This window comes from Pseudomonas anguilliseptica (genome assembly GCF_900105355.1).
In the GTDB taxonomy this organism is placed as follows: Bacteria; Pseudomonadota; Gammaproteobacteria; order Pseudomonadales; family Pseudomonadaceae; genus Aquipseudomonas; species Aquipseudomonas anguilliseptica.
Window position 1 is genome coordinate 2,392,916 of record NZ_FNSC01000001.1, and the last position, 225,738, is coordinate 2,618,653.

At 60.9% G+C, this 225,738-nt stretch carries 214 protein-coding genes, 1 other RNA gene and 14 pseudogenes (3 of these 229 cut by a window edge); 134 read left to right on the forward strand and 95 right to left on the reverse strand.

Translation table 11 applies throughout. The features are described from left to right. The 12 genes and pseudogenes from BLW24_RS11520 to BLW24_RS11575 form a co-directional block, all read right to left on the reverse strand. Positions 1–1,397: the 5' portion of an MMPL family transporter gene (locus BLW24_RS11520; protein WP_090380621.1), read on the reverse strand. Its footprint begins 964 nt before the window's first position; the window shows 1,397 of its 2,361 coding nt (coding positions 1–1,397); its start codon is at positions 1,395–1,397; its stop codon lies beyond the left edge, outside the window. Continuing rightward, on the reverse strand, positions 1,381–1,974 hold the full coding sequence (locus BLW24_RS11525; protein WP_090380623.1) for an outer membrane lipoprotein carrier protein LolA: 594 nt from the start codon (positions 1,972–1,974) through the stop codon (positions 1,381–1,383). Before BLW24_RS11525 ends, BLW24_RS11520 begins: the two co-directional genes overlap by 17 nt. Next, a pseudogene (locus BLW24_RS11530) lies at positions 1,971–2,389 on the reverse strand (acyl-CoA thioesterase). Before BLW24_RS11530 ends, BLW24_RS11525 begins: the two are co-directional and overlap by 4 nt. After that, positions 2,382–3,923, reverse strand: a complete 1,542-nt coding sequence (locus BLW24_RS11535; protein WP_090380626.1) for an HAL/PAL/TAL family ammonia-lyase — start codon at positions 3,921–3,923, stop codon at positions 2,382–2,384. The pseudogene BLW24_RS11530 and the gene BLW24_RS11535 overlap by 8 nt, the downstream one beginning before the upstream one ends. Next, complete coding sequence (locus BLW24_RS11540; RefSeq protein WP_090380629.1) at positions 3,904–4,842, reverse strand: LpxL/LpxP family acyltransferase; 939 nt, start codon at positions 4,840–4,842, stop codon at positions 3,904–3,906. Before BLW24_RS11540 ends, BLW24_RS11535 begins: the two co-directional genes overlap by 20 nt. Continuing rightward, positions 4,839–5,573: a glycosyltransferase family 2 protein gene (locus BLW24_RS11545; RefSeq protein ID WP_090380632.1), complete on the reverse strand. Its 735-nt coding sequence runs from the start codon at positions 5,571–5,573 to the stop codon at positions 4,839–4,841. The genes BLW24_RS11540 and BLW24_RS11545 overlap by 4 nt, the downstream gene beginning before the upstream one ends. Positions 5,574–5,708: 135 nt before the next feature. Next, positions 5,709–7,376: an acyl-CoA synthetase family protein gene (locus BLW24_RS11550; protein WP_090380635.1), complete on the reverse strand. Its 1,668-nt coding sequence runs from the start codon at positions 7,374–7,376 to the stop codon at positions 5,709–5,711. Next, positions 7,373–7,918, reverse strand: a complete 546-nt coding sequence (locus BLW24_RS11555) for a COG4648 family protein (RefSeq protein WP_090380638.1) — start codon at positions 7,916–7,918, stop codon at positions 7,373–7,375. Before BLW24_RS11555 ends, BLW24_RS11550 begins: the two co-directional genes overlap by 4 nt. Then, on the reverse strand, positions 7,918–8,178 hold the full coding sequence (locus BLW24_RS11560; RefSeq protein WP_090380641.1) for an acyl carrier protein: 261 nt from the start codon (positions 8,176–8,178) through the stop codon (positions 7,918–7,920). Before BLW24_RS11560 ends, BLW24_RS11555 begins: the two co-directional genes overlap by 1 nt. 11 nt (positions 8,179–8,189) lie before the next feature. Beyond that, positions 8,190–8,450, reverse strand: a complete 261-nt coding sequence (locus BLW24_RS11565; RefSeq protein ID WP_090249897.1) for a phosphopantetheine-binding protein — start codon at positions 8,448–8,450, stop codon at positions 8,190–8,192. Next, on the reverse strand, positions 8,425–9,240 hold the full coding sequence (locus tag BLW24_RS11570) for a lysophospholipid acyltransferase family protein (protein WP_167360356.1): 816 nt from the start codon (positions 9,238–9,240) through the stop codon (positions 8,425–8,427). The genes BLW24_RS11565 and BLW24_RS11570 overlap by 26 nt, the downstream gene beginning before the upstream one ends. Beyond that, the gene (locus BLW24_RS11575) at positions 9,213–9,944 is read right to left on the reverse strand and encodes a beta-ketoacyl synthase chain length factor (RefSeq protein ID WP_090380645.1); all 732 of its coding nucleotides are present in this window, start codon (positions 9,942–9,944) and stop codon (positions 9,213–9,215) included. Before BLW24_RS11575 ends, BLW24_RS11570 begins: the two co-directional genes overlap by 28 nt. A 212-nt stretch (positions 9,945–10,156) precedes the next feature. On the opposite strand from BLW24_RS11575, the gene BLW24_RS11580 reads away from it, so the two are divergent. Next, entirely contained in the window at positions 10,157–10,927 is a 771-nt protein-coding gene (locus BLW24_RS11580; protein WP_090380648.1) for a ParA family protein, read from the forward strand. 266 nt (positions 10,928–11,193) lie between these two features. Here the strand turns inward: BLW24_RS11580 and BLW24_RS11585 are convergent, their stop codons facing one another. From BLW24_RS11585 to BLW24_RS11605, 5 genes are all read right to left on the reverse strand, one after another. Then, a complete protein-coding gene (locus BLW24_RS11585) occupies positions 11,194–11,994 on the reverse strand; it encodes a universal stress protein (RefSeq protein ID WP_090380651.1) in 801 nt (266 codons plus the stop codon). Between the two features lie 88 nt (positions 11,995–12,082). Continuing rightward, positions 12,083–12,526 (reverse strand): PaaI family thioesterase, encoded by a 444-nt coding sequence (locus tag BLW24_RS11590; protein ID WP_090380654.1) that lies wholly within the window; start codon positions 12,524–12,526, stop codon positions 12,083–12,085. Positions 12,527–12,620: 94 nt separating this feature from the next. Next, complete coding sequence (gene trxC / locus BLW24_RS11595; protein ID WP_090380657.1) at positions 12,621–13,055, reverse strand: thioredoxin TrxC; 435 nt, start codon at positions 13,053–13,055, stop codon at positions 12,621–12,623. A gap of 60 nt (positions 13,056–13,115) precedes the next feature. After that, positions 13,116–14,393, reverse strand: a complete 1,278-nt coding sequence (locus tag BLW24_RS11600; protein WP_090380661.1) for a bifunctional O-acetylhomoserine aminocarboxypropyltransferase/cysteine synthase — start codon at positions 14,391–14,393, stop codon at positions 13,116–13,118. A 121-nt stretch (positions 14,394–14,514) separates the two neighbouring features. Further along, positions 14,515–16,311, reverse strand: a complete 1,797-nt coding sequence (locus tag BLW24_RS11605) for an SLC13 family permease (protein WP_090380664.1) — start codon at positions 16,309–16,311, stop codon at positions 14,515–14,517. 243 nt (positions 16,312–16,554) lie between these two features. Here BLW24_RS11605 and BLW24_RS11610 point away from each other — a divergent pair, with 243 nt between their 5' ends. Continuing rightward, the gene (locus BLW24_RS11610; RefSeq protein ID WP_090380667.1) at positions 16,555–17,253 is read left to right on the forward strand and encodes an aspartate/glutamate racemase family protein; all 699 of its coding nucleotides are present in this window, start codon (positions 16,555–16,557) and stop codon (positions 17,251–17,253) included. A gap of 193 nt (positions 17,254–17,446) precedes the next feature. On the opposite strand, the gene selO is transcribed toward BLW24_RS11610, so the two are convergent. From selO to BLW24_RS11640, 6 genes are all read right to left on the reverse strand, one after another. After that, on the reverse strand, positions 17,447–18,907 hold the full coding sequence (gene selO, locus BLW24_RS11615; protein ID WP_090380670.1) for a protein adenylyltransferase SelO: 1,461 nt from the start codon (positions 18,905–18,907) through the stop codon (positions 17,447–17,449). 75 nt (positions 18,908–18,982) lie between these two features. Next, positions 18,983–22,342: a mechanosensitive channel MscK gene (gene mscK / locus BLW24_RS11620; RefSeq protein WP_090380672.1), complete on the reverse strand. Its 3,360-nt coding sequence runs from the start codon at positions 22,340–22,342 to the stop codon at positions 18,983–18,985. Positions 22,343–22,484: 142 nt separating this feature from the next. After that, positions 22,485–24,230 (reverse strand): potassium/proton antiporter, encoded by a 1,746-nt coding sequence (locus BLW24_RS11625; protein ID WP_090387710.1) that lies wholly within the window; start codon positions 24,228–24,230, stop codon positions 22,485–22,487. Between the two features lie 139 nt (positions 24,231–24,369). Further along, positions 24,370–26,187 carry an acyl-CoA dehydrogenase gene (locus BLW24_RS11630; RefSeq protein ID WP_090380674.1) on the reverse strand — a complete coding sequence of 606 codons (1,818 nt, stop codon included), beginning with the start codon at positions 26,185–26,187 and terminating at the stop codon, positions 24,370–24,372. A 180-nt stretch (positions 26,188–26,367) separates the two neighbouring features. Then, a complete protein-coding gene (locus BLW24_RS11635; RefSeq protein ID WP_090375570.1) occupies positions 26,368–27,348 on the reverse strand; it encodes an IS5 family transposase in 981 nt (326 codons plus the stop codon). Between the two features lie 232 nt (positions 27,349–27,580). Then, a complete protein-coding gene (locus BLW24_RS11640) occupies positions 27,581–28,624 on the reverse strand; it encodes an NAD(P)H-dependent flavin oxidoreductase (protein ID WP_090380678.1) in 1,044 nt (347 codons plus the stop codon). A 98-nt stretch (positions 28,625–28,722) separates the two neighbouring features. Here BLW24_RS11640 and BLW24_RS11645 point away from each other — a divergent pair, with 98 nt between their 5' ends. Continuing rightward, entirely contained in the window at positions 28,723–29,571 is an 849-nt protein-coding gene (locus BLW24_RS11645) for a 23S rRNA (adenine(2030)-N(6))-methyltransferase RlmJ (RefSeq protein WP_090380680.1), read from the forward strand. On the opposite strand, the gene BLW24_RS11650 is transcribed toward BLW24_RS11645, so the two are convergent. Beyond that, positions 29,568–30,821, reverse strand: a complete 1,254-nt coding sequence (locus tag BLW24_RS11650; RefSeq protein ID WP_090387711.1) for an HD-GYP domain-containing protein — start codon at positions 30,819–30,821, stop codon at positions 29,568–29,570. The genes BLW24_RS11645 and BLW24_RS11650 overlap by 4 nt on opposite strands. A 166-nt stretch (positions 30,822–30,987) precedes the next feature. Between BLW24_RS11650 and BLW24_RS11655 the strand changes: the two genes are divergently transcribed. Beyond that, on the forward strand, positions 30,988–31,968 hold the full coding sequence (locus tag BLW24_RS11655; protein WP_090378047.1) for an IS5 family transposase: 981 nt from the start codon (positions 30,988–30,990) through the stop codon (positions 31,966–31,968). A gap of 146 nt (positions 31,969–32,114) precedes the next feature. Here the strand turns inward: BLW24_RS11655 and BLW24_RS11660 are convergent, their stop codons facing one another. Then, on the reverse strand, positions 32,115–32,651 hold the full coding sequence (locus tag BLW24_RS11660) for a PadR family transcriptional regulator (protein WP_090380683.1): 537 nt from the start codon (positions 32,649–32,651) through the stop codon (positions 32,115–32,117). 126 nt (positions 32,652–32,777) lie between these two features. Between BLW24_RS11660 and BLW24_RS11665 the strand changes: the two genes are divergently transcribed. Next, positions 32,778–34,430, forward strand: a complete 1,653-nt coding sequence (locus tag BLW24_RS11665) for a phytoene desaturase family protein (protein WP_090380686.1) — start codon at positions 32,778–32,780, stop codon at positions 34,428–34,430. On the opposite strand, the gene BLW24_RS11670 is transcribed toward BLW24_RS11665, so the two are convergent. From BLW24_RS11670 to BLW24_RS11690, 5 genes and pseudogenes are all read right to left on the reverse strand, one after another. Beyond that, positions 34,427–34,624 (reverse strand): putative motility protein, encoded by a 198-nt coding sequence (locus BLW24_RS11670; protein ID WP_090380689.1) that lies wholly within the window; start codon positions 34,622–34,624, stop codon positions 34,427–34,429. The two genes, BLW24_RS11665 and BLW24_RS11670, sit on opposite strands and share 4 nt — an antisense overlap. A gap of 18 nt (positions 34,625–34,642) precedes the next feature. Continuing rightward, on the reverse strand, positions 34,643–35,290 hold the full coding sequence (gene msrA, locus BLW24_RS11675; RefSeq protein ID WP_090380692.1) for a peptide-methionine (S)-S-oxide reductase MsrA: 648 nt from the start codon (positions 35,288–35,290) through the stop codon (positions 34,643–34,645). 61 nt (positions 35,291–35,351) lie between these two features. Then, a pseudogene (locus BLW24_RS11680) lies at positions 35,352–35,931 on the reverse strand (EAL domain-containing protein); the annotation flags it as partial. 142 nt (positions 35,932–36,073) lie between these two features. Continuing rightward, positions 36,074–37,054 carry an IS5 family transposase gene (locus tag BLW24_RS11685; protein WP_090375326.1) on the reverse strand — a complete coding sequence of 327 codons (981 nt, stop codon included), beginning with the start codon at positions 37,052–37,054 and terminating at the stop codon, positions 36,074–36,076. Between the two features lie 64 nt (positions 37,055–37,118). Then, positions 37,119–39,184, reverse strand: a pseudogene (locus BLW24_RS11690) (putative bifunctional diguanylate cyclase/phosphodiesterase); the annotation flags it as partial. Between the two features lie 131 nt (positions 39,185–39,315). Between BLW24_RS11690 and BLW24_RS11695 the strand changes: the two are divergent. After that, on the forward strand, positions 39,316–39,792 hold the full coding sequence (locus BLW24_RS11695; RefSeq protein WP_244161146.1) for a hypothetical protein: 477 nt from the start codon (positions 39,316–39,318) through the stop codon (positions 39,790–39,792). 100 nt (positions 39,793–39,892) lie between these two features. Here the strand turns inward: BLW24_RS11695 and aceF are convergent, their stop codons facing one another. Then, on the reverse strand, positions 39,893–41,557 hold the full coding sequence (gene aceF / locus BLW24_RS11700) for a dihydrolipoyllysine-residue acetyltransferase (RefSeq protein WP_090380700.1): 1,665 nt from the start codon (positions 41,555–41,557) through the stop codon (positions 39,893–39,895). An 11-nt stretch (positions 41,558–41,568) separates the two neighbouring features. Then, on the reverse strand, positions 41,569–44,214 hold the full coding sequence (gene aceE, locus BLW24_RS11705; protein ID WP_090380703.1) for a pyruvate dehydrogenase (acetyl-transferring), homodimeric type: 2,646 nt from the start codon (positions 44,212–44,214) through the stop codon (positions 41,569–41,571). Positions 44,215–44,480: 266 nt separating this feature from the next. Between aceE and glnE the strand changes: the two genes are divergently transcribed. From glnE to BLW24_RS11790, 17 genes are all read left to right on the forward strand, one after another. Continuing rightward, positions 44,481–47,426, forward strand: a complete 2,946-nt coding sequence (gene glnE / locus BLW24_RS11710; protein WP_090380706.1) for a bifunctional [glutamate--ammonia ligase]-adenylyl-L-tyrosine phosphorylase/[glutamate--ammonia-ligase] adenylyltransferase — start codon at positions 44,481–44,483, stop codon at positions 47,424–47,426. A gap of 85 nt (positions 47,427–47,511) precedes the next feature. After that, positions 47,512–48,435: a branched-chain-amino-acid transaminase gene (ilvE, locus tag BLW24_RS11715; RefSeq protein ID WP_090380709.1), complete on the forward strand. Its 924-nt coding sequence runs from the start codon at positions 47,512–47,514 to the stop codon at positions 48,433–48,435. Between the two features lie 124 nt (positions 48,436–48,559). Further along, entirely contained in the window at positions 48,560–49,594 is a 1,035-nt protein-coding gene (gene waaF, locus BLW24_RS11720) for a lipopolysaccharide heptosyltransferase II (RefSeq protein WP_090380712.1), read from the forward strand. A gap of 1 nt (position 49,595) precedes the next feature. Next, the gene (gene waaC, locus BLW24_RS11725) at positions 49,596–50,597 is read left to right on the forward strand and encodes a lipopolysaccharide heptosyltransferase I (RefSeq protein WP_090380715.1); all 1,002 of its coding nucleotides are present in this window, start codon (positions 49,596–49,598) and stop codon (positions 50,595–50,597) included. After that, complete coding sequence (locus BLW24_RS11730) at positions 50,597–51,718, forward strand: glycosyltransferase family 4 protein (protein WP_090380718.1); 1,122 nt, start codon at positions 50,597–50,599, stop codon at positions 51,716–51,718. Before waaC ends, BLW24_RS11730 begins: the two co-directional genes overlap by 1 nt. Continuing rightward, a complete protein-coding gene (gene rfaP / locus BLW24_RS11735; protein WP_090380720.1) occupies positions 51,715–52,521 on the forward strand; it encodes a lipopolysaccharide core heptose(I) kinase RfaP in 807 nt (268 codons plus the stop codon). The genes BLW24_RS11730 and rfaP overlap by 4 nt, the downstream gene beginning before the upstream one ends. After that, positions 52,522–53,487: a glycosyltransferase family 9 protein gene (locus BLW24_RS11740; RefSeq protein WP_090380723.1), complete on the forward strand. Its 966-nt coding sequence runs from the start codon at positions 52,522–52,524 to the stop codon at positions 53,485–53,487. Continuing rightward, positions 53,484–54,218, forward strand: a complete 735-nt coding sequence (locus BLW24_RS11745; RefSeq protein WP_090380725.1) for a lipopolysaccharide kinase InaA family protein — start codon at positions 53,484–53,486, stop codon at positions 54,216–54,218. The genes BLW24_RS11740 and BLW24_RS11745 overlap by 4 nt, the downstream gene beginning before the upstream one ends. Then, on the forward strand, positions 54,215–54,961 hold the full coding sequence (locus tag BLW24_RS11750) for a lipopolysaccharide kinase InaA family protein (protein ID WP_090380728.1): 747 nt from the start codon (positions 54,215–54,217) through the stop codon (positions 54,959–54,961). Before BLW24_RS11745 ends, BLW24_RS11750 begins: the two co-directional genes overlap by 4 nt. After that, positions 54,958–56,418, forward strand: coding sequence for a lipopolysaccharide kinase InaA family protein (locus BLW24_RS11755; RefSeq protein WP_090380730.1), 1,461 nt, complete (start codon positions 54,958–54,960; stop codon positions 56,416–56,418). Before BLW24_RS11750 ends, BLW24_RS11755 begins: the two co-directional genes overlap by 4 nt. Before the next feature lie 14 nt (positions 56,419–56,432). Further along, positions 56,433–58,187, forward strand: coding sequence for a carbamoyltransferase family protein (locus BLW24_RS11760; RefSeq protein WP_090380733.1), 1,755 nt, complete (start codon positions 56,433–56,435; stop codon positions 58,185–58,187). Further along, entirely contained in the window at positions 58,174–59,316 is a 1,143-nt protein-coding gene (locus BLW24_RS11765) for a glycosyltransferase (RefSeq protein ID WP_090380736.1), read from the forward strand. Before BLW24_RS11760 ends, BLW24_RS11765 begins: the two co-directional genes overlap by 14 nt. Beyond that, positions 59,303–60,232: a hypothetical protein gene (locus BLW24_RS11770; protein WP_090380738.1), complete on the forward strand. Its 930-nt coding sequence runs from the start codon at positions 59,303–59,305 to the stop codon at positions 60,230–60,232. The genes BLW24_RS11765 and BLW24_RS11770 overlap by 14 nt, the downstream gene beginning before the upstream one ends. 54 nt (positions 60,233–60,286) lie before the next feature. Next, entirely contained in the window at positions 60,287–61,267 is a 981-nt protein-coding gene (locus BLW24_RS11775) for an IS5 family transposase (protein ID WP_090375425.1), read from the forward strand. Between the two features lie 215 nt (positions 61,268–61,482). Then, complete coding sequence (locus BLW24_RS11780) at positions 61,483–62,463, forward strand: IS5 family transposase (protein WP_090375222.1); 981 nt, start codon at positions 61,483–61,485, stop codon at positions 62,461–62,463. A 389-nt stretch (positions 62,464–62,852) separates the two neighbouring features. Then, positions 62,853–63,815: a glycosyltransferase gene (locus BLW24_RS11785; RefSeq protein ID WP_090380741.1), complete on the forward strand. Its 963-nt coding sequence runs from the start codon at positions 62,853–62,855 to the stop codon at positions 63,813–63,815. Positions 63,816–63,844: 29 nt separating this feature from the next. After that, complete coding sequence (locus tag BLW24_RS11790) at positions 63,845–64,942, forward strand: glycosyltransferase (RefSeq protein ID WP_139272661.1); 1,098 nt, start codon at positions 63,845–63,847, stop codon at positions 64,940–64,942. Here BLW24_RS11790 and BLW24_RS11795 read toward each other — a convergent pair. Both BLW24_RS11795 and BLW24_RS11800 read right to left on the reverse strand, forming a co-directional pair. Continuing rightward, on the reverse strand, positions 64,939–65,544 hold the full coding sequence (locus BLW24_RS11795) for a BUD32 family EKC/KEOPS complex subunit (protein ID WP_090380747.1): 606 nt from the start codon (positions 65,542–65,544) through the stop codon (positions 64,939–64,941). The genes BLW24_RS11790 and BLW24_RS11795 overlap by 4 nt on opposite strands. 15 nt (positions 65,545–65,559) lie before the next feature. Beyond that, positions 65,560–66,624 (reverse strand): hypothetical protein, encoded by a 1,065-nt coding sequence (locus BLW24_RS11800; protein WP_244161147.1) that lies wholly within the window; start codon positions 66,622–66,624, stop codon positions 65,560–65,562. A 147-nt stretch (positions 66,625–66,771) separates the two neighbouring features. Here BLW24_RS11800 and BLW24_RS11805 point away from each other — a divergent pair, with 147 nt between their 5' ends. From BLW24_RS11805 to BLW24_RS11835, 7 genes and pseudogenes are all read left to right on the forward strand, one after another. Further along, positions 66,772–67,752, forward strand: a complete 981-nt coding sequence (locus BLW24_RS11805; RefSeq protein ID WP_090375425.1) for an IS5 family transposase — start codon at positions 66,772–66,774, stop codon at positions 67,750–67,752. A gap of 159 nt (positions 67,753–67,911) precedes the next feature. Continuing rightward, the gene (locus BLW24_RS11810) at positions 67,912–69,093 is read left to right on the forward strand and encodes an O-antigen ligase family protein (protein ID WP_167360357.1); all 1,182 of its coding nucleotides are present in this window, start codon (positions 67,912–67,914) and stop codon (positions 69,091–69,093) included. A gap of 3 nt (positions 69,094–69,096) precedes the next feature. Next, complete coding sequence (msbA, locus tag BLW24_RS11815; protein ID WP_090380758.1) at positions 69,097–70,935, forward strand: lipid A export permease/ATP-binding protein MsbA; 1,839 nt, start codon at positions 69,097–69,099, stop codon at positions 70,933–70,935. Then, positions 70,935–71,831, forward strand: a complete 897-nt coding sequence (locus tag BLW24_RS11820; protein ID WP_090380761.1) for a GNAT family N-acetyltransferase — start codon at positions 70,935–70,937, stop codon at positions 71,829–71,831. Before msbA ends, BLW24_RS11820 begins: the two co-directional genes overlap by 1 nt. Before the next feature lie 2 nt (positions 71,832–71,833). Beyond that, positions 71,834–73,234: a PIG-L deacetylase family protein gene (locus BLW24_RS11825; RefSeq protein ID WP_090380764.1), complete on the forward strand. Its 1,401-nt coding sequence runs from the start codon at positions 71,834–71,836 to the stop codon at positions 73,232–73,234. Positions 73,235–73,298: 64 nt separating this feature from the next. Then, a complete protein-coding gene (gene hldE, locus BLW24_RS11830) occupies positions 73,299–74,720 on the forward strand; it encodes a bifunctional D-glycero-beta-D-manno-heptose-7-phosphate kinase/D-glycero-beta-D-manno-heptose 1-phosphate adenylyltransferase HldE (RefSeq protein WP_090380767.1) in 1,422 nt (473 codons plus the stop codon). A gap of 110 nt (positions 74,721–74,830) precedes the next feature. After that, positions 74,831–75,061: pseudogene (locus tag BLW24_RS11835) on the forward strand (acyl-CoA dehydrogenase family protein); the annotation flags it as partial. Between the two features lie 17 nt (positions 75,062–75,078). Here the strand turns inward: BLW24_RS11835 and tnpC are convergent. Continuing rightward, a complete protein-coding gene (gene tnpC, locus BLW24_RS11840; protein WP_090375563.1) occupies positions 75,079–76,635 on the reverse strand; it encodes an IS66 family transposase in 1,557 nt (518 codons plus the stop codon). Positions 76,636–76,653: 18 nt separating this feature from the next. Further along, entirely contained in the window at positions 76,654–77,049 is a 396-nt protein-coding gene (tnpB, locus tag BLW24_RS11845) for an IS66 family insertion sequence element accessory protein TnpB (RefSeq protein WP_244161054.1), read from the reverse strand. 46 nt (positions 77,050–77,095) lie between these two features. On the opposite strand from tnpB, the pseudogene BLW24_RS11850 reads away from it, so the two are divergent. Next, a pseudogene (locus BLW24_RS11850) lies at positions 77,096–77,446 on the forward strand (nitroreductase family protein); the annotation flags it as partial. 125 nt (positions 77,447–77,571) lie between these two features. Here the strand turns inward: BLW24_RS11850 and BLW24_RS11855 are convergent. The 7 genes from BLW24_RS11855 to BLW24_RS11885 all read right to left on the reverse strand — a co-directional run bounded on the left by BLW24_RS11855 (position 77,572) and on the right by BLW24_RS11885 (position 85,406). Further along, entirely contained in the window at positions 77,572–78,903 is a 1,332-nt protein-coding gene (locus BLW24_RS11855) for a DUF58 domain-containing protein (RefSeq protein ID WP_090380770.1), read from the reverse strand. A 40-nt stretch (positions 78,904–78,943) separates the two neighbouring features. Next, positions 78,944–80,050, reverse strand: a complete 1,107-nt coding sequence (locus BLW24_RS11860; protein WP_244161149.1) for an AAA family ATPase — start codon at positions 80,048–80,050, stop codon at positions 78,944–78,946. Next, a complete protein-coding gene (locus BLW24_RS11865) occupies positions 80,047–81,294 on the reverse strand; it encodes a DUF4350 domain-containing protein (protein ID WP_090380773.1) in 1,248 nt (415 codons plus the stop codon). The genes BLW24_RS11860 and BLW24_RS11865 overlap by 4 nt, the downstream gene beginning before the upstream one ends. Then, on the reverse strand, positions 81,291–82,868 hold the full coding sequence (locus BLW24_RS11870) for a DUF4129 domain-containing protein (RefSeq protein ID WP_090380776.1): 1,578 nt from the start codon (positions 82,866–82,868) through the stop codon (positions 81,291–81,293). Before BLW24_RS11870 ends, BLW24_RS11865 begins: the two co-directional genes overlap by 4 nt. Continuing rightward, entirely contained in the window at positions 82,855–83,835 is a 981-nt protein-coding gene (locus BLW24_RS11875) for a stage II sporulation protein M (RefSeq protein ID WP_090380779.1), read from the reverse strand. Before BLW24_RS11875 ends, BLW24_RS11870 begins: the two co-directional genes overlap by 14 nt. Then, on the reverse strand, positions 83,832–84,554 hold the full coding sequence (locus tag BLW24_RS11880) for an RDD family protein (protein ID WP_090380782.1): 723 nt from the start codon (positions 84,552–84,554) through the stop codon (positions 83,832–83,834). Before BLW24_RS11880 ends, BLW24_RS11875 begins: the two co-directional genes overlap by 4 nt. A gap of 90 nt (positions 84,555–84,644) precedes the next feature. Beyond that, a complete protein-coding gene (locus BLW24_RS11885; RefSeq protein WP_090380785.1) occupies positions 84,645–85,406 on the reverse strand; it encodes a hypothetical protein in 762 nt (253 codons plus the stop codon). 170 nt (positions 85,407–85,576) lie between these two features. Between BLW24_RS11885 and sbcB the strand changes: the two genes are divergently transcribed. Beyond that, positions 85,577–87,007 carry an exodeoxyribonuclease I gene (gene sbcB, locus BLW24_RS11890; RefSeq protein ID WP_090387713.1) on the forward strand — a complete coding sequence of 477 codons (1,431 nt, stop codon included), beginning with the start codon at positions 85,577–85,579 and terminating at the stop codon, positions 87,005–87,007. Between the two features lie 103 nt (positions 87,008–87,110). Here sbcB and mvaT read toward each other — a convergent pair whose 3' ends face one another. After that, positions 87,111–87,485: a histone-like nucleoid-structuring protein MvaT gene (gene mvaT, locus BLW24_RS11895; RefSeq protein ID WP_090380788.1), complete on the reverse strand. Its 375-nt coding sequence runs from the start codon at positions 87,483–87,485 to the stop codon at positions 87,111–87,113. Between the two features lie 301 nt (positions 87,486–87,786). On the opposite strand from mvaT, the gene purU reads away from it, so the two are divergent. After that, on the forward strand, positions 87,787–88,638 hold the full coding sequence (purU, locus tag BLW24_RS11900; RefSeq protein ID WP_090380793.1) for a formyltetrahydrofolate deformylase: 852 nt from the start codon (positions 87,787–87,789) through the stop codon (positions 88,636–88,638). 60 nt (positions 88,639–88,698) lie between these two features. Then, complete coding sequence (locus BLW24_RS11905) at positions 88,699–89,136, forward strand: CBS domain-containing protein (protein WP_090380796.1); 438 nt, start codon at positions 88,699–88,701, stop codon at positions 89,134–89,136. A gap of 129 nt (positions 89,137–89,265) precedes the next feature. Here the strand turns inward: BLW24_RS11905 and BLW24_RS11910 are convergent, their stop codons facing one another. Then, positions 89,266–90,246, reverse strand: a complete 981-nt coding sequence (locus BLW24_RS11910) for an IS5 family transposase (RefSeq protein WP_090375425.1) — start codon at positions 90,244–90,246, stop codon at positions 89,266–89,268. Between the two features lie 100 nt (positions 90,247–90,346). On the opposite strand from BLW24_RS11910, the gene BLW24_RS11915 reads away from it, so the two are divergent. Further along, the gene (locus tag BLW24_RS11915; protein ID WP_090380799.1) at positions 90,347–90,532 is read left to right on the forward strand and encodes a hypothetical protein; all 186 of its coding nucleotides are present in this window, start codon (positions 90,347–90,349) and stop codon (positions 90,530–90,532) included. A 43-nt stretch (positions 90,533–90,575) separates the two neighbouring features. On the opposite strand, the gene BLW24_RS11920 is transcribed toward BLW24_RS11915, so the two are convergent. Beyond that, positions 90,576–92,453 (reverse strand): methyl-accepting chemotaxis protein, encoded by a 1,878-nt coding sequence (locus BLW24_RS11920; RefSeq protein WP_090380802.1) that lies wholly within the window; start codon positions 92,451–92,453, stop codon positions 90,576–90,578. A gap of 128 nt (positions 92,454–92,581) precedes the next feature. Here BLW24_RS11920 and BLW24_RS11925 point away from each other — a divergent pair, with 128 nt between their 5' ends. After that, positions 92,582–94,081: a helicase HerA-like domain-containing protein gene (locus BLW24_RS11925; RefSeq protein WP_090380806.1), complete on the forward strand. Its 1,500-nt coding sequence runs from the start codon at positions 92,582–92,584 to the stop codon at positions 94,079–94,081. A gap of 57 nt (positions 94,082–94,138) precedes the next feature. Here the strand turns inward: BLW24_RS11925 and BLW24_RS11930 are convergent, their stop codons facing one another. From BLW24_RS11930 to BLW24_RS11940, 3 genes are all read right to left on the reverse strand, one after another. Further along, positions 94,139–94,351 (reverse strand): hypothetical protein, encoded by a 213-nt coding sequence (locus tag BLW24_RS11930; protein WP_090387714.1) that lies wholly within the window; start codon positions 94,349–94,351, stop codon positions 94,139–94,141. Between the two features lie 219 nt (positions 94,352–94,570). Then, a complete protein-coding gene (locus BLW24_RS11935) occupies positions 94,571–95,599 on the reverse strand; it encodes an IS30 family transposase (protein ID WP_090375993.1) in 1,029 nt (342 codons plus the stop codon). 111 nt (positions 95,600–95,710) lie between these two features. Further along, on the reverse strand, positions 95,711–96,466 hold the full coding sequence (locus tag BLW24_RS11940; RefSeq protein WP_244161150.1) for a substrate-binding periplasmic protein: 756 nt from the start codon (positions 96,464–96,466) through the stop codon (positions 95,711–95,713). Between the two features lie 353 nt (positions 96,467–96,819). Here BLW24_RS11940 and BLW24_RS11945 point away from each other — a divergent pair, with 353 nt between their 5' ends. Continuing rightward, positions 96,820–97,107, forward strand: a complete 288-nt coding sequence (locus BLW24_RS11945) for a hypothetical protein (protein WP_090380809.1) — start codon at positions 96,820–96,822, stop codon at positions 97,105–97,107. 9 nt (positions 97,108–97,116) lie between these two features. Here BLW24_RS11945 and BLW24_RS11950 read toward each other — a convergent pair whose 3' ends face one another. Continuing rightward, entirely contained in the window at positions 97,117–97,662 is a 546-nt protein-coding gene (locus BLW24_RS11950; protein ID WP_090380812.1) for a tetratricopeptide repeat protein, read from the reverse strand. Positions 97,663–97,902: 240 nt separating this feature from the next. Between BLW24_RS11950 and BLW24_RS11960 the strand changes: the two genes are divergently transcribed. Then, positions 97,903–99,036, forward strand: coding sequence for a M14 family metallopeptidase (locus tag BLW24_RS11960; protein ID WP_090380818.1), 1,134 nt, complete (start codon positions 97,903–97,905; stop codon positions 99,034–99,036). Positions 99,037–99,087: 51 nt separating this feature from the next. Here BLW24_RS11960 and gcvT read toward each other — a convergent pair whose 3' ends face one another. The 5 genes from gcvT to gcvH all read right to left on the reverse strand — a co-directional run bounded on the left by gcvT (position 99,088) and on the right by gcvH (position 106,400). Beyond that, positions 99,088–100,212, reverse strand: a complete 1,125-nt coding sequence (gene gcvT, locus BLW24_RS11965; RefSeq protein ID WP_090380820.1) for a glycine cleavage system aminomethyltransferase GcvT — start codon at positions 100,210–100,212, stop codon at positions 99,088–99,090. Positions 100,213–100,306: 94 nt separating this feature from the next. Further along, positions 100,307–101,683, reverse strand: coding sequence for an L-serine ammonia-lyase (locus tag BLW24_RS11970; protein WP_090380823.1), 1,377 nt, complete (start codon positions 101,681–101,683; stop codon positions 100,307–100,309). A 99-nt stretch (positions 101,684–101,782) separates the two neighbouring features. Continuing rightward, positions 101,783–103,036 carry a serine hydroxymethyltransferase gene (gene glyA / locus BLW24_RS11975; RefSeq protein WP_090380825.1) on the reverse strand — a complete coding sequence of 418 codons (1,254 nt, stop codon included), beginning with the start codon at positions 103,034–103,036 and terminating at the stop codon, positions 101,783–101,785. A 118-nt stretch (positions 103,037–103,154) separates the two neighbouring features. Further along, complete coding sequence (gene gcvP / locus BLW24_RS11980; RefSeq protein ID WP_090380828.1) at positions 103,155–106,007, reverse strand: aminomethyl-transferring glycine dehydrogenase; 2,853 nt, start codon at positions 106,005–106,007, stop codon at positions 103,155–103,157. 9 nt (positions 106,008–106,016) lie between these two features. Continuing rightward, positions 106,017–106,400 (reverse strand): glycine cleavage system protein GcvH, encoded by a 384-nt coding sequence (gcvH, locus tag BLW24_RS11985; protein ID WP_090380831.1) that lies wholly within the window; start codon positions 106,398–106,400, stop codon positions 106,017–106,019. Positions 106,401–106,969: 569 nt separating this feature from the next. Here gcvH and BLW24_RS11990 point away from each other — a divergent pair. The 4 genes and pseudogenes from BLW24_RS11990 to BLW24_RS27160 form a co-directional block, all read left to right on the forward strand. Beyond that, positions 106,970–108,721 (forward strand): DUF1302 domain-containing protein, encoded by a 1,752-nt coding sequence (locus tag BLW24_RS11990; RefSeq protein WP_090380833.1) that lies wholly within the window; start codon positions 106,970–106,972, stop codon positions 108,719–108,721. Positions 108,722–108,750: 29 nt separating this feature from the next. Continuing rightward, complete coding sequence (locus BLW24_RS11995) at positions 108,751–110,121, forward strand: DUF1329 domain-containing protein (RefSeq protein ID WP_090380836.1); 1,371 nt, start codon at positions 108,751–108,753, stop codon at positions 110,119–110,121. A 573-nt stretch (positions 110,122–110,694) separates the two neighbouring features. Continuing rightward, positions 110,695–112,443: pseudogene (locus BLW24_RS27155) on the forward strand (winged helix-turn-helix domain-containing protein); the annotation flags it as partial. 186 nt (positions 112,444–112,629) lie between these two features. Then, a pseudogene (locus tag BLW24_RS27160) lies at positions 112,630–112,815 on the forward strand (response regulator transcription factor); the annotation flags it as partial. Positions 112,816–112,881: 66 nt separating this feature from the next. Here the strand turns inward: BLW24_RS27160 and BLW24_RS12005 are convergent. Further along, positions 112,882–113,655: pseudogene (locus BLW24_RS12005) on the reverse strand (transglutaminase family protein); the annotation flags it as partial. A 407-nt stretch (positions 113,656–114,062) separates the two neighbouring features. Here BLW24_RS12005 and BLW24_RS25930 point away from each other — a divergent pair. Continuing rightward, positions 114,063–114,497, forward strand: a complete 435-nt coding sequence (locus BLW24_RS25930; protein WP_167360358.1) for a hypothetical protein — start codon at positions 114,063–114,065, stop codon at positions 114,495–114,497. A gap of 66 nt (positions 114,498–114,563) precedes the next feature. Further along, positions 114,564–115,583 carry a Leu/Phe/Val dehydrogenase gene (locus tag BLW24_RS12015; protein WP_090380845.1) on the forward strand — a complete coding sequence of 340 codons (1,020 nt, stop codon included), beginning with the start codon at positions 114,564–114,566 and terminating at the stop codon, positions 115,581–115,583. A gap of 160 nt (positions 115,584–115,743) precedes the next feature. On the opposite strand, the gene BLW24_RS12020 is transcribed toward BLW24_RS12015, so the two are convergent. Beyond that, a complete protein-coding gene (locus BLW24_RS12020; RefSeq protein ID WP_090380848.1) occupies positions 115,744–116,004 on the reverse strand; it encodes a YebG family protein in 261 nt (86 codons plus the stop codon). 218 nt (positions 116,005–116,222) lie between these two features. Between BLW24_RS12020 and BLW24_RS12025 the strand changes: the two genes are divergently transcribed. The 9 genes and pseudogenes from BLW24_RS12025 (at position 116,223) to BLW24_RS12065 (ending at position 124,229) form a co-directional block, all read left to right on the forward strand. Beyond that, positions 116,223–116,729 carry a sigma-70 family RNA polymerase sigma factor gene (locus BLW24_RS12025; RefSeq protein WP_276326437.1) on the forward strand — a complete coding sequence of 169 codons (507 nt, stop codon included), beginning with the start codon at positions 116,223–116,225 and terminating at the stop codon, positions 116,727–116,729. Further along, the gene (locus BLW24_RS12030; protein WP_090380855.1) at positions 116,726–117,670 is read left to right on the forward strand and encodes a FecR domain-containing protein; all 945 of its coding nucleotides are present in this window, start codon (positions 116,726–116,728) and stop codon (positions 117,668–117,670) included. Before BLW24_RS12025 ends, BLW24_RS12030 begins: the two co-directional genes overlap by 4 nt. Positions 117,671–117,755: 85 nt before the next feature. Next, positions 117,756–120,284: a TonB-dependent siderophore receptor gene (locus BLW24_RS12035; protein ID WP_167360359.1), complete on the forward strand. Its 2,529-nt coding sequence runs from the start codon at positions 117,756–117,758 to the stop codon at positions 120,282–120,284. After that, positions 120,274–120,573, forward strand: a complete 300-nt coding sequence (locus BLW24_RS12040; RefSeq protein WP_090380861.1) for a DUF3649 domain-containing protein — start codon at positions 120,274–120,276, stop codon at positions 120,571–120,573. The genes BLW24_RS12035 and BLW24_RS12040 overlap by 11 nt, the downstream gene beginning before the upstream one ends. Further along, a pseudogene (locus BLW24_RS12045) lies at positions 120,570–121,286 on the forward strand (PepSY-associated TM helix domain-containing protein); the annotation flags it as partial. The gene BLW24_RS12040 and the pseudogene BLW24_RS12045, both read left to right, overlap by 4 nt. A 77-nt stretch (positions 121,287–121,363) precedes the next feature. Then, positions 121,364–122,455: an IS630 family transposase gene (locus tag BLW24_RS12050; protein WP_090375546.1), complete on the forward strand. Its 1,092-nt coding sequence runs from the start codon at positions 121,364–121,366 to the stop codon at positions 122,453–122,455. A gap of 5 nt (positions 122,456–122,460) precedes the next feature. Further along, positions 122,461–123,282: pseudogene (locus BLW24_RS12055) on the forward strand (PepSY domain-containing protein); the annotation flags it as partial. Next, positions 123,282–123,602, forward strand: coding sequence for a DUF3325 domain-containing protein (locus tag BLW24_RS12060; protein WP_090380881.1), 321 nt, complete (start codon positions 123,282–123,284; stop codon positions 123,600–123,602). The pseudogene BLW24_RS12055 and the gene BLW24_RS12060, both read left to right, overlap by 1 nt. A gap of 120 nt (positions 123,603–123,722) precedes the next feature. Next, on the forward strand, positions 123,723–124,229 hold the full coding sequence (locus tag BLW24_RS12065) for a phosphate-starvation-inducible protein PsiE (RefSeq protein WP_244161151.1): 507 nt from the start codon (positions 123,723–123,725) through the stop codon (positions 124,227–124,229). Between the two features lie 13 nt (positions 124,230–124,242). Here BLW24_RS12065 and BLW24_RS12070 read toward each other — a convergent pair whose 3' ends face one another. The 4 genes and pseudogenes from BLW24_RS12070 to BLW24_RS12085 all read right to left on the reverse strand — a co-directional run bounded on the left by BLW24_RS12070 (position 124,243) and on the right by BLW24_RS12085 (position 129,960). Then, on the reverse strand, positions 124,243–126,879 hold the full coding sequence (locus BLW24_RS12070) for a DEAD/DEAH box helicase (protein ID WP_090387717.1): 2,637 nt from the start codon (positions 126,877–126,879) through the stop codon (positions 124,243–124,245). 175 nt (positions 126,880–127,054) lie between these two features. After that, a pseudogene (locus BLW24_RS12075) lies at positions 127,055–127,932 on the reverse strand (helix-turn-helix domain-containing protein). 86 nt (positions 127,933–128,018) lie between these two features. Then, positions 128,019–128,774: a substrate-binding periplasmic protein gene (locus tag BLW24_RS12080; RefSeq protein WP_090380882.1), complete on the reverse strand. Its 756-nt coding sequence runs from the start codon at positions 128,772–128,774 to the stop codon at positions 128,019–128,021. 193 nt (positions 128,775–128,967) lie between these two features. Further along, a complete protein-coding gene (locus BLW24_RS12085; RefSeq protein ID WP_090380884.1) occupies positions 128,968–129,960 on the reverse strand; it encodes an arsenic resistance protein in 993 nt (330 codons plus the stop codon). Positions 129,961–130,108: 148 nt separating this feature from the next. Between BLW24_RS12085 and BLW24_RS12090 the strand changes: the two genes are divergently transcribed. The 7 genes from BLW24_RS12090 to BLW24_RS12120 all read left to right on the forward strand — a co-directional run bounded on the left by BLW24_RS12090 (position 130,109) and on the right by BLW24_RS12120 (position 135,958). Continuing rightward, positions 130,109–130,882 (forward strand): metalloregulator ArsR/SmtB family transcription factor, encoded by a 774-nt coding sequence (locus BLW24_RS12090; RefSeq protein WP_090380886.1) that lies wholly within the window; start codon positions 130,109–130,111, stop codon positions 130,880–130,882. Positions 130,883–130,906: 24 nt separating this feature from the next. Further along, complete coding sequence (gene arsH, locus BLW24_RS12095) at positions 130,907–131,617, forward strand: arsenical resistance protein ArsH (RefSeq protein WP_090380903.1); 711 nt, start codon at positions 130,907–130,909, stop codon at positions 131,615–131,617. 18 nt (positions 131,618–131,635) lie between these two features. Continuing rightward, positions 131,636–132,130 carry a phosphatase domain-containing putative toxin gene (locus tag BLW24_RS12100; RefSeq protein ID WP_090380904.1) on the forward strand — a complete coding sequence of 165 codons (495 nt, stop codon included), beginning with the start codon at positions 131,636–131,638 and terminating at the stop codon, positions 132,128–132,130. After that, positions 132,099–132,464, forward strand: a complete 366-nt coding sequence (locus BLW24_RS12105; RefSeq protein WP_430736416.1) for a YnfA family protein — start codon at positions 132,099–132,101, stop codon at positions 132,462–132,464. The genes BLW24_RS12100 and BLW24_RS12105 overlap by 32 nt, the downstream gene beginning before the upstream one ends. Positions 132,465–132,488: 24 nt before the next feature. Then, positions 132,489–133,493 (forward strand): ArsJ-associated glyceraldehyde-3-phosphate dehydrogenase, encoded by a 1,005-nt coding sequence (locus tag BLW24_RS12110; protein WP_090380905.1) that lies wholly within the window; start codon positions 132,489–132,491, stop codon positions 133,491–133,493. Between the two features lie 95 nt (positions 133,494–133,588). Beyond that, the gene (gene arsJ / locus BLW24_RS12115) at positions 133,589–134,815 is read left to right on the forward strand and encodes an organoarsenical effux MFS transporter ArsJ (protein WP_090380906.1); all 1,227 of its coding nucleotides are present in this window, start codon (positions 133,589–133,591) and stop codon (positions 134,813–134,815) included. A gap of 243 nt (positions 134,816–135,058) precedes the next feature. Continuing rightward, positions 135,059–135,958 (forward strand): DMT family transporter, encoded by a 900-nt coding sequence (locus BLW24_RS12120; protein WP_090380907.1) that lies wholly within the window; start codon positions 135,059–135,061, stop codon positions 135,956–135,958. Between the two features lie 100 nt (positions 135,959–136,058). Here BLW24_RS12120 and BLW24_RS12125 read toward each other — a convergent pair whose 3' ends face one another. Further along, positions 136,059–137,219, reverse strand: a complete 1,161-nt coding sequence (locus tag BLW24_RS12125) for an AAA family ATPase (protein WP_090380908.1) — start codon at positions 137,217–137,219, stop codon at positions 136,059–136,061. Positions 137,220–137,343: 124 nt separating this feature from the next. Continuing rightward, complete coding sequence (locus BLW24_RS12130) at positions 137,344–139,713, reverse strand: DNA polymerase II (protein WP_090380909.1); 2,370 nt, start codon at positions 139,711–139,713, stop codon at positions 137,344–137,346. 151 nt (positions 139,714–139,864) lie between these two features. On the opposite strand from BLW24_RS12130, the gene BLW24_RS12135 reads away from it, so the two are divergent. Further along, positions 139,865–141,862 (forward strand): peptidase U32 family protein, encoded by a 1,998-nt coding sequence (locus tag BLW24_RS12135; protein ID WP_090380912.1) that lies wholly within the window; start codon positions 139,865–139,867, stop codon positions 141,860–141,862. A gap of 208 nt (positions 141,863–142,070) precedes the next feature. Here the strand turns inward: BLW24_RS12135 and BLW24_RS12140 are convergent, their stop codons facing one another. The 14 genes from BLW24_RS12140 to BLW24_RS12200 all read right to left on the reverse strand — a co-directional run bounded on the left by BLW24_RS12140 (position 142,071) and on the right by BLW24_RS12200 (position 154,808). Continuing rightward, entirely contained in the window at positions 142,071–143,051 is a 981-nt protein-coding gene (locus BLW24_RS12140) for an IS5 family transposase (RefSeq protein WP_090375326.1), read from the reverse strand. 40 nt (positions 143,052–143,091) lie between these two features. Then, positions 143,092–143,295: a hypothetical protein gene (locus BLW24_RS25935; RefSeq protein WP_090380918.1), complete on the reverse strand. Its 204-nt coding sequence runs from the start codon at positions 143,293–143,295 to the stop codon at positions 143,092–143,094. A 120-nt stretch (positions 143,296–143,415) separates the two neighbouring features. After that, on the reverse strand, positions 143,416–144,507 hold the full coding sequence (locus tag BLW24_RS12150; protein WP_090380925.1) for an IS630 family transposase: 1,092 nt from the start codon (positions 144,505–144,507) through the stop codon (positions 143,416–143,418). 13 nt (positions 144,508–144,520) lie between these two features. Next, entirely contained in the window at positions 144,521–146,068 is a 1,548-nt protein-coding gene (locus BLW24_RS26800) for an efflux RND transporter permease subunit (RefSeq protein WP_167360360.1), read from the reverse strand. After that, on the reverse strand, positions 145,953–147,587 hold the full coding sequence (locus tag BLW24_RS26805; protein WP_090380933.1) for an efflux RND transporter permease subunit: 1,635 nt from the start codon (positions 147,585–147,587) through the stop codon (positions 145,953–145,955). Before BLW24_RS26805 ends, BLW24_RS26800 begins: the two co-directional genes overlap by 116 nt. Then, positions 147,587–148,771, reverse strand: coding sequence for an efflux RND transporter periplasmic adaptor subunit (locus BLW24_RS12165; protein ID WP_090380938.1), 1,185 nt, complete (start codon positions 148,769–148,771; stop codon positions 147,587–147,589). The genes BLW24_RS26805 and BLW24_RS12165 overlap by 1 nt, the downstream gene beginning before the upstream one ends. Continuing rightward, positions 148,744–148,866 (reverse strand): hypothetical protein, encoded by a 123-nt coding sequence (locus BLW24_RS26810; RefSeq protein ID WP_276326438.1) that lies wholly within the window; start codon positions 148,864–148,866, stop codon positions 148,744–148,746. The genes BLW24_RS12165 and BLW24_RS26810 overlap by 28 nt, the downstream gene beginning before the upstream one ends. Continuing rightward, complete coding sequence (locus BLW24_RS12170; protein WP_167360361.1) at positions 148,853–150,268, reverse strand: efflux transporter outer membrane subunit; 1,416 nt, start codon at positions 150,266–150,268, stop codon at positions 148,853–148,855. Before BLW24_RS12170 ends, BLW24_RS26810 begins: the two co-directional genes overlap by 14 nt. An 8-nt stretch (positions 150,269–150,276) precedes the next feature. Then, entirely contained in the window at positions 150,277–150,453 is a 177-nt protein-coding gene (locus BLW24_RS26815) for a DUF418 domain-containing protein (protein WP_090380944.1), read from the reverse strand. Then, the gene (locus tag BLW24_RS26820; RefSeq protein WP_090380949.1) at positions 150,431–151,102 is read right to left on the reverse strand and encodes a DUF418 domain-containing protein; all 672 of its coding nucleotides are present in this window, start codon (positions 151,100–151,102) and stop codon (positions 150,431–150,433) included. Before BLW24_RS26820 ends, BLW24_RS26815 begins: the two co-directional genes overlap by 23 nt. Before the next feature lie 9 nt (positions 151,103–151,111). Beyond that, the gene (locus BLW24_RS12185) at positions 151,112–151,444 is read right to left on the reverse strand and encodes a DUF418 domain-containing protein (RefSeq protein ID WP_090380952.1); all 333 of its coding nucleotides are present in this window, start codon (positions 151,442–151,444) and stop codon (positions 151,112–151,114) included. Between the two features lie 256 nt (positions 151,445–151,700). Continuing rightward, entirely contained in the window at positions 151,701–152,672 is a 972-nt protein-coding gene (locus tag BLW24_RS12190) for a DUF2860 family protein (RefSeq protein WP_090380954.1), read from the reverse strand. Positions 152,673–152,841: 169 nt separating this feature from the next. Continuing rightward, positions 152,842–154,134 (reverse strand): ATP-binding protein, encoded by a 1,293-nt coding sequence (locus BLW24_RS12195; RefSeq protein ID WP_090380958.1) that lies wholly within the window; start codon positions 154,132–154,134, stop codon positions 152,842–152,844. Further along, a complete protein-coding gene (locus tag BLW24_RS12200; protein ID WP_420874989.1) occupies positions 154,134–154,808 on the reverse strand; it encodes a response regulator in 675 nt (224 codons plus the stop codon). Before BLW24_RS12200 ends, BLW24_RS12195 begins: the two co-directional genes overlap by 1 nt. A 232-nt stretch (positions 154,809–155,040) precedes the next feature. Between BLW24_RS12200 and BLW24_RS12205 the strand changes: the two genes are divergently transcribed. Further along, positions 155,041–155,346: a tyrosine-type recombinase/integrase gene (locus BLW24_RS12205; protein WP_090380961.1), complete on the forward strand. Its 306-nt coding sequence runs from the start codon at positions 155,041–155,043 to the stop codon at positions 155,344–155,346. 110 nt (positions 155,347–155,456) lie between these two features. Continuing rightward, positions 155,457–155,597: pseudogene (locus tag BLW24_RS12210) on the forward strand (RHS repeat-associated core domain-containing protein); the annotation flags it as partial. 66 nt (positions 155,598–155,663) lie between these two features. On the opposite strand, the gene BLW24_RS12215 reads toward BLW24_RS12210, so the two are convergent. After that, complete coding sequence (locus BLW24_RS12215) at positions 155,664–156,692, reverse strand: IS30 family transposase (protein WP_090375993.1); 1,029 nt, start codon at positions 156,690–156,692, stop codon at positions 155,664–155,666. Between BLW24_RS12215 and BLW24_RS12220 the strand changes: the two genes are divergently transcribed. Both BLW24_RS12220 and BLW24_RS25590 read left to right on the forward strand, forming a co-directional pair. Continuing rightward, the gene (locus tag BLW24_RS12220) at positions 156,639–157,103 is read left to right on the forward strand and encodes a hypothetical protein (RefSeq protein ID WP_090380966.1); all 465 of its coding nucleotides are present in this window, start codon (positions 156,639–156,641) and stop codon (positions 157,101–157,103) included. The genes BLW24_RS12215 and BLW24_RS12220 overlap by 54 nt on opposite strands. Beyond that, positions 157,100–157,351: a hypothetical protein gene (locus tag BLW24_RS25590; protein WP_139272662.1), complete on the forward strand. Its 252-nt coding sequence runs from the start codon at positions 157,100–157,102 to the stop codon at positions 157,349–157,351. The genes BLW24_RS12220 and BLW24_RS25590 overlap by 4 nt, the downstream gene beginning before the upstream one ends. A 696-nt stretch (positions 157,352–158,047) precedes the next feature. On the opposite strand, the gene BLW24_RS12225 is transcribed toward BLW24_RS25590, so the two are convergent. Then, complete coding sequence (locus BLW24_RS12225) at positions 158,048–159,028, reverse strand: IS5 family transposase (protein ID WP_090380972.1); 981 nt, start codon at positions 159,026–159,028, stop codon at positions 158,048–158,050. Between the two features lie 52 nt (positions 159,029–159,080). Here BLW24_RS12225 and BLW24_RS12230 point away from each other — a divergent pair. The 3 genes and pseudogenes from BLW24_RS12230 to BLW24_RS12240 form a co-directional block, all read left to right on the forward strand. Further along, positions 159,081–160,307: pseudogene (locus tag BLW24_RS12230) on the forward strand (ethanolamine ammonia-lyase subunit EutB); the annotation flags it as partial. A gap of 14 nt (positions 160,308–160,321) precedes the next feature. After that, complete coding sequence (gene eutC / locus BLW24_RS12235) at positions 160,322–161,134, forward strand: ethanolamine ammonia-lyase subunit EutC (RefSeq protein WP_090380977.1); 813 nt, start codon at positions 160,322–160,324, stop codon at positions 161,132–161,134. A 135-nt stretch (positions 161,135–161,269) separates the two neighbouring features. After that, positions 161,270–161,737: a GNAT family N-acetyltransferase gene (locus BLW24_RS12240; protein WP_090380980.1), complete on the forward strand. Its 468-nt coding sequence runs from the start codon at positions 161,270–161,272 to the stop codon at positions 161,735–161,737. A 43-nt stretch (positions 161,738–161,780) separates the two neighbouring features. Here the strand turns inward: BLW24_RS12240 and BLW24_RS12245 are convergent, their stop codons facing one another. Next, the gene (locus BLW24_RS12245) at positions 161,781–163,379 is read right to left on the reverse strand and encodes a protein kinase family protein (protein ID WP_090380985.1); all 1,599 of its coding nucleotides are present in this window, start codon (positions 163,377–163,379) and stop codon (positions 161,781–161,783) included. A gap of 111 nt (positions 163,380–163,490) precedes the next feature. Between BLW24_RS12245 and BLW24_RS12250 the strand changes: the two genes are divergently transcribed. The 3 genes from BLW24_RS12250 to BLW24_RS12260 all read left to right on the forward strand — a co-directional run bounded on the left by BLW24_RS12250 (position 163,491) and on the right by BLW24_RS12260 (position 166,186). Continuing rightward, complete coding sequence (locus BLW24_RS12250; protein ID WP_090380992.1) at positions 163,491–164,330, forward strand: M90 family metallopeptidase; 840 nt, start codon at positions 163,491–163,493, stop codon at positions 164,328–164,330. A gap of 78 nt (positions 164,331–164,408) precedes the next feature. Further along, on the forward strand, positions 164,409–164,936 hold the full coding sequence (ppa, locus tag BLW24_RS12255; protein WP_090380997.1) for an inorganic diphosphatase: 528 nt from the start codon (positions 164,409–164,411) through the stop codon (positions 164,934–164,936). Positions 164,937–165,205: 269 nt separating this feature from the next. After that, positions 165,206–166,186, forward strand: a complete 981-nt coding sequence (locus tag BLW24_RS12260; protein WP_090375775.1) for an IS5 family transposase — start codon at positions 165,206–165,208, stop codon at positions 166,184–166,186. Positions 166,187–166,322: 136 nt separating this feature from the next. Here BLW24_RS12260 and eutB read toward each other — a convergent pair. From eutB to exaC, 3 genes and pseudogenes are all read right to left on the reverse strand, one after another. After that, positions 166,323–166,517 (reverse strand): annotated as a pseudogene (gene eutB, locus BLW24_RS12265) (ethanolamine ammonia-lyase subunit EutB); the annotation flags it as partial. Positions 166,518–166,578: 61 nt separating this feature from the next. Then, positions 166,579–168,027: an ethanolamine permease gene (gene eat, locus BLW24_RS12270; protein ID WP_090381003.1), complete on the reverse strand. Its 1,449-nt coding sequence runs from the start codon at positions 168,025–168,027 to the stop codon at positions 166,579–166,581. 369 nt (positions 168,028–168,396) lie between these two features. Beyond that, entirely contained in the window at positions 168,397–169,917 is a 1,521-nt protein-coding gene (gene exaC / locus BLW24_RS12275) for an acetaldehyde dehydrogenase ExaC (protein ID WP_090381010.1), read from the reverse strand. A gap of 446 nt (positions 169,918–170,363) precedes the next feature. On the opposite strand from exaC, the gene BLW24_RS12280 reads away from it, so the two are divergent. The 4 genes from BLW24_RS12280 to BLW24_RS12295 all read left to right on the forward strand — a co-directional run bounded on the left by BLW24_RS12280 (position 170,364) and on the right by BLW24_RS12295 (position 174,851). Further along, positions 170,364–172,262, forward strand: coding sequence for a sigma-54-dependent Fis family transcriptional regulator (locus BLW24_RS12280; RefSeq protein WP_090381016.1), 1,899 nt, complete (start codon positions 170,364–170,366; stop codon positions 172,260–172,262). A 166-nt stretch (positions 172,263–172,428) separates the two neighbouring features. Beyond that, positions 172,429–173,778, forward strand: a complete 1,350-nt coding sequence (gene mpl / locus BLW24_RS12285; RefSeq protein ID WP_090381023.1) for a UDP-N-acetylmuramate:L-alanyl-gamma-D-glutamyl-meso-diaminopimelate ligase — start codon at positions 172,429–172,431, stop codon at positions 173,776–173,778. 148 nt (positions 173,779–173,926) lie between these two features. Beyond that, entirely contained in the window at positions 173,927–174,559 is a 633-nt protein-coding gene (gene ubiX, locus BLW24_RS12290) for a flavin prenyltransferase UbiX (RefSeq protein WP_090381028.1), read from the forward strand. After that, on the forward strand, positions 174,552–174,851 hold the full coding sequence (locus BLW24_RS12295) for a YceK/YidQ family lipoprotein (RefSeq protein ID WP_090381037.1): 300 nt from the start codon (positions 174,552–174,554) through the stop codon (positions 174,849–174,851). Before ubiX ends, BLW24_RS12295 begins: the two co-directional genes overlap by 8 nt. A gap of 6 nt (positions 174,852–174,857) precedes the next feature. Here BLW24_RS12295 and BLW24_RS12300 read toward each other — a convergent pair whose 3' ends face one another. From BLW24_RS12300 to BLW24_RS12325, 6 genes are all read right to left on the reverse strand, one after another. Next, entirely contained in the window at positions 174,858–177,464 is a 2,607-nt protein-coding gene (locus BLW24_RS12300) for an EAL domain-containing protein (RefSeq protein ID WP_090381040.1), read from the reverse strand. A gap of 95 nt (positions 177,465–177,559) precedes the next feature. Continuing rightward, entirely contained in the window at positions 177,560–178,171 is a 612-nt protein-coding gene (locus BLW24_RS12305) for a class I SAM-dependent methyltransferase (protein ID WP_090381043.1), read from the reverse strand. A 17-nt stretch (positions 178,172–178,188) separates the two neighbouring features. Beyond that, positions 178,189–178,527, reverse strand: coding sequence for a DUF5629 family protein (locus BLW24_RS12310; RefSeq protein WP_090381048.1), 339 nt, complete (start codon positions 178,525–178,527; stop codon positions 178,189–178,191). Between the two features lie 28 nt (positions 178,528–178,555). After that, positions 178,556–179,197 (reverse strand): oxidoreductase, encoded by a 642-nt coding sequence (locus BLW24_RS12315; RefSeq protein WP_090381053.1) that lies wholly within the window; start codon positions 179,195–179,197, stop codon positions 178,556–178,558. 61 nt (positions 179,198–179,258) lie between these two features. Beyond that, on the reverse strand, positions 179,259–180,986 hold the full coding sequence (locus BLW24_RS12320) for a C13 family peptidase (protein WP_090381056.1): 1,728 nt from the start codon (positions 180,984–180,986) through the stop codon (positions 179,259–179,261). A gap of 139 nt (positions 180,987–181,125) precedes the next feature. Next, positions 181,126–181,581 (reverse strand): MaoC family dehydratase, encoded by a 456-nt coding sequence (locus BLW24_RS12325; RefSeq protein WP_090381058.1) that lies wholly within the window; start codon positions 181,579–181,581, stop codon positions 181,126–181,128. A gap of 217 nt (positions 181,582–181,798) precedes the next feature. On the opposite strand from BLW24_RS12325, the gene BLW24_RS12330 reads away from it, so the two are divergent. Genes BLW24_RS12330 through BLW24_RS12340 form a run of 3 tightly spaced genes read left to right on the forward strand, consistent with a single transcriptional unit; the run spans position 181,799 to position 183,469 of the window. After that, positions 181,799–182,158: a CidA/LrgA family protein gene (locus tag BLW24_RS12330; RefSeq protein ID WP_090381061.1), complete on the forward strand. Its 360-nt coding sequence runs from the start codon at positions 181,799–181,801 to the stop codon at positions 182,156–182,158. A 2-nt stretch (positions 182,159–182,160) separates the two neighbouring features. Next, the gene (locus tag BLW24_RS12335) at positions 182,161–182,871 is read left to right on the forward strand and encodes an LrgB family protein (protein ID WP_090387720.1); all 711 of its coding nucleotides are present in this window, start codon (positions 182,161–182,163) and stop codon (positions 182,869–182,871) included. 10 nt (positions 182,872–182,881) lie between these two features. Next, positions 182,882–183,469 (forward strand): LON peptidase substrate-binding domain-containing protein, encoded by a 588-nt coding sequence (locus tag BLW24_RS12340; protein WP_090381067.1) that lies wholly within the window; start codon positions 182,882–182,884, stop codon positions 183,467–183,469. Here the strand turns inward: BLW24_RS12340 and BLW24_RS12345 are convergent. Then, complete coding sequence (locus tag BLW24_RS12345) at positions 183,463–184,779, reverse strand: bifunctional DedA family/phosphatase PAP2 family protein (protein ID WP_090381072.1); 1,317 nt, start codon at positions 184,777–184,779, stop codon at positions 183,463–183,465. The genes BLW24_RS12340 and BLW24_RS12345 overlap by 7 nt on opposite strands. Then, a complete protein-coding gene (locus BLW24_RS12350) occupies positions 184,776–185,492 on the reverse strand; it encodes a DNA-3-methyladenine glycosylase (RefSeq protein WP_090381080.1) in 717 nt (238 codons plus the stop codon). The genes BLW24_RS12345 and BLW24_RS12350 overlap by 4 nt, the downstream gene beginning before the upstream one ends. A 108-nt stretch (positions 185,493–185,600) precedes the next feature. Here BLW24_RS12350 and BLW24_RS12355 point away from each other — a divergent pair, with 108 nt between their 5' ends. Next, positions 185,601–186,455 carry a class I SAM-dependent methyltransferase gene (locus BLW24_RS12355; RefSeq protein ID WP_090381086.1) on the forward strand — a complete coding sequence of 285 codons (855 nt, stop codon included), beginning with the start codon at positions 185,601–185,603 and terminating at the stop codon, positions 186,453–186,455. Positions 186,456–186,640: 185 nt separating this feature from the next. Here BLW24_RS12355 and BLW24_RS12360 read toward each other — a convergent pair whose 3' ends face one another. Continuing rightward, positions 186,641–186,964: a hypothetical protein gene (locus BLW24_RS12360; RefSeq protein WP_090381089.1), complete on the reverse strand. Its 324-nt coding sequence runs from the start codon at positions 186,962–186,964 to the stop codon at positions 186,641–186,643. A gap of 27 nt (positions 186,965–186,991) precedes the next feature. Then, positions 186,992–187,699, reverse strand: coding sequence for a S24 family peptidase (locus tag BLW24_RS12365; protein ID WP_090381095.1), 708 nt, complete (start codon positions 187,697–187,699; stop codon positions 186,992–186,994). A gap of 168 nt (positions 187,700–187,867) precedes the next feature. Between BLW24_RS12365 and BLW24_RS12370 the strand changes: the two genes are divergently transcribed. The 9 genes from BLW24_RS12370 to BLW24_RS12410 all read left to right on the forward strand — a co-directional run bounded on the left by BLW24_RS12370 (position 187,868) and on the right by BLW24_RS12410 (position 193,889). Beyond that, positions 187,868–188,206 carry a helix-turn-helix domain-containing protein gene (locus BLW24_RS12370; RefSeq protein ID WP_090381100.1) on the forward strand — a complete coding sequence of 113 codons (339 nt, stop codon included), beginning with the start codon at positions 187,868–187,870 and terminating at the stop codon, positions 188,204–188,206. Positions 188,207–188,208: 2 nt separating this feature from the next. Further along, the gene (locus BLW24_RS12375; protein ID WP_090381105.1) at positions 188,209–188,649 is read left to right on the forward strand and encodes a hypothetical protein; all 441 of its coding nucleotides are present in this window, start codon (positions 188,209–188,211) and stop codon (positions 188,647–188,649) included. Further along, a complete protein-coding gene (locus tag BLW24_RS12380) occupies positions 188,642–189,721 on the forward strand; it encodes a DNA-binding protein (RefSeq protein WP_090381109.1) in 1,080 nt (359 codons plus the stop codon). Before BLW24_RS12375 ends, BLW24_RS12380 begins: the two co-directional genes overlap by 8 nt. Before the next feature lie 64 nt (positions 189,722–189,785). After that, a complete protein-coding gene (locus BLW24_RS12385; protein ID WP_090375546.1) occupies positions 189,786–190,877 on the forward strand; it encodes an IS630 family transposase in 1,092 nt (363 codons plus the stop codon). Positions 190,878–190,940: 63 nt separating this feature from the next. Then, a complete protein-coding gene (locus tag BLW24_RS12390; RefSeq protein WP_090381115.1) occupies positions 190,941–191,882 on the forward strand; it encodes a Mu transposase C-terminal domain-containing protein in 942 nt (313 codons plus the stop codon). 19 nt (positions 191,883–191,901) lie between these two features. Continuing rightward, positions 191,902–192,624: an AAA family ATPase gene (locus BLW24_RS12395; protein WP_090381121.1), complete on the forward strand. Its 723-nt coding sequence runs from the start codon at positions 191,902–191,904 to the stop codon at positions 192,622–192,624. After that, on the forward strand, positions 192,624–193,235 hold the full coding sequence (locus BLW24_RS12400; RefSeq protein ID WP_090381126.1) for a hypothetical protein: 612 nt from the start codon (positions 192,624–192,626) through the stop codon (positions 193,233–193,235). Before BLW24_RS12395 ends, BLW24_RS12400 begins: the two co-directional genes overlap by 1 nt. Continuing rightward, entirely contained in the window at positions 193,232–193,612 is a 381-nt protein-coding gene (locus BLW24_RS12405) for a hypothetical protein (protein WP_090381131.1), read from the forward strand. Before BLW24_RS12400 ends, BLW24_RS12405 begins: the two co-directional genes overlap by 4 nt. After that, complete coding sequence (locus BLW24_RS12410) at positions 193,596–193,889, forward strand: hypothetical protein (protein WP_090381136.1); 294 nt, start codon at positions 193,596–193,598, stop codon at positions 193,887–193,889. Before BLW24_RS12405 ends, BLW24_RS12410 begins: the two co-directional genes overlap by 17 nt. 130 nt (positions 193,890–194,019) lie before the next feature. On the opposite strand, the gene BLW24_RS12415 is transcribed toward BLW24_RS12410, so the two are convergent. After that, on the reverse strand, positions 194,020–195,000 hold the full coding sequence (locus tag BLW24_RS12415; RefSeq protein WP_090375326.1) for an IS5 family transposase: 981 nt from the start codon (positions 194,998–195,000) through the stop codon (positions 194,020–194,022). 20 nt (positions 195,001–195,020) lie between these two features. On the opposite strand from BLW24_RS12415, the gene BLW24_RS12420 reads away from it, so the two are divergent. The 30 genes from BLW24_RS12420 to BLW24_RS25945 all read left to right on the forward strand — a co-directional run bounded on the left by BLW24_RS12420 (position 195,021) and on the right by BLW24_RS25945 (position 212,833). Beyond that, a complete protein-coding gene (locus BLW24_RS12420; RefSeq protein ID WP_090381139.1) occupies positions 195,021–195,266 on the forward strand; it encodes a DUF3164 family protein in 246 nt (81 codons plus the stop codon). Between the two features lies 1 nt (position 195,267). After that, complete coding sequence (locus BLW24_RS12425) at positions 195,268–195,552, forward strand: hypothetical protein (protein ID WP_090381143.1); 285 nt, start codon at positions 195,268–195,270, stop codon at positions 195,550–195,552. A gap of 1 nt (position 195,553) precedes the next feature. Next, complete coding sequence (locus tag BLW24_RS12430; RefSeq protein ID WP_139272663.1) at positions 195,554–195,748, forward strand: hypothetical protein; 195 nt, start codon at positions 195,554–195,556, stop codon at positions 195,746–195,748. Then, an RNA gene (locus BLW24_RS12435) (hammerhead ribozyme type II) lies at positions 195,747–195,819 on the forward strand. Before BLW24_RS12430 ends, BLW24_RS12435 begins: the two co-directional genes overlap by 2 nt. Next, the gene (locus BLW24_RS12440; protein ID WP_090381150.1) at positions 195,819–196,091 is read left to right on the forward strand and encodes a hypothetical protein; all 273 of its coding nucleotides are present in this window, start codon (positions 195,819–195,821) and stop codon (positions 196,089–196,091) included. Before BLW24_RS12435 ends, BLW24_RS12440 begins: the two co-directional genes overlap by 1 nt. Further along, the gene (locus BLW24_RS12445) at positions 196,088–196,495 is read left to right on the forward strand and encodes a gp16 family protein (protein ID WP_090381155.1); all 408 of its coding nucleotides are present in this window, start codon (positions 196,088–196,090) and stop codon (positions 196,493–196,495) included. Before BLW24_RS12440 ends, BLW24_RS12445 begins: the two co-directional genes overlap by 4 nt. Continuing rightward, entirely contained in the window at positions 196,492–196,920 is a 429-nt protein-coding gene (locus BLW24_RS12450; RefSeq protein WP_167360362.1) for a Mor transcription activator family protein, read from the forward strand. The genes BLW24_RS12445 and BLW24_RS12450 overlap by 4 nt, the downstream gene beginning before the upstream one ends. A gap of 13 nt (positions 196,921–196,933) precedes the next feature. Beyond that, on the forward strand, positions 196,934–197,131 hold the full coding sequence (locus BLW24_RS12455; RefSeq protein WP_090381169.1) for a hypothetical protein: 198 nt from the start codon (positions 196,934–196,936) through the stop codon (positions 197,129–197,131). A 64-nt stretch (positions 197,132–197,195) separates the two neighbouring features. Beyond that, positions 197,196–198,287 carry an IS630 family transposase gene (locus BLW24_RS12460; protein WP_090381172.1) on the forward strand — a complete coding sequence of 364 codons (1,092 nt, stop codon included), beginning with the start codon at positions 197,196–197,198 and terminating at the stop codon, positions 198,285–198,287. 355 nt (positions 198,288–198,642) lie between these two features. Beyond that, positions 198,643–198,984 carry a hypothetical protein gene (locus BLW24_RS12470; protein ID WP_090387721.1) on the forward strand — a complete coding sequence of 114 codons (342 nt, stop codon included), beginning with the start codon at positions 198,643–198,645 and terminating at the stop codon, positions 198,982–198,984. Next, a complete protein-coding gene (locus BLW24_RS12475) occupies positions 198,974–199,474 on the forward strand; it encodes a lysozyme (RefSeq protein ID WP_244161153.1) in 501 nt (166 codons plus the stop codon). Before BLW24_RS12470 ends, BLW24_RS12475 begins: the two co-directional genes overlap by 11 nt. Then, a complete protein-coding gene (locus BLW24_RS12480) occupies positions 199,471–200,097 on the forward strand; it encodes a hypothetical protein (RefSeq protein ID WP_090381181.1) in 627 nt (208 codons plus the stop codon). Before BLW24_RS12475 ends, BLW24_RS12480 begins: the two co-directional genes overlap by 4 nt. Beyond that, the gene (locus tag BLW24_RS12485; protein ID WP_090381187.1) at positions 200,097–200,465 is read left to right on the forward strand and encodes a hypothetical protein; all 369 of its coding nucleotides are present in this window, start codon (positions 200,097–200,099) and stop codon (positions 200,463–200,465) included. Before BLW24_RS12480 ends, BLW24_RS12485 begins: the two co-directional genes overlap by 1 nt. Continuing rightward, positions 200,462–200,773, forward strand: coding sequence for a hypothetical protein (locus BLW24_RS12490; protein ID WP_090381194.1), 312 nt, complete (start codon positions 200,462–200,464; stop codon positions 200,771–200,773). Before BLW24_RS12485 ends, BLW24_RS12490 begins: the two co-directional genes overlap by 4 nt. Before the next feature lie 3 nt (positions 200,774–200,776). After that, positions 200,777–201,304 carry a DUF3486 family protein gene (locus BLW24_RS12495; RefSeq protein ID WP_090381201.1) on the forward strand — a complete coding sequence of 176 codons (528 nt, stop codon included), beginning with the start codon at positions 200,777–200,779 and terminating at the stop codon, positions 201,302–201,304. Position 201,305: 1 nt separating this feature from the next. Beyond that, positions 201,306–202,973: a hypothetical protein gene (locus tag BLW24_RS12500; protein ID WP_338062068.1), complete on the forward strand. Its 1,668-nt coding sequence runs from the start codon at positions 201,306–201,308 to the stop codon at positions 202,971–202,973. A gap of 23 nt (positions 202,974–202,996) precedes the next feature. Beyond that, positions 202,997–204,529, forward strand: coding sequence for a DUF935 domain-containing protein (locus BLW24_RS12505; protein ID WP_090381206.1), 1,533 nt, complete (start codon positions 202,997–202,999; stop codon positions 204,527–204,529). Further along, on the forward strand, positions 204,529–205,701 hold the full coding sequence (locus BLW24_RS12510) for a phage head morphogenesis protein (protein WP_090381211.1): 1,173 nt from the start codon (positions 204,529–204,531) through the stop codon (positions 205,699–205,701). The genes BLW24_RS12505 and BLW24_RS12510 overlap by 1 nt, the downstream gene beginning before the upstream one ends. 245 nt (positions 205,702–205,946) lie before the next feature. Continuing rightward, the gene (locus BLW24_RS12515) at positions 205,947–206,816 is read left to right on the forward strand and encodes a hypothetical protein (protein WP_090381214.1); all 870 of its coding nucleotides are present in this window, start codon (positions 205,947–205,949) and stop codon (positions 206,814–206,816) included. A gap of 61 nt (positions 206,817–206,877) precedes the next feature. Further along, on the forward strand, positions 206,878–207,576 hold the full coding sequence (locus BLW24_RS12520; protein WP_090381217.1) for a hypothetical protein: 699 nt from the start codon (positions 206,878–206,880) through the stop codon (positions 207,574–207,576). A gap of 154 nt (positions 207,577–207,730) precedes the next feature. Further along, positions 207,731–208,447, forward strand: a complete 717-nt coding sequence (locus BLW24_RS25595; protein ID WP_139272664.1) for a hypothetical protein — start codon at positions 207,731–207,733, stop codon at positions 208,445–208,447. A gap of 30 nt (positions 208,448–208,477) precedes the next feature. Next, positions 208,478–209,542 carry a phage protease gene (locus tag BLW24_RS12530; RefSeq protein ID WP_090381227.1) on the forward strand — a complete coding sequence of 355 codons (1,065 nt, stop codon included), beginning with the start codon at positions 208,478–208,480 and terminating at the stop codon, positions 209,540–209,542. An 8-nt stretch (positions 209,543–209,550) separates the two neighbouring features. Next, entirely contained in the window at positions 209,551–209,949 is a 399-nt protein-coding gene (locus BLW24_RS12535) for a hypothetical protein (RefSeq protein WP_090381233.1), read from the forward strand. 14 nt (positions 209,950–209,963) lie between these two features. Then, the gene (locus BLW24_RS12540) at positions 209,964–210,872 is read left to right on the forward strand and encodes a Mu-like prophage major head subunit gpT family protein (RefSeq protein ID WP_090381237.1); all 909 of its coding nucleotides are present in this window, start codon (positions 209,964–209,966) and stop codon (positions 210,870–210,872) included. A 12-nt stretch (positions 210,873–210,884) separates the two neighbouring features. Further along, positions 210,885–211,244, forward strand: a complete 360-nt coding sequence (locus tag BLW24_RS12545) for an HI1506-related protein (RefSeq protein ID WP_139272665.1) — start codon at positions 210,885–210,887, stop codon at positions 211,242–211,244. Positions 211,245–211,248: 4 nt separating this feature from the next. Beyond that, on the forward strand, positions 211,249–211,407 hold the full coding sequence (locus tag BLW24_RS25940) for a hypothetical protein (RefSeq protein WP_167360363.1): 159 nt from the start codon (positions 211,249–211,251) through the stop codon (positions 211,405–211,407). Next, a complete protein-coding gene (locus BLW24_RS25600) occupies positions 211,407–211,664 on the forward strand; it encodes a hypothetical protein (RefSeq protein WP_139272666.1) in 258 nt (85 codons plus the stop codon). Before BLW24_RS25940 ends, BLW24_RS25600 begins: the two co-directional genes overlap by 1 nt. Further along, entirely contained in the window at positions 211,591–212,043 is a 453-nt protein-coding gene (locus BLW24_RS12550) for a phage virion morphogenesis protein (RefSeq protein ID WP_090381245.1), read from the forward strand. The genes BLW24_RS25600 and BLW24_RS12550 overlap by 74 nt, the downstream gene beginning before the upstream one ends. Then, complete coding sequence (locus BLW24_RS12555) at positions 212,043–212,630, forward strand: phage protein Gp37 (RefSeq protein WP_090381250.1); 588 nt, start codon at positions 212,043–212,045, stop codon at positions 212,628–212,630. The genes BLW24_RS12550 and BLW24_RS12555 overlap by 1 nt, the downstream gene beginning before the upstream one ends. Beyond that, positions 212,627–212,833, forward strand: a complete 207-nt coding sequence (locus BLW24_RS25945; protein ID WP_167360364.1) for a DUF2635 domain-containing protein — start codon at positions 212,627–212,629, stop codon at positions 212,831–212,833. The genes BLW24_RS12555 and BLW24_RS25945 overlap by 4 nt, the downstream gene beginning before the upstream one ends. A gap of 162 nt (positions 212,834–212,995) precedes the next feature. Here BLW24_RS25945 and BLW24_RS25950 read toward each other — a convergent pair whose 3' ends face one another. After that, the gene (locus BLW24_RS25950; RefSeq protein WP_167360365.1) at positions 212,996–213,349 is read right to left on the reverse strand and encodes a hypothetical protein; all 354 of its coding nucleotides are present in this window, start codon (positions 213,347–213,349) and stop codon (positions 212,996–212,998) included. A gap of 43 nt (positions 213,350–213,392) precedes the next feature. Between BLW24_RS25950 and BLW24_RS25955 the strand changes: the two genes are divergently transcribed. Next, positions 213,393–214,133: a phage tail sheath subtilisin-like domain-containing protein gene (locus tag BLW24_RS25955; protein WP_167360366.1), complete on the forward strand. Its 741-nt coding sequence runs from the start codon at positions 213,393–213,395 to the stop codon at positions 214,131–214,133. Positions 214,134–214,322: 189 nt separating this feature from the next. Next, complete coding sequence (locus tag BLW24_RS12570) at positions 214,323–214,667, forward strand: phage tail tube protein (protein ID WP_090381260.1); 345 nt, start codon at positions 214,323–214,325, stop codon at positions 214,665–214,667. Positions 214,668–214,676: 9 nt separating this feature from the next. Continuing rightward, positions 214,677–215,021, forward strand: coding sequence for a hypothetical protein (locus BLW24_RS12575; protein ID WP_090381262.1), 345 nt, complete (start codon positions 214,677–214,679; stop codon positions 215,019–215,021). An 88-nt stretch (positions 215,022–215,109) separates the two neighbouring features. Then, positions 215,110–216,966: a phage tail tape measure protein gene (locus BLW24_RS12580; RefSeq protein WP_090381265.1), complete on the forward strand. Its 1,857-nt coding sequence runs from the start codon at positions 215,110–215,112 to the stop codon at positions 216,964–216,966. Continuing rightward, positions 216,966–218,279, forward strand: coding sequence for a DNA circularization protein (locus BLW24_RS12585; RefSeq protein WP_090387724.1), 1,314 nt, complete (start codon positions 216,966–216,968; stop codon positions 218,277–218,279). The genes BLW24_RS12580 and BLW24_RS12585 overlap by 1 nt, the downstream gene beginning before the upstream one ends. Continuing rightward, positions 218,261–219,301: a phage baseplate assembly protein gene (locus BLW24_RS12590; protein WP_090381270.1), complete on the forward strand. Its 1,041-nt coding sequence runs from the start codon at positions 218,261–218,263 to the stop codon at positions 219,299–219,301. The genes BLW24_RS12585 and BLW24_RS12590 overlap by 19 nt, the downstream gene beginning before the upstream one ends. A 77-nt stretch (positions 219,302–219,378) precedes the next feature. Next, positions 219,379–220,359, forward strand: coding sequence for an IS5 family transposase (locus BLW24_RS12595; protein ID WP_090375326.1), 981 nt, complete (start codon positions 219,379–219,381; stop codon positions 220,357–220,359). 154 nt (positions 220,360–220,513) lie between these two features. Further along, complete coding sequence (locus BLW24_RS12600) at positions 220,514–221,035, forward strand: phage baseplate assembly protein V (RefSeq protein ID WP_244161154.1); 522 nt, start codon at positions 220,514–220,516, stop codon at positions 221,033–221,035. Next, complete coding sequence (locus tag BLW24_RS12605; RefSeq protein ID WP_090381276.1) at positions 221,032–221,436, forward strand: phage GP46 family protein; 405 nt, start codon at positions 221,032–221,034, stop codon at positions 221,434–221,436. Before BLW24_RS12600 ends, BLW24_RS12605 begins: the two co-directional genes overlap by 4 nt. Continuing rightward, positions 221,433–222,494, forward strand: a complete 1,062-nt coding sequence (locus tag BLW24_RS12610) for a baseplate J/gp47 family protein (protein WP_090381283.1) — start codon at positions 221,433–221,435, stop codon at positions 222,492–222,494. Before BLW24_RS12605 ends, BLW24_RS12610 begins: the two co-directional genes overlap by 4 nt. After that, positions 222,485–223,084 carry a YmfQ family protein gene (locus BLW24_RS12615; protein ID WP_090381289.1) on the forward strand — a complete coding sequence of 200 codons (600 nt, stop codon included), beginning with the start codon at positions 222,485–222,487 and terminating at the stop codon, positions 223,082–223,084. The genes BLW24_RS12610 and BLW24_RS12615 overlap by 10 nt, the downstream gene beginning before the upstream one ends. Then, entirely contained in the window at positions 223,084–224,166 is a 1,083-nt protein-coding gene (locus tag BLW24_RS12620; RefSeq protein ID WP_090381294.1) for a phage tail protein, read from the forward strand. Before BLW24_RS12615 ends, BLW24_RS12620 begins: the two co-directional genes overlap by 1 nt. Positions 224,167–224,176: 10 nt before the next feature. Further along, complete coding sequence (locus BLW24_RS12625; RefSeq protein WP_090381299.1) at positions 224,177–224,872, forward strand: DUF4376 domain-containing protein; 696 nt, start codon at positions 224,177–224,179, stop codon at positions 224,870–224,872. A gap of 3 nt (positions 224,873–224,875) precedes the next feature. Continuing rightward, positions 224,876–225,382 carry a C40 family peptidase gene (locus BLW24_RS12630; protein ID WP_090381304.1) on the forward strand — a complete coding sequence of 169 codons (507 nt, stop codon included), beginning with the start codon at positions 224,876–224,878 and terminating at the stop codon, positions 225,380–225,382. A 135-nt stretch (positions 225,383–225,517) separates the two neighbouring features. Next, on the forward strand, positions 225,518–225,738 hold the 5' portion of the coding sequence (locus BLW24_RS26825) for a Com family DNA-binding transcriptional regulator (protein WP_090381309.1). The gene runs 25 nt beyond the window's last position; the window shows 221 of its 246 coding nt (coding positions 1–221); the start codon lies at positions 225,518–225,520; its stop codon lies off the right edge, out of view. Beyond that, a protein-coding gene (locus tag BLW24_RS12640; protein WP_208600171.1) for a Mom family adenine methylcarbamoylation protein crosses the window boundary here: on the forward strand, positions 225,681–225,738 show its 5' portion. It continues 764 nt past the right edge of the window; only the first 58 of its 822 coding nucleotides appear in the window; it begins with the start codon at positions 225,681–225,683; the stop codon falls past the right edge of the window. Before BLW24_RS26825 ends, BLW24_RS12640 begins: the two co-directional genes overlap by 83 nt.

A 225,738-nucleotide genomic window follows, 5' to 3' on the forward strand; every position in this document is an offset into this window, starting at 1 on the left:
GCCAACAGTTGCGGCTCCTGGCCCAGCCACTGGCGCAGATCATTCTGCGTATGCAGCTGCCACAGGCCGCCGGCGCAGAACAGCAGCAGTAACGCCAGCAGCGGTGCACTGCCGACTTTGCCCAGCAGACGTGCCCGAGTGGCCAGCAGGCGTTGGCTAAAGCTCAGCAGTTGCGGTGATGGGCTTAACCGCAGGCCACGCAGCCAGGCTGGCAGCAGGCACACCGAGCAGAGGTAGGCGGCGATCAGCCCGGCGGCGGAGAACAGCGCGACCTGGGTCAGCGCCGGAAACGGGGTGAAGGCCAGCGCCAGGTAGCCGATCAGATTGGTGCCCAGGCTCAGGCTCAGACCCGGCAGGGTGGCGCGCAGCGCGCCCCAGCTGCTCCAGCTTTCGCGGCCTTCGGCGTTGCTCCAGCTTTTACTCAAATAGTGTTGCGGGTAGTCGGCGGCAACCCCGACCAGGCTGGCGCCCAATACCAGGGTCAGGGCGTTGATCTGGCCGAATACCAGTACGCAGGCGGTGCAGCCGGCCAGCAGCGCCATGCCGATCGGCAGCAGGCTGACCAGCACCCGCACACGGCGGAAGGCCAGCAGCAACAGCAGCAGGGTGCCGAGCGTGGCACCACCGCCGATCAGGCTGATCTCGCGGGTGGCCTTGGCCTGTCCGGCGGCCGCATACAACACGCCGCCAGCCGCCAGCAATTGGCCATCGGCGGTTTCGATCTGTGCACGGGTAGCGGCGACCTGCGCGGCCATCAGCGGCGGCTCCTGCATATCAAACGCGCTGCCCTGGGCGCTGGCGCGCAGCAGGGCCCAGGTCATGCCAGGTTCTTCCAGCAGCAATGCGCCGCTGCTCAGGTCGGCCTGGATGCGGCTGCCGGGATTTAGCGCCTGTTGCGCGCGTACACCCAGGCCCAGCCAGTCCTGCTCGATGGGCAACAGGCTAAAGCCGGCGAAGGTGTCGAACAGCTGGGCGGTGCGTTGTTCGATCAACTGCTGCGGTTGCTCCAGCAATAGCTGACGATCTGCCGCAGGTAGCAGGGCCAGGCGGTTGCTGCGCAGGTAGTCGCGCAGCGCCGCGAGGTCGCTGTCGACGTTCCACTGCACCTGGGCAAAGCGGCCGCTGTCGCGCCATTGCTCGCCCACCTGCTGCGCCAGGGCAATCGCCTGATTGCGTTGCGGGTGGCCAATCAACAGCAGCAGGTCGCGATTGAGCGGCTCCTGCATACGTTGCTCGGCCTGCTGCACCAAGGCGTCGCCGCTGCCGGCCGGCAACAGCGCGAGCATATCCGCGGCTACGGGCGGGCCGTTGCGCCATTGCCAGGCGGTGAGGGTCAGCAGGGCAGCGAGCAGCAGCAGAAAGCCGCGCGGCAGCCAGCGTTCACTGAGCAAAGTCACGCTGCTCCTGCTCAGTCAGGGCACTGCCGGCCTGGCTATCCGGCAAGCGCAGCACGCTGTAATCGCCCTGGGTTTCATGCAGCTCGATGCGTTGCACCAGCGCGCCGCCGTCGATCTGGATACGGCTGAAAATCTGTTTGAGCAATACCGAGTTCGGCACCAGACGCAGTTGCCAGGCCTCGGCGGTGCCGCTTAATTGCAGCTGGAAGTCGCGCGCCAGGCCGCTGTGGTCGCCCTTGAGTACGGCGAGAAACAGCCGACTCTGCTGGGCGGCCACGTCCTGGCCGGGCTGTTGTTGCCAGCCGCTCGGCGTACGTTTGGCGATGCCCTGGCCGTCGATGCGGTAATCCTGTTTGAGCGGGCTTTGCAGCTGCCAGAGCAGACCGAGGTCGCGGCTGAGGACAAACTGGCCACGGCTGGTCAGCGGCTGCGGCAGGGCGCGCAGGTGTTTTTCCTGAATCAGTGGGCCGCGTACCACGGCAGGCTTGGCCAGCTGGGCGCTGAGCTGATCGAGGTCGAAGGCCAGCGCCTCCTGGCTTAGCAGCCAGAGGCCGAGGTATGCCAGCAGACGTTTCACGCCAACACCTTCTCAACCGCCTCGATCAACACCTTGGGCGACACGAACTGCATTTCGCGGGTGGCGATTTCCACCGCTACCTGCACGCTGCTGCCACGGGTCATACGCTCCCCAGTCGCTGCATCGCTGATCAGGTAGTTGATCTTCAGGCGGTTTTCCCACTCCAGCAGATCGGCGCGTACGCGGATGCGCTGGCCGAACTGGGCGCCACGGATATAGCGGATCTGCAGGTCGATCACCGGCCAGGCGTAGCCGGCGTCGCGCATCTGCCGGTAGTTGTGGCCGAGCTTGTCGAGCAGCGCGCCTCCTCGAAGTATTTGACGTAGTGGCCGTGCCAGACCACTTCCATCATGTCGACGTCGAAGAACGGCACCTGCAGTTCGATTTCCGCCTGCAATACGCCTTTGCTACGCATAAAGCCTCCAGTGCTGCTCGCGGATGCGCACCAGGCACAGGCGCAGTTCGGCCTCTAGGGCGCGGTCTTCGATCACCGGGTGGAAGTCCACGGCTAGTTGTTCGCGCATGGCGGCGACGGGTGCGGGAATATCAATCTTGCCGTCGCGCTGGCGCAGCCACACACCCTGGTTGGCGGCCAGCAGGGTGGCGGCGGCGACCTGCTCGGTCAGCTCCAGGCTGCGCAGGGCGTCGCGCGCGGCGATGGTGCCCATGCTCACCTTGTCCTGGTTGTGGCATTCGGTGGAGCGCGAGAACACGCTGGCGGGCATGGTGTTTTTCAGCGCTTCGGCGGTCCAGGCGCTGGTGCCGATCTGCACGGCCTTGAAACCGTGGTTGATCATCGCGCTGACGCTCGGTGCGCCGGACAGGTTGCTTGGCAGGCCGTGGTTGTAGCGGGTGTCGACCAGCAGGGCGAGCTGGCGGTCGAGCAGGTCGGCGACGTTGCCCACCAGGTTCTTCAGACTGTCCATGGCGAAGGCGATATGCCCGCCGTAGAAGTGCCCGCCGTGCAGCACGCGTTCTTCTTCGGCGTCGATCAGCGGGTTGTCGTTGGCGCTGTTCAGTTCGGTTTCGATGAACTGGCGCAGCAGGCCCAGGCTGTCGGCCAGCACACCGAGCACATGCGGTGCGCAGCGCAGCGAGTAGCGATCCTGCAGGCGGTGCAGCGGCGCGGTCGGCGCGTCGATGGCCAGGTCCTGGCGCAGCCAGGCGGCGACCTGCATCTGCCCAGGGTGTGGCTTGGCGGCGAACAGGCGCTCGTCGAAGTGTTCCGGGTTGCCCTCCAGCGCCACCACGTTCAGCGCGGTGATGCGCGTGGCCAGCTTGAGCAGGTAGTCGGCGCGGGAGAATGCCTGGCAGGCCAGAGCGGTCATCACCGCTGTGCCATTCATCAGCGCCAGGGCTTCTTTCGGCCGCAGCACCAGCGGTGTCCAGCCCAGCTCGTTGTGCACGTCGATGGCGTTGCGGCGCTCGCCGTTGAACAGCACTTCGCGCTCACCGCTGAGGGTCGCGGCGACGTAGGACAGTGGCGTTAAGTCGCCACTGGCGCCCACCGAGCCTTCTTCCGGAATCAGTGGCAGTACGTCGTATTCGAGAAACGCCTGCAGGCGCTCCAGCAGCTCCACGCGTACCCCGGAAACGCCGTGGCACAGCGACTGCAAGCGAGCGGCGAGCACGGCGCGGGTGCTGGCTGCATCCAGCAGCTTGCCCAGGCCACAGCCGTGGAAGGTGTACAGATGACGCGGCAGTGCCTCGACCTGATGCAGCGGCACAGCCACCACGCAGGAGTCGCCGTAGCCGGTGGTGACACCGTAGATCACGCCTTCCTTGTCCAGCAGACTGTCGAGAAAACGCGCGCCCTTGGCGATTTTTTCGCGGTAGGCGGCATCGCTTTGCAGTTGCGCCGGGGCGCTGCGGCTGGCCAGGGCGACGACCTGCTCGATACGGAGGGGCTGTTCGCCAAACACGATGGGATCAGGCTGATGTGTCGTCATCTTCATTCCAGAACGGGTAGAAATTGAACCATTGCAGGGGCGCACTCAGGCAGCGCTGGGCCAGGCGGTCGGCGTAACGCTGGGTGCATTGGCGGATCGTTGCATCGCGCTCGCTGCGCTTCCATGGCGGGCGCTCGATAAAGGGTTCGAGGATCACCTGGTAGCGGCCATCGATCTTCAGGCAGCTCATCAGGTTGACCGGACATTGCAGCAGCCCGGCCAGCAGCCAGGGGCCTTGCGGGAAATCCGCCGGCTGGCCGAGAAAATCCACGCTGACCTTGCGGCTGCCCTTGAGCGGCACGCGGTCGCCGGCAATTGCCAGCCATTCGCCGCGCTCCAGGCGCTCGGACAGTTGCAGCATGATCGCCGCGTCCAGTTCGCTGACCTGGATCAGGCGCATATGGCTGGCCCCGGCGTCGGCCAGCAGGCGGTTGAACTGTTCCGCGTGTTTGGTGTGCAGCAGCACGTTCATCTGCACCTGCGCACCCACTTCAGCCAGGGCGCGGCAGACCTCCAGATTGCCCAGGTGTGCGGCGACCAGAATCTGCCCGCGGTTCTGTCGTTGCAGCTGGCCGCAGAGGTCTTCAGGGTCGATCAGGTCAACCTGCTCCAGGCCGAGGCGGCCACTCCACACGTCGAGCTTGTCGAGCAGGGTGTCGGCAAAATGCATAAATTGGCGGAATACCGAGAGGCGGCTCGGCTTCAGCTCGGCGCGCCCGCTCCAGGCAGCCAGGTTGCTCTGGTAGTGGCGGATGCTACGCCGCGCCTTGGCGCCGAACAGGTAGAAATACAGCACGATCAGATACAGCAACGGACTGATCAGGCGACGACCCAGCACACGTGCCAGCCAGGCGGTGAATTTCATCAGGATAAAGCTGCCGCGCTCGCGCTGGCTGGCCCAATGGCGTTGATCGCTCATCCGCGCCACCTGTGCCAGAGAATCAGTGGGGCGCGCACTAACATGCCGAAGAACAGCTTGGAGTGCATCTTGGAAATCAGCGCGTTGTCGAGCCACAGGCGAAAGTGCGAGAGGCCGTTCAGCGGGTAATGCACCCTGGTCGGCAGCCAGTGCATCGGCTGATTGCGCCAGGCCAGGCGCACCAGAATCTCGGTGTCGAAATCCATACGCTTGCCGATGTTTGCCGAGTCGATCAGCGCCAGGGTGGCGGGCAGCGGGTAGACGCGGAAGCCGCACATGGAATCGCGGATGCTCAGCGACAGGGTGTTGATCCACACCCACACGTGGGTCAGGTAGCGCGCATAGAGGCGGCCTTTCGGCACGCTCTCGTCGTACTGCGGGTAACCGCAGATCAGTGCTTGCGGTGCGGCTTGCGAGGCATTGATAAAACCCGGCAGATCGCCGAGGTCGTGCTGCCCATCGGCGTCGACCTGCAGCGCATGACTGAAACCCAGGCGCGCCGCTTCCCGCAGACCGGCCATCACCGCGCCGCCTTTGCCCTGGTTGATCGGCAGGCGTACTAGGTGGGTGTCGGGTTGTGCGGCCAGCTGATTCATCACCGCTGCGCAGCTGCTGCTAGATGCGTCATCAACCAGCACGCAGGGCAGGCCGGCCGCATGCAGCGCGGCGACCACCACGGGCAGGGTGTGTTCGTGGTTGTAGACCGGGATCACCGCGCAGGGCTTATGCATGGCAATGTTCTACGCGGATGTTAGTCACGGGCATTGCGTAGGTTGGCGCTGAGCCTGCGAAGCCCAACGACCAGCGCCGCCAATGTTGGGCTTCGTGCCTCAGCACCAACCTACGGGCCAACCGACAAGAGCCAATCATTGTGCTGGCCCCAGCAAAATCCGCCCGGATGAGCAGGCCGCTTCGCCGTTACGGAAGGCGAAGTACAGCTTGCCGCGCGCCGCGTCGAAACGCAGGTTCAGCTGCAGCTGATCGCCGGGGCGCACCAGTTGCTGGAACTTCAACACTTCCATGCCGCTAAAGCGCGGCGGCAGATCCGTGATCAACTGCCGCGCCAGTTGCTGCGCCCAGTCGATCTGCACCACGCCGGGAAGCACCGGTGTCTGTGGGAAATGTCCGCTGAAATGGGCCAGGTCCAGCGGCACCACCAGCTCCAGCTGCCATTCGCCGTCCTGCTCGACAGCCGAGAGTGGCACCACCTGAGTTGGGCGCGGTTCGGCCAATACTGTTTCCACTGTGGCTTGCGCCAGTTTGCCCTGGCTGTTGTAGGGCAGCTGGGCGAGCAGGCGCCAGCGCCGGGGCAGGGCAATGGCTTCGCAATGGCCGGCCAGATGGCGGCGCAGGGTTTCGGTGACGGTCTTGCGGCCCTGGTTGCGCAGTGCGTGCAAGCCGGCCGGGCTTAACGCCACCAGCGCGCCGAGGTAGGCGCGGCCTTCCTGCATCACGCCGAGGCGCGCATCGCTGAGCCATTCGTGGCTGCTCAGCGCCTGTTCGAGCATGGGCAGGGAAATACGTTTTTCTTCCAGTTTGATAATTCGGTCCAGGCGGCCGCGCAGGATAAAGCGGCCATTGGCCTGCAGTTCCACCGCATCGGCGGTCTGCTCACGATGGCCGGCAGGTAGGTAGGGCGAGGTCAGGTGCAGGGCACCCTCGGCGTGTTGTCCCAGGTCGACCCCGGCAAACGGCGTCCACAGTTCGCCACCCTGACGCCAGGCGATGCCGCCGGTTTCCGAGCTGCCGTAGATTTCCGTGGGCCATTGGCCAAGCAATTGATGCAGCTCGGCTGCTGTCTCGCTGGGCAGCGCACCGCCGGAGGAAAACACCTGACGCACCGCGCACAGCGCCGGCCAGTTAAGGTTGTCGCCCATGCGTTTCAACAGTGCAGGGCTGGCCACCCAGGCGAAAGCAGTGCCGGTTGCCAGGCTTTCACGCTGCAGGTCTTCGGGGAACGGCTGGGCGCGGCGCAGAAAAGCGCGGCCGGCGCACAGTGGCCAGAGCACACGAAACAGCAGCCCGTAGATATGTTGGGTGGCGACGCTGCCGAGGATGGTCGCGCTACCCAGTTGCGCGCCCCATAGCTGCTCCAGGGCGGTGACTTCATTGGCCAGTTGGCGCAGGGTTTTATCGATCAGCTTGGCTTCGCCGCTGGAGCCGGAGGTGCACAGGGTCAACCTGCATTGGTCGAGATTCAGCGTGGCCGGCGGCAATGCGGCACTTTCGGGATTCAGCAGGTCATCCAGGTTGTCCAGCCACAGGTCGCACTGCGCACTCAGACGCTGGCGGGTGTGTGGCTGGGCATCGGCCGGCAGCAGCACGGCAATCCCGGCGCGCCAGGCGGCGAGCATGGCAATCGCCAGCTCGGCGGCGTCGTCCAGATACAGGGCCAGGCGCTGTACACCACGGCCTTGTAGTTCAGCGGCCAGTTGCAGGGCCTGCTGGCGCAATTGGGGCTGATCCAGGTCTGCGGTTACTGCGCGGCCTGGGTGGGCGTCGAGCAGCAGATGCTCGAGGGGCAGCCAGTTCATTCATGTCTCCTTACGTGCTGGCGTACCAGCCACTCACCGGCAAACAGCAGGCCCATCAGGCCGTAGGCAATCAGCCCGGTATACAGCGTCCACCAGCTCAGCGGCGCCCAGAAATTCAGCGCCACCACCACCAGGCCGTTGGCCAGGAAGAACCAGGCCCAGACTGCTGTGACAGTGCGCGTGTAGCGGATCGCCACTTCCGGCAGCTGCGGCTCGGTCAGACGGGCCAGGCGCTCGATCAGCGGTGGGCCGAATTTCAGGCTGAGGCCGAACAGCGCCAGCAGCAGGCCGTTGAGCAGCACCGGATACCAGCGCAGCAGTGCCGGCTCACCTGCCAGACCCAGCAACAGGCAGAACCCCAAGGCTACGGCGGTCATCCAGCGGTTGCCCGGCTTGCCCCATTGGCTCAGCGCACGCACCAGCCACAGACCGCCAAGCACGGCGGCAAACAGGCGTGGCGACAGATGCTCCATGCCGTAGTACACGGCAAAGGGATAGAGCAGCCCGGCCAGCAGCAGGAGCAGGCCAAATAGGCGACTCATTATTCGCTGGCTGGGGCGTTGACCAGCTGCAGCACCGCCTCGACCACGTCACCGACGGTGCGCACAGCCTTGAACTCCTCGGCAGCGAGCTTTTTACCGGTCTGGCGTTTGATGTGGTCGATCAGGTCAACGGCGTCAATGCTATCGATCTCAAGGTCCTGATAGAGGTTGGCCTCGGGCGTAATACGTTCGGCGTCCAACTCGAACAGCTCGACCAGCGCGTCGCGCAGGGTGTCGAAAATCTCTTCACGGGTTTGCATCGGCGGCTTCCTCAGGCGGTCTGTTGCGATGACACGAATGCCGCCAGGCTGGCTACGTTGGCAAAGTGCTTGCGGGTGTCTTTGGCTTCGGCGTCGATCTTGATGCCGAAACGTTTCTGGATAGCCAGGCCAAGCTCCAGGGCGTCTACCGAGTCCAGGCCCAGGCCTTCACCGAACAGGGTCAGGTCGGCGGCGATGTCTTCGGCCGCCATGTCTTCCAGGCCCAGAGCGTCGATGATCAGGTTCTTAATTTCCAGCTGTAAATCGCTCATCTTTGGCGAGCTCCTTCATAAAGTGTTGGTGCAGAAACTCGTTGAGTTTGCGTGAGGCGATCGGCGGTGGTCCCATGGCATTGAACTGGTTTGGGTCAATATCCTCGCCTACGCGCAGGCGAATGTGAAAGCGGCGCGACGGAATGCTGTACCAGGGCTCGGCCTTGGTCAGGGTGGTGGGGCTGACGCTGATTACCACCGGCGTAACGATGCGCGCGCCGCGCAGGGCAATGGCCGCTGCTCCGCGGTGAAACTCCGGGCTGTGCCCCGGCGTGGTGCGCGTGCCTTCGGGGAGCACGATCAGGGTCTGGCCGCTCTGCAGGGCGCCGGCGGCCTCGTCGAGCATGTCCATGCTGCCGCTGTTGCTGATATAGCCGGCGGCGCGGATCGGCCCGCGCATGCTCGGGTTATCCCGCAGGCTCTGTTTGACCACACAGTTGGCGTCGCGAATAAAGGCGATCAGCACCACCACGTCGATCAGTGACGGGTGGTTGGCGATGACCATCTGCCCAGGCTGGCTGAGGCGTTCGATGCCTTCGACCTCGTAGGTCAGCACGCCGCTGCGGTACATAAAGCGTACAAACAGGTAGAAGGTCTTGCTCACCACGGCGCGGGCGCGGGTGCGCCGGCTCAAGGCATCACCCGGCAGCAGGGCCAGCAGCGGGAAGATCAGCACGCGCAGCAGCACCCCGCCGATGCCGAACAGGCCGAAACTCAGGGCCGTGGCAATCAGCCGCCAGAGATAGGGCGCGCTGTAACGGCTCAGGCCTTGTTGCGTGACCAGGTCCATTGTCGGCTCTTCCAGTGGTGCTGCAGGGTCGGCTGGTCGCTGCACAGGGCGCGGACCAGGTTGAGGGCGTGGGGCCATTGGCTGACGGCGCCGTTGGCGCGGCTCAGTTGCAGCTGCCAGTCATCACCCGGCGTCAGCAGCAGGCCAACGGCATAGGGAAACGGCACGTCGTCGATAAAAGGCGCGTAAAGCGCGGGCGGGGTTTCTTCGGCAATCACCAGCAACACTGCCGGTGCGCCATCGTGGAGCATGCCGCAGGCTTCCAGTATGGCGTTTTCCAGGCCATCGCCGGCACCGGCAATGGCCGTCATTTCGCTGTGATCGCCGCGCTGGATCGACCACAGACCGATGATCGCGTTGTGCACCGAGAGGCTGAACTGGGTCGGCGACAGCGGCTCACCATGCGCCAGGTCGGTAAGGATGCTCAGGGTGCGCGGGGTTTCGCCATGCCGGCTGGCGAACACCATGGGCAATTGCGGGTGCGCTTCGGCCAGCGGCCAGGCGACGTGAAAGGCCATCCGCGCCAGGCGGCTCAGGCGTCGGCGCTGCATGGCCGGCAGCGTGCTGACATCCGGCTGTTGGCCAGTATCGACCAGGCGTGACGGTGCCTGATGCCAGGCGCACCAGTCAGTCGTGCTGTCCAGGCCAGGGGCCCAGGCACGCCATTGTTCGATCCTGAAATGTGTCACGCGGTGGGCGTCCATGTCGGCTACGGCCAGCCGCAATCAGCGGAGGGCTTGGCAGCAGGTGTGGCGAAGTGCTGGCATTATCCAGACCGTACGGGCCGTGCGCAAATCTATGGTTTGTTGTTCTGACCGGAGGCAGCGCGGTTTTGCCGAAAATCTCGCCCTTGTCACGTAGTTTGCATAGAATCCGGGACCATTTCGGGGTTTATGCGGGATTCAGGGGGTATTTCATGCGGCGCGTGATCTTCAATCAGAAGGGCGGTGTGGGTAAGTCCAGTATCGCCTGCAACCTGGCCGCGGTGAGCGCTTCCCAGGGCTACCGCACGCTGCTGATCGACCTGGACGCCCAGGCCAACTCGACTCATTACCTCACCGGCCTGACCGGCGAGGACATCCCCATGGGCATTGCCGAGTTCTTCAAGGGCACTTTGTCATCGGCGCCGTTCGGCAAGAAAGGCAGCGTGGATATCTACGAGACGCCGTTTGACAACCTGCATGTGGTCACCGCCACCGCCGAGCTGGCCGATCTGCAGCCCAAGCTGGAGCAAAAGCACAAGATCAACAAGCTGCGCAAACTGCTCGAAGACCTCAGTGAAGATTACGAGCGCATCTACCTCGATACCCCTCCGGCGCTGAATTTCTACACCGTCTCCGCGTTGATCGCGGCTGACCGCGTGCTGATCCCGTTTGACTGCGACAGCTTCTCGCGCCAGGCGCTGTATGGCCTGCTACGCGAAATCGAAGAGCTCAAGGAAGACCACAACGAAGGCCTGGAAGTCGAAGGCATTGTGGTCAACCAGTTCCAGCCGCGCGCCAGTCTGCCGCAGCAGCTGCTCGATGAGTTGATTGCCGAGGGCCTGCCGGTGCTGCCGGTCAATCTGATGAGTTCGGTGAAGATGCGTGAGTCGCACCAGGCCTGCATGCCGCTGATCCATCTGGACCGCAACCACAAGTTGACCCAGCAGTTTGTCGAACTGCATGACCTGCTTAACGCCAATTGAGCGTTAGCCCGTAAATAAAAAAGCTGCCTAGGCAGCTTTTTTATTGGCTGGTTCAGAGCCTGTTGAAGATCTCGCGAGCTAGAGCCATGCAAGGCGCTACGTTAGTAACAGCCTCCGGCTGGTCAAACAGGTGAGGACGCGGTGTGTACTTTAGTACATGAGCATTACTCGTTTCACTCGCCTTTCGGGTCGCGCTAAAACGCGTTAGCCGCAAGCGGCTTGCCGAACCTGTTTTCAACGCAGCAGGGCCGACGCGCAGCAGATCGTCAGCGGACGACGTAAATGTCGCAAGGCGCCTTGTGCAGGAAGTGCTGCGCCAGGCTGCCAAGCAGTGCTTGCGACAGTGCGCTGCGGCCGTGGCTGCCGAGTACCAGCAGTTCGGTGTTGGTGCTTTTCAGGCGTGCTTGCAGGCAGCGCAGGATGCCGCCTTGTTCCACCGAATGGGTCAAGGTCGGGCCTTTCTCCGGCAGGTTCTGCGCTTCATCTTCCAGCAACTGGTTGATCAGGGCTTTTTGCGTGGCCAGTTGCGCCTCGACCTGCTTGGGCGTGCCCTTGTCTGGCTCGAAGACGTGCAGGGCGTGCAGTTCGGCCGTTTCCGGCAGCAGGCGGTAGGCCTGGCCGAGGGCGCTGCAGGCGCAGAGCGAGAAGTCGATGGCCGCCAGTGCGCGCTGGTATGGCTTGAAATCGTTACGCGCCACCAGCAGCAGTGGCACCGGACAGTTGCGCGCAATGCGGTCGAGGCTGGTGCCGGAGAAAAAATCGTGGCGCTGGTGATGGCCGCCGAGTACCAGCAGGTCGCAACCCAGCTCATTAAGCTGTTGCAGCACCACTTCCGAGGGATTGATGCCGGTGCGGATCAGCAGCTGACTGCCGGGCGGGGCGTATTGGGTCAGGCTGCGGTCCAGTGCCTGTTTGGCCTGCTCATGCTCTTGGCTGCTTTTGCTCGGGTCGAGCACATGCAGGATGGTCAGTTTGGCGTTGAACTGCTTGGCCAGCTGGGTGGCGCGGCACAGCGCCATGTCGGCAGTGTCGCGCAGGTCGTGGGCAATAAGGATGTGACTGGGCATGGTCGGCGTTCTCCTGCCGATGCATGTCGGCACATTTATTGTGACCTCGAGTCATAGCTGGACTTTTGACCTAGGGCAAGGTCAAGTGTCAGCGTGCGCGTAATTGATACAGGCCGCGACTCTCGACCACTACTTCACCACTCTCATCGGTCAGCTGCAACTGTAAAACATACTCGGCTTTGCCGAGTTCTGTTGCCTGCTTTTGCAGCTGCTGGATTTCTTCCGCTGCAAGGTGCGCCTCCACCCAGATATCACCGCTGGCGGGGCGACGAAAACGCAGGTTCATTTCCTTGACGATGGGGTAAAAGCGCTGCGCATCGAAGCTGGTGAGAAACAGCGCACCGCCGGGAATTTCCGCCAGAGTGAACAGCGCACCGGCATACATGCTGCCGATATGGTTCTGGTTACCCGCCAGCGGCATACGCAGACGTATGTGGCCAGCTTCCAGCACTTCGGCCTTGAGCCCGCTGCGCTGGACAAAGGCTATCTGTTCTTCGGTGAGCTGGCGTACCAGTTCGATAGGCATCGTCATGCTTGGCTCCACACGTCTTGTTGTGCAGCCAGCCTAAAGGTTGGTCGTGAGCGCAGTAATGACCGCAATGCCCATGCGTAATTGACCGATTCGCTCAAATGCCCTGCTGGCGCAACCAGCCAAGCAGTTGCGGCAGGGGCAGCGCGCCACTCTGCCGGGCGACTTCCACACCGCCCTTGAGCAGGATCAGCGTCGGGATCGAGCGAATGCCCATTTCTGCCGACAGCTGCGGGTTGGCTTCGCTGTCCAGCTGGGCCAGGCGGCAGTGGCCTTGTAGCTGCGCGGCGGCCTGCTCATAAATGGGGGCAAAGCTGCGGCACGGGCCGCACCAGCTGGCCCACACATCAATCAGCAGAGGCAGGTCGCCTTTGTTCTGCGCATCGAAGTTGGCCTGGGTCAGTTCGAAGGGTGTGCTGGGCAACACCTCCGATTTGCAACGGCCACAGCGCGGCGCATCGCCCAGGCGCTCGGCGGGAATGCGATTAAGGCCGTTGCACTTTGGGCAGGGGATCAGCAGGGGATTGGACATGGGCGACTCCAGAGGCGGTTATCCCTTATCTGGAGTCGCTTGCGTGGATATCAAGGGCGATCAGCCCGCTGCGGCATCCAGCGCCTGGGCCAGGTCGGCGAGGATATCGTCGCTGTGCTCGATGCCGATCGACAGGCGCACCATGTCGCGCGGCACGCCGGCGCGCTCCAGTTCTTCGTCATTCAGCTGGCGGTGAGTGGTCGAGGCCGGGTGGCAGGCCAGGGATTTGGCATCGCCGATATTCACCAAACGAACCACTAACTGCAGCGCATCGATAAAGCGCGCGCCGGCTTCCTGACCGCCCTTGATGCCAAAGGACAGGATCGAGGCCGGTGTGCCGCCGCAGAAACGCTGCGCCAGGGCATGCTCGGGGTGATCGGGCAGGCCGGCGTATTTCACCCAGGCCACCTGCGGGTGGTTCTGCAGGTAATGGGCGACCTTCAGCGCGTTCTCGCAGTGGCGCTCCATGCGCAGGGCCAGGGTTTCCAGGCCTTGCAGGATGAGGAAGGCATTGAACGGCGACAGCGCCGCGCCGGTGTTGCGCAGTGGCACCACGCGGCAGCGGCCGATAAAGGCGGCCGGGCCGAAGGCCTCGGTGTAGGTCACGCCGTGGTAGGACGGGTCGGGCGTGTTGAGCAATGGGAAGCGCGCTTTATTGTCAGCCCAGGGGAATTTTCCGGAGTCGACCACAATGCCGCCGATGCTGGTGCCGTGGCCGCCGATGTACTTGGTCAGCGAGTGCACGACGATGTCCGCGCCATGCTCGAACGGGCGGCAGAGAATCGGCGTAGCCACCGTGTTGTCGACAATCAGCGGCACGCCATGGCGGTGCGCGGCCGCAGCCAGGGCAGCGAGGTCGACGATATTGCCGGCCGGGTTGCCGATGGATTCGCAGAACACCGCTTTGGTTTTGTCGTCGATCAGCGCTTCCAGAGCGGCGATGTCGTCGTGGGCGGCGAAGCGGGTCTGGATGCCGAAGCGCGGCAGAGTGTGCGCCAGCGGGTTGTAGGTGCCGCCGTAGAGCTTGGCCACCGAGACGATGTTGTCACCGGCTTCGGCCACGGTCTGGATCGCGTAGGTGATCGCCGCCATGCCCGAGGCCACGGCCAGCGCGCCGACGCCACCTTCCAGCGCAGCCACGCGCTCTTCGAGCACGGCGTTGGTCGGATTCATGATCCGTGAATAGATATTGCCGGCGACCTTCAGGTCGAACAGGTCGGCACCGTGCTGGGTATCGTCGAAGGCAAAGGAGCTGGTCTGGTAGATCGGGACCGCCACCGCCTTGGTGGTCGGGTCGGGGCTGTAGCCGGCGTGGATGGCCAGGGTTTCCAATTTCATGCGCGCGTTCCTTCAGGGCAGATTGAAGGTTGGCAGCATGGAGAAAGCAGCAAGGCCCGGTCAATGCGCTGGAGCAATGAAACGGGCCTGGGTTAGATCGAAATATTCGCCGCTTATGCCGTCAAATAGGTATCAGTGGGAAGAACCAGGGGATTACAAAGCTGGCCACCACCCACAGCAGCAGATTGAGCGGGATGCCGACCTTCATAAAGTCGGTAAAGCGATAACCGCCGGCGTTGTAGACGAAGGTGTTGGTCTGATAACCGATGGGCGTGGCGAAGCTGGCGCTGGCGGCGAACATCACCGCGACCACAAAGGCGCGCGGGTCGACGCCCAGGTGCTGGGCCATGCCGATGGCAATCGGCGTGACCAGTACCGCCACCGCGTTGTTCGATAGCACTTCGGTGAGGATCGAGGTGAACAGGTAGATAAACGACAGCATCAGCAACGGGCCTGCCCAGGGCATCAGGCCCATGACATTGCTGACCATCAGGCTGACCAGGCCGACCTTGTCCATGGCGATGCTGATGGCCAGCATGCCGAAGATCAGGCTGAGGATCTTCCAGTCCACCGCCTTGTAGGCGTCCTCCACGTCCAGGCAGCGGGTCGCCAGTACGGTGACCGCACCGATGATCGCCAGGCCTTCGATGGGCATTACGCCGAAGGCGGCCAGCAGCATCACGGCCAGAGTAGCGATGATCGCAATCGGTGCCTTGTCGCGGCGGAACGCGCGTTCCTGTACGGCGTTGAGGCTGATCAGCTCGCCGTTGTCGGCGAAACGCTTGATTTGCGTCGGCGTGCCTTCCACCAGCATCACGTCGCCGAACTGCAGTTCGAAGTCATCCAGGTTGCCCTGGATGTTCTCATCCTGGCGGTGCACGGCAAGCACGGCGATGCCATAGCGCGCGGTGAGGTCGAGGTCGCGCATCGGCCGATGGCTGTAGCGCGAGTTACGCCCGACGATGGCCTCGGCGAGGATCACGTCATGGCTGCTAATGGTTTCAAACGCATCGCTGCGGTTGAAGATCAGGTGACCACTTTCGCGCAGCTCCACCACATCCTTGACCTGACCGTGCAGCACCAGTTGGTCGCCCGCCACCAGCAGGGTGTCGTGGGCCGGTTCGGTGAGCTCCTGCTCGTCGCGGAAGATCTTCAGCACCTGCAGGCCGCTGCCGCCATTGAGGTTGGCTTCGTGCAGGGATTTGCCGATCACTGGCGAGTTCTGTGGCACCAGCAGCTCGGTCATAAAGGTGCGGTCGAGGTTCGGGCGCAGTTGCTTTGACAGGGTCTCGCGCTCGGGCAGCAGGTGGCGACCTATGGTCAGCAGATAGAGCATGCCCACCGTTGCCAGGATCAGCCCGGCACCGGTGATCTCAAACATGCCAAAGGGCTCAAGGCCCGCCTTGCGTGCCACGCCGTCGACCAGAATATTGGTCGAGGTACCGATCATGGTCAGGGTGCCGCCAAGGATGGTGGCGTAGGACAGCGGGATCAGCAGTTTCGACGGTAGGGTGCCGGCGCGCCGCGCCAGGGAAATTGCCACTGGCGTGAGAATGGCCACCACCGGTGTGTTGTTGAGGAACGCCGAGATCACCAGCGCGGTGATGGTCAAGCCGGTGAGCACGCGAATCGGGCTGGTACCGACCAGATTCCCCAGCCAGTTGCCGAGAGCGTCGATGCAGCCGGTGCGTTCCAGTGCGGCCGAGAGCACGAACATGCAGGCAATGGTCACGGGCGCCGAGTTGCTCAGCACGCTGAGCACTTCCGCAGGCGTCAGCAACTGAGTGATCAGCAGCGCCGCCACGGCAATGGCCGCAACAATGTCCGGGCTCCACTTCTCGCGCACAAAGGCGTACAGCACCCAGATCAGCAGGGCGCCGACAAACAGCAGGGGCAGAGGAAGAGAGTCCCAGAACATGAACATCCTTAGCGTAAGCGGACGAGTCTCGTGTGAGGTATCGGGCGCGCGATGCAGACGTGGCGGCCACGCAAGGCGGAGAAGATAAGGGTTGCTGCTTAGAGAGTCTAAGAATGTTTGGAAAGGTTTATATGCCTTTTCGATTTAATAGATAAGGCTGTACCGGCCGCTCTACCGCGCACTGTGCCTGTGCGTTGGCTCGGCCGCGGATTAGGCTCAAGGCTTTCGTGAACGGGAGGGCATATGCGTCAGTTAGGCATTCTGGGTGGCATGAGCTGGGAGTCGACGGCCAGCTATTACCGCTTGCTCAACCAGGGCGTGCGCGAACGCCTTGGCGGTTTGCATTCGGCGCCCTTGCTGCTGCATTCGCTGGATTTTGCTGAAATCGCCGAACTGCAGCGGCGTGGCGATTGGCAGGCCGCTGGGCAGGTGCTGGCGCTGGCGGCTCAGGGGCTTGAGCGAGCAGGGGCATCGGCCCTGTTACTGGCCACCAACACCATGCACAAGGTTGCGCCGGCCATTGAAGCGGCGGTGCAGATACCGCTGCTGCATATCGGTGATGCGGTGGGTCAGGCCCTGCAGCACCAGGGTGTGCGCCGCGCGGCCCTGCTCGGCACGCGTTTTACCATGCAGGAGGCGTTCTACCGCCAGCGTCTGGCCGAGCGCTTCGCGATTGAGGTGATCACTCCAGACGCGGCGCAGATGGCGGAAATTGATCGGGTGATCTTTGCCGAGCTGTGCCAGGGCCAGTTTCTGCCGCAGGCCCGGGACTTCTATCTGGACTGTTTGCGCACGCTGCAGGGGCAGGGGGCCGAGATGGCCATCCTGGGTTGCACCGAGATCGGTTTACTGCTCGATGGCCTGGACGCACCGGTGCCGCTGCTCGACAGCACCGAGCTGCATGTGGCCATGGGGCTGGAATGGATGTTGGGTGGTGTGTAGGTTGGGTTGAGCTTGCGAAGCCCAACAGGGAGCGCGTAGCGCTGCGCCCGGCTATCGTTGGGCTTCGTCGCAGGCTCCTCAACCCAATCTACGACGAACACCAGATACGGCAGTCCGTAGGGTGGATGGCGCTTTATCCATCCACCGCGGCAGTTGGTGGATGAAAAAGGCGTCATCCACCCTACGGCTCTATTCAGGACGAACAGCTGATTTCCAGATGCTTGCCCCATTCCGGCGGACGCTGGGTGTAGCGTTCGAAGCCGGGCTGCTCGTCGAAGGGCCGCGACAGCACCTGATGCAGTTCGCGCACCGGGGCGTAGTCGCCCTGCTCGGCGGCTTCGATCACCTGCTGGGCCAGGTAGTTGCGCAAAACGTACTTGGGGTTGGCCGCGTGCATGCGCATGCGCCGTTGCCCCGTATCGTCGCCATCGCGCGCGCTGCACGCCAGGTAGTCAGCGGCCCAGGCATCGAAACCGGCCAGGTCGGTAAAGTCGTCGCGCAGGCGCGCCACGGCTTGCGCAACCGGGCTGTCGCCGAGCTCGCGGAAGAACAAGGTGTAATCCACTGCGCTGCTTTGCATCAGTTGCAGCAGGCGCTGCACCAGGGCTTCGTCGCCGTCATCGGCACTGAGCAGGCCCAGGCGTTTGCGCATCAGATCGAGGTAATGCGCCTGGTACAACGGCAGGAACAGACCGAGCGTCTCACGCAGCGCGTCGACATCGACCAGCGGTACCAGGGCCTGGCCGAGGGCGGCGAGGTTCCACTGGGCAATCGGCACCTGATTACTGAACGAGTAACGACCGCTGTCATCGGAGTGGTTGCAGATGTGCTGGGCATCGAAATCATCGAGAAAGGCGTAGGGGCCGTAATCGAAGGTGATGCCGAGGATCGACATGTTGTCGGTGTTCATCACTCCGTGACAGAAACCGTAGGCCTGCCAGTAGGCGATCATCGCGGCGTTACGCTCGATGACTTCGCGGAACATGGCCAGATACGGCTGTTTCTGCTGCAAACAGTCGGCGTAGTGGCAGTGCAGCACATGCTCGGCTAGCTGTTTGAGCTGCTCATGCTGCTGGGTGTAATAGAAGTATTCGAAGTGGCCGAAGCGGATATGGCTGGGCGCCAGGCGCAGCACCATGGCGGCGGTCTCCTGCTTTTCGCGCCACACCGGGGTGCTGGAGCCGGTCACGCACAGCGCCCGCGAGCTGGGGATGCCGAGGGCGTGCAGGTGCTCACTGGCGAGAAACTCGCGGATCGATGAACGCAGCACGGCACGGCCGTCGCCCATGCGCGAGTAGGGCGTTTGTCCGGCGCCCTTGAGGTGCAGATCCCAGTACTCGCCAGCGTCGTTGATTACCTCACCCAGCAGCAGGCCACGGCCATCGCCCAGGCGCGGGTTGTAGCCGCCGAACTGATGCCCGGAATAGACCATGGCGCGCGGCTCGGCGCTGCTCCACAGCTTGTGCCCGGCGAAGATCTGCGCGAACACCTCGCTTTCGGCTTGACTCGGCTCCAGGTCAAGCAGGGCCATGGCGGCCGGGCTGGCAACGACCAGGCGCGGCTCGGCAATCGGCTCGGGCAGCACGTGGGTGGAAAAGGTGTCGCCGAGGCGGGCAAAACGGTTGTCGAACTGCAGCTCGATAAGCGGCTTCACGGTCAGGCTCCAGCCGGGCACATGCGGCCCGGCAGTGATGAAGTGGCAGCCCGCGCTGGCGGGCCTGGCGGCAAGCTACTGCGGGTCGATTGCAGGTGTCGGTGGTGGTACTTGTCCCTGCTGCGCATCGGCTGCCGCCGTGGCGGCCACCATTTGTCCGGTGGTCAGGTTGAGTTCCTGGCCGTGCAGGTTCTTGATCATCACCTCGACCTGGTTGAAGGCCATTTCCACGTTGTGCTCACGGAAGCTCAGGGCGATGCGCGTGAGGATTTCGTCGGTGGCGGCGTTGCGGTCACCCAGTTCGCGTACATGGAAGCGCAGCTCGTAGTCGAAGGTACTGGCGCTGATGGTCAGGAAGAACAGCAGCGGCGCTGGGTCGCGCAGTACCCGCGGATTTTCCTCGGCGGCCTGCATCATCAGCTTGCGTGCCAGCGGCAGGTCGGTTTCGTAGGCTACGCCGATCTTCACGATGACCCGGGTGACGGTGTCGTTGAGTGACCAGTTGATCAGCTGGTCGGTGACGAAGGTCTTGTTCGGCACGATGATTTCTTTGCGGTCGAAGTCGGTGATGGTGGTGGCGCGGATGCGAATTTTGCTGACCGTGCCGGACAGGTTACCGATGGTTACCACGTCGCCGATGCGCACTGGGCGCTCGAACAGGATGATCAGGCCAGAGATAAAGTTGGCGAAGATTTCCTGCAAGCCGAAGCCCAGGCCCACCGAGAGCGCGGCCACCAGCCATTGCAGCTTGTCCCAGCTGACCCCGAGGGTCGACAGGGTGATGACAAACCCAATGCCGACAATCGCGTAGGAGAGCAGGGTGGTGGTGGCGTAGGCGCTGCCCTGAGCCAGCTTCAGCCTGGAGAGCACCAGCACCTCGAGCAAGCCAGGCAGGTTGCGGCCCAGTGCGACGGTGATGCCGATGATGATCAGTGCGCCGAGTACATCGCTGAGGCTAATGGGCACCAGAGTCGCGGCATCGCCGGTACCGCTGCTGTACTCATACAGCGCAATGTTATCGAGGTAGGTGAACACCGAAATCAGGTCCGCCCAGACCCAGTACAGGCCGGCGATAAAGGTACCGAGCAGGGCCAGGCGAATCAGGCGCAGCGACTGCTGGTTGACCTGTTCGATATCCAGGGTCGGCTCCTCGACTACAGTTTCCGTGCCTTCGCCGCTGTCCTTGCTTTGTGCCTGGCGCTTGCTCATGGCCCGCTGGTAGGCGAGTCGGCGTGCCGCAACGCCCAGGCCGCGGACAAAAGTGGCTTCGATGATCAGCCAGATCACCAGCAGATACAGGGTGTTGATCAGGCGGTCGCTGAGTTTCAGTGCGGTGTAGTAGTAGCCGAAGCCGACCGCCACGATCAGTGCCAATGGCAGCAAGCTCAGGGCTATGCCGATCAGCATGCGGAAGGCCGAGGCATGTTCGCGGGCCGGGCCGGTGAGCAGCAGCTTGTGCAGCAGCCAGACCATCAGGGCGTAGCAACTCAGCACCACGGTTAGGCCGATCACGTCATCACCCAGGCCCGCCGGCTGGTGCTTGGCAATCGTCACTACAGCCACCAGCGCCATCACCACCAGGCCCAGACGGCGCACTTGTTTGTGCAGGAACGCTACTTGCGAGCGACCCCAGCGGAAGTGCAGTTCGGCTACGCCGCCATCGGCGAGGATGCGGTACAGGGTGTAGAACACCAGCCAGGCCTGGGCCATCTGGAACAGCGCCTCACCCAGGTTGGCGTTCTGTCCGCGGGCGTCCATCTGCAAGGCGAAGCCGCACAGTGCCAGGAATAGTGTGCCAGGCAGCGCCAGCAACACGTTGAGCATGATTGCCATCGGTGTGTGCAGTTGGCTGTCGCGTTTGAAGTGGCCGATGTCCTGGTGCAGCTCTGCGAGCTTGCGGTACAGATAACCCCGGCGCCACAGCAGCACCACTATCAGCAGCAGCAAGGGCAGGAACAGCGGCGGCCGCTCGGTCAGGCCAGCGCCCAGCTGGCGCAGGTTGGCGCCCCAGGGTAATTCGGCAATCTGCCGCTCGAGCAAGCGCGGTACGGACTTGAACCACTCCAGATCCAGCGGTTTGTTGCTGGGGATCCAGAACATCTGCTCATCGAGGGTGGCACGCAGGGTTTCGGCGGTGGTTTTCAGCTGCTTCTGATTCAGCTGCAGGGTAATCGACTCGTTGAGCAGGGCGTTCAGCTCACGGTTGAGACGGTCAATCAGCTCGCGGCGGGTGTCGATGAGCGCCAGCAGGTCGGTGCGCAGGGCCTGGCTGTTGGGCTCATTGGCCTGGGCACTGAGCAAGTTGTCGACATACACGCTGGGGTTGTTGATGGCTTCGCGCTGCTGGTTAAGCTCGAACTGGTACAGGCGCAGGTCGGCGATCTGGTCGGGCAGGGTGCTGTCGATCTTCAATATCGGCAGGGCTTGCTGCTGCTTATAGAGGATGCGCGAGAGCAGCAGACTGCCTTGCAGCACGCTGATCTGTTCTTCCAGGGCCTGATCGCTCTGGCTCAGGCTGTCGAGTTGCTGTTTGGTCTGCAGATTCAGGCGGGTCAGCTCATTGAGCCGGTCGGTGGCGCGCAGCAGGTAGTCGGAGAGCTTCAGGTTGATTGCGCTTTCCTGTGCCAGCAGGCTGTCGGTGCCGGCTTTTTCGACCTCACGGGACTGTTCGGCAAGGGTCTGCTCAGAAAGGTCGCGGCGCTTTTCATTGATCAGGTTCTGCTGGGCGAGCAGTTCCTGTTCAAGGCGTTTGATGCGTTCTTCCAGCAGGCTGCGGCGGCTGTTGCCGAGATCCTGCAGCAGGCTGTTGCCGGCCAGCTCCTGGCGGCGCAGCTGGGTTTGCGCATCGAGCTTGGCCAGTTCGGCATTCAGCTGATTACGCCGCTCATTGCTCAGCGGTTTGCTGGCATCGCGGCCGCTTTTCAGGATGCTGTTGATTTCCTGGCTGCGGGTCTGGTTGCCGCTGATTTCTGCCTGGGCGCGTTCCGGGCGAGTCTGCGCGGTGATTACCAGGCTGTTGGCCTCGATGATCTGTTTCTGCCACTCGCTGAGTTGTGCGTTGCGATCGGCGAGTAGTTGTTCAAGCTGCGGCAGTGTGCTTTTGCCGTAGCGCAGATTGACCTGGGTGGGCGTGCTGTTTTTCAGTCGCTGGTAATCGCGCTGCGCCTCACCAATCAGGCGTGGGGCTTGCTGCAGCTGCTTCTCAAGGTCGACACGGCGCTGCTCGCTGTCGGCTTTTTCATTCAGCAGCGCCAGGGTTTTCTCCAGGGTCTGCTTTATGGCCAGCTGCTCGGCTTCCGGCAGCTTGCGGTCGGCCAGGTTGTCCAGGCTGCTTTGTACGTCAGCCCGGCTCGGTGGCTCGGCGGCCTGTAGCAGCGGGGCGCTCAGGCACAGCCCGAGCAGTGCGACGGCAAGATAAGTGCGAAGAGAGGGCATAGTGACGATCGTTGGCTCGAAAAGAGGCTGAGTTTAACAGGCGCCTGGCTAAGCGCCTGTGCCGCATATAACGGCTCTTGGGCGGTAGATTACGCTCTTGTGCTGCGCTTTTACGCAACAGCGCTGGCGCGTAACCCTGCGCTTAAAGGAAGAGTCCGGGGCCTGGGCGACTGCCTTCGGGGAATCTGACGCCGACCTTGCGAATCTTGTTCCCTTCCATGGCTGCCACGGTCCAGGTCAGGCCTTGCCATTCCACCTGGTCGCCGATGACCGGCGAGCCGCCAATCTTGTGGGCGATAAAGCGGCCCAGATGCAGCTGACCTTCGGCGCCTTCCAGTTGCAGGCCGTAGAGTGCGGCGATGGCGGCCAGCTCGGCATCGCCTTCGAGTACGAAGTCACCGAAGAAACGCAGGTCCTGGCCGCGGGTGGGCGCCTGGCTGAACAGTTTACCGAGGGCGGGCAGGTCGTGTTCATGGCCAACCACGCAGAGCAGGTCGCCGGCATCCAGAGTCGTGCTGCCGGAGGGATGCAGCAGCTCCTTGCCTCGAAACAGCGCGGCAATGCGCGTGCCTTCGGGCATCTTCAGCTCGCGCAAAGGCGCGCCGATGCACCATTTTTCCGCACCGAGGCGGTAGATAAACAGCTCCCACTGGCTGGTCGGATGCACGTCCAGCCCGGCACGTGACACCGGCGCCGGCTCCGGCGGTACGGTGACGCGCAGCAACTTGGCGGCAAACGGCAGGCTGGTGCCCTGCAGCAACAGTGAAACCAGCACGATAAAGAACGCTACGTTGAAGAACAGCTGGGCATTCGGCAGGCCGGCCATCAGCGGGAACACCGCCAGAATGATCGGCACCGCGCCACGCAGTCCCACCCAGGCGATAAAGGCGCGCTCGCGGTCATGGAAGGCACGGAATGGCAACAGACCGAGGAAAATCGACAGCGGCCGGGCGAACAGGATCATCCACAGCGCCAGGCCCAGGGCTGGCAAGGCAATCGGCAGCAGCTCGTGCGGGGTGACCAGCAGACCGAGGACCAGGAACATGCCGATCTGCGCCAGCCAGGTCAGACCGTCGAGCATGTGCAGGATGCCGTGGCGCGAGCGAATCGGCCGGTTACCCAGCAGCAGGCCGCATAGGTAGATCGACAGAATGCCGCTGCCGCCGACGGCCGTGGTGATGGCGAAGATGATCAGGCCGCCGCTGACCACCAGCAGCGGATACAGGCCGTTGGCCAGTTCCATGCGGTTGATCAGGTTGAGCAGCAGCCAGCCGCCACCGAGGCCGAACAGCGCACCGATGCCGAACTGTTGCAGCAGCTGCACCAGCAGGCTCCAACTCATGCCGTCCTGGCCGCTGGCAAGCATGGCAATCAGGGTGACGGTGAGAAACACCGCCATCGGGTCGTTGCTGCCGGACTCGATTTCCAGGGTGGCGCTGACCCGCTCGTTCAGGCCGCGCCCGCCGAGCAGGCTGAATACCGCGGCAGCATCGGTGGAGCCGACGATCGCGCCGATCAGCAGGCCTTCCATCCAGCTCAGGTCGAACAGCCAGGCTGCTGCCACGCCGGTCAGGCCGGCAGTGATCAGGACGCCGACGGTGGCCAGTGAGAGTGATGGCCACAAGGCCACGCGAAAGCTGGAGACCCGCGTACGCATGCCACCATCGAGCAGGATGATGGCCAACGCCAGGTTGCCGACCAGGTAGGCCAGCGGGTAGTTGTTGAAGACGATGCCACCAGGGCCATCGGTGCCGGCGAGCATGCCGACAGCAAGAAAGATCACCAGAATCGGGATGCCGAAGCGCGAGCCGAATGCACTGACCAGAATGCTCATTGCGACCAGAACGCCACCGATCAAAAACAGATTATTGATGGTGCTGGCATCCAAGGCGCGTACTCCGTGCGGGTTGGTGAGCTTGCCACTATGCATGGCGCGTGCCAGAGATTCTAACCGCAGACCGGTTTTGCCGCTGAAAAAAACGCCCCGCGTTCAGCGGGGCGTCAGCTTCAACAGCGCTTCGCTTGGTTTAGAACCAGGCATCCTGCATGCTCAGGCAGGTGTCATCGCGCGCTTCGAGAATGGCCAAATCGTGGTGACAGCTCGGCACTTCCCAGGTCAGGAAGTAACGTGCGGCCTGCAGCTTGCCCTGGTAGAAGTCGGCATCGGCGGCGTTGCCCTCGCCGTTATTGAGTCGGGCCAGGCCTTTTTCGGCACGGATCGCCTGCTCCAGCCAGCGCCAGCCGATCACCGTGTGGCCGAATACCTTGAGGTACAGCGCCGAGTTGGCCAGGCCTTCATTGACCTTGCCGCTCATCAGGTCGCCCAGCAGGGCCAGGGTCACGGCTTGCAGGCCTGCCAGCAGTTGCTCCAGCGGCTGGCGCAGGGCGGTCAGCGAGGCGTGGGCTTCGGCGCGCTGGCAGGTGCCGTGGATCAGCTTGAGCAACTGCTTGAGCGCCGCACCGCCGCTCATCGAGACCTTGCGCCCGAGCAGGTCAAGGGACTGGATGCCGTGGGTGCCTTCATGGATCGGGTTGAGGCGGTTGTCGCGGTAGTACTGCTCCACCGGGTAATCGCGGGTGTAGCCATGGCCGCCGAGAATCTGGATGGCCAGTTCGTTGGCCTTGAGGCAGAACTCCGACGGCCAGGATTTGACGATCGGGGTGAGCAGGTCGAGCAGCTCCAGAGCGCTGCGGCGCTCTTCTTCGGTCTCCAGGGTCAGGGTGTCGTCGAACAGCCGCGCGGCGTACAGACCGAGGTCGAAGGAGCCTTCCACGTAGGCTTTCTGGGTCAGCAGCATGCGCCGCACGTCGGCGTGCTCGATGATCGAAACTTGATTGGAGGTCGGGTCCTTGCCATCGGGAATGCGGCCTTGCGGGCGCTGGCGGGCGTAGTCCAGCGAGTACAGGTAGCCGGCGTAGCCGAGCATCACTGCGCCCATGCCGACGCCAATGCGCGCCTCGTTCATCATCTGGAACATGTAGCTCAGGCCATGGTGCGGTTTGCCCACCAGGTAGCCGACGCAATCGCCGTTATCACCAAAGTTCAGCGCCGTGGAGGTGGTGCCGCGCCAGCCCATCTTGTGGAACAGCCCGGCCAGGACCATGTCGTTACGCTTGCCCAGGCTACCGTCAGCGTTGACCAGAAACTTCGGCACGATAAACAGGCTGATGCCTTTCACGCCCGGCGGCGCATCCGGCAGCTTGGCCAGCACCATGTGCACGATGTTTTCTGACAGCGGATGGTCGCCGCCGGAGATAAAGATCTTGTTGCCTTTGAGTCGGTACGTGCCGTCTTCGGCCGGCTCGGCGCGGGTGCGGATGTCCGACAGCGAGGAGCCGGCATGCGGCTCGGTCAACGCCATGGTGCCGAAGAAGCGGCCATCGATCATCGGCTGCAGAAAGCGCTGCTTCTGCTCGGCGGTGCCGAAGTTCTCGATCAGGTTGGCCGCGCCCATGGTCAGGAACGGGTAGGAGGTGGTCGCCGCGTTGGCCGACTGGAAGTGCGCGAAGCAGGCCTGCGACAGCAGGTTGGGCAGCTGCATGCCGCCGACTTCGAATTCGCGGGTGGCGTTAAGGAAGCCGGCTTCGAGGAAGGCGTCCACCGCCGGTTTCACTTCGGGGATCAGCACCGCCGCGCCGTCGACATACTCCGGCTCGTGTTCGTCATTCTTGCGGTTGTGCGGGGCAAACAGGTTTTCCGCGATGCTGCGGGCGGTGTCGATGGCGGCGTCAAAGGTTTCGCGGCTGTGTTCCGCGAAACGCTCGCGCTGGGTCAGGCCTTCGGCGTCCAGCACTTCGTACAGCTCGAAGGCCAGGTTGCGGGAACTGAGCAGGGACTCGGACATAGGTGTGCCTCCGGTTACGATGCCGCGAGTCTAGGGATGGTCTGAAGTAGCCCTGTATTTCCGGTCAACTTCAGCCTCCGCTGATTTTGAAAGCGGAAAACTGATCAAAAACGATCAAGTCATCCGCTCATTTCGGTGTTTCTGGCCGCCGCGAGCACCTCGCAGCGGTCATTTCCCACATTACAGGCGCACCTCTCCTGCATTCGTCAGCAAATGTCGACGGGCCATCCACAGGTTCGACAGGGCGAACAGCGTTACCAGTTGTGCGGTGTTTTTGGCCAGGCCACGGAAGCGCGTCTTCACATAACCGAACTGGCGCTTGATCACGCGAAACGGATGCTCGACCTTGGCGCGCACTTGGGCTTTGGCCTTCTCGATCTTGCGCTTGGCTTTGTATAACCCGCTGCGCTTATCGAGCTTCCTGTAGGTGCTGCGGCGTGCCGCCACCTGCCAGATTACCTTCCGACCTTCATGCTCCGGACGCTTTTCGACACCGGTGTAACCTGCGTCAGTACACACCACGTTTTCGTCGCCGTGCAGCAGTTTGTCTACCTGGGTGACATCCGCCACGTTGGCTGCCGTGCCTACTACGCTGTGCACCAGACCCGACTCGTCATCCACGCCGATGTGCGCCTTCATGCCGAAGTAGTACTGGTTGCCCTTCTTTGTTTGGTGCATTTCCGGATCGCGCTTACGGTCCTTGTTCTTGGTCGAACTCGGCGCATTGATCAACGTGGCATCGACGATGGTGCCCTGGCGCAGTGACAGACCACGGTCGCCCAGGTAGCCGTTAATCACGGCCAAGATGCCTGCAGCCAGCTCGTGTTTCTCCAGCAAGCGACGGAAGTTGAGGATGGTGGTTTCATCGGGAATGCGCTCCAGGCTTAAGCCGGCGAACTGGCGCAGGATGGTGGTCTCGTACAGCGTTTCCTCCATCGCCGGATCGCTGTAACCGAACCAGTTTTGCATCAGATGCACACGCAGCATCGCCATCAGCGCATAGGCGGGCCTGCCACCTTCGCCCTTCGGGTAGTGCGGATCGATCAGGGTGACCAATCCTTCCCACGGCACTACTCGATCCATCTCGATCAGGAACAACTCTTTGCGGGTCTGCTTGCGCTTGCCTGCGTACTCGGCGTCGGCGAAGGTCATCTGCTTCATCGGAAAACTCGACGGGTGGAATCCGGGTATTTTGCCAAAATCAGGAAGTCTTCTTCAGAGTTTCCCTAGGCAGGCGCGTGCGCAGCTCCCAGCACTATCAATTAGCGTGATAACGGGGCGTTGGGCCGGGGCGGTTGAGTAGGGTGGATGGCGCTTTATCCATCCACCAGATCGCAATGGTGGATGAAAAAGACGTCATCCACCCTACGGGGCTGCGCAGTAGCAATCGTGCTTATTGGATAAAGCCCTGAGCCAGCTCGCGGGTCAGTTCGGCGGCACCGATGGACTTGCAGCCGCTGACATTCTGCCCCGCCCAGAGCGGCGAGAAATCACCGCTGCCCAGGCTTTCAGCCTTAGTTCGCAGCGGCGCAATGGCCGCAGTCGCCTGGGGGAACTCCGGCGCAAGGGCGCTGATTGGCCCCAACTCACGTATCACCCGGTTGACGATGCCGCGCGCCGGGCGCCCGCTGAACAGATTGGTCAGGGCGGTATGCCGCGCCGCCGGGCTGTGCAGGGCGGCGCGGTGAAGGGCGCTGGTGCTGGCTTCATCACAGCACAAGTAGGCGGTGCCAATCTGTACCCCGGCCGCACCGAGGGCCATGGCCGCGCGCACGCCCTGGGCATCGGCAATGCCGCCAGCGGCAATCACCGGCAAGCGCACCGCCTGGACGATCTGCGGCAGCAGGGCAAAGGTGCCGAGCTGGCTGCTCAGCTCCTCAGTGAGAAACATGCCGCGATGACCGCCGGCTTCCAGGCCCTGGGCGATAATTGCGTCAGCGCCGTTGGCCTGCAGCCACAGTGCCTCTGCCACCGTGGTTGCCGAGCTAAGCACCTTGGCCCCACAGGCTTTAACCCGTGCCAACAGCTCAGCCGAGGGCAGGCCGAAGTGGAAACTCACCACCGTTGGGCGAAATTCATCCAGCACATCGGCCATCTCGGCACTGAACGGCAGACGGCCGGGCCCGCTGGCGATGGTCGTCGGATCAATGCCGAACTCGGCATAGTAAGGGCCCAGTGCCTCGCGCCAGGTTGCTTCGCGAGCAGCATCGGCGTCTGGCGGGGTGTGGCAGAAGAAGTTCAGGTTATAGGGCTTGCTGGTTTTCTCGTGCAGTGCCTGCAGCTCCTTGCGCAAGCCGGCGGCGTCGAGCATGGCGCAGGGCAGCGAACCGAGCGCGCCGGCATTCGATACGGCGGCGGCCAAACCGTGCAGCTGTGCGCCGGCCATCGGTGCCTGAATCAGTGGCAGCTCAATGCCCAATAGGTCTTGCAGTGACATGTAGGTTCTCCCTTGCCTGACGGATCAGCGGCCACCGTACTGATCCATCCGGCGTCTGGCAAACTGGTAAACTGCCCGGCCACAGGAGCCCGTCCCCAATGAACTACCGCCACGCCTTCCATGCCGGCAACCATGCCGATGTGCTGAAACACTGCGTCCTCACTCGCCTGATCGCCCTGCTGTCAAGCAAGGAGGCGCCGTTCGCCTACCTCGACAGCCATGCCGGCATCGGCCTGTATGACCTGCGCGGCGACCAGGCCAGTCGCACGGGTGAGTGGCTGGAAGGTATCGCCCGACTGTGGCAGGCCAGCGATGTGCCGGACCCGCTGCTTGACTATCTGGAAGTGATCCGTGCGATGAACCCGGATGGCGAGCTGCGCCATTACCCAGGCTCACCGGAGTTGGCGCGGCTGCTGACCCGTGAGCAGGACCGCCTGCATCTGAACGAGAAACACCCGGAAGACGGTCGTCTGCTCAAGGAAAACATGCACGGTGACCGCCGTGTTGCGGTGCACCTGGGCGAGGGTTGGTATGTTCCGCGCGCCCTGCTGCCGACCCGCGAGAAGCGCGCCCTGCTGCTGATCGATCCACCCTTCGAGCAGGTCGATGAGATGGAACGCTGCGCCCAGTCGTTGAGCGAAGCCATCGGCCGTATGCGCCAGGCGGTGGTGGCGATCTGGTACCCGATCAAGGACCTACGTCAGCTCAGCCGCTTTTACCGCGACCTGCAAAAAAGCAAAGCGCCCAAGCTGCTGCGCGTCGAACTCTATGTACACCCCACCGATGAAGCCGCGCGGCTGAACGGCTCCGGCCTGGTGATCAGCAACCCGCCATGGGGCTTGGAAGAGGAACTCAAGCAGATCCTGCCGTGGCTCGCCGACCTGCTGGGGCAAAGCCAGGGCGGCTGGCGACTGGATTGGCTGATCGAGGAAAGTAGCGGCAGCTAACGGCCCTGCGTAGGCTCAACGAAGTAGCTCAGCTGCTGGCGCGGATTAAGGTATTCCAGCGCCTCGCGCGGTAGCTGGGCCGGGCGCAGGCTGTTGGCGATGACGAGGCGCGGTTCCTGCTCGAGGTCGATGATCATTGCCTCGTTTTTGGGCACGCCGGCGTCATAGACAATCAGCGTCGGTTTCAGCGGCTGGCTCGGGTTCATGCCCAGTACCAGGCCGTAGCGTTGATCCTCCAGTTGCACCAGGCAGCCGGGCGGGTAAACGCCCATGCAGCGGATAAAGGCTTTCAGCGCCACCGCATCGAAGCGCGCATTGTATTGTTTGAACATCAGCGCCAGGGCTTCGTGCGGGCTGAGACCATCGCGCGGGTTCAGCGGGTTACAGAGGTTGTCGAACTGGTTGGCAATGCACACCAGGCGGCTCAGACGGCCAATTGCGGCTTCACGCAGCTGGCGTGGGTAGCCGCTGCCATCGCAGTACTCATGGTGTTCGTTGATGATGCGTAGCACCTCATCATCCAGCATCAGTTTCTGGCCCATGCGCAGGCCGAATTCGCAGTGCAGTTGCAGTAGCTGTTGTTCCGGGCGGGTCAGCGGTTCGCTTTTCAGCAGCACCTTGCTCGGTACTTCCAGCTTACCGACATCGTGCAGCAGTGCGCCGAGGCCGAGGATATGGCAATCCTCGCTGTCCAGGCCGAGCTGGCGACCCAGCATCAGGCTCAGCACCGTGACGTTCAGTGAGTGGAAATAACTGTCTTCGGCGGCCTTGCTGTTGATGCTGTGCAGCACCACGCCGCTGCCGCCGAGCAGGGTTTCGACCATAGCGCCGACAATCTCGCCGGCCTGTTTGATGGCGTCTTCTGGACGGCTGCGCAGGGTCTGGTTAAGTGTCTTGACCTGTTGGCTGGCTTGGACGAACTTGCGGTCCACCTCGGCCAGTCGTTTGCGCAACGTCTTGAGCTTTTCCGTGCGGGCCTGGCTGGCCTGCTGTTGCGGGCTGAGCGTTGGTGCTGCTACGGGCTCGGCCGCAACCGGGGCCGCAGTGGCGTCCAGCGGCGGGCAATCGCTGCGCGCCGGGTCATAGCGCAGGCGCTCCAGGCCTAGGGCGCGCAGGGCCTTGATCTGCCCTTCGTCCTTGATCTTGAAATTGCTGAAAGCAAAGTTGTGCTCCCACCAGGCCAGTTCGAGCTGGATATACAGGCCGACGCACAGCTGATCGGGGGAGATGTAGGCGGAGGTCGCAGGCATGCGGGTATCGGCGATGGTGGCTATTGGCTTGCAGTCTAGCGGTTTGCCTATGAGCTGGCAGCAATCGGCAAGCACTTCTGTGCCTAGGTGCGGCTTGTTAGGGAAACTCTGAATAAGTCTTCCTGATTTTGGCAAAATGCCCGGACGCCACCCACCGAGTTTTCCGATGAAGCAGATGACCTTCGCCGATGCCGAGTACGCCGGCAAGCGCAAGCAGACCCGCAAAGAGTTGTTCCTGATCGAGATGGATCGGGTGGTGCCGTGGAAGGGCTTGATTGCCCTGATCGATCCACATTACCCCAAGGGTGAAGGCGGTCGCCCGGCGTACCCGTTGATGGCGATGCTGCGTGTTCATCTGATGCAAAACTGGCTCGGTTACAGCGATCCTGCGATGGAAGAGGCGCTGTACGAAACGACCATTCTGCGGCAGTTCGCCGGGTTGAGCCTGGAGCGTATCCCTGACGAAACCACCATCCTCAACTTCCGTCGCGTACTGGAAAAAAACGAACTGGCGGCTGGCATCTTGGCTGTGATCAACGGCTACCTGGGGGATCGCGGCCTGTCCCTGCGCCAGGGCACCATCGTCGATGCGACGTTGATCAATGCGCCCAGCTCGACCAAAAACAAAGACGGTAAACGCGACCCGGAGATGCACCAGACCAAGAAGGGCAACCAGTACTACTTCGGCATGAAGGCCCACATCGGTGTGGATGACAAGTCTGGACTGGTGCACAGCGTGGTGGGCACGGCGGCCAACGTGGCGGACGTCACCCAGGTGGATAAGCTGCTGCATGGCGACGAGAACGTGGTTTGTACCGACGCAGGTTACACCGGTGTGGAAAAGCGTCCGGAGTATGAGGGTCGGAAGGTTATCTGGCAGGTGGCGGCACGCCGCAGCACCTACAAGAAACTCGATAAGCGCAGCGCGCTATACAAAGCCAAGCGCAAGATCGAGAAGGCCAAAGCCCAGGTGCGCGCCAAGGTCGAGCACCCGTTTCGGGTGATCAAGCGGCAGTTCGGCTATGTGAAGACGCGCTTCCGCGGCCTGGCCAAGAACACGGCGCAGTTGGTCACGCTGTTTGCGCTGTCGAACCTGTGGATGGCACGCAGACATTTACTGGCAACTGCAGGAGAGGTGCGCCCGTAATATGGGCAATAGCCGCCGCGAGGTGCTCGCGGCGGCTAAAAACACAAAAATAAGCGGATGATATGATCGTTTTTGATCGATTTTCCGCTTTCAAAATCAGCGGAGGCTGAAGTCGGCCTGAAACGCATGGCTACTTCAGAGGATCCTTAGTTGTGTTGCAGCTCTTGTTCGACCTCATCGGCCCAGGCCAGCCAGGACTGTTCGCCAAGAATGCCGCGGCGCAGGGTCAGGTAGGGCAGGCGCAGCGCTTTGCGTTGCTCATCGGGCAGGGCCAGGTAGTCACGCTCGATGCTGAGCAGGCTGTCCAGGGTCTTGCGGTGCAGGGCTATATGGCGCTGCATTTCCTCGCGCAGGTTATCCAGCGAGGTATGCGCACCGGCGTATAGCTTTACCAGCAGTGCATCGTTGATCTTGTTCGGCTGCACCGGCTCGCCCAGCCAGCGCAGCAGTTCGGTGTGGCCGGCTGGGGTGAGGCGGTAGTTCTTCTTGTCCGGACGGGTGTCCTGGGTCTGCGCCTCGAACTCCAGCCAGCCGGCCTCACTGAGTTTTTTCAGCTCCAGATAAACCTGCTGGTGTTTGGCGTTCCAGAAGTAGCCGAGACCATCCTTGAAGCGCTTGAGCAGGTCGTAGCCGCTGCCGGGTTCACTTTCCAGCAGGATAAGGATGGCGTGCTTGAGCGACATAGGCGGGTTTCACCGGCTGCAATTGAGGTGCGCCGCAGTATACGGACTATGCAAAAAGTTGCATTGATCCCAGTCGCTGTCTAGTATGCAAAAAATTGCATAACAAGAATAACGCAGGAGCTTCCCATGAAACGCACCGGTACCCGCTTCCGTCCGCGCCTAGTTCAGGGTGATTACGATGCCATCATCATCGGCTCCGGTATCGGCGGCCTGACCACCGCCGCGTTGTTGGCCAAGCTCGGCAAGCGCGTGTGTGTGCTGGAGCAGCACTACACCGCAGGCGGCTACACCCACAGCTATGAGCGCGAAGGCTACGAGTGGGATGTGGGCGTGCATTACATCGGCGAGGTGCATAAACCCTGGTCGGCGATCCGGCGGGTGTTCGATGTGATCAGCGACGGCAAGCTCGAATGGGCGCCAATGGATGCGCACTATGACCGCGTCGTGATCGGCGAGCAGACTTACGACTACGTGGCCGGACGCGAGGAATTCAAGGCGGAGATGGCGCGCCACTTTCCCGGGGAAACTGCGGTGCTGGAGCGCTATGTCGACCTGCTGAGCGAAGTCAGCGCCAAGGTGCCGCGCTTCTTCGCCGGGCAAGCCCTGCCGCGTTCACTGGGCATGCTCTACAGCAAGCTACGCCGTTTCTGGCTGCCGGATTACTTCTTCAAAACCACCCGTGAAGTGCTCGAAGGCCTGACCGACAATCAGGAGTTGATAGGCGTGCTCACCGCGCAATGGGGTGATTACGGCCTGCCGCCGGCTGAAGCCGCATTTGTGATGCACGCGATGGTCGCCAAGCACTACATCACCGGCGGTAACTACCCGGTGGGCGGCGCGACGAAGATTTCCGAAACCATTATCCCGGTGATCGAAGCCGCGGGCGGCCAGGTGTTCACCTATGCCGGGGTCGACAAGATCCTGGTGGAGAACGGTCGCGCGGTCGGTGTGCGCATGCAGAAAGACGGCTTCGAGATCCGCGCGCCACAGATCGTCAGCTGCGCCGGTCTGGTGCCGACCTATACCCGTCTACTCGACCATCAGGTGGCCAGTGACCATGGCCTGCTGGAGCAACTGCCCAAGGTCAAACTGTCGGCTGCCACCCTTTGCCTGTACGCCGGCTTCAAGGGCAGCGCCGCCGAGCTGAAACTGCCGAAGACCAATTACTGGGTCTACCCGACCCACAACCACGACCATAACGTCAGCAGCTTTATGGCCGGGCAGAACCCGGCGATGCCGCTGATCTACATCAGCTTCCCCTCGGCCAAGGACCCGGCCTGGGATGCGCATTATCCGAACAAGGCCACGGTGGAGATCGTCGCACCGACCCAGCCGCAGTGGTTCGCCCAGTGGAAGGGCACAACCTGGGGCAAGCGCGGCGCCGACTACGAGGCGTTCAAGGCCGAGCTGACCGAGCAGTTGCTGGAAACTCTCTACCAGCATCAGCCGCAACTGCGCGGCGCGCTGGATTTCTGCGAGCTGGGCACGCCGCTGTCCACCGAGTGGTACCAGTGGAACGAGCAGGGCGAGATCTACGGCATCGACCACACGGTAGAGCGCTTCGAACAGCACTGGATTCACAGCCAGACGCCGATCAAGGGCCTGTATCTGACTGGCGCCGATACAGTGACTGCAGGGGTAGGCGGGGCGCTGATGGCCGGGGTACTGACTGCCTCACGCATGCTGGGTTGGCGTGGTTACAAGGTCGGCAAATTGTTGAAAAGCTGGAAGGCGGAAACTGCCGCCGATGGCAGTGCGGCGGCGGATGTGGCTGGCTAAACCATCACGTCGACGCTATTGCCCAGGTTAGGCGGATTACTCGGCAGGCTGGCTGGCGTAGCGGCCTGCACCAGGCCGCCGATGCTGGCAGCCTGCAGTTCCAGAGTCTTGCGCAGCAACAGCAATGAGGCCAGGGCAGAGGCCTGCGCCGCTGCCTGGGTCGACACCTGACTGGTCAGGCCGCTGAGTTCCATCGTGCTATCCCCTCTCTATCAGCCCGGCAGGCAGGTTCCCGTTCCGCCCAGGCCGCAATAGCCGTCGGGGTTCTTCGCCAGGTACTGCTGGTGATAAGCATCAGCGTAGTAGAACGGCGGGGCCTCGCGTACTTCGGTGGTAATGGCGCCGTAACCGGCTTTGCTCAACTCCGCCTGGAACTGCGCCTGGCTGTTCTGCGCGGCGGCCAGCTGTTCGGCGCCGTAGCAGTAAATCGCCGAACGGTACTGGCTGCCGATGTCGTTGCCCTGGCGCATGCCCTGGGTTGGGTTGTGCGCCTCCCAGAACACTTTCAGCAGTGTGGCGTAGCTGGTGACCTGTGGGTCGAATACCACCAGCACCACTTCGGTGTGGCCGGTCAGGCCCGAGCAGGTTTCGTCATAGGTTGGGTTCGGCGTATGGCCGCCGGCATAGCCGACCGCCGTGCTCCACACGCCCGGTTGTTGCCAGAAGCGCCGTTCGGCGCCCCAGAAACAACCCATGGCGAATACCGCCTGCTCAAGCCCCTCGGGGAATGGGCCCTGCAAGGCATTGCCATTGACGAAGTGTGCGGTGGGCACTGCCATCGCTTCGGCACGGCCAGGCAGTGCCTGCTCGGCGCTGGGCAGTTCGAGTTTGTGGGCGAGAATTTGCGAACGCAGAACCATGAGCCATTTCCTCAGCAGAAGCATGTGTGTCATAGACCTTTAGAGGCCAGGCTTGTTACAGCTAGCCTCGGTTGGGATAGCGCCTGAGGCTTTCCAGCAGGTCGCGGCTGGCGATGGGTTTGTCGAACAGGTAGCCCTGGCCGATATCGCATTGCTGGCGCCGGAGAAAGTTCAACTGCGCGGCTGTCTCGATACCTTCAGCTACCACCTTGAGTTTCAGGTTGTGCGCCATGGCAATCACTGCCGAGGTGATTTCCATGTCGTCCTGATTCTCCGGGATGTCCTTGATAAAGCTGCGATCGATCTTGATCACGTCGATGGGGAATTTCTTCAGGTAGCTGAGCGAGGAGTAGCCGGTGCCGAAGTCGTCCATGGCCAGTGTCAGGCCCAGGCTTTTCAGGCGGCTGAGCTGATGGCGGGTGTCATCGGTGGCTTCCAGCAGCAGGCTTTCGGTCAACTCCAGCTCGAGCAGGGCCGAGCTGTTCCTCGTTAAGGATGGCGGCGATCTCGCCAACCAGGTCCGGGTCGGAGAACTGTTTGGGCGACAGGTTGATGGCCATCTGCAGCGGCGCATGGCCGACGGCGATCAACTGTTTGCTCATGCGGCAGGCCTGACGCGTGACCCATTTGCCGATAGGGATCCTCTGAAGTAGCCATGCATTTCTGGCTGACGTCAGCCTCTGCTGATTTCGAAAGTGATAAATCGATCAAAAACGATCAGATTACCGGCTCATTTCTGTGTTTTTAGCCGCCGCGAGCACCTCGCGGCAGCCATTTCCAGCATTACGGGCGCACCTCTCCTGCATTCGTCAGTAAATGTCGGCGCGCCATCCACAGATTTGACAGCGCGAATAAAGTCACCAGTTGCGCCGTGTTTTTGACCAGGCCACGGAAGCGCGTCTTCACATAACCGAACTGACGCTTGATCACCCGAAACGGATGCTCGACCTTGGCTCGCACTTGGGCCTTGGCCTTCTCGATTTTGCGCTTGGCTTTGTACAGCGCGCTGCGCTTACCGAGTTTCTTGTAAGTGCTACGCCGTGCTGCAACCTGCCAGATCACTTGACGGCCCTCATGCTCGGGGCGCTTCTCGACACCGGTATATCCGGCATCGGCCCCCACCATGTTTTCCTCGCCGTGCAGCAGCTTATCGACCTGGGTGACATCCGCCACGTTGGCGGCAGTACCCACCACGCTGTGCACCAAGCCAGACTCGTCATCCACCCCGATGTGCGCCTTCATGCCGAAGTAATACTGATTGCCTTTCTTGGTTGAGTGCATCTCAGGGTCACGCTTACCGTTCTTGTTCTTGGTTGAACTCGGCGCGTTGATCAGCGTGGCATCGACGATGGTGCCTTGGCGCAGCGACAAACCACGGTCACCCAGGTAGCCATTGATCACGGCCAGGATGCCGGCAGCCAGTTCGTGTTTTTCCAGCAAGCGGCGGAAGTTGAGGATGGTGGTTTCGTCAGGAATGCGCTCCAGAGTCAGCCCGGCAAACTGGCGTAGGATGGTGGTCTCGTACAGCGCCTCTTCCATCGCCGGATCGCTGTAACCGAACCAGTTTTGCATCAGATGCACTCGCAGCATCGCCATCAGCGGATAGGACGGTCGGCCGCCTTCACCCTTTGGATAATGCGGCTCGATCAAAGCGATCAACCCTTTCCATGGCACTACCCGATCCATCTCGATCAGGAACAATTCTTTGCGGGTCTGCTTGCGCTTGCCGGCGTACTCGGCGTCGGCGAAGGTCATCTGCTTCATCGGAAAACTCGGCGGGTGGAGTGCGGATATTTTGCCAAAATCAGGAAGTCTTTTTCAGACCATCCATAGGGATGATCAGCCCGGTTTCTTCCGCCACGCTGATAAATTTGTCCGGGCTGATCATGCCCTTGTCCGGGTGATGCCAGCGTAGCAGCGCTTCCAGGCCCAGCAGCCGGCCGCTCTTCAGGCACAGCTTGGGCTGGTAGAACACCTCCAGCTCGTTCTGCATCAGCGCGCGGCGCAGGTTGCTCTCGACGAACAGCTTGTAGTGCGCTTCGGCGTTCAGCGCATCGGTAAACACCTGCAGCTGGTTTTTGCCGTTGGCCTTGGCTTTATGCAGGGCCAGGCCAGTGTGCTTCATCAGGGTCTGCGGATCATCGCCATGTTCGGGCGCGCAGCCCAGGCCGATGGAGCCGGTGACGCTGATCAGCTGGTTGTCGACAAACAGCGGCTTGTCCAGGGTGTGCAGCAGCTTCTGCGCTACCCGTTGGCTGTCGGCCTGATTGGTGTCGAGCAGCACGGCAAACTCGTTGCTGGCAAAGCGCGCCAGCACGCTGCTAAGGGGCAGGGTGTTGCGCAAACGGCGCGCCAGGCTGACCAGCAGTTTGTCGCCAGTCTGGTGGCCGAGGCTGTCGTTGATCCGCTTGAAGTTGTCGATATCCACCAGCAGCAGGCTGATCGGTTTGCCTGGGTGTTCGCTGAAGTGGCTTTCCAGCGAACGGATAAAGGCGTAGCGGTTGCCCAGTCCGGTCAGGTTGTCGCGAAAGGCCAGGCGCTCGATATGCTGTTGCGCCTGTTTGTTCGCGGTAACGTCTTCGTAGATGCCGATGTAGTGAGTCAGGCTGCCATCGTCGGCATGTACCTTGGACAGCGACAACTGACCCCAGTAAGGGTCGAGGTTTTTCCTCCGGCTCTTGAATTCACCTTGCCAGCTGTTGTGTTCGGCCAGGCTGGAACGGGCATCGAACAGCAGGTCGCTGAGGTTCTCCAGGGCGGGGATTTCTGACAGACGGCGGCCCTGTACTTCGCTGGCGCTGTACAGAGTGATGGCGGTAAAGCTCGGGTTGACGTACTCCACCAGGCCGTCGCGGTCGAGCAGGATAAAGGCGCTGGAGCTCTGCTCGACGGCGCGCTGGAACAGGTACAGGGCATTGGTTGCCGAGCGGCGTTGCTGGTTGGTCAGCACCTGGGCGTACTGGTCGGCCAGTTCGCCGGCAAAGGCGATTTCGTCGGCCTGCCAGGTGCGCGGCGTGCCGATATGCTCCAGGCACAGCACGCCCACCACTTCGCCCGCGATGCGGATACTGGCATCGAGCATGGCAGTGATGCCCATGGGCTGCAGGTAGCTGCTGCTCAGCTCGCAGGTGCGTGGGTCCTGGTGTGCGTCATGCGCGTCCAGGGCGCGGCCGCTGTGCAGTGCCTGCAGGTAGGCGGGGTAGGCGCTGGCATCAATGTCGGCCTGGTCGATATGCCGGCCCTGCTCCTGTTGGTACAGGGCCACCGATTGCAGCACATGTTGATTGAGATTCCAGATGCCGACGCGGCTGACGCCATACAGCTCGCAGGCGCTTTTGCTGATCAGCTCAGCGGCTTCACGCAAGGGATCGCTGTCGCCGTATGATGGCGCGCGAGGGTGACGATCAACTGTTGCTGGGCCTGTGTACGTTGCTGTTGCGCTTGCAGCTCGGCCTGGCTGCGCTGGTATAGCTCGAGGGTTTGTGGCGAAGGAGCGCTCTGCTCGTTCATCACCAGCAGATAGCCGCGTAGCAGGTGGCGGCCGCGTTGCTCGAAGGCTTCGCCCACTTCCATCAGCGTCAGACTGCCGCGTGGGGTGTGCAGGCAGTACTGCACGCTGTAGTGGCGACGGTCGGCCAGCTGCTGCGCAATGTTGTCGTGCAGCTGGTGGCGAGCCGCGGGTTCCATCAGGCTGGCGTAGGGCGCATCAAGCAGGGAGCAGAGTTCGTGAGCGGGCAGGCCAAACTGTTCTTCGCAGCCCGCGTCGAGGTACAGCAGAGCCCAGCTGGCCTCATTCAAGCGCTCGAAACGTAGTAAGCCAAGGCGCGAAGGCACTGGCAACTGCGTCACAACCTCGGCCGCTAAACGACTTGCGGCATCGGGATGGCTTTTCATTCGGTGGCTGGCTTCCAGTATGCTGATCGAAGCGGCAATCGACTCACTTCATTTATAGCGTCGGGTAAGGGTGCATCATGCAATTGCGACTGACAAGAAAACTAATATCCGCAGTGCTGCTAAGCAGCTGTATGGCCATCTCACCGGTGTTCGCCGCTGAGCCTGACACGGGTTTGAGCAGTGCCGAACAGGGCAATTATCTGCTCGAATTGAAACGCCTTTATCTGACCCAGAATGACCGCCAGGCGTTGTTGGCGCATTGCAATGATCTGCTGAAAACCTACGCCCTGCGCGCCGCCTATCAGGTCGGTCAGGCGCAGCGCCAGGACCTGCTTTATCAGCTGCGCCAGGGCGAGTCCGGCGAGCTGTTGCTACGCGAAGAAACCCGTGGTCAGCAGGGTACCGATATTGCCGTGCGCAACCAGCGGGTGCCGCTGTTTGGTGTCGATCCTTTCGTGCGTTACGAGTGCCCAACCAGCGGCATCAGCTGTGTGTTGCGCAACCCCAACGATGGCAGCCCAATGCTGACCATCGTGCGTGATCACAAGGGGGCCGCCGAACTGGCCAAGGCCCTGAGCTTTCTGATCCGTAATCTGCAGAAAGGCTGATCGCCTTCCGCACCTTTTGCCGCGACTGCAGGCCTAAAAAAAACCCCGCCGAAAGGGGCGGGGTCGAGGGTACGAGCGTGGCTGCTCGAAAGTTGATGCGTTACAGCAGCATGGTGCGGATGTCCGCCAGTACGTCACCCAGTCGCTTGGTGAAGCGCGCCGCAGCGGCGCCGTTGATCACCCGGTGGTCGTAGGATAGCGACAGCGGCAGCATCAGCTTGGGCTGGAAGGCTTTGCCATCCCAGACCGGCTGGATGGTCGCCTTGCTCACACCCAGAATCGCCACTTCAGGAGCGTTGACGATCGGCGTAAAGCCGGTGCCGCCAATGTGGCCGAGGCTGGAGATGGTGAAGCAGGCACCCTGCATATCGTCGGCCGACAGCTTCTTGGTGCGCGCCTTCTCCGCCAGTGCGGCGGCTTCGGCAGCCAGTTGCAGCAGGCTCTTCTGATCGACGTTCTTGATCACCGGGACCAGCAGGCCATCCGGGGTGTCCACGGCAAAGCCGATGTGCACGTATTTCTTGCGGATGATCGCTTTGCCACTCGGCGCCAGTGAGCTGTTGAAGTCCGGCAATTCCTTGAGCAGGAAGGCGCAGGCCTTGAGCAGCAGCGGCAGCACGGTGAGCTTGACCCCAGCCTTTTCCGCCACGGCTTTCTGCGCGACGCGGAAGGCTTCCAGCTCGGTGATATCGGCCGAATCGAACTGGGTCACGTGCGGCACGTTGAGCCAGCTGCGATGCAGATTGTTGGCGCCGACCTGCATCAGGCGGGTCATCGCCACTTCTTCGATTTCACCAAACTTGCTGAAGTCCACCACCGGGATCGGCGGGATACCGGCACCACCGGTTGCACCGGCGGCCGGTGCTTCCTTGGCCTTCTGCATCATCGCTTTGACGTAAGCCTGCACGTCCTCTTTGAGCACGCGGCCTTTCGGGCCGGTGCCAGGCACTACGGCCAGCTCGACACCAAACTCGCGCGCCAGCAGGCGTACAGCCGGGCCGGCATGCACCTTGGCGCCGTCACGCTTGGGTGCTGCGGCAACGCTGGCAGCGGCGGCTGCCAGGGAGGCAATTGCGCTGACTTCGGCTGCGACCGCTGGATGCGCACCGGCCGGAACCTTATGCACATCGCTTGCTGCAGTTGGTGCAGCAGCGGCAGGTGCGGCGGCCGGAGCAGCAGCGCCGGTCACTTTCAGCTTGAGGATGAAATCACCGGTGCCGACTTCGTCTTCCAGTTTGACGCTGATGCTTTCCACCACGCCGGCAGCCGGCGAGGGGATTTCCATGCTGGCCTTGTCCGACTCCAGGGTGATCAGCGACTGATCGGCTTCGACGCTATCGCCGACCTTGATCAGGATTTCGATGACCTTGGCTTTGCCGTCCGAGCCGATGTCCGGTACATGCACGTCCTGCACGTTGCTGCTGGCCTGCACGGCTGGCGCAGGTGCGGCGGCTGGAGCGGGAGCTGCAGTTGCAGCTGCTTTGGGTGCTTCTGCCGGTGCCGCAGCAGGCGCGGCTGGTGCTTGGGCAGCGCCTTCGGCTTCCAGCTCAAACAGCTCGTCGCCTTCTTTCAGGCGGTCGCCCAGCTTCACTTTCAGGCTTTTCACCACGCCGCCTTTCGGCGCGGGGATTTCCATACTGGCCTTGTCCGATTCCAGGGTCAGCACGCTCTGGTCGGCCTCGATGCGATCACCGACCTTGACCATCAGTTCGATTACTTCACCCTCACCACCACCGATGTCGGGTACGCGAATCAATTCACTCATCGTTTCGCTCCTTAGCAGTCCAGTGGGTTGAGTTTTTCCGGGTTGATGCCGAACTTGACGATGGCCTCGGCCACCACCTTAGGTTCGATATCACCACGGTCGGCGAGGGCTTCCAGGGCAGCCAAAACAACCCAGTTGCGGTCCACTTCGAAGAAGTGGCGCAGCTTCTTGCGGCTGTCGCTGCGGCCGAAGCCGTCGGTGCCCAGCACCTTGAATTCCTTGCTCGGCACCCACTGACGAATCTGTTCGGCGAACAGCTTCATATAGTCGGTGGAGGCGATGACCGGACCTTTGCGGCCGCTCAGGCACTCTTCCACGTAGGTCTGCTTGGGCTTCTGGCCCGGGTGCAGGCGATTGCTGCGTTCCACGGCCAGGCCGTCACGGCGCAGTTCGTTGAAGCTGGTAACGCTCCACACGTCAGCGGCAACGTTGAACTCGTCACGCAGGATCTTCGCCGCTTCGCGCACTTCACGCAGGATGGTGCCGGAACCGAGGAGCTGCACGTGGTGCGCGGCTTCCTTCTTGTCTTCTTCGAGCAGGTACATGCCCTTGATGATGCCGTCCTCGACGCCGGCCGGCATGGCAGGCTGCTGGTACGACTCGTTCATCACGGTGATGTAGTAGAAGACGTCCTGTTGCTGTTCGGTCATCTTCTTCATGCCGTCCTGGATGATCACCGCCAGCTCGTAGCCGTAGGTCGGATCATAGGTGCGGCAGTTGGGGATGGTCGCCGCCAGCATGTGGCTGTGACCGTCCTCGTGCTGCAGGCCTTCGCCGTTGAGCGTGGTGCGGCCGGCGGTACCGCCGATCAGGAATCCACGGGTGCGGCTGTCGCCAGCGGCCCAGGCCAGGTCACCGATGCGCTGGAAGCCGAACATCGAATAGAAGATGTAGAACGGCAGCATCGGCTGGTTATGGCTGCTGTACGAAGTACCGGCGGCAATGAAGGAGCTCATGGCGCCAGCTTCGTTGATGCCTTCTTCGAGGATCTGACCTTTCTTGTCCTCGCGGTAGAACATCACCTGGTCTTTATCCACCGGCTCATACAGCTGGCCGACCGAGGAGTAGATACCGAGCTGGCGGAACATGCCTTCCATACCGAAGGTCCGCGCTTCGTCCGGGATGATCGGCACGATGCGCGAGCCGATGTCCTTGTCCTTGACCAGCTGCGCGAGGATGCGCACGAAGGCCATGGTGGTGGAAATTTCACGGTCGCCCGAGCCATCGAGGATGGCCTTGAGGGTGTCCAGCGGCGGCGTCGGGATGCTGAAGCTCTTGGCGCGGCGCTGTGGCACGAAACCACCCAGTGCGGCGCGACGCTCGCTCAGGTAACGGGCTTCGGCGCTGCCTTCTTCCGGCTTGAGGAACGGCAGGTTTTCCAGCTCGTCGTCCTTGACCGGAATGTCGAAGCGGTCGCGGAACTGCTTGAGGCTTTCGACATCGACCTTTTTGGTGTTGTGCGCGGTGTTCTTCGCTTCGCCCGCGCCGGTGCCATAACCCTTGACGGTCTTGGCCAGGATCACGGTCGGCTGCTCTTTGTGGTTGACCGCCTGGTGGTAGGCCGCATAGACCTTGTACGGGTCGTGGCCGCCACGGTTGAGCTTCCAGATCTCGTCGTCGGACAGATCGGCTACCATCGCCTTGAGTTCTGGCGAGTTGAAGAAGTGCTCACGGACGAACGCGCCGTCCTTGGCCTTGTAGTTCTGGTATTCGCCGTCGATGACTTCGTCCATGCGGCGCTGCAGGATGCCGTCGACGTCCTTGGCCAGCAGTGGGTCCCAGAAACGGCCCCAGACCACTTTGTTGACGTTCCAGCCACCGCCACGGAACACGCCTTCGAGTTCCTGGATGATCTTGCCGTTACCGCGTACCGGGCCGTCGAGGCGCTGCAGGTTGCAGTTGATGACGAAGATCAGGTTGTCCAGCTTCTCGCGGCCAGCCAGGGAGATCGCGCCGAGGGATTCCGGCTCGTCGCACTCGCCGTCGCCCATAAAGCACCAGACCTTCTGCTTGCCTGCTGGGATAAAGCCGCGGGCTTCCAGGTACTTCATGAAACGTGCCTGGTAGATTGCCTGAATCGGGCCCAGGCCCATGGATACAGTCGGGAACTGCCAGAAGTCCGGCATCAGCCACGGGTGCGGATAGGACGACAGGCCCTTGCCATCGACTTCCTGACGGAAGTTGTTCATCTGGTCTTCAGAGATGCGGCCTTCCATAAAGGCGCGGGCGTAAACGCCAGGCGATGCGTGGCCCTGGAAGAAGATCAGGTCGCCGCCGTGCTCCTCAGTCGGAGCCTGGAAGAAGTAGTTGAAGCCGATGTCATAGAGGGTCGCCGAGGACGCGAAGCTGGAGATGTGGCCGCCCAGGTCCGAATCTTTCAGGTTGGTGCGCATTACCATGGCCAACGCGTTCCAGCGCACCAGCGAGCGAATGCGGCGTTCCATAAACAGGTCGCCAGGCATGCGTGCTTCGTGGGTCAGCGGGATGGTGTTGCGGTACGGCGTGGTGATCGCATACGGCAGCTGTGAACCACTGCGGGTGGCCAGCTCGCCCATACGGGTCATCAGGTAATGTGCGCGGTCTTCACCCTCGTTATCGAGGACGGACTCAAGGGCGTCCAGCCATTCCTGGGTTTCGACGGGATCGAGGTCTTGCATGGCTTGCTCCAGGGCGGAAAGGCTTCCAGAATCGGAGGCCAGGTTTCGTGGCCGACTTCGTGAGTGGCCGCGTGAATTCTTGGATTGACCGGGGGTAGGACCGGCTGCGTGTAGTTTTACTACATTCCGACGCCGATTTCAGTCTTTTGGATACAATCTTTGGTAGTAAAACTACAATTATTTTTCTGCCAGTGATTCGACCCGCTCTAGCGTGGGTGGTGCCATCCATGATCGCTGCACTGGCAGACCGCTAAAAAGGATAGACCATGAGCCTGCCCGCGCTGGCCTCTTTGCCCGCTGCCTTGTCCCCCCTCGTACTGCGCGCGGAACAGTCCTTGCAGCACGCATTTGTCGGGCTCTCTAGCGAGGCGGCAGCGGCTTTTGCAGGTTGGCCGCGTGAGCGACTGGAGGCGTTGCAGCGGGTGGGCGCGGCCAGTGATTTTGTGGTGCAGCAGGGCCTGCGCGATCCGCAGATGCTGCTCGATCTGGCCGCCAGTGGTGAGCTGGAGTGCAGTCTCGGGGTGGGCGAGTTGCGCGGCCAATTGGCCCAGGCGCTGGAAGAGTGCGCCGATGACGACGAGCTGGGACGGCGCTTGCGGCGTTACCGCAACCGTCAGCAATTGCGCATCATCTGGCGCGATATCAGTCGCCAGGCCGACCTGATCGAAACCTGCCGCGACCTTTCCGACCTGGCCGATGCCTGTATCGATCTCGCTTATCAGTGGCTCTATCCACGCCATTGCGCGCAGTTCGGCACGCCCATCGGTCGACGTAGCGGTCAGGCGCAGCATATGGTCATCCTCGGCATGGGCAAGCTGGGCGCCCATGAGCTGAATCTGTCCTCGGATATCGACCTGATCTTCGGCTACCCCGAAGGCGGCGAAACCGAAGGGGTGAAGCGTCCGTTGGATAATCAGGAGTTCTTTATCCGTCTCGGCCAGAAGCTGATCAAGGCGCTGGATGTGATCACCGTCGACGGCTTTGTCTTCCGTACCGATATGCGTCTGCGCCCCTACGGCTCAAGCGGTGCGCTGGTGTTCAGCTTTAACGCGCTGGAGCAGTACTACCAGGACCAGGGTCGCGACTGGGAGCGCTACGCGATGATCAAGGCGCGGGTGGTCGGCGGTGATCAGGTTGCCGGCGCTCAGTTGCTGGAGATGCTGCGACCGTTCGGTTACCGGCGTTATCTGGACTTCTCGGCAATTGAAGCGCTGCGTGCGATGAAGCAGCTGATTCAGCAGGAGGTGCGGCGCAAGGGCATGGCTGAGAACATCAAGCTGGGCGCTGGCGGCATCCGCGAAGTGGAATTTATCGCCCAGGCCTTCCAGTTGATTCACGGCGGTCGCGACCTCAGCCTGCAACAGCGCTCGCTGTTTGCGGTGCTCAATACCCTGCGCGATCAGGGCTACCTGCCGGCGGCCGTGACCGATGAGCTGTGCGATGGTTATGCCTTCCTGCGTTATGTCGAGCACGCACTGCAAGCTATTGATGACCGGCAGACGCAGATGCTTCCGGACAACGAGCAGGACCGCGCGCGGGTGGCCTTTATCATGGGCTTCGATAGCTGGCAGGCGTTCCACGAGCAGCTTATGCACTGGCGCGGTCGGGTGGACTGGCACTTCCGTCAGGTGATTGCCGACCCTGATGAAGAGGAGGGTGAGTCGACCGAAGAGGTGGCTGGCGCAGAATGGCTGCCGCTCTGGGAGGATGTGCAGGACGAAGAGGCTGCGTGCCGACAGCTGGCCGAAGCTGGCTTTGCCGAGCCGCAATCGGCCTGGCAGCGCCTGGCGGGGCTGCGCAACGGTAATCAGGTGCGCGCCATGCAGCGCCTCGGTCGCGAGCGCCTGGATGCCTTTATTCCGCGCCTGCTGGCGCAAGCGGTGGAGCATGAAAATCCGGACCTGGTGCTGGAACGTGTACTGCCGCTGATCGAAGCCGTGGCGCGGCGTTCGGCTTATCTGGTGCTGCTCACGGAAAACCCCAGCGCGCTGCAGCGCCTGCTGACTTTGTGTGCGGCTAGCCCGTGGATCGCCGAGCAGATCACCCGCTTTCCGCTGCTGCTCGATGAGCTACTTAATGAAGGGCGGCTGTTCAAGCCGCCACTGGCGTCGGAGCTGGCCGCCGAGCTGCGTGAGCGGCTAATGCGTATTCCCGAAGAGGATCTGGAGCAGCAAATGGAAGCGCTGCGTCACTTCAAACTGGCGCACCGCTTGCGTGTGGCCGCCTCGGAAATCGCCGGCACCCTGCCGCTGATGAAGGTCAGCGACTACCTGACCTGGCTGGCCGAAGCGATTCTCGATCAGGTGTTGGCTCTGGCCTGGCGCCATACAGTGAGCAAATACGGCGCGCCGCGCCGCACCGACGGCAGCATTTGTGATCCGGACTTCGTTATCGTCGGCTACGGCAAGGTCGGCGGCATCGAGCTGGGCCATGGCTCTGACCTCGATCTGGTGTTTATCCACGACGGCGATCCGCATGCGGAAACCGATGGTGAAAAGTCCATCGACGGCGCGCAATTCTTCAATCGCCTGAGCCAGCGCATCATTCACCTGCTGACCACCCAGACCAACTCCGGCCAGCTCTACGAAGTCGATATGCGCCTGCGGCCGTCCGGCGCGGCGGGGTTGTTGGTCAGCTCGCTGGGCGCCTTCGAGCGCTACCAGCAGGGCGAAGCCTGGGCCTGGGAGCATCAGGCCCTGGTGCGGGCGCGGGTGCTGGTCGGTTGTGCGCGGGTCGGCAAGGCGTTCGAAGTGGTGCGCGCCGGGGTATTGGGTCGTGAGCGCGACCTGGCCACGCTGCGCACTGAGGTCAGTGAGATGCGCGCGAAGATGCGCGAAAACCTCGGCAGCAAGGCCACGGCGGCCGGCACGGCGGCGAATGCCTTTGAGGCTACGGCGCCGTTCGACCTCAAGCAGGACGCCGGAGGTATCGTCGATATTGAATTTATGGTGCAATACGCGGCCCTGGCCTGGTCGCGCCAGTACCCGGAATTGCTTGAGTTCACTGACAATATTCGCATTCTGGAAGGGCTGGAGCGGGTCGGCTTGCTACCGGGCGAAGATGCCCGCTTGCTGCAGGATATCTACAAGGCCTACCGCTCAGCGGCGCACCGCCAGGCCCTGCAAAAGCAGCCTGGGGTGGTCAGCGGTGAGCAGTTTGCCGATGAGCGGCGCACGGTGATGCGCATCTGGCAGGAACTGGGTTTGAGCTGAAGCGGGCTGAGCTGAATTTGAGGATGTCGGGCACCTAGGGTGGCCGGCCAATGCTGTACCAATCGAGTTTGAGGAGCAGGCAACTATGTCGATGGCCGATCGTGATGGCGTGATCTGGTATGACGGCGAGCTGGTGCCGTGGCGCAACGCGACCACCCACGTGCTGACCCATACCCTGCACTACGGCATGGGCGTGTTTGAAGGCGTGCGCGCCTACAACACCCCGCAAGGCACGGCGATCTTCCGCCTGCAAGCGCACACCGACCGCCTGTTCGACTCGGCCCACATCATGGGTATGAAGATTCCGTTCAGCAAAGACGAAATCAACGAAGCCACCCGCGCCGCCGTGCGGGAGAACAACCTGGAAAGTGCTTACATCCGCCCAATGGTGTTCTACGGATCTGAAGCGATGGGCCTGCGCGCCAGTGGCCTGAAAACCCAGGTGATCGTTGCGGCCTGGAGCTGGGGCGCCTATATGGGCGACGAAGCCCTGCAGGTGGGGATCAAGGTGCGCACCAGCTCCTTTACCCGCCACCACGTCAATATCTCGATGACCCGCGCCAAGGCCAACGGCAATTACATCAACTCGATGCTGGCCCTGCAGGAAGCCATCTCTGGCGGTGCTGACGAAGCGCTGTTGCTGGATCCGGAAGGCTACGTGGCCGAAGGCTCGGGCGAGAACATCTTCCTGGTCAAGAACGGTGTGATCTACACCCCTGAAGTGACATCCTGTCTGAATGGCATTACTCGTAACACGGTTTTGACCCTGGCCGCCGAGCATGGTCTTGAGGTGGTCGAGAAGCGCATCACCCGCGATGAGGTGTATATCGCCGATGAGGCCTTCTTTACCGGCACCGCCGCCGAAGTCACGCCGATCCGTGAAGTCGATGGTCGGCAGATCGGCGCAGGCCGCCGTGGCCCGATCACCGAGAAGCTGCAAACTGCCTACTTTGACTTGGTGACGGGTAAAACCGATGCCCACGCTGAGTGGCGCACGCTGGTCAAATAAGCAGCCTGCTTCGTAGGATGGGTTGAGCACAGCGATACCCATCACGCGATGCAGACTCGGTTGATAGTCGAGCGTTGAGTCTGTCCGGGAGGCGAAAGCCTCCTTGGTCGTTTTTGGAACTGGCATGAAAATACTGATCGTTGGGCCCAGCTGGGTCGGTGACATGGTGATGGCGCAGACACTGTTTCAGTGTCTGCAACAGCGTCACCCCGGCTGTGCAATCGATGTGCTGGCCCCCGAGTGGAGTCGGCCGATTCTTGAGCGTATGCCCGAAGTACGCGCGGCGCTGAGCTTTCCGCTCGGTCACGGCGTGCTTGAGCTGGCCGCGCGGCGCAAGATCGGCAAGTCCCTGGCTGGCCAGTACGACCAGGCGATTCTCCTGCCCAACTCGCTGAAGTCGGCGCTGGTGCCGTTTTTCGCCGGTATCCCCAAGCGCACCGGCTGGAAGGGCGAGCTGCGCTACGGCCTGCTCAACGATATCCGCCCGCTGGATAAAGAACGCTACCCGCTGATGATCGAGCGCTTTATGGCGCTGGCCTTCGAACCAGGTGCCGAGCTGTCGCAGCCTTATCCGCGCCCAGCCTTGCGGATCGACGCGCAGAGCCGCGACGCCGCCATGGCTAAGTTCGGTCTGAGCCTGGATCGCCCGGTATTGGCGCTGTGCCCGGGTGCCGAGTTTGGTGAAGCCAAGCGCTGGCCGAGCGAACATTACGCCAAGGTTGCAGAGCTGAAGATCCGTGCCGGCTGGCAGGTGTGGATTTTTGGCTCGAAGAACGATCACCCGGTTGGTGAAGACATCCGTAGCCGGTTGATCCCCGGTTTGCGCGAGGAGGCGGTGAACCTGGCCGGCGAAACCAGCCTGGCTGAAGCCATTGACCTGCTGTCTTGCGCAGGTGCTGTGGTGTCCAACGATTCCGGCTTGATGCATGTGGCGGCGGCGCTGAGCCGCCCGCTGGTTGCGGTCTACGGCTCGACTTCGCCAGGCTTTACCCCGCCGCTGGCCGAGCAGGTGGAAATCGTCCGCCTGGGTCTGGAGTGCAGCCCGTGCTTCGACCGTACTTGCCGCTTCGGTCATTACAACTGTCTGGGCCAGCTCAAGCCGCGCCCGGTGATCGAGGCCCTGGATCGCCTGGTCAGCGACCCGGTTGAGGTTGAATAGCTTGCGGGTACTGTTGATCAAAACTTCCTCGCTGGGCGATGTGGTGCACACTCTGCCAGCGCTCACCGACGCGGCGCGGGCGATCCCCGGCATCCAGTTTGACTGGGTGGTGGAAGAGGGCTTCGCCGAGATACCGGCCTGGCATCCGGCGGTGGCGCAGGTGATCCCTGTAGCCATCCGCCGTTGGCGCAAGCATCTTTGGAGCACCTTTAAGAGTGGTGAGTGGAAGCGCTTTAAGCAGCGGCTTGGTGAAACCAGGTACGACCTGGTGATTGATGCCCAGGGCCTGCTGAAAAGTGCCTGGCTGACCCGTTACGTCAAAGCGCCGATTGCCGGCCTGGATCGCGACTCTGCGCGTGAGCCACTGGCCAGTCGCTTTTATGATCACGCCTATGCCGTGCCGCGCGAGCAGCATGCCCTTGAACGCACTCGTCAGCTCTTCGCTCAGGCGCTGGGCTATGCGCTGCCAGCAGGCGTTGGCGACTACGGCCTTAACCGTACGCAATTGGCCGATGAGGCGCCGCAGCCTTATCTGCTGTTTCTGCACGGCACCACCTGGCCCAGCAAGCATTGGCCGGAGGCCGACTGGCGTGCGCTGGCCGAGCAGATGAGTGCACAGGGTTGGGCAGTGCGCCTGCCCTGGGGCAATGAAACCGAGAAAGCCCGTGCCGGACGGATCGCCGCCGGTATTGAAAATGCGGCGGTGCTGCCCAAATTAAATCTTGCAGGCGTGGCCAAGGTAATCGCCGGTGCCAGCGCCTGCGTGGCGGTGGACACTGGGCTGGGCCATCTGGCTGCCGCGCTGGATGTGCCGAGTATTTCCCTGTACGGCCCGACCCTGCCAGGGCGCGTCGGTGCCTATGGGCGGGGTCAGGTTCATCTGTGTGCCACGGGGCCGAATGCCGGCTCGGGTGATCGCCACAAGCCCTGTTTTGACGGCCTGGATGCCGAGCGTGTGGCCACACACTTGCAGGCCCTGTTGCTGGCCGAGGACGTTGTCTGATGCAGCTCGCGTTTATCCTCTACAAATACTTTCCGTTCGGCGGCCTGCAGCGCGACTTTATGCGCATTGCTCAGGAGTGCCAGGCGCGCGGTCATGCCGTCCGCGTCTACACGCCGATCTGGGAAGGTGAAGTGCTGGCAGGTTTCGAGGTGGTGGTGGTGCCGGTCAAGGCGCTGTTCAACCATAAGCGCAATGAAAAGCTCACTGCCTGGGTCGAGGCCGACCTGGCCAAGCGCCCGGTGGATAGGCTGGTCGGCTTCAACAAAATGCCTGGCCTGGACGTCTACTACGCCGCCGATGGCTGCTATGAGGACAAGGCGCAAACCCTGCGCGCGCCGATCTACAAACGCTGGGGCCGTTACAAACACTTTGCCGATTACGAGCGGGCGGTGTTTGCTCCCGAGTCGAAGACCGAGATTCTGATGATCTCCGAAGTGCAGCAGCCGTTGTTTATCAAGCATTACCACACCCCGCTGCAGCGCTTTCACCTGCTGCCGCCGGGTATCGCCGCAGACCGCCGCGCGCCGGCCAATGCGGCCGAGATGCGCGCCGAGTTCCGTGCCGAATTCAAGCTGGCGGATAGCGACCTGCTGCTGGTGCAGATCGGCTCTGGCTTCAAGACCAAGGGCCTTGATCGCAGTCTCAAAGCCCTGGCCGCTTTGCCGCGAGAGCTGAAACAACGCACCCGCTTGATCGCTATCGGTCAGGATGATCCGCGCGCTTTTCAGCTGCAGGCCAAGGCGCTGGGCGTGTCCGATCAGGTGCAGATTCTCAAGGGGCGCAGCGACATTCCGCGCTTCCTGCTCGGGGCCGATCTGCTGATCCACCCGGCCTACAACGAGAACACAGGTACCGTGCTGCTGGAGGCGCTGGTTTCTGGTTTGCCGGTGCTGGTGACAGATGTCTGCGGTTACGCCCACTACATCGCCGAAGCGGATGCCGGGCGGGTGTTGGCCAGTCCGTTCGAGCAGGAGCGCCTTAACCATCTGCTCGCCGATATGCTGGCCGACGATCAGCGCCGTGCTTTCTGGGGCCGAAACGGCCTGGCCTATGCCGACAGCGCTGATCTGTATTCCATGCCGCAGCACGCGGCCGACATCATCCTGGCGGCGCGTCCATGAAGTTGGTACTGGCTGAACCCTTTAAGAGCCTGTGGGCCGGACGTGATGCTTTTGCTGCTGTCGAAGCGCTGCAGGGGCAGGTGTACCGCGAACTGGAAGGCCGCCGTACGCTGCGCACCGAAGTCGATGGGCGCGGTTATTTCGTCAAGATCCACCGCGGTATCGGCTGGGGTGAGATCGTCAAAAACCTGCTTACCGCCAAACTGCCGGTGCTCGGTGCGCGCCAGGAGTGGGAGGCTATTCAGCGCCTGACAGACGTTGGCGTCGCCACCATGACCGCCGTGGCCTACGGCGAACGCGGCCGCAATCCGGCTGCGCAGCATTCCTTTATCGTCACTGAAGAGCTTGCACCGACCACCGACCTCGAACAACTGAGCCTGAACTGGGCCCAGCAATCACCCGAGCCGCGGCTGAAATGGGCGTTGATCAAGGAAGTGGCGAACATGGTCGGCAGCATGCACCGCGCCGGGGTCAACCACCGCGACTGCTACATCTGCCACTTCCTGCTGCACACCGACAAACCGGTCACCGCGGACGACTTCCGCCTGTCAGTGATCGACTTGCACCGCGCTCAAGTCCGCAATCAGCTGCCCTTACGCTGGCGCAACAAGGACCTGGCGGCACTGTATTTCTCCGTGCTGGATATCGGCCTAACCCGGCGCGATAAACTGCGCTTTCTGCGTGGCTATTTTCAACGGCCATTGCGGCAGATTCTTCAAGAAGAAGGTCGTTTGCTTGCTTGGCTGGAGTCCAAGGCGGCTAAATTGTACGGCCGCAAACAGCGCTATGGAGATCGACTGTAGATGTCGGAGAAGAAGGCGTTGATCGGCCCGGGAGTGAGGGTTGCACTTGTTCCGTGTCCTGCGTTGGGCGATACCACGCTGTTCTTGCGCCTTGCCTGGCGTCTCCAGGCTGCGGGTGCGAAGGTCACCTTGGCTTCAGTATCGCTGTCATCAGTGAGCGAGTACTTGCCCGGGCTGGATATTCTTGGGGCAACGCCGGATGTGCCTGCACTGGCGGGCTGTAACGATTTGGTTATCTGTGCGATTGATTGGTTTGTCGATGTCCCTCTGAAAAATGTGGCTTACCTGGCCGGTAAGAAACTCCCCGTTAAGCTCAGGTCCGAGCAACCGCCTGTATGGCTTGATGATTGCCTCATTGAAGGGGCGCACAACGTGATTTGTCGCGACCCGAAAGCCGGAAAAACCATGGTGCAGTGGATCGATCTGTACGCTGAAGAGATCCTGGGGCTTGATCTGTCCACGCCAATTGCGGGGTTACAGATCTCGCCTCGTTATGCCGGCGCTGCCTTGCCGCGTGTGGCCATTTTTCCGACCACGCCACATGCCAGTAAGAATTTCTCAACGTCTGGGTTTCGCCGCCTCGCTCGCCATTTGGTTGCCAGAGGTTGGCAGGTGGAGTTCGTCGGTATTCCAGCTGAGCAGCAAGCCTTGAAGGCGCAGTTCCCAGGCCATGATGTGCATGCATTCAGTGATTTGAAGGGGCTTGTCGACTTCTTGCTGACATGCTCCATCGTCATTAGTAATGACTCTGGTGGCGGGCATCTTGGTTCACTGCTGGGGTTGCGGACATTCACCATTACGCGGCGGCGCACCGATTTCACCTGGCGGCCCGGCTTCAATGAACTCAATAGCGTGATCAATCCGGTTCTGAGCTTTAAATGGCTGGGTGAAACAGTCTGGCGCCCGTTCATTCCATTGCGCCGCATCGTCAGTGCGCTGCCTGACTTAAGCAGGACGCAGGCATGACAGCGTGGAAACATGACCTGCATGATCCGATTCTGCTCGGCGCTTTCGGAACCCTTGAGGCCGTATTTGCACTTGAAGGTGAGCGTTTGACCTCTGACCCCTTGTCTGAGGTCATTCGTGTGGAGTTTGGCGGGGTGCGTTATTACGTCAAGCGCTACTGGGGCGCTGGCAAAGGTCTAAGGCGTTATCTTGGTCGCCCTCGGGTTAAAGCGGAGTGGCAAAACCTCAAGTTGTTCGCCAAGTGGGGTATCCCCACTGCGCCGATTGTGGCCTATGGGCTTGAGCGTCGGGTGGGGGCCTTTGTACGCGGAGCGCTCGTTACCCGCGAGCTTGAGGGGACGCTTGATCTTGCTGAGATTGCGAATCGGCAGGATGCGCGGTTAAGCGACCCTCGCTGGGTTTTGCAGATCAGTCAGCAGTTAGCCAGGGGGGGGCGTGCGCTGCATGATCACCATTTCACCCACAATGACTTGAAGTGGCGCAACCTGTTGGTCAATGAGCGCGGTGAGCTTTTCTTCATTGATTGCCCGACAGGAACCTTTTGGTGGGGACCTTTGCTGCGCTACCGCATCATCAAAGATTTGGCATGCCTGGATAAAGTCGCACACAGGGTGCTTTCGCGTACCCAGCGGTTGCGTTTCTATCTTCAGTACCGTGGTCGTCAGCACTTGAATGCTTCCGATAAGAAGCGTATCCGTCAGGTCATTGCGTTTTTTGAGGGCCGTGAATGAGCGCTTTTATTGCAGCCCAGGATCGCGCCCTGCTAGAGCGTCACGGTCTTGCCAGTTTTGAGGCGCTGTGGGCGCTTAAACTTGAAGCCGTTGATGAGCCCAACACTGAGCGTGGCGGCTGGAGCAGTGTCTACCGGCTAGAACTGGGTGATGCGGCGTTTTACCTCAAGCGCCAGAGCAATCACCTGACCCGAACCCTGCACCACCCGTTTGGTGAGCCGACCTTTGCCCGCGAGTTTCGTAATATTCAGCGCTACGCGGCATTGGGTATTCCCGCGCTGCAGGCGGCGTTTTTTGCCGAGTGCAAATTGCCGGGTGAGAGGCGTGCTGTGCTGCTGACTCGCGCTCTGGATGGCTGGCAGGATCTGGATGCCTGGTTACTCGGCTGGATTGCGCTCGAAGGGGGGCGTCGTGTGGCAATTCTCAAGGCCTGTGGTGATCTGGCGCGGCGTCTGCACCAAGCTGGGCAGATGCATGGCTGCTTTTACCCCAAGCATATTTTTCTGCGCGAGACCGCTGAAGGCTTCGATGCACAGCTGATTGATCTGGAAAAGACCCGCCCACTGCTGTTCGGTCAGCGTGATCGGGTAAAGGATCTGGAACCGTTGTTGCGCCGCGCCAGTGTATGGAGCGAGGCTGAGATCGGCGTGTTGCTGGCGGCCTATCTCGGCGAAACGGCTGATCTCGGCAGCTGGAGTGAGCGTCTCGGTGCCCGCAGGCGTCACAAGGAGGCGCGGCGATGAATTTGGCGGGTCTCAGTCAGGTTGGCCGCGAGCCAGAGTTGCCGCTGACCATCGAGTTGGTCGATGCAGCTGGTTCGGCTGAACTGACCCTGCAGCGCCTGCTGCGCGTATTGCCCGGGCAGCGCTATGTCGCCCAGGCCGGATGGCGCGGCCGGCCGGTACTGGCCAAGTTGCTGGTCGGCGACAAGGCGGCGCGGCATTTTCAGCGCGAGCGTGAAGGTGCGCACTTGCTCGCTGAGCAGGGGCTGCATACGCCGCAGCTTTGGGCGGATGGGCTGCGTGAAGGCGAGGGCGGCTGGCTGCTGTTCGAGTACCTGCAAAGTGCCGAAAGCTTGTGGGACGCTTGGCGTGAGGTGGAGCATCAGCCGCTGCTGAGCGCCGATCAGCAGTCGGTGCTGGCCGATGCACTGGTCAGCATCGCGCAGATGCACCTCAAGGGGTTGTGGCAGGCGGATCTGCATTTGGACAATCTGTTGCGCCATAACGGCCAACTGTTCGTTATCGATGGCGGCGGTGTACAGGTTGAGGCGGCAGGTAAGCCGCTGTCGCGCGCTAAGGTTTTGGAAAACCTTGGGGTGTTCTTCGCCCAGCTGCCCGCCGAATTGACGCCGTTTATCGAAGAACTGCTGGTGCATTACCTGCTGACGAACGGCGAACATGCCTTGCCGCTGGAAGTGTTGCTCAAAGAAGTGGAAAAAGTTCGCCAATGGCGTTTGCGCGATTATTTGAAGAAAATCGCCCGCGATTGCAGCCTGTTCGCCGCAAAAGTCGGTGCTTTTGGCCTTCAGGTGGTTCGCCGTGACAAGCAGGCTGAGTTGCAGTCGCTGTTGAGTAATCTGGATCAGCTCACCGAGCAGGGGCATATCTACAAAACCGGTGGTGCGGCCACCGTGGCGCAAGTGCAACTGCAAGGGCGGCCGCTGGTGGTCAAGCGCTATAACGTGAAGAGCCTGGCGCATTGGCTCAAGCGCTTCTGGCGACCCAGTCGCGCCTGGCACAGCTGGGTCGAGGGCAACCGCCTGCAGCTGCTGGGCATCGCCACGCCACAGCCACTGGCCGTGCTAGAGCGGCGCTGGTGCTGGCTGCGCGGGCGCGCCTACCTGATTACCGAATACTGCGGTGGGCAGGATATAATCGCGCGTTTTCAGGCGTTCCACGATGGATCGCCCCCGGAAAGCGACCTGTTGGCTCTGGATCGTCTGTTCGCTGCCTTGTTGCGCGAACGCATCAGTCACGGTGATTTCAAGGGGCACAACCTGTTCTGGGACGAGCGCTTGGCATGCTGGTCGCTGATTGACCTCGACGCCATGCAGCAGCACCGCAGTGCGCGCAGTTTCGCCAGGGCCTATGCCCGCGACCGCGCCCGTTTTCTGCGTAACTGGCCCGCCGACTCGGCGCTGCACCAGTTGCTCAACCAACGTTTACCGCTGACGCCCGTCGTCGGCTCAGCAGACTAAAAGAGGCACAACCAGTGGCATTGACGATTCTCGGCCTTTCCGGCGCCCTCAGCCATGATCCATCCGCCGCCCTGTATATCGACGGCAAGTTGATCGCGGCCGCCGAAGAAGAGCGTTTTGTGCGCGACAAGCACGCGAAGAACCGCATGCCCTACGAGTCGGCCAAGTTCTGTCTGGAACAGGCCGGGATCAAACCGTCCGACGTTGATGTGGTGGCTATTCCGTTTGCGCCGATCAGCATTTTCGAGAAAGCTCGCTGGCAATATGCCAAGCGCTACTGGTACGCACCGGATCGCGCCCTTGATGCGATCCTCATGGGCAATCGCCGCTACAAGCGTTACCACAAGAAGATTCAGTGGTGCCTGGAGCAGCTGGGTTTCGACCTGAAGAAAATCAAGATTGAGCCGGTCGAGCACCACCTTGCTCACGCCGCTAGCGCCTATCACTGCTCGGGCTTTACCGAGAAGACCGCGATCCTTGGCATCGACGGCAAAGGCGAGTACGCCACTACCTTCTTCGGTTACGGCGAGAACGGCACGATCCACAAGATCAAGGAATTCTTCGACCCGGATTCGCTCGGCGGCCTGTACGGCGCGATCACCGAGTTCCTCGGCTTCGACATGCTCGACGGCGAGTTCAAGGTCATGGGCATGGCGCCCTATGGCGATGCTGCCAAGTACGATTTTTCGCGCCTGGCCAAGTTCGAGAACGGCGAGCTGATCATCAACACCGAGTATGCCAACGTCATCGGTTTCCGCCGCTACAAGGAAAACGGCAAGGGTTACTACTTCTCACCCAAGCTGATCGAATGGCTGGGGCCGAAGCGCCAGGGCGACATTGCGGATGATCCTTACATTCACTACGCCGCCAGCATGCAGGCGCTGTTCGAGAAGCTGGCGCTGGAGATGATGGAGTACTACCTCGGTGACATCATCCGCGAGACCGGCAAAATCGCCTTCGCCGGCGGCTGCGCGCTGAACGTCAAACTGAACCAGAAGATCATCGCGCGCGACGATGTAAAAGAGCTGTTCGTGCAGCCGGCGTCCGGCGATGCCGGTACTTCGGTCGGCGCGGCTGCCTATATTTCGCACCAGCGCGGCGTGCCGGTGGAAAAGATGGAGCACGTCTACCTCGGCCCGTCCTACAGCAACGAGGACGTGATCGCCGCCTGTGCTCGTCACCCGAGCAAGCCGGTGTTCAAACAGATCGACAATATGCCGCAGCGCATCGCCAAGATCATGGTCGACGCGAATCCCGTGGCCTGGTTCCAGGGCCGTATGGAGTTCGGTCCGCGCGCCCTTGGCGGTCGTTCGATCATCGGTTGCCCGAGCGTGGCCGGTGTGGCTGACCGGATCAACGAGCAGATCAAGTTCCGCGAGCGCTGGAGGCCGTTCTGCCCGTCGATGCTCGACACCGTCGGCCCGCAGATGCTCAAGGTCGACCACCCGAGCCCGTTTATGACCTTCACCTTTGAAGTCAACGACGAGTGGAAGACCCGCGTCGGTGAAGTGGTGCACGAAGACGGCACCTCGCGCGCCCAGGTGCTCAAACGCGAATACAACCCACGCTATTACGACATGATGCTGGAACTGGAGAAACTCACCGGCAACGGCGTGTCGCTGAACACCTCGTTGAACCGCCGCGGCGAGCCGATGATCTGCTCGCCGACTGACGCGCTGAACATGTTCTACGGCTCCGACCTGCAGTACCTGATCATGGAAGACATCCTGGTGGTCAAGGATGGCAAGGATTGGTATGACAACGTCTGAGGTCGCTGAGGCTGCTCAGCCGTGGGTGCTGCAGTTCTGTCACGGCTATGGCGGCCCCTTCCTCGATTGCGCGCGGCAGTACGCCGCGCTCTTTGCTGGTACGCCCTTTAAAGTGTGCACGGTGTACCTGACGGGTAAGCCGAGCGCTGCGGTTGAGCAAGGCTCTGCGTCTGACGAGGTGCTTTTCCTTGACTACTCGAGTCGCGACGTTCGCGGCCTCAAGCTCAAGGCGATCCGCGATCTCAAGCGCATCGGCGCCTCGCGCGACTTCAAATTCTGCATCGCCCATCGCTTCAAACCGATCTACATCGCCCTGCTGGGCAGCGATCTCCCAGTCATCGGTGTGCATCATGCGTTTGGCGACTACAAGCGGCGAACGCGCCAGCTATTTGCCAACTTCTTTCGCAAGCGCCTGGCCTTGCTCGGCGTTTCCAATGCGGTGCGCGATGACATGCGGGCCTGCCTGCCGAACTGGTCGTTCGAACGTATCGAAACGCTGTACAACCGTATCGATCTTCACGCCGTTCAGGCAGCGCAGGTTTCGCGCGAAGCGGCGCGTGAGCACCTGGGCTTGCCTCTGGATGCCTGGGTGGTCGGCAATGTCGGGCGCCTGCACCCCGACAAGGATCAGGCAACCCTGATTCGGGGGTTTGCCGAGGCCTTGCCGCAGCTACCGGAAGGCAGTCTGCTGGCGATTATGGGCAGTGGTCGGCTAGAAGCTCCATTAAAAGCGCTTGCCCGCGAGTCGGGCGTGGATGCGTCGGTGTGTTTTCTCGGTCAAGTTGCCGATGGCCGGAACTATTTCAAAGCGTTTGATGTGTTTGCCCTGACTTCAGATCATGAACCATTTGGGATGGTGTTACTGGAGGCGATGGCGGCCGATGTGCAGGTGCTGGCTACGGATTGTGGTGGGGCGCCTGAGGTGGTCGGCGACTCAAGCGCCTTGTTCGCGCAGGGGGGGCACACCGTGCTGGCCGCTCGACTGCGGTCTGCTGCCGTGGGTAGGCTTGGCCCGCTGGGTACTGAGCGTGTAAAGACCAATTTTACGGATGAGATTGCTCGCGCGCATTTCTGGTCGCGGCCTTGTGTGAGTCGCATAGTGCAGGAGGCCGGTAATGGTCAGTCGTGAGCCTAATCAGCTTGTTTACCTCGTGTATGGGGGCAAGCCTGAGTATCACCGTGAGGCCAAGTTCAGCATCCTTTCCGCGTTGCATCACGCACGTGGCGAGTGTCCGCGCATTTTGCTTTATACCGATGAACCAGAACAGTTCAGCGGCTGGCCTGTCGATCTGATCATGCTTGATGCGGCTACCTTGGCGAGCTGGACGGGGCCTGCTGCCTATCTGCACCGACGCAAGGCGGCTATTCGTGATGCGTTGGCGTATGCGGATCAAAGCATATTCATTGATACGGATACCTTCTTTCTGGCTTCACCGCTCAAGCTGTTTGAGCGTCTCGCGGGTTCATCCTGGCTGGTCGACGAAATTGAAGGTGTCTGGAAAGAGTACAAGGGCGATGTGATGCATGACGTCCTGGCGCCTTACCTGGCAGAAAATCATGGTGTTGATCAGCAGATGCTGCTGATCAATTCGGGTGTTCTGGGCTTTCAGGTTGAGGCGTCACACCTGATGAATGAAACCCTGGCCCTGATCGATGAACTGCACCCGATGGTTCCCAGGATCCACGTGATCGAGCAGTTCGCCATGGGTGTAGCCGCCAGGCACTTGGGCCGACCTGCACAGGCGCAAGGTGTCGTCATGCATTACTTCTCAGGTAAGAACTACTGGCGCCACATGATCGCTACGTTTTTTCAGCGCTATGGCGAGGCGTTTTCAGTGCAGGCCGTACAGGCGGTGCGCGAGGTCCCGACCTCCAAACCCAAGCCTGTCTGGTGGCAGCGACTCGACTATCGCGTGAGAAGTCTATTTGTTCCTGGCAAAGCCCGTTCGCTTGCCAGGCTGGCGTATTACGCCGCGGTGATGCGCGCCGATCCTTATGCTGAAGCCTGCGGTTGTGGATACGCCGAGGAGCTAAGGAAATCCTGAATAAGACTTCCTGATTTTGGCAAAATGCCCGGACGCCACCCGCCGAGTTTTCCGATGAAGCAAATGACCTTCGCCGATGCCGAGTACGCCGGCAAACGCAAGCAGACCCGCAAAGAGTTGTTCCTGATCGAGATGGATCGGGTGGTGCCGTGGAAGGGTTTGATCGCACTGATCGAACCGTATTACCCCAAGGGTGAAGGCGGTCGGCCGGCCTATCCGCTGATGGCGATGCTACGTGTGCACCTGATGCAGAACTGGTTCGGCTACAGCGACCCGGCGATGGAAGAAGCGCTGTACGAGACCACTATCCTGCGGCAGTTCGCCGGGCTGAGTCTGGAACGTATCCCCGACGAAACCACCATCCTCAACTTCCGTCGTCTGCTGGAGAAACATGAGTTGGCTGCCGGCATCCTGGCCGTCATCAATGGCTATCTTGGCGACCGTGGCCTGTCGTTGCGCCAAGGCACCATCGTCGATGCCACGCTGATCAATGCGCCGAGTTCGACCAAGAACAAGGACGGCAAACGCGACCCAGAGATGCACCAGGCCAAGAAGGGCAACCAATACTACTTCGGCATGAAGGCGCACATTGGCGTGGATGACGAGTCGGGGCTGGTACACAGCGTGGTAGGCACGGCGGCCAACGTGGCGGATGTCACTCAGGTCGACAAGTTGCTGCACGGCGAGGAAAACGTGGTGTGCGCCGATGCGGGTTATACCGGTGTCGAAAAGCGCCCCGAACATGATGGGCGCGAGGTGATCTGGCAGGTTGCTGCCCGCCGCAGCACCTATAAGAAGCTGGGTAAGAGCAGCCCGCTGTACAAAGCCAAACGCAAGATCGAGAAGGCCAAGGCCCAGGTGCGCGCCAAGGTTGAGCACCCGTTCCGGGTGATCAAGCGTCAGTTCAGTTATGTAAAGACACGCTTCCGTGGCTTGGCCAAGAACACGGCGCAACTGGTGACGCTGTTCGCGCTGTCGAACCTGTGGATGGCACGCCGACATTTACTGACCAATGCAGGAGAGGTGCGCCTGTAATGCGGGAAATGGCTGCCGCGAGCTACTCGCGGCGGCTAAAAACACAGAAATGAATGGGTAATCTGATCGTTTTTGATCGATTTGCCGCTTTCAAAATCGGCGGGGGCTGAAGTCAGCCAGAAATACATGGCTACTTCAGACCATCCCTAAGGAAACTCTGAATAAGTCTTCCTGATTTTGGCAAAATGCCCGGACGCCACCCACCGAGTTTTCCGATGAAGCAGATGACCTTCGCCGATGCCGAGTACGCCGGCAAGCGCAAGCAGACCCGCAAAGAGTTGTTCCTGATCGAGATGGATCGGGTGGTGCCGTGGAAGGGCTTGATTGCCCTGATCGATCCACATTACCCCAAGGGTGAAGGCGGTCGCCCGGCGTACCCGTTGATGGCGATGCTGCGTGTTCATCTGATGCAAAACTGGCTCGGTTACAGCGATCCTGCGATGGAAGAGGCGCTGTACGAAACGACCATTCTGCGGCAGTTCGCCGGGTTGAGCCTGGAGCGTATCCCTGACGAAACCACCATCCTCAACTTCCGTCGCGTACTGGAAAAAAACGAACTGGCGGCTGGCATCTTGGCTGTGATCAACGGCTACCTGGGGGATCGCGGCCTGTCCCTGCGCCAGGGCACCATCGTCGATGCGACGTTGATCAATGCGCCCAGCTCGACCAAAAACAAAGACGGTAAACGCGACCCGGAGATGCACCAGACCAAGAAGGGCAACCAGTACTACTTCGGCATGAAGGCCCACATCGGTGTGGATGACAAGTCTGGACTGGTGCACAGCGTGGTGGGCACGGCGGCCAACGTGGCGGACGTCACCCAGGTGGATAAGCTGCTGCATGGCGACGAGAACGTGGTTTGTACCGACGCAGGTTACACCGGTGTGGAAAAGCGTCCGGAGCATGAGGGTCGGAAGGTTATCTGGCAGGTGGCGGCACGCCGCAGCACCTACAAGAAACTCGATAAGCGCAGCGCGCTATACAAAGCCAAGCGCAAGATCGAGAAGGCCAAAGCCCAGGTGCGCGCCAAGGTCGAGCACCCGTTTCGGGTGATCAAGCGGCAGTTCGGCTATGTGAAGACGCGCTTCCGCGGCCTGGCCAAGAACACGGCGCAGTTGGTCACGCTGTTTGCGCTGTCGAACCTGTGGATGGCACGCAGACATTTACTGGCAACTGCAGGAGAGGTGCGCCCGTAATATGGGCAATAGCCGCCGCGAGGTGCTCGCGGCGGCTAAAAACACAAAAATAAGCGGATGATATGATCGTTTTTGATCGATTTTCCGCTTTCAAAATCAGCGGAGGCTGAAGTCGGCCTGAAACGCATGGCTACTTCAGAGGATCCCTAAGGCGAAAAGTCGTAGTCAAAGGCTACGCGCTGAGCAATCAGCCCTGGAGTAAAGTCCTCAGCCGGCGGCATAAGCAGCGTTTGGCCGAACTGTTGCAACTACCAAGTGGGACGCTCTAGCGGATTCAACGACAGGCTCTGCTTCTGCTTTCGTGGCGGTTGCTCGCTGTATAGATGCTTCGGGGCAGCTATTGCGCTGTTCTCATAGGCGATTATGGATAGCGTTTTTGAGGTGTGTCAGTGAACGTGCTTTTTCTGGTTCAAGCCGAGCAGCGTGCAATCTTAGACAGGCTGTATGACGGCATCGCCGCCTCATGCGACAGCTGCGACATTCGTTGGCTGAGTAGCGATGAGCAGGCCAATCTGAAACGCTATTTCCGCGAGCACGTTGATCTGTCCCGTTACGACAGGGTTCTTTTCTTCCTGCGCTTCAAGAAAGAGATGCGCCAATGGCGCTTCATTCGCACGCTGCCCAATGTGGTGATTCTCGAGCACGACGCTTATCAAAACTATATTCCGTGCAAATACACGGGCAAGTTCAGCGCCCACTACCGGCGTATGCCCTGGGTGCGTATCATCAGCTCCGGTGCCCAAGTCAGCCAGCGCTTGCGTGCCGAAGGGTTCGATGCTGTTTTCGTGCCCAAAGGCTACGACCAGGGGCTGATGACCTATCAAGGTCTGGCGCGTGATATCGAGTTGGCCTTTATTGGCAGCACCAAGAGCGTGGCCTACAGCGGGCGCAAGGCACTGCTGGATGAGTTGGCGTCCGTCGAGAACCTGTTGGTCACCAAGACGCAATCCGGCCAGGAATATAACGACACACTCAACCGTATCCGTTTCTTCGTAAGCGCAGATGTCGGGATGGGTGAATACATGATCAAGAACTTTGAGGCGATGGCCGTGGGGTGTGTATTACTCGCCTATGACCAGGGTGCCGAAGAAAATGCGGCGCTGGGTTTTGTCGATATGCATAACCTGGTGCTGTACCGCAATATTCCCGAACTGCGCGAAAAATTTGGCATGTTGCGCGCCGACCCGGAAAGAGCCCAGATGATTGCAGAGGCCGGTAGAGTGCTGGTGGAGCAGCGTTACAGCTTTGCAGCAATCGGGCATGCAATCGCCGAGGCCATGCGTCCTACATTACGTGTTCACAAACATTCGCCGTGGTTTCTTCGTCTGCTGGCCAGGTGGAAGTTGATCTGAAGGCCTGGCAGTCCAATTAAGGAGTGATTGTGAGCGTTCTGAACGTTATGTGGAGCGGTGGTGCAGCCTTCGTCTCCGTGCATAAGGTGCATCGGCAGATTCTCCAGCTGGGTAAGCCCGGTGAACCTGTAGAAACGCTGCTATTGCAGTCAGGTGATGCCGCACCGCTTGCTGATGTGGGGCGCGTTACCGCGCTCGGTCTTTCCACGGCGCGAATCAAGGGTGCAGGGCTTTTGGGGGCGCTACAGCGTGTGCTGGCTCGACGGCAGCTGGCCAAGCGACTGATGCAGCAACCGCCCCGCGTGGTACTTATCGACGGCATCGGTGTGGCAGCTTTCATTCTCCCCTTGTTGGAAAAGTTGACCGCTGCACGAGCTGTGGTGATGTTTCATGGCTCAAAACGGCTAAAGGCCGCACATATTGCTCTCTTGAGACGCTTTCCTGCGGGTCGTCTGGATCTGGTTGCGGTTTCTGCCACGTTGGCTGCTGAGCTTGAAGCGCAGGTCGGCTTAAAGGTGCTGAACGGGCGTGTAGCGATCGAACCCGTGGCATTTCGATCCTCGCTTATGGCGCGAGAAGCCGCGCAGCGTGCCCTTGGAATTCCGCCAGGTGCCGGACGGACGATTGGCGCGGTGGGCCGCCTGGTGCCAGAGAAAGGCTTTAGTCGTCTGGTGACTGCTGCCGCGGGTTGGCTCCTGAACAACCCCGAGGATCGTCTTGTGATTGTCGGTGAGGGCGTTGAGCGCCAACATCTGGCAGCCCTTGCTGAAGAGTTGGGCGTGATTAACCAGGTTCATTTGACTGGTCATCATGCCGAGGTCCCGCGACTTTACTCTGCGTTTGATCTGATATGCATTCCGTCGGAACAGGAGGGGTTGGGGTTGGTTTTGCCTGAGGCAGTGATTGCAGGTGTACCGGTTTTGGCGAGTGATTTAGCCGTCTTTCGTGAACAGCTCAACGGCGCTACAGGGCTTTTGCCGTTCGCTACCGAGGCCTGGCGTGATGCGCTCAATACTGTGCTGACAGAAGACCTCGGTGCCCTTGCTCACGTGCAACGTGCTGGTATGGATGCCGAGGGCGTTTGGGCGCGCTTCGAGGTGTTTTACCAGCGTTTGCTTGCGCGTTAGTTTAGAACGGCTGCCGATAATTCGGCCATTGGAAAGCGTTCTGCAATTTCCATTTGCCGCAGCAGACGGGCGAAGTGCTTGAGATTGCGTGCTGCCTTGGCTCTTGACAGTGGCCGGCGGTGAAATGCCATATCGGCAACATCAATTAGCCCCAAGGTGTTTTGTGGGGTCAGCACGATGTTGCCCAGGTGGAGTGAGCGGAAGTAAATGCCTTTTCTGTGAAGTGCGCGAATAAAGTCACAGAGAGCCGGCAGGCGCGTGATGAAGCTTCCGGGATCTTGCAGGTACAGCTCCTTGAGCGTCTGGCCTGGAAGCGGTGCATAGAGAACGGCGCTGAGCTGCTTTTCAGGGAAGGTGTACAGCGTCATAGGCGTTAGCGTTGGAATGCCTAATTTAGCCAGACGCTCTGCATTTTGATAAAAACGTATGGAATACGGTCTGAGCAGGGCTGAGGAAATCAAGCGTTTGCGCCGGAAAAGCTTAAGGAAGTGGCCGTTGGTGAGGCGATAAACCTTGGGTCCCAGGCTGTCTTCTTCGAGTACTTTCGCATCAGTGGTCAGGGTCGCCAGCGCGCTATCGGTCAGGTGTTTTGTGCTGAGCATCGTGTGTCCTTTGCTTTAAACGGCCTGCTTGACATTGAAGCGGTCAAGCAGGTGGGCTTGCATGGTGTCGTAGTGGCTGCCCGCTAGCAGTTTTAACAATGGGTCTGCAAGCCATAGCGTTATTTGCTCAGTACTCAGCGGTTTTCCCAGTCGTTTTTCGACATTGACTAATGCTTTATCCCACCAGGCCTCTGCACAAGCGCAGTCAAACTCGTTGGCGTAGGTATGACATCCATAAAGCAGTTCACGCAGAAGCTGTCGGCGCTCTTTGGCGATTAACGCGGTCAATGTTTTTTGCCAGCCTCGATAAGGCTGTGGCGGTCGTGGTAGGCGATCATTCACGAGCAGTACATCTGCCATCGCAGCTTTGCTCAGAGGCTCAGCGTGGTGCTTTGTGTGCCACGCTTGGATTTTGGCTCTGAACTGCGCCTTGCGACTCCAGTAGTGGTGTATGAGGTCGGTGCAGGCGTTGAGTTGAAGCTGGCCATGTGCTGCCAGAGCTAAGCTGAATTCTTCTAGCGTATAGAGTTCAGGTACCAGTGGGCGCAGGTCATCCATCAGCTTAATTGAGTGTTCGAGAACCCCTTTGTCAAGTGTGGTTAAGCCGATTACACCAGAGTTCGTCTGGCGCAAGTTCGTTTTCCAGAGCCCTGACTGCTTGAGGTGGGTGGCTGACTGGCTGGGAAACGATGGCGATTCTCCGAGAGTCGCTCCGATAGCATTGCAGAGCAGGTGACCACTGGTAACGCGCTCGAAAAGCGAGTCAGGAGAGGCACGGAAAAACGTGTCAGTGTCAATCAGTACAGCTTTTTCATACTCACTGAGTACGTTAAGCAAGACGGCATGTTTGATCCTGAAATGGTAGCGGTGAGGACCATCCCAGGTAGGGTCTATGGTGCAAGTTGTGACGGGAAGTCTCGTGTAGAGCTGAGGGTTGTCGGTAAAGACCCGAATCTCAAACTGCCGATCGTTTGGGCAGAGTGCTGAATGAGCGAGCGCGCTGGCTATGCTGAAAACCGCCTCGCGTTGGTAAATGTCTGCGCCGAAGGCGAGATAGGCGAGTTGTGGGGTGGTGTTCATTACGTAAGGCATCGAATGTTAGATACGGCATAGAATACCCCTTTTTTAGATTGAGCCGCCCGCTGAGTGCCCTGGGCGTTAGGGAAACTCTGAATAAGACTTCCTGATTTTGGCAAAATGCCCGGACGCCACCCGCCGAGTTTTCCGATGAAGCAAATGACCTTCGCCGATGCCGAGTACGCCGGCAAACGCAAGCAGACCCGCAAAGAGTTGTTCCTGATCGAGATGGATCGGGTGGTGCCGTGGAAGGGTTTGATCGCACTGATCGAACCGTATTACCCCAAGGGTGAAGGCGGTCGGCCGGCCTATCCGCTGATGGCGATGCTACGTGTGCACCTGATGCAGAACTGGTTCGGCTACAGCGACCCGGCGATGGAAGAAGCGCTGTACGAGACCACTATCCTGCGGCAGTTCGCCGGGCTGAGCCTGGAACGTATCCCCGACGAAACCACCATCCTCAACTTCCGTCGTCTGCTGGAGAAACATGAGTTGGCTGCCGGCATCCTGGCCGTCATCAATGGCTATCTTGGCGACCGTGGCCTGTCGTTGCGCCAAGGCACCATCGTCGATGCCACGCTGATCAATGCGCCGAGTTCGACCAAGAACAAGGACGGCAAACGCGACCCAGAGATGCACCAGGCCAAGAAGGGCAACCAATACTACTTCGGCATGAAGGCGCACATTGGCGTGGATGACGAGTCGGGGCTGGTACACAGCGTGGTAGGCACGGCGGCCAACGTGGCGGATGTCACTCAGGTCGACAAGTTGCTGCACGGCGAGGAAAACGTGGTGTGCGCCGATGCGGGTTATACCGGCGTCGAAAAGCGCCCCGAACATGATGGGCGCGAGGTGATCTGGCAGGTTGCTGCCCGCCGCAGCACCTATAAGAAGCTGGGTAAGAGCAGCCCGCTGTACAAAGCCAAACGCAAGATCGAGAAGGCCAAGGCCCAGGTGCGCGCCAAGGTTGAGCACCCGTTCCGGGTGATCAAGCGTCAGTTCAGTTATGTAAAGACACGCTTCCGTGGCTTGGCCAAGAACACGGCGCAACTGGTGACGCTGTTCGCGCTGTCGAACCTGTGGATGGCACGCCGACATTTACTGACCAATGCAGGAGAGGTGCGCCTGTAATGCGGGAAATGGCTGCCGCGAGCTACTCGCGGCGGCTAAAAACACAGAAATGAATGGGTAATCTGATCGTTTTTGATCGATTTGCCGCTTTCAAAATCGGCGGGGGCTGAAGTCAGCCAGAAATACATGGCTACTTCAGACCATCCTTAGGAGTTGAAGTTGAGGATTCAAGCGACAGGAATAATGCTGCTGATAACGTGCGGTTATTTGTGGTTTTTGATGGGTATTGCATGGGCCCCCAGCAATAAAATTTATCAGCAAGCACTGGTTGTGTTGCTCTGGTTGCCTGGCCTGTTGGCGATGGTGATCTTTCGCAAGCACCTGCTGGGCATTTGGCGAAAAAGTCGGCTGTTCTGCTCGTGTTTAGTTCTCTTCTTGGCGTGGGCCGCGTTGAGCGCAGTGTGGACTGGGGCTGAGGAGCCATCGAGAGAACTGAAGCGCGTTTTGTATGTTGTGCTATTTCTTGTTTCTCTGGCGTTATTGGGCGCTGAGCAGCCTCGGAGGATATGGCAGGGGCTATCGGTTGGCTTTGTAGGCTTGGCCTTTGCTTGTTTTGTCAGTATTTACCTCTTTTATATTCGCGATTTGCAGCCTATCAGTGTTCGACTTGAGGGCGTCGGGCAATTGGGGCATCCAATTCTCGGGGCATACGTGATGGCGCTGGTAGTGATTTGGGGGGCACGGTTCAAGCCTTCTCGTGTCTGGCCATGCATTATATGGGGTGTATTGATGCTATTCGCTTTAGCGTTTGTTCTGCTAGGGCAGAGCCGCGGGGCAATACTGGCGTTGATAGTTGGTGTTTTTTCCTTGCTTTTGCTTCGTGGCGGGCGAGCTGTGTGGCTCGGTAGTGCGGCGATAATGCTTGTTTGCTGGGTAGGCTACGAGCTGTTTGCGCCGCTCATCCTCGCGCGCGGCCTGTCGTACCGGCCAGAAATTTTTCAGGCGAGTCTCGACATGTTCTTGCAAAACCCTTTGCTCGGGTTAGGCATCGGCACCGATTATCGCGTTGTGACATTTAATTACCCCGAGGGGTTCGATCACACGCACAATAGTTTTACCCATGCCGCAGTTGAATTGGGGTTACCTGGTGTGGCCTTGTGGATCGGTCTGTGGCTAAGCGCATTTCATATTGCGTGGCGACATCGTTTTTCCGCCGAAGGTCGGCTGGTGTTCGGAACATTGGTTGTCTCGCTAGTGGCGCTTCAATTCGATGCAGCCAGTCTATGGGGTACGCCTAGGGCTGAGTGGTTTGTAATCTGGTTTCCGCTGGCGCTAACGCTTGCCCTCGTTGCACAACCGCACAGTGATAAACTGCGGCACGTCTGTATTGAAGCGAGTTGATTGATGAGTGATGTGAAAGATGACGCGGCCCAGCCGAGTAGCCTGAAAGTCTACTTTCGATTGCTGGGGTACGTGAAACCGTACATTGGTATGTTTTTGATCAGTATTGTTGGTTTTCTGATCTTCGCTTCAACTCAGCCAATGCTTGGTTACATCCTTAAGTTCTTTGTGGATGGCTTGGGTGACCCCAATGTTGGGCTTTTTTCCGGCGTACCTTGGATGCAAGAGCATGCGCCCTGGCTCGCCCAGCTCAAACTGCTTCAGGCAGTCCCGCTGCTTATTGTACTAATCGCTCTTTGGCAGGGAATTGGTTCATTCCTTGGAAACTTTTACTTGGCCAAAGTTTCCATGGGCTTGGTTCAGGATCTGCGCATCGCGTTATTCAACAACCTGCTAACGCTGCCGAATCGATATTTTGATAGCCACAATTCAGGTCACCTGATTTCAAGGCTCACTTATAACGTCACCATGGTCACAGGCGCTGCTACAGATGCGATCAAGGTGGTGGTGCGTGAGGGAATGACGGTCGTCTTTCTTTTCGCAACGTTGCTGTGGATGAATTGGAAACTCACTCTGGTGATGGTTGCGATACTGCCTGTTATTGGTTTAATGGTATCCAGTACGAGTAAAAAATTTCGTAAACAAAGTAAAAAGAGTCAAGTGGCAATGGGGGATGTCACCCATGTGGCTTCGGAAACAATTCAGGGTTATCGAGTCGTTCGTAGTTTTGGGGGGGAGCGCTATGAGCAACAACGCTTCCAGGCTGCCAGTGAGGATAATCGGCTTAAGCAGCTAAAAATGGTTAAAACAGGTGCGGTCTACACCCCGAGCCTGCAGTTGGTGATCTACAGCGCCATGGCCGTTTTGATGTTCTTGGTTCTGTTGTTGCGTGGGGATGCCAGTGCGGGCGATTTAGTTGCGTATATTACGCTGGCCGGTCTTTTACCCAAGCCGATTCGTCAGCTGTCTGAGGTCAGCTCGACTATTCAGAAAGGGGTGGCCGGAGCAGAGAGTATTTTCGAGCAACTGGATGAGTCTTCGGAGGTCGATGTCGGTACTCAGGCGCGTGAGCGAGTCACTGGGCGTTTGCAGGTCAGCAATCTCAGCTTCCAGTATCCGACCAGTGAAAAGCCGGTACTCAACAACATTTCCTTTATTGCTGAGCCAGGGCAGATGGTGGCGTTGGTGGGGCGTTCTGGTAGCGGTAAGTCCACGTTGGCGAGTTTGATTCCACGTTTCTACCACCATGAGCAAGGTCAGATTTTGCTCGATGCCCTGGATGTAGAAGAGTACACACTGCGTAACCTTCGTCGCCATATTGCTCTGGTGACTCAGCATGTCACGCTGTTCAATGACACCGTGCGTAACAACATTGCATATGGTGATTTGTGCGATGCCCCCCTGGATGCTGTTAAACGTGCTGCAGAGGATGCTTACGCTGCCGAGTTTATCGAGAAGATGCCGCAGGGGTATGACACGCTCGTTGGCGAGAATGGAGTGCTGCTCTCGGGTGGCCAACGTCAGCGCTTGGCGATCGCTCGTGCACTGCTCAAGGATGCGCCAATGTTGATTCTGGATGAAGCGACGTCAGCGCTGGACACCGAGTCTGAGCGGCATATTCAGGCTGCGTTGGATAAGGTTGTTGAAGGGCGCACCACTATTGTGATTGCCCATCGCCTGAGCACGATCGAGAAAGCCGATCTGATTCTGGTGATGGAACAGGGCGAAATCGTTGAGCGCGGCACTCATGCGCAGCTATTGGCACTTAATGGCTACTACGCGCGTCTGCATGCCCGCGATTTTGCAGAAGATATCGACATGAACATGGAACCAAGCTCCTGATGCTCAGCCATTTGCGCGCCTGGCGCGAGCGTGGCTGGATGGTCATCGAGGGAGCTGAGTACGCCGACGCCTGGCAACGGTTTGGCGGCAGTGTCGCCACCCATCCGCAGGTGGTTGAGCGCCTGGCTGAATTCGCGGGTTTGCCGGTGCGTTACCTGGGCTGGTTTGCCGGTGGCGAGTTGCAAGCCGCTATTCCGACCTGGGGGCGGCACCTGGCGTTGTCCAAGGATGTGCTCAAGCAGCAGGGCAAACGCGGCCTGTTCGACTTAGGCAATGCGGAATTGATTCTTCCGATCGCGCCCTCAGCCTGCGTCTCGCTGCGCCATCGCGGTCGTTATATTTCAATGCTCAATGCCGCTGCGATCAGCACCCTGCGTGAGCAGCCAGAGGGCCTGGCCTTGGCGCGCGAGCCTGAGGAATACAGCAAAAAGTTCCGCTACAACCAGCGTCGTGAGCAGCGTTTGCTGGAAGAGGCGGGCGGAGTGATTCGGCCGATGCTGGAGCTTTCCGCAGCCGAGCAGGCGGTGATTTATGCTGAGCTGTTTCAGCGTCGCTGGGGTTTTGAAGCCACCGGTAAGGCGCATCTAGCTGAGGTGTTCAGCCTGATGCGTGACTTTATGACCGGCTCGCTGATCTACCTGAATGATCAGCCAGTGGCGATTCAGGTGCTGTACCGCGTCGAAGCGCCGCAGTGGGTCAGCCTGGAATACATCAACGGCGGCGTTGATCCGCAAAACCGCGAATTTAGCCCCGGCAGCGTGCTGAGTTTTATCAATACGCAGACCGCCTGGAGTGAGGCGCGCGCGCTGGGTAAGCCGCTGCGCTATTCCTTTGGCCGGGCTGATCGCGAATACAAAGACCGCTGGTGCAACCGCGTTGCGGTTTATCAGGTCTGATTATGTCAGCTCGTAAACATATCCTGCTCAAGCGCCATCGCCGGCAAAAGCGCATCGCGTTGCTTTTGGCACTTGTTGTGTTGGCGCTCGTTGGCGTGCTGGTCGCCTGGTGGTGGGTGCCGATCCTTCTAGTGCTGGGTTGGGTTGCGCATGAGGCCTGGTTTGCTGATCACCTGTTCTATTCGCCCGGCGATGACTACAGCTATGCCTTTGCCGAGTCGACCCGCGCCGTAAATGGTCGCATAGACGCGGGTTGCGTGAGGCTGGAAGGCGAACTGGAGGCGGCGGATGCCCTGATTCTGCAGGTGCTCATAAAAGCCAGTTGGCTGGGCCGTTGGTTTGATCCTTATGTGCTGATCGGCAACGACCGTCAGGATTTTGAGCGGGGCGTGGACGGGCGGCGCTATCTGAATCTGTCCGGACAGGGCGAGCTATTGGCGCAGGGCAAGCTGTCGCTGCGTGGTCGGTTTTGCCGTCTGGATCCGCTCGTCACGCTCCATGCGCAACGCAACCCGGACTACGCCGAGCAGCGTTTGATGATTATCGCGCCGCATTCCGACGACGCTGAACTGGCCGCCTTTGGCCTGTACAGTCGGGCGCGTGAGATCAGCATCCTGACCCTCACGCAGGGCGAAATTGAGGCTGAGGCCTATCAGCCCCTGGGTCTGGAACAAGCGGCTGCCGCTCGGCTCAAAGGCCGCCTGCGTGCCTGGGACAGCTTGGCTGTGCCGCTGTGGGGCGGTGTACCGCAAAGCCAGTGCTTGCAGCTCGGCTATTACTGCCTGCAGTTGCCGGCGATGCAGGCCCTGCCTGATCAGGCGTTCGGTTCGCGTGAGTCCGGTGAAGCGGATATTCGCAGCGTGCGCGCGAACAATGCCCTGCCGTTTCCCGGCGATACCGATGGTGTGCCCAGCTGGCGCAATCTGCTGGCGGATCTGGTGGCTGCGCTTGAGCACTACCAGCCTGAGGTTGTCGTCACCCCGCACCCGCAGCTGGACCCGCACAGCGACCACGTCGCCAGCACCCAGGCGCTGTTGGAGGCGATTGAGCTGAGCCGGCACAAGCCGAAAACGTTGCTGTTTTACGCCAATCATCTGCACGACAACGACCGTTGGCCCATGGGGCCGGCCGGTTTTGGCATTGCCCTGCCGCCGGCCATCGAAGCGCTGCCGGCTGATGGGCTGTGGAGCCCGTGCCTGGATGCCGCGCAGCAACTGGATAAAGCCATGGCGTTGGCCATGCAGCACGATTTACAAGGCCCGTTGCCGGTTAAACGGCGTCTCCGCCGCTGGATTCAGCGTGTGCTGGTCGGGCGGCGCTGGCCCGCTACCGGTGAAGACGAATTCTTCCGCAAGGCGGTGCGCCGCCATGAACTGTTCTGGGTGCGTACGCTCGGCGGTTAGCCAGCGTAGTGGTCAGCCAATGTTATGATTCCCGGCAATCTGTTCTGCCGTTTCTGGAGTGTTTATGAAAGTGTCCATGCCGCGTTTCGACCAGGCCGCCGTTCTGGTGGTGGGCGATGTCATGCTCGATCGTTATTGGCATGGCGGCACTTCGCGGATTTCGCCGGAAGCGCCGGTGCCAGTGGTCAAGGTCGAGCAGATCGAAGACCGTCCGGGCGGCGCGGCCAACGTCGCGCTGAACATCGCGGCCCTTGGTGCGCCAGCCACCTTGCTCGGCGTGACTGGTGAGGATGAAGCCGCCGCAAGCCTGCGCAACAGCCTGCAGGCGGTTGGCGTAAAAACCTTTTTCCAGACGATCAAAGACCAGCCGACCATCGTCAAATTGCGCGTGATGAGCCGTCATCAGCAGCTTTTGCGCATGGACTTCGAGGAGCCGTTCCGCACCGACAGCGCGGCCCTGGCTGCGAGTGTGGAAGAGCAGCTGGACGGCATCAAGGTGCTGATTCTCTCGGACTACGGCAAAGGCGCGCTGCAGAACCATCAGGCGCTGGTGCAGCTGGCGCGCAGCAAAGGCATTGCTGTGCTGGCCGACCCCAAGGGCAAGGATTTCTCCATCTACCGCGGCGCCAGCCTGATTACGCCGAACCTGCACGAGTTCGAAACCATCGTCGGCCATTGCCGCGATGAGTCCGAGCTGGTGGCCAAGGGCGCGGCACTGATGGCGGAGCTGGAGCTGGGTGCGTTGCTGGTGACCCGTGGTGAGCATGGTATGACCTTGCTGCGCCCAGAGCACCCAGCGTTGCACCTGCCGGCGCGTGCCCGTGAAGTGTTCGACGTGACCGGTGCCGGCGATACGGTGATTTCTACCCTGGCAGCCAGTCTGGCAGCGGGCGAGGAACTGCCGAATGCGGTGGCGCTGGCCAATCTGGCTGCCGGTATTGTGGTCGGTAAGCTGGGTACTGCAGCGATCAGTGCCCCGGAATTGCGCCGCGCAATCCAGCGTGATGCCGGCTCCGAGCGCGGTGTGCTGAGCCTGGATCAACTGCTGCTGGCCATCGAAGACGCTCGCGCCCATGGCGAGAAGATTGTCTTCACCAATGGCTGCTTCGACATCCTGCATGCCGGCCATGTCACCTATCTGGAACAGGCGCGCGCGCAAGGCGATCGTCTGGTGTTAGCGGTCAATGACGACGCCTCGGTCAGCCGCCTGAAAGGCCCGGGTCGGCCGATCAACGCCGTGGGCCGCCGCATGGCCGTGTTGGCCGGTCTCGGCGCCGTGGACTGGGTGGTGAGTTTCACTGAAGACACCCCGGAAAACCTGCTGCGCGCGGTCAAGCCTGATGTGCTGGTCAAGGGCGGTGATTACGGCATCGAGGGCGTGGTGGGTGGCGATATCGTCCGCGCCTATGGTGGCGAAGTGCGCGTGCTGGGGCTGGTAGAAAACAGTTCCACCACCGCCATCGTCGAGAAGATCCGCAGCAAGTAACCCTCCACACTGACTGGCTGCTTTGCCAGTCAAGCGCGTCGGCGCGGTCATAGGCGCTTGCCCTGACCGCGCGCATGATCCATGGCATCCCCCGTATGGAGTGAGATGCCATGAGTTCCGATGTACAGGGCCGTGCCCTGGCAGTGCTGAATCGAGTCGCCCAGGCTGACTGGCCGGACCGTTTGAAGCTGCGCAAACCCTTCGAAAAGCTGATCTACACCGGCAGCCGAGCGAGCTTTCGCGCGTCTGCGCAGCGTGCGGGCAAAGTCGCCAAGTTGCCGCGCCCGGTTGACCCGGATGCGCTGTTTGATTGTAAGCGCTCCATAGACCCCACCTCCCTCTGGAGAGGTTTTGCGTTTTACAGTGGCGTCGTTGGTTGGCAGTTCCAAGGCAGCAGCGCTTCGTAGGCTTCAACGCTGTTGGCCAGCGGCAGGCGTTCGAGGACATGGCGCAGCCAGGCGTAGGGCTCCTGGCCATTGGTCTTGGCGGTTTCCACCAGGCTGTAGAGTTGGGCGCTGGCGGTCGCGCCTTTCGGCGTGTCGCTGAACAGCCAGTTCTTGCGACCTATGACGAAGGGCCGGATCGCGCGCTCGGCAGCGTTGTTATCGATCGGCAGGTGGCCAGCCTCGATGTAGCGTTCGAGTCGGCTCCAGTTGCTCGCCAGGTAGTTCACTGCTTTGCCCAGGGCATTCTGCGCCGTGACCTGCGGCTGGGTTTTCTCCAGCCAGGTCTTGAGCTGATCGAGGAGCGGTAGGCTGTGCTGCTGGCGGCCCCGGTAGCGCTGTTCATCGCTGGCATCCTTAAGTTCGCGCTCGATGCCGTAGAGCTTGTTGATCATCCCCAACGCGATGTCGGCACGCCCGGTTTTGCCCTTCGGTTGCACCTTTTGCGCTTCGACGAACTTGCGCCGCGCATGCGCCCAGCAGGCCAGGCGCTCAACACCTTGTTGTGCGGCCACGGCGTTGTAGCCGGCGTAATCGTCGGTCATCAGGTAGCCGCGATAACCGTCGAGCAGGCGCAGCGGCACCTCCTGCGCGCGGCTGGTTGTGTAGTCGAAGAGGATCACCGGTTTGCCAGGCGGGCCACCGGTCTGCACCCACATCCAGGAGTGGCTGCTCGGATCGCGCCCAGGCTCCTTGAGCACCTGCACGCGGGTTTCATCGCAGTGGATCACCGGACTGTCCAGCAGCCTGTCGCGCATCAGGTTGAGCAACGGTTGTAGCAGTTCGCCGCACTGGATCACCCAGCGCGCCAGGGTCTGCCGGGGGATGTCGATGCCATGGCGACTGAGCATCTTTTCGAAGCGATACAGTGGGATGCCGTCGGCGTATTTGCTGGTCAGCAGCATCGCCAGCACGCTCGGGCTGGCCAGCCTTTTCTCGATCAGTTGGGCCGGTTTGTCAGCGGTGACCGGCGCGCTTTCGCAGGCCTTGCAGGCATAGGTCTTGCGAATGTGGCGGATCACCTGAACCTGCATCGGGATGATTTCCAGCTGCTCGCTGGTTTCTTCGCCGATGGCCTGCTTGCGGCAACCGCATTCGCAGGTCAGTTCGTGTTCGGGCAGTTCGTGGATGACCTCGACACGCGGTAGTTCGGCCGGTAACGGCTTGCGCTTGCCGCGGCGCTTGGTCGGCGCAACGACTTCTTCCTCGACCTCAGCGGCCGGAGCTTCAGCCGCCGCTTCGGCCAGGCTTTCCGCTTCGTTGAACATCTCTAGCTGCGGTGAATCCGGGTCGCTGCTCTGCTCGGATTTACGGCCGAACAGGCGCTGGATCAACAGCGCGTTTTGTTCGCGCAGGCGCTCGATCTGCCCATCCTTGTCCTTGGCCAATTCCTGCGCCGACGACAACACCTCAGCGAGCAATTGCTTGAGCGCGGCGGGGTCATCAGGAAGGGTTTCGGGCACAGAAATCATGCCGTGGATTATACCGGCTCAGGTGACGAACCTAGGGGTCAAAACCTGGTGCGGCCGGTTGCGCCACAGGTCGATACCGTCCAACAACCAGTTCAACTCCTGGGCCGTCAGCACGATCGCATCTTCGCCAGGTTCCGGATGCGACTTGAAGCGTTCAGCCTCCAATCGCTTGAGCCACAGGCAAAAGCCGTTGCGCTCCCAATACAAAATCTTCACCCGGCTGCGCGCGCGGTTGAGGAAGACGAACAGCACCGGGTCGAACACCGCCACCTTGATATCCAGCTCGACCAGGGCGGCCAGGCCATCGATGGATTTTCGGAAATCCACCGGCTTGGGGTATAGATAGACTTTTTCGACTTTGGCGTCGGGGCGCATCATGACGGCTGGCTCCAGAAAGAAATTGGAGCTCAGCATTGGCTGGCCTGCGGATCATTTGTAGATGAGGTTTATGGAGCGCTTACAGTACAACCAGGGACCATTAGGTCTGTTGGGGCTGTTCAAGCGTCAGCTGCTGCGCGTTGCCGCCTGGCGCAAACCACTGATGCGCGCGCCCAACAGCCGCGCGCAGATGCGCATCTGGGCGGTGAAGTCCACGGCACTGGCGGCGCAGAATCTGATGCTGGCCTTCCAGAGTCATGGTTATGCCACCTGCCCGATGGAAGGCTTCGATGAGGTGCGTCTGCGCAAGACTCTGGATATCCCGCATCAGGCGTTACCGATCATGCTGCTGGCGGTGGGCAAGCAGGACGAGAAGGGCGTCTATAACCCGCGTCTGCGCTTTCCGTTGGAGCAGCATGTGACGTGGTTATAGCCGTAGGTTGGGTCGGGGCGCGTGGCCAGAGGAGCAAAGCGACGAAGCCCAACGAGACACGCCAATGCCTGTTGGGCTTCGCTGCGCTCAACACCAACCTACGTCGGCGTTGGCATTAGCCAATACTAGAGTACGCCGGCCTTTTTCCAGGCCAGATAACTGCTCACCAGCTGCGGCCCCAGCTCGCTCGGCCGTGCATCCAGCACCGGTACCTTGTGGGCAATCAGGCGTTCGTGCAGGCCAGCGCGGGCATTCAGGTAGTCCAGGGTCCCGCAGTAGTCCAGGGCGCTGGAGAGATCCTGCACCGGGGTGTGGCGCAGGGTGTCCAGCACTTCCTCACGCAGGCTGGCGACCAGCACGCGGTGCTGGCGGCTCAGGCGTTTGACCGCGCCTAGCAGTGCCTGGTCATCTTCATCACGCAGGTTGGTCACCAGCACCACCAGGGCGCGACGCCGCTGCCGGCTGAGCAGGTTCTCCACGGCGGCGCTGAAGTCCGCCGGTTGCTGGGTGCTGCGCAGGTCGTAGAGCGCATTGAGCAGCACATTCAGCTGCGCCTGGCCTTTGACCGGAGCCAGGAAACGGTTCTGCTCGCTGGCAAAGGTTGACAGGCCCACCGCATCGCCCTGGCGCAGCGCCACGTAGCTGAGCAGCAGGGAGGCGTTGAGGGCATGATCGAAGTGCGACAGCTCGCCGTCCTGGCTGCGCATACGCCGGCCGCAGTCGAGCAGGAAGATGATCTGTTGATCGCGCTCATCCTGATATTCGCGGGCAATCGGTGTGCGTTTGCGCGCGGTGGCCTTCCAGTCGATCTGCCGCAGGGTGTCGCCGTCGCGGAATTCGCGCAGCTGATGAAATTCCTGACCCAGGCCGCGGCGTTGCTGCTGGCGTACGCCCAGCTGGCTGAGCCAGTCATCCACCGCCATCAGTTGCGCGCCGTACAGCCGGGCGAAGTCCGGATAAACGCGGGTTTCACCGGCCACGGGCAGATAGCGGCGGGCGCGCCACAGGCCCATGGGACTGGGCAGGCTGACTTCGCACTGCGGGAAATGGAAATGCCCGCGCAGCAGTGGGCGCACGCGGTAGCTGACCTGAGTCTGTTCGCCGGGGTGCAGATCGACCTTGAGTGGCAAATGTTCGAAGGCCATATCACCTGGCAAGTGGTCGAACACCTCCACCTGAAGCGCACGGGTGTAGCTGTGGTGTAGATTCAGCCGCACTTCGCTCCAGCGCCCCAGCGGCAGGTTGCCGGGTAGATGGCGTTCGATGCGCGGCGAAGGTACTTGGCGCAGCAGCAGGGCGTCGATCAGCGTCAGGCCGAGCAGCACCAGCAGCAGACCCCAGTAAATCGTGGTAAAACTGTGTGGCACGGCAACGCCCAGGGCGCTGCAGATACCCAGCGCAATGCCGAGAACGAACAGACCGGCGAGCAGCGCCAGCAGCGCGCGCGAGGGCTTCATGCAGGGGTGCCTTTAAGTGCGGTTTTTTGCCAGGGACGGGTCATAGGCGCGGTGCCGGAACCTGATCGAGCAGCTGCTGCAGCACCTGATCCACCGACAGGCCTTCGATATCCAACTCCGGTGAGAGCCTTACGCGGTGGCGCAGTACGGACAGGGCGCAGCCTTTGATGTCATCCGGCAACACGAAATCGCCACCGCGCAGCAGCGCGCGGGCGCGGCCGCAGCGTACCAGGGCAATCGAGGCGCGTGGCCCGGCACCGATGGCCAGGCCCGGCCAGGTGCGAGTGGCGCGGGCGATGCGCACGGCGTAGTCGAGCACCTGTTCATCAATCGGCAGGTCACTGGCAATCTTCTGCAGCGCAAGCACATCGCGGGCCTGTAACAAGGTGCGCAGGGGGGTGACTTCGAGCATGTCGGCTTTGCTCGAGCGCGCCACCTGGCGAACCATGTTCAGCTCTTCGCTCTGCTCGGGGTAATCCATGCGCAGCTTGAGCATAAAGCGGTCAAGTTCTGCTTCCGGCAGCGGATAGGTGCCTTCCTGCTCGATCGGGTTCTGCGTGGCCAGCACCATAAACGGCAGCGGTACATTCAGGGCGCGGCCTTCCAGGGTGACCTGGCGTTCCTGCATGACTTCCAGCAGCGCGGCCTGGGTCTTGGCCGGCGCTCGGTTGATTTCATCCGCCAGCAGCAGGTTGGTGAATACCGGGCCCTTGCGTAGCTTGAACTGCTCACTTTGCAGGTCGTACACGGCGTGGCCGGTGACGTCGCTGGGCATCAGATCCGGGGTGAACTGGATGCGTGCGAACTCGCCGCCAAAGCAGCGCGCCAGGGCGCGCACCAGCAGGGTCTTGCCAAGGCCGGGAACGCCTTCAACCAGCACATGGCCGCCAGCGATCAGGGCGCTGAGCACGTCGTCGATCACCGTCGTCTGGCCGATCAGGGCTTTCTGCAACTCGGCGCGTAGCGCCTGAGCCAACTGGCTGGCACGTTGGCGCTGCGCATTCGGGTTGGCCGCGGCGGCTGCCGGGGCAGCTGGTGCTGGGGCCGGTACAGGCGTTTCGGCGGCAGCAGGTTCGACGATTTCGGCGCCGACAGGGGCTGTTTGGGTGTCGCTGTCCGGCTGTTCGGGGGTATGTTCGCTCGTCATAGGGCATTCCTGAGGGTTTGCAGGTTGGCGACCTGGCGGGTGAAGTCGGCGGCGGTCAGTCGCTGCTTGGGCAACGGCCGCATGGCTTGGCTGATAACGCTGGACGGCTGGCGGGTCAGGCGGCTAAGCACCTGCCACTGCTCGGCCACGGCGAGGCGTTCGAAACCGGGGTGACGATGGCGGGCGCGGCGCTGAATATCCTGCTGCAAGCCTTGCAGCAGGCTGTGCTGGCCGTTGTGGCGCAGGAGGAAGTCGGCGCTGCCGCGCAGGTGTTCCTGCAGCTGCCGGCGATTGCGGCTGGCGGGCAACAGCAGCGGGCCCTGGCGCATGCCCAGGTGCCATAGGCCGAATGCCAGCAACAGCGTCAGGGTGACCAGCGCTTGGGGGAAGTGTTCGAGCAGCAGGCTGAACAGGTCATCGCGGTCGGCGCGGTAGAGCAGGGTGACCTGGCTGTCCTGGGTCATGTACCAGAGCAGCCAGGCGTTGTCGTATTCGCCGATGCTCTGGTTCTGCCAGATCCAGCTGTCGCTGACCACGCTGATCAGGCCATCGCCATGGTAGAGCTGCAGCAGGTGGGTGGCGGCGTCGCTGTTGGCCCAGGCGTGGGCACGGTTCTCGGAATCGTAGAGGTGAAAGTCGGTGTCGAAGTTGAAGTAGGCCGGCGCCTCTTCGTTTTCCAGATACAGCTGGGTCAGCTCCGGATAGGCATTGTCTGAATCCGTGGTTGCTTCTGCCTCAGCCTGCGGTTCGGCTTGCGGCTCAGCGTCGGCCGTGTCCTCTGCAGCTGCGTCTTCTTCCGCTGCTTCGCTGGCGTCCTCGTCAAGCTCTTCGCTCTCGTATTGCTGGATGCCCAGGCTGTCGAGCAGCAGGTCGCCGCTCTTGCCTTCATCTTCATCCCACAACCGTTCGGCAACAAACAGCAGGTGGCCGCCCTTGGCCGCCCAGGCCAGCAAGCGTTCGGCCTGCTTGGGCGTCATGCGGTTGCGGTCGCCGAGCAGCAGCAGGGTTTGCCCGGCGCTTGGCAGGTCTTTCATGACCTCCAGGCCATCGGCGCGTTGCACCTGCAGGCCCTGTTTGCGCAGAAAGTGCTCAGCGGCGAGGTAAGGGTTGGCCCGGGCCTCGGGTGCGGGGCCGTGTTCGAGGGTTTCCTCATAGGGCGTGAGTTTGCCCAGCAGGTAGATGCCGAGCAGGCCGAGTACCAACAGCAGGCCGCTGCCGAGAAGGAACTGGATGCGCCGGTTCATGCCTGCGCTCCCTGTTCGAACAGACGGCGCCAGGCATTACACAGGCCCTGCTTGAGCGCAGCTGGCGGCAGGCGATGGCCGTAGGCGAGGTTCTGCCAGTGGCGGGTCAGGGCCTGGCTGAAGTGGCTGAGGTCTTTCTGCTGCAGCGCCTGAACCAGTTGCAGCACTTCGGCTTCGGTGTGCGAGCTTTTCAGCGGCAGGCGCTGTTCGTGCAACATGCGGCTGAGCAAGGCGCGGTAAAGCAAGCCGAGGGCGGCGCGTGGCTGTTCATCCCAGAGTCGTTCCACTTCACCGGGGATATCCGCTGGCAGGCTTTGTGGTGCCACTTCCAGGCCGAACAGCTGTTCTGGTGGTTGATAGGTGCGCCCTTGCGGCAAGCGCAGGCGTCCGGCAAAGGCGCTCAGCCAGTCGCGGTAGCGCCACAGCAGCCAGACGATCAGGCTGAACAGCACCGCCCATAGCAGCACCTCGAAGAACAGCGCCACGGCGTCGACGCTTTTCCAGAACTCGGTAAGTTTGAAGAACTTCTCCAGCAGTTCGATCAGGGCCTTGGCGTCTTCCTCGCTCGGCTCCTTGGGCTCTTCGCCGAGACGCCAGCGGGTAACTGTTTCGCGGTGTTCGAAGGGCGGCTGGTCGAGCAGTTGGCCGACGCTTTCCTGCGCCTCCAGGCTGGTCAGCGGTTGTTTGAGCAGGCGTTCGGCCTCTGGCCCCATGGGGTCTTCAATCGGCAGCGGGCAGCTGCTTATGGATGCGGCGGCCATGGCACTGCTCGGCACCTGCATTAGCAGTACGCCGCAGCCCAGCAGCAGGGCATAGGCCACGCCCGTCAGGCGCTGGCGTAGTTGGCGGAAGACCAGCTCGATGTCCCAGGCTTCCAGGGCGGTACGGCGGTTCAGGTAGAGGGTGAAGCCGCAGGCGACGTAGATCGGCTCCCAGAGAATCAGCAGCAGGACGTAGGTCAGGTTGGACAGATGCTCAAGCCACAACCACTCGCCCGAGGCCGCATTGATCAGGCTGTCCCAGGTCCAGTCCAGCTCCATCTGCGCCGGCAGCAGCATGTAGATAAAGCTGATGATGCCGAACCATAGTGCCATTTCCAGGTGTACGCCGACGATGGTGAGCCAGCTGGCGCCGCCCGCATCGCGCTGGCCGAGGACGATCAGGCGCTGGCTGCGTGCCTTGCCGGACAGGCCTTCGAGCTGCATCACCGGCAGGTCGAAACTGCGTGTGGGGCTTAGCCGGCGCCAGGTCAGGCTGGCCAGCAGTTGCGGTTTGAGCAGGCCGGGCAGGGCTTTCAGTGCCTGCTTGAGGCTCGGCGTGGCGCCGAACAGGGCATGCGAGAGGATATACAGCGGCAGGCGCTCAAAGGCCGGTTTCAACCACCAGAAAATCAGCACCGCGATGCTCGGGTAATCCCACAGCAGCAGGCACAGCAGGGCGAAAATCGGCACGGTTACCAATGCCCAACTGAGCATCAATACGCCGGCATGCTGTTTGGCCAGCAACACGCCGAGGTCGACGGCTTCCCAGGCGCTACGGGGGCGGATGGCGACGCTGGCATCAGTCAGGCGCATGCACACCTCGGCCAGCCAACAGCAGATAAGCCAGTACCAGCAGCCAGAGTGCAGCGCCGACTGCGTATTTGATCGCTGGGCTGGCCAGGTCCATGGATGACCAGTAGGCCTCGATAAACGCCGCTAGCAGGAGAAACACGATCACCCCGCCGACCAGCCGCACACTGCTGCCAGCCGCTACGCGCAGAGCCTCGCCGCGTGGCAGGCGGCCGGGGACCAGCAGCGCCCAGCCGAGCTTCAGGCCTGCCGCGCCGGCCAGGGCAATCGCAGTGAGCTCGAAAGAGCCATGGCCGATGACGAACGACCAGAAGGTTTCACCGTAGCCGATCTGCGTCAGATGGCCGGCCACAGCGCCAATCATCAGCCCGTTGAAGAGCAGAAAGAACAGGCTTCCGAGGCCAAACAGCAGGCCGCTGGCAAAGGTCTGAAAGGCAATGCCGATGTTGTTCATGATGTAGTAGCCGAACATCATCCAGTCATCGCCGGAGTCGCGCTCGCTGAAGCGGCCGATGCGCCTGGCGTCGGGGTCGTACATTTTTTCCATCTCGCCAACCTGGTCTGGCGCCATGACCCCGTAGACCAGGTCGGGGAAGTGATACACCAGCGTGCCCATCAGCAGCAGGCTGCCAAAGAACAACAGGCTCGCGGCCACGACAAAACGCCATTCGGCGCGAACCAGGCGTGGAAATCCGGCCAGGATAAACCCGAGCAGTTGCGCTCCCAGAGGGCTGCGGTGGCGATAGAACTGCTGGTGGCCACGCATGGCCAGCAGCTGCAACTGCTCAATCAGGTGGCTGCTATAGCCACGGCTCTGCGCCAGGGCCAGGTGCTGGCACAGGCTGCGGTAGTTGGCCGCAAAGGCCTTGCATTGCTGGCTGTCGGCCTTGCCGCGCTCAAGGGCTTCGAGCTGCGTATTGAAGGCTTGCCACTCGGCCTGGTGCTGGTGTTCAAACAGGCTCTGTTTCATGTTGGCCCCAACAAGCCACGGGCAATCCCGTGGATTTGCTGTTCGGCCTGCTCGGCGGGCACCTGCAGAGGCTCGGCAAGGATGCTCGCCAGCTCCTGTCGCCGTGCGCTGGACAGGCTCTGCGCCCGCTCGGCAAAGCTGAGCAGGGCACGTTGCTCACTCAGGCTCATGCTGAACGGTGCACGGATGGGCTCGGCTTGCGGTAGCTCGGGTGCTGTTGGGGCGTTATCGCGATACACCACCAGGGTGCCGGCGGCGATATCGCCGAGGCGCTTGAACGCTGGGTGATTCAGGCAGCTGAGAATGCCCAGGGTGTAGCCAAACGGCAGGATGTCGACGAAACGCAGCAGGTTGCGCGTGAGCGAGGCGGCCCAGCCAATTGGTGTGCCGTCATCATGAATAACCCGCAGCCCCATCATCTGTTTGCCGGGCGAGCGGCCTTGGTTGAGCACTTCAAACAGCACCATGTACCACCAGGTCACCAGAAACAGCAGGATGGTGCCCAGGCCCATACCGAACTGGCCGAGCAACGCCAGTACGGTAAACAATACGCCGAGCAGCGCACCGCGAATCAGCAGGTCAATACTGAATGCCAGCGCGCGCGGCACTAGACCGGCTGGACGCAGGATCAGGTCGATACCTTCCGGTGTTTCCACTTTATAGCGGGTATCCAGCAGCGGGCGTGCGGCGACTGAAGCAGGGGTTGGTGTGGGCGACATCGGCAGACTGCGTCGAGGAAAGCCCGATGCTAGCTAGCAGCAGGCAGGGAAGCAACCGGCTCAGTGAGATGAGCCGGTATTTAGTGAGGATTATTGCGGCGCAGGTAATACACCGAAGATGGTGCGATAGAGCACGCCCATAGCAATGACAAACAGCGGAATGGTCCAGACCAGGCCGACACCCAGCGGGATTGCGCTGACGAGTGTGATCAGACCGAGCAGCAGGAACAGGCCGAAGACCTTGAACCAGCGCTGGGTAATCGCCTTGCGCGAAGTTTCCAGGGCTTGCCACGGCGTCAGACCGCGCTCAACCACCAGTGGGATGGCCAGCATATAGGCGATGGCCAGGTACAGACCGGGAATGATCAACAGGAACATGCCGAGGTAGATCAGCAGCATGCTGATAATCGCGGTAATCACCAGCGGCACGGTGCGGCCGAAGTGACTGAAAATGTCATTGAAGCTGATTGGCTGGTCGGCGGCGCGACGGATGCCGATCATGTTGATCCCCGCCATAAAGGGATAAGCCAGGGCCGAGGCCAGAATGCCGATGACCAGTTCTGCCACGACCGCGAGCATCGGACTGTCGCTGACTACACCCAGCAGGCCGAAAAAACCGCCAATCAGAAAGGACGCCGCGAGCAGCACAGCGTAGAACACCAGAAAGCCACCGATGATGATGCCTTTTGTGCCTTTTACCCGTTGCCAGGCTTCGCTGAGCAGGTCGCTGATGTTGAAGTCATAGCCACGGCTCAGCGCTTCTTCGATGCTTGGCACCTGGCTGTCGCGTGGCGCTTCCTGCAGCGCACTGGCAGGTGCGGCGTAGGGATTGCTGGGGTTGATCTCACTCATGGGGCGTCCTTGTACGAGTGGTTAATCGAGCTTCCCACTTTAGTCGCCGCCAGGGCGCCCTACAAGGCGCAGACCCCACGCGGGGCGTGCGCTGGTGCAAGGTTCTGCGCTTGTCTGCGTGATGCTGGCAGGGTGGTAGACTGCCAGCGCCCCAGCATCAGGACATGACAGTGACTTCCAGCCTCTTTTGGTACGACTACGAAACCACCGGTATTGATCCACGGCGCGACCGGCCGCTGCAGGTGGCGGGGATTCGCACCGATGAAGACCTCAATGAAATTGCTGAGCCGCTGAACATCTACTGCCGGCCCAGCGACGACATCCTGCCGCATCCGGCAGCCTGTCTGGTGACCGGGATTACCCCGAGCAAGCTGGCGCAGCATGGCCTGGATGAAGTCGAGTTTATGAGTCGTGTGCATGCCGAGCTGTCGCAGCCAGGCACCTGCGGGGTGGGCTACAACAGCCTGCGTTTTGATGATGAAGTGACACGCTACAGCCTGTACCGCAACTTCTTCGATCCCTATGCCCGCGAATGGCAGGGCGGCAATAGTCGCTGGGATCTGATTGATTTGGTGCGTACGGCCTATGCATTGCGTCCGGAAGGCATCGTCTGGCCAGAAGACGAAGGCCGGGTGACGCTCAAACTGGAGCGTCTGACCGCTGCCAACGGCATTGCACACGGTCAGGCCCACGACGCGTTGTCCGACGTGCGTGCGACCATTGCCCTGGCGCGCTTGCTGCGTAGCAAACAGCGCAAACTCTATGACTACCTGTATCAGCTGCGCAGTAAGCAGCGCGTGCAGGATCAAATACGCCTGTTGCAGCCATTGGTGCATATCTCCGGGCGTTATGCTGGTGCTCGGCATTACCTGGCGGTGGTCTTGCCGTTGGCTTGGCATCCGCGTAACCGCAATGCGTTGATTGTTTGTGACCTGCAGGCCGATATATCGCCGCTGCTCAATGAGTCGGCCGAGATATTGCGAACGCGTCTGTACACCCGTCGCGATCAATTGGCCGACGGCGAGTTGCCGATACCGCTGAAGTTGCTGCATATCAACCGTTGTCCGGTCGTTGCGCCGATGAAGGTATTGCGCGCCGAGGACATTCAGCGTCTGCAGCTCGATGTGCCGGCTTATCAAGCGCAGGCTGAACAATTGCGCAGCAATCCTGGGGTGTGGCAGGAAAAACTTGCTCAGGTATATGCCGATGAGCAGTTTGCCGCTAATCAAGATCCTGAGCAGCAGTTATACGATGGTTTTATTGGTGATCGTGATCGCCGTTTGTGCGAACAGGTTCGGCGTGCCGAGCCGCAGCGCTTGGCAGAATCTGTTTGGTCATTTGATGATGAACGTTTGCCTGAGTTGTTGTTCCGTTACCGTGCGCGCAACTTCGCCGCGACGCTGAATGCGCAAGAGCAACAGCGTTGGCGAACATTCTGCCAACAGCGTTTGAGTCAGCCTCAATACGGGGCACCGAATACGCTCGAACAGTTCAATCAGGCCCTTGCCGCAGTACTTCCTGATATTGGTGTGCAGCAGCAAGCTGTTTTGCTGGAGTGGCGTGATTATGCAGAACAGTTACGTCAGCGTTATGCCCTGTAATTTGTGAGGGTAAAAGCTGAGTGCGTTGTTGAAACAGCGCTCATAAAAAACGCCAGCATCGCTGGCGTTTTTGTTTGAAGCTTGTGGTGCTTAAGCGGCAGGCTTAGCCCAGCAGGGTTGCCCAGTCTTCAACGACGTCACCGCCCCACTTGGCTTTCCACTCTTTCAGAGTTTTGTGGTTGCCGCCTTTGGTTTCGATAACTTCGCCGGTGTTCGGGTTTTTGTACTGCTTAACTTTACGCGCGCGCTTGGTGCCAGCGGGCTTGGTGGTGCGGGTGGCTTTGCTGCCTTTAGCGTCTGGGTCAAGCATGGCAATGATGTCGCGCAGCGATTTCTGGTATTCGCCCATCAGTGCGCGCAGTTTGCCTTCGAATTCCAGTTCTTTTTTCAGTTTGTCGTCTTGCGACAGATTTTTCAGGCGATCTTGCAGTTCTTTGATGGCTTCTTCAGTGGCGCGGTATTTGTTGATCAACGACATGTTGGGTACCTGTATTTGGGATTGGCGATTAAGTGATAGCAATAGTAGTCAGGCACTTTTCACAAGTAAACCGCTTTGTCGGTATTTTTTATGAATTGTATTGTTAAGTAGTTAGTTGAGTACGTGTTCTGTTGTACAGGATTGGTTATTTGCCAGTTATGACGGCGGTGTTTGCGCTATTTGCCTGGTTGCAACTGTTCGATCTTGCGCTATTGCTGCGCTGGCAAGCGCTGCTTGAGTACTGCAGTTTTTTCTGGCTGTGACTAGAATGGCCGACTTTATCTGAGCGCTGGAGCCGTTGATGCGTACTTTTCGATTGGTTATTGCCTGTCCGGATCGGGTCGGGATTGTGGCCAAGGTCAGTAACTTTCTGGCCGCTTACAACGGTTGGATTACCGAAGCGAGCCACCACTCGGATAATCAGAGTGGCTGGTTCTTTATGCGCCACGAGATTCGCGCCGACTCGCTGCCATTTGATCTGGATGGTTTCCGTCAGGCGTTTGCGCCGATTGCCCGTGAGTTTTCCATGGAGTGGCGAGTTACTGATTCGGCGGTAAAGAAGCGTGTAGTGCTGATGGCCAGTCGCGAGTCGCACTGCCTGGCCGATTTGCTGCACCGCTGGCACAGCGCCGAGCTGGATTGCGATATTCCCTGCGTGATTTCCAATCACGATGACCTGCGCAGCATGGTTGAGTGGCATGACATTCCGTACTTTCACGTACCGGTCAACTCGCAGGATAAGCAGCCGGCATTTGATGAAGTATCGCGCCTGGTTAAAGCCCATGCGGCTGACGTGATTGTGTTGGCGCGCTATATGCAGATATTGCCTGCGCCACTTTGCGCCGAGTTCTCCCAGCGCGTCATCAATATCCATCACAGCTTTCTGCCGTCGTTTGTCGGGGCCAAGCCGTATCACCAGGCATCGCTGCGTGGGGTCAAGCTGATTGGGGCGACTTCGCACTACGTGACCGAGGAGCTGGACGCCGGGCCAATCATTGAGCAGGACGTGGTGCGCGTCAGCCACCGCGACAGTATCGAAGAGATGGTGCGCCTGGGTAAGGACGTCGAGAAGATGGTGCTGTCGCGTGGTCTACGCTATCACTTAGAGGACCGAGTGCTGGTGCACGATAACAAGACAGTGGTGTTCGACTGAGGTGCATGTTGCGGTTCGGTTCGGTTCGGTTCGGTTCAGTACAGAAAGAGGGCTTTACTGATGCTCAAGTCAATCAAAGTACGTGATTACATGACCCGCAATCTGGTGACTTTCCGTCCTGAAATGAACCTGTTCACCGCGATCAATCGTTTGCTCGAACACCGTATTTCCGGCGCGCCGGTGGTCGATGGGCAAGGGCATCTGGTGGGCTTGTTGTCGGAGGGCGATTGCTTGCGCGGCATTCTCTCCGGGGCTTATTACGAGTCGGCGGGTGGGGATGTCAGTGCCTATATGACCACTGAAGTGGAAGTGATTTCACCTGAGGCGGACATTATCGAAATCTCCGAGCGTTTTTTGCGCGGCCGGCGTCGGCGTTTACCTGTGGTTGAAGAAGGCCGCCTGATCGGGCAGGTCAGCCGCAGTGATGTATTGCGTGCGGTCAAGGAGTTCGCCCAGCATGACGAAGGTCACCTGGCGCTTAAGGATGGTCTGAAGTAGCCATGTATTTCTGGCTGACTTCAGCCCCGCCGATTTTGAAAGCGGCAAATCGATCAAAAACGATCAGATTACCCATTCATTTCTGTGTTTTTAGCCGCCGCGAGTAGCTCGCGGCAGCCATTTCCCGCATTACAGGCGCACCTCTCCTGCATTGGTCAGTAAATGTCGGCGTGCCATCCACAGGTTCGACAGCGCGAACAGCGTCACCAGTTGCGCCGTGTTCTTGGCCAAGCCACGGAAGCGTGTCTTTACATAACTGAACTGACGCTTGATCACCCGGAACGGGTGCTCAACCTTGGCGCGCACCTGGGCCTTGGCCTTCTCGATCTTGCGTTTGGCTTTGTACAGCGGGCTGCTCTTACCCAGCTTCTTATAGGTGCTGCGGCGGGCAGCAACCTGCCAGATCACCTCGCGCCCATCATGTTCGGGGCGCTTTTCGACGCCGGTATAACCCGCATCGGCGCACACCACGTTTTCCTCGCCGTGCAGCAACTTGTCGACCTGAGTGACATCCGCCACGTTGGCCGCCGTGCCTACCACGCTGTGTACCAGCCCCGACTCGTCATCCACGCCAATGTGCGCCTTCATGCCGAAGTAGTATTGGTTGCCCTTCTTGGCCTGGTGCATCTCTGGGTCGCGTTTGCCGTCCTTGTTCTTGGTCGAACTCGGCGCATTGATCAGCGTGGCATCGACGATGGTGCCTTGGCGCAACGACAGGCCACGGTCGCCAAGATAGCCATTGATGACGGCCAGGATGCCGGCAGCCAACTCATGTTTCTCCAGCAGACGACGGAAGTTGAGGATGGTGGTTTCGTCGGGGATACGTTCCAGACTCAGCCCGGCGAACTGCCGCAGGATAGTGGTCTCGTACAGCGCTTCTTCCATCGCCGGGTCGCTGTAGCCGAACCAGTTCTGCATCAGGTGCACACGTAGCATCGCCATCAGCGGATAGGCCGGCCGACCGCCTTCACCCTTGGGGTAATACGGTTCGATCAGTGCGATCAAACCCTTCCACGGCACCACCCGATCCATCTCGATCAGGAACAACTCTTTGCGGGTCTGCTTGCGTTTGCCGGCGTACTCGGCATCGGCGAAGGTCATTTGCTTCATCGGAAAACTCGGCGGGTGGCGTCCGGGCATTTTGCCAAAATCAGGAAGTCTTATTCAGAGTTTCCTTAACTGAATACCGGCGAAGTACATGGGAGGTGTTATGACAGAACCGTTTGCGCGTGGAACCTCCAGCGCGCCACCGGTGCTCGGAGAGGGCTGTACGCAGCGCTATGACCCACAGGCGTTGACTCCCGAGAACGGTACCGAGTTTGCCGACGCTGCTGAGCTGTGGCGGCAATTGCAACAGGACGAACAGCCGCCAGCGAATAGCGACAAGCAGAAATAAAAACGGGGCGCTCACAGAGCGCCCCGTTTGTTTGTCACATTTGTTAAATGCGGAAGCTGTCGACCAGTTGCTTGAGACGGCTGGCCTGTTGCTCCAGATCGCCACAGGCGCGCAGAGTGGCATTGAGGTTTTCCACGCCTTCCTGATTGAGGGTGTTGATTTCGGTGATGTCGACGTTCAGCGACTCGATCACCGAAGTCTGCTCTTCGGTGGCGGTGGCCACTGACTGGTTCATGCCATCGATCTCGCCGATGCGCTCGGTCACGCTGCTCAGGCGCGCACCGGCCTGGTTGGCGATCTCCACGCTTTCTTCGCTGTAACGCTGACTTTCGGTCATGGTGGTGACCGACTCGCGGGAGCCGACCTGCAACTCCTCGATCATCTTCTCGATCTCCTGCGCTGACTCCTGGGTACGGTGGGCCAGGTTGCGTACTTCATCGGCGACCACGGCGAAGCCACGGCCGGCTTCACCGGCGCGCGCTGCTTCAATGGCTGCGTTGAGTGCCAGCAGGTTGGTTTGTTGGGAGATGCTTTTGATCACCTCAAGAATCTGCCCGATGTTCACCGTTTTGCTGTTGAGGGTTTCGATATTGCCGCAGGAGGCGCTGATCTTGCCCGACAACTCATTCATCGCCAGTATGGTTTTCTCTACAACCTGGCGACCGTCTTCAGCCAGATGACGTGCATCGGAAGCCTGATTCGATGCGTCGGCGGCGTTGCGCGCGATCTCCTGGGCGGCGGCGCCCAGTTCATTGATCGCCGCAGCCACACTGTTGGTACGGCTGGCTTGTTCATCGGAGTTGATCATCGACGAGTTGGAGGCGCCGACCACCAGCTTGGCTACTTCGTTGACCTGGCTGGTGGCGGATGACACTTCGCGGATCGAGCTATGGATACGCTCGACGAACTGGTTGAACGCGCTGGCCAGACGGCCAAACTCGTCGTTGGATTGAATGGTCAGGCGTTTGGTCAGGTCGCCCTCGCCCTGGGCGATATCTTCCATGGCTTTACCCATGACATTCAGTGGTTGCATCAACACGCTGATCAGCATGCTCAGCAGCAGCATGATCAGCACCACTGCGATGATTGTGGCGACGATAGCCGAGGCGCGAAATTCGCTGAGCATCGAATAAGCTTTGTCTTTGTCGATAGACAGGCCGATGTGCCAGTTAACCGAAGGTAGGCCTTTGACCGGGGCGAAGGTAAGAATGCGCTGACTGCCGTCGAGCTCTGCTTCGCTGAATTCACTGCTAATGCGTGGCGTGTTTTGTGGATAAACCTCGCTGAGTGACTTCATCACCAGATTTTTATCTGGATGAACCAGGATTTTGCCGTCTGAGCTCACCAGAAATGCGTAGCCAATACCATCGAAGTCTAGTGAGTTGATGATCTCAGTTAGAGTGTTGAGGCTCAGGTCGCCACCGACTACGCCTGCAGCTTTAGCCGGTGTGGCAATGGTAATGATCAACTCTTTGGTGGCAGCATCGATATAAGGTTCAGTCAGGGTGCTGCCGCCTGCGCTCATGGCATCTTTATACCAGGGACGAGTACGCGGGTCGTAGTCAGCTGGCATTTCATCATTCGGTCGCATGGTGAAGCTGCCGTCGGCACTTCCCAGGTAGGTAAATACGAAGGAGGAGGTCAGCGCTTTCTGCTCTAACAAGCCTGTCAGGGCCTCGTTCGAAGAGTCTCGGGCGATCGACTGTGCTGCGCTTTCTACCAACAGGATGCGCCCAGACAGCCAGTTGGAAATGTTGCTGGACGTAACGTCACCCATTTCTTGCAGATAATTTTCCAGATCATCGCGGGTGGCGTTGCGTTGCAGGTAATCATTGTACAGGGTGAACAGTGAGAATGCGGCGATCACTACCAGCGAGGCGGCGAGCAGAATCTTGTGGCTGAACTTCAGGTTGTTGGTCATGGCTTCTTGCGTCCGGTAAGTTCTGGCATCAGTCTTGGGCCGATGTAAGGCAATGGCACCACCGACGTGCGGCGATGCTGACTATGTCGGCTTGATTGCAGTAAAGCTTTAACCACGGAGATAACAAGATGGCGCAAACCGATCAGTTTGTTGTGGGGGCCGATCTTCAGGGGCTGCCGGTGGGGCAGGCATTGCGTCTGGCCAATCGACATGGGCTGATTGCCGGCGCCACGGGCACTGGCAAAACGGTGACCCTGCAGCGCTTGATCGAAACTTTCAGTGATGCCGGTGTGGCAGTGTTTGCCGCGGACGTGAAGGGGGATCTCTGTGGCCTGGGGACTTCCGGCGCGCCGCAAGGCAAAGTGGCCGAACGCATCGCCAGCATGCCCTGGCTCAATCATCAGCCGATGGCCTATCCGGTAACCCTGTGGGATGTGCACGGCAAGAGCGGCCACCCACTGCGCACCACCCTGAGCGAAATGGGGCCTTTGCTGCTCGGTGCGCTGCTGGAGCTGACCGACAGTCAGCAAGCCGCACTCTATGCTGCGTTTAAAGTAGCGGACCGCGAAGGTTTGCTGCTGCTCGATCTGAAAGATCTCAAGGCGCTGTTGGCGCACCTGAAAAGTCACCCTGAAGTGCTGGGTGAAGACAGCGCGCTATTTACCGCTACGTCATCGCAAGCCCTGCTGCGCAAATTGGCGGGCCTGGAACAGCAGGGTGCAGATGCGTTGTTTGGCGAGCCGGCGTTGCAGCTGGAAGACATTCTGCATCCGGACCGCGATGGTCGCGGGCGTATTCATCTGCTCGACGCCAGTCGCCTGGTGCACGAGGCACCGAAGGTCTATGCAACCTTCTTGCTCTGGCTGCTGGCCGAGCTGTTCGAGCAGTTGCCGGAGCGTGGTGATGCCGACAAGCCTTTGCTGGCGCTGTTCTTTGACGAAGCGCACTTGCTGTTTGCCGATACCCCGAAGGCCTTGCAGGAGCGCCTGGAGCAGGTGGTGCGGTTGATCCGCTCGAAAGGCGTGGGAGTGTATTTCGTCACCCAATCGCCAGGCGACCTGCCGGATGATGTGTTGGCGCAGCTTGGTTTGCGCATCCAGCACGGCCTGCGCGCCTTTACCGCCAAAGAGCAGAAGTCGCTGCGTGCGGTGGCCGATGGCTTCCGGCCCAATCCGGCCATCGACACGTTGACGGTGCTTACCGAGCTGGGTATCGGTGAAGCCCTGGTTGGCACGCTGGAAGCCAAAGGCACACCGGCTATGGTTCAGCGCGTAGCCGTGGCACCACCACAGTCACGTATTGGGCCGCTGAGTGAGGCCGAGCGCGTGGCCTTGATTCAGCAGTCGCCGTTGCGTGGCCGCTACGACAAGCCAATCGATCGCGAGTCTGCCTATGAATTGCTGACCGCCCGTGCTGAGCAGGCCGCCCAACAGGCACAGCCAAGTAAGCCTAGCGCCGCGAGCAAGAAGGTCGAGTCAGGCGGCGGGATTGGTAGCGCAGCGGGTGAGCTGCTTGGCGGTCTGGCCAGTCAGGTGATGAAAACGGCCATGCGCCAAGCCGCCAATCAGATCGGCCGGCAACTGGTGCGTGGTCTGCTGGGGTCGCTGATGGGGGGCAAGGGACGTTGAACCAGTGGCCATCCCGATCAGGGATGGCCAGGTATCTGGCATCAGGGCCGCGCGGCGTCAGTTAGACGTCTCGTCTGCCTTGGCTTGTAGCTCTTTTTCGATTTTTACCAGCTCTTTTTCAAACGCTTGGTCGAGAAGGTTAGCCTTCTTGCGCCACGGCTTGCGCTCGGGGTCCGGTTGAGCGGCGTAGGTGATCACTTCCCCGCCGTATACATCCTTGTAACGCTGCGCCTGGCGCTCGAGTTCGGCGCGCAGTTCGTCTTTCGTCACGTAGTTACCCATGGTCTTGAACAGAATATTGGCTGGATGCCAGGCATATGGCCTGGGCACCTGAGACGGCCAAACAGTTTTAGCTCACGCATTTAGTAAGCGTAGCGAATAGTTTCAATGACTATTGCCGCGCTGGTTTACCCTTTAATTGTGGATGATCTGAACGAATTGTCAGATTTGTTAAAGGGTTGGCGGTTGCAGGAGCTGAGTGCAACACGGTTATTGAATTGACGCTGGCGCATCATGCCGCATAGCCATGGCTTCTTGCATTACTTCGCTCATGACTTCGATCGGGCACTTGAAGTCGAAGCGCTTACGCGGCCGCATATTCAGTTGCAGTGCAATGGCATCCAACTGTTCTTGGCTGTGTCCCGACAAGTCTGTGCCCTTGGGCAGGTACTGGCGAATGAGGCCGTTGATGTTTTCGTTGCTGCCGCGCTGCCAGGGGCTGTGTGGGTCGCAGAAGTAGATCGCTATGCCGGTTCTCTGGGTGATCTCGGCGTGCCGCGCCATCTCCCGGCCCTGGTCGTAGGTCATGCTCTTACGCATCGCCAGCGGCATACGATTGAGTGCGGCGCTGAAACCTTCCATCGCCGAGGTCGCCGTCGCATCGTTCATCTTGATCAGCATCAGGTAGCCACTGGTGCGTTCTACCAAGGTGCCGACCGACGAGGCGTTGGCCTTGCCCTTGATAAGGTCGCCTTCCCAGTGGCCCGGCATCAGGCGGTCTTCAATCTCCGGCGGGCGCACGTGAATACTGACCAGCTCCGGGAGCTGGCCACGTCGATCCACGCCGCCAGAGCGCGGCCTGCGCGTCGTCTTGCTTTGGCGCAGGCAGATAATCAGCTCCTTACGCAGCTCGCCGACCGGCAAGGCATAGATCGCGGTATAGATCGTCTCGCGACAGACGTAGGCATCTCTGAGGCTGGGTATGTTCATGCTGCGCAGCTTGCCGGCAATCTGCTCGGGAGACAAACGCTCACGCAGCATATGGGTCACCAACTCGAAGCGTTCACTACCGGGCAGCAGCTTTCGCTTGGGCCGGCAGACTTGGCGCCGGGCTCTCATCTGCTGCTGCGCCGCACGGGCCGAGTAACGACCGCAGACCTCTCGATTACGGCGCAACTCGCGACTGATAGTCGAGGGGGATCGGTTGATCAGGTGGGCAATCTTGCGCAGGCTAAAGCCTTGGGCATGACCGATTTGAATAGTGGCGCGCTCTTCAACGCTGAGTTCGGAATAAGACATAGGGGCAGCACCGTATCGGAAAGATCAGGTGTTGCACTCAGTTTTTGCCGCCGCCGTTAATTAGGCTGCGCTCGGCAATTATGGCGAAGCCAAGTTAAATGTCCAGCCTGCTTAGTTGGCAGGTTGTAGACCGTAACGTTGCACAATGGTTGCAAGCTGGCCGTTATTGCGCAACGTTCTCAGCCCGCGATTGAATGCCTGAAACTGCGCAGGCGTGACTTTCTTGCGGGAAAAACCAATGCCGTATGAAATTGACGTCAAATGTCCGGCGTTACGCAGCGCGTAGAGATATTCATGCTCAATCAAGTGGCGGGCAACATCGCGATTAAGTACAACGACGCCTCGCTCACCAAAGCGCCCAGCAGTGAGTATCAACAGCAGGCGATGGTTGTTGGTCACCAGTTTAACTTCGACATCCGGTGTGTTCTTCAGGCTTTCCTGCAATACGAATGAGGTGCCTGACGGGCCGTACACGCGGACCTGGCGGCCTTGCAAATCGCCTGGCTGACTGTAGTGGAAGTTGCTTGAGCGCAGGGTGTAGAAGTCGTAGCCGGAGGTCACCAGCATAGGAGTAATACGGAATGCCTGGCGCCGTGCGGGAGATTGAATCACGGTGAAAATGCCATCCACTTCACCATCTTCGGCCTGCTGTAGGGCACGGCGCCAAGGCAGTACTTCAATATGGCATTGCCACTGCAAGGTGCGGCAGGTGGCTTCGACTATATCAGGCAGTGCGCCGCTGGCAGTTGCACCGCGCGAGTAACTGAAGGGTGGGAACTCCTCGGTTACAAAATGCAGGTTCTCAGCCGCCGAATTACGGGAAGCAATCAAGGCGATCAGTGTGAGCAGGGCATGGCGTAACAACACGACTTAATCCTTTAGTTGCGATGAACGCTTGCAGACGCTGTATTGCCTGGGTGTGGCTAATTGCAATGGTTGGATTATTAACCTTGTGTGAGTGCGTATGCCTAGCACTTGTTGACGCTTGCTGGGGCGGGACTGGTTTTGTTCAGCGTATTTTCACTGCCAATGTTGGGCCTGCTTGCTTGGTAATACCTTGCAAACTCTGAGCAATTGAGTAAACCCGCATGCCTCCCTACATTTGCGCCCGCACTGGTAGGTCCCTTTGCGCAGTTGATTAGATCGGTTGATCAATCAAGGTGGTGGCTACTGGGGCACGCCCGCAAATCAGGCCGTTAATGGCTGCTATGGAGAACGTTATGCGTAAGTCGATGCAAATGGGTGGGCTGGGGCTGTTGCTGATCGGCCTGGTTGGTTGCGAAGTGGCTGAACAATCGGCGCAGGAACTCGTTGAAAAGGCCGTTGTGGATGTCGCGCGCGAGGCGGTTGATGAAACCGTGAAAGAGCTCAACAAGCAGGTGGACGAGGTGCAGCAATCAACCAATGAGTGGCTGGGCAAGCCCGTTGAAGAGGCTGAGTCACAGCAATCCGAGCAGCCGCAGACTAAGCCGGATGACCAGGCTGCGAGCAAGTCCATCGAAACCTGAGTCGAGGTTTCAGGGCATCTCCTGCAGTGCTGTGCAACTGGCACTGTAATTCTGCTGGCAGGCGCTGGTGAACAGGCGTCGGGCCTGATTGGCGTCCAGCGGTACGCCTTGTTCGCCCCGTAGGTAGAGGCTGCCGAGGATGTGCTGGGCCATCGGGTTGCCGCCAGCGGCGGACTGGTTGAGGTACTTGAGCATCTGTTGTGGGTTGTTGAAGTCCGGGTTGTCGCGGCCGGTGTACAGGTAGGCCAGGCTGACGGCGGCCATGGCGTGGCCCTTGTCGGCGGCGAGCTTCCACCAGTATTCGGCCTGCTTGAGGTCCTTGTTCGGATTGCCGACGAAGTACAGGCTGCCGAGCTGGAACTGGCTGTCGAGATCGCCACGGTTGGCCTGGCTGCGCAGGTTGGCCTCGGCGGCGCTGTTTCCGCGGGGGGCATCTGCTTGCTGGGTGGGCTGTTCGGTCTGGTTTTGTTCCGCTTGGTTGGCGCAGCCGCCCAGCAGCAGGCCTGCGCAGAGCAGCAACAACAGTGGGCGGTGGTGTAGTGGGGCAATGTTCATGCGCGTTTCTGCTCCCTTGAGTTGGTGTTGAGCGTTACGTCGAGCCTGTAGCGAGTAAACAGCAGATTGCAGCCTCGCATGCAAGTTGCGTGGAGGTCGAGCTGTTGGCTGCATTGATCGTCCCGTGCAGGTTGCAGAATCCATATCAGTTTGTCGCCTGCAGCGTTTCGCCCGCGCGCCAGAGCTGCGATTCTTGGCCATCTACGCGCTTCCCCGCGAACCCAGGCCTTCGAGGTATCCATGCAGATCAGCTCCAACTTCGACAGCGGCAATATCGAGGTCATCGACGCCAGCAACCCACAGCAGGTGCAGCTGGCGATTCGTCCGGACCTCAACAGTGGGCATTTCCAGTGGCTCCACTTCAAAGTCGAGGGCTTGCAGCCTGGGCAGCGTTACGGCTTCAGCCTGGGCAATGCCGGGCAGTCGTCGTACAAGAATGCCTGGAGCGGTTACCACGCCGTGGCTTCTTACGATCAGCGCGACTGGTTTCGGGTGCCCAGCCGCTTTGAAGAGGGCGCGCTGAAGTTCGACATCGAGCCGCAGCACGGGCAGATCTGGTTCGCCTATTTCGAGCCCTACAGCCGCGAGCGCCATAGCCAGTTGATCGAGGATGCGCAGCGTTTGGCGGGCGCCGAGCTGTTTGCCACAGGCAAGAGCATTGAAGGCCGGCCCATCGAGTTGCTGCACATCAGCCGCAATCCACAGGCACAGCGCAAGATCTGGCTGATCGCCCAGCAGCATCCCGGTGAGCATATGGCCGAGTGGTTTATGCAGGGGCTGCTTGAGCGTTTGCAGCGACGTGATGATGCCGAGCTGAATACGCTGTTGGAGCAGGCCGATCTGTACCTGGTGCCGAACATGAATCCGGATGGCGCGTTCCGTGGTCATCTGCGTACCAACGTCGCTGGGCGCGACCTTAACCGTGCCTGGCAGTCAGCCAGTGAGGCGGACAGCCCTGAGGTGTATTTCGTCCAGCAGCAGATGCGCGCGGTGGGCGTCGATCTGTTTCTGGATATCCACGGTGATGAGGAAATTCCTCACGTGTTTGTCGCCGGCTGTGAAGGCAACCCCGGCTATAGCCCGCGCCTGCAACGTCTGGAAAATCAGTTCAAGCAGTTGCTGATCGATAACGGTGCCGAATTCCAGACCACCTTCGGCTACACGCCCGATCAGTTCGGCCAGGCCAACACCAGCCTGGCCTGCAACGCAGTGGGCATGGAGTTTGATTGCCTGGCCTTTACCATCGAAATGCCATTCAAGGATCACGATGACCGTCCCAACCCTCAGACCGGCTGGAGTAGTGCGCGTTCGATGCAGTTGGGCAAGGATGTACTGAGTGTGGCAGCCGCCATGGTCGGGCAGCTGCGCGAATAACAGGGCGCTGGCGGGCAGGGGCTGCCCGCCAGGATTGTCGCTAAGGTCGCTTTAGCCGCGGTAGTAGCGCTGCGGCACAAACGGGGTCTTGGCCACTTTCATCGCCACGCGTTTGCCGCGCACCATGGCCCATACCTCGGTATCCAGGGCGATATGGCTGTTCTGCACATAGCCCATGGCTACCGGCGCAGCCAGGGTTGGGCCGAAGCCGCCGCTGCAGACGGTGCCGATCACATTGCCATCGGCATCGACGATTTCTGCGCCTTCACGCACCGGTACACGCTCCTGCGGCAGCAGGCCGACGCGCTTGCTGGCAACGCCTTGTTGTTGCTGGGCGAAGATTCGTTCTGCACCGGGGAAGCCGCCAGCACGGGCGCCATCGGCGCGGCGTGGCTTGGACATGGCCCACAGCAGGCTGGCTTCGATCGGTGTGGTGCTGGTGCTCATGTCGTGGCCATACAGGCACAGGCCGGCTTCCAGACGCAGCGAGTCGCGGGCGCCGAGGCCAATGGCGGCTACTTCCGGTTCTGCCAGCAGGCTGCGCGCCAGGGTTTCGGTGTGCTCACACGGTACCGAGATTTCGAAGCCATCTTCGCCGGTGTAGCCGGAGCGGCTGACGTAGCAGTCGACGCCGAGCAGACGCACTGGGGCGAATTGCATAAAGGTCATCTTCGCCACTTCAGGTGCCAGGCGCGCCAGCACATCGACGGCTTGCGGGCCTTGCAGGGCGAGCAGGGCACGCGCCTCGAACAGGCTTTCGATCTCGCATTGGCTGCCAATATGCTTTTGCAGGTGAGCCAGATCCTGGTCCTTGCAGGCGGCGTTGACCACCAGGAACAGCGTGTCGTTACCCAGGTTGGCAACCATCAGGTCGTCGAGGATACCGCCGTTGTCATCGGTGAACATGGCGTAGCGCTGCATGCCCACGGGCAGGTCGATGATGTCTACCGGCACCAGGGTTTCCAGTGCCTTGGCGGAATTTGCACCACGCAGGACAATCTGGCCCATATGCGAGACGTCGAACAGGCCGGCAGCTTCGCGGGTGTGCAGGTGTTCCTTCATCACCCCGAGCGGGTACTGCACCGGCATGTCGTAGCCGGCGAACGGCACCATGCGCGCGCCCAGTTCGAGATGCAGGGCATGTAGCGGGGTTTTCGCCAGGGTTTCAGTGGTCATGCGGTTCTCCATGTCGGTATAGATCGTTTTTGTAGGCGCGAGCTAAAAGTATTGCGAGCAAGCTCGCTCCTACAGGGTTGTATGGTCGTTGGCTTTAGCACTCGACAATGTTCACGGCCAGTCCGCCGCGGGCGGTTTCCTTGTATTTGTTGTTCATGTCGGCGCCGGTCTGGCGCATGGTGCGGATTACCTTGTCTAGCGATACGAAATGCTGACCGTCGCCGCGCAGGGCCATGCGTGCGGCATTGATCGCCTTCACCGAGCCCATGGCGTTGCGCTCGATGCAGGGCACCTGCACCAGCCCACCAATAGGGTCGCAGGTTAGCCCGAGGTTATGTTCCATGCCGATCTCGGCGGCGTTCTCCACTTGGTTGACGCTGCCGCCGAGCACTTCGCACAAGGCGCCTGCGGCCATCGAACAGGCCACGCCGACTTCGCCCTGGCAGCCGACTTCGGCCCCGGAGATCGAGGCGTTTTCCTTGTAGAGAATGCCAATGGCGGCGGCGGTGAGCAGAAAACGCACCACGCCGTCGTCGTTGGAGCTGGGGATAAAGCGGCTGTAGTAATGCAGCACCGCCGGCACGATACCGGCCGCGCCATTGGTCGGGGCGGTGACCACGCGCCCGCCGCTGGCGTTTTCCTCGTTTACCGCCAAGGCATAGAGGTTGACCCAGTCGAGCACGCTCAACGCATCGCGCAGGCTGGCTTCCGGGTGCTTGCACAGCTGGCGGTGCAGGGCGGCGGCGCGGCGCTTGACCTTGAGCCCGCCGGGCATGATGCCTTCGTTGCGACAACCGGCTTCGACGCAATCCTGCATCACCTGCCAGATATGCAGCAGGCGCGCGCGGGTCTCGGCTTCCGGTCGCCAGGCTGTCTCGTTGGCCCGCATCACCTGGCTGATCGACAGGTTGTGCTCGGCGCAGTGCGCCAGCAGCTGTTTGCCAGTGGTAAAGGGGTATTGCAGAGCAGTCGTGTCTTCGACGATGCGGTCGGCCCCGGCGGCCTGCTCATCGACAACGAAGCCGCCGCCTACCGAGTAATACTCGCGCGAACGGATCTGCAAGCCGGCGGCGTCGAAGGCGCGAAAGATCATGCCGTTGGGGTGAAAGGGCAGCGGCTTGCGGATCATCGCCAGGTGTTGTTTCTCGACAAAACGGATGGGCTTTTCGCCGAGCAGGTTGAGTTCACCGCTGCTGCGAATCGCCGCCAGGCGGGCGTCGACGTTACTGGTGTCGACGCTGTCCGGCTGTTCGCCTTCCAGGCCGAGCAGCACGGCTTTATCGCTGCCGTGACCTTTGCCGGTGGCACCGAGTGAGCCGTACAACTCTACTTTGACGCTGTCGGTTGTGGCCAGCAGTTGATCGCGGCGCAGGCCTTCAGCAAAGCGTACGGCTGCCAACATCGGGCCGACCGTATGCGAGCTGGACGGGCCAATGCCGATCTTGAAGAGGTCAAAAACGCTAAGTGACATGTTTGCTCCGACTGCGTGTTTTGCTGCCGCCCTTGTGAGGCGGCGTTGATACAGCGCGCGGGATAACCGCGCCGCTAGTGGCAAAAACTGCGTGCCGTCCTAGTCAGCGTAGACCGGGAAGCTGGCGCATAGGTCCGCCACCTGACCACGAACGCGCTCAATTACCGCCGGGTTTTCCAAGTCGTCGAGGATGTCGCAGATCCAGCCGGCCAGGGCACGGCATTCCCCCTGCTTGAAGCCGCGGGTGGTGACTGCCGGGGTGCCGATGCGGACGCCGGAGGTGACAAACGGCGACTGCGGGTCATTCGGCACTGCGTTCTTGTTTACCGTGATATGCGCCGCACCCAGTGCCGCGTCCGCCGCCTTGCCGGTGAGGCCCTGCTTGATCAGACTGACCAGCATCAGGTGGTTGTCGGTGCCGCCGGAGACCACATCAAAACCGCGCGCAACGAACACTTCGGCCATCGCCTGGGCGTTGTCGACCACCTGCTGCTGGTAGGTCTTGAAGCCAGGCTCCAACGCTTCCTTGAAGCACACGGCCTTGGCTGCGATCACATGCATCAGTGGGCCGCCCTGGCTGCCAGGGAACACCGCGGAGTTAAGCTTCTTCTCGATCTCTTCGTTGGCCTTGGTCAGGATCAAACCGCCACGTGGGCCGCGCAGGGTCTTGTGCGTTGTGGTGGTGACCACATCGGCGAAAGGAAGCGGGTTGGGGTACAGGCCAGCTGCGGCCAGGCCGGCGACGTGGGCCATATCGACAAACAGCAGTGCACCGACCTTGTCGGCGATGGCGCGGAAATGGGCGAAGTCCAGGGTGCGCGAATAAGCGGAGAAACCGGCGACGATAATCTTCGGCTTATGTTCGACGGCCAGGCGCTCAACCTCGGCGTAATCGATCAGGCCGTTCTCGTCGATGCCGTACTGCACCGCGTTGTACAGCTTGCCGGAGGACGACACCTTGGCCCCGTGGGTCAGGTGGCCGCCATGGGCCAGGCTCATGCCGAGGATGGTATCGCCGGCATTGAGCAGGGCCAGGTACACCGCGCTATTGGCCGAGGAGCCGGAGTGCGGCTGCACGTTGGCGTAGTCGGCGGCGAACAGCTGCTTGGCGCGCTCGATGGCCAGCGCCTCGACCTTGTCGACATGCTCACAACCGCCGTAGTAGCGCTTAGCCGGGTAGCCTTCGGCGTACTTGTTGGTCAGCCCGCTGCCCTGGGCCTGCATGACGCGCTGGCTGCAGTAGTTTTCCGAAGCAATCAGCTCGATATGGTCTTCCTGGCGCTGCTCTTCGGCGTTGATCGCGGCGAGCAGGGCATCATCGTAGCCTTGCAGTTGGTCGTGCTTGCTGAACATGGTGAGGCCCTCTGGTTTTTATATGAGGTGCAGCTAACCCGCCTCGGGTAGAGGTGAGTCGAAAATTGGGGAGAAAGCAGTCCCGCGGCCCGGTTGCGTTCCGGGCCGCGGACTGTTATCACGCGTCCTGGTACGCCTCGATGGACGGGCAGGCGCAGATCAGGTTGCGGTCGCCAAACACGTTGTCCACGCGGCCGACCGGCGGCCAGTACTTGGCCTCGATCAGGCTGGCCACTGGGTATACGGCCTGCTCGCGGCTGTAGCCGTGAGTCCACTCGCCAGTCAGTTCCAGGGCGGTGTGTGGAGCGTTTTTCAGCGGGTTGTCGTTGGCATCCAACTGGCCAGCCTCCACCGCACGAATCTCGTTGCGGATGGCGATCATGGCGTCGCAGAAACGGTCCAGCTCTTCCTTGGATTCGCTTTCGGTCGGCTCGATCATCAGGGTGCCGGCGACCGGGAAGGACATGGTCGGGGCGTGGAAGCCGAAGTCGATCAGGCGCTTGGCCACGTCATCGACGCTGATGCCGCTGCTGTCCTTGATCGGACGGATATCCAGAATGCACTCGTGCGCCACCAGGCCGTTGCTGCCTGAATACAGCACGGGGTAGTGCTCTTCCAGACGGCGGGCGATGTAGTTGGCATTCAGGATGGCCATTTGCGAAGCGCGCTTGAGGCCTTCGCCGCCCATCATGCTGATATACATCCAGGTGATTGGCAGGATGCTGGCGCTGCCGAATGGCGCGGCGCTGACTGCACCTTCCTTGCGGGCCATATGGCCGTGGCCAGGCAGGAACGGAATCAGGTGCCCTTTCACGCCAATCGGGCCGACGCCTGGGCCACCACCGCCGTGCGGGATGCAGAAGGTCTTGTGCAGGTTCAGGTGCGAGACGTCGCCGCCGAACTTGCCCGGGGCACACAGGCCGACCATGGCGTTCATGTTGGCGCCGTCGATATACACCTGGCCGCCGTTGTCGTGAATGATCTGGCAGATCTCGCGGATGCCTTCCTCGAACACACCGTGGGTCGACGGGTAGGTAATCATCAGTGCCGCGAGGCGGTCTTTGTGCTCTTCGGCCTTGGCCTTGAGGTCGGCAATATCGACGTTGCCACTGCTATCGCAGGCAGTCACCACCACGCGCATACCGGCCATGCTGGCGGTCGCCGGGTTGGTGCCGTGGGCCGATTGCGGGATCAGGCAGATATCGCGCTGATCATCGCCGCGGCTCAGGTGGTAAGCGCGAATGGCCAAGAGGCCGGCGTACTCGCCCTGGGAGCCGGCGTTCGGCTGCAGGGAGATGCCGTCGTAACCGGTGGCTGCGCAGAGCATGGCTTCCAGTTCAGTGGTCAGCTGGCTGTAACCCTGGCTCTGTTCGACCGGGGCAAAGGGGTGCAGGTTGCCGAACTCGGCCCAGGTCACCGGGATCATTTCGCTGGCGGCGTTGAGCTTCATGGTGCAGGAGCCCAGCGGGATCATGCTGCGGTCCAGCGCCAGGTCCTTGTCTGCCAGCTTGCGCAGGTAGCGCATCAGCTCGGTTTCGCTGTGGTAGCGATTGAACACGGGGTGGCTGAGGATTTCGCTTTCGCGCAGCAGGCCTTTTGGCAGCTGGGCGATTACACCGGCAGCCAGTTCGGCGAAGGCTGGAACAGCTTTGCCTTCGGCGAATACCGCCAGCAGCGCTTCGATGGCCGCCTGGTCGGTGGTTTCATCCAGGGACAGGCCCAGGCGCTCGCCGTCGATTTCGCGCAGGTTGATGCCGGCCTTGCGTGCAGCGGCGTGCAGGGCAGCGGTTTTGCCGGCGGTGGCCAGGGTCAGGGTGTCGAAGAAGAACTCCTGCTCAACGCTGTAACCCAGAGCACGCAGGCCCTTGGCCAGAATCGCGGTGAACTGGTGTACGCGTTGGGCGATTTGCACCAGGCCTTTCGGGCCGTGGTACACGGCGTACATGCTGGCGATGTTGGCCAGCAGCACCTGGGCGGTACAGATATTACTGGTGGCCTTCTCGCGGCGGATATGCTGCTCGCGAGTCTGCATGGCCAGGCGCAGGGCCGGCTTGCCGAAACGGTCGATCGACATGCCGACCAGGCGGCCCGGCATGTCGCGCTTGAATGCGTCGCGGGTGGCAAAGTAGGCAGCGTGCGGGCCACCGAAGCCCAGCGGCACACCGAAGCGCTGCGCGCTGCCCAGGGCCACGTCGGCACCAAATTCGCCCGGCGCGGTGAGTAGGGTCAAGGCCAGCAGATCGGCAGCTACGGCTACCAGGGCGTTGGCGGCGTGGAAGCGCACAACCAGTTCGCGGTAGTCGAAGATGTCGCCATTGCTCGCCGGGTATTGCAGCAGCGCACCAAAGTAGGCGCTGGCGTCGGTGATCGCGGCTTCGTCACCGATGACCACTTCAATGCCCAGCGGCTCGGCACGGGTGCGCAGCACGTCGAGGGTCTGCGGGTGGCAATGCATGGATGCGAAGAAGGCGTTGCTGGCCTTGTTCTTCGACAGGCGCTTGCAGAAGGTCATGGCCTCGGCGGCGGCGGTGGCTTCATCCAGCAAGGATGCGTTGGCGATCTGCATACCGGTAAGGTCGCTGATCAGGGTCTGGAAGTTCAGCAAGGATTCCAAACGGCCCTGGGAAATCTCTGGCTGGTATGGGGTATAGGCGGTGTACCAGGCCGGGTTTTCCAGCAGGTTGCGCAGGATCGGGCTCGGCGTCAGGGTGCCGTAGTAGCCCTGACCGATATAGGTCTTGAACTGCTGGTTCTTGGCCGCGATGGTCTTGATCTTGGCCAGGGCGTCGGCTTCCGACAGGCCTGGCTGAGCACCCAGCACGCTGGTGCCTTTGATGCTCTCGGGGATGACGTTATCGGTCAGCGCGTCGATGCTGGCGTAGCCGAGCAGTTCGAGCATGGCCGCAGTATCGGCGTCACGTGGGCCGATATGGCGGGCGACAAATTCGTTCTGGGTGGTCAGCTTGGTCATTGCAATCTCTCAGGCATCAGCATTGGCGTTGAGCAGGCGCTCGTAGGCGGCCTGGTCGAGCAGGTCGGCTACCGCGCTGGCATTGGCCGGACGGAAACGGAAGAACCAACCCTTGCCCAGGGGGTCTTCGTTGACCAGCTCAGGGCTGGATTCTAGCTCGCCATTGACCTCAACCACCTCACCGTCCAGCGGCATGGCGATATTGCTCGCCGCTTTTACCGATTCCAGCACGGCCACTTCAGCGCCTTCAGCGTAGCTCTGGGCTTCCGGCAACTGGACGAATACCACGTCACCCAGGGCTTCCTGGGCATAGGCGGTGATGCCCACAGTAACCAGACCATCGGCATCCTGACGCAGCCATTCGTGCTCAACGGTAAAACGCAATTCGCTCATGTGAACTCCTCAAGGGTGGTGACTCGCCCTTTCTGTTGGGGGCGATGTGCTGGACGCACGTGCTGGGCACGAGCGGAAGGTGGAAAGACCATAGCAAGGGTGGTGCCATTGTTGTTTTTATCAATAAAAACAACAACTTAAGTTGTTTTTAGGTGCTGGGTTTTATAGCGGTTGTAGCGATTTCGATACGCACATGATCGATTCATCCATAAGGCACAGCGCAAAGGCTCTAGCGTCGCGGGCTGAATGCTTTGTGTCGCTTTCGTTACGGTGTATTTAATTCAATACATGTGTTGGCGGAGTCCGTGATCAACTCCGGTGCTGATGCTGTAAGGCGTCAGGATTGCTCTGCCGATAGCGGCCAATCCCTCTGCTGAACCGCCAGGGCCATTCACCCGCCCTATAAAGCGCCATTGAACGGGTCGATGGGCCGGCTGAAGAGCGGCTTTCCAGAGGCGTATTCACTCTTTCGGCTGACAGGGCAAATACCTCTTTCGGGCGCTTATCCCGCTTAAGACGGCTGAGTAGCGTGGAGCCTCAACACGAAACCCGCTTTCCAGGAGAGCCGCATGAGAACAAGAACAAGACATGCCATCTTCCAGCCCAGCGTTTTGGCGATTGCCATTGCTGTTGGCTGTGTCGCGCCTGTCCAGGCTATTACATTCAATATCGGGGAGGTCGAGGCGCAGTTCGACTCATCGCTTTCTGTGGGGGCCAGTTGGAGCGTGCGCGGTGCCGATCCGGACTTTATCGGTACACGTAACGGCGGCAAGGCTTCTTCTCAGACCAACGATGACGGGCGCCTGAACTTCAAGAAAGGCGAAACCTTTTCGAAGATTTTCAAAGGCATTCACGACCTTGAATTGAAGTACGGCGATACCGGCGTGTTTATTCGCGGCAAGTATTGGTACGACTTCGAGACCAAGGACGAAAGCCGTCTGCTGTATGACATCGACGACCACAACCGCAAGGCGGCGGCACAGGCCTCCGGCGCGGAAATTCTCGATGCCTTCATCTATCACAACTACAACCTGGGCAGCATGCCGGGCAGTGTGCGGGTTGGTAAGCAAGTGGTCAGCTGGGGTGAGAGTACTTTTATCGGTAACTCGATCAACTCGATCAACCCCGTGGATGCTGCAGCGTTCCGCCGGCCTGGCGCGGAGATCAAGGAAGGACTGATTCCGGTCAACATGCTCTATGTGTCGCAGAGCTTGACCGACTCCATCAGCATGGAGGCGTTCTACCAGCTGGAGTGGGACCAGACCGTTATCGATAACTGCGGAACGTTCTTCGCGCCCAGCGACACGGCCGCCGATGGCTGTAACGACCGCCTGGTTGTCGCCGGGGCTGATGTCGCGCCGGACGCGTCAAACAACACCGGTGCGCCGGGCAATCCCGTCTTCATTCCGCGCGCGGGTGATCGTGATGCGCGTGACAGCGGACAGTTTGGCGTTGCCCTGCGCTGGTTTGCCGAGTCGTTGAATGACACCGAGTTCGGCCTGTACGCGATGAATTACCACAGCCGTACCCCGAACGGCAGCATCATTGTCGGCACGGGAGCGCCACAGGCTGCCCGCTACTTTCTGGAGTATCCGGAAGATATTCGCCTGTATGGCGTCAGCTTCCAGACCAACATCGATGGCACGGCATTGTCGGGTGAACTCAGTTACCGGCCAAACATGCCGATCGGCATCAACTCCACTGATATGACCTTTGCATCTCTGCGCCAGGGTTTTTCACCGGTATTCACCAGTGGTCATGGCCGCAATGCCGTGGGCGAGGAAGTATCCGGTTACGTGCGCAAGCCGGTGACCCAGGCGCAAGTCACGGCGGTGCAGTTTTTCGACCGGGTTCTGGGGGCAAGTCGCCTGACCCTGCTGGGTGAGGTGGGTTACAACCATGTCAGCGGTATCAGTGATGATCTCGGTGAGCTGCGCTTCGGCCGCGATCCTGTCTATGGCATTGGCCAGCTCACCCCCAATACGACCTGTACCGCAGGAGTGAATACCGCCAACCCTGATCAATGTAATGACGACGGCTTCTTCACCAGCAGCTCCTGGGGCTACCGCCTACGGGCCAGTGCCGAATACAGCAACGTTTTCGCCGGGGTCAATTTGACGCCGAGCATTGCTTGGTCGCATGACGTTGATGGTTATGGCCCCAACTTCAGCGAGGGCAGTAAGGCGGTGAGCCTGGGCCTGAACGCTGACTACCAGAACACCTATAACGCCAGCCTCAGTTACACCGACTTCTTTGGTGGTGATTACAACACCAACGTCGACCGTGACTTTGTTGCCCTGAGCTTTGGTGTGAACTTCTGATCAACGCAGTGCAAAAGGATCCGTACACCATGAAAAATACAAGAATCCTGCAAGCTGGTGCGCTGCTGCTGACTTTGTTAGCCAGCAGTGTGATGGCCGCAGTCTCTGAACAAGAAGCGGCTCAGTTGGGTACCAGCCTGACGCCGCTGGGCGGGGAAATGGCTGGCAACGCCGATGGCAGTATCCCTGCCTGGGATGGTGGTCTGTCTACCAGTGCGGCGGCTGTCGATGGCAAGGGGTTTCTCGCTGACCCCTATGCCGCTGAGCAACCTCTTTTTACGATTACCGCAGCCAATGCCGAGCAGTACAAAGACAAACTGTCAGCCGGCCAGATGGCCATGCTCAAGCGCTACGCGGATAGCTACAAGATCCCGGTTTACCCCTCGCATCGAACCACCTCCGTGCCCGCAGCGATTGCCAATGCGGCCAAGGTCAGTGCGGTCAATACCACGCCCGTAGACGGTGGTAATGGCCTGCAGAACTTCAATGCCAGCCGTTACTACGCCTTTCCCATTCCCAAGACAGGCGTTGAGGTGATCTGGAACCACATCACCCGTTACCGTGGCGGTAACACCCGCCGCGTGGTGACTCAGGCGACGCCGCAGACCAATGGCTCCTACAGCCTGGTCAAGTTTGAAGATGAAGTGGCCTTCCCGGCGGATATGCCCGATCTTGATCCGGCCAAGGGCAGCAATGTCTTGCTGTATTTCAAGCAGCGAGTGACTGCACCGTCGCGCTTGGCCGGTAACGTGCTGCTGGTTCACGAGACCATCGACCAGGTCAAGGAGCCGCGCCTGGCGTGGATCTACAACGCCGGTCAGCGCCGTGTGCGCCGCGCTCCGCAGGTGGCCTATGACGGCCCAGGTACTGCCGCCGATGGTATGCGTACCGCCGACAACTTCGACCTGTTCTCCGGGGCGCCAGATCGTTACGACTGGCAACTGGTCGGCAAGAAGGAGATGTATATCCCCTACAACAGCTACAAGCTTGATTCGCCGTCACTGAAGTACGACGACGTGATCAAGGCCGGGCATATCAATCAGGACCTGGCTCGTTACGAGCTGCACCGGGTTTGGGAAGTGGTTGCCACGCTGAAGAGCGGTGAGCGGCATATCTATGCCAAGCGCCACATGTATGTCGATGAGGACAGCTGGCAGATAGCGCTGGTTGATCATTACGACGGTCGTGGTCAGCTTTGGCGTGTTGCCGAAGGCCATGCGCAGCACTACTACAACCATCAAGTGCCGGGCTACACCCTTGAGGCGCTGTATGACCTGGTGGCCGGTCGTTACCTGGCACTGGGCATGAAAAACGAAGAGAAGTCGGCGTATAACTTTGGTTTCAAAGCCACCGCCGCCGACTACACGCCCGCCGCACTGCGCAGCTCCGGCGTTCGCTAGGCTAATAACCTGCACGTGTTACTCCGTAATTGGGCGGCCTGCGGGCCGCCTTTTTTATCGCCCGCCATCACCTGTCGTGATAGAGCTGTGAGCGATAGGCATTGAGGTTTAGCCTGCAAAGATCCGGTTCCTGCAAGAACAATAAATCGAGCCGTCATGAACGCATTAGCGCCTTTCCCGCAAAGCGCCGCAGCGTCGTCCTGTGGCAGCGTGCAGCGCCCGCCGCCTGGGCATATCTCCCGGTTATCTGTGCAACAGCGGCTGCTCGCGCACGACTGCCGCCTGCGTTTGCTGGTTGGCCCGGCCGGCTTTGGCAAAACCGTGTTGCTGGCCGACTGCGCCCGTGAGTGCCCGGCCGATTACCGTCTGCTCTGGCTGACCTGCGCTGGCGAAGATCTGTGCGCCGAGCAACTGGTTCAGCAGCTCAGCAAGCTGCTCGACTACCCCGCAGACCTCAGCAGTGGCGAGCTGCTGGCGACCCTGGCGCAGGAGTCGCGGCTGCTGTGGATCATGCTCAATGACTACTCGGCGCAGCCGAATCACGCCCTCGATGGTTTTCTCAATCAACTGCTGATGATCACCCCGCCTGGTATCTGCTGGTGGCTGGGGAGTCGCCGGCGTCCGGCATGCAACCTCTCGCGCCTGTTGTTGGAGGGCGAGCTGCTTGAACTGGGCGCCAGCGAACTGGCGTTCAGCGAAGCGGAAGTGCTGGCCTGGCTGCAGCAGCTGGACTCAGCCCGCAGTGCCTGGGCGCACGATCTGCATGAGTTGACCCAGGGCTGGCCGGCGGCCTTGCGCCTGCGTCTGCTGGCGGCTCAGGCCGAACCGACTGCACTGGGCGCGCCGCAGGAGGGTGAGCATGACCAACTGCTCGCTGAGTATGTCGAGCGCGAAGTGTTGCAAGGGTTGCCGGATGAGCTGTTGCAGATGCTTCAGCAGCTGGCCCAATTGCCGCGCTTCAACCCGGCGTTGTGTGAGCACCTGTTTGGTGTGGGCGAGGGCGCGCAGTGGTTACGCGCGCTGATCGAGCGCGGTGTGTTTATTCAGGAACTCGATGCGGCCAAGGGCTGGTATGTGCTGTTCCCACCGCTGGCCCGTTTGCTGCAGCGGCAGGCGCAACACCTGCCGTGCAGCGCGTTGCATGTGCATGCCAGTCAGTGGTTTGCCAGCCATGGTGATATTCGCGCAGCGGTGGAGCATGCCTTGCTGGCCGGTCAACCGGACGTGGCCGGTAGTTTTCTTGAGCGTTTTACCGAAGAACAGGTGCTGCAAGGTCAGGACCTGGCGTTGATTCTGCGTTGGCGCAGCGAGCTACCGGACAGCCTGCTGTGCAGTACGCCGCGGCTGATTCTGCTCAACGCCTGGGTGTTGCTGCTGGTCGGCCGTCTGGATGAGGCGCAGGCCTGTATCAATCAGCTGGCACGTTTTCAGCCGCGCAGCGATGGCGCGCGAACCCGTGAGCTGTTCGCTCACTGGCAAGCCATCCAGGGCATCATTGCCTACGGCCGAGTCTGTGCCGTGGATGCTCGCGCCCACCTGCATGATGCTCTGCAAGGGCTGCCGCAAAGCGCGTGGTCGCAGGCGTTGTTGTGCCGTTCGGCATTGACCCTGGTAGCCATTGGCGAAGGTCAGCTGGAGGTGGCACAGAAACTCAGTTTTGAAGCCTTGAAGCAGGCACGCCTGCATGGCAACCCAGTGTTTGAAGCCCTGCTGGAACTGGATCACGCCTTGTTGCTGGAAACGCGCGGTGAGTTTGCCCGTGCCGAAGCGCTGCTGCAGCGGGTGCTGACGGCAACTGCGCCGACCGCCTTGCGCAACACGCCGGTGCTGGCGCGGCTTGAACTGCGCCTGGGGCGTCTGCAGCTGCGCCAGAACCGTGCGGATGAAGCGCAGGCAGCGCTGCAGCGTGGGCTTGAACATGCCTTCGCCTGTGGCGATCCAGGTGCGTTTCATGGCTACCTCGGTCTGGCCGAGTTGGCGATGGGGCAGGGCGATATGGCCACAGCCTTTGCGCACCTTGGGCAGGCCGAACGGCAGATGCAGCGTCAGCGCGTCAATGAAACCCTGTACCGCGGTCCCCTGTTGCTGGCTAGCAGTCATCTGTGGATTGCCCAGGGCCACTATGCGCGGGCGCGCGTAGCAGCGACGCGGGTATTGGGTTATGCGCAGCGGGTTAAAGCCGTGCTGCCGACGCCAAATTTCCCCGAGCTTATCCCTCGATTCAAGGCGCTATTGCTGCAGCTGGATCGTGTGCAGGGCGAAGATGTACGCGAGCCTCTGCGGCAGTTGCTGGAGCAGGTGGCAGGCCAGGGTAGGCAGGCGTTGGTCAGCGACTTGTGGCTGAGCTATGCCGACGCCTGCGCAGCCTGTGACGATAAGGTGGGCGCCGAACAGGCCCGCCAGACTGGCCAGGCGCTACAACGGCGCCTGGGCTATCTGCGTCCGTGGTTTCGTGTCGCCAGCCAGGTTGATGGCGCGACGAATGCTGCGCCTTCCAGCGCCAATGCACTGAGCAGTCGCGAACTGGCGGTACTTGGCTTGATCGCCCAGGGGCTGTCCAATCAGGAAGTGGCCGAACAGCTGTTTATTTCTCTGCATACGGTCAAGACCCACGCACGGCGGATCAACGGCAAACTGGGGGTGGCGCGGCGCACTCAGGCGGTGGCCAAGGCCAAGGCGTTGGGCTTTTTTTAGGGTCTGTTGCCGTTTCGTTCGCGGCCGCGCCGAAACGGCAGCAGACCCTAGTGCAGCGCCGGGCTGGCGCAGGCGTTGGCTGAGTTGCAGGTGCTGCGCCGGGTCATCGCTGAGCAGCAGGGCGCATTGCAGGTCGAAGCGCTCGCCCTGTGGGCAATCGAGTAATTGATAAATCTCCGCGCGGGCCAGGTGGTCATGCAAGGTTGGTGTGCCGAGCAGCAGCACGCGCTCGGCATCGCGCAGCGCGGCCAGCGGGTCATCATCCAGTTGATGCAGTTGCCGCAGGTTGCGTGACAGGCGCTGCAACATGCTGCGCGCGTCGCAAGGCTGCAGCTGGCTGGCGTTTAATTCGGCAGTCGGGCCTAAGTGGCGCTGCAACAGCTCGCGGCACTCGCGGGTATATAGTCGGCGGCCGCTGCACGGGTCGAGTAGATGGTCGGCACCCGGTACGCGCAGCAGAAAATGCCCGGGAAAGTTCACTCCCTGGAGCGGAATCGCCAAGCGCCTGGCCAGTTCCAGAGCGAGCAGGGCCAGGGAAAGCGGTTGTCCGCGGCGGCGTAGCAACAGCTGATCCAGCAGCGCGGCCCTTGGCCGTAGCGGGCGTTCGTCGTCTTCATGAAAATCCAGCTCACTCAACCGGCGCAGCAGCGGTTGCGCCAGTTCCTGCAGCGGCAGATTGGGTAAGCCCTGGCTGACCTGCTGTTGCAGACCGTTGAGGCGTTGCAGCACTTCGGCCGGTTGCAGCGTGGGCTGGTGTTCCGCGGCAATCCACAGCGCTGCCTCGAACAGTGCAGGCGGGTTCTGCTCCAGGCAGGCAAGGCAGGCGGCGCGTGGGGTCATATTCATCTCCCGTGTCTGTGCTTTGTAGTCAAGCGCCTAACCTTCGTCCAGTACATTGCCGCGTCTGCGCTATGCCATGGTGTTGTCTGTGTCTCTGAATAAGGAAATCAAGGATGTCTGCCGCCATACGGCACTATGCTCTGACGCTGATAATGCTGTTCAGTCCCCTGCTAAGTGCTGCGCAAACCCCGCAAGAGAAACTGTTGGCCCAAGAACTATCAACCTACCGGCTGCTAACCCTTTTCCATTTATTGCGACTTGAGCAGGGGGCTGCCGAAGTACAGCTTCGCCTGCAGGCTGAAGTGGAAAATTTTCAGCGTTTAATGCAAGCGCAGAGCGATGAGTCGCTAGCCAATCTTCTGCCTCATGCACAGCGCTTTCAGACTGCGCTGTTGAGTTGCGCTCAAATGAACGGCGACATTGACTTTTATGCGCGCGATGAGCTGTCACAGAGTGCCCATGGTCTGTTGCAATTCATCCGGCAGCATCAGGTTCAGTTGGTGAATAGCCCCGCCTCGATGGACCTACGTCAGGCTGTATTGATGCAGAAAATTGCCGCTGAATATGTACGCGAGGCTGCCAGCTTTGATTCCGGTTCTGCGGTTTATGACAGTGTGCAGGACTTACATGACCCCGTTGATGTACTGGCTCAAACGTTCAGCCAAGGCCTTGAGCAATTGCAGCAGTCCACGGGTGAAAACGCCGATCAGCGCAGCAAGCTGGAACAGGTACGGGTGATCTGGAATTACATCGAGCGGCCGTTGCTTGGCTACCGTGAGCGCTCAATGCCCTTTGTGATCAGCCGTTACAGCGAGCAGATCGTCACCTTGCTGGTTAACTGATCGCCGGGGGCTTGTTATTGAGTGCGGCGCCTATACTGATCTGCAAATCAGTACGGGAGCCACAGCATGTTCGCCATGATGGAAACCGCCCGGCTGGAGTCGCTGCACTTCGCCGTGGACCCGCTGAGCGGTCTGCAGGCCATGATCGCCATTCACAACAGTCGCCTGGGGCCTGCGTTGGGCGGCTGCCGTTATCTACCCTATGCCGACTCGCAAAGCGCTATTGAAGATGTGCTGCGTCTGGCCAAAGGCATGAGCTACAAGGCAGCGTTGGCCGGCCTGCAACAGGGCGGCGGCAAGGCGGTGATTATCCGTCCCGCGTATGTCGATAATCGCGGCGCGCTGTTTGAAGCCTTCGGAAGGTTTATCGAAACCCTTAACGGTCACTACATCACCGCCATGGACAGCGGTACCTCCAGTGTCGATATGGATTGCATCGCCCAGCACACCCAGCATGTCACCAGCACCACGGCCGAGGGTGGTCCGTCACCGCACACGGCGTTGGGCGTGTTTACCGGTATTCGCGCCACCGCCCTGGCGCGCCTCGGCAGTGACAACCTGGAAGGTTTGCGGGTGGCGATTCAGGGGCTGGGTAATGTCGGTTATGCGCTGGCCGAGCAACTGCATGCTGCGGGTGCCGAGCTGCTGGTCAGCGATCTGGATCATGGCCGCGTACAACTGGCGGTCGAGCAGCTGGGCGCGCGGCCGGTGGCCAGCGAAGCCCTGCTCGCCACGCCGTGCGACATCCTCGCGCCGTGCGGGTTGGGCGGTGTGCTAAACAGCGCGAGTGTCGGTCAGCTGCGTTGTTCGGCCGTGGCAGGGGCGGCGAACAACCAATTGGCCAGTGCCGATATTTCCGACAGCTTGCAGGCGCGGGGGATTCTCTATGCCCCGGATTACGTGATCAATGCGGGCGGTCTGATCTACGTGGCGCTGAAGCATCAGGGGGAAAGTCTGGTGGCAATCACCGCGCACCTGACGCAGATCAGCCGGCGGCTGACCGAGATATTTGGCCATGCCCAGGCCGATAAGCGCTCACCGGCAAGGGTCGCCGATGCGATTGCAGAGCGCTTGTTATATGGCTGAACAAGCGCACCACTATGTGCGAGGGGCTTTGGCCGCGGCCCTGCGATTACAAACCGGCGATTAAAAGCTCGCCGCTAAAGCGCCCCCACGGTGCAGTTGATAGTGGCCAGAAACACAAAACCCCAGTCATTGACTGGGGTTTTGTTTATCGCTGCGAGCTTTACTCGGCAGCAGGTTCGCTCAGTTCACTCAAGGCGTCGGGCTGGTTCTTGAACGCCTTGGCGAAGATCTCACGGTTCTTCGCCATGTAGATGCCCAGCTCTTCACCCTGGGCTTCATTCAACGATGGCACGGCTTTCTGCAGCACCTCGGTGAGCAGCTCGGCCAGTTCGAGCATTTTGTCATGACGGTCGGCTTCGGCTTTATCCATAAACAAACGCTCCAAATCCCGGCTGCTGCGGTACACCACTTCGACGGCCATTCATCACCTCTACGCCTTCACGCTGATGGTTAAATTTAACTGTTTATTTATACAGGTTTGCGAGGATAAAGAACTCGCACCATTTTGAACAGCAGCAATTGCCATGCCGGCTCGCAACATAACCTATTTCCGAGACATTGCTGTATTCGTCTAAGTGACACTTGGTATCAAATGAAATATATTCGCATTTAATTTCTTGGCAAATTCCAGAGCATGCCGTGGCGGCACCAGTCGATCATCTTCACGTCTTTTCAGATATGTATCGCGGTCATCACAGCTGGCTGCTCGGCTGGCTCAGGCAGCGCCTGGGTTGCCCGGATAATGCGGCTGACCTGGCGCAGGACACCTTCGTGCGCTTACTCAACCAGCGCGCACCCATGGAGGTGCGCGAGCCCAGGGCATTCCTGGCCAGCATTGCCCGTGGTTTGCTGATCGACCATTACCGCCGCAGTGACCTGGAAAGGGCCTATCTTGAGGCCCTGCGCCATTTGCCGGAGGCAGAGATGCCGTCGCCTGAGCGGCAGGTGCTGGTCATGGAAGCGCTGATCGAAATTGACCGCCTGCTCGACGGCCTCAAGCCGCGGGTGCGTGAGGCCTTCCTGCTGTCCCAGCTCGAGGGCCTGGGTTATGCACAGATCGCCGAGCGTCTGGGCTTGTCGGTCAGCTCGATCCAGCAGTACATGACCCAGGCCTTCAGCCATTGTTACAAGGCGCTGTACCCATGACTGTGCTGACCGATGAGGTGGTCGAGCAGGCTATTGCCTGGCGGGTGCGTCTGGTTTCCGGCGAGGCCAGTGCCGACGACGCGCAGAGCTGCCTGCATTGGCGTCAGCAGGCGCCCCAACATGAACAGGCTTGGCAGCGCCTTGAGGTCATAGGTCAGCGTTTTGCCGGCGTGCCGGCGCAACTGGGGCAGGCCACGCTGCGTCAGCCTGTGGTCGATCCGGCCAGGCGGCGAGCGCTCAAGCACCTGGCCTGGTTTGGTACCGCCAGCGGCATCGTGTTGCTGGGGCAGCAGTGGCAACCCTGGCAACCGCTGCTGGCTGAGCAGCGTACCGCCATTGGCGAGCGGCGCAGGCTGAGCTTGGCGGATGGGGCGACCTTGCACCTGAACAGCGCGACGGCGCTGGATATCGATTACAGCGCCGAACGGCACTTGATCCGCCTGTATCGCGGTGAGTTGCTGCTCAGCAGTCTTGCGAGTACTCAACCCGAACCCTGGCTACTGAGTACTGAACAGGGCGTGCTGCAGGCGCAGCAGGCGCGTCTGCTTCTGCGCGATGACGGGGCCAGCTGCATGCTCGAGGTCTATGCCGGTGTGGTGCAGGTGCGCCCGCGTGCGGCGCCCAGCCAGTGGTTCGAGGCGGGGCAGCGAGTACAGTTCGATGCCCAGGGCATCTCTGAGCGCGGGGCTGCAGATGAGCTGCGCAGCAGTTGGGTGGACGGTGTGCTGGTCGCGCAGCAGATGCCTTTGGCGCAGTTTGTTGGCGAACTGGAGCGCCAGCGCAGCGGTGTCCTGCGCTGCGACCCGGCGGTGGCCGCACTGCGTATTTCCGGCGTGTTCCCCCTGGCGGACAGCGACCGGACATTGCGCGCCTTGAGTCAAACGCTGCCGGTTAAGGTGGTTTATCGCAGCCGTTACTGGGTCACGGTAGTGCCTGCCTAAAAACCTTAATTATTTTTTGCAGGTTTTTTGCGCTGGTTCGGCCTCCTTGGCAGTCATCACTTGAATGCTTGCCGAAGGAGTCGTCATGCCCGCCGTTGCAATTCGTCCTAAACCCCTGGCTTGCGCCATACGCGCCGCTGCTTTTGCTCTGGCTTTGCCGTTGTTGAGCCCAGTGCTGGCCTGGGCCGAACCGGCCGCGCAGCGTTATCAAATCGAAGCTGGTGATTTGGAGACTGCACTGACTCGGTTTGCCCGCCAGGCGAGTGTGTTATTGAGTTTCGACCCTTCACTGACGGCGGGCCGGCAGAGCGCCGGCCTGCAGGGTGACTACAGCGCCACCGAGGGCTTTGCCGTACTGCTCGGTGGTTCAGGTCTGCAGGCGGTCATGGCGGCTGATGGCAGCTATCGCCTGCAACGCCTCACCACTACCGGCACCCTGCAGTTGCCTAGCGCCAGTGTGATCGGCGAGCTGGACAGCCCGGTCGGCGAAGACCGTGGCTATGTGGCGCGTAACAGCCGCAGTGCAAGCAAAACCAACACCGCCCTGCATGAAACGCCGCGTTCAGTGTCGGTGGTGACGCAGCAGCAGATGGATGATCGCAATGTCGTCAGCATCAGCGATGCGCTGCGTTATTCGGCGGGTATCCAGGCCGGTTACTTCGGTGAGGACAACAAGCAGGACTGGTTTATTCTGCGTGGCTTCAAGCAGGCCAATAACGGTCTGTTTCAGGATGGCGTGCGCGTCTATTCCAGCGGCTTCTACAGTTGGCAGGTCGACCCGTACAGCCTGGAGCGGGTTGAAGTGCTCAAGGGGGCATCCTCGGTGTTGTACGGTCAGGCCACGCCGGGCGGAGTGATCAACCTGCAGAGCAAGCGGCCGACACTGGAGCAGAAGAATGAAGTCGGGGTGCAGTACGGTAGCTTCCAGCGCAAGCAGGTGCACCTGGATGTGGGCGGCAAGTTGGATGAGCAGGGTGATGTGCTCTACCGCGTGGTCGGGCTGTCTCGTGACAGCGGCACCCAGGTGGATGATGTTGGCAGTGAGCGCCTGTTGTTGGCGCCTTCGCTGACCCTGAATTTCAACGCCGACACCTCGCTGACCCTGCTGGCCAGCGTACAGAAGGACAACGCCGACCCGCAGCTGCAGTTTCTGCCGGCCGAGGGCAGCCTGATCGGTAGCGTCAATGGGCAGATCGACGATGACACCGCGTTGGGCAACCCCGCCTATGAGAAGTTCGACCGCACTCAGGCGACGCTGGGCTATGAGCTGAATTACCGCTTAAGCGATGCCTGGGACTTCCAGCAGAACTTCCGCTACGGCGAGCTGAATGTCGACTTGCGTCAGATGTATTACGCAGGGCATGCCATCGACGTGCTCAATAGCGCCGCCGCCGCAACGGCCAAGCAGTTCAGCATTCCACTGGCGATGGCGTTCGGCCTTGTCAGCGCGCAGTACCCGGACCTTAACGACCCCAGCCGGCAGAAGGTGATGCGCGGCCTGACCTATACCGATGGCAGGGCCGATAACCTGTCGCTGGACAATCGCCTGGTCAATTACTGGCAGGGCGCGGGGGTTGAAAACACCTTTCTGCTTGGAGTCGATTATCAGCAGTTGAATATCAACGAAAAGGGTTTTGCCGCCGACCCCTTGATCCGTGAACCGTTGAATATCTACCAGCCCAGCTACGCCGCCAGCACCACGCTGCTCAACCCTGCGACACTGGCCGTGCTCGGGCCGCAGGACCTGCAGGACAAACGCACCCGTGCCGACCAGCTGGGGTTCTACCTGCAGGAGCAGCTGAAGCTGGATGAGCGCTGGGTGCTGCTGCTCGGCGGTCGTTTCGATAGCGCGCGTTCCGATCTGGATAACCGCAGCACTGGCGTTCACAAGAGCATCTGCGATGAGGAGTTCACCTGGACGGCGGGGGCGGCTTACCTGGCCGACAACGGCCTGACGCCTTATGTCAGCTACTCGGAGTTTTTCCTGCCGGTGGCGGATATCAACATCAGCACTGGCGAGCCTTACCAGCCGGAAAGTGGTGAGCAACTGGAGCTGGGATTGAAGTACCAGCCCGCAGGCTTTGCCGGGGCCTTCAACCTGGCGCTGTTCGAGCTGACCCAGCAGAACGTGCGCAAGAATACCGTCGCCGGTACACGCACCCAGCTGGGGGAGGTGCGCAGCCGTGGCCTGGAGTTCGAGGCCAGCGCCGATCTCAGCGACAACCTCAGCCTGGTCGGTTCGCTGACCCTGCTCGACGCGCAAACTCGCAAGACCACTGTGCTGCAAGAACAGGGCAAAACCCCCTCGCAGGTAGCCGAGCGCATGGCTTCGCTGTGGGCCACCTATGCCTTCCAGGGACCGTTGACGGGGCTGAAGGTGGGGGCAGGGGCGCGCTATACCGGCGAGAGCTATGGCGACAACCGCGAGACCGATGCGCTGCGTGTGCCGTCCTACAGCCTCTACGACGCCATGCTCAGCTACCAGTTGACCGATGTGACCCTGCAGCTCAACGCCAACAACCTTGGCTACAAGGAGTACGTCGCCACCTGCGATTACTACTGCTGGTACGGCAACCGCCGCAACCTGATCGCCAGTGTCAGCTATGCCTGGTAAGGCGTATTCAGGCAGCCGCGGGGCGCGCTGGGCGATTGCCTCGCGCGTGCTGGCGGCGTTGTTTGGCGGCTATGGCCTGGCCTACGCGCTGACGGCGTTTGCAGCTGTCTATCTGCCCCTGGCTCGCGCCGATCGGGTGGTCTTCGCCAGCCTGGCGAGCTTTGCCGTCTGGACCGCCGCGGTGCTTTACGTATTTGCCGCGGCCAGCGCCTGGGGCGGTCTGCTGGGTGCTACAGGGCTGCTTGGCCTGGCCGTGCTGTTGGCGGGGCAGTTCGGGGGGCGGCCATGAAGTTGCGTCAGGCCATGGCGGGCCTGCACACCTGGGGCGGGTTGCTGCCGAGCTGGCTGCTCTACGTGATTATCTTCACCGGCAGCATCGCCTGCTTCGACAAGGAGTTGGAGCGCTGGATGCGTCCGGCGCTGCATGTGCCGCAAGAAAACACCCTGAGCGCCGATCAGTTGCGTGACTGGCTGGCGCAGAACGTCAGCGAGCCGCTGCATGCGATCTGGATCCATCCGCCGACCGCTCGCGAGCCATTCTGGCGCTTGATCTGGGTGCCTGATAACGGTGACGAGCAGCAGCGGCGACTATTCGCTCCCGATGGCCGCGAGCCGATGGCCGATACCCTTGGCGGCGAGTTCTTCTTCACCCTGCATTACAACCTGCAGGCCGGTTTGCCAGGCATGTACATAGTCGGCCTGGCCGGCATGTTTATGCTGGTGGCGCTGGTTTCCGGGGTGATCCTGCATCGGCGCATCTTCAAGGATATGTTCACCCTCAGGCCGCAGGCCAATACCCAGCGCGCCTGGCTGGATGTGCACAACCTGTTCGGCGTGCTGGGTCTGCCCTTTCATCTGTTGATGGCCTACAGCGGTCTGGTGATCTTTGTCGCCTCTTATATGCCGGCAGGTGCTCAGGTGGCTTATCAGGGTGATATCGAGCACTTCTTCGGTGAGGTGGCGGGCAGCTATCACCGTGACGAGCTACACCAGCCAGCTAGTGAGCTGTCTGTAAAATTCGTTAATCCAATGCCGAGCCAGTATACTGCGCGCTCTATCGTCATGAATTGAGCTCCCATATGGCCCGGCCAGCAGCCCCATTCTTCTTGAGTCCCAGTGATGCCGACATGCTGCAAGGCTGGTTACGCATGGGATCGCTGCCTCAGAGCATCGGCCAGCGGGCCAGAATTCTGTTGCTGCTGGCCAACGGTCTCACGCCCAAGGAGATCAGCGAGCAGCTGCAAGTCTCTGCGCCAGTGGTCTTCAAATGGCGTAAACGCTACCAGGAGACCGGTCTGGAGGGGCTGAGTGACCTGCGGCGCAGTGGAGCGCCTCGCAAGCTCAACGAAGCGAAGATCAAGGAAATCCTGACGCTGACGACCCAGCGAGTCCCGCGCGAAGCTACCCACTGGAGCCTACGGTTGATGGCCAAGTACGCTGGGGTCAGCATCTGGCAGGTCGCACAGGTGTGGGCTGCTGCCGACCTCAAGCCGCACCGGTTGAAAACCTTCAAGATCAGTAACGACCCGCACTTTGCAGACAAAGTGGTCGATGTCGTCGGGCTCTATTTGAATCCGCCCGACAACGCCCTGGTGCTATCTGTTGACGAAAAAACACAGATCCAGGCGCTGGACCGCACACAGCCCATGCTGCCGCTCAAGCCCGGGCAGATTGAGCGGCGGACGCATGACTATAAGCGCCACGGTACGGCCAGTCTGTACGCAGCCTTTGACATCCTGACGGGTAAGGTCATCGGCCGTATCACCCAGCGGCACAGGGCCAAGGAGTTTTTGGAGTTCCTTCGACAGATCGACCGCAGCACCCCCGCCGAGCTGGACCTGCATGTAATTCTGGACAACAGCTCGACTCACAAGACCGCTGCCGTCAGGGAATGGCTGGAGAAGCATCCCCGTTTCAAGCTGCACTTCACACCGACCAGCGCCTCGTGGCTGAACGCCGTGGAGGGCTGGTTTGCGCAACTGGAAAGACGGGCGCTTTATCGTGATGCCTTCAGCAGCGTGGCTGACCTGAGAGCGGCGATACGTCGCTTCATTGAGGCTCATAACGAACATTCGGCTAAGCCGTTCCGCTGGAGCAAAACGGCTGAGTCGATTATCAGCTCCGTGCATCGAGCAAAGCTGGCTGTAATTCGGAATGAGTTATTGGATTAACCAGACAGGCCGCTAGCAGGGCGGTGTCACTGGATGCGCTGCTTGCCGATGCGCGGCAGCGTTGGGGCGGTGGCGAGCCAGGCTGGTTGAATATCGAGCATCCCGCCGATGCCTCCGCCGTGGTGGCTGTGCGGCGTTACGATCGTTCGCGGATTGCCGCACCGCTGGACACCCTGAGTTACGACGCCGCCACCGGCGAGCTGCTTCACCGTCAGCAGGCCGCCACGGGCTACCGCGTCTACAACTGGCTGACCGGCCTGCATATGGCGCAGTTCGGTGACAGCCTGGTGCGCCTGCTCTATCTACTGCTGGGGCTGTGTGGCTGCGCCATGCTGGTGGGCGGTTTGCAGGTCTGGCTGGCCAAGCGTGAAGCCCGTGGTGGTGTCGCGGTTGGCTGCGTACGGCTGCTAAATACGACGGTGTTCGCCGGCCTGCCCTTGGCCAGCTTGGCGTTGCTATGGGCTAACCGTCTGCTGCCGCAAAGCCTGGAATGGCGCGTCAGTGCTGAAGCCTGGGTATTCGTGCTGAGCTGGTTGCTGGTGGCCGTGCTGGCGCTGCTGTGGCGCGGGCAACCACGGCGTATGGTCAGGCTGCTATGGATCGTGGCGGCAGTATTGGCGTTGGGTTTGCCGCTGCTCAATGGCTTGAGTACGGACAATGGTCATTTGTTGGCCAGCCTCGGTCGCGATGATTGGGCGCTGGCTGGTATCGATCTGACGCTGCTGTTTGCTGGCCTGGTGTGTGCCGGCCTGGCCTGGCGCCTGCGCCCTCTTGAGGCGGCCGAGGGGGCGGGAAAAATTGGTGTGACAGCAGAGGAGCCGAGCTGATGCTGTGGCTGAGCTTTGCCCTGAGTTACCTGGCGCTGAGTGCAGTGTGCCTGTCGCAACCACGGCATCACCAACGGCTGTTGCGTGCTGTCGTGTCCCGTTGGCGTCAGCGCCTGCTGCGTGGGCTAGCCGGCATGGCGATGGTGTTTGCACTGGGTTGTTGCGTGGTAGACCGCGGTCTGGAAATCGGCCTGGTCCTTTGGCTGTGCCAGTTGTTACTGGCGGGTGTTGGTTTGGTTGTACTGCTGGCCTGGCGCAGTGGCTGGGTGTTGCCACTGGCGGCGGGGTTGCCATTGGTTGCGACCTTGCTAGTGCTCTAGTGCTTTGTTGCGCATGCTGTGCCCTATACCAAGTGACATGCATCTGTATCACTCTTGGCTTGGGCTTTGCCTCGCTAAACAAATGCACACAACAGCTAAGCAGACTGAAGGGGATGGTGAGTGAGCAACGACAACTGGGCAAACCGTACACGGCAACAGGTGCATGGCGTGGCGGAGTCGCTGGGCAATCTGCTGATGGAGGCGCTCCACTACCTGGCGCTTTTTGCCATCGGCGCGATCACGGCCTGGGCGGCGGTAATGGCCTTTATTGGCATGCTGGAGAAGGGCCACATCACGGTCGATGACATCCTGCTGCTGTTTATCTACCTCGAGTTAGCGGCGATGGTGGGGATCTATTTCAAGACCAACCATATGCCGATCCGCTTCATGATCTATGTAGCGATTACCGCGCTGACCCGCCTGATGATTTCCGATATCTCGCACAACCATAAACCCGACATGGGTGTGGTGATGGTCTCCGGGGCGATTCTGTTGCTGGCGGTGGCGATCTTTGTGGTGCGCTATGCCTCGTCGCGCTTTCCAGCGGTGCAGGCTGACGGGCCGCGGAAAAAGACCAATCCGGCAGATGAAGCAGCAGAACGTGATGATGCGCAGAGCGATGACTAAGGTACAGACCCAGTCAATCGCTTAACGGCGCAAACAGCGCCTGCAGATCGTCTTCGCTGAGCTGCAGCTGGGTTTGGCTGCCGCCTTCCAGCACGCCGCGGGCCAGGTTGGCTTTGGCCTGTTGCAGCTGCTGGATCTTCTCTTCCACGCTGCCACGGGCGATCAGTTTGTAGACGAACACCGGCTTGTCCTGGCCGATGCGGTAGGCGCGGTCGCTGGCCTGGGCTTCGGCGGCCGGGTTCCACCAGGGGTCGAAGTGGATCACCGTATCGGCGGCGGTCAGGTTCAGGCCTGCGCCACCGGTTTTCAGGCTGATCAGGAAGATCGGCAGTTCGCCAGCCTGGAACTGCTGCACCGGGGTGCGGCGATCCTGGGTGCTACCGGTGAGCTTGGCATAAGGAATATTGCGCGTCTTCAATTCGGCTTCGATCAACGCCAGCATCGAGGTGAACTGCGAGAACAGCAGCACTCGCCGACCTTCGGCAAATAACTCTTCGAGCATCTCCAGCAGGCCGCTGAGCTTGCCGGAGTCCGCGCTGGTCAGGTTGCTGTCACCTTCCTCACCGAGCAGGCGCAGGTCGCAGCAGGCCTGGCGCAGGCGCAATAGCGCTTCGAGAATCACGATCTGGCTGCGCGCCAGACCCTGACGGGCGATTTCCGCGCGAACTTTCTGGTCCATGGCCAGGCGCAGGGTTTCGTAACGGTCGCGCTGCGCTGCGCTGAGTTCGACCCAGTGGGTGATTTCGGTTTTCGGCGGCAGCTCGCTGGCCACCTGCTCCTTGGTGCGGCGCAGGATAAACGGCTTGATCCGCCCGGTCAGGTGGGTCAGACGCTGCTGATTGGCGTTCTTTTCAATCGGCGTGCGGTAGTCGCGAGTAAAGCTTTTGCTGTCACCGAGCCAGCCGGGCATGAGGAAGTTGAACAGTGACCACAGCTCGCCCAGGTGATTTTCCAGCGGCGTGCCGGTCAGGCACAGGCGTTGCCCGGCCTGCAGTTGCCCGGCAGCGACGGCGGCTTTGCTGCGTGGGTTCTTGATGTTCTGCGCTTCATCGAGAATCAGCAGGCGATAGCGGTAGGCGCTCAATGCCTTGAGGTCGCGCGGCAGCAGGGCGTAGGTGGTGAGGATGATCTGGTGCTCGTCGATCTGCTTGAACAGCGCGCGGCGCTTCGGCCCGTGCAGCGCCAGCACCTTGAGCTGCGGGGTGAAGCGCGCGGCTTCATCCTGCCAGTTGGGAATCAGGCTGGTGGGCATGACGATCAGTGCCGGCTGCTGCAAACGTCCGGCGTTGAACTCGCAGAGGATATGGCCGAGGGTCTGCAGGGTTTTGCCCAGGCCCATGTCATCGGCCAGCAGGCCGCCGACCTCCAGTTCAGCCAGGCCCTGCATCCAGGCCAGACCTTGCAGCTGATAGGGCCGCAGCTTCGCTTGCAAGCCGGCGGGCGCTTGCAAGGTGGCGCTGTCCAGCCGCTGCAGGCGTTCGGCGAAGTCGCGCAGCGGGCCGCCGCCTTGCCAGCTGATTGCCGGGCCTTCTTGCAGGTGATTCAGCCGCGCGGCATCCAGGCGCGACAGGCGCAGGCGCTGGCTGGACTCGCCCGGCTCGCGCACAAACAGCTCGCCCAGGGTCGCCAGCAGCGGTTTCAGTCGCGCCAGCGGCAGGGCAACGCGCTTGTGGTTGTGCGGCAGGCTGACCAGCAGCACCTCATCGTCATCGCGCTTGTTCAGCGCTTCGCCATTGAGCAGCCAGGGTGCGCGGCGGATGGCTTGCAGCAGAATCGGCAACAGGCTGATGCGCTGGCCTTCGACCTCGATACCCAGCTCCAGGTCGAACCAGTTCTGCTCGGGGTCTTCCTCAACTTCGGCGTACCAGTCATCTACCGGCGTCAGGTTGAACTGGAAGTCCGGTTGCATGCGGATCTGCCAACCCTCTTCACGCAACAGCGGCAATTGCTCGCGGACAAACAGCAGCCAGGCGGTCTCACTGGGGTGTTCGTAAGCTTCACCGGCGCTTTCCGGCAGGGCCTCGCTCTGGCGTAACGCCACTTGTAGGCCGGTCTGCTCCAGGCGCTTGCGCAGTTGGGTTTCAGCGCTGAGGTCACGCACGATGCGCAGGCTGTGCTGGGCGTTCTGCTTAATCAGCAGGTCCTTGCCTTGCTTACCAGATGCCAGGTGGCCCTGGTAATCGAAGGCCAGTGCGGCGCGGTGCTGTGTCTGTTCCTGCATGCGGCCCTTGCGCGCATCGAAGTGCACGCGCACCAGGCTGCCGAGGCTCAGTACCGGGCTGGGCTGCAGGTTTTCCAGGCACTCTTCGCGGGCCTGCGGGGTGCTGACTATCAGCGGCGAAAGGTCGACGCCCTGTTCCTGCTGGGTTTGCAGCGTGAGCAGGGCGCTGGCCACGTGTTTGCAATTGAAGCCCACCGGGCAACTGCAATGGCCGGTCACGCCCCAGCCCTGGCCGTAAGGGTGCAGGGTGATGCGCTGTTGATAGGTTTGCGCACCGGAGCCACGGCAGCTGGCCAGCAGGGTGTTGTCCTTGAGGCTGAGCAAACGGCTGCGACCCTGTGCGGCATAGCCTTGGCCGCGCTGCAGATCGCCCACGCCGAATTCCGCGCGCCAGTCTTCCTGGCGCAGATGCAGGATGTCGAGGGCCATCAGTGGCACCGGGCGGGCGATTGGATGAAGCGTGGCATGGGCAGCTTTCTCGAAGGCAGCCGATGATTCTTGCACAGCCTGCGAGGGATTAGCAGGCTGTTTTCAGGCTTAGGGGACTCAAGTTGCGCTGTTTGATAGACGGGTATGCGGCGGGTTGATGCTGCTTGGCGTGGGGTCAGGGGCGTTGCAGAACGGCGCGGTATTGCCCCGGCGTGGCGCTGAAGGCCTGGCGGAAACGGTTGTTGAAGTGGCTGGTGCTGGCAAAGCCGCAGGCCATGGCCACTTCAGCCAGTGCCAGCGTGCTGTGTTGCAGCAGCTGCTGGCCATGGCGCAGGCGCTGCGCTAGCACATAGCGGTGTGGCGGCAGGCCGAAGCTGAGCTGGAACATCCACGCGAAGTGGTATTCGGAGAGCGCACACAAACTGGCCAGTTGCCCCAGGCTCAGCGGCTCACTGAGGTTGGCCTGGATAAAATCACGCACTCGGCGGCGCTGGCTGGGGCCCAGGCCGCCGGTCAGACGCAGGCCTTCGCGGCGGCCCACCTGGGACAGCAACGTGTGGTTGATCAGGCCGTGGGCCAGGCTGCTACTGAGCAGGCGCTCGGCCGGCTCCTGCCAATCCAGCTGGCTGAGCTGGCGAAAACGCTGGGCCTGCTGTGGGTCATCGAGAAAGGTGCCTTCGCGCAGTTCCAGTTCCCGTGGTTCACGGTCCAGCAGATTCACGGCCGCCAGGGCGAATTGCTCCTGGCTGATGTACAGGTGGGCCAGCTGGATTTCACCGTTGATCACCCACTCCGACTGATGGCCGGCCGGCAGGATGCACAGCTTGTCCGGTGCACCTTTGCTGTGCGGGCTCTCGCGACGGAAGGTGCCGGTGCCGCCGGCCAGGTAGCAGGACAGCGTGTGGTGGCTGGGGCTTCGTAGTCGCGGGCATCATGGCGGTTGCTCCATACGGCAGCCGCCAGCCCGTCACCCAGTTCGGCACTACGGTGCAGGCGGGTGTTGGGCGAGCTGTGCATGCTCTGGAAAACCTGTAGGTGCTCAAGTTGCGACATAAATCCTCCGGCGCCCCATGCTACGCCGGACATGCCCACGTGCCAGCCCCCGCAGGCAGAAAAGCGCAAGATTATGCAAGTTGGGGCTATTTATAGTTGTCGAGGATTTCCAGGTAGCGCGGCTGCAGCTTGAGCGCATTCAGGCTGTTCTGCAGGCGGGTGAGCTGCACCGCGTCGGTATCGAGGCTGAAGGCGTAATACATGGCGCTTTCCTTGAGCACGTGCACTGGGGTGAAGTCGTGGCTGTGCATGTCCAGATTGCGGATAAACCAGTAGGCGGTGGTTTCATCATAGGCCCACAGGTCGATGCGGCTGTTATGCAGCAGGTTGGCCAGCTGAATCGCGCTGGCAGAGATCTGCAGCTGGTTGTCGCTGATGCCAAGGCTGTTAAGCAGGTGATGGCCGACATCATCGCGAATCACCCCGATACGCTGCGTGCTGAGATCTGCCGGTTGCTTGATCTGTATCTGGCGATCCTTGCGCGCCAATAGCACGATGCGGCTGGGCACGATCGGCCCGACCCATTTGAACTGCGGGCCGCGCTCATCGGTGCGGGTCATGGAGAACAGCAGTACGCCGGGGCCCTTGCGCGCCATCTGGTAACCGCGGGCCCAAGGCAGCGAGCGAATATCCCGGCGCTCGATGGGCAGGCCGGCGCTGGCGGCCGCCTCCAGCAGAATGTCCACGGTAATGCCACGGGCGATGCCGCTTTCGGTGTAGTTGTAGGGCGGGAACTCCTCGGTGATAAAGTCCAGTGATTCCCACTTGGCGTCGGCATGCAGCGTCGAGCTGAGAAAACACCAGAATACAAACGCAAGCGCGTTGCCAAGGTGAGAAAACATGCGGCGTACCTCAGGTTACAGCGACCGGCTAGGCCGGGTGGCTCAGGCAGTGTGGCGGGTGCGCATGCGTCAGCGACACCCTGTATTGACGCTAGCCTGCCGGGCATAGGCTGTCGACTCGCCACTTATACCGCTCGGTAAGGTTATCTGCTGGCTTGCGAGTGAATGGCTATTAACCGTCGGATTTGCGCTTTTAGCCCTGCGTGCGTTCGTACCACTCCTTGCTGGCATTGATTCTGCGCACCAACCAGAGCATCACCGGTACTTCGATCAGCACGCCGACCACCGTGGCCAGTGCCGCGCCGGAGTTGAAGCCGTAGAGCGCGATGGCCACCGCCACCGCCAGCTCGAAGAAGTTCGACGCGCCGATCATTGCCGCCGGCCCGGCGATGTCATGGCGCACCTTGAGCTGGCGGCACATCCAGTAACCCAGCGCGGCGATAAACAGCGTCTGCAGCAGAATCGGCACCGCCAGCATGGCGATGATCAACGGCTGGGCAACGATGGTCTGGCCCTGGAAGGAGAACAGCAGCACCAGAGTGGCCAGCAGGGCAAGGATGGAGAATGGGCCGATTCGCGTAAGCACCGCCTGCAACGCCGCATCACCATGGCGCAGCAGGCGCGCGCGGATAAATTGGGCGATCGCCAGGGGGATGACGATATACATCACCACCGACAGCAACAGGGTGTCCCACGGCACCGGAATCGACGAAACCCCCAGCAGCAGGGCAACGATAGGGGCGAAGGCGAACACCATCGCGGTGCAGGGCGCGGCGCCAAGCAGAATCAGCCCGGCCACGTAGCTGTCGAGCTGTTCGGCTGGCAGCCAAGCGGCGAACACATGGCGTAGAAACAGCCAGGCCATAAACGCCATGGTGAACGGTTTGATCAGCCAGTTGATGCTTAGCGTCACGCCCAGGCCGGCGCGCTGTTGATAGAACTCGCCGATGGCGCTGAAGTCGATCTTCATCAGCATGGGAATGATCATCACCCAGATCAGCAGCCCTACCGGGATATTCACCTGAGCAACTTCCAGCGCGCCCACCGCCTGCGCCGCTGTCGGCGCAAACAGGCCGAGCAGGGTGCCGCCGAGGATGCAGAGAAACACCCAGAGCGTCAGGTAGCGCTCGAACAGGCCGAGCGGCGAGGCGACTGGGTGGGCTGCGGATTCGAGTGAGGTGGTCATGCGCAATTCTTTGGATGTGCCGCGAGTCGAGTCAGCTGTGCTGCGCGGGGTATTGATCTGGATCGGCCTGAGTCGGGGTAAATATACGGTTTACAATATATGCGGTTAACAATATATTCGCCAAATCGTATTTGTCGGGCATCACCCCATGAGTCAAAAGATTCGCGTGCTGTTTCTCTGTGTGGCCAATGCTGCCCGCTCGCAAATGGCTGAAGCGCTGCTACGCCATACCGACCCCGAAGGCTATGAGGTTTTTAGCGCCGGCACTTTGCCGGGTGAGGTCGATCCCCGTGCGCGCCAGGCCCTGGAGCAGCTAGGCGTCAGCACGGAGGGCCTGCACAGCAAGGCGCTGGAGAACTTCGATGGCCAGCAGTTCGATTACGTGATCACCCTGTGCGACAAGTCCGCCTTCGAGTGCAGCACCTTGCCCGGGGCCGGCGAATACATCGCCTGGGATTTCGAGGACCCGGCCAGCAGTCAGCAGCAGAATGCCTACAAGCACTGCCTGCAGCAGATCCACGAGCGCATCAAGATGTTCGTGCTGGTCAAGAGCAAGGCCCAGGCGCCGCTGCAGATGCTCGCCCCGGTGACCCTGTTCAAGTGCCTGGCCGATGACACCCGCGCACGCATGACCCAGCTGATTGCTCAGGAAGGTGAGCTGTGCGTCTGTGAGCTGACCGCCGCCCTTGAGGAGAGCCAGCCGAAGATCTCCCGCCATTTAGCCCAGCTGCGCAGCGGTGGCCTGCTCCAGGACCGCCGCGCCGGGCAGTGGGTTTACTACCGCCTGCATCCGCACTTACCCGCTTGGGTCGGGCAGATTCTGACGCAGGTACTTGAGGCTGCCGACCCGCAACTGGCCGAAGACCGCCTGCGTCTGCACAGCATGCGTGACCGTCCTGATCGCGCCTCGTTGTGCGGCTGAGCCATTGTTTTCTGGAGCAAGACCATGACCCCCGAGCTGCCGAATATCGACCCTGAGCTGCTGGACATTCCCACGGCGGACACGCTGGTTCAGCCCACCGTCACCCATAAGCCGCGCATTCTGCTGCTGTACGGCTCCAACCGCGCGCGCTCCTATAGCCGCCTGCTGACTGAAGAAGCCGCGCGTCTGCTTGAGCAGTTCGGCGCCGAACCGCGGATCTTCAACCCCAGCGGCCTGCCGCTGCCGGACGACGCCCCCGAAGATCACCCCAAAGTGCAGGAACTGCGTGAGCTGGTGCTGTGGAGCGAGGGCATGGTCTGGTGCTCGCCGGAGCGCCATGGCGCGATGACCGGGGTGTTCAAATCGCAGATCGACTGGATTCCCCTGAGCATGGGCGCGGTGCGCCCGACCCAGGGCAAGACCCTGGCGCTGATGCAGGTCAGCGATGGCTCGCAATCCTTTAATGCGCTGAACCAGATGCGCGTGCTGGGGCGCTGGATGCGCATGTTCACCATCCCCAACCAGTCCTCGGTGGCCAAGGCTTTTCTCGAATTCGACGAGGCCGGGCGGATGAAACCTTCGGCCTATTACGACCGGGTGGTGGACGTGATGGAGGAGCTGGTCAAGTTCACCCTGTTGCTGCGCGGCCAAACGGACTACCTAGTGGACCGCTACTCCGAGCGCAAGGAGTCCGCCGAGCAGCTGTCAAAACGGGTCAATCAGGCTTCCATTTAATTTTTAGGATCAATCAGCATGTCCCATCCCTTTGATGCTCTCAGTATTCCAAATCGCCCCGGCCGGTTGATCTTCACGCCTTGCCCGGGCACCAAGGACAGCAGCATCGACAGCGCCTTGAACACCCTGAAACAGGCTGGCGCCGATGCGGTACTGACCCTGATGCCATACGCCGAGCTGGCGCAAAACGCCGCCAGTGATTTGCCCGCGCTATGCGCTGCGCAAGATCTGCTTTGGCTGTACTTGCCAGTGGCCGATGAGCAGGTACCGCAAGCGGATTTCGACGCCGCCTGGCCGGTGGTCATGGCGCAGATTACTGAGCTGCTGGCGGCCAACAAGGCCATCGCCATCCACTGCAAAGGCGGTTCCGGGCGCACCGGGCTGATTGCTGCACGCATCCTGGTCGAGCTGGGTATTGAGCGCAGCGAGGCCGTTAGCCTGGTGCAGGCGCTGCGGCCGAAAGCCATTCAGCATCCGGCCCATGCGGGCTGGCTCGCCCAGTTCGGCAACTGAGGTGAGCCTGCTCAACACCCTGGGCCTGTTTGCTCTGACGGCGCTGGCCGAAATCATCGGCTGTTACCTGCCGTACCTGTGGCTCAAGCAGGGTAAGAGCATCTGGTTACTGGTGCCGGCCGCCGCCTCGCTGGCGCTGTTCGCTTGGCTGCTGACCCTACATCCAACCGCTGCCGGGCGTGTATATGCCGCTTATGGTGGGGTGTATGTGGCCATGGCAATTATCTGGCTGTGGCTGGTGGATGGCATCCGCCCGACCCATTGGGATTTGCTGGGCGCTGCTGTGGCCATGCTCGGCATGGCGATCATTATGTTTGCGCCGCGTAGCGCCTAATCACTTTGTAGAGGGAATTCGTTTATGGCTATCAAGGTAGGTATCAACGGTTTTGGTCGTATCGGTCGTCTGGCGCTGCGCGCCGCCTGGGGCTGGCCGGAGTTCGAGTTTGTGCAGATCAACGACCCAGCAGGCGACGCCGCAACCCACGCCCATCTTCTGAATTTCGACTCGGTGCATGGCCGCTGGCAGCGCGAGGCCAGCAGTGAGGGCGAGTGCATCCTGATCGACGGCAAGCGCATTCAGGTCACGGCCAACAAGGCCATCGCCGACACCGACTGGAGCGGCTGTGATCTGGTGATCGAGGCCAGCGGCAAGATGAAAACCGTCGCGGTGCTGCAGGCCTATCTCGACCAAGGCGTGAGACGCGTGGTGGTCTGCGCGCCAGTTAAGGAAGTCGGTGCGCTGAATATCGTCATGGGCGTTAATCAGCAGCTGTTCGACTCGGCGCAGCATCGCATCGTTACGGCGGCGTCCTGCACCACTAACTGCCTGGCCCCGGTGGTCAAGGTGATCCACGAAAACCTCGGCATTCGCCACGGTTCGATCACCACCATCCACGATCTGACCAATACCCAGAGCATCCTCGATACGCCGCACAAGGATCTGCGCCGCGCTCGCGCCTCGGGCATGAGCCTTATCCCCACCAGCACCGGTTCGGCCACGGCGATCGCGGAAATCTTCCCTGAGCTGCGCGGCAAGTTGAATGGTCACGCCGTGCGCGTACCGCTGGCCAACGCCTCGCTGACCGATTGCGTATTTGAGGTGGCACGCGCCACCACGGTGGAGGAGGTCAACGCCTTGCTCAAGGCCGCCGCCGATGGCCCGCTGGCGGGCATCCTGGGTTATGAGGTACGTCCGCTGGTATCCATCGACTACCGCACCGATCCACGCTCCTCGATCATCGATGCACTGTCGACCATGGTGGTGGGTGGCACCCAGGTGAAGCTCTACGCCTGGTACGACAACGAATGGGGCTACGCCAACCGCGCGGTGGAATTGGCGCGGATGGTGGGTGCAGCCGATTGATCCGTAGGGTGGATGACGCCTTTTTCATCCACCTTGGTTATCTGGTGGATGGGTAAAGCACCATCCACCCTACGGTCTGATCAGGAGATCAGCACATGCACGCCTTATCCCGCCTAGGCCCCGAAGTGCGCCAATACCTGCTGGTCACCGGCAACTACTGGGCTTTCACCCTGACCGACGGCGCGCTGCGCATGTTGGTGGTGCTGCATTTTCATAGCCTGGGTTACACGCCGCTGCAGATCGCCGCGCTGTTTCTGTTCTATGAGATTTTCGGCGTGGTCACTAATCTGGTCGGCGGTTATCTGGGCGCGCGGTTGGGGCTTAATCGCACCATGAATATCGGCCTGGGCCTGCAGGTGGCAGCTTTGCTGATGCTTACCGTGCCGGCTGCCTGGTTGACCATCCCCTGGGTGATGGGTGCGCAGGCCTTGTCCGGTATCGCCAAAGACCTCAACAAGATGAGCGCCAAGAGTTCGATCAAGCTGCTGGTGCCGGACAGCCAGCAGGGCATCTTGTACAACTGGGTGGCGATCCTTACCGGCTCGAAGAATGCGCTAAAGGGCGTGGGCTTTTTTATGGGCGGCGCACTGCTGGCGCTGCTCGGTTTCGCCGGCGCAGTGCTGGCCATGGCAGCAGTGTTGGCGCTGATCTGGCTGGCTAGCCTGTTGCTGCTGAAGAAGGACTTGGGCAAGGCGAAAGCCAAGCCGAAGTTTCGCGACATGCTATCCAAGAGCCGGGTGATCAATATTCTCTCGGCCGCACGCTTGTTCTTATTCTGCGCGCGCGATGTGTGGTTTGTTGTGGCGCTGCCGGTGTATCTGTCCAGCGTATTTGGCTGGGATTTCTGGATGGTCGGCGGCTTTCTCGCTGCCTGGGTGATTGGCTATGGCATGGTGCAGTCCTTCGCCCCAGCCATCACTGGCAAAGCCAGCGGTCAGTTGCCGGATGGCCGCGCGGCATTCGCCTGGGCTGCCGTGCTGGCCGGGTTGCCCGCCGCAATTGCCCTGGGTCTGAACAGTGATTTGCCGGCGCAGTGGGTCTTGCTCGGTGGGCTGATGGTATTTGGAGCGCTGTTTGCGGTGAACTCCTCGCTGCACAGCTACCTGATTGTCAGCTACGCCAAGGCAGACGGCGTGTCGCTGGATGTCGGCTTCTATTACATGTCTAACGCCCTCGGCCGGCTGATCGGTACGCTGCTGTCGGGTTGGGTCTATCAGGCCTATGGCTTGCAAGCTTGCCTGTGGGTGTCCTCGACTTTTGTTCTGCTGGCGGCGTTGATTTCCATTGGTTTGCCTAGGCATTCAAAGGAAGTTGACAGGTAGGTTGGGTTGAGGCGCGCAGCGCAGAAGCCCAACGGTGTGTGCCGATTTCTGTTGGGCTTCGCTGCGCTCAACGCCAACCTGCCCCGCTTATGGCACTCAACTGGTATCGGCTTTTTTAGCGTTGCGCAGCGACGGCCAGCAGTGTGGCCGCTAAAGATGGTAGACCCTAAAAAGCGCAAGTTTATGCAAGAGCGCCAGGGCTGATCAGGCGCAGACTCTCAACCATCTACTGGGAGTCTGTTGATGAATCTGTCGCTCTATCTGCTTACCGTACTGATCTGGGGCACCACCTGGATCGCCCTCAAACTGCAATTGGGTGAGGTGGCAATTGCCGCCTCCATTGCCTATCGCTTTGCCCTGGCCGCGGCAGTGCTGTTTGCCATCCTGCTGCTGAGCGGCCGCCTGCAGAAACTCGACACGCGCGGTCAGCTGATCTGCCTGGTGCAGGGGCTGTGTCTGTTCTGCCTGAACTTTATGTGCTTCTACACCGCCAGCCAGTGGATCCCCAGCGGCCTGGTGGCGGTGATTTTCTCCACTGCCACGTTGTGGAATGCGCTCAATGCGCGGTTGTTCTTCAAGCAGCAGATCGCCGCCAATGTGCTGGCCGGGGGCGCGCTGGGCCTTGGCGGCCTGGCGCTGTTGTTCTGGCCGGAACTGGCCGGGCAGGAAGCCAGCCATGAAACCCTGCTGGGCATCGGCTTGGCATTGCTCGGTACCCTGTGCTTCTCCGCCGGCAATATGCTCTCCAGTCTGCAGCAGAAGGCCGGGCTCAAACCGCTGACCACCAACGCCTGGGGCATGCTGTATGGCGCGCTGATGCTGGTGGCGATCTGTCTGGTCAGTGGCACGCCGTTCGGCTTCGAGTGGAACACCCGTTATATCGGCACCTTGCTGTATCTGGCGATTCCCGGTTCGGTGATCGGCTTTACCGCCTACCTGACGCTGGTCGGGCGCATGGGGCCGGAGCGCGCGGCTTACTGCACCGTGCTGTTCCCGGTGGTCGCGCTGAATATCTCGGTGTTTGCCGAGGGCTACCAGTGGACCGCGCCGGCGCTATTCGGCCTGCTGCTGGTGATGCTGGGTAACGTGCTGGTGTTTCGTAAACCCAAAGCCATACCGATGGCCGTGGCGCGCGAGGCTTAGAAGCGTAGGGTGGATGACGCTTTTATCATCCACCATCGGATCGCAGCGGGTGGATGGGTGAAGCGTTTTCCACCCCTCGAACGGCCCTGGCCGCCAAGGGTTAACTCGGCCACTTCCAGGCTGGTTCATCGAGCATGCCCTGGCCCTGGATCACGGTTTGTCCCAGCTGTTTTTCCAGGACGATGGCGTTGCACTCGGGGTGCTGCTCCAGGGTGGCGATCAACCGACTGGCGTGGGACACCACCCACACCTGGGTATGTTGCGAGGCGGCGATAATCAGCCGGCCGAGGGCGGGCAGCAGATCCGGGTGCAGGCTGGTTTCCGGTTCGTTCAGCACCATCAATGAGGGTGGCCTTGGCGTGAGTAGGGCGGCGACCAGCAGCAGGTAGCGCAGGGTGCCGTCCGACAATTCGCTGGCCGACAACGGTCTTAGCAAGCCCTCCTGGCGTAACTCCACGGCAAAGCGCCCGCCTTGTTGAACGTCGATACGCAAACGTGCGCTGGGGAAGGCGTCGCTGATGGCTGCATCCAGCGCAGCGGCATCGCCGATTTCACGAATGGTCTGCAATGCTGCCGCCAAGTCACGGCCGTCGTGGTGCAAAACCGGCGTGCGGGTGCCCAGTTGCGGCTGGCGCGCGGGCGCTTCGGTATCGCTGCGAAAGTGATCGTAGAAGCGCCAGCGGCGGATATGTTCGCGCAGCTGAAACACTTCCGGGCAGGCGGAATCCTTGCCGATTTGATCGAACAGGCTGTCGAAACTCGGCAGATGCTGGGCCATCACCTGCCAGTTGCGCCCTTCACGTATACGCACCATCGGCCCGGCGCGATCCACCAGCAATGAGGCAGGGCGATAGCTTGCCCCCGCCCAGATGCACTCACGTTTGATCTCGGGATCCAACGCGAAGGCGGACAGGCTTGGCTCCGGCAGCCCGAGGGAAATGGCATAGCTGAAATCATCACCGGCAAAACCCAGGCGCAGGCGCCTGACCTCCTTGCGCGGGCCTCCCTGCACCGGCACCTCGCCGCTGAGCATGCGCCGGCTGAGGGTTTCCGGCCCGGCCCAGAAGGTGGAGTCCAGCCCGCCCTCACGGGCCAGGGCATTGACCACGCCGCCCTGCGCGGTTTCCGCGAGCAGGCGCAGGGCGCGATAGAGGTTGGATTTGCCGCTGCCATTGGCTCCGGTGACCAGATTGAGCCGGCCCAATGGCAGCACCAGATTATTGATTGAGCGGTAGTTGGCGACGGCAAGGGTGTGCAGCATGGGTGTCGTCCTGACGATTGATTAATGGATGCTGGCAGCATGTAGGGGGGATGACGCTCTTTTTATCCACCAGTTAGGCCGTGAATGGTGGATGGGTAAAGCGCCATCCACCCTACAAGAGCGTTCAAAACAACCCCAACTGCCCGCCGATCAGCGTGGCGAAGTCATCCTCGACAAAGGGCAGGATGGCATCGGCAACCGGTTGTAGTTGGCGGCTCAGGTAGTGGTCGTAGTCGATGACGGCGCTGCGTGCTTCCAGCGGTTGTGGGCCAGCGCTGGTGATCACATAGCTGATCCAGCCGCCGCGCTGGTATTGCAGCGGGCGGCCTTGGGCGGCGTTGAACTCATCGGCCAGGCGCGCGGCGCGTACATGGGGCGGCACGTTGCGTTCGTAATCGGTGAGCAGGCGGCGCAGGCGCTTGCGGTAAACCAGCAGCTCGTCCAGTTCGCCATTCAGGGTGCGGCTGACGTAATCACGCACATAGTCCTGATAGGGTTGGCCGAGGAAGATGCGCTCATACAGCTCGCGCTGAAACTGCTGGGCCAGCGGCGACCAGTCGCTGCGCACGGTTTCCAGGCCCTTGTAGATCATCTTGTGGCTGCCGTCAGTCTGGCTGACCAGGCCGGCATAGCGCTTCTTGCTGCCTTCCTCGGTACCTCGGATGGTCGGCATCAGAAAGCGCCTGTAGTGGGTTTCGAACTGCAGCTCCAACGCGCTTTCCAGGCCGTACTCATCACGCAAGTGATCGCGCCACCAGGCATTAACCTTGGCCACCAGGCTGCGACCGATCTGCCCCGCCTCCTCTTCGCCGTGCGGGCGTTTAAGCCAGACAAAGGTGGAGTCGGTATCGCCGTAGATCACCGCATAACCCTCGGCCTCGATCAGCGCGCGGGTGCGGGCCATGATCTCGTGGCCGCGCAGGGTGATGGAGGAGGCCAGGCGCGTGTCGAAGAAGCGGCAACCGCTGGAACCGAGCACGCCGTAGAAAGCGTTCATGATGATCTTCAGCGCTTGCGACAGCGGTGCGTTGTGCTCGCGCTTGGCTGCCTCACGGCCCTGCCACACTCGCTCGACAATCGCTGGCAGGCAGTGCTGAGTACGGGAGAAACGCGCCCCGCGAAAGCCTGGCACCGAATGCGCGTCGTCCGGTTGACGCAGGCCTTCGATCAGCCCCACCGGGTCGATCAGAAAGCTGCGGATAATCGACGGATACAGGCTCTTGTAATCCAGCACCAGCACAGACTCATACAGCCCCGGCTGCGATTCCATAACAAAACCGCCTGGGCTGTCTTGCGGCGGGTTGTCGCCCAGGTTCGGCGCGACAAAGCCACGGCGGTGCATCAGCGGCATATACAGGTGCTCGAAGGCAGCCACCGAGCCGCCGTTGCGGTCGGCGGGTAACCCGGTGACCGTGGCGCGTTCCAGCAGGAAGTCGAGGATCGCGGTCTTGCCGAAGATCCGCGTGACCAGCTCGCAGTCGCGCAGGTTGTAGCGCGCCAGGGCCGGTTTGTCCTCGCGGAACATGCGGTCGATTTCGTCCATGCGCTGGTAGGGCGTGGAGATATCCTTGCCTTCGCCGAGCAGGCTTTGCGCGACGTTTTCCAGGCTGAACGAGGGGAAGCTCCAGGTTGCCGAGCGCAGCGCCTCGATACCGTCGATGATCAAGCGGCCGGCCGCGTCGGCAAAGAAGTGGCCGTTACCGCTGCCGTGCTCGCGCCACTGCATCTCGCTGCCATCGCGGCCCAAACGCAGGGGGATGGCCAGGTTGCGCGCGTGTTCGTGCAGCACACGCAAGTCGAACTGCACCAGGTTCCAGCCGATAAGAGCATCAGGATCATGTTCAGCCATCCACTGGTTCAGGCATTCGAGCAGCTCGCCACGGCTGGCGCAGTACTCCAGCTGAAAATCCACCGCTGGCGGCTGTTCCGGCGTACGGCCGAGCATATACACGTTGCGCTGGCCGCAGCCTTCAATGGCGATGGAATACAGCTCACCAAAGGCGTTGGTTTCGATGTCCAGCGAGGCCAGCTTGAGCGTCGGGCGGTAATCCTCACAGGGTTTGATCTGCGCCTCCAGTAGCAGGGCCGGATTGGCCACATCGGGCGTGCCGGTGAACTGCACGGGGGCGGTGATAAAGCGCTCCATCAGGTAGCGTTCGGGCGGTCGCACGTCGGCCTCGTATACATCCAGGCCGGTGCGACGCAGCTGTTTGTCGAGATCCATCAAGGTGCGGTGCTGCTGGCAATACAGGCCGAGTACCGGGCGCTGGTGAAAGTCCTTGAGGCTCAGCGGCCGCAGCTCGACACCGCGTTCGCCCGCCAGCAGCGCCTGCGCCTGCTCGCGTTGCCCAGCCGGAATAAATGCCACCGAGGTTTGCAGTGGCAGACGCAGCAGGCGCGGGCCGTGGTCGGTGGCCAACCAGAACTCCACCTGCGTGCCGGCCGGCGTATCACGCCAGTGTCGGGTCAGCAGAAAGCCCTGTTGTAAGTCCACCGCGTCATTCTCGACTGAATTTGATCGGCCAATTCTACCCAGGCTTCATCTGTATGCCCATACAGTTATTGGGCGGCTGCCAAGCGGGCACAGACAAATCGGCTATTCCGAGTAAAATGCTCGGCCTGATTGACTGCCCGATACCCAGACCATGTCCCTGCCCAAGCACCACCTCGAACTGTTAAGCCCGGCGCGCGATACCGCGATTGCCAAGGAAGCCATCCTGCACGGCGCCGATGCCGTGTATATCGGCGGCCCAGGCTTTGGGGCGCGGCACAACGCCAGCAACAGCGTGGCCGATATTGCCGAGCTGGTGCAGTTTGCCCACCTGTTCCATGCGCGGGTGTTTGTCACCCTCAACACCATCCTGCATGAGGATGAGCTGGAGCCGGCGCGGCAGATGATCTGGCAGCTCTATGAGGCGGGCATCGATGCGCTGATCGTGCAGGACATGGGCGTGATGGAAATGGACCTGCCGCCCATCGAGATCCACGCCAGCACCCAGTGCGACATCCGCACCCTGGAAAAAGCCCGTTTCCTCGACAACGCCGGCTTCTCCCAGCTGGTGCTGGCCCGCGAGCTGAATCTGCAAGAGATCAACAATATCTGCCGCAACGTCGATTCGGCGGTCGAGTTCTTTATCCACGGCGCGCTCTGTGTGGCCTTCTCCGGGCAGTGCAATATTTCCCACGCGCAGACCGGGCGCAGCGCCAACCGTGGCGATTGTTCGCAGGCATGCCGCCTGCCGTACACCCTGAAAGACGATCAGGGTCGCGTGGTGGCGTTTGATAAGCACCTGCTGTCGATGAAGGACAACAACCAGACCGACAACCTGGTTCATCTGGTCGATGCTGGCGTGCGCTCGTTCAAGATCGAAGGGCGCTACAAGGACATGAGCTACGTGAAGAACATCACCGCGCATTACCGCCGCGAGCTGGATGCGATTCTCGAACAGCGCCCGCACCTGGCCCGCGCGTCCAGCGGCCGTACCGAGCACTTCTTCACCCCGGACACCGACAAGACCTTCCACCGCGGCAGCACCGATTACTTCGTCACCGACCGCAAGGTGGACATCGGCGCGTTCGACTCGCCGACCTTTACCGGTTTGGCGGTGGGTTACATCGAAAAAGTGAATAAACGCGACCTGATCGCCGTGACCGACACGCCGCTGTCCAACGGCGATGGCCTCAACGTGCTGATCAAGCGCGAAGTTTTGGGTTTTCGCAGCAACATCTGCGAGCTGAAAGGCGAATTTGAAGAAGACGGCGAGAAGCGCTACCGCTACCGCGTCGAGCCCAATGAGATGCCCGAGGCCATGCACCGCGTGCGCCCGCAGCCGCCGCTCAACCGCAACCTCGACCACAACTGGCAACAGGCCCTGCTCAAGACCTCATCCGAGCGCCGCATTGCGGTTAGCTGGCAGCTGGCCGTGCAGGGCGATCAGTTGAATGTGAGCGTCACCAGTGAGGAGGGCATCAGCGCCCGTGTCAGCCTGAATGGCCCGTTCGCCGCCGCCAAGGATGCCGAGCAAGCCCGCGAGCAACTGGCCGATGGCCTGAGCAAGCTGGGTACCACCATCTACTACAGCAGCGGCGCGCAGATCGATTGCGAGGTTGTGCCCTTTATCCCCGGCTCGCAGCTCAAGGCCCTGCGTCGCGAAGCCATCGAAGCCCTGACCCAGGCCCGCGTCGCCGCTCACCCGCGTGGCGGGCGCAAACCGGTCAGCGTGCCGCCGCCGGTGTACCCGGAGTCGCACCTGACCTTCCTCGCTAACGTCTACAACGACAAGGCCCGCACCTTCTACAAACGTTACGGTGTGCAACTGATCGACGCCGCCTACGAGGCCCACGAAGAGGCGGGTGATGTGCCGGTGATGATCACCAAGCACTGTCTGCGCTTCTCCTTCAACCTCTGTCCCAAGCAGGCCAAGGGCGTCACCGGCGTGCGCACTAAGGTCTCGGATATGCAGCTGATTCATCAGGACGAAGTGCTGACCCTGAAGTTCGACTGCAAGCCCTGCGAGATGCATATCATCGGCAAGATGAAGGGCCATATCCTGCATCAGCCGCAACCGGGCAGCGCCCAGAGCAAGGGCGGCGCGGTGGGCTATATCTCCCCGGACGATTTGCTGAAGACCATTAAGCGCTAGGGCGAGCGGGGCTCGTCCTGCGGTTTGCCAAAGCGCTCCGCGAACAACAGCCAAGCCATTAGGGGTCCTCTGAAGTAGCCATGCATTTCTGGCTGACGTCAGCCTCTGCTGATTTCGAAAGTGATAAATCGATCAAAAACGATCAGATTACCGGCTCATTTCTGTGTTTTTAGCCGCCGCGAGCACCTCGCGGCAGCCATTTCCAGCATTACGGGCGCACCTCTCCTGCATTCGTCAGTAAATGTCGGCGCGCCATCCACAGATTTGACAGCGCGAATAAAGTCACCAGTTGCGCCGTGTTTTTGACCAGGCCACGGAAGCGCGTCTTCACATAACCGAACTGACGCTTGATCACCCGAAACGGATGCTCGACCTTGGCTCGCACTTGGGCCTTGGCCTTCTCGATTTTGCGCTTGGCTTTGTACAGCGCGCTGCGCTTACCGAGTTTCTTGTAAGTGCTACGCCGTGCTGCAACCTGCCAGATCACTTGACGGCCCTCATGCTCGGGGCGCTTCTCGACACCGGTATATCCGGCATCGGCCCCCACCATGTTTTCCTCGCCGTGCAGCAGCTTATCGACCTGGGTGACATCCGCCACGTTGGCGGCAGTACCCACCACGCTGTGCACCAAGCCAGACTCGTCATCCACCCCGATGTGCGCCTTCATGCCGAAGTAATACTGATTGCCTTTCTTGGTTGAGTGCATCTCAGGGTCACGCTTACCGTTCTTGTTCTTGGTTGAACTCGGCGCGTTGATCAGCGTGGCATCGACGATGGTGCCTTGGCGCAGCGACAAACCACGGTCACCCAGGTAGCCATTGATCACGGCCAGGATGCCGGCAGCCAGTTCGTGTTTTTCCAGCAAGCGGCGGAAGTTGAGGATGGTGGTTTCGTCAGGAATGCGCTCCAGAGTCAGCCCGGCAAACTGGCGTAGGATGGTGGTCTCGTACAGCGCCTCTTCCATCGCCGGATCGCTGTAACCGAACCAGTTTTGCATCAGATGCACTCGCAGCATCGCCATCAGCGGATAGGACGGTCGGCCGCCTTCACCCTTTGGATAATGCGGCTCGATCAAAGCGATCAACCCTTTCCATGGCACTACCCGATCCATCTCGATCAGGAACAATTCTTTGCGGGTCTGCTTGCGCTTGCCGGCGTACTCGGCGTCGGCGAAGGTCATCTGCTTCATCGGAAAACTCGGCGGGTGGAGTGCGGATATTTTGCCAAAATCAGGAAGTCTTTTTCAGACCATCCTTAGGTGTGCTCTCGGATTTGATGTATTCACTCCTACCGTCTGCCGGCGGGAAGACATAGACCGCGTTGTCTGTCTTCATCTGCCGCGCTTCCTCTAGGGCGTTCAGCGCCCTGTCGTTTAGCAGTAAATCCCTCGCGTACTTAGTCTTAACCCGTTCGTGGATCTCGCCGCCAACCATCACCCGGCTCACTTGCCGTATACAGATGCCTCAATTCAAGCCGCTTCCAACTTCCGGCTTTGGTAGTTCTTGATGCTTACCTCGCACAACACACCACAGCCGCCCTAGTGGCCTGTCTGGTTAATCCAATAACTCATTCCGAATTACAGCCAGCTTTGCTCGATGCACGGAGCTGATAATCGACTCAGCCGTTTTGCTCCAGCGGAACGGCTTAGCCGAATGTTCGTTATGAGCCTCAATGAAGCGACGTATCGCCGCTCTCAGGTCAGCCACGCTGCTGAAGGCATCACGATAAAGCGCCCGTCTTTCCAGTTGCGCAAACCAGCCCTCCACGGCGTTCAGCCACGAGGCGCTGGTCGGTGTGAAGTGCAGCTTGAAACGGGGATGCTTCTCCAGCCATTCCCTGACGGCAGCGGTCTTGTGAGTCGAGCTGTTGTCCAGAATTACATGCAGGTCCAGCTCGGCGGGGGTGCTGCGGTCGATCTGTCGAAGGAACTCCAAAAACTCCTTGGCCCTGTGCCGCTGGGTGATACGGCCGATGACCTTACCCGTCAGGATGTCAAAGGCTGCGTACAGACTGGCCGTACCGTGGCGCTTATAGTCATGCGTCCGCCGCTCAATCTGCCCGGGCTTGAGCGGCAGCATGGGCTGTGTGCGGTCCAGCGCCTGGATCTGTGTTTTTTCGTCAACAGATAGCACCAGGGCGTTGTCGGGCGGATTCAAATAGAGCCCGACGACATCGACCACTTTGTCTGCAAAGTGCGGGTCGTTACTGATCTTGAAGGTTTTCAACCGGTGCGGCTTGAGGTCGGCAGCAGCCCACACCTGTGCGACCTGCCAGATGCTGACCCCAGCGTACTTGGCCATCAACCGTAGGCTCCAGTGGGTAGCTTCGCGCGGGACTCGCTGGGTCGTCAGCGTCAGGATTTCCTTGATCTTCGCTTCGTTGAGCTTGCGAGGCGCTCCACTGCGCCGCAGGTCACTCAGCCCCTCCAGACCGGTCTCCTGGTAGCGTTTACGCCATTTGAAGACCACTGGCGCAGAGACTTGCAGCTGCTCGCTGATCTCCTTGGGCGTGAGACCGTTGGCCAGCAGCAACAGAATTCTGGCCCGCTGGCCGATGCTCTGAGGCGGCGATCCCATGCGTAACCAGCCTTGCAGCATGTCGGCATCACTGGGACTCAAGAAGAATGGGGCTGCTGGCCGGGCCATATGGGAGCTCAATTCATGACGATAGAGCGCGCAGTATACTGGCCCGGCATTGGATTAACGAATTTTGCAGACAGCTCACTAGATCCGCAAATAACAGGGTCAACAAGGGCACCGCAAACAGTGTTATCAGGGTCGCAAACAACTCGCCATAGACCAGCGAGACCGCCGCCGGGATCAGGTATTGCGCCTGTTCCGAGGTTTCCAGCAGCAGCGGCATCATCCCGGCAAGGGTGGTCACTGTGGTCAAAAAGATCGCCCGAAAGCGGCTGGCACCTGCCTCGACTAGGGCTTGATCGCGAGCCATACCGTCCTCCACCAGTTGGTTGTAAGTGGTCAGCAGCACCAGGCTGTCGTTCACAACAATGCCGGTCAGCGCCAGCATGCCGAAGAACGACAGCACGCTCAGCGGGATGTCGGCGATCAGGTGACCGGCGATGGCGCCGGCGATGCCAAAGGGAATCACCGACATGATTATGAACGGCTGGCTATAGCTCTTCAGCGGCACGGCCAGCAGGGCGTAGATAAGCAGCAGGGCCAGCAGCAAAGCGTGTTGCAGCCCACCCTGCAGGGCACCTTCCTCTTCCAACTCGCCAGCGGCTTTGATTTCCAGCCCTGGATAGCGTTGGTGCAAGTCCTTGAACACTCCTGCGCGCAGCGCCACCATCAACTCACGGGCACTGACGGTATTTTTGTCGAGGCGGGCGCGGATCATCGCCGCACGCTCGCCGTTGCGCCGCCAGATCGATGCGCTGACGTAATGCGATTGCACCTCGGCCACCGCCGCCAGCGGCAGCCATTGTCCCTGCGGGGTCATGATGCGGGCTTGCAGCAAATCGTCGAGGGAGTCGCGCGCCGACTTCGGGTTACGTAGCTGCACCTTGAGTTCGTCGCCGCCGCGCTGCACCTCCAGGCCGCCATAGCGGTGGGCCACCTCGGCAGCCAACTGTTCTAAGGTGATGCCCAGGCGCCCGGCCTCAGGCTTGAGACGTAGATAGATCTCGGGCTGCGCGCCCTTGAGGTCATCGCGCACATCGACCACCCCGGCCAGCCCGCGCAAGGCGGCGCTGATCTGCTCGACAGCGGTCTTGAGCACAACCTCGTCGCTAGCTTGCAGGGTCAAGGCGAAGCCGCCGCCGGTTTCCTCGGAGCCGGAGAACTCCAGCAGCGTCACCCCCTCCAGCGCGCCGACCTTGTCGCGCCAGCGGCGCACCAGTTCCTCCGCGCCCAGGCTGCGCTGGCGCTCGGGAGTCAGCTCAGCGTAGATCTCCACTTGCTGGGCGCTGTTGATCGCCGTCATCACTTTCTCGATGGGTGGGCGCTGCAGCTGCTCCGCGGCCATGGCTTCGCGGTTGACCTCCTCGGCCATGCGCTCCAGCCGTGCCGCGTGGGCCTGGGTCAGGGCGAAGGGGCTCTGCACGTCCATCTCCAACTTGACACTGATCAGGCTACCGGGCACCTCGGGAAAGAAACTGGTGCGCACCTTGCCGGTCACCGCCAAGCCAATACCCAGGGTGGCCAGAGCGACAAAGCCGACCAGCGCGGCATAGCGATGGCGCAACACCTGATGCAATGCAGGCCGATAGCCATGGCGAATCACCCAGGCCGGCGTTGAGACTGGCTTGCAGGCGTGCCCAGCTCTGCGCCAGTCGCGAGCTACCAGGCTTACGCGTCAGGTCGATGGCCGCCAGGTGGGCCGGGAGAATGAACTTGCTGTCCAGCAGGGAGAACAGCAGAGCAATGATCACCACGCCGGAGAAGCTGGCCAGGACCTTGCCCAGAGGATTGTCGATCAGCAGCATCGGGTAGAAGGCCGCCACCGAGGTCAGCACCCCGAACACCGTGGCGGTGGCCACCTTGTGCACACCGCTCTGGGTGCCGAGGATCGGATCGGCGATGCGACTGCGCTCGCTGAACACGCTTTCGCCGACCACGATGGCGTCATCCACCAGCACCCCCAGCACCACGATCATGCCGAAGGTGGTGATGTCGTTGAGCGAGTAGTCGAAGCGATCCCACCCCATCAGCCACAGGGTGCCGGCAATGGATACCGGAATACCCATGGCCACCCAGAAGGCCAGGCGCACGTTGAGAAACAACGAGAGAATGATCAGCACCAACAGCAGGCCCTGCACGGCGTTGCTCTTGAGCAGTGCCAGGCGATCGGTGATGTAGTCGCTCTGGTCGGCCCAGATATCGACCTTGATCCCTTCGGGCAACTCGCGGCGTAGCTGCCTGACCACTGCCTCGGCCGCCTCGCTGACCTTGAGCAGATTGCCCTTGCCGTCAATCTGGATCTCCAGGCCGATGGCCGGCAGGCCTTGGTAGCGCACCTGGCTTTGCGCCTCGACGAAGCCATCGGTGATGCGCGCGAGATCGCGCAGCAGCAGCTGGCTACCATCGGCGCGCACGCGGATAGTGCCGGCGGCGGTCTTCAGCTCCCCGCTGCGGTAGAGCAAGGAGCTCTGGTTGATCTTGGCCGCCACCTCGGCATAGTTCAGGCCATGGGCCTCGAGCCGTAGCGGGTCGAGCTCGATGCTGATCTCCGCGACTTCCTCGCCCCATTGGTTGATCTTGGATATTTCCGGGCGCGCCTGCAGTTCAGCCTTGACCCGACGCCCCAGACGCTGCAGGACATCGGCCTCCACCGCGCCGTAGACCTGGACGATCAGCGCCGGGAAGTTGAACTCCTCGCGGCTGATGACCGGCCGCTCGGCCAGCTGCGGCAGACTGGCAATGGCGTCGACGCGAATCTTGATGTCGTCCAGCAGGCGCTCCAGCGGGTAGCCGCCGTCCTTCTTGACCCGCACGTAGGCGCTGGCGTCGCTGGAGAAACTGACGATGCGCTGCGCACCGGGCAGCCCCTCCAGAGCTTTCTCCAACTTCTGCGCGACGGCCTCGTCGACCTGGGCGGCGCTGGCTCCGGGGTAGTAAACCGAGATGCCCACCGAGTCGGCTGGCACCTTGGGAAATCCCTCGATGCGCATCTGCGAGACGCTGAGTAGGCCGGCCACCAGGATCAGGCCCATAAGCAGATTGGCCGCCACCGGGTTGCGGATAAACCAGTTGGTCAAGGCGTGCATCAGCGAGTCGCTCCAGCAGCAAGACCTACGTCGGCAACGGCGTCCACGCGACCGGGCTCGGCCGTCACCTGAGTGCCCGGCACGAAACTGGCCAGGGGCGTCAGGACGATTCGCCAGACCTGCGCTGCACCATGCGGCTTGCCATCCCGGTCAGTGGCCGGCGGTGGAAGGTAGGGCGCCTCTTGGTCGGCGAACAGTGGCTGCACCCGGTAGCGGCGCAGGCGGTCGTCCCTGTCCAGGTACCAGACAAAGCCGTCGCGGGTATGCGCGCTCTGCGGTACCCGCAGCAGCGTGTCGAAGCGACGCCCCGGCAGCTGCACGCGAACAAACTCGCCGGGGAGCAGCGCGACCTGTGGTTGCGCCGTCGCCGATAGCACACCAGGTTGTTCGACGCTCAGATACAGGCGACGCAGGCGGCTGTCGCGTTCAACTTGCCCGCCCTGCCGTTCCATCCTGGCGGGCCAGTGCTGGTCGCCGCGGATGTTCTGCACCTCGGCCTGGCGATCTTGCCAATCGGCCGCCAGCAGTTGCCACTGCTGCTCATCGAGCAACACCGGGATATCCAGGCGGCGGCTATCGAGCAGCTCGACCAGGGGCTGGCCGACCTCGACCGCATCGCCCGGGTTCACCGAGGTGCTGACAATTACCCCGTCGTAGGGCGCGCGCACTCGGGTGTAAGCCAGTTGCGTCTTGGCATCGCTGAGGGCCGCTTGGGCGGCCTGCAGTTCGGCCTGCGCGGCCTGCAGTTGCGGCTGGTGCAGGGTCAGGGGCGAGTCGGGCGCATCGCCCAGGGCCGCCCGCTGCCAATTGCGCTGCGCCTGTTGCGCCTGGCGCTGGGCCTGCAGATGCTCGACCTCGGCGCGGCGCAGGCGGTTGTTGGCCTCAGCCACGGCGGCGCGGTAGGCGCTGTCCTGCAAGCTGAGCAGCAGCTGGCCTTTGCGCACGGGGTTGCCTTCGCGCAACGTCGCTGCGATCTCGCGCACCTCACCGCGCACAAAGGCCTTGATGGTCGACTGCCAGCGTGGCTTGACCTCGGCCAATACGTTGACCTGAGCGGCGTGGCTGCTGGCGGCTACTTCCAGGTAGGACACCACTGCGCGGGCGTGCTGGGTCTGCGGTTGCAGAGCCAGCGCGGCCTGTTCGCCGGCCATCTCGTTCAGCGCGACCAGTACGGCGAGCAGCACCAGCAGCGCCGCTTAGGTTTGCCTGGCGGGCTGTCTGCCGGGTTCTGCTTGAGGTTGGCGGCGCTGGCATCGCGCTGCTGTTCAAATACGCTCATCGTGCTTCTCCACTGCAAAGCCCAGCGCTTGCGCCAGGAGCACTCTGTTGTCCAGCCGGGCGGCTTTGGCCTGGATCAGGCGGGCATTGGTCTGCAGCAGTTTCAGGCGCGCATCGATCAGATCGAGGATGTCCACCAGGCCGCTGCGGTATCTGTCTTCGTAGAGTTGCTGCAACCGCTGTGCCTGGGTTTGCGCCGCGTGCAGGCGCTGCAGCTGCTGGCTGAGTGACTGTTCCTGGGCCAGGGCATTCTCGACCTCCTGCACGGCCGTCAGCAGCACCTTGCGATAGGCCCACCAACCGCCCTCGGCATCCGCCGCTGCGGCCTGGGCCTGGGCGCGCAAGCTGCCTGCGTTGAACAGCGGCTGGGTGATGCCGCCGACCAAGGACCAGACGCCGTCGCCGGCGCCACCGAACAACGTGCTCATGGCACCCGATGCGGCGCTGCGGCCAAGGTTGCCGGACAGGTTGATCGACGGCAGCAGCGCCTTGTAGCTGGCTCGGGTCTGGGCGTCCAAGGCTTGCAGACGGTGAAACGCGGCCTGGATGTCGGGTCGGCGAGCCAACACGCGCGCCGGCAGTTGGCGGGGTGGCATGAGTATCTCCGGCAATGGTGCCTCGTCGACCAGCTGGGTTGCCTTGGGCATCCGTCCGAGCAACAGGTGCAAGCTCCGCCGGTTGCGCGCCAGGGCCTCAGTGCTGGCCATCAGGTCGGCGCGCGCGCTCTGCTGCTCCAGGCGCACAGCGGAGAGGTCTTCCAGGGGCACGCCGCCGCCTCGATAGCTGTCCAGCACGATGCGCTCGATCTGCTCCAGGGCCTCGAGCTGCTGCTGTTGGTTGCGCAGGCTGGCCTGCAGCGACCAGGCCTCGACCCAGGTGCGCAGAATGACCACGCTCAGGGCGTTACGTGCCGCGGCATAGTCCTGCGCCAAGGCCGCATCCTCGGTTCGCGCCGCCGCGCCCTGATCGGCCAGCTTGCCCCACAGGTCCAGTTCCCAAGCGAGGTTCAGGCCAAACTCATAGGCCTGGCTGTGGCTGTAGTCGCGGTAGCTGCGGGTTTTGTTCCAGGCCAGGTCGAGGGCTGGATAGCGACGGGCGTCGACCGGCTTGAGCAGCAAGCCGGACGCCTTGAGTCGCAGCGCCAGCTGATTCAGATCCGGGTTGGCGCGTTGCGCCTCGTGCAGCAATTCGGCCAGCCGTGGGTGTCTGAACAGGTCGTCCAGACTGTCGAAGAAGGGTTGTTCCTCCACCACGGACGCCGACTCGGCCTGCCAGCGTACAGGAAGGTCCACACGCGCCTGTTCGGCGCTGCGTTCAGGCGCTGTCAGTGAGCTGCAGCCTGCTTGCAACAGGGCTGCCAGCAGCCAGCCCAGCGTCGCGACACGCCTCGAATCGATAGACATGGCGACCCTCATGACGGCTCAACCGAGCCGTTTACGGGTTGCCCACGGCCCTTACTCAGCACACGCCACAACCCCTCGAAGGGACCGTACTGGAAACGTGCCAGCCAGGCATTGGCAAACAGCAGTTGCACCAGCCAGATGGCGGCGCAGACGCCCATCAGTTCACCAACCCAGGCCATGGCCATAGAACAGGCTGGTGGCGATCAGCGTCTGGCTCAGGTAGAGGGTTAACGCCATGCGCCCGGCGTTGCCCAGCCACTGCAACAACCTAAGTGCGGCGAAACGCTTGCAGAGCCACATCACCAGGCCGAGGTAAGCGCCGGCCAGCAGCAGGCTGGCAAAATAATTAGGCAGCTGGCCAACAGAGGCGGAAAAAGCGTACTGCCACTGGTGTTGCTGATTCAGCCACAGCCCCCACAGCGTCAGCGGCAAGCCCAAGGCGAATCCCAACAACATCAGTCGAATATAAAAGCCACTGGAACGCTGAGCACTGGTGATGCCCAGGCGATACAACGCCATGCCAAGCAGCATCAGGGCGCACACACGCCAGATCAGAAACAGTGGGAACAGCCCCAGATGCATCTCCAGCGCGGCTTCAATGCGCAATTCTAATTGGGTCAGCCAGGTGCCTTGCATCAGGGCAATTTCACGAGTCAGGGCGGCAGCATCCGGTTGCCACTTGGCCTGGGCCTCGGCGTCGACTGCGCCGCCGTCCACCAGGATAAGCAGCACGGGTACGGTCAACAGCACGCCCGCCAGGATGATCTGACGCGCCGGCGGCCAGTTGCGCAACCCCATGATCAGCAAGGCGCACAGGGCGTAGATCAGTAGCACGTCGCCCGGTCACAGCAAATAGGCATGCAGTGCGCCGAACAGGGCCAGCCACAGGTGACGGCGCAGCAGGTAGCCTCGCGTATTGCCGCCCTTACGCTGTTGCAGGTCGGACATCAGGGCTAGGCTGGTGCCGAACAGCAGGGAGAACAGGGTCATGAACTTCGATTCGGCGAACACATAGCTGAGGTCGAAGACCCAGGCGTCTGCCACCGATCCCGGCAGTACGCTGGGGTTGAAGTAGGCCATCTCGGGCAGACCGAAGGACTGGATATTCATGATCAGGATGCCCAGCACGGCAACACCGCGGAGCACGTCGATGGCCATCAAACGGCCATTGGCCATAGGCCTTGGCCTACTAAACAACGGAAACAGGGAACCCAGATGCATACCGACCTTCTTTAGCGTTTTAGACGCGGCAGTATCGGTAAAACTGTCAGAGGGGGCTGTTGCGCTTCGGTAGGGGTTTGTCAGCGACTGTCAGCGTGGAAAGTGCAGGCAGATGCGGCTGCCGCCCAGGGCGCTGTCTTCGATCAGCATCTGGCCCTGGTGCGGTTGTACCTACCCGTTATCCGTTGCCAACAAAGACATGCAACAGGGGTTAAAACGTGTAGGTCATGGCTAAATCAATGCCTTGGCTTTCACCTTCATAAAACTTGATATTGCTGTTGTCTTTACTGTAATGCAGCCCTGCGCTCAGCTCCCAGTTCGGCAGGTTGAATGGCCGCAGATAGGTGGCTTCTAGGCCCAGAGCATAGCTATCGAGGTCTTGCTTCTTGGCAAAGATCGGATTGACGTCATCGCTCTTTAGCGCAGAGCTCGTCAGATGGGCACCGAGCTCCCAGCCTTGCAGGCCCAGGTAGGCGTAGCTCAGGTCAAACTGCATGCCGTCCATCGCCATGGCTCCGCCATCAAGATTCCGATTAACATAGCTCAGGCTCGGGGTGATCAGGTGGACGCTGGATGGCATCCAGTGATAGCTAACCGCGAGCGTCTTCTCGTCACCCTCACGGTTGAGCAGTTCCCGCTGCGCCGGGGTCAGCCGGAGTGCGGTGCCACTGAATTCGTCGTCCACTTCGATGGAGCGCTGGCTGTAGGTGATATCGAAGTCCGACTCGAAGATGTGCTCCCAACCAAAGATCATGCCAGTGCCACTGGTCTCGGTATCGTCGCGCTCAACCCCGACTGCGTAAGGGTCTTTCCACACCTCGTCGCCCCCGGACAACAACAGGCTGGCGCGCAGATTGCCTAGGTTACCCAGACCTTGGCGAATACCGGCACCGAGGTCGCCTTGGTCACCGTGCTCGGTACCCGCGAACAGCTGAGTGCGGCTGCCAATAAAGGTGTAAGACAGTTCAAGGCCAGGACCAACCTCAGTACCGCTATCGGTCTTGGGGGAACTGTAGAGCGAGTCGATGACTTCAGCACCAGCTATGTTGTTTTTGAGCGATCTGCTTCCGACGGCAAGCGTTACGGAGCCAGCAAAGCCAGCCGTAGCCGGAATCTGGTCATAGGCTTGCGCCGTGAAGATCATGACACTGTTGATGGCCACGCATAGCAATTTCTTGTTCATGGTATCTCTCTGTGACGTGATAGGGCGCTTTAGGTAGGAAACAACGGAAACAGGAAATCCCGACGCATACCGACCTTCTTTGGCGATTTAGGTGCGGCAGTATCGGTTGGGCGGTGAGCAGATGTTGTGGCGTTTCGGTAGGGAGTTTGTCAGCGATTGTCAGCGATTGTCAGCGCGGAAAGTGCAGGCAGATGCGGCTGCCGCCCAGGGTGCTGTCTTCGATGAGGATTTGCCCTTGGTGTTGCTGCACAATGCGCTGGACGATTGCCAGGCCCAGGCCAAACCCACCGATGGCCCGGCTGCGGCTCTGGTCCAGGCGGGTGAACGGCAACAGCACCCGTTGCCGGTCGGCGAGCGGAATGCCATGGCCATCGTCCTCGACCACCAGGGTCAGGTGGTCGGCCTGTTGCTGCACGCTGATTTGCACCTGCTGGCGGGCATAGCGCTGGGCATTGCGCAGCAGGTTACTGAAGGCTCGCAACAGGTCGCATTCACTGGCTTCTAGCTGCAGCTCGTCGTCACACTCAAGCCGGTAGTTCAGGCCCGACTGCAGCGGCCCGAGCTTGTTCAGCTGCTGCGTTAGCAACGGTTTGAGGCACAGGGACTGCTTGCTGATGGCGTCGCCGCTGTGGCGCAGCCGTGCATAGGTCAGCAACTCATCCACCAGTTCGTCGAGTGCATCGATGTCCACATCCATCTCGGCGATCTGCTCGCGTAGCCGCTCGACATCGTCAGTACTGCGGGTCAGGTCCAGGGCAAAGCGCAGGTTGGCGATCGGTGTGCGCAACTCGTGGGCCACCGCACCGGTCATGGCCTGCTGCTCCTGCAACAGTTGATCGAGTTGCTGGGCCATGCCGTTGATGTCACTGGCTAATTTGCCCAGCGGTGCTGGGGCCTTTTCATCGGCGCGGGCATCCAGTCGACCCGTTCCGATCTCGCGGCTGACCTGGGCCAGTTGATAGATATGGCGTACCAAGGGACGCGCCAACCACCAGACTGACAAGGCGATGCCCAACAGCAAACCGAACAGCAGCACCAGCAAGATCCAGTTGTAACCGGCATAGAGCTGGTTGCTGGCCTGGTAGCGCAAGACTCGCTCGGGGTATCCGGCCAGCGGGTAGTAGAGAGTGATGCTTTCTGCCAACGAGTCGAGGTCGAGACGAACTGCTACACCCTCGGCTTGCATTTGTTGACGCTCGGCTGCGGTCAACGTATCGAGCGTCACGCTGTCGATAGCAAAGGGGTAGTCACCGGCCATTGGTTGCAACAGGCCAGGCCATTGGGTTTGCGGCACATCTGACAGGCGCTGCTGAATCAGGCTATTGAGCGCGCGAGTGAGCCAGATATTCTCCTGGGCCATGCTCGTTTCATACTGTCGCCCGAGCAGAGTGGAGGCAATCAGAAGGGAAATCACCAGAGCCATGACCAGACCCAGATAGAAACGCACGAAGAACTTCAGCATCAGTTAGCCAAGAACAAATAGCCCTTGCTGCGCACCGACTTGATATAGCGGTGTGGAGGCAGGCTGTCGTCGAGTTTCTTGCGCAGGGTCGAGATGCGTTGATCCAGCGAGCGGTCCAGGCCGTCGTATTCGATGCCGCGCACGGCTTGGAACAGGCGCTCGCGGCTGAGGATCTGGCCGGCGTGCTGCATCAATACCTGGAGCAGGTCGAACTCGGCGTCGGTGAACTCGAGCAACTGCTGCTGCTGATACACCTGCCGATTAACTCCATCCAGTTGGATATCCTGCACGGCTAATCGCTGCAAGGGGGAGGCAGTCTCGACGACAGGCGCAGAGCTACGCCGCCACAGGGCATTGATCCGTGCCAGCAGCACATGCGGGCGCAGTGGCTTGGTCATGAAGTCATCGATGCCCAGATTCAGCGCTGATGCTTCGGTCAGGTCATCGTCCTGGGCGGTGATCATCAGAATCGGCCCAGTGTAGCTAGGACGAAGCTGCTGGCACACGGCGATACCGTCCAGTCCAGGCAACATCAAATCGAGAATAATCAGATCCGGCAGCGTGGCTAGAACGAGGGCCTGCACCTCGTTACCCCGATCACAATGACTGACCGCAAAGCCTTCGCTGCGCAGAAAAGTCTGGATCAGGCTCGATAGGCGAGGATCGTCCTCCACGAGGAGGATGTTTTTTTGCAACAGAGGATCATTAACCACGTGACATACGATCCAATTGACAGGGGTTCTCGAAGCGTCACAAATGCTATGCCCTCAGAAGACACAGCACAAACTCAGAATGATACTAGATCCAAAATACAGCGGATTGAATCGGCCCTACGCTTATAAGGGGAATTGAGTGACTGCTTTTGGGCCAGAATGTGTAAAAACGACCTGGTGAAGCCTGGCGACAATGGCCAGCGGTGAAGCGCTCTTTCTGGGCATAACTGGCAAGCGCATCCAGAAAAGTAAGCTAACGACGCTTGTTGGTGCGTACATCCGGCGTTCCGGCATCGGTAAAAGTGGTTCCTGCCACGCGCTTCGTCACGCAACAGCGACACACATGCTGCGCAATGGGGCGGACATCCGTTATGTGCAGGAAATGCTGGGGCACAAGTGCATCGAAAGCACCCAGATATACACACACGTGACCATCACGGACCTTCAAGGCGTGTATAGCAAAACGCATCCGTCAGCCCTGGGCCCACAGTCGAGCTGATCTTGATTCGGCACTGAGTGGCGGAGCTCAGGGTAGAAGGTCCGCCACTCACTCTGTAATGTGCTGCCGATGTGATTAGGTAGCTCGGGAGCCAGAGGTGCTGATGTGAATTAGTTTACAGCTACTTCCGCGATTACGACCCCGAGACTGGGCGGTACGTCGAAAGTGATCCGATTGGGCTCAGCGGCGGACTTAATACCTATGGGTATGTCAAGGGTAATCCTCTAGTCTACTCAGATCGTTATGGGCTAAAAGTTGTTTTCGACGACAGTGCGCCCGGTATTGGTAGGCGGTTGCAGGAGCTGAGTGCAACACGGTTATTGAATTGACGCTGGCGCATCATGCCGCATAGCCATGGCTTCTTGCATTACTTCGCTCATGACTTCGATCGGGCACTTGAAGTCGAAGCGCTTACGCGGCCGCATATTCAGTTGCAGTGCAATGGCATCCAACTGTTCTTGGCTGTGTCCCGACAAGTCTGTGCCCTTGGGCAGGTACTGGCGAATGAGGCCGTTGATGTTTTCGTTGCTGCCGCGCTGCCAGGGGCTGTGTGGGTCGCAGAAGTAGATCGCTATGCCGGTTCTCTGGGTGATCTCGGCGTGCCGCGCCATCTCCCGGCCCTGGTCGTAGGTCATGCTCTTACGCATCGCCAGCGGCATACGATTGAGTGCGGCGCTGAAACCTTCCATCGCCGAGGTCGCCGTCGCATCGTTCATCTTGATCAGCATCAGGTAGCCACTGGTGCGTTCTACCAAGGTGCCGACCGACGAGGCGTTGGCCTTGCCCTTGATAAGGTCGCCCTCCCAGTGGCCCGGCATCAGGCGGTCTTCAATCTCCGGCGGGCGCACGTGAATACTGACCAGCTCCGGGAGCTGGCCACGTCGATCCACGCCGCCAGAGCGCGGCCTGCGCGTCGTCTTGCTTTGGCGCAGGCAGATAATCAGCTCCTTGCGCAGCTCGCCGACCGGCAAGGCATAGATCGCGGTATAGATCGTCTCGCGACAGACGTAGGCATCTCTGAGGCTGGGTATGTTCATGCTGCGCAGCTTGCCGGCAATCTGCTCGGGAGACAAACGCTCACGCAGCATATGGGTCACCAACTCGAAGCGTTCACTACCGGGCAGCAGCTTTCGCTTGGGCCGGCAGACTTGGCGCCGGGCTCTCATCTGCTGCTGCGCCGCACGGGCCGAGTAACGACCGCAGACCTCTCGATTACGGCGCAACTCGCGACTGATAGTCGAGGGGGATCGGTTGATCAGGTGGGCAATCTTGCGCAGGCTAAAGCCTTGGGCATGACCGATTTGAATAGTGGCGCGCTCTTCAACGCTGAGTTCGGAATAAGACATAGGGGCAGCACCGTATCGGAAAGATCAGGTGTTGCACTCAGTTTTTGCCGCCGCCGTATATTGAAAAGCGATTATGAGGCTTTGAAGACGACAGAGCATGGCGCTAAAATGTGCAAACAGCTTGAAGACTTGCCAGGCAATTACACTATAACAACAGTTGGAGCGCCAAATACTGCATGGTATAACGGTGAAAAGCTGACTATAAGAATAGATCCAGGTTATCGCCCTGTCATTGATACAAGCGAAGGAAGAATGCACTCCGATCCAATTAGTCTTATGGGACACGAAGTTGGGCATGCAGCCACAAAAACTTTCGACGAAATGACCAATATTAACAATAATGAGAATCCTATTCGGAAAGAGCTAGGGCTCCCACCAAGAACTAGTCACAAGGCGCATAAATCGTTATGAATTTTAGAATTATATTTTTAGTCGCAGTGTCTTTTTCTGCATCGGGGTGTGCCTCACTTAAAAGTGAGTGCGGAAGCGCTTCGTATATACCATTCGATGCTCTTTTGTATGCTGCAGAAAATGAGGAAAGCATCGCTGAAAGAGCTTTTTATAAAAAAGCGATAACTAGTGAAGGGTTTTCAGATATTATAAATTCTGATTTTACATCTGATCAGCTTGGATACAAAAAGGCGATACAAGAGCTGTAATAGTTATTTCTGGTGATACCTATTTTGTAGACGTGAATGGCGTGATCAGAAATGGTGACAAATATTCAAGGGTCGAAATTAGTAAATTTGAAAGCGCCTTGTCAGAAACGTGTCAGTGACATGTGGCTTGCATCCGGATTCAAATGATTGGTGCTCTAGGTCAAGCAGTAACAAGTTAGGTTGAATTTCCTGCATGTAAATTAAGCCCAGCCACGCGCTGGGATTTTTATTCATTGATTTTCTTGTGGTGATCACTTGTGGGGTTTCGTATTTATTTGGTTGCGGTAATACTTGCAGATTACACCGCGCACTCTGAAGCCATATATCATATCTATGATATATGGCTAAAAACCTTGCAGATTGAGTTGGCGTGTTCGGAGTTGTGCATTTGACCACCTACCTCAGGTGTATCAATTTCACCAGCTGGGTGTTCAGACTTTTTCGGTTCAAGGTGTCAGGTTAGGCCAGCAGGGTGTTCACGTTGGGCCAGCCCCTACAGCTTTGGTGTGCCACTGGCGCCGTTCTGGGGGATGAGGCGCGACATGCCTAGGGATGGTCTGAAGTAGCCCTGTATTTCCGGTCAACTTCAGCCTCCGCTGATTTTGAAAGCGGAAAACTGATCAAAAACGATCAAGTCATCCGCTCATTTCGGTGTTTCTGGCCGCCGCGAGCACCTCGCAGCGGTCATTTCCCACATTACAGGCGCACCTCTCCTGCATTCGTCAGCAAATGTCGACGGGCCATCCACAGGTTCGACAGGGCGAACAGCGTTACCAGTTGTGCGGTGTTTTTGGCCAGGCCACGGAAACGCGTCTTCACATAACCGAACTGACGCTTGATCACCCGGAACGGGTGCTCGACCTTGGCGCGAACTTGCGCCTTGGCCTTCTCGATCTTGCGCTTGGCTTTGTACAGCGCGCTGCGCTTACTCAACGTGTTGTACGTACTGCGGCGGGCTGCGATCTGCCAGATCACTTCACGGTCTTCATGTTCTGGCCGCTTCTCTACGCCGGTGTAACCCGCGTCGGCACCCACCATGTTTTCTTTGCCGTGTAGCAGCTTGTCGACCTGAGTAACGTCTGCAACATTGGCTGCCGTGCCGACCACGCTATGCACTAAACCCGACTCGTCATCGACGCCGATGTGCGCCTTCATGCCGAAGTAATACTGGTTTCCCTTCTTGGTCTGGTGCATTTCCGGGTCACGCTTACCGTCCTTGTTCTTGGTCGAACTCGGCGCATTGATCAGCGTGGCATCGACGATGGTGCCTTGGCGCAATGACAAACCGCGGTCACCCAAATAGCCATTGATGACGGCCAAGATGCCCGCAGCCAGTTCGTGTTTCTCCAGCAATCGGCGGAAGTTGAGGATGGTGGTTTCGTCGGGAATGCGCTCCAGGCTCAGACCCGCAAACTGGCGCAGGATGGTGGTCTCGTACAGAGCCTCCTCCATCGCCGGGTCGCTGTAGCCGAACCAGTTCTGCATCAAATGAACCCGTAACATCGCCATCAGCGGATAGGCTGGACGTCCGCCTTCACCCTTGGGGTAATGCGGTTCGATCAAGGCAATCAAACCCTTCCACGGCACAACCTGATCCATCTCGATCAGGAACAGCTCTTTGCGGGTTTGCTTGCGCTTGCCGGCGTACTCGGCGTCGGCGAAGGTCATCTGCTTCATCGGAAAACTCGGCGGGTGGAGTTCAGGTATTTTGCCAAATTCAGGAAGTCTTCTTCAGGGTTTCCTTAGCGAAGCGCTGATTCCCTACGAAGCGGATGAAGTCACCCGGCTGATTATCGACAGCCATGATGCGGCGGCCTTTGCCCCGGTCAGCCACCTCACGGTCGGCGGCTTTCGCGACTGGCTGCTCGGCGACAGCGCCGATGAAGCCAGCCTGTGCGCCCTTGCGCCTGGCCTGACGCCAGAAATGGCCGCGGCCGTATCGAAGATCATGCGCGTGCAGGACCTGGTGCTGGTGGCGCAGAAAATCCGCGTGGTCAGCCGCTTTCGCAACACCGTCGGCCTGCGCGGGCGCATGTCCACCCGCCTGCAGCCCAACCACCCGACCGATGAGCCGGCCGGCATTGCCGCAAGCATTCTCGACGGTCTGCTGTACGGCAACGGCGACGCCATGATCGGCATCAACCCGGCCACCGACAGCATCAGTTCGATCTGCGACATGCTGAAGATGCTCGACGGCATCATCCAGCGTTATGAAATTCCCACCCAGGCCTGCGTGCTGACCCACGTCACCACCTCGATCGAGGCGATCAACCGTGGCGTGCCGCTGGATCTGGTGTTCCAGTCGATTGCCGGCACCGAGGCAGCCAACGCCAGCTTTGGCGTCAGCCTGAAGATTCTCCAGGAAGGCTACGACGCAGGCCTGACCCTCAAACGCGGCACCCTCGGCGACAACCTGATGTATTTCGAAACCGGCCAGGGCAGCGCGCTGTCCGCCGGCGCGCACCATGGCCTCGACCAGCAGACCTGCGAGACCCGCGCCTATGCAGTGGCGCGGCACTTCAAGCCGTTCCTGGTGAATACCGTGGTCGGTTTTATCGGCCCGGAGTACCTCTACAACGGCAAGCAGATCATCCGCGCCGGCCTGGAAGACCACTTCTGCGGCAAGCTGCTGGGCCTGCCGATGGGCTGCGACATCTGCTACACCAACCACGCCGAAGCCGATCAGGACGACATGGACGTGCTGCTGACCCTGCTCGGCGTGGCCGGGATCAACTTCATCATGGGCATCCCCGGCTCCGACGACGTGATGCTCAACTACCAGACCACCTCCTTTCACGACGCGCTGTATGCCCGGCAGAGCCTGGGGCTGAAACCGGCCCCCGAGTTTGAAGGCTGGTTGCAGCGCATGGGCATCTTCACCCAGGCCGACGGCCGCCCGCGCATGGGCAACAGCCTGCCGCCGGCGTTTCGTCAGGCGCTGGCGCAGCTTGGTTGATCAGGGAGCCACTTATGTACGATGACAGCTCACTCAGCAGCGCCAGCGAGAATCCCTGGCAGCAACTGCGCAACCTCACCCCAGCGCGTATCGCTCTAGGCCGCGCCGGCACCAGTATGCCGACCCGCGCGCAGCTGGATTTCCAGTTCGCCCACGCCCAGGCTCGCGATGCCGTGCACCTGCCGTTTGATCACGGTGCATTGGCCGCCGGCCTGGCTCACCAGCATCGGCAAAGCCTGCTGCTGCACAGCGCCGCCAAGGACCGCGACACCTACCTTCAACGCCCTGATCTGGGTCGGCGCTTAAGTCTCGAATCTGCCGAGCTGCTGGGCCAGCACCGCGAAAACAACCCGGATGGCTACGACCTGGCCATCGTCATCGCCGACGGCCTGTCGGCCCTGGCCGTACACCGCAATGCCCTGCCCATGGTGGCGCATATCGAGGAGCACGCTGCTGCCGAAGGCTGGAGCGTGGCGCCCATCGCCCTGGTCAGCCAGGGCCGCGTGGCGGTGGCCGATGAAGTGGCCGAATTGCTCGGCGCACGCATGGTGGTGATCCTGATTGGTGAACGCCCGGGCCTGAGTTCACTGGACAGCCTGGGCCTGTATTTCACCTACGCGCCCAGGGTCGGCCTGACCGATGCCTACCGCAACTGCATCTCCAACGTGCGCCAGGAAGGCCTGAGCTACGCCATGGCCAGCCACCGCCTGCTGTATCTGATGCGCGAGGCCTGCCGCCGCCAGCTGTCGGGGGTCAACCTCAAGGATGAAGCCGAAGTGCCGCTGCTAACAGGTGGCGCGCAGCGCGAAAACTTCCTGCTGGGCTAAGTGCGACGCGGCATTACGGGCAAACGCTTGTTTGGATTGCACTTTCCAAAAGCTTTAGGCAGCATCGGGATCGTTCGCAGGCAGCGCTGCCGTGTTGCCGAAGCCATCCACATGACTTTTAAGTAGAGGCTCACCATGCGCATCGTCCAAGCGACCCTGGAGCATCTGGATCAACTGACCCCCCTATTCGTCAATTACCGCGAACACTTCGGCCAGCTGCCCTACCCTGATTCCTCGCGTGCCTTTCTGGAAAAGCGCATCAGCCGCGAGGAGTCGGTGATCTACCTGGCCATGGCCGATGACGAGGACAAGATTCTCGGCTTCTGCCAGCTCTACTCGAGCTTCTCCTCGCTGTCGCTCAAGCGCGTGTGGATTCTCAACGACATCTACGTCTGCCAGGACGCACGCCGCCAGCTGGTGGCCGACCGCCTGATCCAGACCGCCAAGCAGATGGCCAAGGAAACCAACGCCGTGCGCCTGCGCGTGGCCTCCAGCGTTGATAACGAGGTGGCCCACAAGCTCTACGAGTCCATCGGTTTCAAGGAAGACACCGAGTTCAAGAGCTTTGTCCTGCCGATTACCGAAGACTTCACCGCGCCGTAACCTGCCCAGTCAGCGACGCACAGCGCGCCGCTGGCTCAGCCCCTCAGCCTTCCAGGCTAAGCCACAAACCCAAGCCCAGTTGCAGTACCAGCAGAGCCAGCGCCGCCAGGTGCCAGCTCTGCCGATAGTACCGTGTGCGACGCAAGGGGGCCGGCTGATGCAGTAACGGCTGACGCAGCGCCTGCGCAAACTCCGACAGTGCCTCGAAGCGCGCGTCAGGCCGGGGCGCCAGAGCCCGCGCCAGCACACCATCCCAGCCGATAGGCACATGCACACTGAACTGCGCCAGCGGCACATAACGGCTATGACCGTCGGCATCCGCCTGCGCCGCCTCAGGCCAACGCCCACTGAACAGCCAGTACGCCAACGCCGCCAGGGCAAACTGGTCGGCGCGGCCATCCACCACCCTCCCAGCACGCGCCTCAGGGGCCAGCGGCACGGCCTGAGCCGGCAGCGCCTGCTGCGCGACACCGGGAATCAGCGCAGCATGCTCAGGCAACAGCCGCACACGGCCACCGTCACTTACCAGGATATTCCGTGGGTCTAGCCACAGCCCTTGCATGCCGCGCCGTTGCAAACCGCGCACGGCGGCGATCAACTGTTCGAGCACGGCCAGTACCGTCAAACCATCGACAGGGCCGTGGGCCGCCACCCAGTCGATCAGGCTGCGCATGCCCTTGCCCGCAGGCTCGAACAGCCAGAAGGCATGCTCACGCGGCTGATGCGAAGACATCACCTGCGCCAGGCTGGCCACCGGGCTGCGCCGCAGCACCCACTCGCGCTGCCAGAAGGCTTCATCCGCCTCCTGTTCGGCCAGCCACAGCATGGCCTCACGCCCCCGCGGATCAGTGGCGCGAAACACCCGCCCCGGCGGACCGTAGGGGCAGGCAGAGAGCAGCACCCAGCCATCCAACTGCAAACCAGGTTGCGCATTAACCACCGCGCGCCAGGGCTTGCGCGGGGCCAGTTCAGGCGCGCTATCCACTTCGCCCGGCAGCAATAAAACAGCTGCGCCGGGGGCTTGCAGCAAGGGTGCAAGCAGCACCGGTAATGGATCACTTCCCGCCCCATCTCCCGCACCGTGAAAGCCCTGCAAGTCCGCCACATCCAGCAGCGGCTGTGGAGCCAGCAGCAACAGCTCACCTGGGCTCCGGGTCAGGCTGTGCTGCACCAGCGCCAGTTCGGCTTGCGCCCCCAACTGCAAGCCATCGCGACCGATCAGGCTCTGCGTGGTGCCTCCTTGGTAGCGCCGTAAACCGATGGCCCCAGCCTGGAGAAACTGCGCCTCGCCGTTCTGCAGCAGTAACAAGCCGGCATTCAGTTGCGCGATGCTGCGCCCAGCCTGACGTTGACGAAACAGCTGCTGGTTGAATGCTGCCAGCACCTGCCGCGCCGCCTGAGCTTCGCTCCAGCAACCAGGCGTGCAACAGCAATCGGCCAGCAGGCCATCCAGGTAGGAGTCCAGGGTGCGCACCACATCGGTGCATTCACGCGCCCAGAGCAGCGCTACCAGGAGCACCGCCGGCCGTCCTTCCCGCCCCGGCAGCCAGGTCGCGCGGGCCCGTGCGGCCTGGTTTGGCAGGTCGAGGCCGTGACCGCAAAGCAATTGCACGGTGGGATGATGCAGGCGTTCGATCGACATTGGCAGCCCTCCCAGGTCGCGGATAAGCATGCCATTGCAGCCTTTGTGCCGACTTGCCCAGCATTGCCCCCCGGCTTATGGTGGGCGCTTTCCACCTTCCGAGCAGAATCCATGTGGTCGCTCCGCGCCTGGCGTCGCCAGCGCATCCTTGCCCGTCACCCCATCAGCAGCGCGCAATGGCAGGCTGTGCTGCAACAGCTGCCGATCCTCGATGGTTTGGACGACGCCGAACAGCAGCGCCTGCGCGAACGCGCCGTGCTGTTTTTGCACCACAAACACCTCAGCGCCCTGCCCGGCGTCGAACTGGACGGCCATGCACGCCTGTTGCTGGCGGTGCAGGCCGAACTGCCGCTGCTGCACCTGGCCGACCTCAACTGGTATCAGGGCTTTCATGAAATCGTCCTCTACCCGGATGACTTCATCAGCCCGCAGCGCCACCGCGACGCCAGCGGTGTGGTGCACGAATGGGACGCCGCACACAGCGGCGAAGCCTGGCAACAAGGTCCGGTAATCCTCGCCTGGCCCGGCGTGCAGACCAGCGGCCAGTGGCATGGCTACAACCTGGTGATCCACGAGTTGGCGCACAAGCTGGACATGCTTAACGGCGACGCCAACGGCCTGCCGCCGTTGCACAGCAATATGGCTGTGCAGGATTGGGCCAAAGCCATGCAGAGCGCCTTCGATCAGCTAAACGCCGAGCTGGATGCCGACCCCGAGGGCGAAACCGCCATTGACCCTTATGCAGCGGAAAACCCGGCGGAGTTCTTCGCCGTTACCAGCGAATACTTTTTCAGCGCCCCAGACCTGCTCGCCGGCGCCTTCCCGGCGGTGTACGCGCAGCTGGCGCTGTTCTACCGCCAGGACCCGCTGGCGCGCCTGCAGCAGTTGCAGGCCAATAACCCGGACTATCAGGTCAGAACTGAAGACAGCGGGTTCGCGACCAATGGCTAGGCATCCCGGCGTAGCAACCCCTGGGGAATATGCCTATAATCGCGCCACTTTTTTGGCCCACCCCTCGGGAGTCGCCCCATGAGCTACAGCAAGATCCCTGCTGGCAAAGACCTGCCAAACGACATCTATGTCGCCATCGAGATCCCGGCCAACCACGCGCCGATCAAATACGAGATCGATCACGATATCGATTGCCTGATGGTCGACCGTTTCATGGCCACCCCGATGTTCTACCCGGCCAACTATGGTTTTATCCCGCACACCCTGGCTGACGACGGTGACCCCCTCGACGTGCTGGTCGTGACCCCGTACCCAGTGGCACCAGGCTCGGTTATCCGCGCCCGTCCAGTTGGCGTACTGTTGATGAGCGACGAAGCCGGCGGCGACGCCAAGCTGGTTGCCGTACCGCACGACAAACTCACCGTGCTGTACAAAGATGTGCAGGAATACACCGACCTGCCCCCGCTGCTGATCGAGCAGATCAAGCACTTCTTCGAGAACTACAAAGATCTCGAGAAGGGCAAGTGGGTCAAGGTTGAAGGCTGGGCTGGCGCCGACGAGGCCCGCAACCTGATTATCAAGGCGGTCGCTGCTTACCAAAAATAGTATTTTGGGGAATTGCAGGGGGTAACGCGGCGCAGTAATCACATGCAAACGCCGCATTAACCCCCTATAAACCCCATCAGTGGTACAGAAATTGGTACGAAAAAAGCCCGGCAAATGCCGGGCTTTTTTGCTCCCGCGATAGGCCATCACACTACCCTGCCCTCACCCACAGCTGATCCCACCTGGTGGTATAGCTCGCGCTAGGGAAACCCTGAAGAAGACTTCCTGAATTTGGCAAAATACCTGAACTCCACCCGCCGAGTTTTCCGATGAAGCAGATGACCTTCGCCGACGCCGAGTACGCCGGCAAGCGCAAGCAAACCCGCAAAGAGCTGTTCCTGATCGAGATGGATCAGGTTGTGCCGTGGAAGGGTTTGATTGCCTTGATCGAACCGCATTACCCCAAGGGTGAAGGCGGACGTCCAGCCTATCCGCTGATGGCGATGTTACGGGTTCATTTGATGCAGAACTGGTTCGGCTACAGCGACCCGGCGATGGAGGAGGCTCTGTACGAGACCACCATCCTGCGCCAGTTTGCGGGTCTGAGCCTGGAGCGCATTCCCGACGAAACCACCATCCTCAACTTCCGCCGATTGCTGGAGAAACACGAACTGGCTGCGGGCATCTTGGCCGTCATCAATGGCTATTTGGGTGACCGCGGTTTGTCATTGCGCCAAGGCACCATCGTCGATGCCACGCTGATCAATGCGCCGAGTTCGACCAAGAACAAGGACGGTAAGCGTGACCCGGAAATGCACCAGACCAAGAAGGGAAACCAGTATTACTTCGGCATGAAGGCGCACATCGGCGTCGATGACGAGTCGGGTTTAGTGCATAGCGTGGTCGGCACGGCAGCCAATGTTGCAGACGTTACTCAGGTCGACAAGCTGCTACACGGCAAAGAAAACATGGTGGGTGCCGACGCGGGTTACACCGGCGTAGAGAAGCGGCCAGAACATGAAGGCCGTGAAGTGATCTGGCAGATCGCAGCCCGCCGCAGTACGTACAACACGTTGAGTAAGCGCAGCGCGCTGTACAAAGCCAAGCGCAAGATCGAGAAGGCCAAGGCGCAAGTTCGCGCCAAGGTCGAGCACCCGTTCCGGGTGATCAAGCGTCAGTTCGGTTATGTGAAGACGCGTTTCCGTGGCCTGGCCAAAAACACCGCACAACTGGTAACGCTGTTCGCCCTGTCGAACCTGTGGATGGCCCGTCGACATTTGCTGACGAATGCAGGAGAGGTGCGCCTGTAATGTGGGAAATGACCGCTGCGAGGTGCTCGCGGCGGCCAGAAACACCGAAATGAGCGGATGACTTGATCGTTTTTGATCAGTTTTCCGCTTTCAAAATCAGCGGAGGCTGAAGTTGACCGGAAATACAGGGCTACTTCAGACCATCCCTAAGGAAATGCTTGAGCGGAATATCGGCCAGGGCCATCTGCGCCGCGACCCGTTCGCCGGCATTGCTTGCCGCCACGCCCGCTAGATAGTCGCCGGAGCGTGCCGGGCTGGCCTTGGCCATGACCTCGGCGAGGCTGTCGAAACGGTAGGTTTCACCGCCTACCGTATGCTGAAAACTGGACATTGCGTGTCTCCCAAACGTCACGTTGGCGCAGCACGATCATGCTGCGCCAACGTGACGGGTATTACTTGAGCGCGGCCTCGGCTTTACCGATGGCGACGAATTCTTCTTCCGGCGTACCGGCCACCAGGTGATGGCGACTGTACAGGGCGAAGTAGGCGATCAGCACGGCGTAGATAATCGCGGCACCAATCACCACCCGTGTATCGACCAGGAAGCCGGCCACCACGGCCACGCAGGCAAGCACCAGGGCGATGCCCGAGGTGACGATGCCGCCTGGGGTGCGATACGGGCGATGCATTTCCGGACGGCGCACGCGCAGGGTGATGTGCGCGGCCATCATCAGCACGTAGGAGATGGTGGCGCCGAACACCGCGACCAGAATCAGCAGGTCACCCTGGCCCGTCAGCGACAGGGCAAAGCCGATCAGGCCGGGCACGATCAGCGCCAGCACCGGTGCCTTGTTCTTGTTGGTCAGCGACAGCGAGCGCGGCAGGTAGCCGGCACGTGACAGGGCGAAGATCTGCCGGGAGTAAGCGTAGATGATCGAGAAGAAGCTGGCGATCAAACCGGCCAGGCCGATCAGGTTGACGAAGCTGCTCATCCAGGTGGATTCGCCGTAGGCAATGGTCAGGGCTTCCACCAGTGGGTTGCCCGACGCCATCAGCGCCTTGGCGCCGGCGCCGCCTGGGCCAATCAGCAGAATCAGCAGGGCAAAGGCCAGCAGTACCAGCATCGCGCCGATCAGCCCGCGTGGCATGTCGCGCTGCGGATTGCGGGTTTCTTCAGCGGCCAGCGGCACGCCTTCAACCGCGAGGAAAAACCAGATCGCATAGGGGATCGCCGCCCACACGCCGACATAGCCGAACGGCAGGAAACTGCTGGCGCCTGCGGCTTTGGTCACTGGGATGTCGAGCAGGTTGGCCACCGAGAAGTGCGGCACCATCGCGACGATAAACACGCCGAGGGCAATCGCCGCCACGGCGGTGATGATAAACATCAGCTTCAGCGCTTCACCGACGCCGAAGATATGGATGCCGATAAACAGCACATAGAAGGCCAGGTAGATTGCCCAGCCGCCAATGCCGAACAGCGACTCGCAGTAGGCGCCGATAAACACCGCAATCGCCGCTGGGGCAATGGCGTATTCGATCAGGATCGCCGTGCCGGTAAGAAAACCGCCCAGGGGGCCGAAGGCGCTGCGGGCAAAGCCGTAGCCGCCGCCTGCGGTGGGGATCATCGAGGAAAGTTCTGCCAGGGAGAAACACATGCACAGGTACATCAGCGCCATCAGCAGGGTGGCGAGAAACATGCCGCCCCAACCGCCCTGGGCTAGACCGAAGTTCCAGCCGGCATAGTCGCCGGAAATCACGTAGGCCACGCCCAGACCGACCAGCAATACCCAGCCTGCTGCGCCCTTCTTCAATTGCCTGCTTTGGAAGTAATCGGCATCGACCTGCTCTAAATCGGTGCCTTGCGGTAGACCTACCGCACTGATTTGTTCTGCTGCCATGGGAATTCCTTATCAACACGCTGGCCGCAGCGCAGGCCCGGCCAGGCGTGTAGCTATTTGAGGGAAGAGTGTTACCCAGTGGATCAGCAACCGTTGTGCCAACTGCGCCTCTGGTCTAGACCTGGGGCGCGGGCTGGCAGGCCGATGTCGTTTCCGAGCATCGGCTGCGGTTGCGCAGCTTCTCGTAGGGTGGGTTAGGCGCATGACCACGGGCTATCTGTCGATGCCTAATCCGTTGCGCCGTAACCCACCAGCGGTGCCAAGCCGATTACCGCTTGGTGGGTTACGTGGCGCACAGGTTCTGCAGTGCTTCGCTAACCCAACTCCGCGCCACTAACCCACCCTACAATTGCTGCTTGCACGGCATGTCTAGAAAAAGCCGAGTGGGTTGGTGTCGTAGCTCACCAACAGGTTCTTGGTCTGCTGGTAGTGGTCGAGCATCATCTTGTGGGTTTCGCGGCCGACGCCGGACTTCTTGTAGCCACCGAAGGCAGCATGGGCGGGGTAGAGGTGGTAGCAGTTGGTCCACACGCGCCCGGCCTTGATCGCCCGGCCCATGCGGTAGGCGCGGTTGATGTCGCGGGTCCACAGGCCGGCGCCGAGGCCGAACTCGGTGTCGTTGGCAATCGCCAGGGCTTCGGCTTCGTCCTTGAAAGTGGTGACGCTGACCACCGGGCCGAAGATTTCCTCCTGGAACACGCGCATCTTGTTGTGGCCCTTGAGCAGGGTCGGCTGGATGTAATAACCGCCGTCCAGGGTACCGCTGAGTTTTTCTACGCTGCCTCCGGTAAGCAACTCAGCACCTTCCTGTTTGGCGATTTCCAGGTAACTCAAGATCTTGTCGAACTGCTGCTCGGAGGCTTGCGCGCCGACCATGGTGTCGGTGTCCAGCGGGTCGCCGCGTTTGATCTGCTCGACCTTCTTCATCACCTCTCTCATAAAGGCCGGGTAGATCGATTCCTGCACCAGCGCCCGCGACGGGCAGGTGCACACTTCACCCTGGTTAAAGAAGGCCAGTACCAGGCCTTCAGCGGCTTTTTCAATAAAGCTCGGCTCGGCCTGCATGATGTCTTCGAAGAAGATGTTCGGCGATTTGCCGCCCAGCTCCACGGTGCTCGGGATGATGTTTTCGGCGGCGCACTTCATGATGTGCGCGCCCACCGGGGTCGAGCCGGTGAAGGCGATCTTGGCGATGCGTTTGCAGGTGGCCAGGGCCTCGCCCGCTTCTTTACCGTAACCCTGCACCAAGTTGAGCACGCCCGGCGGCAGCAGGTCGCCGATCAGCTCCATCAGCACGCTGATGCCCAGCGGCGTTTGCTCGGCCGGTTTCAATACCACGCAGTTGCCGGCGGCCAGGGCCGGGGCAAGTTTCCATGCGGCCATCAGCAGCGGGAAGTTCCAAGGGATGATCTGCCCGACCACGCCCAGCGGCTCATGGATGTGATAAGCCACGGTGTTGCCGTCGATCTCGGCAGCCGAGCCTTCCTGGGCGCGCAGGCAGCCGGCGAAGTAGCGGAAGTGGTCGGCGGCCAGGGGAATATCGGCATTCAGGGTTTCGCGCACGGCCTTGCCGTTGTCCCAGGTTTCGGTGATGGCCAGTACTTCAAGGTTGGCTTCGATGCGGTCGGCGATCTTCAACAGAATCAGTGAGCGTTCCTGCACCGACGTTCGGCCCCAGGCATCGGCGGCGGAATGGGCAGCGTCCAGCGCCTTGTCGATATCTTCGGCCGTGGAGCGCGGGAACTCGGCAATCGGCAGGCCGTTCACCGGCGAGGTGTTGGTGAAGTACTGGCCTTTGACCGGCGCGACAAACTCGCCGCCGATGTAGTTACCGTAACGGGATTTGAACGAAACGAGGGCACCTTCGGTACCGGGATGGGCGTAACGCATGCTGAATATCTCCTGGTTCTTATGCTTGTTCTGGTGATGCAGCGAACGGCGCGCTGTGGCGCTTGAACAGGCACAGAGCAAGGGCTGGGCCAGGAGTGAGCAATGGCCGGGCTAGAGCGGTTACGTGGTGTATAGCGAGAGATTGTGGCGCGCGGGCTGTATCGGCCCTGATACGGCCCGCGTGACACTCTGTGCCAGGGGCGATACAGCGTGGTGACTCGCCGGTCAGTGCGCCTTGCAATGGCCGGAAAGCTGGTAGATGCTCGGCCATCACGTGCAACTCCTAGCAGGCCGTTGAAAACGTAGGCGAGGCCGGCAAGACAAGGCAAAAACAGGCGAGGAAGCGGAGTTTACTGGTGTAAATGAGCATTCCGAGCCTGTTTTTAACGAAGTATTGCCAACGCAGGTAGTTTCTCAACGGCTTGCTACTGCGGAGAACAATAACAATGCATAACCCAGCAAGCCGCCACGCCCAGCAGGTGCTGACCGTGGCCCAAGGGCGCGGCCAACACGCTGGCCCCGCTGCTGACTCCTCGGTGGCGCGCTCCTGGCTGCGCTGCCTGCAGCAGCATCACCTCGACCCGGCGCAGAACATGCCGCCTGCGGTGATCGAACACGCGCGCATGCTCGAGCGGCGCGAGCAGCTGCAACAGGTGCTGGAGATTTCCAGCAACGAGATGAACAGCCTGCATCGCCAGTTGGCCGGCAGCGGTCATGCCGTGCTGCTCACCGATGCGCGTGGGGTAATCCTCAACTGCGTCACCGAGCAGGCGGAAAAACGCACTTTCGAGCAGGCCGGCCTGTGGCTTGGCGCCGACTGGAGCGAGGCCTGCGAAGGCACCAACGGCATCGGCACCTGCCTGGTCGAGCGCCAGCCGTTGACCATCCACCAGAACGAACATTTTCGCAGCCGGCATACCGGGCTGACCTGCTCGGCCAGCCCGGTATTCGACCCGCATGGCGAGCTGCTGGCGGTGCTTGACGTGTCCTCGGCGCGGCATGACGTATCGCGGCAGAGCCAGTTCCACACCATGGCCCTGGTCAACCTGTCGGCCAAGGCCATCGAGGGCTGCCATTTCCTGCGCAGCTATGAAGGTGAATGGCTGCTGCGCTTCCATGCTCAGGCCGAATACATTGGCCAGTTCAGCGAGGGGCTGCTGGCCTTCGATGGCGACGGCCGGGTGAGTGCGGTCAATCAGAGTGCGATCAATCTGCTCGGTCTGTCGCGGCGGCAACTGCTCGGGCGCACCTTGATCGAGGTATTTGATTGCCGCCTGGATGACCTGCTCGGTCGTGCTTCGGCGCAGCCCAGCGCCAGTTGGCCGCTGTATACCCAACGTGGTCAGCTACTGTTTGCCATGCTGCGCGGCCAGCCGCGGCGCAGTGCTCAGGCGCTATCTGCGGCGAGCTTGGCAACGCCGGGGTTGTGTCTGGCCGACCCCGGTTTGCAGGGTGATTTCCGCCGCGCCCTGCGTGTTTACGAGCGTGATGTACCGCTACTGATCGGCGGCGAAACCGGCACCGGCAAGGAGGCCTTCGCCAAGGCCCTGCATCAGGTCAGCTCGCGTGGCGGCAAGCCCTTTGTGGCACTGAACTGCGCGGCAATTCCCGAGAGCCTGATCGAGAGCGAGCTGTTCGGTTATCGCGGCGGCAGCTTTACCGGCGCGCGCAAGGAGGGCATGCGCGGCAAGCTGCAGCAGGCCGATGGCGGTACGCTGTTTCTCGATGAAATTGGCGATATGCCGCTGGCGCTGCAAACCCGCTTGCTGCGCGTGCTGGAAGAGCGTCGGGTCGAGCCGATCGGCGGTGAAGCGCAGGCCATCGATGTGCGGGTGATCAGCGCCAGCCATCGCGATCTGAACGAACGGGTGGCCAGCGGCGAGTTTCGTCAGGACCTGTTCTATCGCCTCAATGGCCTGGTGATCGAGCTGCCGCCATTGCGTGAGCGCAGTGACAAGCTGGCGCTGCTGGATTTCCTTCTTGGCGAAGAGGCGCGCGGGCAGCCGGTGCGGCTTGATGATGCCGCCCGCGAAGCGCTGCTCGCCTACCTCTGGCCGGGCAATGTGCGCCAGCTGCGCAATGTGCTGCGCACCCTCTGCGCGCTGTGCGAAAACGGCGTGATCAGTCACGCCGACCTGCCCGCCGAGATTCGCCATACACGCCCTGCGCTGGCCCTGCTGCTTGCGGCCAAGCCCGATCAGCTGGGTGATGCCGAACGCACCGCGCTGCTCGCGGTCCTAGAAGCGCAGCACTGGCAGATGAGCCGCAGCGCCGAACAGCTGGGCATCAGCCGCAATACCCTGTACCGCAAACTGCGCAAGCACGGGATTGCCAGGCGAGGCTAAAGCCGTAGGTTGGTGTTGAGCGTAGCGAAGCCCAACAGGCTGCCCGCGTTGTTGGGCTTCGGCGCACGACCCAACCTACGGAAATGGCCAAGGGGGCTGTGCTAATCTGCGGCCAGTTTTTATCCCGCCTTATTCACCGGCTCTGACGACGCCTGCAAGGTAAATCATGCATATCCATATTCTCGGCATCTGCGGCACTTTTATGGGCTCGCTGGCCGTGCTGGCCAAGGAACTCGGCCACCGCGTGACCGGTTCCGACGCCAACGTCTATCCGCCCATGAGCACCCAGCTGCAAGCCCAGGGTATCGAACTGACCCAGGGCTATGACGCCGCCCAGCTCGACCCCGCGCCGGATCTGGTGGTGGTTGGCAATGCCCTGTCGCGCGGAAATCCGGCGGTGGAATACGTACTGAATAAGGGCCTGCCCTATGTCAGTGGCCCGCAGTGGTTGGCTGACCACGTGCTGCAAGGCCGTTGGGTTATGGCTGTAGCCGGCACCCATGGCAAGACCAGCAGTTCGAGCATGTTGGCCTGGGTGCTGGAGCATGCCGGCATGAGCCCGGGCTTTTTGATTGGCGGCGTGCCGCAGAACTTTGGTATCTCCGCACGCTTGGGCGGCACGCCGTTCTTTGTGGTCGAGGCCGATGAGTACGACAGCGCCTTCTTCGACAAACGCAGCAAGTTCGTCCACTACCGTCCGCGTACCGCGATCCTGAATAACCTGGAGTTCGATCACGCGGACATCTTCCCGGATCTGGCGGCGATCGAGCGGCAGTTCCACCATCTGGTACGCACCATTCCGGGCGACGGCCTGATCATTCACCCGACCTCTGAGCCTGCGCTTAAGCGGGTGATCGAGATGGGCTGTTGGACCCCGGTGCAAACCACTGGCGAAGGCGGCCAATGGCAGGGGCGTCTGCTTAGCGCCGATGGCTCGCGCTTTGAGGTGAGTTTCGAGGGCAAGGTTGCTGGCACCGTGGATTGGCAGCTGACCGGCCAGCACAACGTCGCCAATGCCCTGGCGGTGCTGGCGGCGGCGCGCCATGTCGGCGTGGTGCCGGAGCTGGGCATCGCTGCACTTTGCGGCTTTATCAACGCCAAGCGGCGCATGGAAAAGGTCGCCGAGGTGAATGGCGTGACCATCTTCGACGACTTCGCCCACCATCCGACTGCGATTGCAACCACCCTCGATGGCCTGCGCAAGCGCATCGGCGATGCAAAATTGATCGCCATTGTCGAGCCGCGTTCCAACTCGATGAAACTCGGCGCGCACCGTGATGGGCTGCCGGAGTCCGTGGTGCAGGCGGACTCGGTGTACTGGTATGCACCGCCGAATCTCGGTTGGGACCTGGCTGGCACTGTGGCCACCTCGACCGTACCGACGCAGGTTTGCGACTCGCTGGAAGCGATCATTGCCGGGGTAAAGGCCGAAGCCGCGCCGGGCACCCAGGTGGTGGTGATGAGCAACGGCGGCTTTGGCGGTTTGCATGGCAAGTTGGCTGCGGCCCTTTTATAGAGAGCCAAAATTCGCGCTCAAAGCGTCGCGAGCGCAGATTAGGCAAGGCGAAAGCCTGCGAGGAAGCGAAGTTTACTGTTGTAAATGAGCATTCCGAGCAGGCTTTCAACGCAGCATAAGCAAGCGCAGCAGCTTTGAGAGTGAATTTATGAGCGGTCCTGAACGAATTACCTTGGCTATGACGGGAGCGTCAGGGGCGCAGTACGGCCTGCGCCTGCTCGACTGCCTGGTGCAGGAAGAGCGCGAGGTGCACTTTCTGATTTCCAAGGCCGCGCAATTGGTCATGGCCACGGAAACCGATGTCAGCCTGCCGAGCAAACCCCAAGCTATGCAGGCGTTCCTGAGCGAGTACACCGGCGCCGCGCCGGGGCAGATTCGCGTGTATGGCAAGGAAGACTGGATGGCGCCGGTGGCCTCCGGCTCCGGCGCGCCCTCGGCGATGGTGGTGGTGCCGTGCAGCACCGGCACGTTGTCGGCGATTGCCACCGGGGCTTGCAACAACCTGATCGAGCGCGCCGCCGATGTTGCCTTGAAGGAGCGTCGTCAGCTGATTCTGGTGCCACGCGAGGCGCCGTTCTCCAGCATCCATCTGGAGAATATGCTCAAGCTGTCGAATCTTGGGGCGACCATCCTGCCGGCCGCTCCGGGCTTCTATCATCAGCCGCAGGCCATCGATGATCTGATTGATTTCGTGGTGGCGCGTATCCTCAACTGCCTGAACATCCCTCAGGACATGCTGCCGCGTTGGGGCGAGCACCATCAGATCACCCCGGATGAATAAGCCTCTGGCCCGTGCGGCCGTCTGCCTGCTGCTGAGCCTGACCCTCAGCGGCTGCGCTACGGTGCGCACCCTGGATGCCGCCAAGCCCGACGCGCCGGTGGTGTATGCGGGTACGCGGCTGAACCTGTATGCGCTGCAAGGCGGTTGCTGCGCCACTGAGCGCTTCGGCGCCGAGGCGCCGGCTTACCCGGCCGCCGATCTGCCGGTTAGCGCATTGCTTGATACCCTGTTGCTACCACTGTCTCTGGCCACCGCCATTGGCCTTAATCTGGGCATCAGCGGCGGCTTGTAAGGGGCCTCAGGCGTCCGGAATACTGGCCTCTTTACCCTGCCAGGTAGTTGCCAATGGCCAGTGCTCCAGATTCTGCGCCGGTCCCGGCTTGGCGAACAGGTAGCCCTGAAAGCGTCGGCAGCCCATGTCTTGCAGGGCGTCATACTGTTCCTGGGTTTCCACCCCTTCGGCGGTTACGGCCAGGTTGAGGTTGGCCCCTAGCGCCAGGATGGTGCGTACGATAGCGGCGTCGCTGGGTTGTTCGAGCAGGTCGCGGACGAACGATTGGTCGATCTTCAGTTGGTCCAATGGCAGTCGCTTGAGGTAGTTAAGCGAGGAGTAGCCCGCGCCGAAATCGTCTAGTGCCAGATGCACCCCGCGCGCTTTCAGTTGGCTCATCTTGCCGATAAGCACTTCCACATCTTCCACCAGCTGGCTTTCGGTCAGTTCCAGTTCCAGGCGCTGCGGGTTCGCGCCACTTTCGGCGAGGGTCGCGAATACGTCTTCGACAAAGTCGGGGTGGTGGAACTGCCTCGCGCTGACGTTGACCTCCAGGGTTAGCTGCGCCAGCTGTGGATGCGCAGCCCAGGCCACCAGTTGCTGGCAGGCGATGTGCAGGATCAGGCGGCCCAGGGGCAGAATCAGCCCAGTGCTTTCTGCCAGCGGAATAAATTCCCCCGGCGGCACCAGCCCGCGTGTGGGATGCTGCCAGCGCACCAGGGCTTCTGCTTCGATCAGCTGTCCTTGAGCATCCACCTGGGGCTGGTAGTGCAGGATAAAGTCGCGCTGGCCGAGGCTCTGGCGCAGGTCGCTTTCCAGGCTGGCGCGTGCGCTGACTTCGGCCTGCATTCGTGGATCGAAGAAGCGCATGCAATTGCGTCCGGCAGCTTTTGCCTCATACATGGCCATGTCGGCGCGTTTGAGCACCTCATCGACTTTGTCGTATTCCGCTGGAAACAATGCAATGCCGATACTGGCCGTACTGGTGTGGCTTCGCCCCTTCAGGTTGTAGGGGGAGGCCAATGCGGCAACGATCTTATTGCCGACCTTTTCGATTTGACGCACTGCCCGCTCAGGCTTGAGGTTTAGCCCTTCAAGCATCAGGACAAATTCGTCCCCGCCCAGGCGCGCCAAGGTGTCCTGGGCACGGACATGACTATTCAAACGCTCGGCGACTTGCTGCAACAACAGGTCACCCATGTCGTGACCTAGGGTGTCGTTGAGGTTCTTGAAGTTGTCCAAGTCGATAAACAGCAGTGCGCCCTGTTGCAGTCCGCGCGCATGTTTGGCCAATGCCTGTTGGAGACGGTCGACCAGCAGACGGCGGTTGGGTAGGCCGGTGAGCGGGTCGTAGAAGGCCAGTTGATTGATTTTTTCGAGGTTCTTCTTGTGTTCGGAGATGTCCGTGGAAATCCCACACAGGGCGTAAATTTTGCCGGCGCTGTCGCGTAGCGGCAGCTTAATCGATAGGAACGTGTGTTCGGTATGGCCATCCAGGCTGCGGTTGATCTCTTCAGTCTGTACGCGCTCGCCAAGTGTGAGTACGCGGCGATCATTTTCATGCAGGTTGGTGGCCGTATCGATATCGAAAAACTGTTCGTCATTCTTGCCAATGATCTGCTCTAGGGTTTGCCCGAACAGCTCGCAAACCTTGCGGTTGGCGTATTGGTAACGCAGTTGTGCGTCCTTGATATAGATATAGGCTTCGACGCTTTCGAGGATGGTGTTCAGGCGTTGTTCGCTGGCCAGCAGGTGACGGGTTTTCTCGCGTACCTGGCGGCGCAGCAGTAGCGCACCACCGAGAGCGGCGATCAGCAATAGGGCGAGGGTGCTCAGCCCCCACCAGACGCTGGTGGGGATCAGCAGGCGTGGCCGTTCACCGCTCCAGCGATGCAGGCTCTGGTAGTAGATCGAGGAGGGCGAGTCCTGCCAGCTCGACAGGTGTTTGTCGATGGCGCTTAGCAAATCAGCGTTCTGCCCCTTGCGTGTGGCGTAGAACAGCTGCGCCGGTTGAAACATGATTGAGGAGCTTTGCAGTTGATAGCTCGGCGCATGGAAGTCGCCAAAACGCTGGTTGGCCACCGCTGCGTCGGCCTGCCCGCCCGCCACTAATTCAAAGCCCTGCGGCAGGCTGGGTACGCCGATCAGCTGGGCTTCCAGACCAAAACTGGTAAGCAGCCCGCGTAGGTATTCCTCCTGCACCGAGCCTTGCAATACGGCAATGCGCAGGCCTTTGAGTTCGAGTATCGATTTGAGCTGCAGGTCTTCACTGCTGTAGAGCTGCGACCAACTGAAGAGCGAGGGCACCTTGTGAAAATCGAGTACCTGGGCACGGCTGTCGTTGTAGGCCACATCCGGCATCAGGTCGATTTCACCGCTCTGCGCCAGCTCCAGGCATTCCTGCCATTCGCATGGCCTGGGACGCAGTTGCCAGTATTCCTGGCGCGCGATTTCATTTAGCAGTTCGCCGAGGATGCCGGAGAGTTTGCCGTCCTGGCCGAGGAGGATTTTCGGTTCGTTGGCGTAAACCCCGACACTCACTTGGCGCGATTGTGCGTTGCTCAGCGTGGCGACCGTGAGGGCTGAAGTGACGAGTAGAACGGTGGCGAGGTGGCGAAATGACAGGCGCTTCATGCGTGGCCAACTTCCATACGAGAGTCCATAAACTAACGATAGCCAGAATATGGAGACGGCGCCGGCTGGTAATGGCGATTGGCTATTTCTGACCGCTAGTCAGCCCAGCCCTGGTAGATATAGGTCATGGGCCGAGGTCCCTTGAGGTAGCGATTGCTTAGTTCGCCAATCTGAAAACCGCCTGCGGTGATCAGCGCCTGGATATCGCGATTGAGGTGACAGCCGCCGGCCAGTGGTTTCCACAGCGGCGTCAGGCGGTTCTGCCAGCGCAGCACAGGCAGCTCCGGAGCCAGGCCGTGCTCGCAGAACAGCAGGCGACCGCCGGGCTTGAGCACGCGGCGCATTTCCTTCAGCGCCGCCACGGCGTCGGGGATGGTGCACAGGGTAAAGGTGCAGACGATGCTGTCGAAGCTGGCGTCGTCGGCCTGAATCTGTCCCAGTTCGAGGGCAATCATCTCCACTGGGGTGCTGATCGCGGCGGCCCGTTGTCTGGCCAACCTCTGCATATCGGCGCTGGGGTCGACACCGATGATCACGCTGACCTTTGCAGCGTCATAGAACGCCAGATTAAGGCCGCTGCCGATGCCGATTTCAAGCACCCGGCCATGGGCCTGTGGCACCAGTTGTGAACGGGCTTTCATCACCGCGCCCATGCCACAGGCGAAGTCGATCAGATGTGGCAGCAGATAGCGCTCATACAGGCTCACGGGTGCCCTCGGCAGGGTTATTCGGCGTCGCCTGGCAGGTCACTGTTGTCACCGCTGACAGCGGCAAAACATTTGATCAGATGAGCGCAGGTAGTGCCGCTAATGTTCCAGGCGTCGGCCTCACCATCAAAGCGTGCGGCGATTACCTGGGCCAGGCTGAAGTGCCATTTGCGCAGGGCGCGGCCGTCCATGCATTCGATGCTCAGTAGTGGCGTATCACCAGCGGGTGGGGGGCCGGCCTGGTGCTGGGCCAGTTGTTCGGCGTCCAGGTTGAATTGCCAGGCATGCAGGCCGTCGATTTCCAGCATGTCGGCGTGGCTCAGGGCGCTGATCAGGTCGTGCGGGGTGGTGCTCATAGGTCGATGGCTTCTTGATTAACAGCAGTTAGCGGCCGAGGCGGCGCAGTTGGTCTGATTCGATTACCCGAGTGCCGGCATCTTCCTCCAGGGCAAGACGCCACAGGGCACGGGCCAATACGGTGGCTTCGATGCCACGGTACTTGCCCGGCAGCCAGCGCATAAAGGGAGCGGCCAAGCGCTCGCCAAGGCGGAATTCCTGGCGTGCGCCAAGCAGTAACGAAGGGCGGGCGATGGTCAGCTGCGGCCAGTCCTGCGCGCGCAGGGCCTGCTCCATTTGGCCTTTGACCTTGTTGTAGAACACGGTGGAATTGGCATCCGCGCCGAGGGCGCTGATCACCAGCAGGTGACGTGCACCGAGGGCGCGGGCGCGCTCGGCGAAGGCGATCACCAGGTCATGATCGACCGCGCGAAAAGCCTCTTGCGAGCCGGCCTGTTTGATCGTGCTGCCCAGGCAGCAGAAAGCCGTATCGACCTTGCCCGTCAGTTGCGGCAGCAGGGCCAGCAGTTCGCCCTGCGGGTTTTCCAGGTGTGCGTGCGCGGCCAGAGGGCGGCGGCTGGGGGCCAGTACGCGAGCGACGGTGGGCTCGTTCAGCAGGCGGTCCAGCAGGTGCTCGCCGGTCAGTCCGGTGGCGCCTGCGAGAAGGATGTGCTGTGGCGTCAAATACATAGTGTGAAGTTCTCCGCTGATATCAATCAGCTTATCAGGCCGTTGGTGGCGTGCATGGCTGTTATGGGTTGACCGCAGATTGCGCCTCAAGTGCATTGTTCAGGGCGCGCTCGGCCTGCTGTTCGCGCAGCTTGCGCCACTGTGCGAGCACCGCCTTGGCTGGCCAGATCTGCGGCTCGGAGGCTTCGAAGCCGTCGGCCTTTTCGCGTTCGACAACACTGGCCTGGGCCAGCTTGAAGGCGCGCTGCAGGTCATCGGTCTGCTGCAGGGCTTCGGCAAACAGGGCACGGCCGAAGTAGGTGAAGTCGTTTTCCTCCGAGCAACCGAAGGACACCCGATCGGCCCGTGCGGCAGTGATCACCAGAGTCTTGTCATCCTGCAGTTTGGGGATAAAGCCACCGGAGTAGCAGGCTGAGATCACCAGCACCTTGTGGCGATCTTTCAGCGGCTCGAGCAGGGCAGCGAGTTCACTGGCGGGCAGGTCGTTGAGCTGCAGGCGCGGCTGGTCGAGGTTCAACTCGTGCCGAGCCGAGCCGTGGCTAGTCAGGTAGATAAAGATCAGGTCTTCCTCGCCGCTGCGTTCGGCCAGGGCCTGAACGCTGCGGCCCAAGCTGGCGCTGGTGGCCAGCGGGCGATCCGCTAGGTGGTCACGGTGGTTGACCAGGGTAATCAGGCCATGGGCAGCGAAGCGATCCTGCAGCAGATTGCCGACATAATCGGCCTCACGCATAAATACGCTCTGCTTACCGTCGCCGGCCAGGGTCAGGGCGTAGAGTTCGATGTCCGGGGTCGAGGCAGGCAGCTTGGCGATGGCGGTATCGAGCAGCCGGCCTTGTTCCAGCAGGCCGGTGGCCAGGTCGTCGGGTATGGCGTTGCCTTGAGCGTCACGCGTCAGTCGGCCGTTCTGCCAGGTGCCGCTTTGCTGGCTGCCATCGACCAGCGTCAGGCTACCGGTGCCCTGGTATTGGCCGTAGGCAAAGTTGCCTTGATAGATGCTGCCATCGGCCAGGCTTAGGCGACCTTCGCCGTGGTAGCTCCAGTCGCTGAATTGGCCAGCGTAATGGCTGCCGTCGCTGCCCTTGAATTCGCCTTTGCCGGTGAGGCTGCCATGGGTGAAGCGTCCGCTCCAGACTTCGCCATCGGCACTTTGGTAGCGACCCTTGCCGTGGAATTGGTTGTCACGGAACTGGCCACTGTAGAGGTCGCCGTCGAGATTCTTGAAGCTACCCTGGCCATTAAGCTGGCTGTTGTCGAAGGTGCCGGTGTATGCATTGCCTTCCGCGTCGGTCAGTACGCCCTGGCCGTCGGGTTCGCCCTTTTTGAACTGGCCCTGGAAGCTGGCGCCGTTGCTCCACTGCAGCTTGCCCAGGCCATTGTATTGACCTTTGCTGAACTCGCCGCGGTATTCCAGCTGGCTGCTTTTCAGGTGGCCTTCGCCGCTGGGCATGCCGTTGACAAAGCCACCCTCGTAACGGCTGCCGTCGCTGTAGGTGAGGCTGCCCTGGCCGTGGAAGTCGCCGCCTTGAAACTCGCCGCGGTAGAGCTCGCCGTGCTTGCTGCGCCATTCCCCCTGGCCGTTGAACTGGCCGTCCTTGAATTGCCCCTGATAGTAGCTGCCGTCGTTGTAATCCAAGCGACCAGGACCTTGCAGCAGACCGTCGATAACTTCGCCACGGTAGCGCCCGCCATCGGGTAGCACGGCATCCGGTGGCAGCAAGGGTTCGCCATCGCCACAGGCGACAAGCAGCAGGGCGAGGCTCAGTGGAGCCAGAAGGGAGAGGCGGCGCATGCAGAAAATCCAGGCTGGAAGGTCGTTGCCGAGTATGCCTTAAAGTGCTCGAAGTGCCGTGATTGAGCGCACCGGCGCAAGCATAAAAATAAAAAGGCGCACGTGCAGATGCCTGTGCGCCTTTGTCCAGTGGCTGCGATCAGACGAAGCAGAGCGTCAGCGGTTCGGCGATATAGGCGGGTTTTTCCGAACCTTCAATCTCCAGCACGACCTTGGCCTTGAGCAGCCATTGGCCAGGGTTCTTCTCGTGGGCGTCGGTCAGGCTGACCACCAGGCGGACGTTGGAGTTGACCTTCACCGGCTGGATAAAGCGCACGCTGTCCAGACCATAGTTGACGGCCATCTTCAGCCCTTTGGGCATGATCATGATGCCTTCCATCAGCTTGGGTACCAGCGACAGCGAGAGGAAGCCGTGGGCGATGGTGGAGCCGAAGGGGGTGAGCTTGGCTTTTTCCGGGGCGACGTGGATGAACTGATGGTCGCCCGTGCATTCGGCGAACTGGTTGATGCGTTCCTGGTCGATGGTCAGCCAGTCGGAACGACCGAGTTCTTTACCGATATAGCTGGGCAATTCGGCGGCGGGTACTGATGTCATGGTTTCTCCTTGAAGACGCAAGTGTTGTTTTTTTCGGGCGTAAATCCTTCTGCCCTAAGATCATCATGGGTTTGCCGCAGGGTCAAGTGCCTATTGCGGCCTGCGTCTGTGCACCGCTTGATTCTTCGCGACCGCTGTAAACCGGCCCCTGCCGGGCGCTTCTGCTTATAATGCGCGGCACCGTGTCTGGGATCATACGATTCGGAGATTACCCATCATGCTGCTACGCGGCCTTTCCTGGCTGGTGCTGTGCCAGTTGCTCGGCACTGCGCTGAATGTCCTGCTGATCCCGATCCTGCCGGGTCCGATCATCGGCATGCTGCTGTTGTTCGGCTTTCTGCTGCTGCGCGGTGAGGTGGGCGAGCCGTTGCATTTGGCCTCCACCAGCCTGTTGAAATACCTGCCGCTGTTGTTGGTGCCGCCAGCGGTGGGGGTGATGGCCTATGCCGAGGATATCTTTGCCGACTTCTGGGCGATTGCCGGTGCGCTGCTGCTGTCGCTGCTGATCTCCATCGTGTTCGCCGGCTGGTTGATGCAGAAGTTGATCGATCGTCAGCAACGTCGGGAGGGCGCATGACGCTGGAATGGCACGCCGCTTGGCAGGCGCTGATTCACCATCCGTTGTTTGGCGTGGGCATCACCCTCGGCGCCTATCAGCTGGCGATTGCCGCCTATGAGAAAACCCGCTGGGTGTTTCTGCAGCCGGTGTTGCTGTCGATGCTTACAGTGATCGGCATTCTTCTGGCCTGCGGTTTGACCTTTGCCGAGTACAAGGACAGCGCGGCGGCGCTGACGCTGTTCCTCGGGCCGACCACGGTGGCGCTGGCCGTGCCGCTGTTCCTTAATCTGCGGCGAATTCGCCAGCTGTTCTGGCCGACGCTGATCACCCTGCTGGTGGCCGGCGTGGTTGCGACTGTATTGGGGATTACCCTGGCCTGGGTCTTCGGTGCCGAGCAGATCATGCTGATGAGCATGGCACCCAAATCGGTGACCTCGCCGATTGCCATGCTGGTGGCCAATCAGATTGGCGGGATTGCCGCCCTGGCGGCGGTGTTTGTGATGATCACCGGGATTATCGGCGCGATCATCGGCCCGGCGCTGCTCAAGCGCTGTGGCGTGCAGCATCCGGCTGCACTGGGCATGGCCCTGGGCCTGACTGCGCACGCGGTCGGCACCGCCCGCGCGCTGCAGGACGGCGAGGAGTGCGGCGCGTTCTCCGCCTTGGCAATGAGTCTGATGGGCGTATTCACTGCCGTATTGCTGCCGCTGGCTATTCTGTTGTGGTTATAAGGAGGCGCCTGTGACCCTACCGCTATTTCCATTGAATACCGTGCTGTTTCCCGGCTGCATGCTCGACTTGCAGATATTCGAGGCGCGCTATCTGGATATGATTAGCCGCTGCATGAAGCAGGGCGAGGGCTTTGGCGTGGTCTGCATCATCGACGGCGCTGAAGTGGGCGAGGCGGCCGGGCAGTTCTCGGCAATAGGCTGCGAGGCGCTGATTCGCGATTTTCAGCAGTTGCCTAATGGCCTGTTGGGGATTCGCGTTGAGGGTGGTCGGCGTTTTCGCGTGCAGCGCGCGCAAGTGCTACCGGATCAACTGACTCTGGCCGAGGTTGAATGGCTGGACGAGCAGCCGGAGCAGCCGCTGGAAGCTGAGCATGCTGACCTGGTGGCATTGCTCGGTGCGCTAAGCGCTCACCCGCTGGTGGCGTCGCTGGGCATGTCGAGCGAGCCGATGGGGCAGGAGGCATTGGCTAATCAGCTGGCCTATCTGTTGCCGCTGGACGCCGAGCAGAAGCTGCAGTTGCTTGAAACCCCCGGGGTGCAGCTGCGTCTGGAGTTGCTGCAGCTGCTGCTGGAACTGCTGCAGGGCGAGCGTCAGTAACGGTACAGCAGCACCCCGGCGGACAGCTGCCAGGTGGTGATGCCGCCGAGCAGGGCGATAATCGCCGGCAGCAACAGCCACCAGACTTTCCCCGACAACGCCGGCAGTGGCGTGCGCCATTGCACCAGGGCCAGGCTCAGCGCGCAGAAACAGGCCGCCAACATGGCCCCGGCGATGATGTCGCTGGGCCAGTGCACCCCCAGGTATATCCGCGAGCCGGCAATCGCTGCGGCTGGCAGGCAGGCCAGCAGCAGCCAGGTCAGGCGCATACGTGTCGGTTGGCCGCGGCCGGCCAGCACCCCGAGTAGCAGAAAGAACGCGAAGGCCGCCGAGCTGTGTCCACTGGGAAAACTGAAACTGTTCAGCGGCTCCAGCAGCACGTCGGGGCGGCTGCGGGCGAAGAATGCTTTCAGCGCGCCGTTGGCCAGGGCGGTGCCGAGCAGGCTGCCAATCGCCAGGCAGAGCGCGCGCCATTGCCGGGTCGCCAGCAGAATCAGGCACAGCAACACGGCCGCCGCCAGTTGCGTGCGCATATCGCCGAGGCGGGTGACCAGCACCATCAGGGTGTCCAGCGCCGCGCTGCGATGCTCCTGCACCAAGGTCAGCAGGCCTTGATCAAGCTGGCTCAGGTGTGGCCAGCTGAGCATCAGGCCAATCAGCAGAGCCAGGCTTGCCGCCGCGGTCAGCAGGCTGGCGTGCCGTTGTCCACGCAAGCTGCCTTGCACGCTGATGCCCACTACCAGTGCCACACAGGCGGCAATGGCCCCGGCCTGGGTCCAGAACCCTTCTGGCAGCGGCAGGCGCAGGGCTGCACCCGTGGCCCAGCCGGGCAGCATATAGGCGATGGACCAACCAAGCCCAGCCAGCAGGCTGACGCTAAAAAAGCGCACGAAGGGCATGTCGAACATGCCGGCGACCATCGGCAGCATGGGTCGCAGTGGACCGATAAAACGCCCGACCAGCAGGCTGGCGACGCCGTAGCGCACAAAGTAGCCGTGGGCACTGTTCAGCCATTGCGGGTGATTACGCAGTACCGGCAGGCGGCCGATGTCCTGATGGAAATGGCGCCCCAGTGCATAGGACAGGCAATCGCCCAGTAGCCCGCCGCAAAACGCCAGCAGCAGGGTTTCGCCCAGGCCCAGCGCGCCGTTACCGGCCAACGCAGCGACGGCGAACAGCAATACGGTGCCGGGTACGAGAATGCCGACAATCGCCAGGCATTCGCCGCAGGCCAGCAAAAAAATCGCCAGGCCCAGCCATTCGGGGTTGGCGCTTAGCCAGAGGGTCAGGGTGTCGAACCATTGGCTCATTGGTGGTCATCCATGGGGGTTAGCAGGTGATAGTCCTGGCCGGCTAGCTGGCCACGTCTTAACGGGTTGCGGGTGCAATGGCGGGCAAAGGCGGCATCGACAAAACGGTAGGGCAGTTGCTCGTCGCGGCCGTGGGGGATGCCCAGGCGCGCACACTGCACGATCTGTTGCGGGCGCTCACCGAGGTCTTCGACAAACAGGTGTTGCTCATCGAATGCCTGCGCATCCCAATCCGGTACTTTCAAACCAAGCGATTTGCACAGCAGTGTTTGCCCGGCACAGAGGGTTTCGCGGCGGCGTGGTCTGCCCTGGGCGTCGGGGTTATTCGCCTGCATCTGCGCCACGGCATCTGCACTGCTGTGTTCGTCCTGCCAGGGATAGGCGGATTTGATCAGCACCGCATTGCCGGGGCCTTGGGCGCTGAAATTCAGTGAATCGCCGCCCCGGGCGTAATACATATAGATGTGTCCGCCATCCATAAACAGTGCGCGGCGTTTATGGGTGTAACCGAGAGAGGCATGGCTGCCTTTCTCGCTCAGGTAGTAGGCCTCGGTCTCGATAATTCGCGCACTCAGCCAGCGCTCGCCCTGTTTATGGCGGATCACCTTGCCGAGCAGCTCGCGGGCCAGCAGGCGCGCGTCGCGGCCAAAGAAGCTGCCCGGCAGTGCGCGGCATTGAGGCCAGGGCAAACTTAGGTTGGGATCGGCTGGCATGCGGTGTTGTGCTTACTCGGCAGGGCATAGGCTGGGGCTGTTGCCGTTTCGGACACTCAGCCGAGCGTCGTTAAGCGGCCCATGATCATAACAATAAGAGCCTGAATCATGTCTGAACGTGCCCGCGTCAGCAGCGCCCATATCAGCCCTAGTGCCCATTACACCGGCTATATCTGGTATCGCCACCAGCTGGCAGATGCGGCTTTTGCCACCGGTTTCGGGCGTTTTGTGCATGGTCTGCTCAGCCCCATTACCTGGGGAACGCGGGTCGGTTTCGGTCTGGATATTGAGCAGTTTCTGCTGCAACGGCATCTGCAGATTGATGCCCAGCTGACGGCGGCGATTGAGCAGGGCGGCGTGTCTCAGGTGGTAGAGATCGCCTGCGGCCTGTCGCCACGCGGCCGTCGCTTTACTGCGCGGTATCCGCATGTGCGCTACGTCGAGGCTGATCTGCCGGTGATGGCCGCGCGTAAACGCCTACTGCTGAATGCCGAGGGTTGGCTGGGCAGTCAGCATCAGGTGCGCGCCGTGGATATCCTCGCCGAGGAGGGTGGCAAAAGCCTGGCGGCGCTGTTCGCCGAGCTGGATCACGGCAAACCGGTGGTGGTGATTACCGAAGGATTGGTGAATTACTTCGAGCTGGCGCTGATCGAGTCGTTCTGGACGCGCCTGGCCGAGCAGCTGCGCGAGTTCCCCCAGGCCACCTACCTGACCGAACTGTACCCGGACCTGCGCGAGCACCCACGTTACCGCCAGTTGCGCTGGGGCGTCGGCCTGATCGGCCGGCTGACCCGTGGCAACTACCCTCTGCATTACCGCAATGACCAGGCGATTGTGCAGGGTTTCCAGCGCTGCGGCTTCAGCCAGGTCGAGGTCTTCGACCCGAGCCGTACGGCCCAGGCGCTTGGCCTGGCGCCATCGCGCAATGCCGGACTGGTGCGGGTGATCGAGGCGCGGGTTTAAGAGACTGTTTTGGATCTCTGTGAGCTAGCGGGAGTATTGGCACAGGGGGCAAGTGCCGGAAGAAACCGGATAATGCCGGAAGAGGCCGGGCAGCATGGGCTTGCGGGGTGCCGCCCGGCCTGTTCAGTGCCAAAACTCGAAAACGCCAAGAGCCAGCATATTTGCGGGCTTTTTGGCATTACAAGCTAGTAAACCGAAACGTCGAATGTAAGGCGCTTACCAGTCCTGTTCTGGTACATGTCGACAGCGCGCTTGTGGTTATCGGTAGCAAACTCGCAGTCTGCAAACTCGCATTCAACACAGATCGTTGTGGTCCTGCCAGTGCCCCCATCATCATTGACCTGAAAGCCCCAATGAACGCGCCGAACGATGAAGCTCTCCACGCGAGGTTCATCACCTCGATTTACAGCGATGTAGTCGCCTTGCTGCGGAATCGCGGGCATTTCAATTTCCAGCGAGTAATCGGTTTCACCGCCGCCGGGCGGGACAAAGGCTAGAGCTACTTTCATATCGACATTCCTTTTCGGGTTGTAAAACTAAACCATCCAGCCGCCGGCCCACACCACGCGGCCTATGATTTGCAGCTCGGGCAGGCGATCCCTGGGCACCATCATCTCTTTGTATGCAGTGTTGTGGCTGATGATCAGTACAGAGCCATCGAACTGACGCTGTAAGCGCTTGGCGTACAGGTGATCATCAAGCATCACGACATAAACACCCTCCCCCTCAAGGGTATTGCGGCGCTGGTCAATCATGACCGTGTCGCCGTCTTCCAGCAGACCTGTCATCGAATCGCCATCCACACGCAGGCACGCCAGATCAACGGGCGTCAGGCCCTTCTTGCGCAGGCTGTAGCGCGTGAACGATAGCTGAACCAGAACGCGGGAGCGCTCGTTCCACGCGCCACTACCTGCGCTACAGCGGGCGTCGTAGAGGGGGACGTAGGCGTAGTCATCGTCTTCGATGACCGTTGGTGGCCGCTCTTCAATCCCGTATGCCAGCCATACAGCAGAAACCCCAGCGGCAGCAGCTATCTGCTCAAGCCTATCTAGTGTCGGATAGGTCTCGCCGCTCAGATAACTGCGTATAGCCCCTTCTGAAAGCTCACAGCTGCGCGCAAATGCGCGTGCCGCCACTGAGCCCATCGCCTCTTTTAGACGCTCACGGAAGCATCCGATTGCACTGGGTGGAATCAGGTGCTCAGCGCTTGAAGCATCCGATTTATCCGATTCCCTGTAAGTCATTGATTTATCTCGCTCTGCTCATGTTTTCGAGTGCGCCGCTCGTAAAAATGAATCGGATGCGCGCATATCCGATTTACATGCGCTTTTATCCGCGCTATGTTTATGCCGTAGGTAACGTTAAACACCCCAAAAAACCACCCTGCCAGGTGGTTGAAATGGACGCCAAGCATGAACACAGCCGATATCCCCCTTGACCCCGCCCAGCGTTGGGAATGGATCAAGTACCAGCTCCGCACCAAAGGTACGTCTCTGGCCAAACTCGCCCGAGAGCTGCGCGTATCCGGCCCAGCCATCAAGAACGTGAAGCGTACTGCTTATCCGCGTATGGAGCGGGCAATTGCCGGTGCACTCGACCTTCAGGTCGAGGTGCTCTGGCCGGAACGCTGGAATGCCGATGGCACCCCGCAACGTCTGCGACCCAAGCGCCCAGAAGCTATGGCGGCGGATATGCAAAAGCATAACCCAGCCTATGACCTTGGGCACCGTAAAACCGGCACGGAGGCATAGACATGCGTCACGGAAAAGACGACCGCACCTTAGACATCTTCGCTGTTCCCCAACCCAAGCTGGCTATCCCTGGCCACGGCAACTACGCCGCCCAAGTCAGCGAATATGTAAGCGAGCTGCTGAAAGCCACCGATCTGGATCGTTATGAGATCGCCGCCCGTATGTCGCGCCTGTCCGGCGATGACGTGAGCAAGAACATGCTGGACGCCTGGGCCAGCCCGGCCCGCGTCGACCATAACCTTCCTTTCTATAGAGCGGCACTGCTGGAAGAGGTGTGCGCGAGCCATCTGCTGACCAACTGGCAGGTCAACCAGCGAGGCGGTCGGGTGGCCTATGGCCGCGAAGCACTGGATGCCGAACTGGGTCGATTGGAGCGTGTTGCCTCGGATGCCAGCCGCAAGGCGCGAGAGCTGAAAAAAATCCTGGGGGATAACCATGCGTAAGTGGTTCACAGCTCAGGAACTCGCTGGACTGCCAGGGCTTCCGACCACCGATAGGAATGTGAGGCTGATGGCTGAGCGTGAGGGCTGGGAAGGCCAGCGCCGCATCGGCTCCAAAGCCGTCGAGTACTCCTTTGCCGTACTGCCAGCCGAAGCACAGGCCGGAATACTGGCCCGCCTGGTACAGCAGGAGCAACCGCAAGAAGCCCCCAAGCCCACAGCACCACACTCGCTTATTTCGCCAAAGCGTGATGGGCTTTCAGCGTCACGCTTAAACGACGATCAGCGTTCAGTGATGAGCGCACGCGTGTCGTTTGTTCGTGAAATTGAGCGTATGAGTCAGGTCGTCAGCCAGCAGCGAGCCATTCTGACGCTGGTTGGCTTGGCGCGTGATGGGCAGCTCAGCCCCTACCTAGCTGAGCGTGTCGAGCGTGCAAATGACCGCAAAAGCGCTGACCGCAGCCTGAGCGAACGCCCCCTTAAGCGTTGGCTGGCCGACTACCGCAAGCACGGCGAAGTGGCCCTGGCCCCGATTCGGCGCAAGCAGGATGTGACTATGCCGTCTTGGGCTCCGCTGTTCCTCAAGCATTATCAGCGGCCGCAAAAACCCAGCGTCGTGGCCGCCTATGAGGCCTTTAGCGCTGAATACCCTGGCGCACCTGGCATCCATGCGATTCGTCGCTACTTGGCCAAACTCTCGCCACAGCAGCGTGAGCATGGGCGCATGGGCGCGCATGCAATCAAGTCGCTCAAGGCAATGAAACGCCGCGCAGCCGACACGCTGTGGCCGAATGACGTGTGGGTGGCTGACGGCCACACCTTCGACGCCGAGGTGATCAACCCGCTGACCGGGCAAATATTCCGGCCAGAGGTGACGCTAATTATCGACTGGGGCACCCGGCGCATTGTCGGTTTCTCGGTCAACCTGGCCGAGTCGACCATTGCAACATTGGACGCCATTCGCGATAGCGTCAGCCGCTGCGGCATGTACAAAGTTTTCTATGTGGATAACGGCAGCGGCTTTGATAACGCCGTGGTGTACGAGGTTAATGACCGCCTAGTGAGCTGTCTGTAAAATTCGTTAATCCAATGCCGGGCCAGTATACTGCGCGCTCTATCGTCATGAATTGAGCTCCCATATGGCCCGGCCAGCAGCCCCATTCTTCTTGAGTCCCAGTGATGCCGACATGCTGCAAGGCTGGTTACGCATGGGATCGCTGCCTCAGAGCATCGGCCAGCGGGCCAGAATTCTGTTGCTGCTGGCCAACGGTCTCACGCCCAAGGAGATCAGCGAGCAGCTGCAAGTCTCTGCGCCAGTGGTCTTCAAATGGCGTAAACGCTACCAGGAGACCGGTCTGGAGGGGCTGAGTGACCTGCGGCGCAGTGGAGCGCCTCGCAAGCTCAACGAAGCGAAGATCAAGGAAATCCTGACGCTGACGACCCAGCGAGTCCCGCGCGAAGCTACCCACTGGAGCCTACGGTTGATGGCCAAGTACGCTGGGGTCAGCATCTGGCAGGTCGCACAGGTGTGGGCTGCTGCCGACCTCAAGCCGCACCGGTTGAAAACCTTCAAGATCAGTAACGACCCGCACTTTGCAGACAAAGTGGTCGATGTCGTCGGGCTCTATTTGAATCCGCCCGACAACGCCCTGGTGCTATCTGTTGACGAAAAAACACAGATCCAGGCGCTGGACCGCACACAGCCCATGCTGCCGCTCAAGCCCGGGCAGATTGAGCGGCGGACGCATGACTATAAGCGCCACGGTACGGCCAGTCTGTACGCAGCCTTTGACATCCTGACGGGTAAGGTCATCGGCCGTATCACCCAGCGGCACAGGGCCAAGGAGTTTTTGGAGTTCCTTCGACAGATCGACCGCAGCACTCCCGCCGAGCTGGACCTGCATGTAATTCTGGACAACAGCTCGACTCACAAGACCGCTGCCGTCAGGGAATGGCTGGAGAAGCATCCCCGTTTCAAGCTGCACTTCACACCGACCAGCGCCTCGTGGCTGAACGCCGTGGAGGGCTGGTTTGCGCAACTGGAAAGACGGGCGCTTTATCGTGATGCCTTCAGCAGCGTGGCTGACCTGAGAGCGGCGATACGTCGCTTCATTGAGGCTCATAACGAACATTCGGCTAAGCCGTTCCGCTGGAGCAAAACGGCTGAGTCGATTATCAGCTCCGTGCATCGAGCAAAGCTGGCTGTAATTCGGAATGAGTTATTGGATTAACCAGACAGGCCACTAGGCGGCACTATCACGCACTCGCTGCCCTACAACTCCCAGGCCCGTGGCGTGATCGAGCGCCCACACAAAACCATCCTGGTACGCCTGGCCAAGACCTACGACAGCTACATCGGTGCCGACATGGATAAGGACGCGGCCACCCGCGTGCATCGTTTGTCGCGCAAGCAACTGACTCAGGGCATTCAGCCAACACAGATACCCACCTTTGCGACGTTCTTCGCCGATCTGCAGAACGCCTTGGACGTCTACAACCACAACCCGAACCGGGGCTTGCCGAAAGTCCGCGACCTGGACACCGGACTGATGCGCCACCAAAGCCCGATGGATTCCTGGAAGTCCGCGCAGGCCGATGGCTGGGAGCCACTCAAGGCCGATGCAGACGTGGTGGCCAGCCTGGTGCGGCCGCAGGTGGTACGCACCACCAACCGCGCAGAAGTGCGCATCTTTGGGGGCATCTACTTCCTACGCGAGCTGGAAGAGTTCCACGGCGAAGAGGTGCGTGTCGCTTACGACTTCCGAGATGCCAGCCGCGTTTGGGTGCACACCCTCGACGGCGACTTGATCGGGGAGGCCTTGTTGGGCGGCAACGCCAGTCAAGCCATGCCGCAGAGCTTGCTGGATAAAGCCGGCGAGAAGCGCGAGAAGAACCAACTGGCGCGCATCGTCAAGAAGGCTAAGACCCTGACCGGGCAGGACGTCGAGCTGCGTGTAGTGCCAAAGGCAGCGAAACCCGCCGATCTGACACTTGAGCAGCTTGAAGAAGCTCGCACCTACGCGGCTCTGGCAATGGAAAAACAGGATGCTCAGTTCCAAGTGCCCGGCGATGCCATGGCCCGCTACCGCCTTTGGGAAAAGCTCGATGGCCGCCAGGCCGCTGGCGGCGAACTGACCGACGACGAAGCCCGCTGGCACGCCAACTACCCCAAACACCAAGACTTCAAATCAATTCAACGCATGTATGAATTCGCGGACGAACAGGCCCGCGCTTGACCAAGGGAGCTACAAAAAAATGAGCAACTCTAAAATCGTACCTTTGACCAATGTGGGCCTGCTGGCCAGCGCCATCGACCGTGCCGTGCAGCGTCCACGCGGCCTGCCTGGTTTGGTTGTGATGTATGGCCCAACCGGTTTGGGCAAAAGCGTGGCGGCGGCCTATGCCGCCAACATGCACCGCGCCTACTACGTCGAGTGCCGCGATACCTGGACGAAAAAAGCCTTTCTGCTGGCCATCCTGCGCGACATGGGCATCGTTCCAGGCCGCACCCTGAGCGAGATGGTTGACCAGATCGCCGAGCAGCTCAGCCGTAGTGGTCGCCCACTGATTGTTGATGACGTGCAGTACCTCCTCGACAAAGCCGCCGCCAACGTACTGACCGATCTGTACAACGCCAGCCAGGGCACCATTGTGCTGATTGGTGAAGAGCGTGTGCCCGCCAGCCTGTCCAAGCTGGAGCGCCTAGACAGCCGGGTGCTGGAATGGGTGCCAGCGCAGCCCGCTACCGTTGAAGACATGCAGCAGCTTGCCCGCGCCAGTTACCCGCACGTAACCATGGCCGACGACCTGCTAGCCGCGCTGCAAAGTGAGGTTAAAGGTTGCCTACGCCGCGTAGCGGTCAACCTGTACCGCGTCCACAACGAAGCCCAGGCCATGGGGCTGGACAGCATCGACCTTGCCACCTGGGGTAAGCGCGATTGGTTTACCGGCCAAGCCCCGACTCGGAGGGCTGCTTGATGGCTACAGGACGCAAGCCGGCTGACCTGCAAATGCTGGGAGGCAAAAGCAACCGCCAGCGTATTTGGGAAGCCCTGCGCGAGCGCCGTGATGGTGCCAGCGTGTACAGCCTGGCCCGCGCAGCGAAGGTTGAAGACGACACCGTTCTGACCTTCCTGCGCTGCCTGATTGCCGGTGGCTACGTGCTGAAAAACGGCAAAACCTATGCGGCTGCTACCTACACCTTGCAAAAGGACGTAGGGGCAGAAGCGCCAAAGCTCAACCGCGACGGCACGCTCAACACGCAAGGCCAAGGCGTTGAGGCCATGTGGCGCGGCCTGCGCATTCTGCGTGAAGTGGACGCCCGCGATCTGGTGCAAAGCACCGCTGCCTGTGGTGAGGCCGTTAGCCTGAGCACGGCCAGGTCTTACCTACAGTGGCTGCACAAAGCCGAGTACCTGGTAATGGTCGTGGTCGGCAAGCCGGGCACTCCCGCCACCATGGCGCGCTACCGCCTGGCCCATGGTGCCGACACCGGCCCGCGCCCGCCGATGATCCCGCGCGTTGGTCAGGTGTTCGATCCCAACCTGGGCGAAGTGATTTATCGCCAGCCAGTCGAGGTGGACGAATGAACGCCGCCCGCCTGGAAGCCTGGGGCGAACAGCCCCCGCTGTTTGTGCAACTGCTGGGTGCCGAAGTGGCCCGCAGCAACATGACCAAAACCGGCCAGCGCATTGGCATGAGCCGCACTGCTGTGAGCCTGGTGCTTGCCAACCGTTACCCGTCACCCAGCACGGCCGGCGTTGAGCGCCGCGTGATGGATGTACTGGGCCGCTTGGAGTGCGTCGCCCTGGGCGAAGTGGTCACTGCCTCGGAGTGCCAAAGCTACCGCGAAAAAGCAGCGCCAACGCACAACCCGATGGCCATGCAGCACTGGCGCGCCTGCCAGCACTGCCCAAACAACCCCAACTGCAACGCCAAGGAGAACGCACATGCACGCATCCACTGAACGGCCGTTGAAAGTGCTTACCCCACAACTGGCTGACCGCCTGCGCGTGTTCAACAGCGCCAGCCGCACCTTGCAGGCCATGGGTATTCGCCTGCACCGCATCGACCCGGTAGCGAACCTGCTGGTGGTCGGCCCCGAAGATGGCCAGCGCCTCCTGCGCGACCGCCTGACCGAGGGCTATCAGCGCCACCCATCGGCGGGCAGCACCCGTTTCACCGTGATGTTCCAGGGCGTGTCCTTGGAGTGGCGCGAGCCCATTAGGGATCCTCTGAAGTAGCCATGCATTTCTGGCTGACGTCAGCCTCTGCTGATTTCGAAAGTGATAAATCGATCAAAAACGATCAGATTACCGGCTCATTTCTGTGTTTTTAGCCGCCGCGAGCACCTCGCGGCAGCCATTTCCAGCATTACGGGCGCACCTCTCCTGCATTCGTCAGTAAATGTCGGCGCGCCATCCACAGATTTGACAGCGCGAATAAAGTCACCAGTTGCGCCGTGTTTTTGACCAGGCCACGGAAGCGCGTCTTCACATAACCGAACTGACGCTTGATCACCCGAAACGGATGCTCGACCTTGGCTCGCACTTGGGCCTTGGCCTTCTCGATTTTGCGCTTGGCTTTGTACAGCGCGCTGCGCTTACCGAGTTTCTTGTAAGTGCTACGCCGTGCTGCAACCTGCCAGATCACTTGACGGCCCTCATGCTCGGGGCGCTTCTCGACACCGGTATATCCGGCATCGGCCCCCACCATGTTTTCCTCGCCGTGCAGCAGCTTATCGACCTGGGTGACATCCGCCACGTTGGCGGCAGTACCCACCACGCTGTGCACCAAGCCAGACTCGTCATCCACCCCGATGTGCGCCTTCATGCCGAAGTAATACTGATTGCCTTTCTTGGTTGAGTGCATCTCAGGGTCACGCTTACCGTTCTTGTTCTTGGTTGAACTCGGCGCGTTGATCAGCGTGGCATCGACGATGGTGCCTTGGCGCAGCGACAAACCACGGTCACCCAGGTAGCCATTGATCACGGCCAGGATGCCGGCAGCCAGTTCGTGTTTTTCCAGCAAGCGGCGGAAGTTGAGGATGGTGGTTTCGTCAGGAATGCGCTCCAGAGTCAGCCCGGCAAACTGGCGTAGGATGGTGGTCTCGTACAGCGCCTCTTCCATCGCCGGATCGCTGTAACCGAACCAGTTTTGCATCAGATGCACTCGCAGCATCGCCATCAGCGGATAGGACGGTCGGCCGCCTTCACCCTTTGGATAATGCGGCTCGATCAAAGCGATCAACCCTTTCCATGGCACTACCCGATCCATCTCGATCAGGAACAATTCTTTGCGGGTCTGCTTGCGCTTGCCGGCGTACTCGGCGTCGGCGAAGGTCATCTGCTTCATCGGAAAACTCGGCGGGTGGAGTGCGGATATTTTGCCAAAATCAGGAAGTCTTTTTCAGACCATCCCTAAACCGCCAGGGTGAAATCAGCGTCGCGCGTGTTGCCGAACTGATGCGAATCGAGATCGATGACCCTGAATGGCGGAAGGCTATGGACGCGGTCAAAGACAGCTTGAGCGTGGCAGGCAAATCGATCTACATCCGTATTCAGGAGCGTCAAGACGACGACTCCTACGAAACGATCATTCTTGATATTGCGGGGGTTTGAGATGGCCAAGACTTATGCAGTTTGCCAAATCGACGGGCTGATTAAGTTGGTCGAGCAACCACCAGCCGAGGGGCACTTTGCCCTAGCCGTAGGTGACCTGGCAGTGGTTCGTCAAGTGGTTCGTGAAACTGCTGAGCCGACAGCAGCACCGCGCGGGACGCTCGCTCACCAAGTGCCGGGCATTGACCCTGCTGCTGCCGACCGCGAGAACCTCGGCACTATTGCCCGTTATATCCAAACCCTTAGCGCGCACAACACGCCCGGCTTCCGGGCGCTGGGGGCCTAACATGAGAAGCAAAGTGATATTCACCCTGGAAGAGCAAAGCGGCGAAGTGTGCCTAACGCTGGATTTGCGCGAGTCCATGCCCTCCACCAAGGCCGGCCGTCTCGCACATGACTTGTACGGCATGGCGATGCAGCAAGTCCTGCTCGACCGGGTTCCGGCCTGCTACCGACACCCTCTGTCTAACACGCGCCACTAAGCGAAACCGCCCCGGCCTGGCCGGTGGTGGTATGCCCAGCGTGGTTGCTGGGTACTGATGAGCAGCCAAGATGAGTGAAACCAGAAGTGAACGCCGCCTAAGCCGCGCCCGTTCCGCACGCTATCGCGCAGCCAAGCGCAAACAGAAACAAGTGGTAAAGGCCGTTAAGTTCAAGGCGGAACTGGGCGCTGGAACCATGGCAGACATGGAGTGCATCCGCCTGGCCGGCGACCTGGCAACGGTTGAGGAAGGTTTGACCCTGGCCGTTCGCTACATGGCAGGCATGGCACGGCGCGACCTACAGGCATTCCGCGATGCCATGAACCCAAGGAATCCGGTATGAGCGCAGGTAAACAGAAAATTCAGATCGCCCGCCGCCAGCTCGGCCTGGACGATGATGCCTACTACGCCATCCTGGCCCGCGTTGCTGGCGTGAAAAGCTCCAAAGACCTAACACCAAGTCAGATCAGCCGCGTACTGATCGAGCTGGAGCGCCTGGGCTTTAAGCCAAAGCCAGCAAAGAAAACCAGCCGCGCGGCCCCAAAGCCAGCGCCTGACCGTTCGGCCCAGGTATCCAAGATCGAGGCCTTCCTGGCCGAAGCCAACCGCCCCTGGAGCTATGCAGATGCCATGGCGCTGCGCATGTTCAAGGTCGAGCGTGTCGAGTGGTGCGACGCCGACCAACTGCGCCGCCTGATTGCTGCGCTGACCTACGATGCCAAGCGCCACGAGAGGCCCACCAAGTGAATCTGGAACAGGTCAAAAACCTGCTGCCGCAGCAGATACAGGACATCGCCGACGCCATAGGCTTGCCCGCTACACAGCGCCTGGTCGAGCAGCTTGGGGGTACGACCTGGACAGTTGCTAAAGGCGTGCGCCGCTTGGGTGTCATTAGGCAGGAAGCACTGAAAGAAATCATCGGCGAGAACGCTGCAGGCATCATGGCCGAGCGCTGGTCAAACGTGCCGATGTATATTCCCAAGTGCGACACGGCACTGCGCCGTCTGCGAGACCTCGAAATCAACCGCCAGTTTGAACAGGGCGTGCGTGAGGGCATCAGCGCCAATACACTGGTAGCCGAGTTGGCCCGGAGCAACGAACTTAGCGACCGCAGAGTTTGGGATATTCTCAAGCAACCGCTGTCTGAGCCTTCGACAGGCTCGCTTTTCTGAACCTGGAGGAAACATGAATAAGGCTGTTCTATTCGCTATTGCCCTGTCACTGCCCATTGCTGGCATGGCTCAAGTGGAAGAGTTCTACTCGGATACACAGGCAGCCGCGATGGCGAAGGAGCTACGCAAAGAGGCTGTTTCATTGCGTGACCAGGTAGAGGCCAGCTGCGGCAAGGAGACCGCCACGGCAGCACTAGTGGGCTGTCTGTAAAATTCGTTAATCCAATGCCGGGCCAGTATACTGCGCGCTCTATCGTCATGAATTGAGCTCCCATATGGCCCGGCCAGCAGCCCCATTCTTCTTGAGTCCCAGTGATGCCGACATGCTGCAAGGCTGGTTACGCATGGGATCGCCGCCTCAGAGCATCGGCCAGCGGGCCAGAATTCTGTTGCTGCTGGCCAACGGTCTCACGCCCAAGGAGATCAGCGAGCAGCTGCAAGTCTCTGCGCCAGTGGTCTTCAAATGGCGTAAACGCTACCAGGAGACCGGTCTGGAGGGGCTGAGTGACCTGCGGCGCAGTGGAGCGCCTCGCAAGCTCAACGAAGCGAAGATCAAGGAAATCCTGACGCTGACGACCCAGCGAGTCCCGCGCGAAGCTACCCACTGGAGCCTACGGTTGATGGCCAAGTACGCTGGGGTCAGCATCTGGCAGGTCGCACAGGTGTGGGCTGCTGCCGACCTCAAGCCGCACCGGTTGAAAACCTTCAAGATCAGTAACGACCCGCACTTTGCAGACAAAGTGGTCGATGTCGTCGGGCTCTATTTGAATCCGCCCGACAACGCCCTGGTGCTATCTGTTGACGAAAAAACACAGATCCAGGCGCTGGACCGCACACAGCCCATGCTGCCGCTCAAGCCCGGGCAGATTGAGCGGCGGACGCATGACTATAAGCGCCACGGTACGGCCAGTCTGTACGCAGCCTTTGACATCCTGACGGGTAAGGTCATCGGCCGTATCACCCAGCGGCACAGGGCCAAGGAGTTTTTGGAGTTCCTTCGACAGATCGACCGCAGCACCCCCGTCGAGCTGGACCTGCATGTAATTCTGGACAACAGCTCGACTCACAAGACCGCTGCCGTCAGGGAATGGCTGGAGAAGCATCCCCGTTTCAAGCTGCACTTCACACCGACCAGCGCCTCGTGGCTGAACGCCGTGGAGGGCTGGTTTGCGCAACTGGAAAGACGGGCGCTTTATCGTGATGCCTTCAGCAGCGTGGCTGACCTGAGAGCGGCGATACGTCGCTTCATTGAGGCTCATAACGAACATTCGGCTAAGCCGTTCCGCTGGAGCAAAACGGCTGAGTCGATTATCAGCTCCGTGCATCGAGCAAGGCTGGCTGTAATTCGGAATGAGTTATTGGATTAACCAGACAGGCCACTAGGTGCTATGGCGGAAAGTGCCAGCGATAAAGTTGCCGCCTGGCCTAACGACCACCTCAAGTACCGTGCACCTTTCCCTTACCACGCATGCCGCCAGACGATGGCGAATGTGAACGCCCAGGCGACTAGCTGCGCGATTGGCCGTTACCAGGGGGAAGCAAAAGCCCACGACCAAAAAGTTTGGGCGCGTGATCTGGCTGAGTGCGACGCCTCAATTGAGAAGCCGGACTTATCGCTGAAAGAAATCGAGTAACCCGAAACCCCGCTAAATGCGGGGTTTTTACTTCCTACTGAACCGCTTCAAATCACACCACCACCCGCCTGCCGTCGAACATGGCGGCATGAACAATCAAGCCCCCGTATCCCAAGCGAACCCACGCGACCTGGCCGCCGCCATACTGGCCGAGTCATCGCTGGAAAAGCGCCGCATGCTGCTAGAGCGCTGCCCAGTAGAGCTGCTGCCGCTGGTAAAGAAATACGTGCAGATGGGCTACGACAAAGTCAAAAGCTACCGAGCGCACATCGACCGTCGCGCGCAAAGCGCACGCGAAACCCCACCAGCGGCTCCCCGTCGCGAAGCAAAAAACAGCGTAATTCACCACACAAGTTCAGCGCCTGAGTTCGGCAATCAGCGCCTGGCCGAACTGCGCGCGCTGATCGGAGGTGCATCCCGTGGGCATTAAAACCCGTATCGCATTGGCAATCGTTGCCGCCACGCCTGTTGTCGCGCTCTACGAGGGTCGCAATTTACTGGCCCACCTCGACCCTGTTGGTATTCCGACCATCTGCGAGGGATGGACGCGAGGCGTGCGCCTTGGTGATGTTGCGACGGATGCCGAGTGTGATCAGAAAACCCAGCTCGCCCTCCAGGAAGCGGCGGACGTCTTCGAGCGCTGGGTGCCTGCAAAGGTTATCGCGGGCATGGACACCAAAAGCATCGCGGCCTTTCTGTCCTTTATCTACAACGTCGGCCCAGGCAAACCAGGCGTAAAGGACGGCTTTGTTTGGCTCAAGAATGGCCGCCACTCGACCATGCTGTTGCATCTGCAAGCTGGTCGTATCCAGCCGGCCTGCGCACAGCTCAGCTACTGGGTGAGTGCTGGCGGTCGCAAGTTCCGTGGGCTTGAGCGCCGCCGTGCGGCCGAGCGCCAGCTTTGCGAGGCGACCCTATGAACTGGTTAACCCTTCTCCGTCCGCTGGGGCCGTTGTTGCTGATAGGTGCTTTGTTCTGGGCGCATGACTCAATGCTCCAGAACGCTCACGACGCAGGCTTTGCCCAGGCCAAAAGCGATGGCAACTTGGCCCTAGAGAAGCTGCGCCTGGAGCATACCCAACTAGACCTGGAGCGCGCCGAAGCCCGCGAAGCCAGTGCCAAAGCAGCCGCTAAAAAGCTGCTCGATGAGCAAGCCCGCAACGACAAGCTAGCCGCCGAACTGGCCGAGCAGCAGCGCACCCACCGCACCACTACCGACCGCCTCACAGGAGAGATTGCCCGTGTTAACGACCTATATCGCGATGCCCTTGATGCGCAGCCTAAGCCTTTGCCTGCTTGCGTGTTCACTGCTGGCTGGGTGCGCGTTTATGACGAAGCAACCGGAGCCCGCGCAGCCGGAATGCCATCGGCCGCAGATACCGGCAGAGCTGCTGCGCAAGTCGCCGAAGGCCGAGCCGCTGAGCAACTCGATTCAGGCATCAGCCAGCGCGACGTCCTGGAGCATCACACCCGCTACGCCGAGCAGTGCCGCAACAGCGCCGCGCAGCTTGACCTTCTGATTGATGCCCTGGAGGGCAACTGATGCAAATGGACTTCGGAACTGTCGCAACGCTGCTTGGAATTTTCGCCACGGTCATTACCGGCCTCGTGAAGTTGTTGCTCTGGCAGTTTGAGAAGCGCCTAGCCGAGCGCTTTACCGCCCAAGATGAGGCGCGCAAGGTCGCCAGCCAGCACTGGGAGGACAGTTTTGCAAAGGTGCTAGAGCGCCAGGGCAAGGACGCTGAGGCTCTGCAAAAACTGGAGCGTGCCTTCCTGCACTTCAAGGCCGAGTTGCCGATTGAATACGTGCGGCGTGAGGACTGGGTACGCGGCCAGTCGGTGATCGAGGCCAAGCTGGATGGCTTGGCGCTCAAGTTTGAAAACATCCTGCTTAAAAGGAACGCGCAATGATCGATGCAGCCAAAGCGCGCCGGGAATCCCTGCGCTGGTACATCCTGCTCACCCTGAACACCTCGCGCCCGGTTGACCCGCATGAGGCGGTGGTGCTCTCCACCATCCAAGGCATCTATCCCGACGCCACGCCGCTGGAGCTGCGCCGCGAACTGGACTACTTGAAGGATCGCAGCCTGGTCACGCTGAAAAAACAGCCGAGTGGTCAGTGGATCGCCGGGCTAACCCACTACGGCGTGGACATTGCCGAGTACACCATCGAGTGCAATGCAGGCATTGCGCGCCCGGAAAAGTACTGGAGCGCATAAGCCATGCCGCCTAAAAGCAAGGTGCTGGCGCTCCCTCCCGAGGTAAAGGCGTGGCTTGACCAGGCGTTGATCGAGAACAATTTCAGCCAATACGAGCTGTTGTCCTCTGCCTTGGCTGAGCGTGGCCACAGCATCGGAAAGTCTGCGCTGCATGAGTATGGTCAGAACTTTGAAGGCCGGCTGGCTGCACTGAAGACTGCCAGTCAACAAGCAAAAGCAATGGTGGCCGCCGCTCCTGATGATGAAGGTGCGGTTAACGAGGCGCTAATGCGTCTGGTGCAAGAGCAAATCTTCAACAGCTTAATGGCCCAGGACGGCAAGGTCGACTTGGCCAAAACTGCCAAGGCAGTGGCCGAGTTGGGTCGTGCCTCCGTGGTGCAGAAGAAATGGCAGGCCGAACACCGCAAGGCAATCCGCGAGGAGTACGCCGCCGAAGCCGCCAAGGCTGTCAGCGAAGAACTGCGCGGCCAGGACGGTATGAGTGAGCAGCTCGAAAACCGTATTCGCGGCATCTTGATGGGCAGGGCCTAACGTGGCCATGCGCGCGTCCAGCGCCGACCTTGGCAAGGGCTTAAATGCTACCAGCGCCCCGCGAAAGATCGACCTGCAGGCTGAAATGGAGCTGCACGGCGTCGATGTTCCCCAGGAAATGATCGATGCCCAGCCGGCCAATGAGCCGGTTTTCCTCGGTTACCAGCAGCGCTGGTTCGAGGATGAATCACAGATCATGATCGCCGAGAAATCCAGGCGTACCGGTCTAACCTGGGCCGAGGCCGGGCGCAACGTGATGAACGGTGCCAAGCCTCGCCGTCGCGGGGGCTGTAACACCTTCTATGTGGGCAGCAAGCAGGAAATGGCGCTGGAATACATCGCCGCTTGCGCTCTGTTTGCCAAGGCATTCAATGAGCTGGCCGAGGCTGACGTTTACGAGCAGACCTTCTGGGACGACGGCAAGAAAGAAGAAATCCTCACTTATATGATCCGCTTCCCGAAGACGGGGCGGAAAATCCAGGCGCTTAGTTCACGGCCAAGCAACCTACGTGGCCTGCAGGGTGACGTGGTGATCGATGAGGCGGCCTTCCACGAATCCCTGGAAGAGCTGCTCAAGGCCGCGTTGGCGCTGACCATGTGGGGCAACAAGGTGCGCTTGATCAGCACCCACAATGGCGTGGACAACGCCTTCAACACTTACATCCAGGACGCTCGCGAGGGCCGCAAGGATTACAGCCTGCACCGCATCACCCTGGACGATGCCATAGCCGAGGGTCTGTACAGGCGCATCTGCTACGTCACTGGCCAAACCTGGTCGCCTGAGGCCGAAAAAGAGTGGCGCGACAAACTCTATAAGAACGCGCCGAACATCGAGAGCGCCGATGAGGAATACGGTTGTGTGCCGAAAAAGAGCGGCGGCAACTACCTGAGCCGCGTGTTGATCGAGCAGGCGATGGTTGCCGACCACTCGATACGCATCTACCGCTATGAAGCGCCGGCCGGCTTCGAGGGCTGGCCCCAGGGGCAGCGCGAGGCCGAGGTGCAGGCCTGGTGCGAAGAAAACCTACTGCCCGAGCTGGCCAGGCTAACCGATAGGAACCGCCACACATTTGGCGAAGACTTTGCCCGTAAAGGTGACCTCACCGTCTTCACGCCGCTTGCGGTGCTGCCCAATTTGCGCAAGCGGGTGTCGTTCCAGGTCGAGCTGCGCAACCTGACCTACGAGCAGCAACGCCAGGTGATGTTCTTTATATGTGACCGCCTGCCGCGCCTGAGTGGCCTGGCATTCGATGCCACGGGTAACGGCGGCTATTTGGCAGAACAAGCGGCGCTGAAATATGGCGCAGGCCTGGTCGATCAGGTGCAACTCAACCTCTCCTGGTATGCGCTCTGGATGCCAAAACTCAAAGGCGAGTTTGAAGCGTTCAACCTGGAACTGCCGCGCCATCAGACCACGCTCGATGACCTGCTCTCAATCAAGGTCGAGAAAGGCATACCCGTTATTGATAAGGGCCGCCAGAAAGACCTGGAGTTGCAAGGCGGCAAAGGCAAGCGCCATGGCGACAGCGCTATCTCACTGGTTATGGCAGTTCGCGCCACCTGGATACAGGGCGGCGAAATTGGATACACGCCCGCACCAACCCGTGCCGCCCGCTGGGCCGACAGCAACCGCGACGACCAGCCCGCTGGCTGGGCTGGTGCCTGGTAGGCACCCTTTAAGGAAAACACCCTATGGCAATCGTTGATATTCACGGCCGCCCCATCGAGCAGCAGGCCCTGCGCGAACAGCAAACCTCGCGCCTGGGTCAATTGCACGAAGAGTTCGCCGAACACCCCTCAAGTGGGCTAACGCCCCCGCGTCTGTCCGCGATACTCAAGGCGGCCGAGCAAGGCGATATAAAAGCGCAGTGCGAGCTGTTCCAGGACATGGAAGAGAAAGACGCCCACCTGCTGGCAGAGATCGGCAAGCGCCGCCGCGCTCTGACCACTGTCGATTGGTCGGTACTGCCGCCACGCAATCCGAGCAGTGCCGAACAGGCCGAGACCGACTGGCTGAATGAAGTCCTGCAGGACTTGCCTGACTTCGAGGATTTGCTCTTCGATATGCTCGATGGCATCGGCAAGGGCTTTTCTTGCATAGAGCTGGACTGGGCCATGTATGGCCGCGAGTGGATACCCAAGGCTTTCAATTATCGCGAGTCTTCCTGGTTCCAGCTCGACCGAGAAACTCGTACAGAACTACGCCTGCGCGATGGCAGCGAGAATGGTGAGGGCCTACAGCCCTTTGGCTGGATCATGCACCAGCACAAGGCGAAGTCTGGCTATGTAGCGCGCGGTGGTCTTTATCGGGTGCTGGCGTGGCCATACCTGTTCAAGAACTACGCCGTGCGTGACCTGGCGGAATTCCTGGAGATTTACGGCCTGCCTGTGCGCTTGGGCAAGTACCCAAGCGGCGCATCGCCTGAGGAAAAGGCCACCCTGTTGCGTGCTGTGGTCAACATCGGTCACAACGCGGCCGGTATCATCCCCAGCGGCATGGAGATTGACTTCAAAGACGCAGCCAATGGCCAGCATGATCCATTCGACTGGATGGTGCAGTGGGCTGAAAAGAGCATGTCCAAAGCAATCCTCGGCGGCACGCTGACCAGCCAGGCCGACGGCAAGAGCAGCACCAATGCCCTGGGCGCGGTGCATAACGAAGTACGCCACGACCTGCTCAAGAGCGATGCCAAACAAGTCGCAACCAGCCTGCGCCAATACCTGCTGTACCCGCTCCTGGTACTTAACAAGGGCGGCGACCGAGACCCGCGCCGCTTGCCTCGCTTCCAATTCGACCTGGTCGAAGCTGAAGACATGGCCACCTATGCAGAGGCGCTGCCAAACCTGGTTAATGCCGGCCTGCAAATCCCCGTCAACTGGGCGCATGAGAAGCTGCGTATTCCGCTGCCTAGCAAAGGTGATGCGGTACTTGGCACAACCAGCCAAGCGCAACCAGGTGCGGCGGCAACCCGCGTAGCTGCGTTGAAAACCCAGCCAGAGGCTGACCCACTGGACGATCTGGCCGACCAGCTGGCCAGCGAGTGGGAGCCAGTGGCCAACATGATGGCCCCGGTGCAGCAGTTGCTCGCCAGCTGTAAAACCCTGGAGGAATTCCGCGACCGCCTGCCCGAACTGGTGCCGCAGCTGGACGCCGCCCAGGTGGTTGAGCTGATCGCCAAGGGCTTGTTTGCCGGTACGCTGGCCGGCCGAACCGGTGCCGTCTAATGGTTGACCTGGTCCCGCTGCCACCCGAAGAGGCCGTGCAGTACTTCAGGCAAAAAGGCTTTGCGGTTGGCTTTGACTACCGCGACGTCTGGCAGGCCCAGCACCAGGCCGCATTTACTGTAGCCAAGGTCATGCAGCTCGATCTGCTGCAGGACATCCGCGCCGAGGTAGACAGGGCGTTGGCCGAGGGCACAACCCTGCGCGACTTCCAGCAGCGCCTCACTCCAACCCTGCAGGCCAAAGGCTGGTGGGGGCGTAAAGAGCAGCTCGATCCGTTGACCGGCAACACCCGCGAGGTACAACTGGGCAGCCCGCGCCGCCTGAAAATCATCTACGACACCAACCTGCGCACCGCCCATAGCGAGGGCCAGTGGGAGCGCATCCAGGCGCGCAAGGATGCTTTCCCGTATCTGGAGTACGACGGCAATAACTCCGAGAATCCGCGCCTTGATCATTCCGGGTGGGACGGCCTGACCCTGCCCGTTGATCACCCATTCTGGCAGGCGCACTTCCCGGTGAAAGATTACGGCTGTAAGTGCCGAGCCATACAACGCACGGGCCGGCAGGTTGAGCGCTCAGGCAAAACCATAGGCCCGGCTCCCAAGGTGCCAAGCGCGCCCTATGTGAACGCTCGCACGGGTGAAGTGCAGCAGATTCCGGCAGGCGTTCACCCATCTTTCCATTACCCACCAGGCGGCCGCCGTGCCGGGCTGGCTCGCCACCTGGTGGAAAAGCTGGACGGTGCACCGGCCAGCCTGGCCCGCGCCAGCATTGTTGACCTGGTAAGCGGCCCAGCGTTCTCGGAGTGGTACAGCAAACCAGCCGGCAGCTTTCCGTTGGCCTTTATTGGGCAAGCCGTGGCCGAGCGGCTTGGGGCCAAAACTCAGCTTGTGGCGCTGTCCGAGGACACGCTGGCCAAGCAACTGCGCAAGCACCCAGAAATCACCCAAGACGAATACACCATGGTGCAGACGGCCATTGACCGAGGCCGCGAGATCACCGACGCCGATGGCTCGTTGATCTACATCCTGGAAGAAGACGACGGATATGTAACGGTGCTGAAAGCGACCAAGACAGGCAAGGCAGTGTTTATGAGCAGCCTGCGCCGGCTGAGCAAGGACGCGGCAAAGCGCGATAGGGAGTTGCAGCGGTTGCTGCGAAAAGCGAAGTAGGCAGACGGTGGGGCCTCCCGCCCAGGCCGAAGCCTGGAAACCCCACATGGCCCTCCGCAGCAAGCTGCGTGGTACGGCCGGGAGAATGTCACCGTGTCACGTCTGACATCTCACTATAGCACCCAAGCCTCAGAGGAGCATGCAGCCAGCGAAAGGGGCACAGGTTATGTTTTGGTTGCGTGCCACTTTATAGCTTGTTATTTGTTGGCCTCGACGCTCAAAACGCCAAGAAAGGAAGGCCCGGTATGCCAACATTGAAAGCGGATTTTGTGAGCGATTGGCAGAGCTACCTCAGGGAATCGATGAGGGTTGCCTGGGGCGATCAGGTTGACGCAATTGCACCGAACAGTCTTCCGGGGCGTTTTTTCGATTCCCTCCGCAGGCGTATTTCGGCGGCCCCGCGGGCGCTGAACGTTTCCGACGTATTTAGCGTGCCTATTGGTTTCGAGCAGGGCTGGGCGACTTTTTCGGGAAAAATTTCTCAGGGTGGGGACCTGAATCCACACCTAAGCGGCGCGCACCAGTCGCTACTAAATCATGATGGCCTCCTTAATGACTGGGGTGTCCATCATTTTCACCTCGGGATAAAGCTCCAGGCGAAGAAACCTCATTTGATAGAACGTACTGGGCCAGTGGTAATCGCCTATGTAAACGCCAACACGTTCTACGCCATCGGTATCTATGACCATAAACCTGCCCCCTGGTCAAAGCTGGAAATTATTGAAGCGCTCCACCGCAATTGGCCGGAGGCTATAGAGCAATTCGTGGCTCATGGCGTCAGTGGCGCTGAACTCAGCGAGGAGCAACGGACCAATGCGCGTAAAAAAAACTACGCGGTTTTCGTCGAAGTATCAGACGGCACTGTTTATATGCCTACAGGCGGAGTCATAAGCGGGGCAGGTACTGAAATGCAAGCACAGCGCCAGGCAGACATATGGCATTCAGAAATTGAGAGACTGCAAAAGGATTGTGAAAATCAAATCACGGCTTTTACTGATATTTTGCAGCAGTTAGGCCATGAAGCCCAAGACAGCGTCAATGCACACTTGATATTTCTTGACGATGGCTATGCCCTTTCATTTCCCCAGTACGGTGAAGTTCTTAGGATAAAGTGAACGGCCTCTGTTGACTCAGCTTACCGCCCCTCAAATTTAGTACTCACTTTGGTGATTTTGCATGCAAGAGCGCCCACCTCAGGCCAATGAGTTCCTTGGCCTGATTAAATTCTTCCGTAACGAAGAGTTCCTGGACAAGCTGATTGCCGGGCGGATGCACTGCCAAACGCCTGAGACTTACCGCCTCAGTAAGATGGAAGGCGTATCGGACAGGGCAGAGAACTGCGTGCATTCCTGGCGCCCAACGCGCGGCGATTCGATCAATGAAGTGGTTATAAACGGCCACGCGATTCCCGCCCAGGACGTTGCCGCCATCACCATACACAACTGCGAACCCGAAGAGTCCTGGCTGCACTGCTGGTTCAGTCTGAGAATGCCAGGAGACTCGGAATCGGTGGAGTCGTTGAATAGTGATCTGAAACGGATGAAGGAACACTTCGGGGACCACTATGCATTTATTATCAACAAGGACCTTAGGCCGTTCCTGAGTCTGCTGCAGGATGTTTCCAGTAAGCGGGTCTGGGCCGGCGAGGTGGCATACACCGAGGACGTTACCCAGTGGGGCCTTAGCTGCAAATCCCCGGCCTATGCCTATCAGCGTGAATACCGCTTTGGCTTTGGGGCCTGCAGGATCAGCGCGGTTGAGCCTTATATATTCGATCACCCCGATGGCTTTGCGCACCTGATCCTCAAGAACCCAGAATTTGTTATGAAGAATGACCAGGACGGTAGCGTGTTGCTTGACCTTGGGGCGGTTTAACAGTGGTCGCCTAGAAGGCCGCTGGCTGCATTTTTACCTGGGGAGTGCTGTCGCTCTCGTGGTTGTGGTGGATCGATGCATCTAACGCCGGTCTAACGCCCTTGTAGGGTATTTCAGGCGCAGATTAGGGCGGGTGGAAATGAATGTGCAGAGAATGTGGCGCAAAGAAAGCCGCAAAAGAATCAAAAACCAATTTAGGTGTGAGCGGGTCAATCGAAATTGGCCACTCCATGCACAGCGAGTAATCGACGTTTTTAGAGAGGTTCAGGATAGGGGGCGCAACCATGGTGTGCGCTTGTTCGTGATTGACTCTGATGAAGGGTTTCGTCATTCGCATGACGAACTTGGATTACCGCTAGGGAAATTTCTGCTGGGTACGACTTACGTGGGGCTTCAGTTCGCGCCTCAAAGTACTGGAACCGGAGTTTTAGAGCGTACGGAGGAAGGCACTACAAGAACAATCACCGTGGAACGTGGCGCAAAGCTAATAGTGTGCCACTCCCCAGATCAAGGGCTGGTAGAGGTTCATTTTGAATCGCCAGTAATCGATGGAGAGAATGAGGAACAAGAGCCGCTGCTTTTTACACACACGTACAACACCGACGATATAACCCGTGATTGGGTAATGCGGCTTGTGCCTAGCTTCTTTACGTTTAATCGTGTTGAAAGCCTGCTTGATCACCCTAGTGTGCTCGACCGTATGCGCGTGCGCTGGTGGAAATTCACGGATGTCCGGAATCAGCGCGGTTATCTCGACAAACTTCAGCATGTGCTTACACCCTGGGAACTGCTTGTTATTGGGGCTACCGCCGCTCCTGTGCTGTGGCTCCTTAGTTGGCTATGGAAGGTACTGAACCCCTTCAATCTATAACCCCACCCTCATGCCGCCGAAACTGGCGGCATGAAGAAAAACGCCCCCACCCCAACAACCGCCATCGCCGCCTGTACCTTTGAGATACAGGCAGCGGGCGCGGCCATCCAGCTTTTCCCGGCCGGGGCCTTCAAGGCCCGCGATGGCCGCCCCAATGATGTAGCGACCGGGCACTGGCTCATGGACGCCACCATCGCCGCCCAGGTGATGGCCAAGGCCGCCGCCCGAGCTACTGACTTTGTCATCGACTACGAGCACCAGACGCTCAACAGCGAGAACAACGGCCTTCCCGCGCCTGCCGCTGGCTGGGTCAAGGGCATTGGGCTTGAGTGGCGCGATGGCCAGGGCCAGTTCTGTACCGAGCCTGATTGGACGGCCAAGGCCTCCAACTACATAGAGTCCCGCGAATACCGCTACCTAAGCCCGGTCTTCACCTACGACACCCGCACGGGTGCCGTCCTGGAGCTGCTGCATGTCGGCCTCACCAATTACCCCGCACTCGACGGCATGGAATCCCTGCCGGCGCGGGCGGCTGCGCGTTTCACCCTGGCCGACCCGGCCGCCCCATCTACAAAGGAGAACCACGGTGTGGATAAAGCCGCATTGATTGCACTGCTGGGCCTGTCCTCGGACGCCAGCGAAGAAGACATCCAAACCGCCCTCACTGGCCTCCAGGCCGACGCGGGCAAAGTCCAGGAACTGCAAACGGCTCTGGCCGCTGCCAAAAACCAAGCCGTTGACCCGGCCAAGTTCGTGGCCGTGGCCGTGGTTGAGGAATTGAAAGCGGACATCGTCGCGCTCAAGGCCACCCAGGTTGGTGGCGAAGTTGAAACCCTGGTGACTGCCGGCCTGGCCGATGGCCGCCTGCTACCAGCCCAGGAGTCCTGGGCGCGTGAGCTGGGCAAGAGCAACACCGCCGCGCTCAAAACCTACCTGGAGCAACCCCCCGCCATTGCCGCGCTCAAGGGTCAGCAGACCCGTGAACGTAAGGTAGAAACCCCGACCACTGTCGACCAGTTGGACGCCGAGGCCCAGGCGGTATGCAAAGCCATGGGCACTGATCCGGCCGACTACCTCGCCACCCTGAAAGCCTAGGAGCCCACATGACAGCTCTTAACCGTGACCGCAACACAGCCTTGAAAACCGCCCAGATCATCGGCGTGCCCGCCGCAGCTAATGCCAAGGTCTATGCCGGTGCCATCGTGGTCGCTAACGCCGCAGGCTTTGGCGCGCCTGGTAGCACGGCAACCACGCTGACCTACCTCGGCCGCGCCGAAGAGTCGGTGGATAACACGGGTGGTGCCAACGGTGCCGCTCAAATCCTGGTGCGCCGACTCTGTGCGTTCAAGTGGGCCAATGACGGCTCTATCACCCAGGCCCACCAGGGCAAAACCGCCTACATCGTTGACGACCAAACCCTGGCCGCCACCGATGGCACCGGCACCCGCTCGGCCGCTGGCCGCATCGTCGGCATCGAGTCCGACGGCGTCTGGATCGAATAAGGAGATACCTGAATATGCTTATCAACAAGGCAAGTCTTACCGCCGTGTTCATTTCGTTGAAGACGAGCTTCAACAAAGCCTTCACGTCGGCCCCAAGCACCTGGCAGAAGATCGCCATGGAGGTTCCGTCCAACAGCGGACAGAACGATTACACCTGGTTGAGCAACTTTCCGAAGATGCGCCGCTGGATCGGGGTCAAGGTTGTCAAGGCCCTGGAAGCCTACAAGTATGTGGTGGCCAACGAAGACTTCGAGGCCACAGTGGAAGTCGACCGCAACCACATCGAAGACGACCAGCTGGGCATCTACCTGCCCCAAGCTCAGATGGCCGGCTTCTCGGCCGCGCAATTGCCGGATGAGCTGGTGTATGAAGCGGTCAACGGTGGCTTTACCAAGCTCTGCTATGACGGCCAGTACTTCTTCGACACCGACCACCCGGTGGGCAACGCCTCGGTTAGCAACAAGATCACGGCGGTGCTTTCCAACGCCAGCCTAGCCGCTGCACAAGCCGGCTATGGCCTGGCGCGTACCGGCATGAAGAAGTTCAAGGACGAAGAAGGCCGCTCCCTGAACATCACGCCCACCGTGCTGGTGGTTGGCCCAGCCCTGGAAGACATCGCCAAAGCGCTACTGACCAACGCCAAGTTGGCCGACGACAAGCCTAACCCTTATGTGGGTACGGCTGAGCTGCTGGTCGATGGCCGTATCGAGTCCGACACCGCCTGGTTCCTCCTGGATACCAGCAAGCCGGTCAAACCGTTCGTGTACCAGCCGCGCAAGAAGCCGGTGTTTGTCTCGCAGACCAACCCCGAAGCCGAGGACGTGTTCAACCTGAAGAAGTACAAGTTCGGCGCAGAAGCACGCGCTGCAGCGGGTTACGGCTTCTGGCAGCTCGCCTTTGGTTCCACCGGCACTGGCGCATAAGGGGGCACTGTCATGAGTAAACTAGCCACCCCTAAGCCGGCTGCAAAACCGGCAGGCACCAAGCCAGCGGCCAAGTCGAAAACTCCCAATATGGTTGACGGCATCTTTGTCCGCAGCCTGCCGGAGCGTTTCCGCCGCGCTGGCTTCGACTTCAACCGTGAAGGCTTCGGCCTGATCCTGGCTGACCTGAGCAAAGAGCAGCTCAAGGCAATCGAAGGCGAGCCCATGCTCAGCGTGCAGCACGTCGAGATTCCGGCCACGGCCGCTGACGATGCCGCCTTGGCTGACCTGGCGGACGATGAAACCGACAGTGCCAAAGGTGGTGCAAATACGCCGCCTGCCAGCACTGAAACACCACCGCCTGCGGTGTAAGGCCATGGAATACGCCAAGGCCGAGCTGCAGCGCTCTGCAGAAATCGCCGAACACAACGCGCCCATCAGCGCGGCCGAGGGCAACCACGCCCAGGCCGCGCTGCAGGAAGCCGTTGCCCATGATTGCCGCGAGGCCATCACCCAACTGGAGGAAAGCGCCTGATGTACGCCAGCGCCGTTCAACTACTCGCCCGCTATAGCGCCGATGAAATCGCCCAGCGCGCCGATGCCAGCATTCCGCCCCTGGTTTATGGCGAACTGCTGACCAAGGCCGCCATGGGTGCTGATCTGTCGGACTACAGCGCCGAGGAACAGGCCGCCGCTGGTGCAGCGCCTGTTCAAGGCCATGCAGCAGATGGGGGCCAACCCCCAGCCGCTGCTCCAGGACATTGCCTTCCTGGGCGAGAACAGCACCCGTGAGCGTTTTAGCACCCAGGTCGGCCCGGACGGCCAGCGCTGGAAGCCAAGCCTGCGGGCGCAGTTGAACGGCGGCAAAACCCTGACCAAGGACGGCCACCTGGGCGACTCCATCACCAGCCGCGCTGACAAGAGCGCAGCTGAGTGGGGCACCAACCGCATCTACGCAGCTATCCACCAGTTTGGCGGCGTGATCAAAGCCAAGGCTGGCGGCTACCTGCGCTTTGCAATTCCGGGCGTTGGCCACGTCAGCAAACGCCAGGTCACCATCGACGCCCGGCCTTACCTAGGCCTGTCTGCAGAAGATGAGCAGGACATTCTCGCCCTGGTCAGCGACCACATCAGCAACCTGGTGCGCCGTAATGCACCTGGGAGGGCCTGATGCTCGGTGACCTGGAAAGCGAACTGATCGCACTGATCAAGGACAGCCCGTTAGGCAAGAGGTTAAAGACCGTCGACAGCCTGCCGGACACCCCAGACAAGGACGTTATCAAGCGCTGGGGCCTGGACGCCCCGGCGGCCTACTTGGTCGCCATGGACGGCTCTATTACCCAGGCCATTGCCACCCCGCAGTTTGTGGTGGTGCTAGTGGCCCGTAACGCCCGTGGCCACCAGGCCGAGCGGCGCGGCGACGGCAAAGCCGTCGGCCTGTACGAAATGATCGAGGCCTGCATAGCCGAACTGCACGGCGGACAGACCGACAGTGCCAGCTGGCAAGTCACCCGTTACCAGTTTCAGCAGGAAGCCGAGCTACGCAACCAGGGCTTATGCGCCGCCCTGGTGCTGATCCAGGCCGATGTCGACCCGCCACAGAAAGACAGCGTGAACCTGGGCGACTTCCTGGAGTTCCACGCGGATTACGACCTGGAGCCACTCACCCCGAGCGAGCGCCAGCGCTGGCTGGACGAAAACCACGACGCACCCGCGCCGGACATGCAATCGCACATCAACCCGCAGGAGGGTACATGAGCAAACCCGTCTACCTGGTTCCCGTAGGGGAACTCCTGGTGCGCCACCCGCAGGGCGGCTACCTCCCGGCCGAGGGCGACCACGTTGTCCTGGATATCTACTGGCGTCGCCGAATGGCGGACAAGTCCGTGGTCAAGGGCACCCCGCCAAAAACCGTAACCGCCAAGCCAGCTGCTGAAAAACCAGCGGCCGCCAAGGAGTAACCCATGGCTGAGAATGTGAGCTTTAACGAAGTCCCGGACAACATCCGGGTGCCGGGTATCTACCTGGAAATTGACCCGAGCAAGGCCGCTGGCGGCGGTACTGTCATGGAGTGCCGCTTGCTCCTGGTTGGCCAGCGCTTGGCCGCAGGTATTGTGGCCCCGCTAACTCCAGTGCGCCTGGGTAGCCAGGCCGCAGACCAGGCGGCTCAAGCCTTTGGCCAGGGCAGTATGCTGCATGGCATGGCCGCTGCAGCCCGCAAGGCCAACGACTATGTCGATATCTGGGCCATCGCCCTGGACGATGACGAAGCGGGCCAGGAAGCAACCGGCAAGGTCACCTTGACGGGCGCTCCAACAGCCAGCGGCACACTCAATCTGTACATCGGCGGCGTCCTGGTGCGTATCGGTGTAGTGGCTGGCGATGCGGTCAGCGCCCTGGCAACGCAGCCTGGCTGCAGCAATCAACGCCACAGCCGGGCTGCCAGTATCGGCAACGGCGCTATCGGGCGAAGTCACCCTGGCGTGCCGCTGGGCCGGCGAAACCGGCAACGACCTGGACATGCGCCTGAACTACTTCGGCGAACAAACCCCAGCCGGCCTGACCGTCGCCATCACCGCCATGGCAGGCGGCACGGCCAACCCGACTGTCCAGGACGCCCTGGACGCTATTGCTGGGCAGCAGTACTACAGCATCGTTTGCCCCTACCTGGACGGCCCCAACCTGCTCGCCCTGGAAGAGGAAATGAAGGCGCGTTTCGGCCCAATGGACACGCTGACCGGCCACGTATTCAACGCCAAGGTGGGCAATCACGCGCAGCTCACGACTTGGGGCAATGGCCGCAACTCGCCGCACATCAGCACCCTGGGCCTGTTTGACGTGCCCACCGCGCCCTGGGTGGTTGCCGCCACCTGGGCGACGGTTGCCGAGTTCAGCGGTGCCAATGATCCCGCTCGGCCGTTCCGCAGCCTGGCGCTACCAGGTGTGCTGCCGCCGCCAGAGAAAAGCCGTTTTACCCGGCCCGAGCGCAACCTGGCGCTGTACGACGGCATAAGCACTTTCACCGTCGACCAGGGCGGCCAGGTGCTGATTGAAACCATCATCACCAACTACCAGAGCAACAGCTTCGGCCTGCCGGATATTGCCCTGCTGCGCCTGGAAACCAAGTGGACGGTCGACCTGGTGCGTTTCCGCTTCAACGCCGCCGTGGCCCGTGACTACCCGCGCCACAAACTGGGCGATGAGGCCGTGCCGTGCCAGGCCAAGCCTACGCCACGCCGACCACCGTGCGCGCCACGCTGATTGCCGAAGCCATCAAGTTGGCCAAAGAAGATGGCTTGATCGAGGATCATCGAGGGCTTTAAGCGCGACCGGCTGATCAAGCGTTCCATCCAGAACCCAAACCGCATGAACGCCGTGCTGACGCCGAACCTGGTCAACCAGTTCGACATCTTTGCCGGTGCCATCCAGTACCGCCTGTAAGGAGGCCCTATGAAGCACCACGGCCGCGCGACCATTTCGTACAACGGCAAGCGCCTGCGCTCCAAGCAGGGCGCAAGCCTCAACCTGGGCGGCACCGGGCGCACCCCGGAGCCGCTGGACGATGGCTCAGTAGGTTATGTCGAGGCCACTGTTGCGCCCGAACTGACCTGCGCCATTCCGCTAACCCAAGACCTTGCAGTGGAAGAACTGCAGAACCTGGTGGACGCCAACATCGTGTTTGAAAGTGACACCGGCAAGTCCTGGGTTATTCGCGAAGCATTCACCGTCGACACCCTCAGTGTCGGCACCGAAGTTTCCCTCAAATTCAGCGGCCAGCCGGCCGTAGCACTCTAAGGGCACACCATGAAACAGCTACAGGTAAGCGGCGTTTTCCCATTTGGCCTGGTCATTGAGTCCGTGACCTACAAAGCCTTTGAACTGCGCGAGGCCCTGCTCGCCGACATGATCGAGGCCGAAGCCGAGGCCGGCAGCGTGCACAACAGCATCCACTACAACGCCCAGCTGGCAGCGCAGCAACTGGTCAAAGTGACCGCCGACGATGGCACCGAATACAAGGGGCCGTTCGTAGTGAGCATGATCAAGAAACGCGCCGACTTTATGGCCCTGCGTAAAGCCCAGGTAGAGCTGGACACCCTGGGAAACGTCGAGCAGAGCGGCTCCGGCAGTACTGGGACACCGTCCAACTAGTCGCTCTAAAGCACCACTGGTCGCGCGCGGAAATCCTCGCGCTGCCAGAACGCGAACTCAATCACTACCTGGGCAACTTGATTAAAAAATGAGTGACAACCTCAACCTCAACCTCAACCTCGCCTTGCGCCTCACGGCCGACGCTTCCCGCCTTCTTGGCGGGCTGGCGAAGGGCGAAGGCGGCCTGCGCAAATTCGGTAGCGCCGCCAAGCGCGAGATGGATGCGTTCAGGCACGCGGCTAGCTCGGTTGAGGGCAAGCTGGCCCAACTCGGCTTGGGTATTTCAGCCATCGCGGCTGGCGTGCAGTCGGCCCGTTTGGACAAGGATTTAACGCAGCTCAAGCTGACCGCTGGCGCGACCGCTGACGAAGCCGGGCGCTTGCGTAAAGAACTGCTCGGCGCGCAGATCGCCACCGGCCAGGGTGCCGACGAACTTAAAGCCGGGGTTGATTCGCTGATCGCGGGCGGCCTGAGCATGGCCGAGGCAACCGCAACCGTTGCCCCAATGGCAGAAACCTTGGCCGTGGCCAAGACCAACGCTGACGCCCTGGCCAAGGCCATGGGTGTGGCCGGCAAACAGTTCAATATTGACCTGAGCCAAACCGAAAGCGCGCGCCTTCTCCTGGACAAGATGGTGGTCGCTGGCCGCGCCGGTAATGCCGAGCTGGAAAACCTGCCCGACATTTTTGCCAGGGTTGGCGGCAACGCCAAGTCCGCAAACATGAGCCTCGACCAAACGTTGGCCCTGGTTGAAACCTTGTCCCTGGTTGAGCCCAACGCTGAGCGCCTGGCCACGCTAACCGATAGCACCCTGCGGGTATTTACCAACGCCAACTATATGAAGTCGGCGAGCAAGGCCACAGGCATCAAGTTCTTCGACGCCGAAGGCTCACGGCGTGACGCCCTGGACGTCATTGGCGACATAAAGGGCCAGTACGACAAGCTCAGCACAGACCGCGAGCGCTTCGGCTTCATTTCCAAAGCATTCGGCCAGACAGACCTGGACACCCAGCGCGGCCTTAAAACCCTGCTCGATGGCAACTCACTTTCCCGCCTGGATGACATCTTCGCCGACGTCAGCACAGCTAGCGGCACGATTGCCCGCGACCTGCCCGAAGCCATCGGCAACGCCGTCGACCAGACCGGCCGCCTTAAAGGCGCACTGCGCGAGGCCGCCGACGGATTCGCCAAGCCCATCAACAACGCTATGAGCGAGGCCATTAAGTTTGGCCTGGACAAGGACAACGGCGGCCTTGGCCTGAGCGGCGGTGAAATCATGGTCGGCGGTGCCCTTGGCGCTGCTGGCCTCTTTGGCGCGGCGCGCTACGGCGGCAAGGCTATCAAGGGCTTGGCTGGCAAGTTCGGTAGCACTGCTGCAGGCGTAGCCACCGGCAAAGCCCTGGAAGAAGTCGCAGGCGTTCAGCCGGTGTTTGTCGTCAACATGCCGGGCGAGTTTGGCGGCGGGCTTGGCACACCAGACAAGCTGGCCGGCAGCTTGGGCAAAGGCGGCAGCCTACTTGCCGGGGCATCCCGTTTTGGCCTGCCAGCCCTGGGCGTTACGGCAGCTGGCGCTGCCGGCTATGGCGTTGGCTCAGTGGCCAATATGGGCATTGATGGCGGCCTAAGCCTCTTGGCCGGGCGCGACACCAGCCTGGGCGGTTTGCTCTATGACCTGGTTAACGGCGAGCGTGAAGATTCATCCGCTGCGGGTGGCGCGCTGGCCAAGGGTGCCGGCTGGCTAGCCAACCCAATTGCCATGGCGAGCCAAACCCTCAGCCAGCAGCTTCTGGAAGCCATTCGGGGCAGCAAGGCCGAACCTTTAGACGTAGGCGGCCAGCTGGCGATTCACGTCACCAGTGAAGGCCAGGCCAAGGTCACCGAGCTGCGCAGCAACAGCAATGTTGACCTGACCGTTTACACCGGGCGCACTGGGGCGGGTCGCTAATGGGCTGGCGTGATGAATACCGGCCGGGCGCGTTTCGTGGCGTACCGTTTCACCTAAAGAACAGCACCCGCACGGGCGGTCGCCGTACCGTGCTGAATGAATACCCGCTGCGCGACAAACCAGACACCCAGGACATGGGCCGCAAGGCGCGCCAGTTCAACCTGGTGATGACGGTTATTGGCCAGGACTACATGGCCAAGCGCGATCAGTTGATCGAGGCTCTGGAAACCCAAGGCTCCGGCACCCTGATGCACCCGTTTTACGGTGAGATGCAAGTGGCCGTCCTGGGCGACTACAGCGTCGAGGAAAGCACCGAACAGGGCGGCATGGCTCGGATCAGCCAGAACTTTGTCGAGAGCGGCGAAAAGCCTCGCCCAGACAACCAGCCTCTGGCAGGTGCGCAGGTCAACTCTGCCGCCGACCAGGTACAAGAAGAAGCCGTTGCCGAGTTTGCAGAGCAATGGAGCGTTCTCGGCCAGGCCGGCTTTGTCGCCGACGGGGCACTGGCCATGCTCGGTGACGCCTCTGCACTGGTGGGTGATGCCTACAGCTCCGCCGAGGGTATGGCCAGCAGCGCAATCAGTGGAATGCAGGGCCTGACCGGCGACATTCTCAATGCGGGAGGCCTGCTAAATGGCGCGGGCTCATTCAATACCCTGTTTGGCCGCATCACCGGCAGCTTTCAACAACTGATCCTGTCTCCCGGCAACCTGGGCTTTAGCCTGCTCAGCTTGGTGCGCGGTATGACCGTTGGCCTTAGCCCATTCGGTGCATTCAAAGCCATGGCCGCGCTCTTCAATTCAAGCAGCAAGGCCAAAGCTGTCAGCGGCGGGGGTTACGTCACCCCGTCGCGTGCTCAGCAGGTCGCTAACCAGACGGCGGTTTACACCTTGATTGAGCGCGTTGCCGTGAGCGAAGCCGCGCGCCTCGCTACCGGCCGCCCAGTTACTGAAAACGGCAAGGTGCTACCTGGCCTGGAGTATGACAACCGTGACCAGGCCGTTGGCGTGCGTGACCAGGTAGTGGCCGAGCTTGACCGCCAGCAGTTACAGGCCTCACCGGAGCGCTACAGCGCGCTGGTAAAACTTACCGCCGGCCTGGTGGCAGACATGAACGGCCGTTCCGCAACGCTGGTGCCGCTCTCGCGCTACCAGACCCATGACCACCATGCCTGCCTTGTTGATTGCTCACCGCGTGTACGGCGATGCCCGCCGTGCCGACGACATCGTCAGCCGCAATCGTATTGCTCACCCTGGGTTTGTCAGCGGCGGCCAAGTGTTGGAGGTGCTGAAAGATGCCTGAGGTTCGCTTAATGGTGGGTAGCCAGGAATGGGGCGGCTGGAAGAGCTACCGCATCAACCTGGGCATGCAGCAGCTCACTGGCACCTTTGACCTGCAGCTAACAGAACGCTGGGCCGGCCAGGCCGCACGGCGCGAAATCCCCGAGGGCGCGCCCTGCAGCGTGTACTTTGACGATGAAGTTTTGATCACCGGCTACATCGACCGCGTCAGCCCCACCTACAACTCCCAAGACCACAGCGTGAGCGTCACCGGCCGGGATAAAACCTGCGACCTGGTCGATTGCTCAGCACCGGCAACCCAGTGGATCGGGCGGGGCCTGACCGATGTTGCGCGCGAACTTTGCGCGCCCTTTGGCATAACCGTGATCGATCAGGCCGGGGCAAATGCACCGTTCAAAAGCCTAAAACCCAACGACGGCGAAACGGTTTTCGAGATGCTCGATCAGGCCGCCCGCATCCGTGGCGTGCTGCTGATCACTGACGGCAAGGGCAACCTGGTGATTACCCGCGCCGGGCATTTACGCGCGCATGACGCCCTGATCCTGGGCGAGAACATCGCTCAGGGCTCCTGTAACCGTGACCTGACCGACGTATACAGCCACTACACCCTAAAGGGGCAGTCCCAGGGCGACGATGACAACTTCGGCACGGTAACCAGCGCCGTGCTGGCCACCGCTCGCGACAACCGCATCAAGCGCCACCGCCCGCTGACCATCATCGCCGACGGCCCGCTTGATACCGCCTCGGCGCGTGAGCGCGTGACCTGGGAGCGCAACGTGCGCTGGGGTCGCTCGCAGGCCATTAGCTACACCCTCAATAGCCACCGCCAGAGCAACGGCCAGATATGGCGGCACAACAGCCTGGTGACCGTGCACGACGCCTACAGCTATCTGCGCGGCGCTGAGCGCCTGATCACTGATCTGACCTATGTGCTCGATGACCAGGGCGAGCGCGTAGAACCCACCGTCATGCCCCGCGAGGCTTTCGACATGCTTGACCAGCCAGAGCCGGAGGTCACCGATGCGTGGGGTTGACCGTCTGCTTAAGGATGGTCTGAAAAAGACTTCCTGATTTTGGCAAAATATCCGCACTCCACCCGCCGAGTTTTCCGATGAAGCAGATGACCTTCGCCGACGCCGAGTACGCCGGCAAGCGCAAGCAGACCCGCAAAGAATTGTTCCTGATCGAGATGGATCGGGTAGTGCCATGGAAAGGGTTGATCGCTTTGATCGAGCCGCATTATCCAAAGGGTGAAGGCGGCCGACCGTCCTATCCGCTGATGGCGATGCTGCGAGTGCATCTGATGCAAAACTGGTTCGGTTACAGCGATCCGGCGATGGAAGAGGCGCTGTACGAGACCACCATCCTACGCCAGTTTGCCGGGCTGACTCTGGAGCGCATTCCTGACGAAACCACCATCCTCAACTTCCGCCGCTTGCTGGAAAAACACGAACTGGCTGCCGGCATCCTGGCCGTGATCAATGGCTACCTGGGTGACCGTGGTTTGTCGCTGCGCCAAGGCACCATCGTCGATGCCACGCTGATCAACGCGCCGAGTTCAACCAAGAACAAGAACGGTAAGCGTGACCCTGAGATGCACTCAACCAAGAAAGGCAATCAGTATTACTTCGGCATGAAGGCGCACATCGGGGTGGATGACGAGTCTGGCTTGGTGCACAGCGTGGTGGGTACTGCCGCCAACGTGGCGGATGTCACCCAGGTCGATAAGCTGCTGCACGGCGAGGAAAACATGGTGGGGGCCGATGCCGGATATACCGGTGTCGAGAAGCGCCCCGAGCATGAGGGCCGTCAAGTGATCTGGCAGGTTGCAGCACGGCGTAGCACTTACAAGAAACTCGGTAAGCGCAGCGCGCTGTACAAAGCCAAGCGCAAAATCGAGAAGGCCAAGGCCCAAGTGCGAGCCAAGGTCGAGCATCCGTTTCGGGTGATCAAGCGTCAGTTCGGTTATGTGAAGACGCGCTTCCGTGGCCTGGTCAAAAACACGGCGCAACTGGTGACTTTATTCGCGCTGTCAAATCTGTGGATGGCGCGCCGACATTTACTGACGAATGCAGGAGAGGTGCGCCCGTAATGCTGGAAATGGCTGCCGCGAGGTGCTCGCGGCGGCTAAAAACACAGAAATGAGCCGGTAATCTGATCGTTTTTGATCGATTTATCACTTTCGAAATCAGCAGAGGCTGACGTCAGCCAGAAATGCATGGCTACTTCAGAGGATCCTTAATCCATTGCGCCGTGGCCTGGCGCACATCGTCACCCGCGCGGTGGTCAGCCTGGTGAATGACGCCGCCAAGATGCAGGCCCTGCAGGTCAGCCTGCTGGCTGATGAGCAGCTCGATAACGTCGAGCATTGGCAGCCTTATGGCTTCACCGCCCACCCGCTGGCCGGGGCCGAGGCCTTGGTACTGGCCGTCGGTGGCCACCGTGCGCACAGCGTTGTGGTGTCCTGCGCTGACCGCCGCTACCGCCTTGTCGGCATGCAGGGCGGCGAGGTGGCCATCTACACCGACGAAAAGGACAAGATCCATTTCAAGCGCGGCCGCGTGATCGACATCGAGACCCACACCCTCAACATCAAGGCCGCCACGGGCGTGCACTTCGATACGCCAGAGATAACCAGCACCGGGAAGATCGTCTCTGCGGGCGACCAAATCGCGGACGGCGTTAGCCAGATCAACCACGTCCACGAAGACACTATGCCGGCTGTTGACCAGCAATCAGGCAAGCCATTGCCCGGAGGTGGCGCATGACAGACCTAGCCCTGAGCTGGAATGGCCGAGAGGCCGACCTGGTGATTGAGGACGGCGACTTCGCTCTCGATGACAGCCTGCAAACCCCGGTGATCATCAGCCTGTTTTCCGACCGCCGCGCCCGCCCAGATGACGCCTGGCCAGACGTACCGGCTGACCTGATCGGCTCCCGTCTGTGGTTGCTGCGCCGCGAGAAAGAAATTGCCGAGACCCTGCGCCGCGCCCGTGAGTACGGCAAAGAGTCGGTCGCCTGGACGCTGGATGACGGCATTGCCGCAAAAGTTGAGGTAACCGCCAGCGTGCCTAAGCGCGGCGTCCTACGCCTGCAGGTGGTCATCAGCCGCCGCAATGGGCAAACCGAGAACTACCAATACGACACCCTCTGGGAAACCCTGCAATGACATTCACCCTGCCCACACTCGAAGAAAATCGGCAGCAGGTCGGCAGCGACATCGAGGCCCATCTGCCCATCAAGAGCGCCAAAACCCGTCGCAGCACGGCCGGCGTTCTGGCGTTCGCCCAAGCTGGCGCGGTGCAGGGCCTGCACGCGCATATTGACTACCGTCACCGCAACTTCTTGCCGGATGAGTTGGCCAACGCCGAGGGCGTGGAACGCTGGGCGCGCATTTATAAGTTTTGGTATCTAGACCCAACCTACGCGGCCGGCCCCTTGCTGATCAGCGGCGCTGTTGGCGCAACGCTGAACGCTGGCACGTTGTTTCAGTACAGCCAGGGCCTGTTGTATGCCGTGCGCGAGACAGTAACCCTGACGGCCACCAGCGGCCTGGCCACACTGGACGCGCAAACTCCAGGCACCGCTGGCAACCTCCCGGCAGGCTCGCGCCGGACTCTACTCAGCCCAGTAACCGGCATTCAATCCGCCGCCCAAGTGGCCGAGGGCGGCATCAAAGACGGCACCGCCCAGGAAACCCTGGATGGCCTGCGCGAGCGGGTACTGCACCGTATGGCCGAGCCGCCACAAGGCGGCAGCCTAACCGACTATGAAACCTGGGCGCTTGAGTCGCACCCTTCGATTACTAGGGCCTGGGCCACTGAACACGAACAAGGCAGCGGCAGCGTGGTGGTGCGCATTGTCTGCGACAACCAGGAAAGCCCTATCCCTAGTGCGGAGGTGCTCGCCATCTGCGCCGCCTATATTGCCCAGCGCCGGCCCGCAGGCCGCCGTTCTGTCTATGTGTTGCCGCCAGAGGCCACGCCGGTCAATTACCAGATTCACCTGGTGTCAGATACAGCGCTAGTAAGGGCCGCTGCTGAGGCCGAACTGCGCGACTTGCACCGCCGCGAATCGCGCCCGGCCGGCACCCTGAAAATCAGCCACATCCGCGAGGCCGTCAGCATCGCGGCCGGCGAAACCGATAACAGCGTCGAGGCCCCAGTCGCAAGCGTCGTCGCCGCGCCGGGCCATATGCTGACCTTTGGGGGCATCGAGTGGATATAAGCGCCCAAGGCTACGGCCGCCAACTTAGCCAGCTGCTGCCACCTGGTGAGGCCTGGTCCCAAGACCCAGAGAGCAACCTGCAGAAGCTGTTGCAAGCCTATGGACGCAGCTTCTCCCGTGCCCACCAGCGGGCCGATGACCTGTGGCGCGAGACCAGCCCAGCGGAGGCATTTGAAACGCTGGAGCGCTGGGAGCGCGCCCTTGGCCTGCCCGATGAATGCAGCGTGCAAGGCTCAATGACTGTCCAGGAACGCTCCCGCGCGGTGCTGGCCAAGTTGGTCAGTCTGGGCGGCCAGAGTCGCCCGCACTTCCTCGCCATTGCTGAGGCGCTGGGCTACCCAAACGCCACCATTACCGAGTACTGGGCGCGCCGCTACGGCCGCGCGCACATGGGCGAAGCCTACGGCGGCGAAGACTGGGAAGACGCCTGGCAGCTCAACCTGCCAGCACCGCAAATCATCGAGCGCCGCCACGGCCGCTCAGCCATGGGCGAGCCCTACCGCGTGTGGGGCGATAGCCAGTTGGAGTGCGTCATGCACAAGCGCAAGCCGGGCGGCTCAATTCTCTTTTTCAGCTACGGAGGTATTTGATGGATTACCCACACAGCCAACCCGGCGTGGCCTTGCGTGATGGCAAGTTCACCGACGGCAACCCACTGCTTAGCATTCCGGCCTCGCGTGACCCCGCCAGTTGGGCAAACCTGGTTACCGATGAGCTGCTCAACGTCATCACCGCAGCTGGCCTTGTGCCAAATGAGGCGCAAAACAACCAACTGTTGCTGGCAATCAAAGCCCTGACCCGCAGCACGTTTCTCAGCATTAATGCCGACACCGTTCTGACTCCTGCGCAGGTGGGCCTGATTGCGATTGATGCCAGTGGCGGTAATCGGCTGATTACCCTGCCAGAGGCTGACTCCGACCTGGGCGTGGTCGACATCATCGTGCGGCGCGTGGACAACACCGGCAACCGCCTCAAAGTGCAGGCCGCTGGCGCGGAAAAGATCAAATTTCACACCCATTTGAATGCGGCGGGTTACGGCTTCCTTTACCTGATGGGCGCGGGCGACTGGTGGCACCTGCGCAGCGATGGGGCTGGTAACTGGTGGCCAATCGGCCGACACGACAGTGACGCCCTCGGCCGCCCAGTGTTTGAAACCACCACCATGATCTCACCAGGCGGTTGGGGCGTGTTCGCCGGCAGCCTGTTCAATCGTGCGGAATGGCCGTGGCTATGGGATCACGGCCAGCAGTCAGGAATGCTCACCACCGAGGCGGCCCGTGTAGGTATGGAGGGCGGCTGGACTAGTGGTGATGGAGCCACGACTTTCCGTGGCCCCGAGGGGCGTGGTGAGTTTCTTCGGGTTGTTGACGCTGGTCGTGGCGTTGATCCCAGCCGCGTCGCAGGTTCTAGCCAGTTGGGTTCGGTTCTGCCGGTCGACACTACGGGGATTGAATCGCCTTATGTCGCCAACTTCACCAGCCAGGCAGTTCCTGGTGGTGATGGGCCGCTTGTGGCGGCGCGAACTGGCCTGGACTTCGAGCCGAATGGTCTGAGCAAGTATCCGGGGCATGCAGTTGTCTGGATATCTGGCACAGCGGCAACCACGGGGTTTGCCCACGGCGTCACACGTCCACGCAACATTGCCTACCCGGGCCGCATCAAACTGATCTGAGGAACCCACCATGCACATCTACATCGCAGACAACGCGGGCGTCCTCACTGGCCCGGTCGACCTTCCTGTTATTCCCGGCATTGGCATCCAGGTGCCGAGTAACGCTCTCCAACTTGAGGCGCTGCTGGATGAGCCAACAGCAGGCAACGTATGGGCGCTGGTCAATGGCCAGCCGCAGCAGCTGCCCGACCATCGCGGCAAGGTCTACCGCAAGGAAGACGGCGCAGAGCTGCAGCACGCCGAAGTGGGCGAGCTGCCCGATGCGCTAACCACCGAGCCGCGTACATCCCCGGCCCACCGCTGGCTCGATGGCGCATGGCAGTTTGACGCTGCCCTGGCCGCTGCTCAACGTGAGGCGGATGAGCTGACGGTGTGGGAGGCAATCAAGGCTGAGCGCGACCGCCGCACCCAGCAGGGTGGCTACCAAGCCAGCGGCCATTGGTTCCACTCCGACACGTTTAGCCGCAGCCAGCAGCTCGGCCTGGTGATGATGGGCCAGGCCATTCCGGCTATTCAGTGGAAAACCATGTCGGGTGCATTCGTCACCATGACGGCCAGCCTGGCGCAGGCAATCTTTGCGGCAGGCGCAGCCAGTGACCAGGCCATTTTCGCGGCCGCTGAGCAGCACTATGCCGCGATGCAGGCCAGTGCTAATCCGCTGGCGTATGACTACTCGGCCGGCTGGCCGGCTGTATACGGGGAGTAATGCATGGAAAAAGTGCGCGTTCTATTCACCCGCCGCCGCCGCCGCCGCCGCCGCCATCCAGGCAGCGTAGCCATTCGCACGTTCACCTGGTCGGCCTGGTCGCATGTCGACCTGATCGACGACACGGGGAGCGCCCCGGTGTTGATCGGTGCCATTGCCTTTCAGGGCGTAGTGAAGGAAAGCCTTGAGCAGCGCCTGGCCAAAGCCAGCCGCGCGGCCCTGGTCGAGTTCCCGGTTAGCGATGCGGCGTCCGTTATTGCCGCCGCACGCGGCCAACTGGGCAAGCCCTACGACTGGGCCGGCATCGCGGGCCTGGTCACCCGTAACCGCGATTGGCAGGCTGAAGACAGCTGGTTTTGCAGTGAACTGGTGGCTTGGGCATTCACCCAGGGCGGCTCACCGTTATTCCGCGAAGACCTGGTCGGGCGAATCAACCCACAGCACCTGTGGATGCTCGCCCATCCATACCAGCGGCCAGAGCGGCCACTGGAATTATTGAATTTGATTTAAGAGAGGGCGGCCAGTCCTAGTGTTCCAGCACCCGAACTGACCACCAACCCGCAGAACCAGCCTGCAAGCCAGCCAAGGCCCTCCCACTCTCGCGAGAGCGGGGCAAGCCTATCTGAAATAAGGCTTTTTTGCAGAATGATCGACATACGTTGTGGCGGCTGTAGCCGCCTACTTGCCCGCGTTAGCGGGTGCTACACCCTACAAATCAAGTGCCCGCGATGCCGGACACTCAATAGCCAGACAGCCACGAGCTGCCCCACAGAACGCCCACGAGCGTCTCCATATATGGAAACGACTCGTGGCCAAACAGAAACCCTCGTATCACCCGCAACACCCAGGCACGTTCACGGCACCGA

Bases quoted from the DNA above. Each gene is read 5' to 3' on its own strand.
- BLW24_RS12580 (WP_090381265.1), top strand. From the start codon at position 215,110: ATGAGTGACAACCTCAACCTCAACCTCAACCTCGCCTTGCGCCTCACG.
- BLW24_RS11650 (WP_090387711.1), bottom strand. From the start codon at position 30,821: ATGCCTGCGACCTCCGCCTACATCTCCCCCGATCAGCTGTGCGTCGGC.
- BLW24_RS11915 (WP_090380799.1), top strand. From the start codon at position 90,347: ATGACAGAACCGTTTGCGCGTGGAACCTCCAGCGCGCCACCGGTGCTC.
- BLW24_RS12090 (WP_090380886.1), top strand. From the start codon at position 130,109: ATGAGTCAAAAGATTCGCGTGCTGTTTCTCTGTGTGGCCAATGCTGCC.
- waaF (WP_090380712.1), top strand. From the start codon at position 48,560: ATGAAAATACTGATCGTTGGGCCCAGCTGGGTCGGTGACATGGTGATG.
- BLW24_RS26815 (WP_090380944.1), bottom strand. From the start codon at position 150,453: ATGGCCATGGCCTGGGTTGGTGAACTGATGGGCGTCTGCGCCGCCATC.
- BLW24_RS11555 (WP_090380638.1), bottom strand. From the start codon at position 7,918: ATGAGTCGCCTATTTGGCCTGCTCCTGCTGCTGGCCGGGCTGCTCTAT.
- BLW24_RS12070 (WP_090387717.1), bottom strand. From the start codon at position 126,879: ATGGCCCTCGACATCCTGCATCTGCGCCAGGAAGACTGGCGCGCGGAA.
- BLW24_RS11780 (WP_090375222.1), top strand. From the start codon at position 61,483: ATGAAGCAGATGACCTTCGCCGATGCCGAGTACGCCGGCAAGCGCAAG.
- BLW24_RS11920 (WP_090380802.1), bottom strand. From the start codon at position 92,453: ATGACCAACAACCTGAAGTTCAGCCACAAGATTCTGCTCGCCGCCTCG.
- BLW24_RS11545 (WP_090380632.1), bottom strand. From the start codon at position 5,573: ATGCATAAGCCCTGCGCGGTGATCCCGGTCTACAACCACGAACACACC.
- BLW24_RS12605 (WP_090381276.1), top strand. From the start codon at position 221,032: ATGACAGACCTAGCCCTGAGCTGGAATGGCCGAGAGGCCGACCTGGTG.
- BLW24_RS12310 (WP_090381048.1), bottom strand. From the start codon at position 178,527: ATGAGCACCACCCCGCACGACCTGATCAGCGCCCTGAGCCACGCCGAC.
- BLW24_RS12575 (WP_090381262.1), top strand. From the start codon at position 214,677: ATGAAACAGCTACAGGTAAGCGGCGTTTTCCCATTTGGCCTGGTCATT.
- BLW24_RS12375 (WP_090381105.1), top strand. From the start codon at position 188,209: ATGCGTCACGGAAAAGACGACCGCACCTTAGACATCTTCGCTGTTCCC.
- BLW24_RS11685 (WP_090375326.1), bottom strand. From the start codon at position 37,054: ATGAAGCAGATGACCTTCGCCGACGCCGAGTACGCCGGCAAGCGCAAG.
- BLW24_RS12550 (WP_090381245.1), top strand. From the start codon at position 211,591: ATGCAGCAGATGGGGGCCAACCCCCAGCCGCTGCTCCAGGACATTGCC.
- BLW24_RS12610 (WP_090381283.1), top strand. From the start codon at position 221,433: ATGACATTCACCCTGCCCACACTCGAAGAAAATCGGCAGCAGGTCGGC.
- gcvT (WP_090380820.1), bottom strand. From the start codon at position 100,212: ATGACCACTGAAACCCTGGCGAAAACCCCGCTACATGCCCTGCATCTC.
- BLW24_RS12190 (WP_090380954.1), bottom strand. From the start codon at position 152,672: ATGAACAAGAAATTGCTATGCGTGGCCATCAACAGTGTCATGATCTTC.
- BLW24_RS11755 (WP_090380730.1), top strand. From the start codon at position 54,958: ATGAATTTGGCGGGTCTCAGTCAGGTTGGCCGCGAGCCAGAGTTGCCG.
- msrA (WP_090380692.1), bottom strand. From the start codon at position 35,290: ATGGTTCTGCGTTCGCAAATTCTCGCCCACAAACTCGAACTGCCCAGC.
- BLW24_RS11970 (WP_090380823.1), bottom strand. From the start codon at position 101,683: ATGTCACTTAGCGTTTTTGACCTCTTCAAGATCGGCATTGGCCCGTCC.
- BLW24_RS11905 (WP_090380796.1), top strand. From the start codon at position 88,699: ATGCTCAAGTCAATCAAAGTACGTGATTACATGACCCGCAATCTGGTG.
- msbA (WP_090380758.1), top strand. From the start codon at position 69,097: ATGAGTGATGTGAAAGATGACGCGGCCCAGCCGAGTAGCCTGAAAGTC.
- BLW24_RS11635 (WP_090375570.1), bottom strand. From the start codon at position 27,348: ATGAAGCAGATGACCTTCGCCGACGCCGAGTACGCAGGCAAGCGCAAG.
- BLW24_RS12020 (WP_090380848.1), bottom strand. From the start codon at position 116,004: ATGGCCGTCGAAGTGGTGTACCGCAGCAGCCGGGATTTGGAGCGTTTG.
- BLW24_RS12570 (WP_090381260.1), top strand. From the start codon at position 214,323: ATGAAGCACCACGGCCGCGCGACCATTTCGTACAACGGCAAGCGCCTG.
- BLW24_RS25930 (WP_167360358.1), top strand. From the start codon at position 114,063: ATGAACGGCGACATTGACTTTTATGCGCGCGATGAGCTGTCACAGAGT.
- glnE (WP_090380706.1), top strand. From the start codon at position 44,481: ATGAGCCTGCCCGCGCTGGCCTCTTTGCCCGCTGCCTTGTCCCCCCTC.
- BLW24_RS12105 (WP_430736416.1), top strand. From the start codon at position 132,099: ATGCGGGCTGGCTCGCCCAGTTCGGCAACTGAGGTGAGCCTGCTCAAC.
- BLW24_RS12110 (WP_090380905.1), top strand. From the start codon at position 132,489: ATGGCTATCAAGGTAGGTATCAACGGTTTTGGTCGTATCGGTCGTCTG.
- BLW24_RS12050 (WP_090375546.1), top strand. From the start codon at position 121,364: ATGGCCCGGCCAGCAGCCCCATTCTTCTTGAGTCCCAGTGATGCCGAC.
- BLW24_RS12480 (WP_090381181.1), top strand. From the start codon at position 199,471: ATGAACTGGTTAACCCTTCTCCGTCCGCTGGGGCCGTTGTTGCTGATA.
- gcvP (WP_090380828.1), bottom strand. From the start codon at position 106,007: ATGACCAAGCTGACCACCCAGAACGAATTTGTCGCCCGCCATATCGGC.
- BLW24_RS12490 (WP_090381194.1), top strand. From the start codon at position 200,462: ATGATCGATGCAGCCAAAGCGCGCCGGGAATCCCTGCGCTGGTACATC.
- aceE (WP_090380703.1), bottom strand. From the start codon at position 44,214: ATGCAAGACCTCGATCCCGTCGAAACCCAGGAATGGCTGGACGCCCTT.
- BLW24_RS11600 (WP_090380661.1), bottom strand. From the start codon at position 14,393: ATGAAATTGGAAACCCTGGCCATCCACGCCGGCTACAGCCCCGACCCG.
- BLW24_RS11775 (WP_090375425.1), top strand. From the start codon at position 60,287: ATGAAGCAAATGACCTTCGCCGATGCCGAGTACGCCGGCAAACGCAAG.
- BLW24_RS12385 (WP_090375546.1), top strand. From the start codon at position 189,786: ATGGCCCGGCCAGCAGCCCCATTCTTCTTGAGTCCCAGTGATGCCGAC.
- BLW24_RS25945 (WP_167360364.1), top strand. From the start codon at position 212,627: ATGAGCAAACCCGTCTACCTGGTTCCCGTAGGGGAACTCCTGGTGCGC.
- BLW24_RS12325 (WP_090381058.1), bottom strand. From the start codon at position 181,581: ATGACATCAGTACCCGCCGCCGAATTGCCCAGCTATATCGGTAAAGAA.
- ubiX (WP_090381028.1), top strand. From the start codon at position 173,927: ATGAGCGGTCCTGAACGAATTACCTTGGCTATGACGGGAGCGTCAGGG.
- BLW24_RS11570 (WP_167360356.1), bottom strand. From the start codon at position 9,240: ATGGACCTGGTCACGCAACAAGGCCTGAGCCGTTACAGCGCGCCCTAT.
- BLW24_RS11945 (WP_090380809.1), top strand. From the start codon at position 96,820: ATGCGTAAGTCGATGCAAATGGGTGGGCTGGGGCTGTTGCTGATCGGC.
- BLW24_RS12315 (WP_090381053.1), bottom strand. From the start codon at position 179,197: ATGTATTTGACGCCACAGCACATCCTTCTCGCAGGCGCCACCGGACTG.
- ilvE (WP_090380709.1), top strand. From the start codon at position 47,512: ATGTCGATGGCCGATCGTGATGGCGTGATCTGGTATGACGGCGAGCTG.
- BLW24_RS11880 (WP_090380782.1), bottom strand. From the start codon at position 84,554: ATGTCGCCCACACCAACCCCTGCTTCAGTCGCCGCACGCCCGCTGCTG.
- BLW24_RS12295 (WP_090381037.1), top strand. From the start codon at position 174,552: ATGAATAAGCCTCTGGCCCGTGCGGCCGTCTGCCTGCTGCTGAGCCTG.
- BLW24_RS12440 (WP_090381150.1), top strand. From the start codon at position 195,819: ATGAGTGAAACCAGAAGTGAACGCCGCCTAAGCCGCGCCCGTTCCGCA.
- trxC (WP_090380657.1), bottom strand. From the start codon at position 13,055: ATGTCCAATCCCCTGCTGATCCCCTGCCCAAAGTGCAACGGCCTTAAT.
- BLW24_RS25590 (WP_139272662.1), top strand. From the start codon at position 157,100: ATGAATTTTAGAATTATATTTTTAGTCGCAGTGTCTTTTTCTGCATCG.
- BLW24_RS12040 (WP_090380861.1), top strand. From the start codon at position 120,274: ATGCCTGGTAAGGCGTATTCAGGCAGCCGCGGGGCGCGCTGGGCGATT.
- mscK (WP_090380672.1), bottom strand. From the start codon at position 22,342: ATGCCCTCTCTTCGCACTTATCTTGCCGTCGCACTGCTCGGGCTGTGC.
- BLW24_RS11910 (WP_090375425.1), bottom strand. From the start codon at position 90,246: ATGAAGCAAATGACCTTCGCCGATGCCGAGTACGCCGGCAAACGCAAG.
- BLW24_RS11925 (WP_090380806.1), top strand. From the start codon at position 92,582: ATGGCGCAAACCGATCAGTTTGTTGTGGGGGCCGATCTTCAGGGGCTG.
- BLW24_RS11860 (WP_244161149.1), bottom strand. From the start codon at position 80,050: ATGACGAGCGAACATACCCCCGAACAGCCGGACAGCGACACCCAAACA.
- BLW24_RS11645 (WP_090380680.1), top strand. From the start codon at position 28,723: ATGAACTACCGCCACGCCTTCCATGCCGGCAACCATGCCGATGTGCTG.
- BLW24_RS11565 (WP_090249897.1), bottom strand. From the start codon at position 8,450: ATGAGCGATTTACAGCTGGAAATTAAGAACCTGATCATCGACGCTCTG.
- arsJ (WP_090380906.1), top strand. From the start codon at position 133,589: ATGCACGCCTTATCCCGCCTAGGCCCCGAAGTGCGCCAATACCTGCTG.
- BLW24_RS11660 (WP_090380683.1), bottom strand. From the start codon at position 32,651: ATGTCGCTCAAGCACGCCATCCTTATCCTGCTGGAAAGTGAACCCGGC.
- BLW24_RS11745 (WP_090380725.1), top strand. From the start codon at position 53,484: ATGACAGCGTGGAAACATGACCTGCATGATCCGATTCTGCTCGGCGCT.
- BLW24_RS11550 (WP_090380635.1), bottom strand. From the start codon at position 7,376: ATGAACTGGCTGCCCCTCGAGCATCTGCTGCTCGACGCCCACCCAGGC.
- BLW24_RS12030 (WP_090380855.1), top strand. From the start codon at position 116,726: ATGACTGTGCTGACCGATGAGGTGGTCGAGCAGGCTATTGCCTGGCGG.
- BLW24_RS12410 (WP_090381136.1), top strand. From the start codon at position 193,596: ATGCACGCATCCACTGAACGGCCGTTGAAAGTGCTTACCCCACAACTG.
- hldE (WP_090380767.1), top strand. From the start codon at position 73,299: ATGAAAGTGTCCATGCCGCGTTTCGACCAGGCCGCCGTTCTGGTGGTG.
- BLW24_RS25595 (WP_139272664.1), top strand. From the start codon at position 207,731: ATGTGGCGCAAAGAAAGCCGCAAAAGAATCAAAAACCAATTTAGGTGT.
- BLW24_RS11560 (WP_090380641.1), bottom strand. From the start codon at position 8,178: ATGCAAACCCGTGAAGAGATTTTCGACACCCTGCGCGACGCGCTGGTC.
- exaC (WP_090381010.1), bottom strand. From the start codon at position 169,917: ATGCGTTACGCCCATCCCGGTACCGAAGGTGCCCTCGTTTCGTTCAAA.
- BLW24_RS11825 (WP_090380764.1), top strand. From the start codon at position 71,834: ATGTCAGCTCGTAAACATATCCTGCTCAAGCGCCATCGCCGGCAAAAG.
- BLW24_RS12515 (WP_090381214.1), top strand. From the start codon at position 205,947: ATGCCAACATTGAAAGCGGATTTTGTGAGCGATTGGCAGAGCTACCTC.
- BLW24_RS11695 (WP_244161146.1), top strand. From the start codon at position 39,316: ATGGCCATCTCACCGGTGTTCGCCGCTGAGCCTGACACGGGTTTGAGC.
- BLW24_RS11740 (WP_090380723.1), top strand. From the start codon at position 52,522: ATGTCGGAGAAGAAGGCGTTGATCGGCCCGGGAGTGAGGGTTGCACTT.
- BLW24_RS12520 (WP_090381217.1), top strand. From the start codon at position 206,878: ATGCAAGAGCGCCCACCTCAGGCCAATGAGTTCCTTGGCCTGATTAAA.
- BLW24_RS11795 (WP_090380747.1), bottom strand. From the start codon at position 65,544: ATGCTCAGCACAAAACACCTGACCGATAGCGCGCTGGCGACCCTGACC.
- BLW24_RS11995 (WP_090380836.1), top strand. From the start codon at position 108,751: ATGAAAAATACAAGAATCCTGCAAGCTGGTGCGCTGCTGCTGACTTTG.
- BLW24_RS12250 (WP_090380992.1), top strand. From the start codon at position 163,491: ATGTGGTCGCTCCGCGCCTGGCGTCGCCAGCGCATCCTTGCCCGTCAC.
- BLW24_RS12240 (WP_090380980.1), top strand. From the start codon at position 161,270: ATGCGCATCGTCCAAGCGACCCTGGAGCATCTGGATCAACTGACCCCC.
- BLW24_RS12445 (WP_090381155.1), top strand. From the start codon at position 196,088: ATGAGCGCAGGTAAACAGAAAATTCAGATCGCCCGCCGCCAGCTCGGC.
- BLW24_RS12585 (WP_090387724.1), top strand. From the start codon at position 216,966: ATGGGCTGGCGTGATGAATACCGGCCGGGCGCGTTTCGTGGCGTACCG.
- BLW24_RS12320 (WP_090381056.1), bottom strand. From the start codon at position 180,986: ATGCGCCGCCTCTCCCTTCTGGCTCCACTGAGCCTCGCCCTGCTGCTT.
- BLW24_RS11750 (WP_090380728.1), top strand. From the start codon at position 54,215: ATGAGCGCTTTTATTGCAGCCCAGGATCGCGCCCTGCTAGAGCGTCAC.
- BLW24_RS12350 (WP_090381080.1), bottom strand. From the start codon at position 185,492: ATGCCAGCCGATCCCAACCTAAGTTTGCCCTGGCCTCAATGCCGCGCA.
- BLW24_RS11575 (WP_090380645.1), bottom strand. From the start codon at position 9,944: ATGGACGCCCACCGCGTGACACATTTCAGGATCGAACAATGGCGTGCC.
- BLW24_RS12630 (WP_090381304.1), top strand. From the start codon at position 224,876: ATGGAAAAAGTGCGCGTTCTATTCACCCGCCGCCGCCGCCGCCGCCGC.
- tnpC (WP_090375563.1), bottom strand. From the start codon at position 76,635: ATGATTTCTGTGCCCGAAACCCTTCCTGATGACCCCGCCGCGCTCAAG.
- BLW24_RS12455 (WP_090381169.1), top strand. From the start codon at position 196,934: ATGAATAAGGCTGTTCTATTCGCTATTGCCCTGTCACTGCCCATTGCT.
- BLW24_RS12620 (WP_090381294.1), top strand. From the start codon at position 223,084: ATGGATTACCCACACAGCCAACCCGGCGTGGCCTTGCGTGATGGCAAG.
- arsH (WP_090380903.1), top strand. From the start codon at position 130,907: ATGACCCCCGAGCTGCCGAATATCGACCCTGAGCTGCTGGACATTCCC.
- BLW24_RS12220 (WP_090380966.1), top strand. From the start codon at position 156,639: ATGACCGATTTGAATAGTGGCGCGCTCTTCAACGCTGAGTTCGGAATA.
- BLW24_RS12535 (WP_090381233.1), top strand. From the start codon at position 209,551: ATGACAGCTCTTAACCGTGACCGCAACACAGCCTTGAAAACCGCCCAG.
- mpl (WP_090381023.1), top strand. From the start codon at position 172,429: ATGCATATCCATATTCTCGGCATCTGCGGCACTTTTATGGGCTCGCTG.
- BLW24_RS11865 (WP_090380773.1), bottom strand. From the start codon at position 81,294: ATGAACCGGCGCATCCAGTTCCTTCTCGGCAGCGGCCTGCTGTTGGTA.
- BLW24_RS11950 (WP_090380812.1), bottom strand. From the start codon at position 97,662: ATGAACATTGCCCCACTACACCACCGCCCACTGTTGTTGCTGCTCTGC.
- tnpB (WP_244161054.1), bottom strand. From the start codon at position 77,049: ATGCTGAGCTCCAATTTCTTTCTGGAGCCAGCCGTCATGATGCGCCCC.
- BLW24_RS25600 (WP_139272666.1), top strand. From the start codon at position 211,407: ATGTACGCCAGCGCCGTTCAACTACTCGCCCGCTATAGCGCCGATGAA.
- BLW24_RS25935 (WP_090380918.1), bottom strand. From the start codon at position 143,295: ATGGTTGGCGGCGAGATCCACGAACGGGTTAAGACTAAGTACGCGAGG.
- BLW24_RS12260 (WP_090375775.1), top strand. From the start codon at position 165,206: ATGAAGCAGATGACCTTCGCCGACGCCGAGTACGCCGGCAAGCGCAAG.
- BLW24_RS11770 (WP_090380738.1), top strand. From the start codon at position 59,303: ATGGTCAGTCGTGAGCCTAATCAGCTTGTTTACCTCGTGTATGGGGGC.
- BLW24_RS12205 (WP_090380961.1), top strand. From the start codon at position 155,041: ATGGCCAGCGGTGAAGCGCTCTTTCTGGGCATAACTGGCAAGCGCATC.
- BLW24_RS12510 (WP_090381211.1), top strand. From the start codon at position 204,529: ATGGTTGACCTGGTCCCGCTGCCACCCGAAGAGGCCGTGCAGTACTTC.
- BLW24_RS12595 (WP_090375326.1), top strand. From the start codon at position 219,379: ATGAAGCAGATGACCTTCGCCGACGCCGAGTACGCCGGCAAGCGCAAG.
- BLW24_RS12555 (WP_090381250.1), top strand. From the start codon at position 212,043: ATGCTCGGTGACCTGGAAAGCGAACTGATCGCACTGATCAAGGACAGC.
- BLW24_RS11670 (WP_090380689.1), bottom strand. From the start codon at position 34,624: ATGGAACTCAGCGGCCTGACCAGTCAGGTGTCGACCCAGGCAGCGGCG.
- BLW24_RS12100 (WP_090380904.1), top strand. From the start codon at position 131,636: ATGTCCCATCCCTTTGATGCTCTCAGTATTCCAAATCGCCCCGGCCGG.
- BLW24_RS11875 (WP_090380779.1), bottom strand. From the start codon at position 83,835: ATGAAACAGAGCCTGTTTGAACACCAGCACCAGGCCGAGTGGCAAGCC.
- BLW24_RS12485 (WP_090381187.1), top strand. From the start codon at position 200,097: ATGCAAATGGACTTCGGAACTGTCGCAACGCTGCTTGGAATTTTCGCC.
- BLW24_RS11665 (WP_090380686.1), top strand. From the start codon at position 32,778: ATGAAACGCACCGGTACCCGCTTCCGTCCGCGCCTAGTTCAGGGTGAT.
- ppa (WP_090380997.1), top strand. From the start codon at position 164,409: ATGAGCTACAGCAAGATCCCTGCTGGCAAAGACCTGCCAAACGACATC.
- BLW24_RS11630 (WP_090380674.1), bottom strand. From the start codon at position 26,187: ATGTCCGAGTCCCTGCTCAGTTCCCGCAACCTGGCCTTCGAGCTGTAC.
- BLW24_RS12080 (WP_090380882.1), bottom strand. From the start codon at position 128,774: ATGTTTTCTCACCTTGGCAACGCGCTTGCGTTTGTATTCTGGTGTTTT.
- BLW24_RS12530 (WP_090381227.1), top strand. From the start codon at position 208,478: ATGAAGAAAAACGCCCCCACCCCAACAACCGCCATCGCCGCCTGTACC.
- BLW24_RS12125 (WP_090380908.1), bottom strand. From the start codon at position 137,219: ATGCTGCACACCCTTGCCGTCGCCAACTACCGCTCAATCAATAATCTG.
- BLW24_RS12365 (WP_090381095.1), bottom strand. From the start codon at position 187,699: ATGACTTACAGGGAATCGGATAAATCGGATGCTTCAAGCGCTGAGCAC.
- BLW24_RS12380 (WP_090381109.1), top strand. From the start codon at position 188,642: ATGCGTAAGTGGTTCACAGCTCAGGAACTCGCTGGACTGCCAGGGCTT.
- BLW24_RS12015 (WP_090380845.1), top strand. From the start codon at position 114,564: ATGTTCGCCATGATGGAAACCGCCCGGCTGGAGTCGCTGCACTTCGCC.
- BLW24_RS12430 (WP_139272663.1), top strand. From the start codon at position 195,554: ATGAGAAGCAAAGTGATATTCACCCTGGAAGAGCAAAGCGGCGAAGTG.
- BLW24_RS11805 (WP_090375425.1), top strand. From the start codon at position 66,772: ATGAAGCAAATGACCTTCGCCGATGCCGAGTACGCCGGCAAACGCAAG.
- BLW24_RS12345 (WP_090381072.1), bottom strand. From the start codon at position 184,779: ATGAGCCAATGGTTCGACACCCTGACCCTCTGGCTAAGCGCCAACCCC.
- BLW24_RS12355 (WP_090381086.1), top strand. From the start codon at position 185,601: ATGTCTGAACGTGCCCGCGTCAGCAGCGCCCATATCAGCCCTAGTGCC.
- BLW24_RS11730 (WP_090380718.1), top strand. From the start codon at position 50,597: ATGCAGCTCGCGTTTATCCTCTACAAATACTTTCCGTTCGGCGGCCTG.
- eat (WP_090381003.1), bottom strand. From the start codon at position 168,027: ATGGCAGCAGAACAAATCAGTGCGGTAGGTCTACCGCAAGGCACCGAT.
- rfaP (WP_090380720.1), top strand. From the start codon at position 51,715: ATGAAGTTGGTACTGGCTGAACCCTTTAAGAGCCTGTGGGCCGGACGT.
- BLW24_RS12140 (WP_090375326.1), bottom strand. From the start codon at position 143,051: ATGAAGCAGATGACCTTCGCCGACGCCGAGTACGCCGGCAAGCGCAAG.
- BLW24_RS12415 (WP_090375326.1), bottom strand. From the start codon at position 195,000: ATGAAGCAGATGACCTTCGCCGACGCCGAGTACGCCGGCAAGCGCAAG.
- BLW24_RS25940 (WP_167360363.1), top strand. From the start codon at position 211,249: ATGGAATACGCCAAGGCCGAGCTGCAGCGCTCTGCAGAAATCGCCGAA.
- BLW24_RS11580 (WP_090380648.1), top strand. From the start codon at position 10,157: ATGCGGCGCGTGATCTTCAATCAGAAGGGCGGTGTGGGTAAGTCCAGT.
- BLW24_RS12460 (WP_090381172.1), top strand. From the start codon at position 197,196: ATGGCCCGGCCAGCAGCCCCATTCTTCTTGAGTCCCAGTGATGCCGAC.
- BLW24_RS12505 (WP_090381206.1), top strand. From the start codon at position 202,997: ATGGCAATCGTTGATATTCACGGCCGCCCCATCGAGCAGCAGGCCCTG.
- BLW24_RS11655 (WP_090378047.1), top strand. From the start codon at position 30,988: ATGAAGCAGATGACCTTCGCCGATGCCGAGTACGCCGGCAAGCGCAAG.
- BLW24_RS25955 (WP_167360366.1), top strand. From the start codon at position 213,393: ATGCGCCTGAACTACTTCGGCGAACAAACCCCAGCCGGCCTGACCGTC.
- BLW24_RS11870 (WP_090380776.1), bottom strand. From the start codon at position 82,868: ATGCGCCTGACTGATGCCAGCGTCGCCATCCGCCCCCGTAGCGCCTGG.
- BLW24_RS12185 (WP_090380952.1), bottom strand. From the start codon at position 151,444: ATGGCCAATGGCCGTTTGATGGCCATCGACGTGCTCCGCGGTGTTGCC.
- BLW24_RS11640 (WP_090380678.1), bottom strand. From the start codon at position 28,624: ATGTCACTGCAAGACCTATTGGGCATTGAGCTGCCACTGATTCAGGCA.
- BLW24_RS12405 (WP_090381131.1), top strand. From the start codon at position 193,232: ATGAACGCCGCCCGCCTGGAAGCCTGGGGCGAACAGCCCCCGCTGTTT.
- BLW24_RS11540 (WP_090380629.1), bottom strand. From the start codon at position 4,842: ATGAGCGATCAACGCCATTGGGCCAGCCAGCGCGAGCGCGGCAGCTTT.
- BLW24_RS11855 (WP_090380770.1), bottom strand. From the start codon at position 78,903: ATGAAGCCCTCGCGCGCGCTGCTGGCGCTGCTCGCCGGTCTGTTCGTT.
- BLW24_RS12150 (WP_090380925.1), bottom strand. From the start codon at position 144,507: ATGGCCCGGCCAGCAGCCCCATTCTTCTTGAGTCCCAGTGATGCCGAC.
- BLW24_RS12245 (WP_090380985.1), bottom strand. From the start codon at position 163,379: ATGTCGATCGAACGCCTGCATCATCCCACCGTGCAATTGCTTTGCGGT.
- BLW24_RS12625 (WP_090381299.1), top strand. From the start codon at position 224,177: ATGCACATCTACATCGCAGACAACGCGGGCGTCCTCACTGGCCCGGTC.
- BLW24_RS12540 (WP_090381237.1), top strand. From the start codon at position 209,964: ATGCTTATCAACAAGGCAAGTCTTACCGCCGTGTTCATTTCGTTGAAG.
- BLW24_RS12195 (WP_090380958.1), bottom strand. From the start codon at position 154,134: ATGCTGAAGTTCTTCGTGCGTTTCTATCTGGGTCTGGTCATGGCTCTG.
- BLW24_RS12400 (WP_090381126.1), top strand. From the start codon at position 192,624: ATGGCTACAGGACGCAAGCCGGCTGACCTGCAAATGCTGGGAGGCAAA.
- BLW24_RS11765 (WP_090380736.1), top strand. From the start codon at position 58,174: ATGACAACGTCTGAGGTCGCTGAGGCTGCTCAGCCGTGGGTGCTGCAG.
- BLW24_RS12395 (WP_090381121.1), top strand. From the start codon at position 191,902: ATGAGCAACTCTAAAATCGTACCTTTGACCAATGTGGGCCTGCTGGCC.
- BLW24_RS11610 (WP_090380667.1), top strand. From the start codon at position 16,555: ATGCGTCAGTTAGGCATTCTGGGTGGCATGAGCTGGGAGTCGACGGCC.
- BLW24_RS12215 (WP_090375993.1), bottom strand. From the start codon at position 156,692: ATGTCTTATTCCGAACTCAGCGTTGAAGAGCGCGCCACTATTCAAATC.
- BLW24_RS12495 (WP_090381201.1), top strand. From the start codon at position 200,777: ATGCCGCCTAAAAGCAAGGTGCTGGCGCTCCCTCCCGAGGTAAAGGCG.
- BLW24_RS26805 (WP_090380933.1), bottom strand. From the start codon at position 147,587: ATGCACGCCTTGACCAACTGGTTTATCCGCAACCCGGTGGCGGCCAAT.
- BLW24_RS12470 (WP_090387721.1), top strand. From the start codon at position 198,643: ATGAACAATCAAGCCCCCGTATCCCAAGCGAACCCACGCGACCTGGCC.
- BLW24_RS11960 (WP_090380818.1), top strand. From the start codon at position 97,903: ATGCAGATCAGCTCCAACTTCGACAGCGGCAATATCGAGGTCATCGAC.
- BLW24_RS12060 (WP_090380881.1), top strand. From the start codon at position 123,282: ATGCTGTGGCTGAGCTTTGCCCTGAGTTACCTGGCGCTGAGTGCAGTG.
- BLW24_RS11990 (WP_090380833.1), top strand. From the start codon at position 106,970: ATGAGAACAAGAACAAGACATGCCATCTTCCAGCCCAGCGTTTTGGCG.
- mvaT (WP_090380788.1), bottom strand. From the start codon at position 87,485: ATGTCGTTGATCAACAAATACCGCGCCACTGAAGAAGCCATCAAAGAA.
- BLW24_RS26810 (WP_276326438.1), bottom strand. From the start codon at position 148,866: ATGAGCGTATTTGAACAGCAGCGCGATGCCAGCGCCGCCAACCTCAAG.
- BLW24_RS11885 (WP_090380785.1), bottom strand. From the start codon at position 85,406: ATGAGTGAGATCAACCCCAGCAATCCCTACGCCGCACCTGCCAGTGCG.
- BLW24_RS11605 (WP_090380664.1), bottom strand. From the start codon at position 16,311: ATGTTCTGGGACTCTCTTCCTCTGCCCCTGCTGTTTGTCGGCGCCCTG.
- BLW24_RS12360 (WP_090381089.1), bottom strand. From the start codon at position 186,964: ATGAAAGTAGCTCTAGCCTTTGTCCCGCCCGGCGGCGGTGAAACCGAT.
- BLW24_RS11590 (WP_090380654.1), bottom strand. From the start codon at position 12,526: ATGACGATGCCTATCGAACTGGTACGCCAGCTCACCGAAGAACAGATA.
- BLW24_RS12370 (WP_090381100.1), top strand. From the start codon at position 187,868: ATGAACACAGCCGATATCCCCCTTGACCCCGCCCAGCGTTGGGAATGG.
- BLW24_RS12035 (WP_167360359.1), top strand. From the start codon at position 117,756: ATGCCCGCCGTTGCAATTCGTCCTAAACCCCTGGCTTGCGCCATACGC.
- BLW24_RS12085 (WP_090380884.1), bottom strand. From the start codon at position 129,960: ATGACCACCTCACTCGAATCCGCAGCCCACCCAGTCGCCTCGCCGCTC.
- BLW24_RS12280 (WP_090381016.1), top strand. From the start codon at position 170,364: ATGCATAACCCAGCAAGCCGCCACGCCCAGCAGGTGCTGACCGTGGCC.
- BLW24_RS12225 (WP_090380972.1), bottom strand. From the start codon at position 159,028: ATGAAGCAGATGACCTTCGCCGACGCCGAGTACGCCGGCAAGCGCAAG.
- BLW24_RS12120 (WP_090380907.1), top strand. From the start codon at position 135,059: ATGAATCTGTCGCTCTATCTGCTTACCGTACTGATCTGGGGCACCACC.
- BLW24_RS11535 (WP_090380626.1), bottom strand. From the start codon at position 3,923: ATGACGACACATCAGCCTGATCCCATCGTGTTTGGCGAACAGCCCCTC.
- BLW24_RS11585 (WP_090380651.1), bottom strand. From the start codon at position 11,994: ATGCCCAGTCACATCCTTATTGCCCACGACCTGCGCGACACTGCCGAC.
- BLW24_RS11800 (WP_244161147.1), bottom strand. From the start codon at position 66,624: ATGAACACCACCCCACAACTCGCCTATCTCGCCTTCGGCGCAGACATT.
- BLW24_RS12170 (WP_167360361.1), bottom strand. From the start codon at position 150,268: ATGTCTATCGATTCGAGGCGTGTCGCGACGCTGGGCTGGCTGCTGGCA.
- aceF (WP_090380700.1), bottom strand. From the start codon at position 41,557: ATGAGTGAATTGATTCGCGTACCCGACATCGGTGGTGGTGAGGGTGAA.
- glyA (WP_090380825.1), bottom strand. From the start codon at position 103,036: ATGTTCAGCAAGCACGACCAACTGCAAGGCTACGATGATGCCCTGCTC.
- BLW24_RS12590 (WP_090381270.1), top strand. From the start codon at position 218,261: ATGCCTGAGGTTCGCTTAATGGTGGGTAGCCAGGAATGGGGCGGCTGG.
- BLW24_RS12425 (WP_090381143.1), top strand. From the start codon at position 195,268: ATGGCCAAGACTTATGCAGTTTGCCAAATCGACGGGCTGATTAAGTTG.
- BLW24_RS11935 (WP_090375993.1), bottom strand. From the start codon at position 95,599: ATGTCTTATTCCGAACTCAGCGTTGAAGAGCGCGCCACTATTCAAATC.
- BLW24_RS12135 (WP_090380912.1), top strand. From the start codon at position 139,865: ATGTCCCTGCCCAAGCACCACCTCGAACTGTTAAGCCCGGCGCGCGAT.
- BLW24_RS12545 (WP_139272665.1), top strand. From the start codon at position 210,885: ATGAGTAAACTAGCCACCCCTAAGCCGGCTGCAAAACCGGCAGGCACC.
- BLW24_RS12330 (WP_090381061.1), top strand. From the start codon at position 181,799: ATGCTGCTACGCGGCCTTTCCTGGCTGGTGCTGTGCCAGTTGCTCGGC.
- purU (WP_090380793.1), top strand. From the start codon at position 87,787: ATGCGTACTTTTCGATTGGTTATTGCCTGTCCGGATCGGGTCGGGATT.
- eutC (WP_090380977.1), top strand. From the start codon at position 160,322: ATGTACGATGACAGCTCACTCAGCAGCGCCAGCGAGAATCCCTGGCAG.
- gcvH (WP_090380831.1), bottom strand. From the start codon at position 106,400: ATGAGCGAATTGCGTTTTACCGTTGAGCACGAATGGCTGCGTCAGGAT.
- BLW24_RS11820 (WP_090380761.1), top strand. From the start codon at position 70,935: ATGCTCAGCCATTTGCGCGCCTGGCGCGAGCGTGGCTGGATGGTCATC.
- BLW24_RS12300 (WP_090381040.1), bottom strand. From the start codon at position 177,464: ATGAAGCGCCTGTCATTTCGCCACCTCGCCACCGTTCTACTCGTCACT.